Here is a 230,686-nt window from a genome sequence, read left to right on the forward strand (position 1 = left end):
CAGGTCTTTCCACCATGATTTCACGTATCATAATGGCAGCAGTAATGGTTGGCATTTTCTTTTTCGGGAAGAAGTATAGAGAATACAAAAAAGGGTGGAGTCTGGGACGAATAAAGTATGCTGATTTTAAAGAGATAATAGTCCTTGGAATTCCTTTGGCATTGCAGATGGGAATGGAAACAGCAGCCTTCAGCCTTTCAAGTCTGATGGTTGGGTGGTTCGGAACAGAATCATTGGCAGCCCATCAGGTCATGCTGACCATCTCACAGCTTGGCTATATGATTTACTACGGCTTGGCTGCAGCAGTGGCAGTACGCATCAGTAACTTTATGGGACAGCGTGACTACACCGCTGTAAGACGTACGGCAACAGCTGGAATCCATCTTGTCTTTTTGCTTGCAACATTGACCTGCACGCCGGTTTTCATCTTCCGTCATGTTATCGGCGGACTGTTCACTGACAATGCAACCGTTGTTTCAATGGTTTCCATGACGATTATTCCATTTATGATTTATCAGTTTGGAGACGGAATGCAGTGTAATTACGCCAATGCTATGCGTGGCACAGCCAACGTACGTCCCCTTATCTGGATTGCATTCATAGCCTACTTTGTCGTGTCCTTGCCCTTGGGCTATCTCTTCGGGGTTGTCATGGGGTATCAGCTGATAGGTGTCTGGTATGGCTTCCCCTTTGGTCTTACAATAGCAGGAATACTTTATTACATCTACTATCAGAAGGGACTAAGGAAGATAGAAGCATCATCAAAATAACAGTAAACCGTAACTAAGCTGAAAGGCGGTAATAAGAAATGAGAAGCCTCATCATCTTATTACCGCCTTTTATGGTATATATACCCTTTCCTTTCACGAAGAACCGGGCCAGATCATCACTCCTTATAATGTATAGCCTCCATAAATCTCTGGATAACTTCCGGTTTACCCGTATGCTTGCCCTTGTCCTCTGAAATCTTACAAGTATCGTTATAGAAAGGCCATGACTCCGTGATCTTCACCGCAACCAGTTTTATAACAATATTCATAGGCTTCACATGAGGGAAGTCATTGGTGAAATGTGTGCCTATGCCAAATGAAGGTTTCACACGGCTTTCAGCATAGTGTTGTATTTCAATAGCCTTATCCGTATCCAACGCATTTGAGAAGAGCACCTGCTTGTCATGCGCATCAATACCGAGAGACTCATACTTGGCAATAATTTTCTCTAACTGTTCGTAATTATCTCCCGAATCTACACGCAGTCCCTTGAACTGATTGGCAAAGTCCTCAGAGAAGTTATAAGAGAAGATTTCCCAACCGAAGGAGTCATAGAGGTAAGTTCCCAGTGCCCCTCGATAAGTCTTGCGCCATGCTTCCATCGCCATGTAGTTTGCCATCTGTGGACCGAACATTCCGCCAATAGCACAGATGAACTCATGCGCCATCGTACCGACAGGTGTAAGGTCATACTTCATGGCAAGGTGGATATTGCTCGTACCGACAAAACGTCCCTTCCATTCCCGGCTGTCATAACAGTCCTTCATTGCACGCACAGCCGTTTCTTCAGCTACCAGACTTGCACGGCGGCGTGTACCGAAGTCTGAGAATATGCAGCCAGCCTCGAGCAGGCGTTCTGCCTTATGATAGGTTTTCTCGTAAAGTTCCTTGTAATCAAATTCCTGTGCCTGATGATTAAACATATAAAACAGCTCTGAAATGATTGCCAGAACCTTAACTTCAAGCAGAATTGTATCAGCCCATAATCCTTCAAACTCGATATTAAGATGTCCCTGTTCATTCTGCCACACCTTCACCCACTCTCGTGAGAAACGGAATCCACGGAGATAAGTGAGGAACCATTCTGGCAGATAATAGCACTTCTGGCGAAGGAAACTTATCTCTTCGTCGGTAATAACAACCGATTCCAACAACTCAATCTGGTGTTCAACTTCACGGGCAAAGCCTTCCGGATAGACTGTATCATCACGGTCGACAAAATGATAGCATACCTGTGCACGAGGATAATTGTCTATGACGGCACAGCACATTGTCAGCTTGTAAAGGTCATCGTCAGTGAAGTGATTAATGATTTGTCTCATTTTATTATAGTTGGTTTCAGATGCCAAAAGTATAAAAAAGATATGGAAAGACAAAGTATTTCATAAGAAATGTGGCTTAAAACAAGTTGTCAAAAGGATAAATGAATCAAGGCTGGTTTCGAAAAAGCCTTTTATTGACATTTCTCTTTCAGATGAGCAGTTCCAACTTACAGCCAGAAAACAGCATAGCGGGCTATGCAACTGGCGGAGAAAGCAGACGATGTCAGACGACAGAAAAGCACGTAGAGCTTACATTTGTTGAGAAATTCCATGGTTTTCTTAAAACTGTAACCATAATTTTCCCGTCTATCAAACAAGCAGCTAAGAGGTCTTATGACACTCTAATTTCAAGATACAATAATTGTTCTGAGGCGAAGATAGTATCCTTCAGACTCGTAGGCTTCTCACGGTATTCACTCCCCTCTCCACTCGGAGAGGGGTTGGGGGTGAGGCTTTTTGTCCTGTTTTTTCATTCCTCTATTTCCAATCTACGCTTTCCTGCACTCGAATTAAGCCCAAATTGAGGTTCAAGAGGGCGTTAATTGAAGCCCAACTAAGGCTTAATTGAAGTCCTATTAAGCACCTTTTCTTGCACAACTTTATAACGCACTGAATCCCCGTTAGTTACAGATATGAAAACAAAGGGGCGTTTATGCGTGTTTTAAGAAAGGATGGCACGTAAACTTGTAAATATATTTCAAAGTTCAAACCGGAGCAAAGAAGCTCCCATTTTTCTTAAAAATACAGGAAAATGACCGATACTATAAGCACATAGTTGTTTTTTTTTAAGCATGCTTATAAGCAAAGGAATGTGCATAATCACTTACTCCCAGCAATATGCAAGTCTGCGAACCTTACATTCGTAACGTAGCGCAGCCAGGTAATAGCTCCGCTCACTCGTCCAGCCTTTACACACACGCTCCCTGGCAATGATTACTTTCAACTCGTCATCAGTCATCCGTCTGAGACGGCGACGATACTTACGAATTGCACATTGGGCATAAACTGCCGGTTTTACACGAATAAAAAACTTACTGATCTTCATAAAGATACATTTTTAAGCATTATTACTTACGCATCCTTTTACCACCGTGGCTATCTTCCCGCTCGGTTGGCGTGTCCCAATGCGGACAACTCTCGATGCTTTATCGGTTGCAAAGATAAGACTTTACTTTGACATAAACAAACATTGGAAAAGAAAAAAGGGAAGACACCCTGCGATGTCTTCCCTCTCTATAATACATGTATTCTGATTCAATGATTACATCATATCACCCATACCTGGAGCAGCCGGCATAGCTGGAGTATCCTCCACCTTGTCAACAATGAGGCACTCTGTTGTCAGGAACATGCCTGCAATTGAAGCCGCATTCTCAAGTGCTACACGAGAAACCTTTGCCGGGTCGATGACACCTGCTGCACGAAGATCCTCGTAAACATCTTTGCGTGCATTGTAACCGTAGTCACCCTTGCCCTCACGGACATTGTTTACAACCACAGCACCTTCGCCACCAGCATTGGCAACAATCTGACGGAGAGGTTCCTCAATGGCACAGCAAACAATATTGATACCTGTCTGCTCGTCCGGGTTCTCACCCTTGAGGTCCTTCAATGCTTCCTGAGCACGGATGTAAGTGGTACCACCACCGACAACTACACCCTCCTCCATTGCAGCACGGGTAGCACAGAGAGCATCGTCTACACGGTCTTTCTTCTCCTTCATCTCTACCTCAGAGTTAGCACCAACATAGAGGACAGCTACACCGCCAGAGAGCTTAGCCAGACGCTCCTGCAGCTTCTCCTTGTCATAAGAGCTTGTTGAAGCTGCAATCTCATTCTTGATCTGAGCCACACGGTCCCTGATTGCTTCCTTCTCGCCCGCACCGTCAACAATGGTTGTATTGTCCTTAGAGATGGTAACCTTCTTGGCTGTACCGAGCATCTCAAGTGTTGCCTTATCCAATGAGAGTCCCTTCTCCTCGCTGATGACTACACCACCAGTCAATACTGCAATATCCTCGAGCATAGCCTTGCGACGGTCGCCGAAGCCCGGAGCCTTAACTGCACAGATCTTCAAGCCTGCACGCAGACGGTTTACAACCAATGTTGTCAATGCTTCAGAGTCAACATCCTCTGCAATTACCAACAATGGACGACCGCTTTCAGCTGCTGGCTGGAGGATTGGGAGGAAGTCCTTGACGCTTGAAATCTTCTTTTCATAGATGAGGATGTATGGGTTTTCCATATTACACTCCATCTTGTCCGTATCTGTTACAAAATAACCAGAGAGATAACCACGGTCAAACTGCATGCCCTCAACAACGCCAATGCTTGTCTCACGGGTCTTGCTCTCCTCGATAGTGATAACACCATCCTTGGAAACCTTACGCATTGCATCTGCGAGGAGCTTGCCGATTTCAGGATCATTGTTGGCACTGACTGTTGCAACCTGTTCAATCTTGTCGTAGTTGTCACCTACAACTTCCGCCGACTCTTTTATGTGTTCAACTATCTTATTGACAGCCTTGTCGATACCACGCTTGAGGTCCATTGGGTTAGCACCAGCTGTAACATTCTTCAATCCTTCAGTTACAATAGCCTGCGTAAGGATTGTTGCTGTTGTTGTACCATCACCAGCATCATCACCAGTCTTGCTTGCAACACTCTTAACGAGCTGTGCACCTGCATTCTCGAAGTTATCCTCAAGCTCTACCTCCTTAGCAACGGTTACACCGTCCTTAGTAATCTGTGGAGCACCGAACTTCTTACCGATAACAACATTACGACCCTTAGGACCGAGTGTTACCTTCACTGCATTTGCCAACTGGTCAACGCCACTCTTCAAGAGCTCACGCGCATCTGAATCAAATTTTATCTCTTTTGCCATTTTCTTTATTCTTTGATATTATTGTTTGTTTACGTTTTGCCTGCTGTTCTTGCCTTTTTATATTCTATAGATTAACTAAATCAGATAGAAATACTTGAACTGCAAATCGTTATATTTCCTCACACTTAGGAGAGAACAGGAAGTTTTTACTCAACAACCGCCAGAACGTCGCTCTGACGCATCATCAAATATTTCTCACCTTCATTCTCAAGTTCAGTACCAGCATACTTGCCATAGAGAACCTCATCGCCAACCTTGAGAATCATCTCTTCATCCTTGGTGCCATTGCCAACGGCAACAACCTTGCCACGCTGTGGCTTTTCCTTGGCTGTATCTGGGATGATAATACCACCAACTTTCTCTTCTGCCTGTGCTGGGAGCACGAGGACTCTGTCTGCTAAAGGTTTAATTGTCATAACTGTATATGTTTTAAGATTTCATTTTCCATTCTTAATACGACCTTTCAGCAAGTCGTTTCGCCTTATGATATACGAAAATCATGCCAAAAGGCATTACTGGCAGAGATAAGAATACTATATGACAACCTGTCAGTTTCTGTTCCCAATTGGACTGAATAATAAAATAAAGAATTATCTTTGCACCATAAAAGAACACTGTTAAACGATTCAGATTTATACATGAAACCTATTATCGGACTGATTACAGATGAGCTTCAGGCTTTTTCGACAGAAGAGAAAAGAGAAGTTCTGCCCAGATTCTTCAAGACTGGCAAGGGTGAATATGGAGAAGGTGACCACTTCTTAGGTGTCGCAGTGCCTGATACCAGAACCGTTGCCAAGCAGCACAAAGACATTTCCCTGAATGAAATACGGAATCTGATGCAGTCAGAATGGCACGAAGTACGCCTGTGTGCCTTGCTCATTATGGTGGAGAAAAGCAAGAAGAAAGATGAAACATTGCGCAAACAGCTTTTTGACCTTTACCTCTCCCAGACCAGCCGCATCAACAATTGGGACCTTGTCGACCTGTCCTGCCGCTTCATCGTAGGCGAATTCCTGCTCGACAAGTCACGTGACATTCTTTATCAGTTAGCACAGAGTCCGCTACTATGGGATAACCGTATTGCCATCGTATCAACCTATGCTTTCATACGCAAGGGACAATTAGACGACACCTATGTGCTGAGTGACCTGATGATGAAGCACCCACATGATCTCATGCACAAAGCTATTGGCTGGATGCTTCGTGAGGCTGGCAAGCGTAATCCCGAGCGGCTTTACGACTACGTCATGAATCATCGGGCAGAAATGCCACGTACTATGCTGCGTTTTGCCATTGAAAAGTTTGGTCCAAAAGAACGGTCTGTACTTATGAAGCGTGTGTAGGTCATCTATACCATTATTATCGCTGTCCGATAAAATTTAAATAGCACACGTTCCAATGCAGGCTCTCTTTCAAAGAGATAATATCGTGTTGCTGCTGAAAAAGTAAGCTCCTAATCAATAAGTCTTGTTTGCTCATGGCAGGACGACTCTTTCCTGACAACAAGTTGTTTCTTCCCCGGCAACATATTGCAAGGTGTTCAGTACCCAACACCATTGGTGCTTACCAACAACACCACTGGTGCTTACCAACAACACCACTGGTGCTTACCAACAACACCATTGGTGCTTACCAACAACACCATTGGTGCTTACCAACAACACAGCGGTAGAAAATGGGAAGAAAGGTTTATCATGGTCATTACCATAGTATATAGTAAGCCGCTAATGGCTGACTTGTATGAGAAAAGGGTGTCGGACACCAACAATATAATACCGTCAGACAAACAGTTAGAAACATATTTACCAAGCCTTGGCAATATAATTACCGAGGCTTGGTAATCATTTGACAAAACAACTTAACTACCCTATCTGCTCCTCTCATTCTTCAATATCGACTGCATACGGAACACTTCGTCAGGATATTCGGAGGCAATGTTATTGGTTTCGTAAGGACTGGCTGTCATGTCATAAAGCTGAGGCACAGGCGAGTTTCCGGTTTCAATCTTCGGTCCCCACTGAATCATCTTCGGTCCGTTGCTCGGTTCAATGTAACGATAACGAGACGTGAGAACGGAGAGAACGTGTGAGTTGGACTGCCCGATAACGTACTCACGTCCAGTCAAGTCGGTTCCGAGAAGTGTGGAAAGATAGTTACGACTGTCAGGGGCACTGCCTTTAGGGAAACGGGCATGGATGAGCGAGCCCAACGATGAAAGGATATCTATCTGACTCACAAGTGCCTTGGACACTGTTCCACCCTTGACCATACGAGGCCAGGATACTACAAAAGGCACAGCTGTCCCACCCTCAAAGGCACTGTATTTATTGCCACGGAACGGACCAGCAGGACTGTGCCCGTTAAGCAGTTCTTCAGCACTGTCTTCATATCCGTCATCCACAACAGGACCATTGTCACTGGTGAGGATAATAAGCGTATTGTCAGCTATCTTCAGTTCATGCAGTTTCTTCATAATCTGACCGACCGTCCAGTCGAACTGAACGATGGCATCACCTCGCACACCCATCGGGTTTTTTCCACGGAAACGGTCGTGAGGGAAACGAGGAACATGGACATCATTTGTTGCAAAATACATGAAGAAAGACTCCTTACGGTGGCTTTCTATGAATTTCACGGCATGAGAAAGAATAGAATCTGCAAGGTTCTCATCCTTCCACAGTGCCTTTCCCCCACCCTTCATATAGCCGATTCTGCCGATACCATTGACGATAGACATATCATGACCATGACTGGCACGCATGTTATAGAGTAGTTCTGGATTCTTCTTGCCTGTGGGTTCACCATCAAAGTTCTTTACGTATGACACTTCTATCGGATGTGCCGGGTCATAGTTGGCTACAGCACCATTCTCAATGAAGACACAGGGAACACGGTCGGCTGTGGCTGCCATGATATAATGATAATCGAAACCGAGGTCACCCAACGACTCTGGCAATGGTGCATTCCAATCCTGCTCACCTCCCCTGTCACCCAGTCCGAGATGCCACTTCCCGATAGCACAGGTTGCATAGCCACGACTCTTGAACATGTCAGCCATCGTGAACTGGCTGGGCTTGATAATCATTCCGGCATTACCGGCTACCACATCTGTGCCCTCACGTCTCCAGGCATACTCACCCGTAAGGAGCGAGTAACGTGAAGGAGTACTCGTTGCGGCAACAGCATGCCCGTTCATAAACCGTATGCCCGACTGTGCAAGATGATTAATGTTAGGTGTCCGGACATTCTTGGCACCGTAACATTCCAAATCACCATAGCCAAGGTCATCAGCCAGGATAATTATCACATTAGGCTTATCTGCTGCCATTCCACGTGTCTGTGCCACAGCTTTCTGACCTGTACCGAGGGTAGAGGACAACAATGCAATTGTCAAAAGTTTTTGTTCCATTTTGTTTTAGTTTCCATTTAGGCAATCATTAGGCTTGAGATAGCGTGACTATCCAAATAAACACGTATCCAGACGCACATCTCCCTCAGGTTTATGCAGCCACAAAGAAAACAAAAATAATTGAAATTATCAAATTTTTCGTCAGATAATTTGTCATTGTCAAGGGGGCTATCGTCATCTTGATAGTGTTAACAAAACATGTTTGAACAACATATAAATTAACATTATCACCAAACTCATAGACAAATACGCCATATCTACATATAATTAAAAAAGGTAAATATTGCATCTTCATCATAAAAAACTTGCGAATTTGCTTGCAATAACGAAAAAAACAATTATCTTTGCTGTTGAAAGATAAAAGAAGGAGGCTTATGGTATTTGAAAGGAAACTATCTAATTATTAACCGTCCTGCTAAACAGCCTTCATCGAACAGGGTCCGATGAAGAAGAGAGTGTTCACGATAACAATAACATCATAAAAATCAGGCTTATGACGGAGATTTCACTTATAGCATTTGATGCTGACGATACACTGTGGGGTAGTCAGACCTACTTTAACACGGTGGAGAAAGTGTACTGTGAGATTCTTGCCCCGTATGCTTCGGCTGATGAGGTGTCACATGCTCTCCGCATCACTGAAAAGGCCAACATGCCACTCCTTGGTTATGGAAGCAAGGCTTTCATGTTATCACTAATAGAGAATGCTGTCAAAGTCAGTCACGGAAAGATAAAGGGCTATGACATTGGGCAGATTATTGATGTGAGCAAAGAACTGCTACGATTACCTGGACGTCCGTTCGACGGTGTGAAAGTAACGCTGGCGAAACTACGTGACACAGGCAGGTATCGTATGATTGTATTCACAAAGGGAGAACTGCTTGACCAGGAGAATAAGTTTAAGCGTTCGGGACTGTGTCCCTATTTTGATGATATTGTCATCGAGTCAGATAAGACACCTGATGCTTACCAACGACTTTGCAGACAGTTTGGCGTAAAGGCAGGACAGCTGCTGACCGTTGGTGACTCCTTCTCAGAGGATGTGGCTCCAGCACTCAAGATGGGAGGATGGGGCGTTCACATACCTTATTATTATATAGGAAGTGAAGACGACATGTATCAAAACAATGCACATCCACACCTGTTGCGTATTGCTAAATTCGCAGAACTCACTAAATATCTGTGCCCTGTCCCACGGTTTGTGGATGAGAGCCAAGTGTCGTGAGAATCTTCCCTCACCCTGCAAAAGGAGGAATTTACGAACAAAGACTTAAAAGCCCTGTCACACACTCATTCATTGAGTTATGACAGGGCATTTTCTTTATCTTCAGAAGTATCAATCCCCCAGGGGCAAGGTCATGTCACACGAATAAATACCAAGACTTCCCAATCCTGTTTCTCAGCAGCTTCCAACAACAGTTTCTATCCTTTAATCTAAATCAGCCATTAAAATGTTCTGGAATCATAATGTTACAAAACACTTTGCTGTTGTCTGATAATAGGACCGACATTCGTCATCCTGTAGACACATAAAGGCTCTTTCGACAATATGAAAACAACTTTCAAACAACCGATTTAGGACAATGAAATATCTTTACATAACATACTGAAAAAACTTCTTTTAATCACAAACAAGCACGACTAAAAACCAAGCATGCAACCGCCAGATTATCAACCGTTTACAGAATGGTAAAATTATCAGTGCTTAATTGCGTCCTAACTAACGCCCTTCAAGCGTTCAATTAAGCCTTAGTTAGAAGCCAAGTAAGGCTTAATTGCAACGCAATTAAGCATCTAATATTTTCTACGCTTGATTTTATTCTTACAAAATAAACATTTTAGCTCCAAACAGGTTCAGTAGGATTCCACAGCATTTGGAAGCTGTGAGAATTTCCATTGATCAATTTGGACTTAAAAGAAGCTGGCGAACCTTTACTCATACACAAAGTCAAACACCTTCTCGGCTGTCAGCGTATTGCCTACAAAACAAGTCTTATGAGCTATATACTCAAACTTCTTGCGCTGTTTCTCATCGAAAGAAGCCTTGAGGTGGAAGGTGATTGGGATACGAGTAACTGTGAATTTATCCATATCTTCTTCACACTCGCCCACTTCAGCATAGCAGCCTGAGAAGTCAACACCTCCACGTTCAGCCTGCAAGCCCATGATAGTCAACACACATGCAGCCAGCGAATTACCTAACAGCTCCACAGGAGCCTGGTTCTCGCCCAGTCCGCCAAAAGCCTTGCCTGCATCGGTTCTCACTGTAACTTCTGATCTCTGATGTGTTGCTTCAACACGTCCTTTTCCCTGATAAACAGCTTTTGTAATTGTCATAATCGTAAATCTTTAGGTTTGGTTATTAATGTTTGGTTTATAAATTATCCCTCAATAAAGGAATCATGGCAGCAAAGATAATACAAAAATATGAGACTTACAACTATCACATCAGATACAACCCAATGCTGCCAGTGTACAAATGACACAATTATACAAAATACATAAACATACAGGCATTATGTAACCAAGAATTGACATTCACCTTCTATAATGATATTTAAAGGTAATTAGTTGTTACAACAAATATTATTTGTTATTTTTGCAAACGACATTAGCTTACCTTTAAACACATTCATTTATCAACATAACATAAAAGATTGCATTATGAAACACCTTTTACTATTGATGTTTGCATGTACCACCATAGCGGTAAATGCACAGGAAAAATTCACAGTAGGTAATCTTACCTATACTGTAACAAGCCCGACAACCGTGGAAGTCACGAAACTGGATAGCAAAGTAAAGGATGCTGTCGAGATTCCAGAGAAAGTTACGAACACTGATGCGAAGCAATACACTGTTACTTCTATCGGTGAAGAAGCCTGCAAGTGGTCGGATGCTGTATCCATAACACTCCCGGAAACAGTTGATTCCATCAAGAACTCTGCCTTTTCCGGCTGTAAGATTACAAGCATCACATTCCCAAAGAACCTGCGCTATATCGGCTCATACGCATTCAGTTCAACAAAGCTGACAAGCATTGATGTCCCTGCAACAGTAGAAGAAATCAATGACCACGCTTTCTTTGGTTCCAGCAGTAACCCGTCACTTGCTTCTGTCAAGCTGCATGAAGGACTGAAAAAAATTGGGGATGGTGCTTTCTATTCCAGTGCGCTTACTGAAATTGAGATACCTGCATCAGTTACGACATTGGGAAAATCAGTTTTCCTACGTAACAGATTACTCAAGAAAGTTGTTTTCCATGATGGTCTTTTATCCATCGGACAAGGTGCCTTCAATGACTGTCGGGCGTTGACAGAATTCACCTTGCCGAACACCTTGAAGAAGATAGAAGAAGAGGCTTTCCTCAATGCTAAAGCTATCAAAAGTCTGAATATTCCGAAATCATTGGAGACTATCGGTAGCTGTGCCTTTGCAAGCACGAACCTGACAACCATCACCCTCGATGCAGACAATAAGAACTTTGTTCTGAAAGATGGCGTTCTCTACACCAAGGACTATAAAGTCTTACAGCTGGCACCTCTGAAAGGTCTCAAGAATTATCAGGTGGAAAGCGCATGCCTGGGTATTGCAGGCGGAACTTTCTGGGGAAGTGAACTGGAGAGCATCACACTTTCAGACAACATTGTAGCTATTGGCTATGGTGCCTTCCTTGGCTCACAGCTTAAGAGTATCAACTGGCCGAAGTATTTGAGCTATATTGAAGAGCAGGCATTTGCCAACACACAGTTCACTGAACTGACATTGCCTTCATCCGTATATTACATTGCTGATGGTTGTTTTGCAAGCTGCAAGAAACTCACGAAGGTAACAATGCCTTCCGGTGTAATGCAGGTATATGCACATGCTTTCCACAACTGCGAGCTACTGACTCAATTTGTTGCCAAGGGAAGTACTGCACCGGAATTCATGTCCTATTATGAGTCCTATGACGCTCCATTCTACGGCATAGCATCTCCTGCAACACTTATTGTTCCGAAGGGTGCAATAAAGTCGTACACAGATGCAGGCTGGGGAGACTTCTTCAACATAGATGAAAGCGAAACAGCCTCATTGACAGTAAAGAGTGTTACACCAGAGAAGGAATCAAACCTGGACAAGAATGCACAATTCTCATTCAGCATTACCTTCAACGAGAATTTACAATTAGTAAATAAGAACCCAGAGGTTCAAATCCGACAGGACTACATCTACAGTGCTGTCTATATCACCCCTACTGGAACACCTCGGTGGACAGCACGTCTTGACGGGAACAATACGCTCACCATCTTCGGTAATGACAGTGACGGTTTCCTCGATTCATTCACAGCAAAGGAAGGTAAGACCTACTATGTGACTATCCCTGCCGGTGTCGTAAAGGACAACACCGGCGCAGTAAACGACCAGATGACTATCACCTACTATGGTCCTAAAACCTCAACAGGTATAGAGACACTGAAGGGTGAGACCTCATCCAACAGTAAGGTTGTTGCACGATACAACCTCAACGGTCAGGCTGTCAACGCTACACAGAAGGGTGTCCAGATTGTGAAGTACGCTGATGGTACGATACGCAAGATTGTTGTCAAGTAACATCTGTCTTGCTAAAAACTTAATAACAAGGGTAGCTGTGTATAAAAGCACAAAAGCTCAATGACAAGGTACAGATGATAATGTACTTATCCTAAAACAGGGGAACATGGATTTATAAGCCATGTTCCCCTGCTACATAATATACAGAAAGGATTATAAGTTATGTGATTCCATTCAAATCTCCTTTTAATGCCAAAAGGGCTTTGCGTGGAATGGATGAAAAGACTGAAGCCTTGATTTCACGGGGTGAGAAACGATAGAAGCGGTAGTAAAGCTGTAACTTTCTATAAGTTGTAACTAAGAAATACTGAGCTTTGAATCTAAAACTACGATTGTGGCCATGAAACCCAAAGTTGCCACCGAACCATACAACATCCATAAACTGGTTCATTGCCTGCAAAGACTCTCTATCAAAGGACAAAGGCGATAATACATACTTCTCATCCATGCCTAAGACCTTTACCAGTATCAACTGAACAGCCTCAAACGCCTTTCTGAAATCCAAAGCATCCAACCAGTCATATAACTGCTTCTTGTCAATGACATCATGATGTGTTTTCAAGAGAATTGCGACATCTGAGAACTGTCGCAATCCCACGCCTAACTCAATCAGATGATGATAGAGATGCAGAAAAGTATATAAAACATTTAAAGTGGGTTCTAATGTTGGAACAGAACAACCATCCACTTCTACGTATGTAGGTGTAAGAGACTGGAATATTTCATTCCATATCTTCTGGGATTTAACACTGGCAAATCTCATCAGACAATGGTGCAATTCCAGAATGATGGAATTATGCACCAGGTCATAATGCTGTTCTGTGGGCTTACCCTCAGTATGAACTCCCCATGTACGTTCCAGTGCAGACATAACCTTCAGAAGATTATCTTTATCACAGTAGAAATCAATGTCGCCTGGTGTCCGTGCAAGGGGATTGGGATAATAACGTCCTATTGTCTGCCCCTTTACAACAATGGCATTTATCCCATTATCATCAAATATACCACACAAAGAGACCAACTCCTTATTAACCGCCTTGTTAGACGCTGCTATCCTGCTTCGTATAGCCAGCAATTTCAAGACATCTTCCCGTTCCAAATGAACATTGTTCCGAATCAGACTATCGGCAATCACACCCAACATTGTTTGTTTAGAAGCCAACTCATAAACAGAAAGAAATTCTGTATGGGTCAAAGATAGTTCCAATGGTGTTTGCCACAATTCACTTTTCAATAAACTTAAAAAAAGAGAATATGGAGGGGACTGCATGTCTATCATACACGTTGTTATTTGTCGAGGACAGAGTATTTACTGTTGTTACTTACATATTCTGGTACGATTTCCTTCATCTTTTCAACTATGACCATATCGTTGTAAGTATGACTCAAAGCTATAAGCGATTCTATCTGCTTGTTTACTTCATTATAATCATACTCACGCACCTCAGCAATACGAATCTTCTCGTGGAAACTTGGAAGGGTATTCTCAGTCGTACTCAAAACCTCTTCATAAAGTTTCTCTCCAGCACGCAAGCCTGTGTACTTTATCTCAATATGCTCTGCACCTGAGAGTTTTATCATACGCTTGGCAAGATCAGCAATCTTCACAGGTTTACCCATATCGAACACGAAAATCTCACCTCCACTTCCATGTGTACCTGCTTCAAGCACGAGTTTACATGCCTCAGGTATCAACATAAAGAAGCGGATGATATTCGGGTCGGTTACAGTTACTGGTCCACCAGCCTTTATCTGCTTTTCAAACAACGGTATGACAGAACCATTTGAACCCAATACATTACCAAAACGAGTGGTAACAAATTGTGTGACAGGCTTACCATCAGCTTGTTCATTAATCTTCTTGTTCAGACTCTGGCAATAGATTTCACAGATACGCTTTGAGCACCCCATTACATTCGTCGGGTTTACAGCTTTATCAGTGGAAACCATTACAAACTTCTTAACCCCGTACTTAACACTGAGGTCAGCAATAACCTTTGTTCCCCAGACATTGTTCTGGATGCTTTCAGATGGATTGTTCTCCATCATCGGAACGTGCTTATATGCAGCTGCATGAAATACATAATCAGGATTGTAAGTCTCGAAGATATTATCCATGCGCTCTTTGTTGGAGATACTTGCAACGATAGTGTGTGCTTTAATGTCAGGCCATTCGAATTGCATCATCAACCGAATGTTATGCTGAGGAGTCTCAGCCTGGTCAATAAGAATCAACTCTGCAGGATTATAAACGGCTACCTGTCGGACTATCTCAGAACCAATACTACCAGCCGAACCTGTAATCATTATTCGCTTGCCACGCAACAGATTACCAATAGAATCCATATCCACATTAATCTGGTCACGCGGTAGCAGATCTTCAATACTGATTTCCTTGAGCTGTACCTTGGAATAGTCATCTTCCTGACTCCATTCCTTCTCTGCAGAACTCATGAAAATCTGAACACCAAGACTCAAGAGAATATCCTGTAACTTTGCATCATTACGGAAACGCTCATTCTGTAGCGGAGATACCAAGACTGCTTTGATTTTCAACGACTTGATACGGTCAGCCAGACTATCATCTACAAGATAGACATTCTCGCCCATAAGCATGCGTCCCTTGATAGAAGGCTCATGGGAAATAAAACCTTTCAGCAGAAACTTACAAGGCTTAGTACTTCGAATACTCTTTGCCAAGCCTACTCCTCCATCCTTTACGCCATATACAAGCGTACGGATACCTTTATCAGTATTGAATAAGACATCATAAACAGACTTCGTTAATATGCGGAAAGCCATCATGCCTATTGTAGCAACAAGATACATTGCTGCAATCTGCCGTCCTTGAAGACGGACAAAGTGCATTTCCAAATTATAAACAAAATAATGCATCACCTCTGCTATAACAAGGGAAAGGAACATAGCCAATACCACTCGCTGTAAATCAACGAAGGAGGAATAGCGGATGATGCCAGAATATGTACGGAAAATCCTGAATCCTATCAAGTTGAACACCATGTACATCAAGATAGTTTTGGACAACAAGGCAATATTATTAAAAGCAACTGCGCCATGATAATATAACCAAAAGACAAAAATACCTGAAAAATAACAGATAATAATATCTATGAGTAATATTACCCAATAAGGCAATGCGTTCATCGAAAAATACCAATTCAAGATTTTATCAAATACTTTCATAATTATTTTTTAGTAGTTTACAGGAAGCCTGCCCTCAAAAATCAAAAAGGACTCGCTATTTTTCTATACAGGATTCTATTTCTGATGCAAATATACTCAAAATTTCTAAATAACACACATCAAGCCATGGATATTTGCTTTAATTACTTTTAAAAACCTTTATAAAGTCATCTTACATCCATTTGAATATGGTAAATTCCCCCATAAAGATTGGGCTGATGAGTGAAGGTAATTATCACTTCACGCTCATCATATCCTATTTGTATTGTCTTTGGCTCAAGAATGAAATTTCCGTCTGTCGACAGATAGTCTATATTACCAAGAACCTGGTAACCTGCACTGATCGCCTCTTGTGCAATATGATACATCTCATCTTTCGACCAAGTAAACATCTTGATACGTTCCAGAGAGAGGTTGTTACCAGTAACAGTGCCGAAGTAAGCTATCTGCCTTGGATTCTTACCAGTTATCTTGTCCTTACCACTCTGCGCATCATAAACCATATTATAATGGAAGATTATTTCCTTCTGGATACCATACCCATCAATTATTTGTGACGCACTTAGCTTGAAGTTTCTACTCAAGCCGGCTAATGCACCTATGCTTTGTGTACGTTCATCATCTTTACTCAACAAACTGTATAGATATGGAAAAGAGAAAGAGCCCTGAGGTGACATAGCTGCATTGGAATACTTCTCGCCTTTTACAGATGCCGCATTACCTTTCGGACCATCTGGATACTTCACATTAGCAATCAGTTTCTCCTCTTCTGTCATCTGCTTTCCACGTTTCGTTCTTACAGCTGTCCTTGCAGGTCTGTCCCCTTTCACCTTTGACTGACCACCAGATTCTGCCTGTATTCCCTTAGAATCTGCAATATAATCCCCTGTCTTCCTGACATCCTTAGCTTCCTCTTTGTTTCTTAACCCAGCATCTTCTCTGGCTTTAGAGATACTCTTTGACTGTGCCATAATCAATGCCTCGTCACGACGGAAGCGTTCACAGAAATCATCTTCGTTGGTTATCTTGTCTATATAATGGTCTTTCCCTCCTTTTATCTCATTGACTTTGGAACCATTACGCCAAATAGTTGTATATTCCAGACGACCGTTCTCATTATAAGTATAACATGGACCGTCGAGAACGCCATTGCGATAAGTCAACTTCATACCGATATTACCACTTGGGAAGAAAGACAAGGCACGCCCATCTGCCTTACCGTTCTTATATTGCAAAACAGACTCCACCCTGCCCGACTTATGAAAAGTCCTACATACACCATTTAACACAGTATGACGGTCATCATGCTTGTTGATACTTGTATAATGCTTCTCAGCTTGCAGCTGTCCTGTAATGAAATAGTCGTAAAAAATCTTGTGCCCGCCGTCATCAACAGCCAGGACACGATAATAGGAAGCCTTGTCTGCACTGCTGACCCCCTGCCACCGGCTATTATAAAAGATTGCTCCATGAGGAATATAGCTGCGCACTACATGTTGAGCCGAAGCCAGACAAAAAAAAGCACATGCAAGTATAATAAAGTACAGACGTTTCATATTATTATTCTCTAATCCGACCACAAATATACATCAATGATGCCAAAAAACAAAATTTCTTCTGTTTTTTCTCTAAATAACAACTGTAATTCAAAACAAAATAGTATCTTTGTCACATCTAACTAACTGTAACTGAAAATCGATTAACTATGCCAGAAGAAAGAAAGACAATCAAAGATTTTAAACAGCTAATCAGTCTTCTCAAAGAGAGGAACATCTGCAAGCGTACTGTAGTAGTATGGCCGGAGGATAGCCACACACAGGAATCTGTCAGCCAAGCAGCGCACGAAGGCTTCATTGAGCCGATATTAGTATGTTCTGAAGACACAGAAAAAGGTTACGTCAGGCAACATGGCTTCCAAGCTATAATTGCCCATGAACCTGCCGAAGCTGCACGGAAAGCTGTTGAACTGGTAAGAGAGCAGAAAGCTGATATTGTCATGAAAGGTTTTCTCAACACCGATGTCCTCCTACGGGCCATACTTGACAAAGAAATCGGAATCCTACCGAAAGACACAGTGTTAACCCATATAACTGCAGCAAAACTACCCGAATACCACAAACTACTTTTCTTTACTGATGCCGCTGTCATTCCCACTCCTACTGACAAGCAACGCAGAGAGCAGGTGAGATACATTGTAGACTTCTGCCACGCATTCCAGATTGAATGCCCCAAGGTTGCCCTTATACACTGTTCCGAGAAAGTTGACGAACGACACTTCCCATATACAGCTTCTTATGCTATGCTGAAAGAAGAAGGAGAGACTGGTGCTTTCGGACCATGCAGAATAGATGGTCCTTTAGACTTAAAGACTTCCTGCTCGGCTGAAGCCATGAAAATCAAACAGATAGACTCGCCTATAGAGGGAGAGGCTGATGCATTGGTGTTCCCTGATATTGAAGCTGGTAACCTCTTCTATAAAACGATTACCCTCTTCTGTCATGCAGAAACGGCAGCCGTTCTCCAAGGGACAATAGCTCCGGTCGTACTCCCCAGCCGTGGCGACACAATTGAATCCAAATTTTATAGTCTTGCCCTTGCGAGTCTAATCTCCAGGTAGCATATATATTATATATAAGGTATATATAAATAAAGCATTATGGCATACAAGATTTTAGCTATCAACCCGGGGTCGACATCAACCAAGATATCACTTGCAAACGATGACCAGCCGGTATTTGTTGCCGACATTGCTCATTCCAGAGAAGAACTGAGCACGTTCAAACGAATATCCGACCAGTATCACTTCCGCAAACAGGTTGTCATCGAAGAACTGAAGAAGCGGAATGTCCCCTTGGATTTTGATGCTGTCATTGGACGTGGCGGGCTTGCCAAACCAGTATCAAGCGGCGTGTTCACCATCACGGAGAAGATGATTACAGATCAGCAACAAGCCATTCACCAGCATGCCTGTGATCTCGGCTGTATGATTGCTGATGAGATTGCACGGGATATTCCGGGCTGTAAAAGTTTTATAGCAGATCCGGGCGTTGTGGACGAACTGGAACCCGAAGCACGTATATCAGGGTCTCCGTTAATGCCCCGCATGTGCATCTGGCATGCTCTGAACCAGAAAGCAATCGGAAGACGCTTTGCCAAAGACATGGGGACAAAGTATGAGAATCTGAACCTTATAATATGTCATCTGGGCGGAGGTGTGTCTATTGCGGCACACAGCCATGGAAAGGCTATTGATGCAAACAATGCACTGGATGGCGAAGGACCTTTCTCCCCGGAGCGTGCAGGCTCGTTGCCAGCTGCTGACTTGATTCATCTTTGCTTCAGTGGAAAATACACCGAAAACCAACTGCTGAAAAAAGTGAGCGGACAGGCGGGTCTTATTGCCCACCTTGGAACAAACGACCTCAAGGAAATAATGAACTGGATAAAGGCTGGTGATAAGCATGCAGAACTTGTGGTATCAGCCATGATATGGCACATCGCAAAGAACATTGCAGCTGAAGGTGCCGTGTTATATGGGAACGTTGATGCTATCCTCCTTACAGGCGGTATGGCAAAGAGTGACTATATCATCGAACGGCTCAAGCGACGTATCGAATACCTTGCACCAGTCCATGCCTATCCCGGACAAGATGAAATGCAGGCACTGACCGAGAACGCACTGGCTGTCCTGCGAGGTGAACGTGTGGCACAAGACTATTGACATGTGCTACAAAGAGATTAATTACCAAGAACCCTAAACAATTAAAACTTATTTTATAATTTAAAACCAGATCTTATGAAGGTACATGAATACCAGGCAAAGAAATTCTTTGCAAGTTATGGGCTTCCTGTGGACCGCAACATTATTTGCCGGACTCCCGATGAAGCTGTTGCAGCCTACAAGCAATTAGGTGTTGAGAAAGCCGTGGTGAAAGCACAGGTTCACACTGGTGGACGTGGTAAGGCAGGTGGCGTAAAGCTCGGAAGCAGCGAAGCCGAGATACGTCAGCATGCTGAGGCTATTCTGGGCATGGATATCAAGGGATTCATCGTTGACAGAGTGCTTGTCAGCGAGGCTGTTGACATTGCTTCAGAGTACTACATGAGTATCCTCGTTGACAGAAAGTCAAAGTGCCCGATGTTGATGCTGAGCCGTGCAGGTGGTATGGATATCGAGCAGGTGGCAAAGGAAACACCGGAGAAGATTGAGAAGATTATCATCGACCCTGTTACTGGCATGAGCGACTACCTAGCACGTGAGGCTGCATTCAAGCTGTTCGACAATATGGCGCAGGTTAAACAGGCTGTACCTATCTTCAAGAATATCTATAAACTATTTACCGAGAAAGATGCCTCTTTGGCGGAAATCAACCCATTGGTAATGTTGAAAGACGGGTCGCTGAAAGCAATTGATGCCAAGATGACCTTTGATGACAATGCTCTTTTCCGTCATCCAGACGTTGCCGAACTCTTTGAGCCGACAGAGGAAGAGCGCAAGGAACGTGAAGCAAAAGACAAGGGGTTCAGTTACGTAAACCTTGGTGGAAGTATTGGCTGTATGGTGAATGGTGCCGGACTTGCAATGGCTACCATGGATATGATAAAACTATATGGCGGCGAGCCAGCCAACTTCCTTGATATTGGTGGTAGCTCTAATCCGGAGAAAATAGTTGAAGCTATGAAACTCCTCTTGAGTGACAAGCATGTAAAGGTGGTATTAATCAATATTTTTGGTGGTATTACCCGCTGCGATGATGTCGCCAACGGACTTTTGGAAGCATTCAAGGTTATCGAGACTGACATCCCTATTGTAATCCGTCTGACAGGAACTAACGAAGCTGAAGGAAGAGCTATCCTCGAAGGTACCCACTTCACCGTCGGAACAAGTATGGCAGATGCTGGACATAAGGCCGTAGAACTGAGCAAAAAACTTTAAAAAACAAGAGTTATGAGTATTCTAATCAACAAAGATACAAAGTTAATCGTACAGGGCATTACAGGTCGTGATGGTAGTTTCCACGCTTCAAAGATGAAGGAGTATGGCACCAATGTGGTTGGTGGAACTTCTCCAGGTAAGGCTGGCCAGGAAGTTTGTGGTATCCCTGTATTCAATACAGTTAAAGATGCAGTTGCTGCAACTGGTGCCAACACGTCTATTATCTTCGTTCCTGCACCTTTCGCCAAGGACGCAATGCTTGAGGCTATTGATGGTGGTGTGAAACTTGTTATCTGTATCACCGAAGGCGTTCCCACACTTGATGCAGTCGAAGCACAGCGTTATGCAAAGATTAAGGGTGTGAAGGTAATCGGTCCAAACTGCCCAGGACTTATTTCTCCTGAGGAAAGCATGGCAGGTATTATGCCAACCAATATCTTCAAGAAGGGACATACTGGCGTTATCAGCCGAAGCGGAACACTTACCTATGAAGTGGTTTATAATCTTACACAAGCCGGTCTGGGACAATCCACTGCGGTCGGTGTAGGTGGTGACCCTGTTGTTGGTCTGTACTTTGAGGAACTCCTCCGTATGTTCCAGGATGACCCGGAAACAGACAGTATTGCACTCATCGGAGAAATCGGTGGTGATGCTGAAGAGCGTGCAGCCAAGTTTATCAAAGAGCATGTGACGAAGCCTGTTGCTGTATTTATCTCTGGCCAGCAGGCTCCTCCGGGTAAACAAATGGGACACGCTGGCGCAATCATCTCAAGCGGTTCTGGTTCTGCAAGCGAGAAGATTGCAGCTTTTGAGGCTGTAGGTGTACCTGTTGCACGTGAGACAAGTGAAATACCTGAGCTCCTTAAAAAGCAATTAAAGAAATAGAAGAACAGCGTTTATAATGGAATAAACCGTTTACTATAAAACAATAAAAAGAGGAATACCCTTAATGGGTATTCCTCTTTTTATTCCCAATAATTTTACTACAGAAATGTTATCAACTTTATTTTTAACAAAACATATTTCTTCCATAATCTCATTGTTTACTCACTAATATAATCAACATTAATTCTTTAATGATGTTTTGAAGGATTTATATTGCTTGGTCCCAATGCTTAAAATGGTAATTAAGATTGAAAGTTATACGATTAAGATTAAATGTCATACGGATATCTCAGTTTTTTTTCGTTACTTTGTGCACATAAATCAGAGTGTAGTATACGGCAGACATGGAACTGCTGCAATAAAACAAGATAAGACAATGGACATAACAACAAATAAAAAAGAGCGTATTTTATTTATCTGCTTAGGAAATATCTGCCGTTCTCCGGCAGCACATGCTGTAATGCAACATCTTGTGGAAGAACGTGGATGTGCTGGGCAGTACGAAATTGATTCGGCTGGAATCGGAAACTGGCACGTTGGACAACTGCCAGACCAACGTATGCGGGAGCATGGCAGACGGCGTGGATATAGTGTAGACCATCATGCCCGCCAGTTTGATGCCCGCACAGACTTTGACCGATTCGACCGGATTGTAGTTATGGACGAGGAAAACTATCGTAATATAACATCACAGGCACCCGATGATGAAGCACGGGAAAAAGTAATCAGAATGGCTGATTACTTCACGCAACATCCTCATTCCACTTGTGTACCAGACCCTTATTATGGTGGACCGGAAGACTTTGAACTTGCGCTTGACCTGATTGAGGACGGCTGTAAAGGAATACTTAATTCATGAATTAGTGCCGTCCGATAAACATTTATAATATAATAATGATCCTAATGAAGTTCTCTTATTGTCCATCACATGTAGTGATTTAAAGGTCTTAGTGCCATTCCTGCCCACAAAAATGCCAATGATTGGTTTGGCTTCATCCTTTAACCTCAAACAGAGCCTTGATTTCCTCCAGTTTCTCCAAAGCCACTTCCCTACCCTGTTCATACGTGGCTTGCATCTCTGCAGGATCATGTGATATGTGCCCGATTGTCAGTTTACCTTTTGGACGGAGAACGAGCGTGTTGGGTTTCTTTTCTTCTTCACGGATATAGGCAAGTTCCTCATTATACATAATATGACGATTCTCCAAAGCCCTTACGATACGTGGATGGCGATGCAGCCACATACGCATAAGTCTCATGAGCGAGTTTTGTTTTTTCACGTAACCTTCCGGCTGTGTAAGAACAACAAGATTACGCTCATATCCTTGTTCCCGAAAGAACCGAAGCGGAATAGAATCGGCTATGCCGCCATCCAACAGTTTCTTGCCCTCCACCGTAACAATGCGAGCTGCAATGGGCATGGAAGCTGAGGCACGGATATACTCCAGGCAGGTATCGTCCACTTCCGTCAACCGTTTATATTCAGCCTTGCCTGTCCCCACATTCGTACATACAGCCCAAAACTCCATAGGATTCTCACGGAAAGTATCAACATCAAAGTAATCAATGTGGCGAGGCATATAATGGTAGGCGTACTCACCGCCGAAATAATCGCCTGTCGTCAGGAGTGACCGCAACGAAGCATACCGCCAGTCGTGTGCCAGCTTCTGATTATATCTGAGCACACGTCCCGGCTGCTTCGACTTCATGTTACAGCCGAAGGCTGCACCAGCCGAAACACCAATGACGCCATCAGGCCATATATCGTTTTCCATCAGAACATCCATCACGCCAGCTGAGAACAGTCCGCGCATGGCTCCTCCCTCGAGTACGAGTCCTTTTTTCATTATGCTTTATCTTACTAATTTTATTCGTTGGGATGATGTTAACTAATAGTTTTCTGTGAAGATAATCAACGTTGCAAAGTTACATAAAAACAATAAAAAATGAGGTTTCAGACGGTTGGTAAGTCGTTAAAAGATATAAAGCAATAAGTTTTCAAGGCTTTGCCAGCCGTAACTTTATCAGTATTACTTCACATTATGACATATTTGATGAAACCTGTTTCTGGATGGTGGGAGGACTTCCTGTAGTCTGTGGGATAACCTTTGTGGACAGTGTCATACTTTTTACACAATTGTAAATAAAAATACATCACCTGAAAACCTATAGATACTTACTTGGCGTTCAATTTAGGCTTAATTGCCTTCTAAGATAATTCTTAAAATACAACTTATTGAAAATAAAGAAGTTACCTTGTTTGTACAACTAAACTGGTAACGATTTGGAAACGAGCGAGCTACTTGGCTTCGCTGTTTTCTGCCTAACAAAGAACGCTTGTTATTCTGTTTGCAAAGATAATACTTTGTTACCGAATAACAAGCGTTCTTGATGAGATATTCTTCTTTCTGCATTTTTTCTTAGGCGTGAGTTATAATCCTCTTCCACGTTTTTTCTTTCTGTTGGCTTGGTTCCTGAGCTTGCGCTGCCACGCTGTTTCAGCATAGTCATTGCCCTGTGTGGATGGTGTAATCAAATCGCCCAAGCCTTCCACCACATCATCGGCTGCACTAACAATGGTGTCTGCCACTGTACTAATAGGATTCTGCACTTGTGGTGTGTCATTGTCTCGTGAGATAGAAGAACGGCTTGGAGGCACAAGCTGATAGCCTGCATCAGGTTGTTCTTTCTTTTCTGTTGCCTCTTGTATTATTTGATATGTTTTCTTTGGTTCTTCCTTGTTACTTGCTTCAAAGTTCTTCTGCAAGGAACGGTAGCCGAACTCCCTGCCGATTTCGGAAGCCTTGAAGGATTGCCCTGCGTATGAGAATTTCAAGCCATAGACATTACCTTGCTTGTTCTTCATACGCTCTATAATAATGCCGCTTTTGTTCAATTCATAAAGGAACATGGAGTGTCCTGTGATACCTGTTCCTTTGTACTTGTCAAGCAGGGAATAACAGATTTGCTGTACCTCTTTCTTTGTTTGCTCTCTCGTCAGGCTAACTTTTGCCTTTTGGTATTTCTTCTCCGCCTTAATCTCCTTTGCGATCGTCAAGTTTTTCTCCCTGCTTATTTCCTCCGCCACTCTCGCTGCCTTGTTGCTCACAAAGGTGGTATCATAGACTTCTCCATACAGACTGATGCGGTTGGCGATGATGTGAATGTGTCTGTTGTCGGTGTCCTTGTGCGTTACTGCCACCCATTGGTGGTTGTCAAGTCCTATTCGTTTGGCAAACAAATGGGCTATCCGCATAAGTTCTGACACAGGTAGCTTTCTTTCGTCTTGTGGTGCGATGCCGATTTCGATACGGAGAAACTTGTTCCTGCAACGGCTGTTGTAGTCGCTGATCACTTTCATTTCCTCATAGATTGCCTTTGGTTCCCTGCTGCAAAGATTGTGGAAGGCAAGCCGATAGCCGAGCTTACCTTCTCTAAAAATATAGTCCAAAGCCGTGCTGCCGTAGGCTATCGCCTTACATTTACCTATCATCTCTCTTCAGATTTAAGACCTTATATACCTCATCATCCACACGAAAATGAGGGTCGTAAAACCGCTTAAATGCTTCTTTGGCACATAAGGAAAGGTTCTTTGTGATGAGTACCCATCTTTCGTCCTTGACTTTGATGAGATTGGAAACCTGCCCATAGAACTTTCCTGTATGTTGAAGAATGGCAATGGCTTCCCTCTCATTGTCTGTCATCTTGGGAACAGCTGTTACTTCTCCGTTAAGGAGTATCTCACGGCAGTAGTCGGAGAACTTCCGCCCTGTGCTTTCCGCTTTTGACTTGATACGTTGCTTTTCCTCTAAGGTACATCTTACCTTGATGAACTCCGTCTTGTTCATCCGCTGTTCTTCCTTATTCTGTTGCTGCCATCGGGCAGTTTTTCCCTTGTATCTTTTCATATAAGTTTCTTTAAAAGTTTATCATTGTAGATGGTTTGTTATTTCTTAATTCCTGAATGCTGACCGATGAGAACGGAGTGATTACGGTCTAATCTCCCCGACTGTCTGACAAGGGGAGCAAGAGCAGTTTGTGGGTACAAACTGACGTCTTGCAATGCTACCTAACAGACCGTTTACGCATAAAGCGTTTTGCTGTCCAAAAACGAATGCCGTGCATTCAGTATCTAACTGCGTTCGTGGTATTCCCACCGTTCAATGTATTCAGCAAAAAACTGTTATCGGTACTACCCTAAAAACGGTCGAGGATTTTGAGTGAAAGAGAGGCTTTTTCTGAAACCCCTCGACCATTTTCTTGCGGTTCACAGTTTTCTCCATTTCTCTACATCCTCACCGTATTCCTCCAAATGGTTGCGCACGATGTTCTCCACGAAACTTGAGAGGTTGTTGCCCCTGTCACCCAACCTGCGAACAATGAAGTCCGCACGTTCCTGTGTCTCCCTGCTCAGATAGACCGCTTTTCTCTCACTTAGCTTTGTTGGAACAAGGAACGCTTGCTTATAGGCTTCGAGAGTCTCCTTTCTCATCTTGGCACTGATGCGTCGTTGAACGGTTGCGCTCTCTGTATGCTGTGCAGGCTCGGATGGCGTGGCATGCTCTATGGCATGTTCTGCCTCTTGTTGTTTTTGCCCTTGAATATTTTCCATTCCCTTTGCCTGGAATTCAGAGACGGTTTGTTCACTTGAATTTTCAGCTTGGCTCATACCAAAAGTTTTTCCTATGAAACGATCTATTTCTTCCATATTTCTTCTTTCCTTTTTCATCACTCTATCTTATTTTAAGTTTGACTTGTTTTATCTTGTTGCTTGTATTTTGGGATTTCTCATGCTCACGAACACGACTGACATGAAACTCGTTGAGGTCTTTGAAGTCTCTATAATACACTGCCATATCTTCTACCTTAAAACCTGTGTTTACAAATTCCTGCACAGCTTTTCGACCTGCATCGTCATTATCAAGAAAAGCACGAACAGAGGTTATATTTCTTTTGTTCAGGTAGTGAATACTTCTTGCTACATTACTCACGGAATTCATCACGAGGCATTGGTTGGAAACTTTCCCTTTCATTGAAAGAAAAGAGAGAAAGTCCATGAAGCCCTCGAACAGACAGACAGGTTGTGCCTTGTCCTCAAATATAGGGGTGATGTCTTTCGGGGCAATCGTTCCCTTAAACAAATGATTGTCCCGTAGTTCATAACCACCTGAAGAATTGGCAAAGCCGATGGCTTCATATCTTCTTTCCCTTACCTCGTAGCTGATACATTTGAGAAAGGGTGTTGCCTTTTCTAAATCAATACAGCGTTCCTTTTTGAGATACTCCTGCAGGTGCGGCGGCAAGGTGTCTGAGATGCTTGTCAGTCTCCTTGTTCCGCTTGCCGTTACATCCTCTCTTTGATTTGGACTAATGGATATTTCTCTTTTTGGAGAATTGGAGCTGTACGCTGTATGCTCTAAAGCGTTCTGCCCCAAACGGCAGATGGCTTCCGAGAGCGTGCAGCCTTCCAAGCGTATACAAAGGTCGATGATACTTCCGCCCCTGCTTTCGGCATAGTCTATCCAAAGGTTCTTTTCCGTGTCCACCTTGAAACTCGGATGAGTTTCCTCCCTGAGTGGTGAGCGATACATGACATAGGTAGATGTTTTACGGACAGGTCTAATGCCTTTCCTTTCGAGATATTCCACGATGGAATATCGTTTGATTAGTAATAAATCTTCTTTTTTCATTGTTTTGATACTTTAATGGGTTGAATGATAATTATTTATGCTTGTCTGTTTTATGGTTTTACCGTTTCCAAAGTTTTTCCCCTCCAAACTTTTTCATCTTTCTTCTTACTACATACTATTTTGTGATAAGTGATTGATAATCAGTATTACTTTGTAGTATAAGACAATACTACACATTCTACTACATTTGGCTACTACAAGTTTGAAGGAGCGGGCAGGGCAAGATTTTCCTAATCTTGTAGACATAGATGGGGCTACCACCGTTTCTTCGTTTGCTCACCTTTATATATTCTGCTTTCTTCAAGGCTTCGCCCATACGCTTGGCAACAAGTGGCTGGTGGGTATAAATACCCAGATAGGTGAGTATCTCCGTAGTAGTCATTAACGAATAGCTTTCATCCTCCGTTGGCTTTTCAAAGCAACGCAGCAAGAGTTCCATCTCAGCGGTCTGTACTTGAAAGTCTTCACTCTCCCTGTATAGTTCAGCAATCTCATCATCATCAAACCAATAGCGAAAACCTAACTTTAACAGGGCTTTGGCTTCAGCATAGACCTTGTCCATTGAAATACGCTTGGCTTTCTCTATGTCTATGGAAAGAACTTCAAAGGGCAGGAAACGTCTGCTGCCTGTCGGGTCGGTAAGAAAGTCATTGCTGTTCACCGATGCCACGAAACTTGCCAAGTGGGGATGTTCCTCCACATACTTGTCGTAGGGCATACGGTATTTGACCATCGGGCAGGTAATGAGGTTCTTCAGCTCATTCTCATCACGTTTATTTAGAGCTTTGAGTTGATCGTCTATGTTTACGATGAGGTTTTGCCCGATATAGGTGAGCGTGTCCTTCTCCTGCAGATATATCTTGCCAGTGTAGCTATAGCCATACAATGCAGGTGGGCAGAGCAAATCCAAGAATGTAGTTTTGAACTTTCCCTGCTCGCCCGTCAGCACACGGCAGGTGTGGTTACAGCACTCACGGTCGTCCATTGCGTTGGCAACCACTGCCACGAGCCACTTGGTGAGATATTGTAACCACTTATCAGAGTTGCGCACGACTACGCAACTTGCCAAGTGGGGAATGGCTTTCAGTGAAAAGGGAGAACTGCTACTTACATCCACCAATGGTAATCCCTTGAAATACTCCTGTATGGGGTTGATGCGTGGAGAGAAGCTGCTCTCGATGATAGAGTATAGATTATCCGACGAGGTTATTATCCCGATGTCGTTGTCTATCTCTCTGCGGAGCGTGTTGATTTCATAGCGACCCACCTTTGTGAAGTGAGCATCATTCTTGCTACGATATTCAGTTCTACCCAATACCGTATTGTATCTGAACTCGTAGTGAATGGAGAGATAGGCTTCTATCTCCGAGTTCTTGGAGGAAATTCTTCTCGGTCTGGGCATATTGTTACTGCCTTCCGATTTGCCTTTATCTGCGCTTGTTTTCATTATATGCTTGGTTTTGTTTCCAAGAACGAAGTTATTAAGAGAACGGATAAGTTCCAAGCATTCGGAGAGTGCTTGCATAATGTTGCGTTCATTGGCAATGAAGTTCGCACGGATTTTTATGGAGACAGGAAAAGAAAAGACTGATTTAAACACAGATTAAGTCAAAACTGGGTATAAAATAATAAGGAAAGATAGAGGTAGAAGTGTACCCTTTGCACACGTTTGCAGTATTCTGCACCGATATTGTAAACAATAGAATCCGCGCAGAAATAGGGTAGCGTTTGTCCACACTAAGAGTGTTACAAGGTGTCTCTTGAACGAAGAATGATTGAATAGAACATGCACCGCCCTATCTTTGCGCCAAACGGACGGTGAAAGAAGAAAACAGGGTAAGAATGCGCAAACCGCTGCCGATAAAATGCGTTAGTTTTTCCTTCAACCTCCCAATGTTTCCCTGCTGTTCCCTACTGCTTTGAAGTATGACAAACTCACCATACTTTTGTTGGCATAAACGTGCGATGAAACGCAGAACAGACAAAGGTGTTGTCAATACCAATAAGACAGAATTACAAACAAAATAACAATAAAACTATGGGATATCTTATCATTACGGATTCAAATTGGGCAAGACTGAGGGACGAGATACTCAGCCTTGCCGAGACCTGCCACAAGGCATTCGGGAAAAAGAGCAGGCACACCGACTGGCTGCACAATGGTGATGTGTGCAAATTGCTTAATATCAGTAAGCGTACCTTGCAGCATTATCGTGATACAGGCGTGCTGCCATTCTCCCAAATCGGACACAAGTGCTATTACAAGCGTGAGGACGTGGAACGATTATTGGAAACCAAATCAGTGAAATCAAACACAGACAAATCCAAGAACAACAAATAAGACAAGAGAACTATGGAACAGGTAAGAGATTTGAACATGGAGGCTGACGATATGCAGGTGACGCTGTCCGCTATCAGCGGAGTAAGCAAGAGAATTAAGGAAGTAGCACAGACCCACAAACCGCTGTTTGGTGGAGAACATTTCCTAACGGGCAAGGATGTGTGCGAGCGGCTGTATATCAGCCCACGCACCTTACAGGATTATCGGGACAAAAGGATTATTTCCTATACGCAGTTCGCAGGGAAGATACTATATAAGGAGTCGGATTTGGAAAAAATGTTGGAGGAGAATTATAAGAGGTAACGAAACCTCTGCAAAAGTCCATAAAAAGAAGAATAAAGTGAATATAACTTACTGATAATCAATCATAGTTTTTCTTCCAAAAATAGTTTTGCAGAGGTCTCGGTAACAGGTATATTGCAAGTAGCTATTCAGCGACAAAGGACATAAAACAATATTAATAATCAAATAGTTACTTGTAATTACTAGACATTTCAATCCGTATATCTTCAGTAGAAAATCCAACAAAACCACTTTTCTATATCAACTTTTGCCTGATACGATATTTTGGAGATAGTACTCAAATTAGATTATAATCCTCTACATATTGTATGGCCTCAGTAATATTGCAAACTCCAAGTTTTTTGAATATGTTTGTTCTGTGAGTCTTGATTGTAGTTATCGAAACAGAGAGATACTCTGCGATGTTCGCTATGCTTTTACCATTTGCACTTTGCCCAATAATAACTTTTTCCATATTAGTTAAATGTGAATTATTGGTTTGCACCCATTTATCGTTTCTCAATTCAAAATGATAGTCAACCCCAGATAACTTAACCAAGGCGTTCCCTATTTGTTTTCTTGTTGAATACGTTAACATACAAATTCCTAGTGTAATATGTTTATTACTGTCAATTAAACAAGGGGTCAACGAGGCATGTATCATTTGCTTACATAAAGAAGTATTTATTGAAAAGTCAAAATGCAAGACAGAGGACTCTATATGGGTATAGTTTTTTTGTAATGCGAAATACGATTTAAGAATATTGCTCAAATAGCTTAACTGCCTTTCATCAAGTATATTATCAATTCTTCCTCCGTTATCTCTAAATCTTTTTTGTTGTAGAGTTGAAAAAATAGATGGTGATATATATAGAAAAGTATATTGACAGAAATCAATCAGAACTATTTTTCCATATCCAAGCCTATCAGTAGCTTGGGCACTTTTAATATAAGGAGAATAATCACTGATGGCTTGACTCTGGATACTCTGTGTGTTGTCGTCTGCCTCTTTTAACCCTTTTAAAATATCGAAAATCGTCATTCTATGGAGTTTTTTACGTGTTCACGTTTTTGACTATATAATGTTACATGAAAGATTATATATTATCATACAAAAGTATGATTTTACAAGGAAACCTGCAAGAAAACATCGAAATTATTTGAACTCAACTATATATTTTTCTAATTTTGACAACAAAAGAATGCAATGTCTGAAGCAGTAAGAAGGCGATTAAATGTTACATTAAATGAAAAACCAAAAACTTTTTTCAGTTGAGGAATTATCCTTAATGGAGTCGCTTGAAGTCAAGGGTGGAGCTTCTGAAATGGGAGCCTCTCAGACAGGATGTTCTAACAATGCTGCCGGATGCGGATGTGATGTTATTATTGTGACAGATCAATCTCAACAGGGGGTACAACATGCTTAATGAACAGTTCTACATCATTTCAACGTGTACCTGAAGGTATTTCGTGGTAGATGATAATGAAACTTCAACACTTTAAGAGCCATATCGTTCATTACCATACTTGATATGGCTCTTTTATTTTTTTACGGGATGTTAATTAAGTATTGTAATATATGAAAGCAAGTAATTATAACTATATAATATACCAAAATAACCAATCTTATTGGTACAATGGGCTTGAACACACTTATTTTAAGCTTCCCAAGGATTTAGGGTTAAAAATAGAGAGGCTACTCACAGACAAAGAAAGAATTGAGTTCATCCCTAAAGTTCTAAAAGACAAGCTATCAGCAAGTGGTTTCATTGTGCCGGATAATACTGATGAGCTTTCAATAATTAGGAAAAGATATTGTGATTCAGTAAACAAGAAGAACTATCTGTTAATCATTCTACCAACCTTGGATTGCAACTTTAAATGTTGGTATTGCATACAAAATCATATACCTTCAAGAATGTCGAAGAGTACAATGGAGAATGTGATGACACACATCAAATATATGATTGATGTACAGAATATAGAATCACTTCAAATCGAATGGTTTGGTGGTGAACCGTTAATGTACTTAAAACAAATTATAAAGCCAATATGTGAATTCGCACAAAAAGAATGTGAGAAAAAAGGTGTAAAATATTCAACAACAGCTACATCAAATGGTTACTTCATTTTCCCCAAAAACATTCCATTAATTCAAAAACTTGGCATGACGCGGTTTCATATTACATTAGATGGACCCAAACAGAACCATGATAAAGTAAAATATCAGAAAGGTTGTGATTCTGCATTCGATCATGTTCTAAACAACATCAACCAATTGCTCAGCAATACAAAGGCAGTTAATATTCTATTGAGAATTAACTATACTGACGAGAATCTAAATTATGAAATAGTAGATCAAATCAACCATCACATTACAATGGCTAATCGGGGAAGAATAACGATTACCCCCAAAAAAGTATGGCAAGAAAAGGTAAGGAAAGATAGATATAAAGACATCGGAGAACTTCTTAATTTATTTGAACAATCTGGTTATAACACAATACGTCTGGACGTTATCACAAACTTCGTTCCATGTTACGCTAGTCGTAAGTATTATAATGCCATTAATTTTAATGGTGATGTTATAAAATGTGGTTCTGCTGGATTTAGTGTGAATTAACATGCCGTTTCTTGCATAAAACAGTGCGGATTTCGTATCTTTGTGGTCATTATGAAGAGACCAGAAGACATCTTAGCCAAGCTGCTCCTCCAAAACAATGATGACAGGGAAATCGATCGTGTGACATGTGATGACTCCGCTGATGAGATACACATCACCCTCAAATATCGCCATGACACCATCCATGTTAATGGGAAGGAATTCCCTATATTTGACTTCCGTCACGAACGGAGTTGGAGGCACTTGGACATGTGGCAGTACAAGACGATTCTTGAAGCCCGAGTCCCCCGATACCGGGATGGAGATGGGATCAAGAGCGTCCCCGTTCCGTGGGCAATGCCGAACTCCCGGCTGTCTTGGTTGATGGAAAAAAAACGGTAGAAACATTACTGTCCACCAAGAATCAGACAAAGACTGCACGTCTTCTTCGCCTGTCCTTTGACCAAGTGCATGGAGTGATGCAACGGGCTGTTGAACGGGGATTGAATCGGCGTGACGACAGGCACATCCATGAGCATGTCTGTATGGATGAGAAGTCAATCCGACGGGGGCATGAGTATGTGAGTATGCTCTATGACGGAGATACAGGAAATGTCATCGAAGTAGAGGGCGGGCGCACCAGGAAAAGTGTTGAGAATCTGTGCTCCAAGGCTCTCACTGAAGAGCAAAGGGCAGGTGTGAAGACCGTATGCACGGACATGTGGGACGCCTTCATTGACGGAGCGAAGAAGTACTTCCCTAACGCCAGCCACTGCCACGACATGTACCACTGTGTCACCTATCTGAACGACGCCGTTGACAAAGTTCGCAAACGTGAGGTCAGGCACTTCCCGGAACTGAGACACACCAAATATTTGTGGTTAAAGGACCAGTCCAAATATACCACCAACGACCAGGCTCGTTTCAACAAGCTTGAAGATGCGGAATATGAGGTTTCGCAGGCTTGGAAAGTCAAAGAACTCTTTCGTGACCTCCTACATCTCAAGTACCATGGTGACATGGAAGCTTACGGAATGTTGCTGCGCCGGATGGATGATGCATTGCAGTACAACATAGAGGAAATCAACGGGGTGGTCTTCATGTTCAAGAGACACCTTAAAGGCATTGTCAGAGCCATGGTCACAGGTGCAAATAACGGCAAAGCCGAAAGAACCAACGGCTCCATTCAAGAGATAAAGACCATCGGCAGAGGATATGGAACTGCCGAGAGGTACAGGATTGCTATTCTATTTTTCTACGGTGGGCTAGACATAAGTTAATTCACACTAAATCCAGCAGAACCTAAAATGTACGGCATGCAATGATTTGTATGAGAACAAAACTCATGGCATTATTCAAAACGATGGTTCTATTTCTTGGAACATGGATTTTATCAGAAAATATGAGGTGAAATCCTTTGAGAATAAACGGTGCTTACAATGCAAACAACTTCCAATTTGTATGGGGGTGTGTCCAAGGGATAATGAATATGTAAATGCGTGTAAATTCGATGGAATGGATATCAATTTGGAAGATTCGATGGTAAATTACATTGATTCAATGTGTAAATAATTTATATTATGGTGGCAAGAATTTTCACAACGTTATGGTTTGCCTTTGTAGTCTCGTTGATAAGCAGCAACGCACAGAACAGGATATACGGTACGGTGACCGATTCGTCTGGCTGTCCATTAGTCGGCGTTGACTGCGTATTGGCCAGCTTATCTGACACGGCAGCCATTGCTCACACGTTGACGGATTCAAAAGGAACCTTCAGTTTGAATGTAGACGAAGACGGACAGTTCCTGTTGAAATTCTCTTACTTAGGATATCAGCCCAAACAACTAACGTGCAAGCGTGGCGATGTCGGAGTGGTCAAGCTGACAGAAAGCATACAGAACCTCTCAGAGGTCACTGTGTTGGCCCAAGGGCTAAGAAGCTTCGGCAACGCAGACATCATCCTGTTAGACAGGCGTGCCAGACAGATGGGAAACAACGCTTTGGAGGCCATCAGTAGCCTGCCGCAATTCAGACTTTCAACAAACAGCGGTGAACTGCTGACGGCAGATGGTAAAATTGTCTTGGTGCTGATTGATGGAATCAGGAGGTCGGTACGTGAACTGATGCTGCTCAAAGCCGACGAAATAAAGACCCTGCACTACTATTCCAATCCGCCTGCAAGGTTTGCGCATGAGAAGATAGGTGCTGTATTGGATGTGGCAACCAAACGCACCAACAAAAGGCACTATTCACTATATCTCGACACCAAAAACAGTATCACCACAGGATATGGTACCAACTTGATTTCCACCAGTTATAGCGATTCGCTCAACAAGGTGTCTGCGGCATATTTTCTGGACTACAGACATCTTGACCGGAACACCATGGAAAACCGTTATGTCTATCCGGATGTGACGAACGATTACAAGAGTCTGTCGGGTAAATACACTGGTACCTACCACATAGGACAATTATTCTATCAGCGTTTCCAAAACAGCAACCTTTTCAATATCACTTTAGAATATCGTAAGTTTCCGGCTACCCAGCAATACAGTCAACAGCTCTTGCGGACGGGTACATTGGAAGATGCCAACCACAGAAGGCTTCAAAGTGACTTTTCATCCATATCGGCCAACATCTACTTCGGACACACCTTCCGTAAAGGCAACAGTCTGTCGGTCAATGTGGTGAACACTTATTTCAAATCCAATTCGAACAATAATCTAACAAACACCTCGGGAACGGGAACGTTTACCAACGTCGTCGACAACAAGTCTTACTCGCTAATAGCAGAAGCACTTTATACTGACAAACTGTGGCAGGGAAATATACAGATAGGAGCCTACTATCAATACAAAAACCTGCGTCAGACAGACGGGGCATCCAATTTGTCGACAGTGAATACGCAAAAGGAATACCTATACGCCGACTACACCAATCAATGGGGGGCATTGTCCTACAACCTGGGAATCGGTGTGGAGAACAACCGATATAGAACTGCGACGAAGGCAATAGCCAACTACATCCTTATGCGGCCTTCTGTTTCTCTTAATTACCAGCTGCACAAACACAGTTCGCTACGCCTGACCTCGTCCATAGCATCTGCGGTTCCTAACGTCGGTCAGCTCACAGATAGTCGTACCGTCGTGGATGAACGATTCTATCTACAAGGCAACAGCAGTCTGAAGCCCTACCATTTCTACCGCACCGAACTTAGCTTCCAGTATGCGTCGGCCAATAATATCTGGTTTGTCAAACCTTCCGTCAGCCATGCCTACTATCCCAGCAAGAATATGACAGTTGTTTCCGCTGACGGTTCGGACTTCGTGAACCAGATTGTGGGCATCCGCCATGTCAACGAGTATGGCGCATCGCTTGTTCTGAGTTGCAGACCTTTCTCCTGGCTAACTTTGCAGCCTTACTATAACTATATGTTTTCCAAATACAATACGCCTAATCAGCGTGTCAACCACAATCTGAACAATGTCGGAATCTCTTGTCAGGTGGTGGCAGGCAAGTGGCAGTTCATTACCAACCACAATCTACCGATGACCACTGTTGAAGGTGATGTCTTTGAGAAGATTGGGTATAATGCGAACGCATCCCTTACATACAGAATCGGTGCTGTCACCGTGGGTGCCATGTTCATTTACAATCCCGATCCTTCCAAGATTTATGCAGATACTCCTTCATTCCATTTCGTAGAAAAGACCCGATGGGGTAATTTCAAAAATCTTGTGGCACTGACTTTCGTCTATTCTTTGTCAAAAGGCAATTCACGAAGGCATCTGGGTAAAAACATTAATAATAGAGACAACGACTCCGGTCTTACCAAATACAACACAGCAAAATAAATGTCCTTTTATTTTTATAGACAACATGACGCCATGCAGTGTGGGATTGCCTGCATGGCTATGGTCTGTAAGTATTATGGTAGAAAGTGTTCATTTGAAACTCTATCAAATACCTGTACTATAACCAATGAGGGTGTTTCAATGCAGGCTTTAAAACAATTGGCAGAAGCCTTAGGTTTTGATGTGCTATGTGGAAAAGCAAGCTTGTATCAAATAAAAGACATAAATTATCCTTGCTTACTCCATTGGAACCAAAATCATTTTGTTGTACTATACAAAGTTAAAAAGAACGGATTCTACATTGCAGACCCTGCAAAAGGGCATGTAAAATACGACCTCGAAGTATTTAAGAAGCATTGGGTCAGCACTCAATCGGACGGTGAGGAGAAAGGAATAGTCATGTTCTTGGAACCCACACCAGCATTTTATGAAAAGCAGATGGAGGAACAGCCAACAGAGGAACGCTCGTTCAGATTCCTCTTTGGCTACATCAAGCAATATCGCAAGTACTTCGGGCAGATTGTCTTAGGTTTGCTCGTGGGCAGTTTGTTACAGCTTATTCTGCCTTTCCTCACCCAGTCTATCGTGGATGTGGGCATCAAAAACCAGAATATCGGTTTTATATGGCTGATACTCTTAGGACAACTGATGCTTACCGTGAGCCGTACTGCCATCGACTTTATTCGCCGTTGGCTGTTGCTGCACATCTCGCCGCGCATCAACATCTCATTGGTAAGCGACTTCTTCATCAAGCTCTTAAAGCTGCCGATGTCATTCTTCGATACCAAACTGATGGGCGACCTCATGCAGCGTATGGGCGACCACAGTAGGGTGAACACGTTTCTGACGCAACAGACGCTCAGTATCGTGTTCTCACTCTTCACCTTTGTGGTGTTCAGCATCGTACTGCTATCCTATAATTGGCTCGTCTTTGCCATCTTCATGCTCGGCAGTCTGCTTTATGGCGGTTGGCTTGCACTCTTCCTCAGGCGCAGAAAGGTACTCGACTACGAACTCTTTGAGCAGCAAGCCATCAACAACAACAAGACCTACGAGTTTATCACCTCCATGCAGGAGATCAAGCTGCAAGACTGCGAGCAGCGCAGACGCTGGGAATGGGAGGACGTGCAGGCAGACCTCTTCAGGATACAGATGAAGTCCCTCAAACTCCAGCAGACACAGGAAGCAGGCAGCATATTCATCAACGAACTCAAAAACATTGTTATCACGGTGGTGGCAGCAACAGCCGTGATTCACGGACAACTCACACTGGGTATGATGCTTGCCGTGCAGTACATCATCGGACAGCTCAACTCGCCAGTGGAACAGCTGATGAGTTTCTTCTATTCGGTGCAGGACGTGAAGATTAGCCTTGAGCGTATCAACGAAATCCACCATGTTGATGATGAGAACGGGAAACAAGGTCTGGTAACAACGGTGAAAGAAGAAAATCAATGTATAGAACTTGAAAACATAAACTTCAAATACGATCCACACGCACTGAAAACCATCATCGATGATGTAAGCCTTACTATCCCCAAAGGCAAGGTAACAGCAATTGTCGGGGCGTCGGGAAGCGGAAAGACCACCCTCATCAAACTCATGCTGGGTTATTACCCTGTATTGGGTGGACAAATTACCATTGGTGGAACGGATGTAAACACACTTAACAAGAAATGGTGGCGCAGGCAGTGTGGCGTGGTGATGCAGGATGGCGTAATATTCTCCGAGTCGATAGCAAGAAACATTGCCGTGGATGATGGAGAGATAGACAAGGAGCGTTTGCTGAAGTCTGCCGAGATAGCCTGTATTCACGATTATGTGATGGGGCTGCCCTTAAAATATAACACAAAGATTGGTCGCGATGGCGTGGGATTGAGCCAAGGGCAGAAACAGCGCATACTCATAGCGAGAGCCGTGTATAAGAACCCCGACTATATCTTCCTTGACGAAGCCACCAACTCGCTCGATGCCAACAATGAGCGTATGATAGTAGAACATCTTGATGAGTTCTACAAAGGCAAGACGGTGGTTATCGTGGCACACCGCCTAAGTACGGTGAAGAATGCTGATCAGATAGTGGTATTGGATAAAGGCAAGGTGGTAGAAATTGGCAACCACGAAGCACTCACAGCAAAGCGGGGTGCATACTATAACCTCGTAAAAAATCAGTTAGAATTAGGCAACTAACAGCAGAAAGGAATATTATGGCAGACAACAAGATAGAACTCCGCAGCGAGAAAGTAAGGCATATCATTGGCGAGATACCGTCAAGGATTGTCCGTTATGGTATCACGATAATCACCATTGTGATATTGGGACTATTGGTGGGCGCATATTTTATACCTTATCCCGAAACCATCAGTGCAAAGGTGCAGATGACAAATGCCCATCAAGGCACAATAACCGTTCCCTATAAATACGTGAATACGATAGCAAGAGGAATGACAGCGAACATCGAAGTTGAGGGTTACGATGCAGAAACATACGGAGTTGCAAATGGTGTAATAACAGCCACATCGCATACACCCCGACAAACGGCAGAAGGCAGCGTATTCACGGCACAGGTAAGGATAACGGATTGCAGGTATAAAATTATCAGCGGAATGGTGGGCACGGCATCTATACTTATAAGCAATGAAAGCGTGCTCCAGAGGATAGTCAAGCAAATAACAAATAGCATATAATTCCCTTTTTAACCGTAATAAAGCAGTGAAAGAAGAAAGGCAAATGTAGTTACTGCGTAGTACAATTATTTTGAGCAGCCAACTACACGTTAATCCTTTCTCTTTCACCGCTTTAACTCTTATTGTAGTAATGTAGTAAGATATAATCGGTGAAAGAAAAAGGAAATATATTCATTAGTTCTTGGTATTGCCTAACAGGAAGATTGGCGTTACAATGGCAGCCTCTGTCTGCAATCTTCTACTGATGTACTTTCTGAATAAATGCGCTTCCATGCTGTCCAATAGAAAGGACAGGGCAATGATTGTTGAGAGCGGATAAAGTGATGCATAACCAACACACTCTCTACCATTGATAACCTCTTCTTGGCCTGCACCCCTTTCATCGGGATGCAAGTTGGAAGATTTTATTATCGCTTGAAGCCTATGATTGAGTTTTCTCCACGTCACACCGAAGAACCTCGCAAGTTCTCCCTCCGTCATGGCAATCTCGCCTTTACCCTTGTGGACAACCTGCATATTACTCCCCCAATCAAAGTAACTGCGATGATTGTACGTGCTATTTTTGCTCTTTGAATTATTGCTTGCTTTCATGCCGTTTCCTCCATTTTACAGGTTGCAAAATCCGAAGGTTCACAAGCCCCTCTCTCCGCTATTTCTTTCTCCTTTGCCGATTGTTTGGCTATAAGCCTGTCCATATCCTTTGAAATCTTGTTGTCCGTTACCTGCGCATAAATCTGCGTGCTTGATATGGAGGCATGCCCCATCATCTTGGCTATGCTCTCAATAGGAATTCCTGCGCTTAGACACATCGTGCCAAACGTATGTCTTGCCATGTGGTATGAAAGTCTTTGACGGATACCGCAAGCCTTACCCACGATGCTCAGGTTCTTGCCCATCACGCTACGGCTGCAATGAGGTTGAAAGACAAGGCTGTCGCCTTTTTCTTTCACCGCCTGCTGTTCTTCGTTTCCTGCCTGCGCATTCCTGCAATGGCTGATGATAGTTCCAGCTATGGGATGTAACGGCACGACAAACTCTGCCTTTGTCTTCTGACGCTCTTTGCGTATATATCTCTGTCCGTCTGCTGCCGTTTGGATATGGTTGTATTCCAAATTTTCCATATCAGCGATAGCCATACCTGTGAAGCAGGAGAAGACGAACATCAGCCGTGCCAATTCCGATTCTCTGTCGTTCATCGTCATTGCCATGAGTTTCATTACATCGCCCTTTTGCAAGAAGCGTATCTTCTTTTCCTCCTTCTCATACTTGGCGTTCTCAAAGGAATTGCAGCGGATAATCCTGCTGCTCACCGCACGAAACATCAGTCGGCTCAGCCAACAGAGATTGGTATTGACAGTCGATGCTTTCAGCCCACGCTTTTTCAGGAAGAAACGGTATTCCTCGAACAAACTCTCCGTAATGGTGGCGATAGATATGTCTTGTACTCCTTTGTTTTCGATAAATTCTCGGAGATTTTTATCAGAATAGTAAAGGTTCAGATAAGTCCCCTCTGCCCTTGACTTTCCAACGCTTTCCTTGACGGCTTGCAGTTCCGCCTTGCTCATTGCAAGGAGCGTGGTGGGGTTGGTGGCAATGCCTTGCAAACTGTTCTTGATAAGTTCCACACTTACCACTCCTTCCCTCGTCAGTATGTCCCGATAGGTTTTTTCTATCAATTCCCTGAACTCATTGATTCTTTGGTTGGTCTTCCTATTGGTTGTCAAACCCTGTTTGGTGTTCCACTCGGAGGGATTGCACTCTTCACCTGTGCTAATGGCTGTGCTCTTTCCGTCGATGGTGATACGGCAGAGAATGGCGGTATTGCCGTCTGCCTTTGTTTTCTGTCTGTTGATATAGAATAGAGTCTTGAATGTACTTCTCATAATGATTTTAGTTTTAATATGTCTATTGCTAAATACTCATCTGCATATCCTCCGTGAAAGAAAGGAAATGATTAAACTCCTCAAAGAGTTTTTGGGGTGTAACCTTTGCATAACGCTCGGTCATACTTACGTTGCTATGTCCGAGCATCTTGCTCACCGTTTCTATTGGCACTCCTTGCTCAAGCGTGATAAGCGTGGCAAAGGTGTGTCTTGCCGTATGTGTGGTAAAGGGAAACGATATGCCTGCACGAAGCCGCAGGGCTTTCAAACAGATCTGATAGTTCTTGTACTTGATATAGGGGAGTAATGTTTCCCTTCCATCGCTGTGGAGCTTCTCCATCAGCCTTATGGCTTCGGGCAGCAGTTTGACACGACAAGGCACACCTGTCTTCTGACGGTTGAACTTCAGCCAAAGGCAACCCTCATCATCACGCACAAGATGGGACTTGTTCAGTTCCATCAAATCGCAATATGCAGCACCTGTATAACAGGCAAAGAGGAAAATATCCCTTGCCGTTTCCATTTCCTCCTCCAATTCCTCAAAGCGGAGTACTTTTAACTTGTCCAATGCTTCCCTGTCCAATGCTTTGGGCAGTCTCTTATCGCCCTTGCTGATTTTGGCTTTGTCAAATAGAAGAACATCAACCAATCCCTCACGGTAAGCCAATCTGCATACCGTCTTCAAATGCGTGGCTGCATTATAGAATGTGCTTTCTTGAAAACCGCACTCATCTAAGAAATACTGCCCAAACTCATAGATAAAGTTCTCTGTGAGCTGTGAGAAAGCCAAGTCTGCTACCTTGTACTTCCGTTGAATAAACTTCTGCAAATGAATTCGGGTAGAGTGATAGCCGTGTATGGCTCCTTCCTTGATGTCTATACCAACATGGCTTTCCTTCTCCTTGATGAGCATATCCAGCCTTTCGATGAGCATGCACCGTGTCTGTACGCTCCCTTGGAACAGCTCTTTCACATCGGCTGCATCAAATGGGCAACCTTTGGATAGCAGAGATTGATAAGCTGACTGAACAGACAACAGCAGATTTTCCAATTTACCGTTTATCTCCACCGCCTCACGACTCTTGCCATCCATTCTGCTCTCTCGTGGATTCCACAAGTCGGGGTTGCAGGAGAGTTTACAGCTGAACTGCGCAATGGAACGCCCAATGGTAATGCGTCCCATAATCGGGGCTTTTCCAGACTTGTCAAGACCGCTCTTTTTAAGGTAGAGCAACACCTTCATTTTCTCTGTTTTCATACGCTTCGATGTGTTGTGGCAAAATTACCAATTTCAAAGCGTTCCTTACTTATGCAGAAAACTGCCGACCGAAGCAACAGCCACACGTGCGAAAATAATTCAGTTACCTATTTTTTCTCCGTCGTTACCTGTGGCAAAATTGGGTAACGCTCTGGTAACTGAACTTTTGCTTAAATCTGCATATTATTACCCTTTTTGAAAAGAGCACTTCCATGCAAATCATTCCGTTTCCTATTCATTATCAGTCAGTTTACACCAATTTCGATATTTCTTCATTTTCGTTGATTAGTTGCCTTCTAACTTAGCCTTAGTTGGAGTCTAATTAGTGCTTAATTGCAATGCAATTAAGCACCTTTTCTTGTACAGGTTTACAACGGATTGATTTGCAGATGCTTACATAGTTAGGCGATTGAACTGTAAAATGCAGAAATCTAAGTATTGGCAGCGGTTGGACTTGTAAATATTTTTCAGAAATTTATTCTTGTTGTTTCTTGCAAACCTCATGCCTTTATGATAAAGAAATGAAGGTGAGAGAAGTCCGCTGATGCTCGCTTCTCCCACCCTCTTGGTAATTATCTATTATGAACAGGTAGTTATACTTTAATAAGCATGGTCATCCTCTGCTATTTCCTTGCGGTCAATTTCCTTCTTGTCAATAGCACGCCAAGCATAAACAATGTATGCCAAAACGAATGGAACAAGGAAGCTGACATAGAACATTGCCTTGAGTGTGAACTCGCTCGATGAGCTATTCTGAATAGTTAAAGAGCTCTGGAGGTCGGCAGTTGATGGGTAGTAAGCTGTGTTGTTCCATCCTGCAATGAGGAAGAGCACCAACACTACCAGCACAACACCAATGCCTGCAGGCCATATACCACGGATATACGCTGGCTTCAGGACAGTCTTGATGATTCCGAAAAGCAACAGAACAACACCTGCAAGCAGGATAATAGCCAGCGACCACATAGCCAACAGGTTGTTCAGATACTTCATCGGCTCCATAACGATAACACCAGCTTCATTGACAGCATAGCCATCACCCAGTAGTGTCACGATGAGGAAAGGCAGGAAGAACAGCAGGAATAGCACGGTGTTGACGAGCAACTGCTTGCGAATACGTCTGCGGATAACATCATCATTCACATTATTATTAATGTAGAGCGTGCCGAGGATGCGTGCAAGGAATACCACTGAAATGCCAAAGATAACCACCCATGGGTTGAGCAACACGTCAAGTCCACGAGAACCGTTTGCCCAGCGAGAGATAACAGGCTGCATGAAATCAGTGATGTTGCCCTTCTCCACAATGAAGTTGGAACCAGTAAAGAAGGTTGCAACAGCTCCGCCCAATAGCAACGGACCGAGAACACCATTGATAATCAGGCATACCTGGAAGGTACGCACACCAAAGAGATTGCCTGCCTTGTTCTGAAACTCATAGCTGACAGCCTGAATAATGAATGTGAACAGAATCAGCAGCCACACCCAGTAGGCACTGCCGAAGCTGGTACTGTAGAACAATGGGAAAGAAGCAAAGAATGCTCCGCCGAAAGTTACAAGTGTAGTAAAAGTGAACTCCCACTTACGTCCGGTTGAATTGATAATCATGCGGCGTTCTTCCTCCGTCTTGCCCAACTGGGAAATCATGGAGTTTGCACCCTGTACGAAGAGCAGGAAGACAAGCAACGCACCCAAGAGTGAGATGATGAACCACCAGTAGTGTTGCAGAAAATCGTATGTCATAGTTCTGGTCCTTTCTTAATTTGCTTACACATAATACTAACCTCAACTGCCAGCATTGCAGTAAAGAGAACAAGGAAGAGGAAGAAGGTGAGTGCAATACCCCCACTTGAGAGGTCGCTCACGGCTGCCCATGTAGGAAGCATGTCCTGGATGGTCCATGGCTGACGACCGAACTCCGCAACGAGCCAGCCGCTCTCACTGGCAATATAAGCCAATGGAATCAGTGCAACACCCACCATCTGCAACCAGCGTGGACGGGTTATGTCTTTTCTGTAAACAATGAATAACATTACAGCAAACACAAGGATGAAGAAACAGCCAAGTCCTACCATGACACGGAATGCCCAGAAATTGACAGGAATGAATGGCACAATCTGGTCAGCATCCTTGATATATCCATAACCAAAGTACTTCATGTCACGGTCAAGAACCTTCAGATTAGCCTCTTTGTCCTTTCCTGCACGGTAGTCCTTAAGTGCCTGGATAGCGTTGCGACCATGTTCCTGCTTTTCCTTCAGTGATGGTTCCATCGTGCCGTCAGCCTTCTGATAACCCTTGATAATGTCCTTTACACCCGGAACATACCCATGAGGGTCGTTTGTTGCAAGCATAGAAAGCATGTTAGGCACAGCTATTCGCATAGGTGGTTCGGTTTCATTCATATAGTCAGGCTGCCTGAAAGGATTGAGCAAGGCAATACCTGTCAGGCTCTGGTCCGTACCACCTTCATAGAGTGCCTCCATGGCAGCAAGTTTCATTGGCTGTGTCTGCGCAACCATATAAGCGGAACTATGTCCTGTTGAACCTACCAGAAGTGAGGCAAGAAGACCGACAATGGAACCTATCTTTATGCTTTGTGTGGCGAGCTCTGTGTGACGCTTACGAAGCAGGTACCAGCAACCGACACCGACAGTGAATGCTGATCCCAGCACCCATGCAGATGTAATGGTGTGCGTGAACTTGTCGATTGCAAACGGACTCAGTGCAACGTCCATGAATGAAGTCATCTCATTACGCATCGTTTCTGGATTGAATGTGCAGCCAATAGGATACTGCATCCACGCATTTGCCACGAGAATCCACCATGCAGAGATGGTTGCTCCCAGACCTGTGAGCCATGTAGAAGCAAGATGGAAACCAGCTGAAACCTTGTTCCAGCCGAAGAACATCACTGCAACAAATGTTGACTCCATGAAGAAAGCCAGAATACCCTCGATGGCAAGTGGTGCACCGAAGATGTCACCGACAAACCATGAATAGTTGCTCCAGTTCGTTCCGAACTCGAACTCAAGGATGATACCAGTGGCAACACCCATGGCAAAGTTGATACCGAATAATCGCTGCCAGAAGCGGGCTGCCGTGCGCCAGAACTCCTTTCGGGTGCGATAATAACAAGTCTCCATGATTCCCATGATGACAGCTAAGCCCAGCGTCAAGGGAACGAAAAGCCAGTGATAGATGGCTGTCAGTGCAAATTGGGCACGTGACCAGTCAACTGTTCCTGGGTCAATGGCTAAAAGTAGGTTTTCCATTGTTTTTGTTATTTATTAAAATGTTAAGAATTGAATATTCTGTGTTTTGGTATAAGCGGGTAGATTCGTCCGAAAGCTGCTACCGCTTCATTAGCTGCTTTTCTATGAAATCGCCTTCCTTTCCCGGTTTGGCATTCTGTTTCAGAAAGTTCGGAAAGAAAAACACTTTCAGTACAAGAAAGATGATAATCAGCTTTACTATTATCACCGTCCATAGCGTCTTACCCAATGTCATGTGTCGAAAACCATCATAGTATAGGTCGAAGACACGGTAAAAAAAACTCTTTTTGTTCACAGTGTGAAATATTTTCGTACTTGTATTTTATACAGAAAGCATCTGCAAAGTTAAACATTTATTTCTAAAGTTGTTCTATATTTCCCTAAAAATAGGCATATTTTTGTATTTTAATGAATATCACCTCGCTTTTCATGGTCAATCCATACAAAAAGAGTAATTTTGCACTGAATACTTTAGAGACATTTTAGAAATGAAAAGATTATTCACCATAGCAATGCTATTCGGTGTTACTTTTGGCGTTCATGCACAGGAGGTGTACTCCCTGCAGCGATGCCGGGAGCTGGCTTTACAGAACAATCGCCAGCTGAAAGTATCACGTATGACGGTGGATGTGGCTGAGAACACACGCAAGGCAGCTAAGACTAAGTATCTGCCAAGGGTGGATGCACTTGCCGGGTACCAGCATTTTTCACGCGAAATATCGCTCCTCAATGACAAGCAGAAGAGTTCTTTTGGTAATCTTGGAACGAATACTATAGGGCAGTTGGGGAGTCAGATTGGTCAGAACCTCACCTCATTGGTACAGCAGGGTATCCTCAGTCCACAGATTGCTCAGCAACTTGGGCAGGTCCTTGGCAATATCACCACACCACTTGTACAGGCTGGTAATAACATCGGGCAGAGCATCAATGATGCGTTCCGTTCGAATACAAAGAATGTCTATGCTGGTGGAATTATTGTCAACCAACCTATTTATATGGGTGGAGCTATCAAGGCTGCCAATGACATGGCGGCTATTGGTGAGCAAGTTGTACAGAATAATATCAGCCTTAAACGACAGTTAGTGCTCTATGGCGTGGACAATGCGTATTGGCTTGCAATTTCATTGAAGAAGAAAGAGGCTTTGGCTATACGGTATCGAGACCTGGCACAGAAGCTGGACGATGACGTAAAGATAATGATTCGTGAAGGCGTCGCGACGCGGGCTGATGGATTGAAAGTTGATGTGGCTGTCAATACAGCCGAGTTGCAGATTGCCCGCATTCAAAGCGGTGTTTCACTGGCAAAGATGGCATTGTGCGAGCTTTGTGGTCTTGAACTGGATGGTGATATACAGTTATCAGATGAAGGAGATGCCGATCTCCCCCCTACTCCATCGACACAGTTTGACACGCACAACACTTCTGTTTCAGACAGCACAGCTATTGTTGAAGCCCGTCCTGAATTACGTCTTTTGCAGAATGCTGTCGATATGAGCAAACAGAATACTAAGCTCATTCGTTCGCTTTATCTTCCCCACGTTCTTCTTACAGGTGGTTATTCTTTGTCAAATCCGAATCTTTTCAATGGTTTCCAAAAGCGTTTTACGGACCTTTGGAACATTGGTATAACAGTACAGATTCCAGTATGGACCTGGGGAGAGAACAAGTATAAGGTGCGTGCAAGTAAGACAGCTACAAGCATAGCACAGCTGGAAATGGAAGATATACGCAAGAAGATTGACCTGGAAGTGGAGCAGAACCGCCTCCGTCTCAAGGATGCCAACAAGCAGCTTGCTACATCCCATAAAAACATGGAGGCTGCTGAAGAGAACCTTCGTTGTGCTAACATAGGCTTCAAGGAGGGGGTCATGACCGTTACTGAGGTTATGGCAGCTCAGACTGCATGGCAGACAGCCCGCATGGCAATCATTGATGCCGAGATAAACGTTAAGTTAGCACAAACGGGATTACAAAAGGCTCTTGGCAGTCTTTAACACATTGAAGATTGATGTTTGAACTTTGGGAATTGACTTTATGAACACATAAGAATGCCATGGATTCAATATCCCAAGGTTCAATTCTCAAGCTGCAAAGCACACAATTCAATACTAAATACATAAAACTCAAACCTCAAAGTTTAAAGAGATATGTCAGCAAAATCACAACATAACAATATTCTCTTAGCCGTTTTAGGCTTTGTTTTCGTAGTCGTTCTTGTAGCTGTCATTGGTTATTTCACCATTGACCGCACAGAAGAAGTGATACAGGGAGAAGTAGAAGTGAGCGAATATCGTGTAGCTTGTAAGTTCCCTGGACGTATAACGGATATCAAAGTAAAGGAAGGTGACTTTGTTCACAAGGGCGATATCCTTGCCACATTGGCTATCCCAGAGGCAAGTACACAGGAGAAAGTTGCGGAAGCTGCAGCTGGTGCAACAGATGCAATGAGTGCCTTGGCAGAAGCGCCAACCCGTCGAGAGACCGTCGAGAGTGCCTATCAGCTCTATCAACAGGCGATCGCTGCCAATGGCATCGCAGAAAAGACTTACGGTCGTATGCAGCGACTCTTTGATGAAGGTGTGATGACAGCACAGAAACGTGATGAAGCCATGGCGGCTTACGAGGCAACCAAAGCTGGTGTTGAGGTTGCCAAGGCGCAATGGGAACTTGCCAAGAACGGTGCACGACAGGAAACGAAAGAGGCAGCAAAGAAACAGGCGCAGGCGGCTCGTTCAGCCATTGACGTGGTCCGTTCCGTACTGAAAGAGACCGTGCAGCGTGCAACTGCTGATGGTGAGGTAGAGACCATCTATCCAAAGGTGGGTGAACTTGTAGGTCTGGGTAGTCCGATTATGAGTATCTCCATGGTTAATGACATCTGGGGTACTTTCAATGTCCGTGAGGACCAGCTCAAGGACATGAAGATTGGGACGGTGTTTAAAGTATTCGTACCAGCCCTTGACAAATACATTGAGATGCGTGTAACATCCATGAAGGATCAAGGCTCTTACGCAGTATGGAAGGCTACTAAGACCAACGGGCAGTATGACCTCAAGACGTTTCAGGTGAAGGCACGCCCGACAAAGAAGGTGGATGGTCTGAAGCCAGGCATGTCGTTGATAATAAAGAAGTAGGAACCGATGGAGGGGAGTTGCCTAACGGAATAAAGATTGGTAAAGGATTTTAAGCTGATTGGTAAGTCTTTTGTGCAGAAGTTTGCTATTAGTTAGTAACGATAATGTCCCTCTCTTATCATATCCTACCGTCGTGTTGTTGCCCATCACATGTTGTGTTGTTGGTGAACACCAATGGTGTTAGGGCTAAGCACGCTTGATTAGGATGCTTGTTTCATCTGTTAGAAATTAATGTTTTATTATTTAATGACCATCTATCAAGGGCTTTTAAAGCCATTTCTCCTCTCGTAACTTTCCATGTTTATAGGGAATTGAGGAGTTTTTAATTATAATGAAGAAATTACTCATATACATAAGAAGGCTTGTCAACCTCTCTGCTCGTGAAGTGGGGCTGATTATTCACAATCCCATCTACATCTGTTGCATGGTGGTATTTCCACTTGTTGTGATTTTTTTCTTTACATCCCTGATGAATGAAGGACAGCCAGAGGACTTGCCCTGTGGTGTGGTCGATAACGACAACACCTCTATTACACGTGCTATGATTCGTCAGCTGGATGCTTTCCAGAGCACCCATGTTGCAGGACATTACAACAGTGTTGCCGAAGCACGCAAAGCCATACAGCGTAATGAGATTTATGCCTTCCTTTATATTCCTGACGGAACAACTGCCCGACTAATCTCAAAACGGCAGCCTAAAATGTCATTCTATTACAGCAATGTAACTCTTGTTGCGGGCGGAATGCTCTTTAAAGACCTCAAGACCGTAACCACACTCAGCTCGGCGGCGGTAGGTGCAGCCAAACTACAGATGCTTGGCAAGACTCCCAAGGAAATAAAGGAGTTCATACAGCCCATAGCACTTGACGTACACATGGTCGGCAATCCATGGATGAACTATAACGTCTATCTGAGCAGTATCATGGTTCCGGGTATCCTGGTGCTGTTCATGTTCCTCATCACCGCCTACTCTATCGGTACAGAACTGAAGTTCGGACGGGCACATAAGTGGATGTCTATGGCAGGAAACAACATCTTCATAGCCCTTACAGGTAAGCTGTTACCACAGACACTTGTGTTCCTGACTATCTTCTTGGGGTATGAATGGTATGTCTATGGCTATCTGAACTTTCCACATCCCGGTGGCATACTCATGATTATCTTCCTTGCCGTTCTTACCGTATTGTCTTCCCAAGGCTTCGGTGTCTTCGTCTTCGGTCTGATGCCTTCCTTGCGAATGTCGATGAGTGTGTGCTCTCTCTGGGCAGTCGTAGGCTTCTCTGCCTGCGGTGCAACTTTCCCGCTCTTTGCAATGGACGGTATGATAGAGGCTTTGGCACAGATTGTTCCGCTGCGTCACTATTATATGATCTATCAGATATGCGTCTTCAATGGTTATCCGTTGATTGATGCTTGGGTGAATGTCGTTGCGCTGGTAGCCTTTGCCACTCTTCCTATCCTTGTGATACGGAACATAAAACGAGCAATGGTGGAGTATGTGTATATACCATAGAACCTCCCCCAACTAACGTTAACTGACCGAAAGGAGGTACAGAAGGTTTCGGGATATGGCAAAGGGAAAGATGCTATAAGAATCTATCATAGCCTGTTCCTATTATGCATTACATGTCATCCGCTCATCATTGCCTAAATAACCTCTCATGAACGAGGACTCAATAAACTGTCAATCATGTCAGAAACAAAGAATACAACAGCCCATACCAACACAAAGAAAGCAAGCTCAGGATTGCTGAGTTTTCTCTCTTCGCTTTGCTATATATGGTGGCTGGAAATGAAAAGTACGGTTAAGGATGAAGGAGTCTTGATTTTCTTCCTCCTTGTTCCTTTGGCTTATCCGCTGCTTTACTCATGGATATATAATAATGAGGTGGTGCGCGAGGTGCCTGTTGCTATCGTCGACCTCTCCCACTCTTCTTCTTCCCGTGAGTTCATCCGTAACTTTGATGCGTCACCAGATGTGCATGCTGCCTATTATTGCAACAACCTTCTGGAGGCACAGGCGCTGGTGGGAGAACAGGCTGTACATGGCGTACTCTATTTCCCCAGTGATTTTGACCGTACACTGAACCGTGGCGACCAGGCGCATGTGGGCGTATATTGTGATATGAGTCTGATGCTTACTTATAAGGCTATCTATCAGACTGCACTGGCTGTATCGCTCAAAATGGGTGCTGAACGGCAGAAACCCCATACGTTCTCATTTACAGAACGGGACGAAGAACTGAACACTGAACCTATGGTTGTTGATGCACAACCGATTTTCAACACGACAGGAGGCTATGGCAATGCCATTCTGCCGGGTGTTCTGATTCTTATTCTGCAACAGACCCTGCTTCTCGGTATCGGACTATCGGCTGGAACTGCACGTGAGAACAACCGCTTTCAGGACCTTGTTCCTATCGGCAGACATTACGACGGGATCATGAAGATAGTACTCGGAAAATCGTCCTGTTACCTCATGATTTATTGTGTCATGTCAGCTTACATCACGATGGCAGTACCCTACTTCTTCAACTTTACGATGCTTGCCCGTCCTGCCGACCTCTTCTGGCTTCTCCTGCCTTATCTGTTAGCGGTCATCTTCTTCGGGATGACCCTCTCCTGCCTCGTGCGTTATCGCGAGAACGTAATGCTTCTGGTGGTCTTCACGTCTATCCCTTTCCTGTTCCTTACAGGCGCCTCGTGGCCGCAGAGCAATATTCCTGGAGTATGGCAGGGTTTCAGTTGGCTCATTCCTTCCACCTTCGGTGTGCGTGGTTATCTGCGAATAGCATCCATGGGAGCAACATTCAACGATATTCTTCCTGAAGTCCGTGCATTATGGATACAGACAACTGTTTATTTTATAACCACCTGTCTTGTCTACAGATACCAGATTATCAGCGCACGTAAACATGCTATTTCTCACTATCAGATGATACAAGACAGAATCAAGACGGCACGTGAGAAAAAGCCAATGGATGAATAAATATTCTGGGGGAAAACTTTAATATACAACACACTTCATAGATAAATAAATAAGTAGAACACTTTACAGCAGGTAGACCACCTATGTTTGTAAGTATTTTTCATCACCTCTATTATTATTAAGGCTTAATTGGCTTTGAAAAGACGCCCTTTTGGCTTGCAAAAGATGCCCTTTAGAGGTCTTACTAACGCCCTTTTAAAGTCCAATTAGGCACCTTTTCTTGCATGACTTTGTAACAAGTTTATAATAAGATGGTTACAAAGGTGTTCAAAAGGTGCTTTTTTGTTTCTTAAAAGTAAAGATTGCAAGGAATGATGTAAAGAAAATTCAACACCGTACTACAGCGTTGCTTATTTTAATTATCCCCAGTGTTATACTTTATAAGAATATTTTCCAAACAATGAATGTCAATTTTATCACAATTAATCTCAATTTTATCGTACATATCTGGTAATGATATGGTATCAATAATGTTATACTCTTCTAAATCCACAACAATAACTTCTAATTCAGTTGCAATAAATAATTTTTGGTTAAACTTTACCATTTCACAAAAAAGAAACATTAAGTCCAAATACATAATTCTGTGTTTCTTTTCAAAATCATAAATAGCAAAATTTTGCTCGATGCCTATTGCATATATTTTCGAAGATAAATCTAAAAACTGAGGTAGTAATAGGTCGCTCGACCAAGCAATTTTTGTATGTGAATCGGCATTGATTATTTTTCCATATTTCCGATAAAAATCATTATGACAGTTATCAAAAATGGCTTCATAATCTAATTCTTTATATGTATTATGATCAATAATTTTAATTCTCATTTCTTCTGTGCATTTAGTAAAGTAAGTGGGGATATGAGTTCATACGTCTATTTCTGAACATCGACAATAGAATGTATGAACCTGTATCCCCACAACTATAATTTCTTTTTATCTCTCTTTTGAGCGTATAAGAACTCTTTGTTTATGCGCTAAAAGATTTCAAAATAAGACCGAAGAAGATTGGTACTTACTTTGATGCGTCTCTATGTAGCACACTTCCGTTAGCCTGATGAGTGGCAAGAACAAGCACTTCGGCAATCTGAACGTGTGCAGGAGCAGAAGCTGCATAGAAAACAACATCGGCAATATCAGTACCAGTGAGCGGTTTTACACCATGATAGACTTTGTCAGCACGGGCATCATCGCCATGGAAGCGGACGTTAGAGAAGTTGGTTTCAACAAGTCCCGGCTTCACAGTAGTTACACGCACAGATGTATGTGCAAGGTCTATACGGAGCCCATCGGTAATAGTCTTCACGGCGGCTTTCGTTCCACAATAGACATTGCCACCAGCATAGGCTGCATCACCAGCTACAGAACCGATATTAATAACGTGGCCGCTGTTGTGTTTTACCATCCTTGGTACGACGAGTCGTGTCATGGTTAAGAGTCCTTTGATGTTGGTATCAATCATCGTTTCCCAATCCTCAAAACTTCCCTCGTACTCTGGTTCCAGACCAAGTGCCAGACCAGCATTATTGATAAGGACATCAATCTGCTGCCAGTCGAGCGGCAGACTGTTGATAGCTGCAGTTGCAGCCTTACGGTTCCGCACGTCAAAAGCGAGAGCCAGTACCCTTGTGCCTTTTACTTCGAGTTCTTTCTTCAGGTCGGCAAGGTGTTGTGCCCTGCGTCCTGTAATGATAATATCGTATCCTTCCTGTGCAAACTTACGTGCACAGGCTTCACCAATTCCACTGGTAGCACCAGTTACCAATACTGTTTTCTTCATATTATGATCAAGTTATTTTAAAAGACAATACAAATGTTTTAAGACTGAGTAAACACAAGAGCATCCGACTATTTCCATCAGCAGCCAACCGTAGACCGGCTGACAAGGAGCGTATATTACTTATTCGACACTGCCACTCCTACCAATATCAGTGCACTACCCACATAAGCTATGGCTGTCATAGGTTCGTTAAGGAAGATGGCACTGGTGACGACAGTAGTAATCGGGTTGAGATACAGGTAGTTTGATGATGTCATAGCACCAATCTTTGCAATGACGAGTGTCCAGAGAACAAAACAAAGAAATGATGCAATAAGACCGAGAAACAGCAGGTTCAGTATCACTTTCGGTGTAAGAAGCATTGAAGTGGTAGCTGTCCATGGGTCAAAGAGGAATGCCGGCAATACCGTTACAAGTCCATAAAAGAATATCTTACGTGTAATGAAGACTGCGGAATAGCTGTTCGATATCTTCTTCATCAATAAGGAATAAACAGCCCAGCACAGCGATGCCAGTAGCGTAAGGAGGTCGCCCCAGGGATTCAGATGCAGTACAAAACTACCATTGAATATAACAATCGCAACCCCCATTAAGGCTATCAACGAGCCGAGTATCAGTGACCAGCTTGCCTTGATACTCTTCACAAAGGTTATACCGAGTATCACTGTAAGCAAAGGGGCTGTACAGACAATGAAGCTGACGTTGTTAACATAAGTAAGTCCCACTGCGTAGTTTTCAGCAAGAAAGAAGACAGAACCTCCCGTGATACCTAACAGGACCATAATCAACTCATCACGCCATGTTCGGGAAAACAGGTGACGGGGCGAGATAAACCATATACAGATATAGGCAATGACAAAGCGAAGAAAGAAGATTTCCAACGGTGTCAGCCCACTGTTATACAGCACTTTTGTGTTTACAAAGGTAGTGCCCCATACGGCAACAATGGCAATGGCAAGAAGATGCCAAAGGATGTTTTTATTCTTGGTGGTCGGCATATTTCCGAAGAGGATTAGGTAAGGTTTTGCCCTTGGTGATGAGAAGTATCACCGAGGTAATGATAAGAACACAACCGATGATAATAGATGTCGTGAGCGGTTCACCCATGAGCGTAATACCAATAGTCATCGCTGTGAGTGGTTCAAAGGCTCCCAGAATAGCCACACTGGCTGAGTCAATCAGCGCAAGCGAGCGGACCAAAGTGACATTGCTGATGGTGGTTGGGATTAATCCCAGCAGTATCAATGAAAGGAAAGAGTCTGCGTTAGTGATACGTTGTACTCCTCCCGTGGTAAATGTTGCATAGAGGACTAGCAATAACATAGCCATGAAGAAGATATAGAAATTCACCTTCAACGCTGGCAGTTTTCGGATACGCATGTGAGGAAAAAAGACCATATAGATGGCATATAGCAGTCCGGACGACATGGCAAGTGTAACACCCCACATTGACTTGATACCATCTGCCTGCCCGATTCCTCCAAGAAAGGCTACTCCACCGATGGCAAGCAGAATTGCCAAGGCTATACGCAAGGTCAGTTTCTCATGAAAGAAAAGGATGAGCAGAACCTCCGTCCATACTGGGTAAGAGAACAATAGCGTTGTTGCAATACCGCCTGGCATATACTCATAACTGCTGAAAAGGCATACTGCTGATACCGCATACATGATGGAAAGGAACATGATACGGAGTCCGTCTCCCCATCGTATATGCAGGTTCTGCTTGCGCCATAGTAGGATAGCCATCATAAAAAGGCAACCGAAGGCGAAGCGGTAGATAAGAACTGACGGCAATAACATCCCTGATTCCATTACTGGAATGGAAAAAAGAGGGATAGTACCGAACGTGATTGCAGAAAGGCTGGCATAGCCATAGCCCTTTATAGTGGATGAATTATTCACGATTTAAAAGTATGTTGATAATCTCTAACATGAATGCAAAATTACATAAATTTCTGCAATATCAGTGTCGAAAACTCATATAAAAAGGTCAATAGGTGGGAATAACGGGTACTTCTGGCATATGACAACAACAAGTTGCTTTCACTTTGGCTACATATCGCAAGGTGGTTAGTGCCCAACACCATTGGCGTTTACTAACAGCATCATTGGTGATGAGCACGAGCACATCGTTAGAAAACAATAAACGGGGGTGCATGAATGTAATTATTTGACATTACTCTCAAGAAAGAAAAATGTAGAGGAAATATGCACTCCAAAACTATTGATGGGCTGACTTTCTTCGTTTGGGCATATATCTCTAAATTATAGTGGATAAAAACAAATATATTTTTGAACATGATGCGAGCTTCGTCCTGTAGGTAACACCCGCTACTTCCTACGTCACATTATAATCATTCTTTGAAAGCAGCATATTCGTAATCGAATAATGAATATCAAATCTGGCTTCAACAAGGTTGCTTAAAGCTCAAATGTAATGCCTGTTTCGTTGACAGTTGTCAAAGGTTTTATAATGTATGAACGCATAGTAGCACCATTGCTGTCTAAATAAGATTCTATAAAGTCAAATATTTGCACATATTACAATTTATCCGTATCTTTGCAGTGTCTTAGATAAAAGACTGGATAACTTGAATATATAAAACACCTGGGACATCAGAAAATGTAAAGAACTCCCTTGAACATTGGAATATAAGGGATTATCTAAAGCACTTATAATAATTTTAAACATATTAGGTAAATGGCAATAAGGATAGCATTCTTCGACGCAAAGTCGTATGACATCAAGTCGTTCAATGAAGTAAACAAAGATTATAATTTCGATATTCACTATTATCAAGAGCGTCTTAGTATCAGCACGGTACCCTTGGCAAAGGATGCTGATGTGGTATGTATTTTCGTAAATGCTGAGTGTGATGCGAGGGTAATTGACGAACTGGTGAAGAACGGTGTAAAGCTGGTAGCTCTTCGCTGTGCCGGTTTCAACAATGTAGATCTCAAGGCAGCTGAAGGACGCATCAAGGTAACGCGCGTTCCAGCTTACTCTCCACACGCTGTTGCAGAGTATGCCGTGGCATTGATGCTGAGTCTGAACCGCAAGATTTATCGTGCAGTTAACCGTACACGTGACGGAAACTTCACTCTGAATGGTCTGCTCGGATTCGACATGTATGGCAAGACTGCGGGTGTTATCGGCATGGGACGTATTGCCAAGGAGCTGATAAAGATTCTGCATGGCTTTGGCATGAATGTCATGGCTTATGACCTCTACCCTGACGAGGAGTTTGCAAAGCAGTATGGCGTGAAGATTGTCCAGCTTGACGAACTTTATGCTAACAGTGACATTATCTCCCTCCACTGCCCGCTGACCCCTGATACCAAGTTCCTCATCAACCAGGAGAGCATCTCCAAGATGAAGAAGGGCGTTATGATTATTAATACTGGCCGTGGTCAACTTATCAATACCGAAGACCTTATTGAGGGGCTGCGCATGAAGCAGGTGGGCTCAGCTGGTCTGGACGTTTACGAGGAAGAGAAGGAATATTTCTACGAGGACAAGAGCGACAAGATGATTGACGACGACGTATTGGCTCGTCTGCTGATGGTTCCGAACGTTGTGCTGACCTCGCACCAGGCTTTCTTTACGGAGGAGGCACTCCATAACATTGCCGTTTCAACACTTAACAGTGTCAAGGAACTGGCTGAAGGCAAGGAGCTAAGCTGTGAAGTAAAATGATGTCTTCCTACATATATAAAGGTGGACGGAGAAAGATTATCTTTCTTTGTCCACCTTTTTGTTTTGAATTTCATAACACAAGATAAATACTATTTAACCTGAATCTTTTTGCTGGTAGATTCGTTTCGTTTATCTTTGTCCACATTAAAACTCAAATAATAGATATAGTGTCTTTCAACAGGTTTTCATACAGTGTACCTTGAGAAAGGGCTATGAAGGATAACATATTGATAATATTTATACCTAATTTTCATAAACATTTATTCTGATACCATCAGGGAGGGGGACTTTCGGGTCTCCTCCTTTTACGTTTATAGTAAAGTTATTGGTGTCCAGATGAAGTTTTCCCATATAGGATCGTCATTAGTGTCTTAACATTATTATAATGACGATAATAACCCTTTTCTCCATTTTTTCGTTTCTTCCGTTAAATGCGTGGATATTCATCATTCTGCTTGTATGAAAGCTGTCATTATGTATCTTTGTAGTGACCCAGACAACATTTTGTAAAAACGTTTCATAACATGAAATCAAACTGATGCTCTTTTAGCTTTGAAAAGACGCCCAATTGGCTTCGAGAAGACGCCCTTTTGAGGTCTTGTTAACGCCCTTTTGAACCCTAACTAACGCCCTTTTGAAACACGGTTGTGCAAGCATCTGATTCTCTGTAGGTTACAATGCTGCTGAAATCCGTCATTTTTGCACTTCTTTTTGAGCCTGACGGCTGCACGATTATCAAGATATTTCAAATGCATTTCTTTAGTATCTCACAGGATACAAGCGGACAAGCGAACAGTTGCAGATTTAGATAAAAGCCCTATTGTCTCAGTGATATGGATTTAGAAATGAAGAACACTTCACTTTGAGGCTATATCCATTATATGCGTAGGCGTCTACGCATATAACGGAAGAAGCATTTTCTACCGATGTGCTGTTGCCCATCACATGTGGTGTTCTTGGTAAACACCAATGGTGTTGATGGCTAAACAGGTTGCAATATGTTGTCAGGCCAGGAAGAGCATTCGGTTAGAAAAGTGTCGTACTACCAAAAGCTAATAAACCTTTTTTCGATTAGAGAGCTTACTTTTCTAAATACAACAGGATACTATCTATTTAAAAGGACGTGGGAAAGTATGCTGTTTTAGTTTTATCAAGCAGTAATAACAGTAAAGTAATTTATGCAGTTTATACCTGAACTACTCAAAAGCAGTAATCCAAACATGCCGCTTGATAGGATGATAATGACTATGTTCTTCATTTATCAAACCTATTAAGATAGATGGACAGGGGGCATCATTTTTATTTTTTTTAGTAGATAGTTCAAATAAAAGCAGTATCTTTGCAAATTGGAAGAGGCTGTGACAAAAACAGGACTCATTGGCAATCTACAGTGACGTATGTCTCGTGCGTCCGTGAACGATGCACAATGAAGGATGCACAAAGCCGTGCATACCCGCATCTTTGATACAGCTTCATGATAAAGGCAAAGGACACTAATATGACAACAGACAAGACAGCCATCAGGAAGGTCACTCGTAAGCGTGGAGCAAAAGCACAGAAAGCTCCATTGAAAAGCCGTACTATCTCAAATGACCTTATCCCAATCGAGGAAGAGACCTGGCTCCTACAGCCGATTGCCGTGACGATGATGCGCCACGACTACTCTCTTATTCAAGTGAGAATCCTGGTATCTATTGTCGAGAGCCTGCAGTCTATCCTGCACGGTATTCTGAACAACAAACGTGGCTTTCAGCTGGATTTATTTCATACTGATGAGCTGGACGAGGACGGGCGTATGCCTATCAAACTTCCTTTCAAGGAGTTAGGCGTTGACCCGAACCACTACCCTCAGTTGCGTAACTCGCTGAAGATGCTTGCCTCTATCCCTGTAGAAATACCCTATAAGACGGCTGAAGGAAGGAAATACACAAAGGCAACCAACCTTTGTGATGTGTATATTCCCGAAGACCGCTCCTATAACAAATATGCCATTCTGAAGCTCGACCATACTGTGGCAGAGCGACTTGTCTCACTGGATTTTGGTTATCACCGTTTAGGAAAACAGATAGTCTTTGCATGTAAGAACCGTTATACACAACGCATTTACATGTTCATTGAGTCATGGGTGGACAAAGGGCGCACGGTTATCAAGACGCTGGAGTTCCGCAAGATGCTTCGTCTGGAAAACAATTACAAGAAGTTCTCTGACTTCTGCCGCCGTGTTCTCGACCCTGCCATGCAGGAATTGAAGGAACTTGCAGAAAAAGGGTTCTGCGATTGCCACTTTGAGTATCAGAAAAAGTATGACCACGGTCAGCGTGGCGGTGAGCCTGATGAGCTCGTCTTTATCATACATCGCACGAAGGACAAGATGAATGTACAGTTACAGGAAATGACACAGAACCAGCGTCGTCAGTTCCAGCAGTACCTCGTACAGTATTTCGACTTTACCCCGGTAAATGCACAGGCTATGGCAGACCGGATTACGGCAGAGACCTACCAGGAGGCGGTACAGAAGCTGATGAGTCTGCGCGACCGTTTCTCCAAGACCTTTGTCAAGGACAAGGCAGCCTATACTTTCAAGAGTCTTGACGAGATGTTGAAATCCAAGGAAGTGCCTAACACCCTCGTAGAAGAGGTGGAATAAGATATAGGAACTTCCCCTTACGGAATAGGAATTTACCTATTTGATATTTGAAACCAAAAGACTATTTTTGCAATAGATAAATAACAAAAGTAGTCACATTTAAAGGTTACAGATATGAAAAAGATGCTTTTATATACATTCGTATCAGGTTGCTTGAGCCTTATGCTTTCTTCATGCGGCACATACTTCTCTGTAGGAGGTGGATACGGTGGTCCAGTTGCAGTATATGACGATGGTTACAACGTAGGTTATAGCAGTACTTACGGAAGATTAGGATATGAAGAGGCACGGCGAGAAGCACTCTTCCTGTCAGACAAGATGGCTTATGAGCTTGGATTAAGTGATGTACAGTATGAAGCTGTCTATGAAATAAACCTTGATTATCTTCTGAACATGCAGGGTGAACGTTCACTTTATGGAGATTATTGGGCACGCCGCAACAGCGATATGTTCTATGTTCTGAATGCCCGTCAGTATAATTACTATATAAGTGAAGACTATTTCTACCGTCCCGTTTATTGGTACAACAACAGTTATGCTTATCGGGTTTATAATCGTTATGCTGACCGCAGCTACTATTACCGTTCACGTCCGGCAGATTATCACACCTATCGTGGAGGGCGCAATCGGTATTCAGAAAGCTATTATGCAGGACGTTTTGGAGCCCGTCGGAATCCACCTGTTGTGACAAATCAGAGCAGAAGCAATCAGGAGGTTTATCAGAACGGCAGCTCATGGAGTACTCCACAGCAGAATAACGCACATTACAGCTTTGGCAATGCAAGCAGAAATAATACGAGCACAACGCCAAGCAGAGCCTATGACCAGCGATTTGGAGGAGCAAGACAGCAGACTGAAAGGCAGACTTATCAGCCACAGCATCAGCAATACTCTGCTCCACAGCCGTCTGGCAACAATAGCAGAGCTACTTTTGGAAATGCTTCCCGCCAATCTGCACCAAGTAGCTCATCAAGTACAAGCCAGACTCCGTCAGGTTCAACACGTTCAGATGTGCCAAGCAATAACAGTAGATTCGGAGGACATAGATAGTAGAATAAGATAATATATGAGAATAACGGACATAAACCGCTCAAGAGTAGCCTCTGCAATGGTCAGGGGCTACTTTCATGCTTTTTTCTCGGGACAGGCTGATGCGTTGTATCCTGAAAAGAAAGGCTTAGAACCAAAGGAATACAAACAGCTGCTGGTAAACAACTTCGATAATCTTTCGGGACATTTCGTATCTGTGCTTTTCCCTGTACTTATCCGTCTGAACTATCCTGATGTTGAAACGGTGGCAGAAGATATGAAACGACGTCATTTCTCAGAGTCTACTCCTTCAAAAGTTTTGTTACGCTATGCTTGTGGGAGCAAAGGATTGTACGACCTTGTAACTGATGAATATCAAAAACAGATGTATGCTTTGCTTGACGGTCATTTACAGTCTGTGGATGATTTTTTTGCTGACTGCCCGTCTTTAGCTGATGAGGACTGCATAGCAGTCTCTTTGGCTATACGCTCGATCGTCCGTGTACAGATGCACGCCTATGCCTCTGGTATAACGCTGGCAAAGACGGATGTGAACGGGTTACATCAGGCTACAGTCTACCGCTTGATGCTGTCGGGAATGATGACACTGCTTCACGATGCACCTGTCAATTTTGAAGAAGACAATCTGGAAATGATGTTTAGAAAGGTGTCATTAAACTCTGACAACTTTGAAACTCTGATGAATGAAATGAACCAGGCCTACGAAGATTTGGTATAATCAGCGTCTAAAAATCATCTTTGACGGCTTTTGCATTTCAGACAGAGACTCTTTGCCTTCTTCTTGAAAGAGCATTGTTACCATGCACAATGAAATAAGAACAAAAGACAAAAAGAACTGACCGCCTTCACAAGATACATCTCTCAACATGTATTTTAGAATCTGCCAAGCATCAATAAACGTAAATTGTAGAATGTTTTAAAGTAGTAATATCACCATTTTTGTTGTTATTTCTTGATAGCAGGACAAACATTCGTCACGGTATAGACACATAAATGCTCTTTTAAGAGTATGAACGTGTCTCAAAAAACCGAATTAAGACAACGAAATATCTTCACATAAAACACCGAAATGCCTTCTTTTAGCCATAAGTAGACACTACCAACCACCAAGTATATAACCATCAGGTTGTCAATATATTACAGAACGTTATATTTATCAGTGTTTAATTGCATTCTAACTAACGCCCTTTTGACATTCAATTAAGGCTTAGTTGCACTGCTGTTACACATCTGTAATTTTCCACACAAGATTTTATTCTTACAAAAGAATTGTTGACATACGATAAAACGTTCCCATGTACGTGAGTTATTTGTGTCTTACTATTTCCAATAAACCAATTTAGGATAAAGAGAAGTATCGGATGTGTTGCAGGATAATCCTGTCAACACACCCGATACTTCTCTTTATTTTATGAATTATTACCTTACAGTTTTCCAGCTTCTCCCAGATAGCTGTCCTTGAAGCCGAGGAAATAAAGAACTCCATCCAGTCCGATAGTCGTGATATTCTGCTCTGCTGTTGCCTGCACACGTGGCTTGGCATGGAATGCAATACCCAGCCCTGCCTCGGAAAGCATGGGGAGGTCGTTGGCACCATCCCCAACGGCAATAGTCTGTGCCAGATTCACTTTTTCAACCTGAGCCAGCAGCTTCAGCAACTCAGCCTTACGCTTACCATCTACAACCTCACCGAGATATCGCCCAGTCAGCTTATTGTCCTCACCTACCTCAAGCTCATTGGCATAGACATAATCAATTCCATATTTACGTTGTAGATATTCTCCAAAATATGTGAATCCACCACTTAATATTGCAATCTTATATCCACATTGTTTCAGAACAGTCATCAGACGGTCAACACCCTCGGTAATAGGCATAGTTTCAGCAATGTCTCTCATAACATTTGCATCAAGTCCCTTCAACAGTGCTACACGTTCTCTGAAACTCTCCTTGAAGTCGATTTCGCCACGCATAGCACGCTCGGTGATCTCAGCAACCTGTTTACCTACACCAGCATGCTTAGCCAGTTCATCAATACATTCGGTCTGAATGAGTGTAGAATCCATATCAAAACAGATAAGGCGGCGCATACGTCGGTACATGTTGTCCTTCTGCAAGGAGAAATCAATTCCCTGTTCATGGCTCATCTGCATGAGTTCAGCCTGCATCTGCCCGTAATCCTTGGGCGTACCACGTAATGAAAATTCTATACATGCCCTTACGTGCTGATTGCCTTTGCGTATGCTTTGACGTCCCGTCAGACGGAGGATAGAGTCAATATTGATACCTTGCGCTGTAATCACACGCGTCGTTGCTTCAATATTCCGTGCTGACAAAGAACGACCTATAATAGTGAGGATGTATCTGTTCTTTCCCTGCCGGTTTACCCAATCTTCGTATTCATCATCAGAAACAGGGGCAAAACCTATGTTTACACCAAGTTCTGTAGCCTTGAACAGTAGTTCCTTCATCACCTGTCCTGCACCTTTCTCATCAATTCGGATAAGGATTCCAAGTGACAAGGTGGAGTGAATGTCCGCCTGTCCAATGTCTAAGACATGAGCATTATAGCGGGCAAGAATAGCCATGACAGCCGTTGTAAGACCTGGTCGGTCCTGCCCTGTTATTCTTATAAGTATCTGTTCTTCCTGTATTTCCTTAGTTTCTTTCATAAGCAGTTATTTATAGCTACAAAAGTAATTATTTCTTGTGAAGTAAACAAATGTTGGGTACTATTTACATCATGTTGTCCAAGTTCATTACCTTAAAGCTAAATCGGATTATTGAGGGGTGAACTGATTTTGTTTGATTGACGAACGGATTGTTTGTTTTCTTAATAGAAGTGTATCGAACAGGGCATGTTATAAAGACTGACAAGATAACAAGAATATAGCAATAAATAAGAAAAGATGGATGTTATGAGTTGATTAACCTATTTAGCATCATCTCCCTATCATCATCTTATGATTCTTCCGTTAAATACGTAGATTGGAAACAGAACAAAGGTTTATACGCTTGTATGGTATGACTATCCAAAAATAGACGGTCTCACAAAGGAGAATAAAGCACAAAATAAAAATGCAGAAAAGGCAAACAGATACCATGTCTTTCCATCTTCAACAAACAACTTATTCCCATATCAACCAACGTTTGTAAACTATTTTCATGCAACTCAAAACCAATACATGGTCTTTTGGCTTTGAAAAGACGCCCAATTGGCTTGCAATAGATGCCCTTTTGAGACCTTACTAACGCCCTTTTGAAGTCCAATTAAGCACCTTTTCTTGCACGACTTTATAACTAACTGAGTTCCTGCTGGTTGCAAACTTGCTTTTTATACGTATTTTTGCCTGTATCTGTAGGTATTCTATCCGAAATTATGTCATGATTTTTCAATCTCTTGTCTGCGTTTTCAATGAATTAAAATGAAAAGGTTTTCTGCATCGGAGGATGATAATAAAGTAGGTAGCCAAGACCGTCTTGGTTTATTATTTTGTATAATGCATACCTCCGGTTCTTCCGTTAAAGCTATACGAATAGCATCCACGCATTTAACGGATCAAGCGATAAAATCCCCCACCTTTTTTCTACTGAGCCCATCTTATCCCAAGGAAGAAAAGGATAAAATAAAAAGACGCACTTAACCTCATAGAGTAAGTGCGTCCTTTATTCAGTTTTTAAAGATACTTCCAAATGCGAATACAACTTAGTTGTACCAAATCTCACCACCAAGCAGCTGATTTGCTTCGGTGTTTTCTTGACTGCTTTGGTTCTCGAATTCATAATCTTCGAAGAATTCCAAGGTCTTAGTTTCTTTCATTTTAAATCCCTCCTGTAAATTAGACTAATTAGTAAATAAATCACGCTATACATTAAGTGACTAATGCAAAGATAGATAAAATGGTTGTAAAAAGCAAGTCAACCTGTACGTATCACCTATAATTTAAATATTTTTTACCACATAATGAAGAATTTTGTTATATAATATGCATTTTTATCAATAAAACATTTAACCCCACTTACTTCATACAGTAAATGGGGTTCCTAACCAAATCAATAAAACCTAATCTCTAATTATCAATCTTTTACAACGAAATTAACTCGTAAGATATACCTTTATTTAAAAGAATATGCCCCGTTAGCGTTAATTATCAGTCGCCGTTACCTAAACAATCTTTTTATGATGCAAAGGTACGAATACTGTATATATACTACAAGGTAAACTGCTGTTATTCAATAAATATAAAGGACAATCGTTTGCACAGACTATTACAAAAACATGTGCAATCAACTATAAAAACTATGCCGTCAAGCATTTTTTCGCCAGGCGTAAGTCAAAATGTACTCTGTAGTCTCCTCACATTCAAACTTAATGACAAGGTTTTGCTTTAAGTTCTTTACCAATCTTGATACTGTATCAACTTTCATGTCCTGAAAACCCAAATGTTCTGAAGAAAAGAGCTTATACATCGTTTCCTTGGCGCACCAAGCTGTAAGACATTGTTTTGTATCTGTAAACATTTCATCATGCCTTAGAAAACGTGATGCAATACGGCGAACCCGGTCAGAAACATACTCAATATCAATACCGACTTCATAATCACGGGAAAGGATAACAGCTACATAACCAATAGTGTGAGAGATGCTGATATGATAGTTTGCTATCATCGGCTTGCCATCCTTATTATGCACTATGGATGGTTCATAGCCCAGCATTGCAGTCAGAAGAAGACGTGCTCCTTCTCGTTCAGCTTGTCTGCCCTTCTCTATCTCAAGCAGTCCGATGCGCACCTTGCCATCAGCATTACTCGTTATTCTCACCACAGACTGTTACTTTCACTTTACTGATACGGCGTTCTTCGATAGCAAGAACTTCAAACTTATAATTCTTATAGTTCAAGACTTCATGCACTGCTGGGAAATCTCCTTTAATTTCCAACAGTAATCCTGCCAATGAATCAGCATCACCTTCAATCTCATCAAACTCATCATCGGGAAGATTCAGAATCTTAGAGAAGTCATTCAAGAGAGTTTTGCCTTCGAAGATATAGGTATTTGAGCCTAACTTCGTATAGTTATGCTCTTCTTCATCATACTCATCATTGATTTCTCCAACAATTTCCTCAAGAATATCCTCCAGCGTAACAATACCACTTGTACCACCGAATTCATCCACAACGATAGCTATATGTACCTTATTCTCCTGGAAGTCACGCAGAAGATCTGCTATCTTCTTTGTTTCTGGTACAAAATAAGGTGGACGCATCAGACTCTGCCAGCGGAAGTTGGTCGACTTTGACAGATGTGGCAGCAGGTCCTTGATATAAAGTACACCACGGATATTGTCTTCATTATCCTGATAGACAGGGATGCGTGAGTAGTTATTATCAACAATACATTTCAGCACCTCCTCATACGAACATCTAATATCCAAGTCTACTATATCCTGACGAGAGGTCATTATCTCCTTAGCAGTCTCATCACCAAAGCGTATGATACCCTGCAACATACTCTGTTCGTCCTTGATATCGCTTTTATCCGTTAGTTCCAGTGCTTGTTCCAAATCATCAACCGACAGCTGACGGTTCTCCTTCTGCACTACTTTCTCTGCAAAGGCACCACTCTTTAACAAGACTGTTTCAATAGGCCAGAATAGCCTACGAAAGAATACAATTCCCTTTACCCCATTCCGACAGAATGCCAACGGATTCCTTCTGCTATACACCTTTGGGATGATTTCACCAAAGAGCAGGAGAAGGAAAGTCAGCAGAATCGTAACACAAAGGAACTGCAGCCATTCTGCTCCGAATGTAAACAAACTGCTAAAAATATAATTGCACAGCATGATGATTGCCACATTGACAAGGTTATTCGTAATGAGAATTGTTGCCAAAGTACGCTCACTATCATCTCTGAGCTGCTGAATAAGTTTGTCTGAAGTATTCTTGTCTGGGTCTAAAGCCTCTACATCAGTTGGTGACAGACTAAAGAAAGCTATCTCTGACGCACTGGCAAAACCAGACAGAAAAAGAAGGGAAACCGCCAATAGAATTGCAATAACAACGCTGACACCTATTGGATTGATACTAATATAAGAAGATATATCTACTAAAAAAAGACTCATTAAAAAGGTAATTTAGAATTATCTGCAGACCCGGCAGCATTACTGCCAGCCTTCTCCTCAGACATATTTTCAGCTTTACGGGGAGCTGACAGCCATTCAAGGTTATCTCCGTAAATCTCTGTTACATAGCGACGCACACCTTTTTTGTCATCATAAGAGCGATAACGTACACGTCCCTCTATATAAAGTTTATCTCCTTTATGAATATATTTCTCAGCATATTTTGCCAATGCCTTAAATAGGACGATATTATGCCAGTCCGTATGGTCAGGCACCGATGTACCATTCGGGAGCGTATAACCACGCTCTGTTGTAGCCAGAGTAAAAGATGCAACACACTGATCAGCTTCATAATAATGTATCTCCGGGTCACGACCTACATTACCGATCAACATTACCTTATTCATAAGAAAACAATAATAAAAGGCATGCGGAAATTACTTCCACATACCTAAATATCTAAACTTAAAATTCTTACCTTTAGCTGACGGGAACTGACTTCTGTTGTCAACCCTATCCTTCAGATATTCTACGATACGGTTATAGCAATCCCACCCAGACACAGCTTTGCAGTGTGCAACGAAGTGGGTATCACGGTATTCATGCTTTCCGGAAGTAGGAATCAGTACGACTCGTTTGAAATCAAGTTCACCTTCATACCACCCCTCACGTTCCTCATTAAGGTGCATTATAGCAGGATTATCCTTGCGTGCTATTCCATCAGCAACTGGACGAAGTGCCTTCTTCTGCTTGAAATCCATCATACTCGCAGCTTCGGTCTTGATAACGATAAAGTAAACACGTGGACGAACCTTATAACGTTTCGGATAAAAAACATCATTTGAGGCATAGTTTCTGATATCATCTTCCAAATCGGGAGTAATTTGAATGTCAGGTATTGAACTTAAAAAATCCAATGCCTCCTCAACGTTATGCACTAATACTTCATTATCGAAATATCGCAGATATAAATTCATAAAGATAATGCTATGTATGTTTCTCTTTTAAAAAGAGCGGCAAACGAGACTCGAACTCGCGACCCCGACCTTGGCAAGGTCGTGCTCTACCAACTGAGCTATTGCCGCATCAAAATGTAAGTAATAACTTACCAATAAAATCTATGTGAAGAGGAGGAGACTCGAACTCCCACGAAACAATTTTCACTACCCCCTCAAAGTAGCGCGTCTACCAATTCCGCCACCTCTCCAGCATATATCTGACATTCTGAATGAAAATGTGCCCAGAACAGGACTCGAACCTGCACGTCGTGAAACACACGCACCTGAAACGTGCGCGTCTACCAATTCCGCCACCTGGGCATAAATTAGAAGCTAACTTCTATATACATTCCAGAATGTCAAAGAGCGGCAAACGAGACTCGAACTCGCGACCCCGACCTTGGCAAGGTCGTGCTCTACCAACTGAGCTATTGCCGCATTTAACGTCTCTCTTTCTCCAAAGAGTTAGACTAAGTCGGGGCGACAGGATTCGAACCTGCGGCCGCCTGGTCCCAAACCAGGAGCGCTACCGGGCTGCGCTACGCCCCGTTGCAAAACCATTTATGATTATCTCATTTCTGAATTACGAGTGCAAAGGTAGTACTTATTTCCGATACCACCAAACTTTTCCTTGTTTTTTTTCAATAAAAATCAAACCTTTTCTTGTCAGTTTTCAAAGCTGTCTACAGCTGTCAGTCGCAGGAATATTGATAAATAATTGACTATCAAAGTGGAATACACGAAAAAGGGAGCACACGTCAAACATATGGGAGGATTGCTGCAAATCTCAAAAAACATCTGTTTACATTAAAAACAACACCTTCTACCCAGCTCTGACCACCTTCCACAAGCCTTCTACAAACAGTAAACCTACCTCATTCTTGCTTTTTAATGCTAAACCTTCAGCTCATCATCCAAATCCTACCGATTCATTTAATCCACATAAAAAAGTTTATTCTCCTATGCCGAATCTCTTTCAAAAAGATAGTATGCAAGCATCCAATATTATCCGTCGTGCCACTTTATACCTCCTTATATGACTGGTTTCATATAGGGGGGTATTATTTGTAGTTTATGAACAGTAGTTTAATCAGGCTGCCTTCTTTCATGTCCAGTTCGTTTTGCTCGAGAATGTTTATAATATCTTCCCGAGTTAGAAAATGATAGTCAGACACTGTCTTGTTATTGGACGTATTCATCAATATACCAGCTGTTTATTAATACAAAAGAACGAAAACAAACTGATGTAAACAAGAAAACACTAAGGTTTATGATAACGTTTTCTACGCTAACAATGAGGATTTACACCTTACTATATAAAGGACCAATTCGTCCCACCGAAGTTCATAAAAACCGGAGGGCTGCTGCATGATTTTACCACTTAGACAGCCCTGTGCCATCTGCTTGTGATACATAACAAAGCCGCAACGTTCCTAATGAAGCAACTTGAGAAGATTGCGGGAGCGATCATAAAACACGTAGACACAACTATCAGAAGGGTTGAAGTCATTACTGCGTACGAATTGACATAGCCGAAGGAATCCCTGGCACATATCAACAGGAGTACAACAAACCCGATTATATTGCCCGTCGTCCTGCCTTTTCTATAAAAATGAGTAGCGTTTTGCCCATGGTAGCTAATTCGAAATATGTTTACAAAAAACATTACTAACCTTTCTTAAAACACACATTAAAACCGCTTTACAATCATCCCCATAACTATCAATAATTCAGCATATTACAAAGTCATGCAAGAAAAGGTGCTTAATTGGACTTCAAAAGGGCGTTAGTTAGACCTCAAAAGGGCATCTATTGCAAGTCAATTGGGCGTCTTTTCAAAGCCAAAAGGTCATATATTGAAAACGGGGAGATGAAAAAAAAGGACAAAAAACCTCACTACTCAGCCCCGTTCCTACAGAGAGAGGAATAGAAAAAAGAATTCTACTAATGACTGATTTGGAGTTAAGATTCCACTTCCATCATCAGCGAGAGTAACAAAGCAATCACACAAACAAGTTATCATCGGCTCATTTCTCTTCCATCGGCACACAACACCAACGGGAGACTTTAAGCATGACACCAATACCAGGGACTTCCTTCAAGAGATAATACTTCTTGCTCGAACGAACCAGACGTCCACTCATACCTTTCAGAGGACCGAACTTTACAAGAACTTCATCACCTGCTTTCATGCGTGCTTCCTCTGAAGAAAGGAATTTGCGCATGGTCACCTCGGGGTTGCACATCAAGCGGAACTCATACATCTGCTCATGGGGAATAAGCGCATACTCTCGTGACTCCTTCGATTTTTTCAACACACTTATCTTATAGTCCGTTTCCTGTACAATTTTCTGAAACGCCTTATCTTCAACAGATTGCTTCACAAAGACAAGGTTACGGACTACGGGGCGCAGCACACGACGTGGCTTACCGTCGCACCCTTCCACGTCAACATACTGTTCCGGGACGAAACATTCCAGTCCATGTTCCGTGAAGAAGTTTCTCACTTCTTCCTGACGGATAGTGAATAATCTCACTGCATACCAGGAAGCTCCATCATCGATGACATTGTCTATATACCTTGCTGTTTCTGCCATAGTATCTACAAAAGTAGTAAATATATATTAGATATGTAACCAGTTTTCCATAATTCTTTTCCCGTCTGGTGTCAACACACTCTCCGGATGAAACTGAATGCCGTAAACATTATGCGTTCCATGGCGCAAAGCCATTATCATTCCTTCATTGCTCTCGGCTATCATCTCCAGACAGTCAGGAAAACTTGTCTTCGAAACAACCCAGCTATGATAGCGTCCTACGGGGAAATGTTCTGGCAAACCAGCAAACAAAGGTGTATCCACAAGCTGCCTTGCCTCTGTTGTCACACCATGAAACACATCAGACAGGTTCTCTAACTTAGCACCGAACACCTCACCTATCGCCTGATGTCCCAAGCATACGCCCAAGATTGGCTTTACACCAGCATAGCGGCGGATTACATCCAGCAACAGTCCGGCTTCTGACGGAATACCGGGACCAGGGCTTAGTACAATACGGTCAAAGACAGCCAGTTCCTCAAGGGAGAACTGATTGTTGCGCACCACTGTCACATCTGCTCCCAGTTCCTTAATCAGATGAACCAGATTATAAGTAAAGGAATCGTAGTTATCAATGATAACACACTTTGTTTTCATCAGTATCATCCTACGCTCTTATCGTCTTACGGACTTATCTTATCTTCTCAAGAAAGTTCTTCAACAACGCAACATCCTTTACAGCAGGAGCTGTCTCAAACTTCTCATTCACGCTGATACCACAGAACAGGGGATGAGAGAAAGACTTGATTCTGTCTGTATCTTCTGCACCAATAGCACCACTTACAAAGAAAGGAACCGCCCCGTCGTATGCCTCCAGCACCGCCCAGTCTGCCAGAACGCTCTGGATATCAAAGAGGAAGTAGTCCACTCCCTCTGCAAACTGCTTATACTTCTCTATATCCTCACGCCCACTTACAGCAATACGTTTCATTATCTTTATCCCTGCATGAATATCCGGGTCGAGCGTACGACGGAGATTATCAATCATCACAAGATTCTCTTCACCATCAAGCTGGACAACATCAAGATTGTAATTTACCACACGTGTAACGATATTCTGCGGCATATCATCAGCAAAGACACCACAAAGCAAAGGTACCTGTTGATGCTTAACCACCTCGTGTGAAAGGAAATCCGACAGACTGCTATAGTCGGGAATAATACCAGCACATGACGCTATCTGACTTACGTAACGCTCACTCTTTGAGCGGAAATCAAGCCCAATCCAGTCAATGCCTAATTGAGAGACTTCGTGAATATTACGGGCATCACGCATGCCACATACCTTTATAATCATAATGACATAAAATCCTTTTGTCTTGCAAACTTACATAAAAATATCGAATTATAAGCCAGTGGAATAAATAAAACCTCTTTTCCTTAGAGGAAAAACCTGCAAAAGGGCCGTACACGGTTGTCCTGATGAGAACATTCCATGAACACACGCATAAATATGGAAATATTATTGCAAACTGATATAATAATATCTATCATACAGCGTTTAAAAGACATAATAACTCTCAACAAAACATTTTTAATTGGCCTATGGTAAGATTATTTACTTCTGAAGAACTGAAGCCGTCTGAAAAGACGCTTAACATCATCCGACAGATAGCCTATACCTATCGTGTAATTAAAATCAATGGCAAGATGCAAACCCTTTGCCTGAACTAAGACTGACATGAAAGCAATCGTATCCCCCTCCCTACTCTCCGCAGATTTTCTTCATCTGGACAAGGAGATTGAGATGATTAATGAGAGTGAGGCTGACTGGCTTCACATGGATGTCATGGATGGTGTCTTCGTTCCTAACATTTCTTTCGGTTTTCCTGTGCTCAATGCTGTTGGCAAAGTATGCAAGAAGCCATTGGATGTACACCTGATGATTGTGCACCCGGAGAACTACATCCAGCAGACTGCCGATGCAGGTGCAGCCATCATGAACGTACACTATGAGGCTTGCATTCACCTGCACCGAACCCTTCAAGCTATCCATGATGCTGGAATGAAAGCAGGTGTAACGCTCAATCCTTCCACCCCTGTAAATGTCCTTGAGGACATCATTGGCGATGTTGACATCGTCCAGCTCATGACCGTGAATCCTGGGTTTGGCGGACAGAAGTTCATCGAAAGCAGCATCAAGAAGGTACAGCGACTCCGTCAACTCATCGAACGTGAAGGCGGTCATGCACTGATTGAAGTGGATGGCGGTGTACAGGCAGACACTGCTCCACGCCTTGTCGAGGCCGGTGTTGACATTCTTGTCAGTGGCAGTTACGTCTTCAAGGCGGCCGACCCAAAGGCTACTATCCACTCATTGAAAGAACTACGAAGATAATCTCAAGCCCATAAACAGAAACCGACGAGACTATATCAGAATGCTTATCAGCAGCTGTTGAAAGGAACGCACAGCCCGTGTGTGCGCAAACAAAGCCTGCTGTCAGAAGCACAAGACGTGCATCCAGACATTTTGATATAATCTCGTTGGTTGTTATATTGAGAAAAGCACTGCCGTATTCCTTTACGCCAACTGCAGATTCACCTTGTGCTCACGCACCATTCTCCGCAGATTGAATATGGCATAACGCATACGACCAAGACTGGTGTTAATACTGACCCCAGTTGCCTCAGCTATTTCCTTGAATGACATTTCCTGATAAAAACGCATGAAAACCACCTCACGCTGTGATGCAGGAAGCAGATTCATCAGCCGTTTCACATCAGAGAGAGTCTGGCTGTTGATGAACTGGCACTCAATATTATCAATAACAGTATCGTCACCACCAACATTTGAAAGGTCATTATCCTTAGGAGCATCAATCACCTTGTCAGCACGCTGCGCACGATACCAGTCCATGATGACATTATGAGCAATACGCATAATCCATGCAGTGAACTTGCCTGTCGGCGAGTACCTACCCTGTTGCAACTTCGTGATAATCTTCACGAAAGTCTCTTGGAACAAATCATCAGCAGCATCCCTATCACGCACAACAAAAAGAATATACGAAAACAGCTTCGATTGATTGCGTGACAGCAACAAATCGAAAGCATCGTTGCTTCCTTCAATGTATGACAATGCCAACTGCTCGTCGGTCATCTCATTCAGATTCTTCATTTCTAAATTTCTTTCTTATGAAGTAGAAGTGTGTCGATAGGCTTTTCTAACTTTTATTCTTATTTAGATTGCAAATATAATCATTTTTATCTTTTGCTGCAAATGTTTCACACAAAAAGTCATTCATCCAGCCATTCGCTTGCCAATATGTGCTTTTTCATGCCCGGTATTCCCAAGTATTTCTGTTTCAATCCATAGAAAGCAATCTCTCTGCCATAGTTCTGCGGATTGGAAGCCAGGGCTATCTCCTCCTTCATCTGCTTCCCGACCATCTGAACAGAAATAACCTGTTCCGGGTCGGACTCGCCAGGACTATCAGCCAACAGTACAGCAGAGTCATACGAGAATGGCGGTTCCCACTCTGCCTGCTTGATACTTCTTTTGCAAGCACCAACGATATAGCCGTGTACCCAGACATAGCGGTTTCCAAACTCTCCATTGAGGAATTCCTCCACACTGTAGACTTTCTGTTCGTCATCTGGTGAGGCTGACGGCACGTGCTTCCCTGTTTCTTCTCCCTGATCATCATCCGAAGGCAAGACAGTTTTACTACAGCCAGACAGGCATAACATTGCTAAAAGCATGAAGAAAAGTTTATCAAATTTCATAGCATCAAGTTTTAAAACATGACACAAAGATAGGAAAAGATTCGGAACATGTCAAGTTAAAGACAAGAAAAAGAGGTTGGTGCAGGAAGCTACCAACCTCGAACATGATTTAGCAAAATATCTAAATCAATGAAAAACACTTCGCAAATATAAAGTAAATAGCGGAATAAAACAAATTTTACAAACAAAAAAAGAGGTTTTTAACATTGTAAGCGCACACAGCAACAAACACGTGACCAAAAGTACATCAAAGAAACAAATAAAAGATTATACAGCTATTATAATTGCATATCTCAAAGGAAATACCTAAATTTGCATTGTAATAAACCTTTATTTAATAATTAAACAACGTTATTATGAACAAAATTCTACGCTTAACATTCGTTGCTGCACTTGCTGCAGTCAGTTCTTTATCATTTGCACAGAAGACTGTGACTTTTGAGGCTGGAAAAGACAAATCCACCACTCTGACTATTGAGAAAGAGGGTGTTAACATTACTCTCACTGCAGGTAAATTAGAAGACAAGTATTCTTATCGATTGTACAAGGGAGCTACAACAACAATTTCTTCGTCTGCAGCAAACATTACCAATGTTGCCTTTGTATGCGACACATACAAAACAAAGGATGGCAAGACATTTTTAGGTGATGGTTTTGATACCGCAATGGATGGTTTGACAGTTTCTACTGACAAGATTAACGTAACGTGGACTGGCGACAAGAATTCTGTAGCATTCACAACTCCAGGTCATCAGGTACGTGTAAAGAAGATTACTATCACTTTAAAGGATACTTCTGCTGGCATCAACGAAGTGACTAACAAAACATTGAACGAGAACGCTCCAATCTACAACCTCGCAGGTCAGCGTGTAGGCAAGGATTACAAGGGTGTAGTCGTTCAGAACGGAAAGAAGTTTATCAAGAGATAAACTACCTGTAGATCATTGTGCAGAGAAAGACACCCCGCCTGTCCTGAACAGATATACTTACGGACAAACCAAGGGTGTTTTTCCCTACACAATGATTACTTTTTAAATGGTCTTGAAACATCCTTTTCCTCCGCTTCAAGTATTCTGACACGAATTATTTTCATGAAAATAATTATTTCTTTTCATGAAAATAATTCGCAGAAATGGCTAACTATTATGTAAAGCCATGATACCCATGGCTCTCTTTGAAGGCTTACGAGGATTATAATAGACATAAAAAACGCTCATATAGCATATCTGACATACTTGTCAGTTTACTATATGAGCGTTATACGTATGCTACATAAAAGCCTTACTTGGCTTGTACTTCTTCAGCAACAGCCTTAACGGTCTGCGTTGTTGTTGCTTTCTTTGCCGGCTTCTTGGCAGCTGTCTTAGATGCAGCAGTCTTCTTTGCCGTTGTTTTCTTCTCTAACTGCGCACGAAGTTTGTCGCCTTCAATCTCCAACTTCTCCACCTTAGCCTGGAGATTGGCAATATCCTTCGATTTCATTTCAATCTCATCCCCCTGGTTACGGATAGTAGTAAGCAAGCCATTAAGCTCCTCATTATCTATCTCGGCAGGATAAAGACTATTGACACGATTCAAGAAGTCGCCAAGAATGTTCATGTAGTTAGTGAACGCATCGAACGGACTGTCATAGATACCACGGTCCATCCCGACACGTGAAGGCTTGGTTGACATGAAACGGAAATTGTCACTTGCCTGCAGATAATCCCAATCCTGATTGATACGTGGGTCATTGGCAATACGGACACGGTCAGCAATGCTATAGAGCTTGTTGAATGTTTCGCGCTGCATCGGGTTACCCAACCATGTGCTGACATCACGCTCCTCGTCCATCCAGCTCAGCGTATCTGGCACATAGAGACTGTCAACGCTCTTCATCTTCATGCAGATTTCAGTTGGCGTTGAGAAAGTGATACCACGCTGCTTGGCACAAGCAGGCAGTGCCTTGAAGAATTCAAGGATATTGCTTGACAATGGCTGATCAATACCAAGTGCTGAGAGATTCATGAAAATACCGATTACCTGCTCCTCATCCGGGAGTGCAGCAATCTGCTCCATGTATGTATCGGCAAACAACGGGTATCCTTCCCAGTCAGAGTTGTTGAAACGCAGTGAAATATCATCGCTCAGTTTCACATCACGTAACAGGAGTTTCAAATTTGGTGCAAGCGCACAGTTATATACATAATGTGGACTCTTCCAACCCAAGACATGCTTTGCACCCTCTGTCAACATTGCCTTGAAGCCCATCTGAGAGGCAAGCAAGCCAATATCGTCACTGTAAATAAGAGAAGAGTTACGCAGCACCTTTGGTGTCTGACCGAAGTATTCCTTGATTTTCTGTGCCTGTTTCTTTACTTCTGACTTGTAGCTTTCCTCATTGGCAAGCGATGCCAAGCCGTGGGAATAAGGCTCTGCAAGGAATTCCACACAACCTGTGTTGTTCAGTTCCTGCAGCTTGTCGAGCACCTGCGGAGCGTGCATTTCAAGTTGTTCGATGCCCACACCCGAAAGCGAGAAGGCTACCTTGAAGGCTTTTCCATTGTCTTGAATCATCTGCAACAGTGCATCCAGTGCCGGCATATAGCTTCTCTCGGCTATCTCGGATACATAGCGTTCATTCTCAAAATCGTCATAATAATAATGGTCAGTACCAATATCGAAGAAGCGGTAGCGTTTCAGGTGGATTACCTGATGTATCTCAAAATATAAACAGATTGTTTTCATTATCTTGTTGTTTTAGTTTTTAAAGGTTATTAAGTACTCTCATTGGCGATTATTGCCAGCCTAAGGTACGCAGGTAAAGCTCTCGAATCCATGCTCCCACCTTCTCCCACGTAATCTGGTCAACCTCCCGTTTACCCTCTACAGAGAGGTAATCGAAGAAGCTCTCATTATGACAGATGGAGTAAATAGCATCGGCAAGTGCGTGAATATCCCAATAATCAACCTTAATACAGTTGTTGAGAATCTCGGCACAACCACTCTGCTTTGAAATGATACTCGGCGTACCACACTGCATTGCTTCCAAAGGAGAGATGCCGAACGGCTCGCTGACTGATGGCATCACATAGACATCAGAAGCCTTCAAGCACTCATAGACCTGACTGCCCCGCATAAAACCAGGGAAGTGGAAACGGTCAGCAATGCCCCGTTCAGCTGCAAGATAAATCATCTGATCCATCATATCGCCCGAGCCTGCCATGCAGAAACGAACGTTGCGTGTGCGGTGAAGCACCATATTAGCTGCCTCGACAAAGTATTCCGGCCCCTTCTGCATCGTCAGACGACCGAGGAATGTAACGACTTTCTCCTTACCCTTATGGTCTGGGCGTGGGATGTCAGCAATTTCCTGTGCCAATGGGTAAACGGCATTATGTACCGTGAACACCTTGCGAGGGTCCTGATGATACTGATTGATGACGGTCTGGCGGGTCAGTTCTGACACACACATGATGCAGTCAGCATTGTCCATACCATCCTTCTCTATACCATATACGGTCGGATTAACCTTGCCACGTGAGCGGTCGAAGTCGGTTGCATGCACATGGATACACAAAGGCTTACCTGACACACGCTTGGCGTGGATACCTGCCGGATAAGTCAACCAGTCGTGTGCATGAATAATATCGAAGTCGTAAGTGCGTGCAACAACACCTGCGATAATCGAATAGTTGTTGATTTCCTCGTGAAGATTAGAAGGATAACCACCTGCAAAATCCATTGCACCGAGGTCGTTGACGTGCATGTAATTGAAGTCGGCATAGATGTGCTCACGCAACTTGAAGTAAAGCTCTGGCGACATGATGTTGCCAAGGCGGTTCTTCACATAATCATAGCTGAGTTCACGATAAGCAATTGGCACGTGATTCATCGCCACGATTTCAGCGTATGTATGGTCTTCATCACCAAAAGGATGCGGCAGACAGAGGATTGTCTCGATGTCGCCCTGCGCATGAAGACCTTCTGATATACCAAAGTTGGCGGTTGCTAAGCCACCATATACATGAGGAGGATACTCCCATCCAAACATTAAAACTTTCATACTGGTTCCTCCTGTTAAAATTTATACTTCTCAAGCAATTCTAACGTACGAAGCACCTCGGCTACGTTCATGGCAAAGGAGATGGCTCCACGACCACTGAACGGCGGATTACCGTCGAAGAGTTCGGGCAGTGTGCTGAGACAATGATTGAACATCTCGTCTTCATATCCTACCAGCTGGCGTTCAACGAAGCTCAGGCGTGTCTGCTTATAGAGCTTCAGACAGGCTTCAAGATAGAAACCACCCAGCCACGGCCAGGCTGTTCCCTGGTGATAGGCAAGGTCACGCTGGCTCTGCGGACCGGTGTACATCGGATTATAGCCACCACTCTTCGGGGAAAGCGAACGCAGTCCCTTTGGCGTAAGCAGCTCACGTGTACATACATCCAGCACACTTCTCTTCTGCTTCTGGTCAAGCGGAGAGTAATCAAGTGCCACTGCAAACACCATATTCGGGCGGACACTCCAGTCAATCATCCTGCCATCAACGTAATCATAAAGGTAACCATACTCGTTGAGGAATGTATCGACAAACGAAACCTTGCACTTCTCAGCAAGCTCTTCAAGTTCTTTTGCACGCTCTTCGTTGCCACTCTCCAGTTCCATTGCAGCTGTAAAGCGCAGCGCATTGTACCAAAGGGCATTGAATTCCACAATATATCCAGAGCGTGGAACAACCGGATGACCGTTGTTCGTGGAGTTCATCCACGTAATCGCTTCTCCCTTCGCATCGGCATAGAGCAGTCCGTTCTCATCCAGTGTGAGGTTCGGATGCTTGCTTGCTGCAAGATAAGCAACGACATCACGTATCAAGTTCATATAAAGTTCCCTGCAACGCTCCTTTCCGACTTCCTTTGCGTACTGCTGGATTGCCCAAATGCACCAGAGAGGAACATCGGGTTTCTCCATCTCATAGATTTTAACGCTGAGTGGCTTGCCTTCCATAAACTCACGCAAACCCTTCTCTGCTGTCTTCATTACGAGTTCAAAGTAATCCTGTTCCTCGATACTCAATGTGAGTCCCGGCAATGCAATGAACTGGTCACGGGCACGACACTTGAACCAAGGATAGCCCGCAAGGATGTAACGTTCATCGTTCTTTGTACGGTTATGGAACTGATGAGCAGCATTGACAAGGCAATGGAAGAAGTTATCACGTGGACTGCGCGACTCCACTTCCTTCTCAAACAGCTTCTTCAAGGATGACGTACGGCACTCTGTCGTTGAAGCAGCAAAGACAACACTTTCTCCCTTGCTGATATTCATCTCAAAGTAACCAGGCACATAGAGATCTTCATTGGACGCATAACCACGCTCCTGCTCCTTCGGATATTCCAGTCCACGATACCAATAGGGCTCAAAATGGAACTCATTTTTCTTTGAGAACTGCATAAAGAGAGACGGATAACCAGCATACATGCAAGTGCTGATACCATTGTCCACCACCTCATACGAGCGGTCAGCAGCACCATTCTCATGTGTGAACTGTCGAACGCTGCGGAAAGCAAGGAAAGGGCGGAACTGCAAAGTCGTCTTTGAATGTGCTTCCAACAAGGTGTATCGAATCAATATACGGTCTTCATAGTGCTGGAAGACAACTTCCTTCTTCAACAGCACACCACCTACACGATAAAGCGTAGTAGGCACTGTACCACAATCAAATTCACGGATGTACTTATGACCTTGCGGACTAAAGTTATTGCCCTGATACTTATGCAATCCAAGATTGAACGAGGCACCATGCTGAATGACGGTAGGGTCAAGCGAACTCAGCAGCACATGATTCTCGTCGTCCAGTTCAGGAACCGGCACAACAAGCAAGCCATGATACTTGCGTGTGTTACAATCCACAACCGTCGAACAGGAATAGGCACCAGAGCGGTTGGTTCGCAACAGCTCCTTGGGAAGCGAATCCTGCAGATTGGTCATCAGAGCCTTTTCAAATTTTAAGTAGCTCATGTCTTTTAAGGTTTATTGTTTGGTTTTTATTTATTCGGGTAGAAGTTTTTAGAGACTTCGCCATTCGACCCTCCAAAGATACAAATATTTTTCATAATGGCATTATAAAGTAAGATAATATTTTTATCAATCACTTTTCTGTTAAGCTCCCAAGCAGGCGAGAAGTCCAGTTTGATATATCCTCGTGTGACAGCGTGTCCATTGCTGTGGTTCATTGCAAATGCAACCTCGTCAATGGTTGCACCACAGTCATTCTGTGCCACCGTGCCCCAAGTGTGCCGAAAGGTATATGCCGAAAACCACTCGTGCTTTGGCATACCCATACTCTCGCACACCTTGCGAAGTCCTGTGTTCACATTTGCATTGAAGCTGTCGCTTGATGTCATACGTGAATGGAAGTTGAACAGATAAGGGTCGTTGTCATCAGCCTTGTATTTCTCAAACAACGGCAGAAGAATAGGCTCGACACGCATTTCAATGTAAGCCTCATCACGTCTAACCTTACGTGTCTTTGCCCTGCGGTAACAGATACGGCCGTCTCTGTAGTCCTCTTTCCTCAAAACGTATAGGTCCACGGTGTTGATACCTGCAAGGCATAAAATCATCTTCGCAACATCCCGCCCCAACTCGGGCAATGGACTTTTCATCTTGCTCTCTGGGAGTGGAGCTGAGAAGAACTCACGGCACAACTCCGGGCTGACAGCAAGTTTCTCCGTTCTGTCTGCAGATGGAATCTTAACTTTCGTCCACGGATTAGTCTTGACACGGATCAGTGCATTGTCATAGTCGTTGTATTCCATGACGGCAGCCTTGAACACCTGCCTCATGCACACAGGATACATATCCTTAGCCCGTTTCGTCTTTTCCAACGTCTGTATCCATCTGCTCATAGTGGAGGAGGTCAGTTCATCAAACATCACCTTTGTTGTTCCACAGAAACGCTCCAGATGCTGGAGTGCCAACTGGTAGTTGCGTGCGTTGCGCTCCTGCCCATGGTCAATCATGCGGTCAATATGAAGACGTGCATATTCACTGAAACATAAGTCTGTATCAGCTGTGCGGAGATATTCTACAACCTGCCTGACGGTCCATCTCGATGTGTCCTTTCTGTTGAGTCTGTCGTTGTACTCTATGATGAGGCTGGAGCAATATTGCAAAACGTATGGGCCTGTTATCTCATTCGTCTTGTTCAATTCCTTACTCGTAACATACTTGTCAGTTGTGATATAACCCAACCGTCTGTCAACACACACACGGATATAAACTTGCCAGAAGCCATCCTTTCTCGGTCTTCTGACTACTGCTTTGAATAGTGCCATAATATATTATTCTTTTTTTGTTGGTAAACATCTGGTAAACGCATTTGCTGCAAATGGTGCGAGAATTGGTAAACAAAACGCTTCAAAAGTACACGGAAAGTGTGTACAAATGCGCATCCGTCCCTTTACGAAATTAGGCTGTAGCCCTTGTTAAACCAAGAAGCTACAGCCTAATTGCCTGTATATTAGCTTATTACGCTTTACTCTTCCAAAGCCGCCTGCGCCGCTGCAAGTCTTGCGATAGGCACACGGAATGGAGAACAGCTTACGTAGTTAAGACCCACACGGTGACAGAACTTTACTGAAGTTGGTTCACCACCATGCTCGCCGCAGATACCACACTTGAGGTTCTTGCGAGTCTCACGACCTCTGTCAACAGCCATCTTGATAAGCTGACCAACACCCTTCTGGTCGAGAACCTGGAATGGGTCAACATCGAGGATCTTCTTCTCCAAGTAGCTTGGCAAGAAACTTGCGATGTCATCACGACTATAACCGAAGGTCATCTGAGTCAAGTCGTTAGTTCCGAAGCTGAAGTATTCAGCCTTCTGTGCAATAACATCAGCTGTCAAAGCAGCACGAGGAATCTCAATCATAGTACCCACCTTGAACGGAACCTCAACACCTTCCTTCTTGAAGAGCTTGCCTGCCGTCTTACGGATAATACTCTCCTGAATATCGAGCTCATTGACAATACCTACCAATGGAACCATAATCTCAGGCTTAGGATCAAATCCTTCCTTCTTCAACTGGACAGCAGCACCGAGGATAGCCTTGGTCTGCATAGCTGTAATCTCTGGGAACGTGTTACCCAAGCGACAACCACGAAGACCCAACATTGGGTTACTCTCTGAGAGAGAGTTTACACGGCTCTGGATGAACTGAACGCTTACGCCCATCTCTTCTGCCATAGCTTCCTGACCCTTGAGGTCGTGTGGAACGAACTCATGCAAAGGTGGATCGAGCAGACGGATGTTGACTGGCATACCGTCCATACACTTCAAAATACCATAAAAGTCCTGCTTCTGATAAGGCAAGAGCTTGTCAAGTGCCTTCTCACGCTCCTCTGTGCTGTTAGCAAGAATCATCTCACGCATAGCCTTGATCTTCTCGTTCTCGAAGAACATGTGTTCTGTACGGCAAAGACCGATACCAACTGCACCAAAGTTACTTGCTACCTCAGCATCGTGCGGAGTGTCAGCGTTAGTGCGGACAACCAGTTTGCTGTACTTCTTGCAGAGGTCCATCAATTCAGCGAAATCGCCCGTAACCTCAGCAGGGCGGGTCTTAACTTCACCAGCATAGACCTCACCTGTTGAACCGTTCAATGAAATATAGTCACCCTCACGGATAACTGTTCCGTCAATCTCTACAGTACGTGACTTGTAGTCAACCATGATAGCACCAGCACCACTGACACAGCACTTACCCATACCACGTGCAACAACGGCAGCATGCGATGTCATACCACCACGAGCTGTCAAGATACCTTCAGCAGCTGTCATACCAGCAAGGTCCTCTGGAGATGTCTCGATACGAACCATGATAACCTGACGCCCATCCTCATGCCACTTTGTAGCATCGTCAGCGAAGAACACAACCTGACCGCAAGCAGCACCAGGAGAAGCAGGCAGACCACGTGTCAATACGTTTGCCTGTGCCAAAGCCTCCTTGTCAAATACCGGGTGGAGAAGTTCATCGAGCTTGTTTGGCTCACAGCGCATGAGGGCTGTCTTCTCATCAATCTCACCCTCATGGAGAAGGTCCATAGCAATCTTAACCATTGCAGTACCAGTACGCTTACCGTTACGGGTCTGGAGGAACCAGAGCTTGCCTTCCTGTACAGTGAACTCCATATCCTGCATGTCATGGTAGTGCTTCTCCAGCTTGTTCTGAAGTGCATACAGCTGTGCATACAGTTCAGGCATAGCCTCTTCCATTGAAGGATACTTGTTAGCGCGAGTTTCCTCGTCGATGTTCTGCTGTGCTGCCCAACGGAGTGAACCCTCCTTCGTAATCTGTTGTGGAGTACGGATACCAGCAACAACATCCTCACCCTGTGCATTGATAAGATACTCACCATTGAAGAGGTTCTCACCAGTTCCTGCATCACGAGAGAAGCAAACACCCGTTGCAGAAGTCTCACCCATGTTACCGAACACCATTGCCTGAACGGTTACAGCTGTACCCCACTCCTGTGGAATGCCCTCCATCTTACGGTAGAGAATAGCACGCTCGTTCATCCAAGAATCGAACACTGCGCATACAGCACCCCAAAGCTGCTCCATCGGATCATCTGGGAAGTCCTTTCCTGTCTGCTCCTTGATTGCCTTCTTGAAGAGAACTACAAGTTCTTTAAGGTCTTCAACGGTCATCTCATTGTCGAGTTTGACACCACGGCTTGTCTTAACCTGCTGGATAATTGCCTCGAAAGGATCAATATCCTCCTTGTTTACAGGCTTCATACCCAATACGACGTCACCGTACATCTGTACGAAGCGACGGTAGCTGTCATAAGCAAAACGCTCGTTACCCGTTTTCTTTACCAAGCCCTCAACCACGGTATCATTCAGACCAAGGTTAAGAATAGTATCCATCATACCTGGCATAGAAGCACGTGCACCAGAGCGCACACTCACCAGCAGAGGATTGGAAGGGTCACCGAACGTTGAGTTCATCAAAGTCTCAACATGCTTTACACTGTTCTCAACTTCAGCTTTCAGCAAGCCTACTACAGTCTCTTTACCTTTCTCAAAATACTCATTACATACATCAGTGGTAATCGTGAATCCCGGAGGTACAGGAACACCGATAAGATTCATCTCAGCCAGATTGGCACCCTTACCACCAAGGAGATTTCTCATGTCGGCCTTACCTTCAGCCTTACCATTACCAAAGGTATAAACTCTCTTTTCGCTCATAAGTTATAAATGATAATGAAATTTAGTTATTTCTATAGTGCAAATATACCAATAAATAGGTAAAGTAACAAACTTTTTGACAAAAATTGCAATCCACACCTTACATTTTTGCATTGTTGGCGAACACAGACCCGATTAAGCCTGCCAAGCAAACTGCAAACAAGAAAAAATTAGTAACTTTGTACCGAAATACAAAACAGATTATGAGTAGAAAAAGAAAGCCATTACCCGTTCTGGAAAATGTCACAATAGAAGCTGTGGCTGCCGAAGGTAAATGTGTTGCACATGTTGATGATAAAGTTATCTTTGTTCCTTTTGTCGTCCCCGGGGACGTTGTAGACCTGCAGGTACGCAAGAAGAAGCGCAGTTACTGTGAAGCTACGGTCATCCGTTTCATCAGCAAGAGCGCTGTGCGTGAAGAGCCTATGTGTGAACACTTCGGTATCTGTGGCGGCTGCAAGTGGCAGAACCTGCCTTACAGCGAGCAGCTGAAAGCAAAGCAGCAGCAGGTTTACGACCAGTTGAGCCGCATAGGCAAGGTGGAACTCCCTGAGTTCCACCCTATTATGGGTTCGGTTCACACAAAAGAATACCGTAACAAACTCGAATTCGGCTGCGCCAACAAACGCTGGTACACCGTTGAGGAGTTGCAAGCATTGCCAGAAGGCGTCGGCTTGTCGGAAGGTGCCATCGGCTTCCATATCACAGGAGCTTTCGACAAGGTCTATCCTATTGAGAAATGCTGGCTGATGGACAATCTCTGCAACGAAATCCGCAATGACATCCGTGACTATGCACTCAGCACAGGAATGAAGTTCTATGACATCCGTGCACAGCATGGCTTGCTGCGTGACATCATGGTGCGCAACTCCAACACGGGCGAATGGATGGTCCTCGTACAGTTCCATTATGACGAAGAGGGAGACGACGAGCGTGCAAAGGCTTTGATGCAACATATCGCTGACCGTTTCCCACAGATTACCTCTCTATTCTATGTTGACAATCAGAAAGGAAATGACACTTTCAACGACCTCGACCTCATCCTCTTCAAGGGTAATGACCATATCTTTGAGACGATGGAAGACCTGAAATTCAAGGTAGGTCCAAAGAGTTTCTATCAGACTAACACCGAACAGGCTTACCATCTTTATTCAGTAGCTCGGGAGTTTGCAAACCTTACCGGTAACGAACTCGTATATGACCTTTACACAGGAACAGGAACCATTGCCAACTTCGTTGCCAAGAAAGCTAAGAAAGTAATCGGTATCGAGTATGTTCCAGAGGCCATAGAAGATGCAAAGGTAAACTCCGGGGTCAACGAGATTGACAACACGCTCTTCTATGCAGGTGACATGAAAGACATTCTGACAGAAGACTTCATCCGAAAACACGGACGCCCGGATGTCATCATCACCGATCCCCCACGTGCAGGAATGCACCCTGACGTCGTCAATGTCATCCTCGGTGCCAGCCCGAAACGTATCGTTTACGTCAGCTGTAACCCTGCCACACAGGCACGTGACCTTGCTCTACTCGATGCCGACTACAAGGTTTCGGCTGTCCAGCCAGTCGACATGTTCCCACATACACCACACGTAGAGAACGTTGTGCTATTGGAGAAAAGGTAGAAAAATCATCACTTAAACACAATTTTCAGATATAACAGGTTGCCTTCTATGCCTGCTTACGGAAGCAAAGTTTCCAAAAGCCCGCACAGCAGGCATCTTTACCTTATATATATAGCAGTCTGAACTTACAAAGAAAAACACATAATAAAAGACAGATAATATTTTGTTGATACTTGATAAAATATTATCTTTGCATTATTAACATCTGTATTATCAACCAAAACATATTATCGTTACCTAAAATTTCATAGTCATGAGAAAAACAATTATCCTAACAGCAATGGTGTTATGTTCTGTTTTTGGCAAAGCACAGACCCCGAAGTGGATCAATAATGTAAAACTGTCAGGCTATGGTATCGTGCAATATCAATATAATGGTTTGCACAACAGTCAGACCAGCAAGTCAAACACCTTCAATCTTCGTTTGGGACGTGTCTCACTTGACGGTCGTATCCTTGACGACTGGGCTTGGAAGGCACAGCTGCAGTTCAACGGCAATACATCCACATTGGGTGCATCTCCACGTGTAATAGACCTCTTTATAGAATGGCAGAAATACGATTTCTTCCGTGTGAAGGCAGGAGAGTTCAAGAATCCTTTTACCTTCGACAACCCAATCCATCCTATCGACCAAGGATTTATGAGTGCGGCACAGAGCGTTCTGAAGTTAGCCAGCTTCTCTGACCGTGCAGGTGCACAGCCCTCTAACGGGCGTGACATCGGTGTTCAGATACAGGGTGATTTCCTGAAAAACAATGCGGGCAGAAATCTCGTTCACTATCAAGTGGGCGTATTCAACGGACAGGGTATCAACGTGAAGGATGTTGACCAGCAGAAAAACATCATCGGAGGCGTATGGGTAATGCCTGTAGAGGGCATGAGATTAGGATGGTTCGGATGGACTGGGTCATACGCCCGGAAGGGAAGCTGGACGGACGAAGCAGGAAATCCACAGACAGGTGTACGCAGCCTGCAGCAGCGTCGCTATGCTGTTTCAGCCGAGTACAAGGTGAATGACTGGACTGTCCGCTCAGAGTTTGTTCATTCTACCGGCTATGGCTTTGCCAAAGCACTCAGCAACACCGACAATGCGGCAGCAACTGACTGTAGTCTGAGTGCTGACGGCAACAAGGCTCAGGGTGTCTATGCACTGGTTATTGCACCTATCATCCCCAAGAAATTCCACGCCAAGGCACGTTACGACATGTACCAGCCATCAGATGGTGCACAGAAACAGCGCACACAATATGACGTAGGGCTTGACTACCAGCTCACCAAGAACCTTGAACTGAGTGGTATTTATTCTTACGTTCACGACCGCGCACAGAATGGTCCTACAGGACATCCCAACTACTCCATGTTTGATTTAGAACTGAGTTTCCGCTTCTAAAATAAAAAAGTAAAAAATCACGGATATACAATGCGTATATTCGTGATTTTTATATCTTTGTACCAATTAATGTGAATTTATACTAACGACAAGAAATATATTGTACAAACTCTAAAAAGCATGACAAAACATCATCACCACCATAGTCATAGCCAAAGGAGGCACAACGCCCCCTCTACTCCGGCAGCACGTCGCCGCCAGACACTGAACAGAATCATGAAAATCATCGCAACTATCATTGCGCTGGGAGTTACCGGATTGGTCTACTGGTTGTATAACAACTAAAGCCAAACAAGACAAAAGCAAGCTAATTAACTGCACCTAACATCCATCTGGCAATAATATTACTGACACCAGACAAGCATGCCATAAACGCTTTGTAATCTATTGCTGTCCGATAAAACTTAAATGGTATATGGCTCCAATGCAGAGTCTCTTTTAAGCAGATAACAGCGTGTTGTCTTTGAAAAAGCGAGCCTGCTAATCCAAAAAGTATTGTTTGCTTATGGCAGCACAGCACTTCTCAAACAACAAGTTGCTCGCATCCCAGCAACATATTGACATGGTGTTATTGGTCAACACCAATGGTGTTGACCAATAACACCACTTGTGCTGGGCAACAACACGTCGGTTAAAAATGGAAAAAGAGGGTGTTACTGTCGTTATAATCAGATATAGCAAGACACTAATGGCTAATTTATAGGGAAAAGGCTTATCGGACACCAATCATTATAATCATATTACAAACGCTTTGTAATGATATTACCAGTGCTTGGTAACAATCTTGTATGAAGTTAATAAACCGGCATTCCGTTTACAGCAATCATCTATCCTTGTGTACTATATGCAGGTGATAATGCGACCCATCATAATCTATACGCATCATCCGTTCATGAAACTCATTCCGAACTGACAATGCCAAGGCAACATGTCCCATCGTGTGCCGCAGATTGATTTCAACAACAGGATGAAGCATGAACCCCACATCAGATGCAACTATCATCATATCAACACCTAATGCACCATGATAAACGCCTCGCAACTTACTGGAAAGCAACTGTTCCAATACATCTGCAACCTTATCCAGCAATTCACCCGACACATAAGCCGTCAGTACTGACCGCTTCTCCGACTCACCAGCAAGGCTATTACCAACATACGCTCCATTGACTGTATGGAAGACCGACAGACCAGCATAATGAACACCGTCCGCATCAGAGAAGAACTCCATGCCGAAATCCTTTACCTTATTGTAATAAGGCTCAACCATGATACCGCCCTGACTCTTGACAACATTCTTAGCCCAGTTTGCCAAAGCCGCATCCAAGACCGTATCAACATAGCGTACTCCCCGCCCGCTACTGCTCCAAGGAGCTTTAATTACAGCCTTCCCTGTATCGTTTAGAACACGCTCTAACTCCACAATATGATCTACATAGGAAGCCTCACCGAGCAGGACAGGGTTTGCAAGACGCTCCAACACCCCTTTCAATACAGCAGAAGAGAACTGACGGTTGCTAAGTTTCCGAATCTCTGAAAGCTGTACATCATCAGGCAAAACCGCAACACTGACACCCATCTGTTCCAACTGGAACTTCACAGCCGAGTCCCATCCCCAAGGCTGCACCTTGCCAACCTGCCCTGCCAGACGTTCCATTTCCTTTCTATCAACAAAGCGAACCTGCTCGCTATAACGCATGAGACGACGGGCATGATGACTGGCAGAAGCCATGTTCTCAACCAACACACAGTCGCCCTCCCTTGCCCAAAGGGCTGGCAGATACTCCAGGTCGTAACGCAGTTGCCTACCGGCATGCGGAGCCGTAAAGTACTTATTATCATAAGCTAACGCTATGTCATGTTCGGGATTAAATACGTGTAGTGTCATTGAAAACCTTTGTTTATATTGTACAAAGGTACATCAAAGCAAATGTAACACAAAATAAAAACAAAAAAAATCATTTTTTGCTATCTATAGTTTGCAAATAAGAGAAATAAATAGTAACTTTGCATTTACATTATATTATATAACGGGAACAAGATGGACGCATTCTTTCGCACTCATACATACCTGGTGGAGCATGTAAATGCCCCAGTGCGTCGCCGTCTCATGGATGAGATAAACTGGGATGACAGACTCATTGGTATCAAGGGTACGAGAGGCGTAGGAAAAACCACTTTCCTTCTGCAATATGCCAAAGAACGCTATGCCTCTACAGACCGCCAATGCCTTTACATAAACATGAACAACTTTTACTTCCAAGGCAGGGGCATTGCAGACTTCGCAGGCGAATTCTGCCGCCTTGGAGGGAAAGTACTGCTGATTGACCAGGTATTCAAGCAGCCTGACTGGAGCCGTGAGCTTCGTCTGTGTTATGACAATTATCCAGGGCTGAAGATTGTATTCACGGGCTCAAGCGTCATGAGGTTGAAAGAAGAAAACCCCGAACTTAATGGTATTGTAAAAAGCTATAACCTTCGGGGCTTTTCATTCCGCGAATTTCTGAATCTACAGACAGACTTGAAGTTTGAGCCTTATACACTAAAGGATATACTAAACAATCATGAGGAGATTACCAGACAGATTCTCTCCAAAGTGAGTCCGATGAAATACTTCAAGGACTACATTCACCATGGTTTCTACCCTTTCTTCCTGGAACACCGGAACTTTTCTGAGAATCTTCTGAAGACAATGAACATGATGACCGAGGTGGACATTCTTCTCATCAAACAGATAGACCTGAAGTATCTCACCAAAATCAAAAAGCTGTTCTACCTTCTGGCACTTGAGGGACCTAAGGCTCCCAACATCAGCAACCTTGCCAAAGAAATCAACACGAGCCGAGCTACGGTAATGAACTACATCAAGAACCTTGCCGATGCACGACTCATCAATCTTGTTTACCCAGTCGGACAGGAATTTCCCAAGAAGCCTGCAAAGGTAATACTGCAGAATTCCAATCTGATATATGCCATCTACCCTATCCAACTTGACCAGCAGCAGGTCATGGAAACCTTCTTCGTCAATGCCATACAAGAGGTGTGTTCTGTGAACGAAGGCAACAAACAGGGTATTTACATCATCAATCAAAAAGAAAAGTTCAAGGTGTGTGACACTGGGAAAACCAAAAAGAGATTCAGTAGCGACACAACCTATACTATATACAATACTGAAGTGGGAAAAGAGAACCAAGTACCGCTTTGGCTGATGGGTTTCCTTTATTAGGCAAGACCAAAAACATTATAACAATATTCATTTAATAAATTTCAAAATGGCTAAAGAAAAGAAGTTTATCACTTGTGATGGTAACGAGGCCGCTGCTCACGTGAGCTACATGTTCTCTGAAGTAGCAGCTATCTATCCTATCACACCATCATCTCCAATGGCTGAGCACGTTGACGAGTGGTCAGCACGCGGCCGCAAGAACCTCTGGGGTCAGACAGTAAGCGTTCAAGAGATGCAGTCAGAGGGTGGCGCAGCAGGTGCCGTACACGGTTCACTGCAGTCTGGTGCTCTCACGACAACCTTCACCGCATCACAGGGTCTTCTCTTGATGATTCCTAACATGTACAAGATTGCCGGTGAACTTTTGCCATGTGTATTCAATGTCTCAGCACGTACACTCGCAAGTCACGCTCTTTGTATCTTCGGTGACCACCAGGACGTAATGGCTTGCCGTCAGACAGGCTTTGCTATGTTCTGTTCCGGTTCTGTACAGGAGGTTATGGACCTCTCTGCAGTTCCTCACCTTGCATCATTGAAGACTTCAGTACCTTTCATCAACTTCTTCGATGGCTTCCGTACATCACACGAGTATCATAAGATTGAGTGCGTAGATGCAGAGGATATCCGCCCATTAGTTGACGAGGAGGACATCAAGCGTTTCCGTGACCGTGCAATGTCACCAGAGCGTCCAGTTGTTCGTGGTACCGCTGAGAACCCAGAGACATTCTTCACACACCGTGAGGCAAGTAACGGTGCTTACGAAAACGTACCTGAGGTTGTTGAGCACTATCTCAACGAAATGTCAAAGATTACTGGTCGTGAGTACCATCTCTTCGATTACTATGGCGCTGAGGATGCAGAAAATATCATCATCCTGATGGGTTCAGCAACTGAAGCTGCTCGTGAGGCTATCGACTACTTGATGTCTCAGAGTAAGAAGGTTGGTATGGTTGCCGTACACCTCTATCGTCCGTTCTCTGTTAAGCACTTGCTCGCTGCAGTTCCAAAGTCTGTTAAGCGTATTGCAGTTCTTGACCGCACGAAGGAGCCAGGTGCAGAGGGTGAGCCATTGTACCTTGATGTTAAGAGCGCATTCTATGATGTTGAGAACAAGCCATTGATTGTTGGCGGTCGTTATGGTCTCGGTTCTGCCGACACTACACCTGCCAAGATTATCGCTGTCTACAACAATCTTGAGTTGCCAGAGCCAAAGAATCACTTCACCGTAGGTATCGTTGATGACGTAACTTTCACTTCTCTCCCAGAGGTTGAGGAGATTCCATTAGGTGGCGAAAGCACATACGAGGCTAAGTTCTACGGTCTTGGTGCTGACGGTACCGTTGGTGCTAACAAGAACTCTGTAAAGATTATCGGTGACAACACGAACAAGTACTGTCAGGCTTACTTCTCTTACGACTCTAAGAAGTCTGGTGGTTTCACTTGTTCTCACCTCCGTTTCGGTGACAACCCAATCCGTTCTACTTATCAGGTAAATACTCCTAACTTCGTTGCTTGTCACGTTCAGGCTTACTTGAACATGTACGATGTAACACGCGGTTTGCGTAAGAACGGTACTTTCTTGTTGAACACTATCTTCGATGGTGAGGAGCTTGTAAACTTCATTCCTAACAAGGTTAAGCGTTATCTCGCCAAGAACAATATCAGCGTTTACTACATCAACGCTACAAAGATTGCACAGGAGATTGGTCTCGGCAACCGTACCAACACTATCCTCCAGTCTGCATTCTTCCGTATTACAGAGGTTATTCCTCTCGACCTTGCTGTTGACCAGATGAAGAAGTTCATCGTTAAGAGTTACAGCAAGAAGGGGCAGGATATCGTAGACAAGAACTTCGCTGCTGTTGATCGTGGTAACGAGTACAAGCAGTTGGCTATCGACCCAGCTTGGGCTGACCTCGCTGACGACGATGCTAAGGCTGACGATGCACCAGCATTCGTTAAGGAACTTGTTCGCCCGATGAACGCACAGGCAGGTGACCTCTTGAAGGTTTCTGATTTTGTTAATCATGGCACTGTTGACGGTACTTGGTCAGTAGGTACAGCTGCATTCGACAAACGCGGTGTTGCAACCTTCGTTCCAAAGTGGGATGCAGAGAACTGTATCCAGTGTAACAAGTGTTCATACGTTTGTCCTCATGCTTGTATCCGTCCGTTCGTATTGGACGAGGAAGAGAAGGCTAACTTCAACGAGGAGACGCTTGACATCATCGCTCCAAAGCAGCTCAAGGGAATGCAGTTCCGTATTGAGGTATCAGTTCTCGACTGTACAGGTTGTAGCAACTGTGCTGATGTTTGCCCGGGCAAGAAGGGTAACAAGGCTCTCTCTATGACTCAGTTCGTAGCTGGCGAGGAAGAGGCTAACCACCGTGCGGCTAACTGGGAGTACCTCGTTAAGAACGTTAAGACTAAACAGCATCTCGTTGATATCAAGTCTAACGCTAAGAACTCTCAGTTTGCTCAGCCATTGTTCGAGTTCTCTGGTGCTTGTGCTGGTTGTGGTGAGACTCCATACGTTAAGCTCGTTTCACAGCTCTTCGGTGACCGTGAGATGATTGCTAACGCTACTGGTTGTTCTTCAATCTACTCAGCTTCAGTACCTTCTACTCCTTACACAACCAACGAGGATGGTCACGGACCAGCCTTCAACAACTCATTGTTCGAGGACTTCTGTGAGTTCGGTATGGGTATGGCAATGGGTAACAAGAAGATGCGTGAGCGTATCGTCGTACTCCTTAACGACGCTATGGCTAACGACCACACACCTGCTGACTTCAAGGAGGCTGCGCAGGAGTGGCTCGACAACATAGAGGATGCTGATGCATCAAAGGTTGCAGCTGCTAAGTTGAAGCCATTGATTGCTGCTGGTGCAGAGAAGGGATGCCCTGTATGTGCAGAGCTGAAGACTCTCGACCACTATCTCGTTAAGCGCAGCCAGTGGATTATCGGTGGTGACGGTGCTTCTTACGACATCGGTTACGGTGGTCTCGACCACGTTATCGCTTCAGGTGAGGATGTTAACATCTTGGTTCTCGATACTGAGGTTTACTCTAACACTGGTGGTCAGAGCTCTAAGTCTACTCCACTCGGTGCTATTGCTCAGTTCGCAGCTAAGGGTAAGCGTATCCGCAAGAAGGATCTCGGTCTGATGGCAACTACATACGGTTATGTTTACGTAGCCCAGATTGCTATGGGTGCTGACAATGCACAGACATTGAAGGCTATCCGTGAGGCTGAGGCTTATCCAGGTCCATCACTCATCATCGCTTACTCTCCATGTATCAATCATGGTCTGAAGGTTAAGGGCGGTATGGGTCGCAGCCAGGCTCAGGAGGCAAGCGCAGTAGCTTGTGGTTACTGGCATCTCTGGCGTTATAACCCACTGTTGGCTGACGAGGGCAAGAACCCATTTAGTCTCGACTCTAAGGAGCCAGATTGGAGCAGGTTCCAGGACTTCCTCCGCAGCGAGGTTCGTTTCCTCTCTGTCCTCAAGGCTTACCCTGATGAGGGCGAGGAGCTCTTCAAGGCTTGCGAGGATATGGCCAAGCTACGTTACCAGAGCTACGTTCGTAAGACTAAGGAAGACTGGAGTGAGGAGGCTTAATCACCTACCACACAGATTGAATAAATATAGTCAGAGCACTATATAGTATACGCAAAGAGACTTCTCCAACATGGAGGAGTCTCTTTTTTTATTTCCCCAAACGTGGATTATCCCCTTAAAGAAGATAGTTCTATTAATCTGGCATCAGTAATCAGCGCATAAACTTTTTCCCGTCTAACTACAAGGTTATTTCTTTTTTATAAAGAGTTGTACTATCCAAAAGCAAACATAAATTATATGACAAAAGGGATTTCCTTTTCCAAATACAAAACGATACTATCTATATAAAACCTCATTTTCGCAGCGTTTTTCCTTGTGAGGCGATTTTATATGTTGAGATGTCTTTTTGGGCTCTATATGTTGACATGAGGCTCTTCGGGGAGGCTTGAGGCTTGTCTATGCATAAAATCAGACGGTCTCACAAAGGAGGATAAAGCACAAAATAAAAATGCAGAAAAAGCAAACAAATACCATGTCTTTCCGTCTTCAACAAACAACTTATTCCCATATCAATCAACGTTTGTAAACTATTTTCATACAACTCAAAACCAATACATGGTCTCTTGGCTATGAAAAGACGCCCAATTGACTTGCAATAGATGCCCTTTTGAGGTCTAACTGACGCCCTTTTGAAGTCCAATTAAGCACCTTTTCTTGCATGACCTTATAACCAATTGATTTACTGTTGGTTGCAAACTTGCTTTTTACACGTGTTTTTGCCTTTATCTGTAGGTATTTTATCCGAAATTATGTCATGATTTTTCAATCCGTTGCCTGCTGTTTCAAAGTATTTACATGAAAAGGTTTTCTGCATCGGAGGATGATAACAAAGTAGGTAGCCTAGACGGTCTTGGCTATGTTTTTATTTAATGCATAACTTCAGTTCTTTCATTAAAGCTATACGAAAAACATCCACGCATTTTTCAAAGCCCAACTTTGAAAAACGTCTATGATGTGATAAATTCCTCCGAAAGAAATGATATTCTCGTTTTTAATTGCTACCTTTGTCATGTCAGATTTTTGCTTGTTTATTATTTGATAGCACTAAGATAGGTGAAAATTCTGACATATCCAAGTGTTTTGAGGACTTTGTTTCTCAGGCACTTGGATTTCTCACAAGAAATAATGCTGCGGAAATAAGGTAAAAGAGATTACGTAGTAAGATAGGGGTGTAATTATTGGGACAGACAACAAGTACAAACTCAATATTCCCTCCAAACAGATAGAGTAAACATTTTTTCACAACTTAAAAGTTAAATCATCCTAACAAGACAAACAAGTGAACAGAATTATACCTATCTTTGACGAGAATTCAAAAGAAACTTCCAATTTTACCTAAACTAAAGAAATTATGAAGAAAGTTTTTATTATGGCAATCGCCGTAGCAGCGATGACGCTGACAAGTTGTAACAACAGTAAGACAAATGCACCAAAGGCTGATGCTGAAGCAGCTATGACTGATTCTGCTACTAACGAATCTACTGCAGCAGCTGAAGCTCCAGCTAACGCTGACCAGCTGGTTGAACAGCTCAACGAGAAAGTGAAGGCAAAGGATGGCAAGGGACTGTCTGAACTGCTTACTAACGCCCAGACAAAGATGGCTGAACTGGCTCAGAAGAACCCACAGGAGGCTCAGGAATACATCACCAAGCTCCAGCAGTGGATGCTTGACAACTCTGAGAATCTTCAGGCTGCATTGAAGGCTTCTGGTAATGAAGCTGCAGCTGAGGCTATCGGTGCTGCAATCGGTGCTGCTTCAAAGGCTGACGCAAAGGCTATCACTGAGGGTATGGCAAAAGCACAGGAGGCTGCCAAATCAGTAACACCAGAGCAGATGGAAGCTGCTAAGAAGGCTGCACAGGAAGCTGCTGCAAAGATGCAGGGCAAAGGCGGCGAAGCTGCACAGTAAGCAATGAAGGACTTAAGTTCCTAAAAACATAAGTCTCACCCTCAACCCTTTTTCGTATCGAACAGGGGTTGAGGGTATTTTTTTTAACCGAAATCAGTTATCAGAGTGCTTTGAAAACATACGTCAAAAAAATGTTGTTATTGCCTGATAATAGGACAGACATACATCAGCATGTAATACATGTAGACTCTTTCAAGGAAATGCAAACAGTTCTTGAACAAGCAATTTGGAGCTGCGAAATATCTTTACATAACATGCCGAAAAGTCTTCTTTGAATCATAAACAGGCTCTACAAAAGCACACGTGTACAACCAACAGAATATCAACTAATTACAAAGTGGTAAAATTATCAGTGCTTAAATGGGTTCTAACTAACGCCCTTTTAACCTTCAATTAAGCCTTAGTTAGACCTCAATTAAGGCTTAGTTGCAACGCAATTAAGCATCTATAATTTTCTATGATTGATTTTATTATTACAAAAAGGAAGTTTTGCCAAGTTGGTCGGTAGGATTTTATGGTGTCTTGAAGTAGTGAGTATTTCAAATGCTCGATAGATGTTAAACACACCTTATTATATAATATACCCATGACTGGCACATTTAACCAAATAGTTTTCGTATCTTCGCACCATGATTAGGATTGAAGATGCACAAAAAGAGCAGGCAGCAGCGATAGCCCACCTGATAATGGAGGCAATGAACTACGACTGCTGTCAGTGGTTTGCAGGACCTGACCACACCTTGGAAGAGTTTCATCAGCTGATAACAACACTTGTGGAACGTGATGACTCACAATACTCCTATCTTAATACGCTTGTTGCAATAACAGAGAGCAACAATATTGCTGGTATCTGTGTCAGCTACGACGGTGCCACACTTCGCAGACTTAGGCAGCCCTTCGTTGATGGAGCACTGGCTGTTTTCGGGCGTGATTACTCGGACATGGATGACGAGACAACAGCAGGTGAGCTGTATGTTGATTCACTTTGCGTGGACAAGGATTTCCGTGGACAAGGAATTGCCACACAACTGCTTGAAGCCACAATAGCAAAGGGCAGGAAGATGAATCTACCCACAGGACTGCTCGTTGACACAGGAAATCCACAGGCAGAACGGCTTTATCATCACGTAGGCTTCGTTTACGTGGATGATAATGAATGGGGAGGTCACAAGATGAAACACCTACAGAGGAAATTCGGCTGATTTATTTCCAATGCCCATAAACAGAAACGTATACAACATTTCAGCTTATTGGGATAAACAAAGCATGTATTCTGCAACCAATATAGAATGATAAAGCACGAACGGCATGTAGAGATTGACTTGCATAAGACACAGAAAGACACGACATTATTTGCCAATCTCTTCTCTTTATCGTACCTTTGCAACTGCAATAGGTTCATTACCATCATGATTAAAAAGGGAAAGCGGTGCGATTCCGCTACTGTCCCGCAGCTGTAAGTTGTCTTTTATAGGCAAACAGAAGCCACTAGTTGACATAGAACCGAAGGCGTTTGCTACACTTTGGACAACAAGTCAGAAGACCTGCCATTGCAAGTCATTGCATCCCTCGAGGAAGGGCACTGCATAGAACCCTTTGATTACAGCATGAGATATGAGGCAGCTGGCTTCCTTCTTACTGTTATTGTGCCCTCTCGGAATGATAGCACAGACTGTCGATACTGACACAACACAAACAATTAAGGAGGTTGTAGTCAATGGTTTCCGTATTTCAGGAAACATATTGGCTAGTTCACCCATACAAACACTTTCACACGCTGACATGGAACGTCTTGGCATCCGTGACATGGGTGATGCCTTGAAACGGTTTTCCGGTGTGCAGGTGAAGGACTACGGCGGTGTAGGTGGTATGAAGACGGTCAACATCCGTGGACTTGGTGCGGGACATACAGGCGTTGTCTATGATGGCGTACAGGTGGGTGACTGCCAGAGCGGACAAGTTGACCTTTCCCGTTTTACACTCGACAATGTCTCGCTCGTAAGTCTTCAGATAGGACAGGACGATGATGTCTATCAGAGTGCGAAGTCATACGCTTCCGCAGGAATGATTAACATCAGCACACTGCAAAGCTATGCAGACCGTAACAGTGAAACAACAGGACAGAAGACTAACCTCTCTACGACCGTTCGCACGGGAAGTTACGGGCTATTCTCACCTTCCCTACTCTTCCGCCAGCAGTTTTCCCATTTCGCCATCGGTGCATACGGAAGCTATGAAAGAGCTGACGGAATATACTTCTTCAAGCTGAAAAACGGTATAAAGACCATCCATGAGCGGCGCAACAACAGCGACATTGAAACTTGGCGAGGCGAAGTAAACCTTGACTATCAGCTCAACAACCGTCAGACCCTGAAGTGGAAGGCATACGGATTCACCTCTCATCGAGGCTTACCGGGTGCAGTCATCTACGACAACACCTACTCTGCCGAGCGTTTGGCAGACAAAAACGTCTTTACACAGTTCTTCTATGAAAACCGATTCAGCCAGCATATCAAGCTGAAAGCAGCTGCCAAGTGGAACTACTCATGGTCACGTTACTCGGATGTGCCCGCTGGTGGTTATAAAGAAGACACCTACAGACAGCAGGAGGCATACCTGACAGCTACGCTATGGACCCAACCCTTGCAGGGACTTCACCTCTCCCTGGCACAGGACTATGCGCATAATCACCTCTCAATGACGCTCCCACAGGCTGCCAACCCTACACGCAACTCCCTGTGGACGGCGCTGGCAGCAAACTATCGTACTGGACAATTCACCTTCAACAGCTCACTCCTTGCAACGAATATCAGCGAACGAGTGAAACTGGGGAATGCCTCTAACGGATTCCACCGCCTCTCTCCTGCTTTCAGTTTACAATGGCGTTGCCTGCAAGACCTCCGTTTCCGCCTTGGTTACAAGGACATTTTCCGCACGCCAACACTCAACGAACTCTATTATACAGGTGTTGGCAACCGCCGTCTGAACCCAGAGAAGTCACGCCAGTGGAACCTCGGTGCAACCTACTCTCACACCTTCAACCATGCACTTCAGCTTTCGTTGACGGCAGATGGATACTTCGGCAACGTCACTGACAAGATTATTGCAGTGCCGAGGATGTTCTATTGGCAGATGATGAATGCAGGAAAGGTTCGACAGATTGGGCTTGACTTGTCTGCCAACATGGAGAAACGATGGATTAATGATTGGTCGCTTAGCATGACAGGAAGCTATAGTCTGCTCAATGCAACCGACAGAACGAACCCCACTGACGTCTTCTATGGTGACCAGATAGCCTACACCCCACTCCACTCCGGCTCAGCCAGCACACTGCTGCACACCCCTTGGATGGATTTAAGTTATAATGTACTGCTGATGGGTGAACGCTATTCACTGGGATATTCCATCCCACAAAACCGTATGACAGGCTTTACAGACCATAGCGTTACGCTTTCAAAGAATTTCCGAATCCTCAAACAACAGCTACGCTTACAGCTCGATGTGCGCAATCTTGGCAACAAAAACTATGAGGTTGTACGCTTCTATCCTATGCCGGGCACCAACTGGCGGCTCTCAGTAAGCTGGAAGCTCTGAGGAAAAAGAAAACAAAAGGGCAAAAACAAGAGGAAGAAGATAGAAAGAATTATGGAAGAAGGATTAAAACAGATAACAACAATTATAAACAAAACAATAAGAAAAATGAAAAAGAATCTCCTTGCGCTTGGTATCATTCTGATGTCAGCGCTTACGTTCACCGCTTGTAGTGATGACAATGACTTTGACAATGGCACACAGCCGGAGGTAACATCACCAACAACCTACGTTTCCTGTGCAGGAAACTGGAAGCAGAACGACGGAACTATCGGCATTCTATTCTACAATGCCACCGACCGCCCCAAATCACCTTTCCGCTATTATGATGCTTACACTGCACAGAACGGAGAAGAGGTTGGCGATGCACAGGACCTGATTGTCTTCGGCAACAAGGTTGTCATTACCAGCACCACTTCGTCTAAGATTGAAATTCTGAACCGTTTAGGAAGACTTGAAAAGAAAATACTCATGCCCAAAGTTGAGCCACGCTATCTGGCTACTGATGGAAAATACGTTTACTTCTCCGCATATAGTGGTAAAATCTATAAGATGAACCCCAACGACATGCAAAAGCCAATCGTTGACTCAGTTGAAGTAGGTCCATATCCAGAGGCTATTTCTGTTGCCAACGGTAAACTGTATGCCAACATGTCTGACCACAATTATGACAACAAGGGAAAATCTATATCCATTGTTGACCTTAGCTCTTTCAAGAAAGTAAAAGAAGTTGAAGTTGCTCTGAATCCTTACAACCAGAGTATTGCCGTGGGTAATGACATTTACTTTGTATCAGCTTACCACAGCGAAAACGCTCTTGTACAGAAGATTGATGCTACAACCGACAAGGTTACAAGCGTTTGCAAAGCAAGTGCTATTGCTTACAATATACAGAAGAACGCACTTGTATGCCTGTATGCAACTTACTATGATACAAACAAACGCTTCTTCGTCCATGACTTGAAGACTGGAACAGAAACTAATATTGACATGACAGGTCTTCAGCAACCACAGCAGGTGAATGTTGACAACAAGGGATACATCTATGTTATCGACAATCCAAGCTATAAAGCACCAAGTGAAGTGTTCTATTACTCACCAGAGGGCAAACTGATCCAGGGCAACATCAAGGTAGGCTACAGCGCACAGAACGTACGCTTTGCCAACTAAGATAAAACTACAAACAGCTTAGCTTTACGACTTATACAAAGAATCAAAACAACCATAAAGTTTTATAGAACACATTACCACAAGGTCAAGATGGTATAAGTCATGATATAAGTAATAAATAGGGGTGCATAGATTTATGCACCCCTATTCTTTTATACAAATACGAACAAACACTTACACGTACGGGGTTTGTCTTGTTTTTTCAGCACACCGATTGCAACATATGCTCTTTTGGCTTCTAAAAGACGCCTAATTGACCTGCAATAGATGCCCTTTTGAGGTCTAACTAACGCCCTTTAAGAGTCCAATTAAGCACCTTTTGAAAAGAGCCTTTATAACCAACTTGTTTCCAACAGGTTACAAAGGTGAAACAAAACACATTCTTGCGTCTATATCAAATAGGGAAAGTGACAATTAATGTAAATATATTTCACACGCTCAATGTTACGAAAAATCTATCAAGCTCAGCATAAACAAAGCAAAAAAAATGATTGTAAAACCCGTCCCCAAGCTCCACTTATATGACAGAAAACAAAAAATATAGGGACAAAAGCCCAAATCTGTCCATATAAAAATATGTTTCTTCGGACAGACAAGGGCTTATGTCCCTGCTGAATTATAATGTTCTAAAGATTAAACTCCTAAAGAGGACTTACAAGGATAAACGTGCGGATAATCCAGTATGAAAGGATACCTGCAATATAGCCTACAAATGCAATCCACGTAATACGCTTCATATACCAGCCGAAGGTAATCTTCTCCAGTCCCATCACAACAACACCTGCGGCAGAACCGACGATGAGCATTGAACCGCCCACACCAGCACAGTAAGCAAGCAACTGCCAGAAGATACCGTCAACAGCCATATCACCCATTGCCTCAACAGGATACATACCCATACTACCGGCAACGAGTGGCACATTATCAACAATTGATGAGAGTACACCGATAATACCCGTCACTGCATAATGATTTTTGTTGAAGGCTGTATTCAGGCCACTTCCAAGCTCCTTCAACACACCTACTTCCTCCAGACAAGCCACAGCCATCAGAATACCGAGGAAGAAAAGGATGGTTGACATATCTATACGGCTTAGCAGACTGCTCACACGTTTTGAGAACTGAATATCGTCACCTCTTTTTCTGTGAAGACCACGATAGAACAATTCCGTCACTGTCCACAAGACTCCCAATACCAGCAGAATACCTGCAAAAGGAGGCAGGTCGGTAAGATAATGGAATAAAGGAACAAAGCAGAGACCACCCACACCAATGCCAAAGATAAGTTTACGCTGTATGCCGGTAAACTCCAATATTTCACGGTCACCTGTCAGGTCATTAGACAAGTCATCATATTGTATCTTTCCTTTCAGCGACATCTGCAGCAAGAAAGCGGGAATCAACATTGATATCAATGAAGGAATGAAAATCTCACTGATAACACCTGCTGCTGTTACCATGCCGGCATTCCACAACATAATAGTCGTGACATCACCGATTGGAGAGAAAGCTCCACCAGAGTTTGCCGAGATGATGACCAATGACGCATAAATCAAACGGTCCTTCTTGTCTTGAACAAGTTTGCGCAGAATCATAACCATCACGATACTTGTCGTCAGGTTATCAAGGATGGCAGAAAGGAAGAAGGTCATGAAAGCTATCTTCCACAGCAGACTACGCTTCGTCTTTGACTGCATCACGTCCTTCACCCAGTTGAAGCCGCCGTTCTGATCGACAATTTCCACAATCGTCATTGCTCCCATAAGGAAGAAGAGCGTTGTGGCAGTATCACCCAGATGCTCCGTAATCAAGGAGTTCACAAATGATACAACCTGATCTCCTGTGCCTTGGAAGCCAGGGTGCATCAGCTGTACGAACGGTGCCGGATCAAACATGTAAAGCGTCCAGCAGAACACGAACATCAACAGGGCAATGGCTGCCTTGTTGATTTTAGTAAGGCTCTCCATGGCAATGAGCATATAACCCAGCACGAAGACAACAATAATAGCAATTGTTAGTGTAGACATAATATTTAAAATTTCGATACTTTTTCTGGTGTACAAAGATAAACAAAAGATATGAGTTGGCACATAAACAAACCAAAATAATTATAAGAAAAAGAGCATCATTCAGTAATTTGTAGTATATTTGCATGCAAAGCAAGAAGTAAAAGCTAAGATATAACAGAACTATAGAATAATGATATGAAAAAGAAACATCTCAACATTGTCTGTGCCATTGTCCGTGATGGCGACAAGATTCTTTGCACACAGCGACTGCGCAAAGGTCCTGACTACATTGCTGAACACTGGGAGTTTCCTGGCGGAAAGGTAAAGAAAGGAGAGAATGACTATGAGGCGTTGCGGCGTGAACTGCACGAAGAGTTGGACTGGAATATCTATGTAGGTGCAAAACTTGGCAGTGTTAAACATGAATATCCAGACTTTACTGTCAGCCTTACGGCATACGACTGTATGGCACGTGATAACGATTTCAAGCTCCTTGCACATATTGACTCCTGCTGGCTGACACCTGAAGAACTGCCAGAACTCAACTGGACGGCTGCCGATGCAGCACTCATCAAGCAACTCTGGTAACAAAACCAAGCTACTTGTCATTACCTGTTTCAACTTATAATAATTTAGAACGACTTATCATCGTCAATCATCAAACAATACAATGAATACAGAAATACAATCCCTTGTCAATCAACTTAACGCAGCTTCTGATGCTTACTATAATGGTCGTGAAGAGCTCATGACCGACTATGAATGGGATGCTGCATTTGACAAGCTCAAGAAATTAGAAGAAGAAACAGGTATCATACTCCCCGATTCGCCGACACAGAATGTTTCTGCCGATAATGTTGCAGGTAAAAAGGAGGAGCATGAGTTCTCTGCCCTATCCTTGGCAAAGACCAAGAAAGTAGAAGACCTTGCCAAATGGGCTGAAAACAAACCTATATGGCTCTCATGGAAGTTGGACGGATTGACGCTTGTTGCTACATACGATAACGGTAAACTGACAAAGGTTGTCACACGTGGTAATGGACATATCGGGACTAATATCACCCACCTTTCCAAGGCTATTGACGGTATCTTGCAGAACATTCCTTACAAAGGACACCTCGTTATCCGTGGCGAAGCGGTCATCAGCTATCCCGATTTCGAACAGTTCAACATGGAGTCGGAGGAAGAATATGCTAATCCTCGCAACCTCGCATCAGGTTCTCTTACACTGAAAGATATCAATGAAGTGAAAGCCCGACACTTGTGCTGGATTCCCTTTACACTCGTCTATACAGAAGAGGAGATTACCTCTTGGGGAGAACGCATGGCATGGCTCGAACAACAAGGGTTCAAAGCCATAGACAGGGAAATCATCGAGCAGCCGACTGTTGACAACATAGAAGCTGTTATCCATCATTGGACAGAGAGAGTTACTGGAGCAAGCTCATCACCATTTCCCTACCCTGTTGACGGTTTGGTTATCTCATACGACGATACTGCTTATGCCGCAACAGGTTCTGTTACAGGTCATCATGCCACACGGGCAGGCTATGCCTTCAAGTGGCAGGACGAGAGTGCAGAAACGGAACTGGAGTATATAGAATGGTCATGTGCCGCCTCTACGATTTCACCAGTGGCTGTCTTCCGTCCTGTAGAACTGGAAGGAACGATCGTAAAGCGTGCCTCGCTCTGCAACATTTCTGAGTGTGAACGTCTGGGGATTGGCGACAAGGGAACGAAGATAGCTGTCATTAAGGCGAATAAGATTATCCCGAAGGTTATCAACGTCATTGAAAGCGTTGGCAGCTTCCACATTCCTACTACTTGTCCTGTATGCCATTCGGCCACAGAAGTCAGCGAAAGCGAAGTCAGCGGAACACGTACACTACACTGTACAAATACACATTGCCCTGCCAAACAGCTAAAGAAATTCGGTAGGTTTGTGTCAAAGGAGGGTGTAAACATTGACGGGCTGTCTGAACAGACTATCCAGAAATTTATCAACCTTGGTTGGATTCGTGAGTATGCCGACCTCTTCCATCTCACAGAGCACGCCACAGAACTACGTACAATGGACGGTTTCGGCAACAGAAGTGTTACCAAACTGCTTGCGGCCATTGAGAAAGCACGCAGCGTGGAGGCACGTCGTCTACTCTTTGCACTTAACATTCCGCTCGTAGGACAGGATGTATGCAACCGCCTGTTGTCTGCTTATCCATTGGAGGAGCTTATCAAAACAGCTATAGAAAGCCCTGCGGAAGATGTCTTCTCGACCATTGCAGGTATCGGACCAGAGAAGAGTGCAAGTTTTGTACGATGGATGAAAGATGCTGACAACCAGTCCATGTTGCAGCATCTGCTGGCAGAACTCAACATCAGTCAGCCTTCATCAGCCCCAACAGGCAGTGGTTGTCAGGGATTGACTTTTGTCGTTACAGGTGACGTGCACCATTACAAAAACCGCAACGAACTGAAGGCTTACATTGAAAGTCAGGGCGGCAAGGTGACAGGTTCTGTCTCCAAGTCAACGAATTTCCTTATTAATAATGACATAGAAAGTGCCTCAGGAAAGAACAAGAAAGCAAAGGAACTTTCCATCCCCATTATCTCCGAGGACGAATTCATTGCCCGCTTTACACAAGACACAGCGGCAGAAAACCCTTCTCAATCAACAGAAGGAAGTCTATTCTAACGATAAAAACAATACAAAACATAATAAAAAGGAGACGATTTTTGCTTCGTCTCCTTTTTCTATATCACATTAAAAACTTTTTTATTTGGTTACTTAGAACGCCCACTTGGCAGCTACCGTAGGGATAGCATAGAAGCGGTTATTCTCGCCACGGTCATTCCAAACGAAGTTGTTACTGATTTCAACCTCTGTACCCAGAGAGAGATTCACATCCTTCATACCCTTGAGCGTATTGAGGTTAAACCAGAACTGAGGCTCAGAGACAAGAATCAACTTACCATTAACATTTGGATCATACCAAAGGTCACAGAAACCAGAGAAGGTGCAAAGCCCCTTTGCAAAGGTCGTACCCAACGCTTCTGTCAGCTGGAAGCCACTGAATGGATGCGCACCCGTATGACCATTCTTAAACTGATACTTATACATCAACTGAAGGCTGAACGTCTTTGAAAAGTCCTTTGATGCCCAGTTCCATGCACCACCAAGAAGAACAGCATGCTGGTAACGGTTACCATAATAGCTGTCCGCCGTCTTGCCGGTTCCTAAACCACCGTTATACTCCACGTGCGCTGCCCATTGCTTGTTCGTCGTAAGATTAAACTCACGTGCAATTTCCCAATAAGCACCGATTACGCCATCGCTCTTATAATCAATATCGGTGAACAGAAAGGTAGAACCCCAGGTGTCAGGTTTGAACATTTCCACTGTTGTCGTAACCGACGCACGTGAACTCATGTCTTTGTAAAGACTGTGCCCCAGGTCATAATGTAACTGAACGTTTTGTGCACTTGCACAACCAAAAGCTGCTATCAGACAGATAGCGAGGGAAAAGAATCTTTTCATAATTGTTCTTTGTTTATATATTTAGAAACGGCGGCAAAGTTACAAAATTTTCTTAAACTATCAACGTAATAGCAAAAGATTAGTTAACTTTGTAGCAATATGAGAATAGATATCATCACCGTATTACCAGAGATGCTGGAGGGATTCGTACACGAGAGTATCCTTGCCAGAGCTGAAAAGAAAGGATTGGCAGAGATTCGTCTGCATAATCTTCGTGACTACACAAAGGATAAATGGCGTCGTGTTGACGACTATCCTTTTGGTGGACAGGCTGGTATGGTCATGCAGATTGAGCCTATCGACCGCTGCATTGCTGCCTTGAAGGAAGAACGTGACTATGACGAAGTAATCTTCACGTCGCCTGACGGTGAACAGTTCAACCAGAAGATAGCCAACGAACTTTCCTTGGGAGGCAACCTCATCATACTTGCAGGACATTACAAGGGGATTGACCAGCGTGTGCGCGACCACCTCATCACCCGTGAAATATCCGTCGGCGATTTCGTACTGACGGGTGGTGAACTGCCGGCAGCCATCATTGCCGATGCTGTGGTACGACTGGTCCCCGGTGTTATCAGTGACGACCAGAGTGCACTTTCCGACTGCTTCATGGACGACATGCTCTCAGCGCCTATCTACACACGCCCCCGCAGTTATAATGGTTGGGATGTTCCTGAAATCCTGATCAGTGGAAACAAAGCTAAAATCAAGCAGTGGGAGTTCGACCAAGCCATGGAACGCACAAGACGATTACGTCCCGATTTACTGAAAGAATAAGATAAACAAATATTTATATTAACTTTTAAACATTAATTATTATGGCACAATTTAAAGAATTACCACAAGTAGGCTTTTCTGAAGCAGCACAGAACCTGTTTAAAAAAATGTTCCAGTTCAACGGACGTATCCGTCGCTCTGAATATTGGTGGGGCTTTCTTACATTCATCATCTTATCCTTTGTTCTCTCAATTATTCCATTTGTAGGACCTTTTGCCTTCCTCTTCATGACTATTGGAGCCGTATCAATGCTGTTCCGACGCCTGCATGACACTGGCAGAAGCGGCTGGTGGTGGGGTGCTCAGGCTTGTATTGGTCTGGTTGCTGCGGCACTCTTCGCCAGTGCTATCGATTTTTATGCATACGTATCGGCAATAAGAGCAAATGACGTTTCAGAGATGATGAGAGTTCTTGGTTCTGCCATGAGTGGCAGCACAGGTCTCCTTGCATTGCTTTGCTATCTGGCAAACATGGTATTAGGTCTTGTTATTTTCGTATTCACCCTTTTTGACAGCCAGCCTCAGGACAACAAGTACGGTAAATCACCAAAGTATGTTGCTAATTAAGTTGACAAACAAACGGAATGACAAACGGTAAGGTTGTTGGGTTAAGCAAGTTGACAAACAAACGATTCTACACGACTGACAGGTTACTTGTCAAGAATCTATGAGTTGAAAGCATAACACAACCCATATTACATCATAAAAAGAAGTTGTTTCAAAGTACGGAGGCACAAGCCACACATCCATACTTTTGAAACAACTTCTTTGCATTTTGCCACCAATCAGTCCATTAGAGCCTGAACAGATTTTGTTTTCTTGTCGGCATCCGGTATGTCTTTATAACGGGTTTATACACCTGTATGGTATGACTATCCAAAATTAGACGGTCTCACAAAAAGGGATAAAGCATGACATAAGAATGCAAATAAATACCATGTCTTTCCGTCTTCTACAAACGACTTATCCCCATACCCACCAATGTTTGTAAACTATTTTCATACGGCTCAAAACCAATACATGGTCTTTTGGCTTTGAAAAGACGCCCAATTGACTTGCAATAGATGCCCTTTTGAGGTCTAACTAACGCCCTTTTGAAGTCCAATTAAGCACCTTTTCTTGTACGACTCTATAACCAGTTGATTTACTGTTGGTTGCAAACTTGCATTTTATTCGTGTTTTTGCCTTTATTTGTAGGTGTTTTACCTGAAATTATGTCATGATTTTTCAAACTGTTGTCTCGGTTTTCAAAGTATTAAAATGAAAAAGTTTTCTGTGTCGGAGGATGATAACAAAAAGACAGCCAAGACCATCTTGACTATGTTTTTGTTTAATGAATGACCTCGGTTCTTCCGTTAAAGCTATACGAAAAGTGTCCATGCATTTAACGGAAGAACCATATTTTGTCTGTCCTCATTCAGTCTTCTCCCGACAGCATCCCGTCAGGTGCTCCCTTCTTTTGGAGGAACGGAGGGAGGTTTTCCCGTACAAACTTCTCGCCCAACATAAATCCTTCTTCATAAAGTGCTTCGAGCTTATCGACATCTTTTTCCATTCTCCCGACGACAACCGGCTTCTCGGGACGGATAACAAGAATCTTGCCCTGCTCCTCCAACTCATCAACCAGGTCAAGCTGACGGTTATACGCCTCTATACGACGGCTCAGAGCTACACGCAGACGAGGATAATTACGGTAGATAAACTTGGGTTGTTTATGGTCACGTCCTGTATCTCTCCAACCTTTATTGCGTGTGCTGACAACGACATTCGTCTCGTGTCCAGTCTCTATGGAACGCAAGACAGGAATGGAGTCAACAATACCGCCATCCAACATCGGCTTACCATCAATCATGATAATCTTGGTGACATAAGGGAGACTTGACGAAGCGCGTGCCAACTCATTGAGCCTGTTCGTATCACCCGATGCCTCCGAAAGGTATTCTGCAAAGCCTGTCTGGCAGTTTGTCACCACCATTTCAAAGATGTCGCCACGCTTGCAATTACGGAAATACTCATCATAGTCGTACGGGACAAGCTCGTAGGGAAAACGATGATAAAGCAGTTCGGGGTCGAAGATGCAGCCCTGCGTAACGAGATGCCGCAGACCGATATAGTCGTACTTGGTAAGCATGTCAATGTTGGAAATACGTGCACGCCGAGGCTGGCGGCTGGCGTATGACAGCCCGTTACACGCACCTGCCGACACAGCCACCGTGTAATGGAAATAAAGTTCATGCTTCATAAAAGCATCCAGCACACCCGAGGTAAACACGCCACGCATGCCCCCTCCTTCCAACACCAATCCAGTATTCCTATCAATTTGCATAAATTCACGTAAAAAAACAACTGCAAAGTTAATAACTTTCAAACAAAAATAGCTATCTTTGCATTCAAACCATCTAATTTTTGAAATATGTTTAACAAAGAAACCTATGTAAAGCGCCGTGCAGAGCTGAAGGAGCTTGTCGGGAGTGGTATCATCATGCTCTTCGGCAACAACGAATCACCTGCAAACTTTCCGGCAAACGGGTATTATCCCTTCCGCCAGGATTCATCATTCCTCTATTATTTCGGTCAGAAGCGTGACGGATTAGTTGGTGTTATCGACATCGACAATGACACCGAAACGCTTGTTGGTGATGATATTGATATTGACGACATTGTCTGGTATGGCAGTGTTGACTCGGTGAAAGACATGGCTGACGCTGTCGGCGTGGCTAACACGATCAACATGAAGGGACTGAAGACCATCTGCAACAATGCGTTGCGCGAGCATCGCAAGGTCCACTTCCTGCCCCCTTACCGTGCAGACATCAAGATTCAGATATTCGACCTCTTCGGTATTCATCCAAACCAGCAGAAAGAGTCAGCAAGCCTTGACCTTATCCGTGCGGTTGTCAAGATGCGTTCCGTAAAGACACAGGAAGAGATTGAAGAGCTGGAGCGTGCGGCTGTCATCGGCTACAAGATGCACACGACGGCCATGATACTGGGTAAGCCAGGAGTTACGGAAAAGTTCGTTGGTGGTCAGGTTAGCGGTATCGCCAATTCATACGGAGCCATGGTGTCATTCCCAACCATCTTCTCACAGCATGGTGAGATTATGCACGGTAACCCTTCTATGGCAGTATTGGAGGCAGGTCGGCTTGCTCTCTGTGATTGTGGTGCTGAGACCATCAACCACTACTGCTCCGATAATACTCGCACATTCCCTGTAAGTGGCAAGTTCACCCAGAAGCAGTTGGAGATTTACAAGGTCGTAGAAGAGTGCCACGATGCAGCATTGAAACTTTCTAAGCCAGGTGTCAAGTATGCTGACGTACACTTTTCTGTCTGCCGTATTCTCTTCGACCGCATGAAAGAACTTGGACTGGCAAAGGGTGATACTGATGCCGCAGTAGCTGCCGGAGCACACGCAATGTTCCTGCCTCACGGACTGGGTCACATGATGGGTATGGATGTTCATGATATGGAATCATTCGACCAGATTCATGTGGGCTTCGATGAGGAGACACGTCCTAACCTTGAGCAGTTCGGAACCAACTGTCTGCGTATGGGTCGCCGTCTGGAAGAAGGCTTCGTTGTCACTGATGAGCCGGGTATCTACTTCATTCCTGCCCTTATCGATGAGTGGCGTGCAAAGAAGCATTGTGCTGACTTCCTGAACTTCGACAAGCTGGATGAATACAAGGACTTTGGAGGTATCCGTCTTGAAGATGACATCCTCATCACAAAGGATGGCTGCCGTTTCATCGGCAAGGATATTATTCCTTATCACCCACAGGATGTTGAAGACTTCATCGCAGCAAACAGAAAGTAACAAAACATTTATATTAATATTTCATCAAGGTTGCCGCTATAGCAAACCTGCAACGGCAACCCAACTTTTTAAAAACTTATGAGAAAAACTTTAGTAGCCGCACTACTCGCTTTGGTAGCGACAGGTGCTAATGCCGCAGACAAGAAAGAGGGTGCAACCTCCAACAAACCTGTTTTTACAGTAGTAAAGCAGATTCCTATCACAAGTATCAAGGACCAGAACCGCTCTGGTACATGCTGGGATTACTCTACCCTCAGCTACTTCGAGGCTGAAATTCTGAAGAAGACAGGCAAGACATACGACCTCTGTGAGAGCTTCGTTGCCAACAAGACATATATGGAACGTGCTATCCAGGTAGTTCGCCTGCACGGTGACTGCCAGTTTGCACAGGGAGGTTCAGCGTATGACGTGCTGTACACTCTTGAGAACAACGGCATCTGCCCAGAGAATGCAATGCCTTTCCCAGGCTCTCTCTATGGTGATTCACTGAACAACTTCAATGAGTTCTTCTCATTGATGGAACCATACGTAAACGCTGTTGCACGCAACAAGGCAAATAAACTTTCAAGCCAGTGGAAGCAAGGTCTGCAGGGTATTCTCGATGCTTACCTCGGCAAGTGTCCGGAGACTTTCACCTATGAAGGCAAACAGTACACTCCGAAGAGCTTTGCTGCAAGCCTCGGTCTGAACTGGAGTGACTATGTTACCATTACTTCTTACACACACCATCCATTCTATTCACAGTTCGCTGTTGAGGTACAGGACAACTGGCGTTACCCACTGTCTTACAACCTTCCGATGGACGAGATGATGCGTATCATTGACAATGCTGTCATGAACGGCTACACAGTAGCATGGGGTGGTGACGTCAGCGAGCCTGGTTTCACACGCAAGGGTCTGGCTTATATGGTTGACGGCAAGAAGGTTGAGAGCATGAAGGGAAGCGACATGGCTCGCTGGCTCGGTCTCTCTGCTGCAAAGAAGAAGGACATCATCGACTCACTCGGTGTAAACGTACCAGAGATTGAGCCTACACAGAAACAGCGTCAGGAGCGTTTCGACAACTGGGAGCTGACTGACGATCACGGTATGCTTATCTACGGTATCGCAAAGGATCAGAATGGCAAGGAATACTATATGGTAAAGAACTCATGGGGTGAAAGTGGCGACTATAAGGGTATCTGGTACATGACCAAGAACTTCATCGCAGCTAACACCATGGACTATATGGTAAACAAGAATGCCATTCCTAAGGACATCCGCAAGAAGATGGGACTTTAAGAAATCAGCCGTGTGGAATGAACATATTGGAGGTTAAGATGGCAACGGATTATCTTTTCTGCTTTCCATCACTCAATAATCCACACAAAATCATAAACAATCCCGCTCCAATAATTTGGAGTGGGATTGTTGTTTTATAGCTAATTGAACTAATTGGACATATAAGGAATATAAGACCATTTGGGCTTATTATCCAATTACCACTTGACAACACAGAACCAAATAATACTCCACATAACATTCTCGTTTGCCTTTTTTTTTGTACCTTTACGGACAGAAATAAAAACAATTTAAAATGCACTTTAAATGGAACTACACACCACCTGCAGCAATTCAGGACAATGCAGCTAAAGACTTAGGAGACAAACTGGGCATAAGCCCCATCCTTGCTTCACTGCTGATACGCCGTAACATAACGACTGAAAGTGCAGCCAAGCGGTTCTTTCGTCCGCAGTTGGCAGACCTCATCAACCCCTTCCTGATGAAGGATATGGATGCAGCTGTCGACCGTCTCAATGACGCAATGGGACACAAGGAGCGCATTTTAGTCTACGGAGATTATGACGTAGACGGCTGTACGGCTGTTGCGTTGGTATATAAATTCTTACGACAGTTCTATTCAAACATTGATTATTACATCCCCGACCGCTATGATGAGGGGTATGGAGTGAGCAAGAAAGGAATAGACTTCGCCAAAGAAACAGGAGTAAAACTCATCATTATCCTCGATTGTGGCATCAAGGCAATCGAAGAGATAACCTATGCCAAGGAGCAGGGAATAGACTTCATCATATGCGACCACCACGTCCCCGACGAGGAAATGCCACCTGCAGTGGCTATCCTTAATCCCAAACGTCCGGATGACACCTATCCTTTCAAGGACCTTTGCGGTTGCGGTGTAGGCTTCAAGTTCATGCAGGCATTTGCAAAGAACAATAATATTCCGTTCTCCCGACTCATTCCCCTACTCGACTTCTGTGCCGTCAGCATAGCAGCCGACCTCGTTCCCGTGGTGGATGAGAACCGCATCCTTGCCTTCCACGGACTGAAGCAGCTGAACCAGAACCCGAGTCTTGGACTGAAAGCAATCATTGACATCTGCGGCTTGAACGGTCGTGAGCTGTCCATGAGTGACATCATCTTCAAGATTGGACCACGCATCAATGCCAGCGGACGAATGGAGAATGGAAAGAAGAGCGTTGACCTGCTTGTCGAAAGGGAATACAGTTTAGCATTCCATCAGGCAAAGCACATTGATGAATACAACGAACAGCGAAAGGACGTAGACCGCCAGATGACAGAGGAAGCGAACCAGATTGTGGCTCGTCTCGAAAGTCAGAAGCATCAGTCGAGCATCGTCCTCTATGACGAACACTGGAAAAAGGGGGTCATAGGAATTGTTGCATCCCGTCTGACCGAAATCTATTTCCGCCCGACAGTGGTGCTGACACGTGATGAGAACCTCGCAACGGGTTCAGCTCGCAGCGTAGCAGGATTCGATGTGTATGCAGCCATCAAGAGCTGCCGCGACCTGCTGCTGAACTTCGGCGGACATACATACGCTGCCGGATTGACAATGAAGTGGGCTGATGTGAAGGAATTCCGTCAGCGTTTCCAGACATACGTCGAGGAACATATTGAGCCCGAACAGCGTGAGGCAATATTGGACATTGATGCGGTCATTGACTTCAAGGATATAACCAAGAAGCTGCACAGCGACCTGAAACGCTTTGCACCCTTCGGTCCTGGCAACCCCAAGCCCATCTTCTGCACATTGGATGTCTACGACTTCGGAACGAGCAAGGTGGTAGGACGTGAGCAGGAACATATCAAATTGGAATTAGTCGACTCCAATTCAAACAACGTAATGAATGGCATAGCCTTCGGTCAGAGTGCGTCTGCCCGCTATATCAAGTCAAAACGTTCGTTTGACATTGCCTACACTATTGAGGACAATGTCTTCAAACGTGGAGCCGTCCAGCTGCAGATTGAAGACATCAGACCTACGGAAGAAAGTTGATAGTTGATAATTGACAGTTGACTGATTATTAAGAAAACCATCCGATAAAGCAGACTATTCCAAACTTCAAAGCCCAAACTTCAAAGTTCAATGTCCTACCTTGATATTCTTCATCAATACTGGGGCTATCCTGACTTTCGCGGTATTCAGAGAGAAATCATTGAGAGTATCGGTTCAGGAAAAGACACCTTAGGACTAATGCCGACAGGAGGAGGAAAGTCACTGACCTTCCAAGTGCCTGCATTAGCCCAGGAGGACGTGTGCTTAGTCATAACGCCACTCATCGCATTGATGAAGGACCAGGTTGACCACCTTCGCCGCCAAGGTATCACTGCAGCAGCCATTTACTCGGGAATGAGTCGTGATGCCATCGTTGCGACCCTGGAGAACTGTATCTTTGGAGGGATAAAACTGCTCTATATCTCACCAGAACGCATTGGTTCCGACATTTTCCAAGTAAAACTACGCCACATGAAAGTGAGCTTCATCACCGTTGATGAAGCCCACTGCATCAGCCAATGGGGCTATGACTTCCGCCCGTCCTACCTGCAGATTGCCGACATCCGCAAGTTAGTACCCGACGCACCGATTCTCGCACTGACTGCAACTGCCACCCCAGAAGTCGTCGATGACATCCAGGACCGCCTGGGATTCAAGGAGAGGAATGTCTTTCGTATGAGCTTTGAGCGCAAGAATCTGGCTTATGTTGTCAGACAGACAGAGGACAAGAATGCCGAAATGGTGCATATCCTCCAGTCTATCCCGAAGACAGCCATCGTCTACTGCCGCAGCAGGAAGCGCACGAAGGAGATTGCACAGATGCTCACACAGCACGAAATCTCAGCCACATGGTATCATGCCGGGCTGGAACCTGCCGTCAAGGACCAACGACAGAATGACTGGCAGAATGACAAGACACGCGTCATTGTGGCAACAAATGCCTTTGGAATGGGTATCGACAAGCCTGATGTACGGGTCGTCATCCACATTGACTGTCCAAGTTCACTGGAGGCTTATTTCCAGGAAGCAGGACGTGCAGGACGTGATGGCAAGAGGGCATACGCCGTACTGCTTTACAACGGGAACGACAACCGAACTCTGCAGAAACGCATTGAAGACACTTTCCCTCCCAAAGAATACATCCAGACTGTTTATGACCACCTTGCCTACTTCTATCAGATAGGGGTCGGGAGCGGATGCGGATGTATCTTTGAATTCCCGATAGACAAGTTCTGTAACACCTTCAAACACTTCCCTATCCGTGCAAATGCAGCACTGACAATCCTCCAGCGAGCCGGATATATTGATTATGAGCAGAACCCGGACACCAAGGCACGCATCAGATTCCTACTGAACCGTGACGACCTTTACCGCCTTGACTCTCTCAGCGACAAGGAAAACGACATTGTTACGGCGTTGCTCCGCAACTATGGCGGACTGTTCTCTGATTATGGATATGTGGATGAGAGTTATATTGCGCAGGAAGCCGGACTGGACAGGAACCAGACTTATATGATACTTGTAAACCTGAGCAAGAAACGTATCATCAACTTCATCCCCCGCAAGAACACGCCGCTTGTCAGCTACGCACAAGACCGTATTGACGGTGTAGATGTTATCCTTGACAAGAACGTATATGAAGACCGGAAAGAACAGTTCATAAAACGTATCAACTCAGTTATCAACTACGCACAGAACGAACGTATCTGTCGGAGCAGGCAGTTACTTTGCTACTTTGGTGAGACAAAGTCAGCCGACTGTGGTCAATGTGACGTCTGTCTTTCACATACCGACGAAGATAACGATGATGAACAAAAAATAATCCGACAACAACTGCAAGCACTGCTATCAGATAGAAAGAAACATCACATTACAGAGATTCGCCAGCTGAATGACAATTGGGAACTTATGCAGGAAGTGATGCGAGAGATGGTTCTCGAAGAAGAAATCCTCATGGATGGCAGCTTCCTTCTTCTGCCTTGACAGACGGTTTTACAGGCAGGAAAACCCTTCTTCTTTCCAATCAAGACAGATAGAACAGGAATAAAAAGACTTACAGGTCTCCAAATACTTGCTTTCATTGTAGCAGATATATCTCTGTCACAACTTTCTTTGTTCTGCAAATACTATAAACACAAAAGACTTATATGTTTATAGTACCGACTTTGTTTTTATCTTTTTGCAAGAAACATAAAGGGAATAATCTCGCATTCCCGATTTTGAAATATCCATACACAAACTCCCATCTTTCTTGTTTAGAACAGGTGTAAAAGTGCCTTTACGCTCACACCCACAACTATCAGGCAGCAAAATAGTTACATAACACTGCAAGAAAAGGTGCTGAATTGAATTTCAATTAAGCACCTATTAGACGTCAACTAAGCCTTAGTTTGCATGCAACTTGTCATCATCAAGATTTCAAGAATATGAAATATCAAGACAAAATAACAAAGACACACGATTCGTGCGTCCCTATATTCTTACTTTCTGGCGTCCAGACAAAGTATTACAGACCTCTATTCAAGGCATGTTCCTTATACAAACAGCACTCTGCAACGGCAGACCTCCGCCTCCTCTCCCCCGCCATTGCTCTTGGCTATTCTGACGTTGAAGTCAATGTCAGTATCTCGCTGCTCACGATAGAAGTGAAGACAGTCGCCTTGATGCGACTCTGCAACATAGGCTATCTCAAACCGTTTGATGGTATGACGCTTATACCAAGCCAAGTCCCACAAGTCAAGCACATGTTCAATATACTTCACAGAATTTATATGTCCATTGACATCTACATCATTGTAATAAGTATCTATCGAGCGTATCGGATCAGCTTCCGCAGACATCTTCACACGTGAGGACTTCTCTATCGGGCAAGTGTACTCCGTTTCAACATATTCATTAATCAGACCGTCACGGACAGCAAGGATGTCTACAGGCTGGCGAGTATTCAAATCAATCATAGCCCAGACGCTTTTGCCATATCCATAGACATGTCCAGACTCCCCAACAATCTTGAAGTTACGCCCCGTAAAAAACTTCATCGCACTGTCAATCCATGTCTCTACAGAAAACCTGTCATACGCTTTCGGCATATCCACCATTTCAATAGCCAATCGACTCAAGACCCATGTTCTATTGACCTCATTGAGATAATTCATACCATAACCACGCTCATTGCTGTGGAAATCAGCAGCATTCAGCATGTGATTACCTAAATGCCCCATAAACAAGTGGTTGGAGAAGTCGCAATGAAACGGCTCTGCCAAAAAATCATATCTTCCTATCTTTGATAACTTTTCCATCTTACCTAATCTTTCACTAATATGCTGTTAGAAGAACCTCTATACCTTATATACTATTATATAACGCTAACTCAACAAGAATATTCTTTCAAATCAAGGAAAACTAAACATCCATTGAAAAATAATATCACGAAAATATCACCGATTAGCGTAAAAACAAACCTGGCATACTTAAAGAAAAAGGTTCATCTGTTAAATGCGTGGACACTTTTTGTATAGCTTTAGCGGAAGAACCAAAGTTGTTCATTAAATAAAAACATAGCCAAGACGGTCTTGGCTACCTACTTTATTATCATCCTTCGACACAGAAAACCTTTTCATTTTAATACTTTGAATATGCAGACAACGTCTTGAAAAATCATGACATAATTTCGGGTAAAACACCTACAGATAAAGGCAAAAACACGTGTAAAAAGCAAGTTTGCAACCAACAGTAAATCAATCAGTTATAAAGTCGTGCAAGAAAAGGTGCTTAATTGGACTTCAAAAGGGCGTCAGTTAGACCTCAAAAGGGCATCTATTGCAAGTCAATTGGGCGTCTTTTAGAAGCCAAAAGACCATGTGTTAGCCTTGGACTGCATGAAAATAGTTTACAAACATTGGCTGATATGGGAATAAGTCGTTTGTAGAAGACGGAAAGACATAGCATCTGTTTGCCTTTTCTGCATTTTATATTGTGCTTTATCCCTTTTTGTGAGACCATCTGATTTTGGATAGTCATACCATGAAGGTGTATAAGCCTTTATTCTGTTTCCAATCTACGCATTTAAGGGAAGAACCAAAAAAGGGATGCAACACAAAGGTGCATCCCTGATTCTTATCTGTTCGAAGGATAAACCTTCTTAACCAGTTCGGTCAGATTACTTTACGTAAACAACAGCGAGACGGTTAGAAGTTGTACCCTGTACGCCCTTACCTGTAGCCTCGTCAACCTTTACACCACGAGCTCTGAGGTAGTTAGCAACTACATCAGCACGAGCCTGTGACAGACGGTCGTTGAGTTCCTTAGAACCCTCTGGAGAAGCTGTACCAACAACCTGAACGTGAACACCCTCCTTGATATTATTGAGAGCTGCCTTAGCGTCAGCTGTAAGAGCAGACTTACCCTGTGCGAAAGTAACGAATACGAGGTCAGAAACTGTGAACTCCTTAACCTTAACAGAAGGAACCTCCTTAACGATCTCCTTAGTGATAACCTCTGGCTTGCGGTTGCGGAGCTCGTTGATCTGAGCGTTCAGAGCATCGATTTCAGCCTGGTCACGTGGAGTAACGATTGTGAAGTTGTGAGTACCGTTAGAGTTCTTGAACTTGTAAACGATACCAGCATTCAACTGAACAAATGAGTTGTTGATGTTGTAAGCTGGCTGACCTGCCTGTGAAGCAGCCTTGTAACCATAAGGCACATGCTCAGCAACTCCAACTGGACTCAAAGGATTTCCTGTAGGAACAACCTGATATTTACGAGCCTGACCCAAGAAAGCAAAGTTGATAGAAGGCTCTACATAGAACTGGAACTGCTTCTCAGAACCGAAGTTGAAAGCAAAATCAAGAGCAGCCTTTGAAGTCATGCGGTTACGCTGTTCAGAAGTACTATTCTTAACATCCTTGTTATTTGTGAACACGTGTCCCCAGCCAAGACCATAGAGTGCGCTAACCTCGAATGTACGAGGCTCCCCCTGATAACCACCGAACCAGTTGCTGAGGTTTACAGTACCGAGCAAGCTAACATTAGTTGCACGAACAACAGTACCTGTTGAACCCCAAGGCTTGTTTGAGAAGTATGCATTACCCTCTACTGCAAGACCGAATACTGGAGTGAAGTAACGACCAACACGTACACCAGCATTTGGATCAAGGTCGCTCAGCCACTTGTGACCAGTTGTCTTTGTAGCAACACCACCGTTAAGACCAACGTAGATGTTATCAAATGTCTTGCTCTCTGAAACTGTCTGAGCAGAAACAGAAGCTGCCATAGAAGCAGCTGCCAACATTAAAACTAACTTTTTCATTGTTTCTCTGAATTAATTAATATTTATAAAATATATCGTGTCAATGTTTTAAACTGGTTGCAAAGTAATAAAAAAATAATGAAACAGCCAAATGTTTTTGAGGAAAATTGTGCACAACAATATATATAATGAGCAAAAGCAACCACAAAGAAGGACGTACAGAACAATGTACCAGCTTCACTATCATAAAATCTAACACAAAAGATTGAAAAAGAATAATAAAGTATTACGGATATGACAGGATGCCAGTATGTCAAGCAGGAAGTTAACATAGACGAACAAAAAAGGGACCCGTGGCATCACTGCTAAGGTCCCTTAAACAAATTAGAGAGTTATAAAAAAACAGGTCTTCTTTCATCATTATTGCCGTCGTATCTGCACAGCAATATCAATTCTGATTACTGCTGGGCAATAATCTTCATACCCTCCTCCACAGCTTCCATATTCAGCGGAATGAGTTTATGATGACGCTCTGGCAGGCTCTTGAAGAGTGCCTTCTTCAAGCCATCAGTGCTGACAACAGGACAGACCTTGAGTAATCCGCCCAAGACTATCATGTTGAACACCTTAGCGTTTTTCATCTCAGCAGCCTTGTCCATAGCGTCAACACGATAAACCGTGATGTCCTTACGGGTTGGAGGATTGATAACTCCATAGCCATCATAGATAAGGATACCGCCTGGCTTAACCTTGGGTTCAAACTTGTCTAACGAAGGCTGGTTCAACACAATCGCAACATCATACTTGCTGAGAATAGGAGAAGAAATGCGCTCGTCGCTTACAATAACAGTAACGTTGGCTGTACCGCCACGCTGCTCCGGACCATAAGCAGGCATCCATGTTATCTCCTTATCTTCCATTAGTCCCGAATAAGCCAGAATCTTACCCATTGAGAGTACACCCTGACCTCCGAAGCCACTAATTATTATCTCTTTCTTCATATTACACCTTTATTTTATATATAGGAAAGATGCCTTAAAGACCTGTCGTGTCTTTCAGGTCTCCCTTTTCATATTCAGGGAACATATTCTCACGCATCCACTCGTTGGCTTTTACTGGAGTAAGTTTCCAACCACTGTTGCAGGTTGCCACAATCTCAATCAATGAGCTGCCCTTTCCTTGCATACTTGCTTCAAATGCCTTACGAATTGCACGCTTTGCTTTATTGATCGAGGCAACAGTGTCAACACTCTGACGAGTTACGTAGCAGGTTCCTTTCAGGTGACTTGCCAACTCTGTAATGTTCAGATTATAGCCATGTAGTTCGGGTTCACGACCGTACGGACAGGTGGCTGTCTTCTGACCGATGAGCGTAGTAGGTGCCATCTGACCGCCCGTCATACCATAAATAGCATTGTTAATGAAGATGATTGGAATGTTCTCGCCACGGTTCAAGGCATGGATTGTTTCAGCCGTACCGATACAGGCAAGGTCACCATCACCCTGATAAGTAAATACCAGACGGTCCTGCCAAAGACGCTTTATACCCGTTGCAACTGCCGGAGCACGACCATGAGGAGCTTCCTGCCAGTCAATATCAAGGTAACGATAAGCAAACACGGCACAGCCTACAGGGCATACACCGACCGCCTTATCGCTCATCCCCATCTCTTCGATTACCTCTGCAACCAACTTATGAACCACACCATGTGAACAACCCGGACAATAGTGCATTGCCGTATCGTTCATTAAGGTCGGCTTCTTATACACCAGATTCTCAGGTGAAATTATATCATTTGCCATAATAAACGTCCTCCCTCCTTACTTTACTAACGTTTCCTTGAGTGCTTTGACAATCTCTTCCGGGTCAGGAACAATGCCGCCCAAGCGACCAAAGTGTTCAACGGGCAAGGCTCCGTTGATAGCAAGACGGACATCCTGCACCATCTGACCGGCATTGATCTCGCTTACCAAGACACCTTTCTTGCCCTTGCAAAGCTCTGCAAGCTGCTTACTTGGGAAAGGCCACAGCGTGATTGGACGGAACAAACCGACCTTCAGTCCAGCCTCACGAGCCAACTCAACAGCCTTTTCGCCGATACGTGCTGCACTACCGAAGCTGACGATAACATAGTCTGCATCCTCGCACTGCTGGGTCTCAAAACGCACTTCATTCTCACGAATCTGACGATACTTCTCCTGCAGGTGGAGGTTTCTCTCCTCCATTACCTCTGGCTTCAACTCCAAAGAAGTGATGATGTTAGGATCACGGTCTGGCGTACGACCAATTGAAGCCCAAGGACATTCCTTGCGGATTTCCTCCTCTGTACGCCGTGGTTTCAATGGAGGAAGAACGACCTTCTCCATCATCTGACCAATCACACCATCGGAAAGAATCATTGCAGGATTGCGGTACTTGAATGCTAATTCGAAAGCCAAGTCAACAAAGTCAGCCATCTCCTGCACTGAGTTTGGTGCCAATACAATCACATTGTAGTCACCATTACCACCTCCACGCGTTGCCTGGAAGTAGTCACTCTGACTCGGCTGGATAGTTCCAAGACCAGGACCACCACGCTGAACGTTGACAAAGACACCTGGAAGTTCCGCACCAGCCATATAACTGATACCCTCCTGCATCAAAGCTACACCCGGAGATGAGGAACTTGTCAGCACACGCTTACCAGCACCTGCACCACCATAAATCATATTAATAGAAGCCACCTCGCTCTCCGCCTGGAGTACAACCATACCCGTTGTTTCCCAAGGCTTCAATGCAGCAAGTGTCTCAATTATCTCACTCTGGGGAGTGATAGGGTAACCGAAGTAGCCATCAGTACCACAGCGGATAGCTGCATGGGCGATAGCCTCGTTCCCCTTCATTAGTTTTACATCTTGTTCTGCCATAATCATACCTCCACTTTCTTACGATAGACTGTAATACAGCCATCAGGACAAACCGTTGCACAAGCAGCACAGCCGATACAGTCATCAGCTCGTGCAGGCTCAATATACGGGTATCCGTGGACATTTACCTTCTTTTGAACCAATGCAATAACATCTTTCGGACATGCAACGACACACAACTGGCATCCTTTGCACCGATCTGTGTTTACTACAATGGCACCTTTCATCTTGCTCATAGTTTTTGTATTTTAAGGATTATACGCATCCTTGTTATAGAAGTTGAGAATATTCTCCAGCATCTCTTTTGCCACAACTGCTGGAGAATTAGGATCCAACTCGATTGCTTCCATATAATTAGCTAAGGCATTCTGCCAGTCACCTTTCTGTCGGCACTCGTTACCTTGTTGGAGATACTCTTCTGCTGTCATCTACTTATAATATTCTTTCTTGCCTGCAGCAAGCGTATTCTTCATCAGCGAACAGATTGTCATTGGACCGACACCACCTGGGACAGGCGTGATGAAAGAACAGAGAGGAGCAACTTCGTCAAACTTCACATCACCGCTCAGCCTGAAACCACTCTTGCGCGTTTCATCAACCACACGTGTCGTACCGACGTCAATTACCACAGCACCTGGTTTCACCATATCAGCTGTCACAAAGTCAGGTCTACCGATAGCTGCTATAATAATATCAGCTTCCTGGCATTCTTTCTTCAAATCCTTTGAACGGGAGTGACACACCGTAACAGTAGAATCACCATACTGCTTCTGCATCATCAGCTGTGCCATAGGCTTACCGACAATGTTGCTGCGACCCAGGACAACGCACTTCTTGCCCGATGTCTCAATATGATAATGTTGCAGCAAAGTCAGAATACCCAATGGCGTTGCAGAGATGAAGCAAGGCAGACCGATGGCCATACGCCCCACATTGATAGGATGGAAACCATCCACATCCTTGCGATAGTCTACAGCCATGATAATCTTCTGCTCGTCGATATGCTTTGGCAAAGGAAGCTGAACGATAAAGCCGTCAACATCCTCGTCCTTGTTCAGCTTATCCACGCAAGCCAAAAGCTCTTCTTCTGTCACATCAGCTTCAAAACGAATGAGCGTAGACTTGAAGCCACACTGTTCGCAGGCAATTACCTTATTCTTCACATAGGTTTCACTGCCTCCATCATGTCCCACCAACACAGCAGCCAGATGAGGTTGTTTACCACCAGCGGCAACAATAGCCTTCACTTCTTCGGCAATCTCCTGCTTTATTGCAGTAGCTGTTGCCTTTCCGTCTATCAACTGATATTCCATAGTAATTATATTATTTGATAAATATGTCTTTTACAGCTTCGGCATATTCGGCATACCTGGCATGCCCTTCATCCTACCCATCATGCCAGCCATCTTCGAGCCTGTAACCATCTTCATCATCTTGCGGGTCTGGTCGAACTGTTTGATGAGTCGGTTCACCTCCTGTATGTTGGTACCAGACCCCTTGGCGATACGCTGACGACGAGAGTTATTGAGCACCTCGGGATTTGTACGCTCCTTCGGTGTCATACTCTGGATGATAGCCTCAATACCCTTGAAAGCATTGTCGTCAATATCAACATCACGGATAGCCTTGCCTACACCAGGAATCATAGAAGCGAGATCTTTCAGATTACCCATCTTCTTGATTTGTTGTATCTGATTATAGAAGTCATTGAAATCAAACTGGTTCTTCTGAATCTTCTTCTGCAGACGCTTTGCCTCTTCCTCATCGAACTGCTCCTGTGCACGCTCAACAAGTGAGACAACGTCACCCATACCCAAGATACGGTCAGCCATACGACCCGGATGGAACACATCGACAGCCTCCATCTTCTCGCCCGTACCAATGAACTTGATAGGCTTTGTAACCACTGTTCGGATTGACAATGCCGCACCACCACGGGTATCGCCATCAAGTTTGGTGAGAACAACGCCGTTGAAATCCAAACGGTCATTGAACTCCTTGGCTGTATTCACTGCGTCCTGACCTGTCATTGAATCAACAACAAACAGCGTCTCATCAGGATGTACGTGATTTTTGAGACTCTCAATCTCGTTCATCATTTCCTCATCAACTGCCAGACGACCAGCGGTATCAATGATGACAACGTCATGCCCCTTTGCCTTTGCCTCTGCAAGCGCATGGTCGGCAATCTCATTTACGTTCTTGTTCTCAGGCTCGCTATAGACCGACACACCTACCTGACCGCCTACAACCTTCAACTGGTCAATAGCTGCAGGACGGTAAACGTCACAAGCAACCAACAAAGGATTCTTATGCTCCTTCGTCTTGAGCATGTTTGCCAGCTTGCCAGAGAATGTAGTCTTACCAGAACCCTGCAGACCACTCATCAGAATGATTGCAGGACGACTTGACAAATTCAGACCTACAGCCTCACCACCCATCAACTCAGCCAACTCATCATGTACAATCTTGACCATGAGTTGCCCAGGCTTGACGGCTGTAAGCACGTTCATACCTAAGGCTTTCTGCTTGACAGTATCTGTAAACGATTTAGCTACTTTATAGTTAACATCGGCATCAAGAAGCGCTCTGCGCACGTCCTTCAGGGTTTCTGCTACATTTATCTCTGTTATCTTTCCTTCTCCCTTGAGAATCTTAAAGGAGCGTTCAAGACGATCACTTAAATTTTCAAACATTGCTTTTAAAGTAAACTTATAATTTTATTCTATCTTACAAAGATAATAAAAAGGAAAATAAAACAACAAGTCTGCGACCTCTATTTTAAAATATTTTAAAATACTCTCCTTATATTCATGCGCACATAAATAGGCTTTGTGCAAGAAAAGCATGCGGACTGACGTCCAAACTGTCCGCACAACCACTTTCCCATGACAAGGAAGCAAACTTGTTTCAGCACCAAACAGGAACGTATCTGCCATTGATACTATCAAAGACACACGCCATATGCTCCTTTATCCAAGTACGGCCTGTACCACCATGACTTTTCTAACGCATGGGAAACAAATTACCATCACCCGACAACAACTCTCTCAACAGGCTGTGAAAGCTGACATTCCTGATCTGTAATCAAGCGGACGGCAGTAATAATGTCACACCGTCATCCATCACAAGCACCGACAAAAACTATACCTGCGCATTGTCAAGCTCAATTTCATCCGCATCAATCTCTTCCACTCCACGCTTGACATTTCCCTCATAAGTAACGAAATAAAATCCCTTATGAGGCGTCCATTCCATACAGAACAGGTCGGCAGGACTTTTGAAACCATTGCGCTTAATGGTTCGCAGCACCCATGCCTGAGAACGGTTACACTGGTCCAGACTGCTTTCTATAATCTCACCATTATTCACAAGCAGAAACGAGTTCGATGTTTCTCCCGGTGAAAGTACCGTAACAGCACCATTTGCCTCAAACAGAACATCCTCAACATCAAACATGGAAAAGATGCCTTTCTGCCTCAAAAGCAATCGGAACTGCTCCATCTCAAGACTGTTACGCTTGAAATTCTTGAAGTTGATGACACCATTCTTCACAAGAAAAACGCTCTCTCCTTTGATAAAATGGCGCAAACGGGCAGAGCGCATTGCAAAACGAACAAGCATATTGAAGGCTGTCCATACTGCCAAGGCAAACAGAAGGTGCCCTACGGACATATCCGGATTATACAACACACCACCGACCAATGCACCAATTACAAAGGCACTCACAGTATCAAGTGGCGTCAACTGTCCCATCTGTGCCTTGCCAGTTATACGCAGGAAAGCAAGAATACCAATCATACCCGTGACAAGTTTCACGGCAATCCCTATATAGGGCTGTATCAAATCCATCATTTATCTTGTTTTATTTACCGAATTGTTTTGCATTCATATTACTTTTTCCTGCTGCAAAAATAATGTTTCCCCCCTATCTATGCAAAGAATAAAACGAAAAAAATATCAAATCTCATTCTTTTCCGACTTGTTTTACCCGCATCATCTTTCTATGTTGTACGGCAACCGTTGTACACATCCTACATACCTTGACTTCTCCATCCACAATTTAACTCATTTACAGATAAAAAAACTACAACTCCTTTGCCAGTCCGGAAATAATATATAACTTCGCACCCGACAAAAACAGGCAGAGAACGTAGAGGAAAACAAGTTCTAACTCTTCCGCCTTTGCCTTCAAAGGAAATAAAGAATGGAATACTATATCAGCATTGACAACGAGAAGCGAGGTCCTTACAGCCTCAACGAATTAGCAGAGCGAAACATCCAGACCACAACCCTTGTAATGCCGACCGACGGCACAGACTGGGTTCCTGCCTGGCAGATTGAGGAGCTTCGCACGCTCCTGGAGGGCAAGATGCCTTCTAACAATCAGGTACAGACGGAAGGAATGCCTTTCGTGGAAGCCACACCTATTGTACAACCTTCACCACAAGAGCCTCCAATACAGGAACAGACTGCGAAGAAGAAAAGCTACACAGGCTGCTTAGTGGGTATTATGCTTGTATTTATTGCACTTGTTGCCGTATTAATTCTCACCTGCCCAAAGCCCGAACAGCACAAGGAAACGCTCGCAGGAGTCATAACGGCAACCGTGAATGATGCCGTCCACGACAGTGACGACATAACCGGCAACGAAGTTATTGACTATGCTTTCAGAGCCATCAGTGATGTCTTTGCCAGTAAGGTTATCAACGCTGCTGTCAATAACCTCGTAACGGTTGACAACTACGTGGTCTGCTCTCTCGGGAAAGTACATTATCACGGCGAGGATCATATCGTATCTTTAGGACTCTTAGGACATATCTTTACTGTTGACGAAGATGACCTCCGGGAAGCTGCAGAGCAGTATTACAAGAAATCAGAAATCAACATGAAGGAACAGATAAGGAGGAAAGCCCACAAGATACTGCAGGAGAACGTCATCTCACCGGCAACATCAGCCATAGAAGGGTTGCTGGGAAGTGCACTGGACGGACTACTGGATGGTGTCGGATTAGGTTCTGAACCGTCAGCATCGGGCAATGGCTATCAACTGCCAGCAGACTCCATCTAAACGAATCAATATAACATGCAACTATCTCAAACAACACCGCTACGAATCTGACATATCGCAGGGGATAGTTATCAAAAGTCAAGAATTTAACACAAAATGGCAAATATTATAGACTATCTATTGTGCATTAATAATAAAATGTATATATTTGCAGCATTAATTTAAATAGGTTTAAATATGAAGAGATTATTTTTAATTGGGATAATGGTATTATCTGTTGTTGCAGGTTTCGCACAGAATGCAGCTAAGATTGACAAGTTAAAGGAACAGCAAAAGGTACTCAAGCTGACAACAGAATTGAACAAGCTGCAACTTGATTACGAAAAGGAGAAGGCAAACAACATCGAACTCAGCAAGAAAGCTGCTGACATCAACGCTGATGCTAACATTGCTACAACTGACTTCAACACATCCAATGCGTCAAACACTGTAAAGGATGCAAAAAGTACTATCAAGAAACTGAAAGAGACTAAAGCTGTCAATAAGAAGTTAGCCAAGAGCCAGAAGAATTTAAGCAAGATGGAAAAGAAAATGGCTAAGATACAGGCTAAGATTGATGATTCAAACAAAAAGATTAAGTTTGTTGACAACCAATAGTCAAAGACATTATTAAAACAACAAGTTAAAACACTACTTTTTCAATTGAGAAAGTGGTGTTTTTTGATTTATCTTCACGAAGATAAAAATTTATTTTCATGAAGAAAAATATTTCTTTTCATGATGATAAATATTTTTCTTCATGAAAATAATTCGGAAACAAGCACCAGCTTCAATGCTGAAGGTGCAGGACAAGTGGCAGATGATCGCTGAACCCATTGTTATAACGCATACCATTATAATTACGGCGGGGCTTTACTCCGCCGTATTTTGTATCTTCCTCCAACAGGAACGGGGCATCATGAATACGGCAGCCGGTTACCCACGAGCGCAGATTCTTGCTCACAAGCATCTGGTCCAGGCTACCCCACTCCCCATGATAGCGATAAGTTCCCTTGGCACCGTTGCGCCCTTGCGCCTCTGATGACACATTTATCAATCCATGGCCGTATGCAAGCTGCAACGAAGGACTGTCAGCATAATCATTGAAGTCGCCCATCACCAACAGCTTTGGGTCTGCATGCTGGCTACGAAGAGAGTCTACCACATCGCACAGCCTACTCATCACATGCTTTCTGAAAGGTCTGGAGTAAAGCTCGCCGCCCATACGACTCGGTGCATGAAGGAGAAAGACGTGCAGCGTGTCACCGCTTCCAATCTCGCCTTCCACGTGCAGGATGTCACGTGTAGGTCGCATATCAGCGAGTGGAACAACATGTATTGTATCGGCTTTTATCAAGCGGAAAGAAAATGGGGAATAAAGCAATGCCACGTCAATACCACGCACATCGTCCGATGCCGTCATTACATACTCGTAACGAGCCTTGCGAAGCAATGAGCGACGGGTGAGGTCGAAAAGCACACTGTCATTCTCAACCTCACATAAACCCACTATGTCGGGCAAGTGCCAGCCGCTGCTGTCTTCGCCACAGGCAATAATAGTCTGCCCTATCCTGTTCAGTTTCTCCCAGTACTTGGTACGTGTCCAATGGCGGGGAGAGTCGGGCAGGAACTCATGGTCATTCTTTAACGTGTCATGTCGGGTATCAAAGAGGTTTTCTGCATTCAGCTCCACTATGGTCAAACGGTCCTGAGCAACCGCCGACAAGGATGTCATCGTTAGTAAAAGGGTTAACAATATGCGCATAAGATATCAGTTTTAAGATGATAGTAACAAGGTTATCGGGACTTTAAGCCTATGCTTATCATTGTTTTATCCCGATGTCACGTGCCACATGACTACGTATTTTCGTCAGATATGCCTTCATTCCCGCAGCATCTTTATCGTCGATTATCTGCAGCAACTCCTTCAGCTCTGTACGAATCTGTGCCACCTGATCATAGGTGTAAGGATTGAAAAGAATCTCCTGGAGCAGGTAATCATCCTCATTCAGTACACCTTTTGCTATACGCATGTGCCGCTTGAAAGTTGTGCCCGGCGCATCCTGATGCTTCATCACTGCAGCAAAGACGAAGGTTGAGACGAACGGGATGCTCAGCGAGTAAGCCACCGTCCTGTCGTGTTCCTCGAAGCTGTACTCGTAGATGTTCAAGTCCAGTTTCTGATAGAGGTCTTTGAAGAATATCCGCCCCATGTAATCTCCCTCGCTGATGATGATGGCGTTCTCTTCACTCAGCTGATTGAGATTGGCAAAGGTTGGACCGAACATCGGGTGAGTTGACACATAGGGATGTCCGCACTGGTCATACCAGTCTTTCAAGCCTGTCTTCACCGAACTGATATCTGATATGATACAATCCTTTGACAATACCGGCAGCACCTCTTCAAAAGCAGGTATCGTATATTTCACCGTCACCGCATTGATGACAAGTTCCGGCTGAAAGGCTTTCACTTCCTCCAATGTTGTAAACCGCTGACAGTTATATGTAAAGCGAAGTCGGCGTGCATCCTTCTCGTATGCCGCCACTTCGTGGTCGAAACTAAGCAGGTCAATGAAGAAACTTCCCATCTTTCCTGCTCCCATAATCAATATTTTCATGTGTTTAGGTGTTGGGTGTTGAGTGTTGGGTGATGATGATTTGTATTAGGGTGATAGGTGATGGGTGTTGGGTGATGATGATTTGTATTAGTAGGTAGTGAATGATAGGTGTTGCGAGATAGCAGGCGAATACTAAGTTTTGAAAAGTTACATTCAAGATATTCTACTTAAAGTTGTAATAACAGTTTCAACACTATTCATCAACACCCATCATTAAACACCATCATTAAACACCCATCATTAAACACCCATCATTAAACACCCATCACCCTACTTATTCACAATCTCCAACTGCTGGCGTACACTTTCCTCGTGAATCAACTCGAAGACCTGGGCAGCAAAGCTGGCATCCATGCCACAAAGGCTTGCCTGTGCACCACGCTTCTCAAGGATTTCACTGTATCTGCCAGACTGCAGAACGGTCATATTATGTTCCTTCTTGAAGGTTCCTATCTCACGGCAGATGCGGAAACGCTTGGCAAGAAGTCCCATCAAGGAATTGTCTATCTCGTCTATCTGCGCACGGAGAAGACGAAGTCCTTCGGTCGTTGAGGTATGATCACGTACCACAAGAAGCGAGAGGATATAGTCAAGAATGTCAGGAGTAACCTGCTGTTTGGCATCACTCCACGCCTTATCAGGATTGCAATGGCTCTCAACTATCAGACCGTCAAAGCCCAAGTCCATTGCCTGCTGGCATAGCGGTGCTATCAAATCACGGCGACCACCGATATGACTTGGATCACAGATGATGGGAAGTCCCGGTATCCTTCGGCGTAACTCAATAGGTATCTGCCACATAGGAACATTACGGTAAATCTTCTTGTCATAGCTTGAAAAGCCACGATGAATTACACCCAGCCGCTTCAAGCCAGCCTGATTGAGACGCTGAAGAGCACCAATCCACAATTCAAGATCGGGATTTACAGGATTCTTTACCAATACCGGGATGTCAACGCCCTGCATAGCATCAGCCAAAGCCTGCATGGCAAAGGGATTGGCAGAAGTTCTTGCGCCCACCCAAAGGACGTCCATGTCATATTTCAAAGCCAGCTCTACATGTTCGGGAGTAGCCACTTCTGTTGAAATCAGCATCCCCGTCTCTTCCTTCACCTGCTTCATCCAAGGCAAAGCAGGCTCGCCATTGCCCTCAAATCCACCCGGCTTCGTGCGCGGTTTCCATATACCAGCACGGAAAATATGGCAACCTTTTGCTGCAAGACTGCGTGCCGTAGACAACACCTGGTCTTCTGTTTCAGCCGAACAGGGACCCGCAATGACTATCGGGCGTTCCTTATCGCTCGGAAGTCTTAAAGGCTCTAACTCTAATTCCATAATCTATATCTTTTATTCCATACTCATTTAATATGATGAAGCATAGCCGTGATGCACCTTAAAGAGCTGTTTTACTCCTCTTGGAAGACGACTATACGACATCCAAAACATCACTTTACCATTCCAAGGAAGTGATACGTTCACGTGCCTCAGCCATCTTATCCTCCTTTGCACACAGCGAGATGCGCACATACCTACTGCCATTACTGCCAAAGATGAAGCCCGGAGCGATAAACACACGTGCTTCGTGCAATACACGTTCGGTCAGTTCTTCCACGCCAGCATACTTCTCCGGAATCTTTCCCCAGAGGAACATACCCACCTGCGACTTATCGAAACGACAGCCCAAGAGGCTCATTATCTCCTCAGCTATCAGCCGACGCCGGCGATAAATCTCTATATTATATTGCTGATGCCACTCGTCCGTACTCGTATTCATTGCTTCTGCAGCTGCCAACTGTATGCCCCGGAAGGTACCGGAGTCAATGTTGCTCTTCACCTTCAGAATCCACGAAATGAATGTCGGGTTACTAATGCACATTCCAACACGCCATCCAGGCATATTATAAGCCTTTGACATGGAATTTAACTCTATACAACAGTCCTTTGCACCAGGCACTTGCAGCAGACTCAACTTCTCGCCTTCGTTAAGGATAAATGAATAGGGATTATCATTTACCACGACGATTCCGTGCCGACGGGCAAAGTCTACTAACCGCTCATAGGTTTCACGGCAGGCTTTTCCACCAGTGGGCATATTCGGATAATTGGTCCACATCAGACGGACACGGCTCAAGTCCATCCGCTCCAATGCTTCAAAATCAGGCTGCCAGCCATTGTCCTCTCTCAAGTCGTAGGTCACAACCTCTGCACCAAGCAGTCGGGAAAGGGCGGTGTAAGTGGGATAACCGGGATTCGGAACCAACACCTGCTCACTGGGATTAACGAAAGCCAAGGTGACGTGCAGGATACCTTCCTTTGAACCGATGAGCGGCTGGACTTCTGTTCCGGCATCTACTTCAACGCCATACCAACGTTTATAAAAGCCAGCCATCGCTGAACGTAGTTCTGCTGTACCAATCGTAGGCTGATAGCCATGCCCAGTTGTCTCTCTGGCAACCTCACAGAGCTTGTCAACTGTTTGCTTTGAGGGTGGCATATCAGGGCTGCCGATAGCCAAGGAGATAATATCCTGCCCGTCAGCATTCATCTTCGCCACTTCCTTCAGTTTGCGTGAGAAGTAGTATTCCTGTACTTCATTCACACGATTTGCCGGTTGTATCATAGGCTGTTTGCTTTTATTCAATTGTTACTGCTCCATTTACCAAGGCTGTGCCTCGGTTCACAAGATGCTAATGTTCCCTGTACTCTCCCAGAATCTTGATACTTTTTACCAAGGGGGTAATAGCATCTATCGACTGACGATAGCGGGTGAGATTATCAAAGGTCAGGTCAACATAGAAGAGATACTCCCATTCGTGCCCGATAACAGGCAAGGACTGGATTTTCGTAAGATTGATGTCATAGAAAGAAAGGATGGTCAGCACCTTGCTCAGCGACCCTTCCTCATGCGGAAGAGAAAAGACGATGCTCGCCTTGTCAACCTCAGTCAGCGGACGCAGGAAATCAGCTTTATGCGGATGGCAGGCAACAAGGAAACGTGTGAAGTTATGCTTGTTGTCTTCTATCGAATCCTCAAGTATCTTCATCCCATAGAGCCTTGCTGCCTCTGCCGAGCAGATAGCAGCCCAACCACGGCACTGCTTCTGGGCTATATAGGCAGCAGCACCGGCAGTATCTTCTGCCTCAACGGCTTTGATACCGGGGTGATTACCAAGGAATGAACGGCACTGCATAAGTGCAACGGGATGGGAATGGACCTCGACAACCGTTGACCAGTCATCATCGGGCAGACAGCAGATGCAGTGCTGGATGTGCAGACGTTGCTCGCCAACCACTGTCGTCCCAGATGCCCGCAGGAGTTCGTAGTTATGCAACAAGCTGCCTGCAATCGTATTCTCTATGGCAAGCATAGCAATTGCTGTCGGGTCTTCTCCCACCTTCTCGAATACCTCTTCAAAGGTAGTACAGCAAGTGAGCTGTACCTGCTCATCCGTAAAATACGCATGGGCAGCAATGTCGTGAAAACTTCCCCTTTCTCCTTGTATAGCTATTCGTTTCATCCGCTTCGTCTGTTTTGTTGTCTCCGCCTCATCAAAAGGGCATCAACTAAAAACGGTCCTGCTCACTATTGAGCGGGACCGTTTCGTTTATATATTTCTATATTATATGATTCTCATAAGTTGAAATCTACACGCAACTTCCCGCTTTACAATTATTTGCAAAGTAAAAATAAAAGTAACGGAAAGATACATAAGATGTACTCATAATCTTCAATTTCGTTTGTATTCGACTGCAAATATATTACTTTTATTTCTTACAGCCAAACATTTTAAACAGAAATTATTTCTTTTTTATTCCAATCCCAAGTTTCCAACTCTGTTGAACATGCCACCGTCATTCCTATCCAAGCACTGCTTGTGGCGACACAACGCTGTGTAAAAAGCAAATATATACGTATTACAGCATATTACAGACGCTCTGTAATATGATTACAAAGCGCCTGTAATGCTTCTACAAAGCCTTTGTAATATTCTGTAATACCATTCTCTTGTATCTTTAACATGAACAATTAACAATAAAAAGAGCGATATTCGGTTATCATCTAAAGTTTTTTGTTATCTTTGCATAAGATAGGCTGCGCTCGGCAATATGAAAACAAAAATTCATTGCGCTCGCTGGCAACTATCTTTATATAAGATAGGCTGCGCTCGGCAATATGAAAACAAGTTTTCATTGCGCTCGCTGGCAACTATCTTTGTATCATATAAAACAGAATGGCTATGAAACATTTACATGCAATACTGACAGCAGCAATGCTTGGCGTTGTACTCTGTTCATACGCACAGGAACAAAAGCTGTTCCGACTTGTCAACGGGAATGGCATGGAGGCGGTTATCAGCAACTACGGTGCACGCCTTGTATCGCTCACCGCCCATAACTGGAATGGAAGGCTGGAGCCTGTCATAAAGGGATATGTCAACAAGGAAGAATACTTGAAAGACAGGAGTCTGGGTGCTACGCTCATCTACTTCGGAAAGAACAATGAGGAGACGCTATCGGGAAAGACATGGGAGCTTGTCAGCTCTGACAATCAATCAGTCTCTTTACGATATGTGACAGCAGAAGGAGAAAACGGACTGGACGGAAAGCTGAACGTCACTGTTACCTATACCCTATCCGACCAGAATGCACTTGACGTGGACTATCGTATAGCCACTACCGCCGAGACAAGGTTAGAAGTGACTAACGGAATCTGCTTTAACCTGTCGGGAGAAATGCACCGTTCTATCCTCAAGCAGCACCTGTGGATAGATGCCTTTCAGACAAATACCTACAACCAGCAAAGACGGCTGACAGGTGTGCTGCAACGCATAAGGAACACACCTCTCGACTTTACCAAGCCAAGGGAAATCGGCGAGCGTATCAAGAGAACACACAACGGGTATGACAATGCCTATCAGCTGCGTCATCCCGACAACATGCAGAAGCCTGCAGCTATCCTTTTCGATGCACAGAGCGGGCGCGCCATGACGGTCTACTCAAGTGAACCGACTCTCAGTATCAATACTTATGGTAAGGAAAGTTGTGGTATCTCGCTGCAACCTCTCCACGCCGGATATAACAGCGGCATGGAAAAGATTGGTAACGAACTGCATCCGGGACAAGTGTTCCACGGTGCTACAGTATTCTTCTTTACCACCGACCCTCCATTGATTATGCGGGCAAAGTAACAAAAGAATCTCTATAACTTCCATAGCATCTGTATTATCTCGCACAACTTGAAAAAGCTCTAATTATCTTTAAATTCCTTGGTTATTGACCGTCAAACTTTTATATTTGCAAGCAAATGAGGAAATATATTTTCATAACAGCAGCTATTCTCTGTATGCCATTGTATGCACAGAATACGAAAGAGAACCACAGTGGGGACACATCTACAGTGGAGCCTATAGAGTCGGCACGCCTGCAAGGTCCACGTGAAGCGACAGAGGCCGAGAAAGAATACGCTCGCCAGATGGCTGAAGACCGTGCACAGCAAGCACAGATTGACAACAATCTGCCCCTCATTACCGAGAACGGACAGACCGTCACACCTAATGATTTCTATTATCCAGCCTGGGGTTACGGTGTTGGAGCATGGAGATTGCATAAGGGACTGAACATAAACCTCGGTGCATCGGCTTTTGCAAGTCTCGGACATGGAAACAGCCATGGTGCTGGCTTCTCGCAGGATGTTTCGCTGATGTATGTAACGAACCTGTCAAAGAAGGCTACACTGGCAGTAGGGGGATATGTAAACCATCTTACCTATCGTGGTGACAACTACTTTGTCGGTGGCATCAATGCTGTCTTCGGCTATCAGTTCAATGAACATTGGAGCGCATACGCTTTCGTCCAAAAAGCCTTCACATCAAACAACTTCGGTCAAGCCTTTGGATACGGAGCTTATGGTTCACCTTATTGGGGTGGCTACAGCGGCTGGGGTTATCCTCCTTTCGACTATGGGTATGCCTCTATAGGATATGGGTATGGACCGATGGGATGGGCATACGGTGCTGGCGTCAGCCGCTATATGGACAGAATCGGTGGCGGCGTGACCTATCAATGGGGCTCTAACAATCAGAACTCCATCTCTGTCAACGTTGAATTTGACCACGTTCCCATGCAAAGCAACGGCTTCTACAATTCCAATCGGTATGATTATCCGGTACGTTAAAGGACCGGAATAAAAAGCATTTATTATAACATTAACAGGAAAACAAACTCTTATAGAGATTGAAACATAGGCTTTAGCTTAGCCCATAAGCTCTACCCCTAACAGTATCGACAACGGTAAATTATAGGAAATAATACAAAGAATCTCCATAGCTCTGAACCTAAGGAAAGAGATTTTAGCACAATAGGAACACAAACAAGAAAATATCATCTATCAATATAAAGAGATAACTTCAACATAAAAATAGAGTTTACTACCACCTGATTCATCAGCAGAATTGGCAATTAGTAAACTCTATTTCTTAATGCAGGACATCTTTATTCCAAAATTATATTGTTAGATTCTACAACTTATCTGCCTGCTGATAAATATTTATCTGAATGGTGACAAGCATTTATCAGCATGCAGATAATTCCATACTTACCGCATCCAACGTAATCGGAGACTGTTAAGTACCACACTGATACTGGAGAACGCCATCAGAGCACTTGCCCATGACGGAGTTATCTGCCAATCAATACCGAAAGCATAGAGTAGCCCTGCTGCCAAAGGTATGCAGACAATGTTATAGATAAATGCCCAGAAGAGGTTTTCCCAAATCATACGAACGGTGTTGCGACTTAACCGTATTGCCTCTGGAATAGCTGAAAGGTCGTCTCCCATAAGCGTAACCTGTGCCACATCCATAGCTACATCTGTCCCCTTACCGATAGCAATACTCACATCAGCCAATGCCAAAGCCTGGGTATCATTAATGCCATCACCAACCATGGCTACACGTCTTCCTTCCGCCTGTAACTGTCTGACAAGATTCTCCTTATCCTGTGGCAACATCCTACTATGGCAGTGTTTGATTCCTGCCTTATCGGCCCAATAGCGTGCTGCCTCATCCTTATCACCACTCATCATATAAACCTCTACCCCACTCTTCTGCAAGGTTTCCATCGCCTCCCGGGCATTGGGCTTCAATGTTTCACGCTCCTCAAACGGAAGATTATCAGCCTTTGTAAAATCAATACTCTTATTGGGAATTGTCAAGGTTCCAGTCTTATCCGTTACCAAAACATCCACCTTTCGCAGACTTTCCAAAGCTGCTGCATCCTTTATGAGAATCTGTTTCTGGGCAGCCTTGCCAATACCTACCATAAGAGCAGTTGGTGTTGCCAGTCCCATTGCACACGGACAGGCAATCACCAATACTGCAACTGCTGACATAATAGCCTGAGGTAAATAACCATTCCCACCTATCATCCACCATAAAAGGAAAGTAAGAAGGGCTATACAGGCGACAACGGGGACGAATACCAATGCCGCCTTATCAACAAGCCGCTGTACTGGAGCTTTTGAGCCTTGCGCCTCCTGAACCATTCGGATGATATGTGCCAAGGCTGTATCTCCACCAACCTGCCGGGCACGCATACGGAACTTGCCCTGACTTGGTATCGTACCTGCCAATACCCTTGAACCTTTCTTCTTCTCCACCGGCGTCGGTTCTCCTGTAATCATACTCTCGTCAACGTACGCTGCATCTGCTGTCATGAAACTTTCTGCCGATATAACTTCACCATCAACGGGTACTTTCTCCCCTGGACGAACCTCCAAGACATCACCCACTTCGATAGTTGAGAGCGGTACTTCCTCTATTTTCCCGTCATCAACCACGTGTGCAGTCTTGGGCGTCATCCCCATCATCTGGCGAATGGATGATGCCGTACCATCTTTGGCTTTCTCTTCCAGCAGGCGACCCGTCAAGACAAAAGTGATAATCATTACTGCAGCATCAAAGTAGGTATGCCATACTATCCCCCTACTCGCCCAGGCAACATCTCCCCAAAACGTATTAAAGGAACTGAATAGGAAAGCGATGCCAGTAGACAATGCCACCAAAGTGTCCATATTAGCAGCACCATGAAGCAACTGCTTCCATGAAGACACATAAAACTGGCGACCACAACAAAGCATATTCATCAATGCAATAAGTAAAGATACTTGATTGGCAATATCATGCGAACCAAGGTCTATCCATCGCATCGACACACACATCACGGCTATTGCAAACAGCCATGACAACAGGGTTTTACGCTTCAATAATGTGTATCCACGTTTTTCTATTTCCTCTACCGACGTTTCCTTATCAATCACCAGATCATAACCAATCCCATTGATTTCTGCTTTCATCTGTTCAAGTGAAACCGCATCAGGGTCATAATCTATCAGAACTGAACGCCCAGGAAGCGACACTGATGCCGCTTTGACACCTTTAAGTTCATTCAATTTCTTTTCTACATTGGCTGAACATGCCGAACATGCCATGCCAATAATAGGAATAGTCTTCTTCATAATGATACTATATTCAACTTTCTCCAGCAAAAGAAGGAAAATCAACCTACAACCAAAAGAGTATAGATAGATATTCTTGGGGCTAAATATAAATAAGCTATTACAAACTCATCTCATAACGCCCACAGTTATCAACAGTATCCTTAAGATGAGAAGAGGTAACCTTACTCTCATCATACTCCACCGTTACATTGGCATCCTCAAGATTAACTTCAGCAGACTGAACTCCATCAACCGCTTTTAAAGCATTCTCCACATTAGCCTTACAATGTACACACTTCATACCACTTACGGCAAAAACATTCTTCTTCATAAGTCTTTTCCTTTCTATTAATATTATTCTTATTCTGAGATTATTCTCCTTTTTGTCTGCAAAGTTACACATATATTATATAAGAAACCTTATGAAATCATGGATAAAGATTATAATTTCTCTTCTCATCTTTATAACTTACATATCCAAAGAATGCACTTTACTTAACCAAATCCACTCTATACTTAACCAAAAGTACACCATAATTTTAGTCAAGTAACCACACAAAAAGCACATTTTATGTTAATTATTTGTTAAATGCAGGAATTACTTAACCAAATCACGTAATTACATATACCTTTGTGGTCAAGTATACAGAGCTACTTAACCAAAAAGAAGTCGCCAAACAAACTAACAACAACTTACAAACAGTCAACCAATGGAAGCTGAAGAATTAAAAACAATTATCTCATTAGGAGAAAACAGCCGCGTTGAATTCAAAGAACACTTCAGTAAAGACATAGCCATTGCTGATGAGATTGTGGCATTAGCCAACAGCAAGGGTGGCTATCTCATCTTTGGTGTAGAGGACAAAACCGGCAATATAAAGGGGCTCAGCTATGAAGAGATACAAAAGATTAGCAGCCAAGTAGGTAATACCGCTAACGAGAACATCCGCCCAACGCTTTATGTTGAGAGTGAAACCGTGGCAATTGACGGCAAGAAGTTACTCGTTATTCATGTCAAGGAGGGCATAAGCAAGCCTTATAAAGACATCAGCGGCAACATTTTCGTGAAGCAAGGAGCAGATAAACGACGAATAACAGAGAACAACGAACTGCTGGAACTTTTCTATGAGTCGGGGACCTATCACCCCGATGAAGAGGGAGTGAAGAATACAAGTATCATGGATCTTGACAAATGGTTAGTTGACAAGTTTCTCATGGAAGTATTCAACAAGAAGGCTTCCGACTTTAACATTCCCTTTGAAAAAATGATGCGTAACATGCAAATAACCACAGCAGACGGCAGGTTGACCTTAGCCGGGCTTCTGTACTTTGGCAATATGCCGCAGATGTTCCGCCCAGAGATGGTCATCAAGGCTGTTTCATTCTATGGCAACAGCATTGGAAGCACGAACTACAGAGATAGCAGGGATATTGACGGCACTATCCCGAGGCTCTTTTCCGAAGGTATGTCTTTCCTCAAAAGCAACCTTCATGCGCTGCAGGATGGGCAGAACTTTAATTCTGTCGGGCATTTGGAAATATCTGAGATTGCATTGGAAGAGGTGTTGCAGAATGCACTTGTACACCGTGATTATCTGAAACCTGCGGCTATCCGACTGCTCATCTTTGACAATCGGGTGGAGATCATCTCACCAGGTAAGCTGCCGGGGGGTATGGATGTGGATGATATTAAATTGGGCAATAGCTTTATCCGCAACCGACTGATGGCAAGTTTCTGTGCAAAGACAATGCTTTATCGTGGATTAGGTTCGGGTATCATCCGTGCGATGAATGAATATCCGAAGATTGAGTTCATCAATGATGAATCAGGCAATCAGTTCAAGTGTGTGCTTTATCGCCCTATGACCTATGAAGATCCATACATGCTTGCAGAGCCGGTAGGAGAGTATTCCTATACTTCCAAGCGCTCTTCCTCTTTAGAACGGAATTGCCCTACTCTGCCCAAAGAGGAGATTGAACGTGCTGAGAAAATACTTAAACTGTGCCTGACTCCAAAGTCAATACTCAACATGATGGAGGCAACGGGATACAAAAGTCGGACGAGTTTCCGCCGAAGAATCCTCACACATCTGCTGAATGCTCATCTGCTGGAGCCAACGGACAAGAATAGTCCGAACAGTCCAAGACAGACTTATATCACAACCTCACTTTATTGAGGTTGTGATATTCTTTTATCTCATTTTAAATCTTGGCTGAAACAATGCAGACCTATAAGCCGATAATACCCTCCAGAAGGCATACCTCTTGTAACACTTCAAGAGGCTATCACCCTCAAAAATGTATGAACATTGCATCAACACAGTCCCAATATGCGCAACCTATCATCCTGAAATATCTTTACATAACAAACTGCATTTCCTGCTCTAAAACAGAAGAAAAAGGAATTTGCACCAATGATTATAATCATCAGACAATCAGACTATTATAAAACCGCACAAGAAAAGGTGCTTAATAGAGCTTCAATTAAGCCTTAGTTAGACTTCAATTAAGCACCTTTTGAAACTCGATTTGGGCTTAATTGGAGTGCTATTCACCATCTTAAAGATATTGAAAGAAGAAATATTTTGACAAAACACAACCACTTAACAAACATAACAGCCACCTTGTCCCCCTTCTCTCATCTTCTACCTTTTCCTTCTTTTATAGTTTAAAACATAAAGACTATTGTTCTTCAACAAACCACAAGACGACTTATCACACATCACAATATTGGTTGTTTGATATTATACAAAGTAAGCACAACACCATGGAAGAACAGCTAAAACAACTGCTTAAAGTTTGTCCAATGACGTGCGTAGGCTGCTTTTCATTGCCTTGAACTGAGTAGGAGTCATACCTGTCATAGACTTGAACTGGCTGGAAAGATAGGCTACGGAAGAATAATTCATGCGATGTGCTATCTGCGTGAGGGTCAGTTCGTCATAGCGGATAAGCTCTTTCACCCGTTCAATACGCAGTTCTATGTAATACCGTTCAACAGTCTTGCCCTCAACTTCTGAGAAGAGTTTTGACAGCGCACTGTAGTCATGATGAAGTTCTGACGAAAGATAGTCGCTGAGGTTTGTTGTAACTTGGTTGTCGTGATAATGAACAAGTTTGATAAGTGAAGACTTTACGAGATCAATAGTTTGTTGACGCCGGTCATCAAGGAGTTCAAAACCAAGCTGTCCAAGGGCTGCACGAAGTGTTGAAAGCTGGCGTGGCGAGGGCTCTTCTTCAATAACGACCTCACCTAAATCTATCTTTGTCGGATGTAAACCCACATGCTGCAAGGTTTGACAGACAACCATCTTGCAGCGATCACAGACCATGTTCTTGATATAAATTGTACTCATACGGCTTCTTTCTTCATAGCTGCTTCACGGGTAAATTCACGAAATGTGTAAATAATGATAGGGACTGTGAGCATGAAAGAGAAAACGTCACTGACAGCCTGGCACATCTCCACTCCCAACAAATCAAAGTAAGACGGGAGGATAAAGATGAGCGGAATAAAGAACAGACCTTGTCGGGCTGCTGCAAGAATATTTGCCCGCCACGGCTTACGGCAGGTTTGTGCGAGCATATTACTTGCCAGAACAAAAGCATTGAGTGGGAAAACACAGAGCTGCCAACGCAGTGCAACAACGCCGATGGCTATAACTTCGGGGTCATCACGGAAGATACCTATGAGCGAGCTGCTGATCATCCACCCCACAACAGCAAGGATAATAAGAAAGGCTGTTCCAACGGCAACCGTAAACTTATAGGCCTCCTTCAATCTATCATATAATCCGGCACCATAACAGAAACCGCAGACAGGCTGGAAGCCCTGCCCCAACCCAATGACAACGGCAAAGGAAAGCATGGCTATTCGCCCGACGATGCTCATCGCAGCAATAGCAGAATCGCCATAAACACCAGCTGCCAGATTCAATGACATAGTAGCTACACAAGCCAGCCCTTGCCGCATCAGCGATGGACTTCCACCATAAAAAATTTCCTTACAAATAAGCCATGAGGGGGCAAAATCACAGAAATGAATGGCAATATTCTCTTTCCGTCGACTCATCAGGAAGAGTATTACAAACGATACCATCTGCCCCACAACTGTTGCCCATGCTGCTCCACTAACACCCATATCGCAAACAAAAATGAAAAACGGGTCGAGAAGAACATTCAACACAGCACCTGTCACGATTCCATACATGGCGAAGCTGGCATTACCTTGCAGACGCATCTGCCCGTTCAGTGTCAGCGAAGACGTCAGAAACGGTGTACCAAGGAGAATTATCTGCATATAGTCTTCCGTATAAGGGAGGATGGTAGGAGTACTGCCAAGCATCAGCGAAAGCGGTGTAAGGAACATTTCACCAAGAACAAGGATAAGCAGACCTAAAAAGAATGAACTGAAAAAGCCTGTTGAAGCCATCTTTACAGCATTGTCACGCTGACGTGCTCCCAGCTCACGGGATATATAATTACCTGACCCATGCCCGAAGAAGAAACCCATTGCCTGCACAAAGAACATCAGCGAGAACACAATGCCCACCGCTGCTGTTGCCTGTGTGTCAATCTTACCGACAAAAAATGTATCTGCAATATTGTACAGTCCTGTTACAAGCATTGATATAATAGTCGGTATTGCCATTGTGATTATGACACGATGAATCGGCCCTTGTGTCAAAAAAGTATAGTTGTCTGTATGTCCATGCATAATCTTATAATCCTTTATATACCAATGCAAAGGTACTAAATAATTCAGAATTCAATTTCCAAATTCCATAATTATGAATACTTCTAAATCAAATCTCTTAAATTAGAACTACAAACTCCCATAATTCAAAACAAAGGATACCTCTACGCCACAGTTCAAATTTCCACGTTATAAAACGGTATTGTCTGGTGAACATTTCACGCAGCAGTTAGCCTTTAGCGTCTTACTATATAATATACAATGAAAAACATGAACTTTTCTTACCGTTTTCAACCGATGTATTGTTGCCTATCACATATTATATTGTTGGTAAACACAAATGATGTTGAGGGCTGAACACGTTGCAATATGCTGCTGATATGAGATTAACTTGTTGATATAAAAAGAGTTATACTATCAAAGCAAGCAAGCCATACTTGCCTAGGAGGCTTACTTCCCCAAAGACAACAGCATATTATCTGTTTAAAAGAGATTCCTCATTGGAGAGTTTGCTATTTAAGTTTTATCGGACGGCAATACTCTAAAAACAACTTCCATATTTTACATAAAAGAGCAAGGGCAGACACTTCACTTATCCGTTTAAACCATCTTAATGGCGGACAAGGGAACTATCTACCCTTGCTTTGAGAAAGCGGAACGCACTCAATGTATATGCAATGTACTAATTACATTCGAGCAGTATCTGAACAATACGTTCTGCAGAACGACCATCCCAACGCTCGGGCACACCGCATTTCTTCCATGTCCCCGAAACCATTTCGGTAAGTGCAGAACGGAGGAGCTCGGCATCTTCACCTACAAGAACATTTGACCCGACCTTTACAGTCTCAATATGTTCAGTATAACTGTTGAGCGTAATACATGGAACTCCATTGAACGTGGCTTCCTCTGCAACATTTCCCGAGTCGGTTATGATACCTTTGGCATGTGCTGTAAGATATGCAAACTCAAGGTAGCTAAGAGGTTGGACTATATGGAGGTTATGTAGTTTGATGTTCTTCTTCAAACTGAGCGCCATAATAACCTGTACCGCAGAATCACGCAGGGGAGCAATGACAGGCATATCACCTGCCGTCTCACTCAACACATGTAGCATTCTCTCAAGGTTCTCCTGATTAGCAAGTAATGCCTTACGGTTAAGTGTAAAGACAAGATAATTACCTTCCTTCAATGCCAAGCCTTCAAGCTCATCGATGTCAGATAGTCTTACACCCTCAATGCGTTCACGGTCGTAACGGATGTTATCAATGAGGATATTGCCCACCATGTAGACCTTTGACAACTCTGCCCCCTCCTTGTTGGCAATGCTGTTATTGCTGAATCCAGCCGTAAAGAGAATATCCGAAAGACCATCTATAACCAACCGGTTGATTTCCTTCGGCATCGTAATATCGAACGAACGGGTGCCTGCTGCAATATGAGCCAGCGTGACAGCCTGCTTCTTGGTGACAATAGCTGCAGCCATAGTTGAAGCAAGGTCGTCAACAACGATGACCACATCAGATGGATTCTCCTGCAGATACTTCTCAAACTTGGACATCACCTGTCCTGTAAGCTCATTCAAGTTCTCACATTCGACACCAAGATAAACATCCGGGCGGTGGATAGAGAGGTTATCAAAGAGTTCTTCTTCGAGTGTCGGGTCGTCTGCACTACCTGCATAGACCAATGAATAAGACAGTTTCCGAGGACTGTTCTCTTCAGAAAGTCTGTTGATTACCCTGATGATTGGTGCTACCTTTATAAAGTTAGGACGTGCACCACAAAAGATACAAATATTTTTCATTTCTTTAAAGACCCACTCCGTAAGTTTCTCGACAACGAGAGAGCCTTACGGAGCAGCAAACCACTTTATTGTTTGTATTTACAGTTCAAAACAGAAGTAACTCATAAAGCAAAAGTTTTGCTATAAGCCCGAACTACCAAAAGAGAAAATTTCCCAAGTAGTTCCAGAATCCTACGCTCCCAATCCCTGACATAATTCCATCAGTTCCTTCCTGCTTAAAGGAAGAACAGGGGTAGAACTCTCATTATTGCTTAAACATATCCTTAATACCACCGATAGAACCCATGAGATTGCTTGCCTCAAACGGGAGGTAAACAGTCTTCTGGTTGTTATTCTGCGCAAGTTCTGAAAGCATCTGAATATACTTCTGTGCAATGAGATAGTTAGCCGGATTCGTACTCTGTCCGACTGCATCTGTAATCTTCTGAATGGCGATAGCCTCAGCTTCTGCCTTGCGGATACGAGCCTGTGCCTCTCCTTCCGCAATAAGAATCTGCTGCTGTTTCTTAGCTTCAGCGCGGTTGATGGCAGCTTCCTTCTCACCCTCTGACTGGAGAATAGCCGATTGTTTCTCACCTTCACTGGTAAGAATGGCAGCACGCTTGTTACGTTCAGCCTGCATCTGTTTCTCCATTGCCTGTGAAACACTTGCTGGAGGAGTAATATCCTGAAGCTCTACACGGTTCACCTTGATACCCCACTTGTTCGTTGCATCATCAAGCACTGCACGCAGCTTAGTATTAATCGTATCACGCGAAGTCAGTGTCTGGTCAAGTTCCATCTCACCGATGATGTTACGAAGCGTCGTCTGTGTCAGCTTCTCAATTGCATTCGGAAGGTTATTGATTTCATAGACAGCCTTGAACGGATCAATAATCTGGAAATAGAGCAGTGCGTTGATCTGCATCTGGATGTTATCTTTTGTAATAACATTCTGACGATCGAAGTCGTACACCTGTTCACGCAAGTCGATAGAGTTGGTATATGTGTAACGTCCTGCACGCATCGCAACAATATCCTTTGCATGATCAATGAAAGGAATAATGATGTTGATACCCGGCTGAAGAGTTGCATAATACTTACCAAGACGTTCGATGATTTTCGTCTCACTCTGTGAGATAATCACGATAGCCATCTTGGCAAAGACCAGTGCCAACACGACAACTGCAATCAGCACATAAGCTAAAATATCCATAAGCATTAAAGTTTTTGAATCCTCCTTCAGTATATCACTCTATTCAAGAAGAGAGGAACTGGAGATTATTATTTGTTTTTATTATCTGACTGTTTTCAACAACGCTCAACCGTTGCTATGATAGAGTCAAGCCGTAAGATACGGACAGCAACTCCCTGCACTATTTCTGCACCATCGACCGACTTTGCCTTCCATGAATCGCCGTCAATCTTTACTCTGCCGTATCCACCAGCTTCAATGGTATCTGTAACCTTTCCCTCACGCCCAATCAACGCATCCGCATTACTCAACCTGTTGTCTGCACCTTTATGAAGATACTTAAGTGCTATCGGACGAACCAGGAAAATACTCAGCACTGTGAAGACAACAAAAACAAGTACCTGAACAACAACACTATCCGTGAACCCGGAAGCAAGTGAAGCACAGAAACTGCCAATAGCAAAGCACATGATGTAGAAATCTCCGTTCATCATCTCCAATATCAGACAAACAAGCCCCACCAACAGCCATGACAACCACAAGTTTTGTATCAGATAATCAATCATAGTTTTAAAGGTTTGATTTCGCTTGTAAAGATAGTAATAAATGATGATTATATCAAATATTTTAAAGGAAAAAGAATCAAAGAACAAGGATTTCCTATGTTCTTCACAATTCATCCCTACAGACAGACTCTGTAAGCATTTGTAACTTTCTACGATTGATTCTATTATTACAAAAAGTGCTTTTATCTCCTGTTAACCCAATAGGCTTTCTCAACATTTTGGAACAGTGAGTTTTTCCAATGAACCAATTTTGGATAAAAACAGGCATCATCCGCCTTTCAAAAGTCCTTTCATTCATGTTCCGTCTCAGACTCTTAGCATGCAATCCTGTTTGCCGACTATCTGCAACCAATTAATCTACAGGTATCACCCCCGTATAACGAAGGGACATACCAAGGCTTGATAAACGTTTTGAAGAAACCATTTTTGTCATTACCGTCCGATAAAACTTAAATAGCATATACACCTAATGCGGATTTTAAAAAAACGGATAACATCCTATTATCTTTGAAGAAGTAAGCCCCTTAACCCAATATGGTTTGTTTGCTTTTGGCAGTACAGCCCTTTTCTGACAACAAGTTCCTTGCATCCCAGCAACATATTGCATTGTGTTTAGGCCTCAGCACCATTGGTGCTTACCAACAACACCATACGTGTTAGTCAACGACACCATCCGTGTTAGTCAACAACACATCGATTGAAAATGAAAAATTTATAGAACGGCACTACTCTTTTATATTCTATAAGTAGACAACCTGCTGACAGGAAAGCACTTACCAACAAGACATCAATACGCTTGACATAAAAGAGAATATAAACTGCTTACGACCATCTGCTTTCTTGCAAGAAGAACAGCAGACAGCCGTAAGAGTATCCATGTTTAAGAACTGCCGTCTCAACGACGCTTATTTGAGCGGTTAGAAGACTTAGAGCCACTTATATGAAGTGTCTGTGATGACTGTGAAGAACTTGTCTTTGCCACACGATTAGAACTGCCACCGCGATAATACTTCTCAGCTTCTGGCAGCCAGTTCTTGATGTTCTGGATACGACGCTCATCAGATGGGTGGTCGCTAAGCACTTCTGAACGACTGCCGCTGGACGCTGACGCCATTCGCTGCCAAAAGGTTACGGCATTCGCCGGATCATATCCTGCCATTGCTGCAAAGATAAGTCCCATGTAATCAGCCTCACTCTCATTATCACGACTATACTTCAAGTTACGGAAAGAGAAGTATCCGCCAGCCACCTGCGAAGCAAGATCGCCCACTCCACTACCAACAGCAGAGTTCAACACCGTACCTAAGATACTGGTTCCCATCTGCTGATTCATCTTCTTCGTCAGCTGCTCGGCACTGTGCTTAGCCACAGCATGGGCTATCTCATGTCCCAATACAATTGCAAGACTCGCCTCATTCTGTGTATAAGGGAGCAAACCTTCGTAAACAACAATCTTACCGCCAGGCATACAGAAGGCGTTAGCCTGCTTGTCCTGGACAAGATTAAACTCCCACTTGAAGTTATTTATCTCGTTGGCGTAACCATTATTGCGCAAGTAAGTCTCCACAGCATTGGCAAGATTGCGCCCTACACGCTGAACCATAGCCGTATTCTTCGCATCGGCAGACTTCCTTGCTGATGCCATGAACTTTGTATATTCCTGATTACTGAGACTGAGAAGCTGCGCATCAGAAACACTGATACGATGCGTACGATTTGTCAAAGGAACCTTTGAAGCTGTACCGCAGGCTGTCATCAAAGCGACAACAGCTGCCATTAAAAAATACTTAATCTTCATCTGATTTACTGTTTTTTATAACTTTCCATCTGCGAAAGTACAACATTTTTCGTGAGACACAAATAAAAGCATAACTTTTTTAAAAAGGTTAACGGCTGAAAACAAAACCACAATACTGTTTTACCCTACAGAATCAGACCTCCTTGCTGCGCCTCCCTATTTCATCTGAAACAGGAATAAAGTAGGTTACAAAAAGACTTATAACGCCCAGAAATGCCACAAGAAGGAAGAAGTGACGATAACCAACATACTCCTGCAGGAAGCCTGTGAACCATCCCGACATAACCACCGAGAAGGCTGTTATCGCTGTACCGATAGAATAGGTGAATGTGGAATGTTTACCTTTCGTACAATACGTAAGCCATACTACATAAAGGGTCAGTCCAAGTCCTGCCCCGACCTGTTCTACAAGCATACAGATATTGATGACAGACAGGGTGGAAACAAAATAATAACTGAGATAGACGAAAAGGAACTTCGGCAAGGTCAAGGCTGCGACAAAGAGCCACGTCCAACGTTTCAAGCCATCTCGACGCACCAATCTTGTCCCTAAAGCACAGCCTGCTATCAGCGCAAACGTACCGACTGTGCCTAATACCAGCCCTAACTCCTGTGGCGAAAGAGCCAGCCCTCCATTACTTCCGGGGTCAATCAGGAAGAGTGGAGCTATTCTGAAAAACATCCCTTCGGGTATCAGAAAGCAGAAAAGGAAGCAGAGATTTGCCACATAATGAGGACGACGCACAAAGGCAGCCTTGACATCATGCCACCATTGACGTGTCACACCACTCCATATCGGAAGGTCAACATGGAAACCGTCTTTGGGAAGTACCACAGCATGGAACACCATCAGACAAGCTGTCAGAGCTGACAAAATCCAGAAGATAGCCGCCCATGAGGGCTGCACAGTCCTGTTAATTACCTCCAGATTACCGGCAATCGTTACGGGAAGAGCCATTCCGACAATGATAGAAAACAGATAAAAGACTGCCCGAGTACCAAAGAAAGCCGAACGATGACGCAACGCCGTTTCCCGTTTATAGAGCCTTTCAATACCCACGTCATGCAATGCAGCCACCATAGCTATAGTCATCAGGAAAAGAACTGTCCACTCAAACCAGTTTACTGACGGTGAAGACAGTGCTAAGCCGGCAAGACTCAGTGCCATGACAAACTCTGTCAGAACTATCCAGAAGTGCTTCCCACCATAGCCGACAACGATTCTTCCCAACAGAGGACGGAGAATAAAAGGCAGAAGAAACCACGAGCTGGTCAGCGTTATAGCACCATTCGACAGGCCCATCCTGTTGAAATAGACCAGTGAAGTCATCAACAGAATGACATAAGGAAGCCCTCGTGTCAGATAAAGCGTAGGAAGCCAGAGCCAATGGCTGCGCCATCGACTCACTATTGGAATCCCATTGCGTATCTTCTGCTCTTCAAGCATCATTCTATAACATTATTTATATTGCGCTTCTATCACTGCTGTCTGGTAATAATGATGGAGTATTTCGTCATACTTATAGCCTTTCTCGCCCATCACAGCAGCACCAATCTGACACAGCCCTACGCCATGTCCCCACCCTGCACCCACAAGACGAAAGTGCTGCGGGACGTCATTCACCATCTCACCACGTTCTACAACGAAGGCAGAGCTATAAAGATGGCTCTCGCTCAACGTGCGTCTTATCTCTAACTCCTTGCCAATAATACGAGTAAGTTTTGTTCCGACAATCTTCAAACGGGTGATACGACCACTCTTACCACGTTCCAAAGGCTGGAGGTCAACAATCTCTCCAAAGTCAAGACCACTCTTGCGTCGAATCAAATCGGCAAGTTCTGCTTGCGTGAAGCCTGTTGTCCAACGATAAAAATCCTGTGTCTCTTGATCGTAGTTGTTGAGTACCTGCCCCAAGACTGTCGCATCCTTTGTATTACAAAACGCCTCTGGCGACGACAGTATCCACTCCCTCGCCACCTCCTCACGAGTGAGGTCAATCGTAGGGGGCGTCCCCAAAGGTGCATTATCCACTACCGAGAGTAGATAAGGCTTATGGTTATTGTCCCAACAGTACTCGTATTCCTCTGAAACACCACCGCAGCACTTACTGAAACGGGCATCACATATTTCCTTACCATTCATCAGTAACTGACCACGTGTTGCCTTGATAGCCTCCTCGACATGTGGACTTGTCGCCTTTGTAATGCCCTGATAGCGTTGACAATGGTCGTCTGCACAGACATCAAACAGCGTATGAGCATCGCTATCGTACCAAACTACACCCTCTTCATCCGACACCTTTACTGGTGCAGAAGCCGCCTGAACGCCCATTTCAATGCCTTTTCGTCTTCTCATCTGTACCAACAGCCAACTTCGAGAGATGACTGCGTGTGCCTTCAGAAGCTCCAATGAAGATGTAGCACTCATCTCACTTGAGATAACACTTGCCAAATAACGTTCTACAGGCAGTTCATTAATAGCCCAGAGCTTAACACCGTCAACGACAAACCGCAGCTTACCAAGGAAGGTCTGTGCTTCCTTACGTTCCCAATGGAAGTCTACTCCGATGGTGACATCGTCCAAAGTGAAGGATATGTTATCATCTTGTGGCGTAAAGCAAAGCTCTGGATAGACTGCGGAATCCCACAGAATTCGCCCGTCCTTGAGCTTTACAGTCTGCTGACCAGTCACCTCTCTGTTCCCGATCGTATAAGTACCATTCAGTTGGAAATGTATTTCATCACCGCTGACAATACCCACGGAAACCACAGGTTCCTGTCTCCATTCATCGAAGACAAGGTCAACCGTCCTATTGCGAATCCGCTTTACGACTTCACCCATCGCTTCATTCGACAGCGACACCTCACGTAAAACAGCCTCAGCACGCTCCGCTGTCATCCCTTCAAAGTCGCTCTGACGGGGCAATATCAGCAAACCTGCCATATCCAAGCTGCCCGGACTGACAAGACACTGTGCCTCTCCTGCAGCCGAATAGCAATCAGGACGATGCTTCTCACGTGGGAACACAATCGAGACAAAGCCTTCCTCGCTGCGCCAAGCAACGATATTCATCATCGGTTCTGTCTCATCTCCCTTCAAAGGCAATGCTTCGTATAAATAGTTGAACAACTCTACATCGTTCTTCTCAGTATGACTCACGATGGCTAAAGCCGGACAGATATAGTCTTTTATCTCATAGATTCCCTCCGCATCATTCAGTTTCATGAGCGGAACAGATGTCTCACGGAATCGCTGCCAGTCACGCTGTAAAGGGAGCATCCCACTTGTTCCTGCCTGAAAGTGCAAATGGTCGGGTGCACTGGCACCACACTTCGGACCATTATAGAAAACCATCAGCTGTGGATAAGCCCTTAGCAAACGATGTATCTGTACGTAATTCTCTGCTATTGCCTGAAGTTGATGATGGCAAGAAGGGATTGTGAAATGAACAGGAAGGATCGGGAAAGGATTGACAAGAATATCAAAACCTTTTCCAAAAGGCAGTACTATCTGCTCTCCCGGGCGATTCTTTTCACAAAGGAAGCAAGGACGCTTAGCCAATGTGGCCTTATCTATCTTCGCTCCAGTGCTCACCAAGCGTGCAGGATTGGATTGCGCAAGGGCTGAACCCACCTCACGCGTCTGCACACCTTTCAACTCTTCAAAACGTTTTGCAACGTCTTGCCATTGGTTCAGCTGCTTATGAAAAAAATCAGTCAGCCCTTTCTCTCTTTCTTGGTTTTGCTTCTGACGTGCCAGAATCTCAACAGTACGCAGCTGATCTTTATAGTGATTGTTGGCATTTACCTTATCAATGCTCAATACGGCATCACTATTTCCACCCCAACGACGACAGAGATAAAGTTCATCATAGATTCGCCCGATACGGAAACGACGGCTGAAAGCCAAGCCCACAGCATAGTCTTCGCCATAACTTGTGTTAGGGAATTGATGCTGACGAACCAAAGGAGTGAAGAAAGCACGTGGTGCACCGAGTCCGTTGATACGCAGGGCATTGTTGCAACCATTATCCTCTGTCCACTCATTATGACTGATCAAGCCCGGTGGAAGAGTATTAAGATCGAAATCACACATACGATAAGAGCCTACAATCATTGCAGCCTTCTGCTCGTGGAAAGCGTTGACAATTGTCTGCAAGGTATTCTCTGAGGAATAAAGGTCATCACTATCCAACTGAACTGCAAAGCGACCGCAATGCGCATCATTGATAGCATAATTCCAACAGCCACCTATACCGAGGTCTGTACGTGTAGGAATAAGATGCACAAGACGCTCATCTGCAGCCAAGGAAGAGAGAATCTCCGTCGTACCGTCTGTTGAATGATTGTCAACAACGATTACGTTAAAAGGGAAGTCTGTCTTCTGTGAGAGAGCTGAAACCACCGCATCACGCACTGTCTTCTCACGATTGAAGACTGGAATCACCACCGAAGCCTCCACTGGGAAATCCTCACCAGAGAAGTCTGGCTGTGCATACAGCATGGTATCGACCAAGGCGTTAATTGCAGCGAGGTGTGCTGTAGCCGCCTGTTCCATCTCTATCTGCACCTCACGATTGCGTGGGTTCACGTAGTCAAACTGCTTCTCACCGCTGGCACGTAGGTCATCCTCTTCCTCTGTATAAAGGTATTCATTCAGATGGAAGAGTTCCCCCTTACGGCTCAGGAAGAGACGAAGATTGTACCAACCTGCAAACTGATAATCCTTTGCCACTTTTCTTGTAGCATACTCCTTCAAATACGCAGTCTTGAGAAGTACTACAGAACCGAAATCAAAGTCATCACGGATGCTACCCAACTGATAGGCAGTAACAGGATGCTTCACGGTCTTGCCCGCTTCCACTGAGTAATGGTCAGCATAAACCATTGCTGCATCGGTTTCCTCAGCCACCTGCAGCATACGCTCAAGTGCATGATAGCCCAGCGTGACAGGACCTTGCTTCAAGTAAAGCAGGGCATAATCACTCGTTGCTGTTGTAGCTATAAGGCGCATAGTTGCCAGAGAAAGCAAACCGCCTGCCTGTAGCTGACGAGCGTACTGAGGCAGTGCTTCAGTAGGTAGAACATCAGCAGCTAACATATATATATCGTTCACCACGCCGTCCTCGTACAACTGTGCAGCGAGCGACTGCATCATTGCAGCTGTACTATACGGCAGAAAGCAATCTATCTGTTTCTTCTTTTCCATCTGAAATGTGTTCTTTTATCTACTTGCAAAGATACTATAAAATCCCGTCTTACGCACGAAGTTTCCGAAGAAAACAACCCATTGCGAATTATTTTCATGAAAAGAAATATTTATTTACGTGAAGAAAAATATTTTTTTTCATGAAAAGAAATTCTTTTCTTCGTGAAAATAATTTGGAATCAGTAGTCATACTGAACTTTTTCCGTAACTTTGTACACAGAAAAAGACACTTAGAAAACAGGAAAAAGATGGAAAAAGAAAATCATATTGACCGTGCACTGGCATTCATGGAGAACCTTGAAAAGCTTGGCACACAGCTTCAGAAGGCTGACGAACAGCAGAAACTAATGCTGCAAGAGATGCTAATAAAAAGCCAGAATCACGAAACAGACACGGATGAATACCGTGAACTGGAGCAGCGAAGCAAGGACCTTCAGGCAATGATCAACAAGTGGCACCCCATCTATGAGGAACGTCTGAAAATGGTAAAAGAGGCGCAGAAGGCTGCTAAGAAGTAAGGCTAACTGTACGAAGGATAAGACTTGAACAAGCTCGTTTTGCTCTCTGAAAGAGAAGTATGTGTCACTTACTTTTACCCACTATCTCCTATTCAACATTACAGAACTCCGCATACATGAACAAACTCTATAACATTCAAGAACAAATGAAGAAACACTCATATAAGAATATCAGACTATTCTTACTGACTATCATTGGTGTTAGTTTGTTTTTCTCATGTTCGTTTGTTCCTTCTGGAATAGCCGAAGAGATAACTTATCACGGAGAACAACTGCATCGTTACCTGACAATTATCAAAGACGTAACATCGAAAGCGGAGAGGAGTAAGGACACTATCACCTATTATTGTAACCAAAAAGGGCAGCTCATCATAGAGCGTGTGGGTACAGACAGCTTGCAGGATTACACTTATTCCTACACTGGTGACACCATTCACATTCATAAGACACATATTAAAGACCAGTTAGACGAACTCCTCGATGGCTATTACATAGTTAAGAACGGACTTATCATAGAAGCGAATAACACTCCCGGCTATTATACATACACCTACGATAATAAGCGAAGGCTCGTTTGTCGTGACACACCTAACACACTCTGTGGGAGACAAACCAACATCCTCCAATGGAAGGGAGAGAAGATATTACCTGATAAATCATTAAATATCACTTACAGAGATACTGGAGAGAAAACGAGCCACCATAACCTCTATTACTTTTGGATGTTTGGTAGTGGTATAAGAATACCCATCCCCTTCATCACCTTGGGTTATATGGGTGTTATTCCGAAAGGAGATATTAGCAGCTATAGCTTTAGTTCAAAAGATAAAGACTTCGCTTTCAAGTCGCAACTGACAACGGAATATGATAAGGAAGGACGTCCCACCCGCATTGAAGAAGTGGTGACAACACTAAATAAAAATAACAAACAAGAAAGTAGTAAGTACGTTACACAGTACATCTGGTAGTTATATACCAGTATCGAAAAGATTAAAACAGGATATGGAAAAGGAAAAGAACAGTGGAGGAATGATGAGTGTTATCGCTGCCTTAGGTGCAAACATCTTGGTTGCGATTTCAAAGTTTGTTGGTTTTGCAGTGTCTGGCTCAGCTGCTATGTTGAATGAATCAATCCATAGTGTTGTGGATTGTGGCAATCAGATACTGCTATTGGTAGGCAACCGCCAGTCAACAGCAAAGGCAACGGAGCAGCATCCGTTCGGACAGGCTCGTGCTAAGTATTTCTATAGCTTGGTTGTTGCAATGATGTTGTTCTTTGCCGGTGGTGCATTGGGTATCATGGAGGCAACAGAGAAGTTGTTTCACCCAGAACACGGCGTGGAGAACACGTGGCTCATCATCGGTATTCTCGTCTTTGGACTCTTAGTGGAGTTAGGCAGCCTTCGCATTGCCTTCAAGGAAATAAAGGAATTGAACAAGGACAACCTATCACTTTATCGCTTCCTGCGGGAGAGCCGTCATAGCGAAATCCTTATCATCTTCGCCGAAGACAGTTGTGCAGTAATCGGTCTGCTGATAGCTTTAGGTGGTACGCTTCTTACCCATTTCACGGGTAATCCTTTCTATGATGCCTTTTCGGGTGTACTGATTGGTGTACTCCTCTGTGCTGCAGCTCTCTTCTTGGCACGTGAATTCTATAGTTTGCTTATTGGTGAGAGTGTTACACAAAAGGACCTATCACGTATCAAGGAGGTGTTCAACAGAACAGAAATCGACCGCCTCATCAACGTCAAGACTATCCACCTCGGTCCTAACGACATCCTTGTCACTGCAAAGATTGACGTCAAGAACGAATACGAAGCACAAGCATCTCAACTGGTTAACGACATCGAAAAGAATATGCGTGCCGCTTTCCCAGAATATAAGATTTACATCTATATTGAGACGGATAAGTATAAGGAGAATTATTAAAAACCTCTCCCTTCCACCCCACTCAGGACCATATAGCATGGTATTAACGGTCAGCACCATTGGTGTTCACCATCAGCACCACCTGTGCTGGGCTTCAACACTTCGATAGAAAATGGATAGAAGAGGAACTTGATAGTCATAACAATGAATGCAGCCAACAAGGCTCTTTTCGGCGATTGAGCCGTTTTATCCAATATCAAAAACAAAAACAGGGATGCTCTGGTTGAGCATCCCTGTTTTATATACTTATTTTCCCTTTAAGACTTACTTAAAAGTATGCTTGCCTTCCTGTGCAGCAGGCTTCACGATAATCTCACGCTGCTTGGCATTCATCATAACCTTCATGGCTACTGCAGTTATATCCTGCGCTGTAAGGGTCTTGAAGATTGGCGCAGAAGCTGCATTGTCATTTGGTGACTGCTCATTACCAGTCTCAGCATAGATGTTCAACAATGCCATCCACACTGATGGGTCGCTGTTAGACTGAGAGGCTACACTTGTCTGCTCCTCATCAACTGCAAGTGGTACCATCACAGCCTTGAACTCATCAGCGGTGAAACGACCAGCCTTAACGTCCTCAAGAATACTATAAACAAGGCTAACCGCCTTGTCAGCATTCTCTTTCGCTGTAGAAAGATGGATATTAAGACTCTCGCCTGCTACTGGCTGTGAAGTATAGTTACTCTGTACACCTACCGTATAGGTTAGGTGTTCCTTTTCACGCAACACGTCAAAATAACGACGCTCCAAGATTCCACGCATCACCTCCAAAGCAGCCTGCTCACGGTCGGAGAGTTTCTGCTTGTTAGCAAAAGATATCTCAATCTCAGCCATACCGCCTTCTGTCTCCGTCTCGAAAGTGCGCTTGATAACAGGCGTAGATGACGAGAAGTCCATTGGCTGAATAGCAGTCTTCATTGGCTTGCCTTCTCCCTTGAGTGAACCGATATAGCGGAGAATCAACTCTTTCGCCTTTGCTTCAGGTATATCACCAATAAGGCAATAGGTGAAACGTGAGGCATTTCCAAGATGTGCTTGGAACTGTTCCTGCAACTTGTCGTACTGAACAGACTTGAAGAAAGCCTCATCCTGACGTGGATTCATTGCACTGGCTGGATAAAGCAACTGCTGGATAGAATCCTGTACTGCTGCCATACCTGTCGTAGCACGATTCTCGTAGACATAGAGGTTGCGCTGAACATACTTGTCAAAGGCTGACTTTAAGAAGTTCTGACGTGACAAAATCAAGTACAGATAGCTGAAGAAATCGTCAGCATTGTCAACAGGCGCATTACCACCCACACCATCACTATAGTCTTCCAATGAGAGGGAGAGATTGATATTCTTGCCCTGCAACCACTGTGCTAACTGATTTCTATTGTAGTTATATACTCCAGACTGCATCAAAAGCGAACGCATTGCAGTATAGTTAGCAATGTCCTGTGCAGGAACGATTGACTTACCACCTTCTGCAGAACCTGCAAAGAGGAACTGACCGTTCAATTCTGGTACATTCCGATAAAGCACTTTTGCACCATTAGAGAGAATCCACTCCTTTGCCTGCAAAGTCTTCAACTGCTTCTCAGAGACAATCTTACCACCAGTCAGAGGGAAGTCAATCAACTGACTGACAGGCTTCATATCGTCTGCACGAGCCATGTCGCTGAATGAACTCTTAGCCTTCAAGGCTTCCATAAGGTCATTCTCGGTGATATTCATCTCAGCCTGTGACTTAGAATAGGTAACAAAAGCGAGGTTGTTGTCATTAAGCAAGGACTTCATCCAAGCATTCATATCCTCTACCTCCAGCTCAACTAAGGTCTCAAGGTTACGGTTGATCTGACCACGGAAGTCCTGTACAGGAATATCATAAAGGAAGTTCTGACGGAAAAGCATCAAGGCATTGTCTGGCGTACCTAATCCCTGCGCCTCCAATACATCCTTCATTCCAATATACATCTTCTCCTTCTCTGCATTAAACTCAGCTGCTGTAAAGCCCTGATTGCGCAGGTTATCACGCACTGCTAACAACTGCTGAAGTGCCTTCTGCTCATTACCTTTATATGGAACCATATCCCACGCCATCTGATAATAATTTCTTACCAGTGGAGAGAGACTTACCTCAGCTGCAATATAACTCTCTTTATCAGCATTCTTCAACATCACAAAACGCTTTGGAGCTAATGTATTGAAGAACTTAGTAAAGATAAACTGACGCACACGGTCCTCTTCAGGCGCATTGCCCTTTACCTCATAGCGTTGGTAAAGACCAAAAGAAGCACTCTTGTTCTCTGAGTCAATAAAACGCATATAGAGTGGTGTTGGATTGTCAGGAATCGATCTTGCTTGTGGACCGACAACTGGGACCAGCTTCGCTGGCAATGTCTTAAATACCGTTTGGATATTCTTCTCCATCAGGTCAACATCCACATCACCAATAACAGCAATAAACTGCATATTAGGACGATACCACTTGTCGTAGAACTGCTTTACCTGCTTCTGCTGGAAAGTCTCCAGAATCTTCTGTGAACCAATCACGTTATGGGTAGCATAACCTGCATTGTTATAGACAACAGGTGCGATGGCATCCGTCAGGCGACGGTCTACACCCGAACGATGGCGCCACTCTTCAAGGATAATACCACGTTCCTTCTCAATGTCATTAGCAGTCATCTTGATACCGTGACACCAGTCACGGAGCACCCAAAGCATATTCTCATTGAGCTTCGCATCATCTGTTGGCACATTATGTACAGCATAACGAGTATCATCGACACCCGTGAAGGCTTCAAAGTCATTGAGGTTATGGCTACGAAGGAAATTCATCACACCATTAGGGAAGTGGTCTGTCGTGTTGAAAGCTAAGTGCTCAAGCACGTGCGCCAGTCCCTTTTCCTCGTCATTCTCCAAGATAGCACCTACATTCTGGTAGAGATAATACTGTGCCTCACCCGTTACAGAGCCATCATTATAGATATAATAAGTAAGCCCATTTGCCAGTTTTCCCTTCTTAAGTCCTTTCATCTGCGCATTGGCAGGACTAAGGGGAAAAAACAAAAAGCCTATGAGCAGTGCCACAGGCATGCTCGATAGGCATTTCATAATATTCTTGAACATAGTCATTCTTTACTTTTCAAGGAGTTCGAGTGTAGAGAGCTTCTGCTTGATTGCACCCTGCAACATAGCCTGTGGCATCTCCATATTCTCCAGACGAAGTGTCTCAGCAAAAGCCTGGTTGTAGTATTCACGTGACTTAGCATAGTTCTTCAACTCACGATAAGAGTCGCCAATCATTACCATATAGTTCACGCGGTCCATCACAGCGTCTTCCTGTGCCAAAGCCTTCTCTGCCCACTTGATGGCTACCTCATGGTCCTTAGCCTTCAAACTCTTGCCTGCTGCCATATAGAGATTCTGTGCAGCCTTACCATAGTCAGCTGAACGGAGGTTGTTCTCCATCTTGCCGAAATAGGTTTCCATAGCTTTCACATAACCATTCACATCCTTGTTCTTATACAAGTTGAAGAGAGCATCAAAGTAGAGCTTAGACTTCTCGTATGGAGTAATACCTGTCAACCCCACCACCTCGTATGCCTTTGCATACTGGTTCTTGACCTTCTCCACATAGTCCTTGTACTTAACGTTTCCATCCTTTGCCATATCCTCGGCAAAAATGTCATTAGCCTCAACAATGTAGTAAGCTGGTGCCTTGCCAACAGTCTTCGTCCAGTCATCAAGATGGTCGTTAATGAGGTCTATCATGTACTGCTTATGCTCCTTATCCTCGTCCCCCTCCAACATCAGAATGATACGATAATCATTTTCATTGATAAGTTTCAAAGGTGCCTTCGCAGCCACATAGTTCTTATAGAGCTTCTGTAAACGTGTCACCCACTTGTCAGCCTCCATACCTTCCTGCGCCTGCAAGAAAGACGGTGCCTTGAGGAGGAGCTGCTGCTGAACATCAAGGTCGTTGTTATCAGCCTTATACTTGTTGTACAGTTCCTCAAAACTTACGCTCTCACCAGCAGCAATCTTAGCAGCCTCCATGAGTTCGTCCTTATCCATTGCACCTGTATTCACAGACAAAGCCTTACCATCTGGTGAGATGAAAGCGACTGTTGGATAAGCTGCAACCTTATAGTTCTTTGCAATTTCGACATTCTCACCCTTCTCTGCATCCAGCTGCAGGCTGATGAAATGCTCATTAAAATACTTCCCTACTTCCTCCTGTGTAAACACAGTCTTCGCCATCTTTTTGCAAGGAACGCACCAGACTGCATAGAAGTCAACGAAGAGCAGTTTGTTCTCTTGTTTGGCTTTTACAAGCGCCTCACTGAAAGTCCCTTTGAAGAAAGTGATTCCGTTCGTTCCGTCAGAGCCTGCTCCCTGCTGTGCACGAACCTGTACTGCCAACATTAAAAGCGCAACAAGCAGTAAGGCATATCTTCTTCTTTTCATACTTAATCTGAATTTAAATGGGTTATTTTATTCAAGTTTCCGTTTTAGTTTACTCCACCAGCTGCATCAAGCCTATCTTTTGCTACTTTTACCAGCACTGACTGCCGCAATGTGGATTGTCTATCGGCTGCATCAAGCCTATCTTTTGCTACTTTTACCAGCCGTTGGTAATACGGTTACAAAGCATCGGTAACATCATTACCAAGCGCAGGTAACACAATTAAAGATGGTCTTCAATGCAGAACGAAGCGCATACGATTAAAAGATCATATCGCCGACATCAGTCGATAACTAACTCATCGTCAGTCACCACCACCTTGAAGACATCATCCAAGACAGTCTCATGATCCTCATTATATACCTTGAGAGAAAGACGGTATCTGCCATTCGGCAGCTTCTGTGCTGCTTCCAATGTAACAACTATCAAGCCACCCGTTACAGATATTTTACCCTCCTTATATAGATTCATGAAGAGCTGTACATTTTCCTGCCTATCAGCCTTGACCCCTGCAAGTTCGAAATTGACAGGGTTAGTACCTGCAACACCCTGGATACGTGTTGAAACGAATGGTAATTTATTAATAGCGCGGTCACTTGTAGGATCAATATTATGGAAGGCGTTAAGTGAGTCAGGCGCAAATGATGCTCCTGTCGTTCTCAAATAGCCAACATCCATTTTACTACACGATACCATAAAACCTATTGTAAGGGCCATAAGGCACAGCAAAGCTATTCCTTTCTTCATCTGTTTCATTTTTAAAAGTCAGTTAAATTGAAGTCGTAAACAAGCGAATGGACTACTCCCGTATTTGTCTCGATATTACATGAAGCAACATCCGAAGTCTTGGTTGTCGTAGGAGATACAAGGTGAATCCGCAGAGGACCAGCACCCGGCACATTGTTATAAGACTCACGGAAAGTATAAATCCACAGCTGTTTTCCCGAAGCCATCTCTACAGTCTCACCTCCTTTTCCGACTGGTGTTGAAGGATCTGAAGACTTAACGCCTTCCTTGAAGTCATCGAGCATCACACGCTTCTTAGGGAGAACACAGTTCAATATGAACGTTTTGCAGTCAGCCACAGGAATATCTGAAACCCTTTCCATACTATTATCAAGGAGATAACGACGGATACTGTGATTGGTTGGACCAAAGAAAGTGAAGTTCTTACCATATTTACTCGTTCCCTGAAAGAGCGAAACCAAGTCGGCACGCTCTGCCATTACACGCAGGGAATCCCAGTTATAGCTATCACCTTTAAAGTACTCCCACATGGTCATATCATGCTTACCGTTGGCAAGACCAGTGTCGTCAAAGTTATACTTGGTACAACTTGAGATTGCTCCCATCGTCAGACACACCATTATTATATATATAATCTTCTTCATTATATCAAACACTTTTAAATTGTGCATTCCTTACCTTCCTATTAGTTATAAGCCTGCCAATAAGGTTTCTGGCGCAACTGGTTATTGATAATGTGTCCATCCTTATCCTGCCAAGCATCTTTTGGAAGTGGAAGGAAAAGAGCACCGCCCTGAATATCCTGGTTGCTGAGCAATTTGAACTTACCCTGCAATTCTTCTTTCACATATCCATTGCGGATAATGTCTGCATAACGTGCATCATTCTCACCGACAAACTCCTTCTCTCTTTCAAGGAAGATAGCTTTCTTCAAACCCTCAGTATCATAGGTTGAAGGATAAGAAAGTGCACCTGCACGTGAACGAATCACATTGAGGTCTGCAATAGCATTTGCTTCATTACCTAACTTCTGATAGCATTCAGCCCTCAAAAGGTAGATGTCAGCCAGTCGCCAGTACACGTAATCAGCATCTACAGTACGATAGGTCTTACCACTTGCAGAGTACTGGTCAGCATCCATGATAGCCTTTCTGAACTTATACATTAGAGCATAGTCCGTTCCATCTACCTCATGCGAAGTGCCCCACTGGTAGAAGAAAGCCTGCAGGCGCTGGTCAGTAGCATCCGGGAAGAGCGATTCCACCGTCGATGTATGAAGCTGATAGGTGCTGCTTGAAGGCAGGTCAGCCAAAGTCTGGTCTTCTCTGACAGGCCAGCTCACAAAGTTCTGCGCCACCTCGTTAGGAGAAACAACGAACTCCGAGCGTGTTTTGTCGAACAACAAACTGAAGATTGCTTCGGGGTTAGGTGTCTTCTCATTAGACAAGTACGTACAAAGTTCCTCTGGAGAAGAACAAAGCCGATAAGTACCGACCTTCCCTTCAATCAGTAGTGTTGCGTAGTCTATAGACTTCTGATAGTCATCCTTTGCATTGCCCTGCAACTTATAAAGCTCAGTAACACTGCCCTTCCAAGCATAAACCTGAGCCAACAAGGCTGCAGCAGTTCCCTTGGAAGCTGTCTGACGGTCTGTTATTGCCGCACCGTTAAGGTCTGTCAGCTTATCCCATGTAGGCAGAATCTCCAAAGCCTTCTTGGCATGCTCTATCGCCGTATTGAGCACATCACTCTGAGGTGACAAGGAATAAGGCTTTATCTCGGTAGAATTTTCCGTGATGATAGCCTCACCGTAACGCTGTGCCAAGAGGAAATAAGACAGCCCGAGAGCAAACTCTGCCTGTCCGACATGATAGTTCCGGCGGTTAGTTGACAGGTCCTTTGTCTTGTCAATGTTATCAAGCAGCAGGTTAGCTTCAAAGATAAGGTCATAAAGACCTTTCCATGAATACTCGCTTGAGACTACTGTCCGTGGATTCCATTCACGCAACTGTTTGGCATCCAACACCTCATCAGCCTTCATGCCTGCCGTTGAAAGGACGTAGTTGCTGCCGACAACCGTATTGACATAGTACAGAATGGAAGTGGTCGTCGCATTCAGTTCTTTCTCCGTATTGAACGAATTACTGTAGGTAAGTCCGTTCTCCGGCTGCAGGTCGAGGCTACAAGAGGACAGAAGACAACCACATATTGAGAGTATTATAATCTTCTTCATTTTCTGTTAGAATTTTAAGTTGAGACCCAAAGTGACTTTTCTGTTCAAAGGATACTGTGTTCCATCATCCTTACCAGTATAAGGATTGATAACCTCAGGATCAACTCCTGAATAGTTGGTAATCAGAAACAGATTCTCACCACTGAGGTAGACGTTGGCATCCTTGATGAAAGAGCCCTTCAACCAGTTCTTTGGAATCTGATAGCCTACAACCAACTGCTTGAGGCGCAGGAAGCTGACATTCTCAATATTAGAATCCACATTGCCATCAAACTGACCTACATAATCCTTGTCAGCGAACTCAAGAGATGGATATTTTGCATCTCTGTTAGTTGGAGTCCAGAAATCATTGGCACGGAAATAGTTCATGATAACTCCAAAGTCTTTCGTAAAGGTAAAGGCACTGTTCTTATACATATTCATCACCTTGCGGCTGATTGTATAACTAAAGAGTACGTCGAAGCTCAATCCCTTCCACTCCAGATGACTGTTCAAACCACCATAGACTGCAGGAAGTGTGCTGCCAGCGTAATAAAGGTCCTTATCGTCAATCACGCCATCATAGTTCTGATCCTTTATCTTTCTACCACCGACACGCAACGGGTTGTTAATTGACTGGAAATAAAGTGGGAACAACTTACCTGATGCATTGCGATACATAGGGATGTCTTCCTCTTTCTGCACAATTCCTTCATCCTTGAAAGTATAGATACCATAGACAGGACGTCCCAAGACCTTGTCATTAAGGTCCTCTCCGTTGTATGTCTTACGCAGCATGTTCTTGTTGTGTGAGAGGTTCATACCCACGCTCCAGTTCCAGTTCTTCTTACGGATAATATCATACTGTGCTTCAAACTCAATACCTTCATTGGAGATGGCTGAAGCATTGTCCCACATGTTTGTTGCAAGGAATACATTGCCCGGCAGATAAGACTGCATCAACAGTTTGCTTGAGTACTTATAGTAATAGTCAAGTTTGAACTTCAAGCGATAATCCAAAAGCTGCAAGTCAAGCCCAAGGTCATACTGGTCACTCTCTTCCCATGTCAACTTCTTATTAGCCATGGATTGTGGAATCAGACCTAACGAACCATTATAGACGTTGCTTTCCTCCATTACACCCAATGCCAGATAAGGCTCCTGGAACTTCTGTCCGGACTTACCCCATGATGCACGCAGCTTACCGAAGCTCAGCCACCACAACTTCTTCATGAATGCCTCTTCACTGAATGCCCAGCCAAGACCTACAGAAGGGAAAGTTCCCCAACGTACATCCTTACCGAACACACTTGAACCATCTGCACGGATAGAGAGTTCTGCCATGTAACGCTTCTTATAACTGTAAGCCGCACGTCCCAAGAAACTAAGCAACGACTGTTCCTGCTGGTTGGTAAGGAAACTCTGTGCAGCTCTTACCGTTCCTCCGTCTTTGATAAGTGAAGGCCAGCCCTCACCTGCAAACTTGATAGAATTGGTCGGACCCCCCTTTGCCGTACCACTCAGGTTCTGCAAGAGATCATAGTTATAGGTCATACCAGTCATCAACTCAAGTTTATGGTCGCTTGGAAGTGCAAGATTATAAGTAAGGATATTCTCTGTCTGCACATTCGTCATTGCTATATTGGAAGCCTGAACCTCAGACTTCTTGTCATACTTCAGATAATCAGGTGTGAAGGTGTACACACGTGTGAAGTAATGGTCAAGCGAGTAAGTAGAAGAGAACTTCAGTCCTTTCAAGATGTTATAGTTCAATCCTACACTCAGACGAATATTATAGTTGGAGTTGGTCTTGTCAATATCACGTAACTGTCTCAACGCTATCTGTTCGGCAGTACTACCCTTGCCCGGCAAGAGCGTTGATGTTCGTTTCGGGTCAAAGGTCAATCCCTGCACACGTCCTCCGTCCGCACCGGCTTTCTGTGTAGCGTAAGTAAGATTGATACGTGTGAATGCGCTCAGCTTCGTTGACAGATTGAAATCAAGATTACTCAAGAGACTGAAGCGACGGAAGTTAGAACTGATCATGATACCCGTCTCATCATAGACGCCTGCATTGACCATATATCTTATGTTATCCGTACCACCAGATAAAAGCATGTCAGCCTTTGTTACCTTACCTACACGGAAAGCATACTTCCACCAGTTTGTTCTGTTATTATAGAAGGTATTAAGTGAGTCCTGTGCAATACCCGGCAGACGGCGGTCTGAATCCAGCACCTTACCATTTCGCCACAGATAGTCGTATGCACCATCGTTATCTGCATCCCAACCGTAGGAATCCTTATAAGAATGTGGATAAACCAATTGGTCTGTGAGATAGTCATAATGTGCACCTCTCTGGCTCTTTGCCAAACGCAAAGCAATGTCACGCTCACCCTTTCCCATGGTCTGCATAGGTGTGCTTGGCAGCCATGAAAGAGACTGTGACACATTGAAGCTAACCTCCGAACGCCCGGACTTACCCTTCTTCGTAGTGATAAGGATAACACCATTACCAGCTCTTGAACCATAAAGAGACGCTGACGCTGCATCCTTGAGAACCTGAACAGACTCAATACTTGAAGGATCCAATCCTGACAACGGATTAATACCACCCGTTGCATCCGTAGCACTACCTGTTACAGGAATACCGTCAATGACATAAAGTGGAGTTCCGTCATTGACACCCTGCTGGTTCAACGAACTGAAACCACGAATCGTAATACGTGAACCGCCACCACCAGGAGAGCCGGACAGGTTGGTTACATCAACACCTGCCATACGTCCCTGCAACAGGTTCTCAAGACTTGCTGTCGGAGCTTTCTGCAAATCCTCAACTTTCACTGATGCAATCGCACCCACCTGCTCACGTGTGTTACGCTTACCATACGCAACCACAGTCACCTCGCCCATCGCATAGGCTGAGGATGGCAGGATTACATCCAAGGCTTTGCCGGCATGATACTTCAACGTCTTTGCCTCATAGCCCACACTGGACACACTGATTGTGCCCTCTTCCTTCTCTACAGGCATAGAGAAGTTGCCGTCAACATCGGCAGTAACACCTTTCGATGTACCCTTAATCTGTACAATGGCAAAGGGCACACCCAGTCCGTCCTTATCCTTCACCGTACCGTGAAGGGTGTACTGACCCTGTGTTGCGTTCTTCATCTTGAACACATCAATCATCTTGCCATCCACATTATATATAAAGGATGTATGTGACAACAGGTTCTCTACAGCACTCAACTCATCCACATCTTCGAAAGAGATGGTCAAAAGCAGAGTGTCGTTCTTCACATCGTCAGAATAATTAATCTTGTAATCTCCCTTTGTTGAAATGAAATCCAAGATTTGAGCAACGCTTTTATCTTTGAATGAAATCGAAAACTTCTTCACTGCAACCTGTGCATAAGCTGGGGAAGTCCACGAAATCATCAAAATAAAAGCTGTCAGAAACATCAAAGAAGGTAACCTTCTTAAAGCTCTTAACATGTGTTGATGATACTTCATTGATTAATCTTTATTGTTATTATTTTATTGATACACATTCATATTGGGCTGTATAAAAAGCAGAGGTGCACTGTCCACATGTTCACCAGCAGACATTAATTTACGGACGCATGAAGCATCTGTCACCACAAAACACCACTGAGCATTACTTTAACAGTCCCCATAAATTATTAAACCCAGTACTACTACATAAAAAAAGTATTAATATTAATTTTGCTGCAAATGTACATAAAAATTTTGAATATCATAGTAATTGGATAAAAAAATGAAAACAAAAGAGACTTAGTTCAAACATTTCATAGGGTTAGAGTAAACTGTAGTCCCGCTCGTCATTACACAGACTCTCACTGTCTACACCCAAGACTGCTTATTATTCATGACTACGGACCGATGACAAAACACTACGAATGATGCGAATGGCACGAATTAAAAGGGCAAACAACACAAATAAAGATGTACTATGGAACAAAACCAGATAGTACGGGGAAAGGACTGATGAAAAAAAGAAAACACAATATTTCCGCACATACCGTGAAACATCTGATGCCAGCAGAACACTGGACAAACAGGACATTCTACTCACCTCTCCACCCGGAGAGGGGTCGGGAGTGAGGCTGACTGCTAAAAACTATACTGGAATCCTATCGACGCAAACTCCCTCAACTGCCAGAAGGCATGATGGTCGTCACGACGCACACCGTCATCAAAGCGAGGATAGATAAACACACGGCTTGAAATGTAACGGTTGAAACGGAAGGTAAACGTGTTCTCCCACTCCAACTCCGTACGCTTATAGGTGGAATAGCCGTAAAGACGTGTCTTCCATGTCAGCAGTTCCAACAGCTTCCATTCCAAATCAACCGTGAACTCGGAACCGAAGTCATGCAGGAAGTGCTCACCCTCATCTATACCCAAACGGCGGGACAGCTCCAGCATCCGGGTGTACTTCATGTTATAAGCCAATGGCGCCAGATGGAAGTTACCTCTCAGCCGGTGATTCATCCAGTCGACAGAGTAGTCCATACCGACAGAGAGATTCAAGTTCAATGGTGCGGCAAAAGCAGAATACACCTTCGGGTCATTTGAGCGATAAGAATGGGTGAACTGCGTGTTTCCTATCAATTGCACAGTATAATACCAACGCCTCGTTGCCTGCAAGCCCAACTTTGAGGTAAAACGAATCAAGTCCTCTGTACTCTTGAAGCTATGCAGCGAGTCAGAACGGCTGCTCTGCATACCATACTTCAGTTCCAGACGATTCTCCCACTTCACCTTCTGCTTGTTATTGTAATTTGCCTGCATCACCAGTGATGCCAGTGCCGAATAGTTGCTCTCACCACCTTTATACCAGTTTCCCGACACATAATTCTGTAGGAACTGCAAGGCGTAATCACCATGGAACGTCCAGAAGTTAGGGCGCATCACCAGTACCTCGACTGGTACGGTCTTTGGTTCTACGGGACGTTCAACCACTTTCTCCACCAGTTTCGCATCATGGCGGATGGGAGCCTCAATATCATTCAGTTTTGTCTGCTGCGACTGCACCGCACGGTCAGTACCCACAACAAGGTCCGGGCGTGACAGATAAAGGTGCATCAGTTCTGAAAGAAATGGATTCTCTTTCCTGTCCCGTGCAAACAGTCCTTCAGCCACATTGCCATAATAGGTCAGTGGCATGAACAGACGCATATCACTCATACGCAACCTTTGCCCGCGACGGTTCTTTGGCATTTTACGTGTAAAAAGACTGTCTTTCGCCATGCCCAGCGAATCCATATACGCCTGCATCTTATCCTGAGATGCCTGCTCCTCTTTATGAACAGACACCGAATGATGCACCTGGGAGACAGCACCCAAACACACTATCAAAAATATCGTGATTAAGAAGTTCCGTTTCATCATATTAATATAATGCGTGCAAACTTACTGCATTTTTTTCAATTTACGATGCTGTTTACAAAATTTCTTAATCGTCACACGCAAATTATACCCACAAACGGTTCATATCCACTCCTTCGTGAAATGAAATACCTGATATTAACATCAATGATGCATACCAAACCTTGGTAATGAGGTTTCCGAAGTTTGACTATAATTCCAAAAAGATTTTAGACGGCTCTTAAAGGTTAAACTTATAGCCCACAGACACCTCAAGTATGCTGTTTCGGGATGAATCGCCGAACTTGGAAACATTGAAGACGCCCACATGGTACAGCGCACCTAACACGACATTCTCGTACTCATAACTGACACCAATAGGTATTGACAGTCCGAACTTACGAAATGCGTTTTTCACATCATAATCGAGTTCAAACTCTTGAAAGTTTGATTTCTTCCCATCTGCATCCACATCATACGTTTGATGTTCTTCATGATTATTGGCTTTTAACAAGAAGGTTGGTTCTATACCAGCATTGATTGAAAATCTCGGCGCCAGATAACTATGAGCCAAGACCGGCACTGCAATATAGTTCATTCGCATATAACGGTCATGAACAGCTTCACCCTTTCTTTCTTCATCCTTATATTTACAACCTGCCTGTACAAACGACACACCAGCAGAAATTCCAACAATATCTGAAGCCTTATACATCACATCTACTCCGCCTACAAAGCCTAACAACGAATGTGGCTTTATCTTCTCCAGCTCTCCATCAGCCAGTTCATAACTTGCAACACTACCCGTCATGGAAGACCTTGACACTCCGACATGCGGTGTCACTGACCATGCACCCGACTTGCTCTGTGCCATTACTGCCAATGTTGATGCAACCAACAATACAAGAACTACTATTCGTTTCATAGGTTTTACTATTTATTTTGTTAAAGATGATATATGTCAAACGTAACCTCTATGGATTTTATTGCAAGGCACACGCTGTTTGTGAGCATTTCATTATCAAAAGGCTATATTACGGATTAAACATAAAAGATTTGGGGGAATAAGTCTGCAATAAGTACATTAACAAACGTCCAAATATGTGGGCATAATTTAATCAGAACACAAACATACAACAACATTTATCCGGGCGCACTAATACTAAGAAAAATATTTACAAGAAATGGGATAAGAATCTGTTTCAAACATAAAAAGACACCACAAAGAACATGACCTGCAACTAACAGATTATCAAACGGTTGCAAAGCCATGCAATAAAAGGTGCTTAATTGGACTTCAAAAGGGCGTTAGTAACACTTCAAAAGGGCATCTTTTCAACCTCAATCAAGGCTTAATTAGAACCTTAAAGAGCATCTTTAATTTTCAAGCGTGACTTTTTTATTACAAAAACAAACGTTTTACACCCAATTCACCATAGCTTATCATAGACATGAAAAGAATTACAAGAAATTCCAATGAAGGCTTGGAGTAATACACCGCCTAACAGCCTTAACGCTATTAATCGCATCTGCCCCTCCTATCCTTCTGAAACAACCTGCCCAAAAGTTTCACCTTTTATCTCTAAATAAAGTATAAATTCTTTTGCCATTCTTTTATTTTGCAGTACCTTTGCATCAATTTCGGTGTATTATACCTTATTTCAGAAATGGCAAAAAAAAGAAACAAAGCCCGCAGTCATCACAGTCTGCAGGTTGTTACATTATGTATCAGTACGGCAATGGTGCTGATGCTGATTGGTATGGTTGTCCTTACAGGCTTCATCAGTCGCAATCTTAGTTCCTATGTAAAGGAGAATCTGACGATTACAATGATTCTCCAGCCCGATATGAATACGGAAGAAAGTACGGCACTCTGTCAGCGTGTGCGCACGTTACATTACATCAGCAGCCTGAACTTCGTAAGCAAGGAACAGGCTTTGAAGGAAGGAACACGTGAACTGGGAGCTAATCCTGCCGAGTTTGCCGGCGAGAACCCATTTACGGGTGAGATTGAAGTACAGCTGAAAGCCAACTATGCCAACAATGATTCTATACGGAATATTGTCAAAGAACTGCGCACCTATCGTGGCGTAAGCGACATCACTTACCCTCAGAGTCTGGTCGAGAGCGTGAACCACACGCTGGGCAAAATCAGTCTGGTACTGCTGGTAATTGCCGTTCTGCTCACCATCGTATCTTTCGCCTTGATCAACAACACCATCCGACTGAGCATTTATGCACGTCGCTTCTCAATCCATACGATGAAACTCGTCGGTGCATCATGGAGTTTCATCCGTGCGCCGTTCCTACGCCGTGCTGTTCTGGAAGGACTTGTCTCTGCCCTGCTGGCCATCGCCGTTCTGGGCATCGGAATGTGTTTCCTATATGATTATGAGCCAGACATCACAAAGGTGTTGTCATGGGAAGCGCTGGTTATCACGGCGGTTGTCATGCTGGCATTCGGTGTGATTATTGCCACCTTCTGTTCATGGCTGTCGGTAAACAAATTCCTGCGTATGAAGGCGGGCGACCTGTATAAGATATAATTTGGAAAATAAGAAAGTAAAAGAGTAAAAGGACCTTTGGGAAAGAAGATGGGTAAAAGTAAATCAACATGCCAAAATCAGTATCATGTCAAGTTCTTCAACTCCCTCTAACTCCTCAAAGCATCCCCCACAACTCCTCAAAAATATAATATGGACAAAAGAAATTTAGCTTTTGGTAAGACCAACTTTATCTTGTTGGCTATAGGTATTGCCGTTGTCATCATCGGCTTCATTCTTATGAGCGGTGGAACATCTACCGAGACAGTGTTCGACCCGAGCATCTTCAGTGCACGCCACATCAAGGTTGCACCAGTTGTCACTTTCATTGGTTTTATCTCAATCATCGGTGCCATTCTCTATAAACCGAAGGATACTAAAGAAGTGGAGGCATAATGACACTTCTACAAACCATTATCATCTCTATCGTTGAAGGACTGACAGAGTTCCTTCCCGTATCATCTACCGGTCACATGATTATCACGCAGAATCTTCTGGGTGTACCGCAAGGTGACGAGTTCGTACATGCTTTTACATTTATTATTCAGTTTGGCGCCATCCTCTCCGTGGTATGTCTGTATTGGAAGCGATTCTTCCATATTGACCACCCCCCCGTACCTGCTGATGAAAAAAGTACGTTCAAGAGGATTATTCATCCTGTGCGCTTCTACTGGCTGCTCTTCGTAGGAGTATTGCCAGCCGTAGTCATTGGCTTGGCTGCCAAGAAAAGCGGACTGCTTGACTGGCTGCTTGACTCTGTTTGGGTTGTAGCAATCATGCTTGTTGTGGGTGGAGTGTTCATGCTCTTCTGTGATAAAATATTCAATAAGGGAAAAGAAGAGAATCTGGTAACAGAAAAGCGTGCTTTCAGCATTGGTCTTTTCCAGTGTTTATCAGTTATTCCTGGCACGAGCCGTTCTATGGCAACCATCGTAGGTGGTATGGCTAACGGGCTTACACGCAGACGTGCAGCAGAATTCTCTTTCTTCCTTGCAGTACCGACAATGGCTGGTGCCACGTTGTTAGACCTGCTTGACCTACTGAAAGCTGACGGCTCATGGGCCTCTGCTCATAACCTGACAATGCTTGCCGTGGGCTGTGTCGTCTCATTCATCGTCGCATTGCTGGCAATGAAATGGTTTGTGAACTTCCTTGCCAAATATGGTTTCAAGTGGTTCGGTTGGTATCGTATCATCATCGGTATCATCATCATTGTGATGCTGCTCTTCGATGTACCACTGAATATGGTTGACTAATCTTACATACTTGTTGTCCTAATGAATTTCAAAGAAGGAGTAATCATCCCTATCGATAAGCCCTACGGAATTACCAGTTTCAAGGCATTGGCACACGTGCGATACCTTTGTACACAGGCAAATGACGGAAAAGTGAAGATTGGTCATGCAGGTACATTAGACCCATTGGCAACAGGAGTGCTCATCCTTGCTACGGGTAAAATGACCAAGCAGATTGAAATATTGCAGACACATACGAAGGAATATACCGCAACACTTCAGCTTGGAGCAACTACACCGAGTTATGATATGGAGCATGAAGTGAACGAAACATTCCCGACAGAACATATCACACGGGAACTGATAGACCAAACCTTACCACAGTTTGTGGGTGATATTGAGCAGATTCCGCCAACTTACAGTGCGGTAAAGGTTGATGGAAAACGTGCCTTCGACTATCGTAGGAAGGGAAAGGACGTGACACTGAAGCCCAAGAACATCCACATTGACGAGATAGAAGTATTAGACTTCGATGCGGAGAAGATGCAGCTGTCAATCCGTGTGGTCTGCGGTAAAGGAACTTACATACGGGCATTGGCACGCGATCTCGGGCGTGCTGTGAACAGTGGCGCATACCTTACGGCATTGCGCCGCACACGTGTTGGTGACGTACGAGTGGAGAACTGTGTCAACTATGACCAGTTTGAAGCGTGGCTCCAGCAACAGACAATAGAAAAATAACAAACTCCCCAATATATAAATATGAAGCTTTCACAGTTTAAATTCAACCTCCCGAAAGAGCAGGTAGCCCTGTATCCACATTCATCTGAGCGTGTGCTCACACGTACTGATGGCAGCACACAGACCTTCACCGTAACACGTCGTGACGAAGGTAGGCTGATGGTGCTGCACCGTAAGTCTGGAAAGATTGAGATGTTCAAGGGTGAAGTCAACGGTGAACCGAAGGAAGAGGATTACATCCGTTTCAAGGATGTGTTCAACTACTTCGACGAGGGTGACGCCTTTATCTTCAATGATACAAAGGTATTCCCGGCTCGTCTGTACGGAACAAAGGAGAAGACAGACGCCAAGATCGAGGTATTCCTGCTTCGTGAACTGAACCAGGAGATGCGTCTTTGGGACGTATTGGTTGAGCCTGCACGTAAGATTCGTATCGGCAACAAGCTCTTCTTTGATGAGTCTGGAACGATGGTAGCTGAGGTTATAGACAACACCACTTCTCGCGGGCGTACGCTTCGTTTCCTCTACGACTGTCCTCACGATGAGTTCAAGCGTGAATTGTTCGCACTGGGTGAGGCTCCATTGCCACGTTACATCATTGACAACCGCCCGAAGGAAGAAGGTGAAGAGTTTGCCCATGCAACAGCAGATGACATGGAACACTTCCAGTCAGTATTTGCAAAGAACGAGGGAGCAGTCTCTGCACCGGGTACAAACATCCACTTCTCTGAACACATGATGAAGATGATGGATATACGTGGAATCAAAAAAGCATTCATCACCTTGCACTGTGGCTTAGGCAACTTCCATGACATTGAAGTGGAAGACCTGACAAAGCACAAGATGGATTCAGAGGAAATGCACATCAATGCGGATGCCTGCCGCATTGCAAATGGTGCAAAGCAGGCCGGACATCGCCTCTGCGCTGTCGGTGCAAGTGTTGTGAAGGCAACTGAGACAGCTGTGGGCACAGATGGCATGCTGAAGGAATATGATGGGTGGACCAACGAGTTCATCTTCCCTCCTTACAACTTCGGCTTTGCTGACTCTATGCTGGTTAACTTCTATCATCCTTATTCAACATTGCTGATGGAGACAGCAGCCTTCGGTGGCTACGACCTTGTGATGGAAGCATACGATAAGGCTGTGGAGAACGGCTATATGTTTGGCTGCTTCGGTGATTCTCTGTTGATTCTCAACGATTAACATGCATACAGTTTACTTAGCTCTCGGCACGAACCTTGGTAACAGAAAGGCAATCATGCGTGAGACGATAGAACAAATAGAGAAAAAGATTGGCACAGTCCTGCGCCAATCTTCTTTTCATGAGACAGAACCTTGGGGGTTTAAGAGCCCCAACCTCTTCCTCAATGCCTGCGTATCAGTATCAACGGCTCTTGCTCCCCGACAATTACTGGAGGCAACACAAGCTATAGAACGTGAAATGGGAAGAGTTGACAAATCAGTCAATGCACAATATACTGACCGCATCATTGATATTGACATACTGCTTTATGATGACCTGAACGTCAATGAACCTGACCTTGCCATTCCCCACCCTTTAATGGAGAAACGTGAGTTTGTCATGATACCATTAAAGGAAATCAGAGAATAATCTTTGAGCAATCAGGTTTATTGGACTCATTAATCGTATTAGCTTATTGAGCTAATTAGGCTAATTTGACTAATAAGCTAACAAACATTACATCCAACAAGAAATCCCCGCCACCTTTCTTAGGTAGCGGGGATTTCTTATTTCTGCGAAGATTACTTGCGGAGACCCAAAGCCTTGATAATAGCACGATAACGTGTTACGTCACGGTCGTAGAGGTAATCGAGCAATGCACGACGCTTACCTACGAGGCGTGTCAATGAGCGAGTAGTAACATAGTCCTTGCGGTTCTTCTTTACGTGCTCGGTCAAGTGCTTGATACGATAAGAGAAAAGAGCAATCTGGCTCTCAGCTGAACCTGTATCAGTTGTGTTCTGTGCTTTACCGTACTGTGAGAAGATCTCTTCCTTCTTTGCCTTGTCTAAATACATGATGTTTGTTTTGATTAATGTGATTTGCAATTACATCTTTCCGTCGTTAGCCGCCTTAATCACAACGGGTTACGACATCAAATGCATCGGACTCTCCGAAAATGCTGTGCAAAGTTACAACTTTTTATTGGAACGACAAACGTTTTCCATTTTTTATTCGTAATTTTGCACCATAATTTAGCGTAAGCTTTTTAAGGTATTTAAATGCAAGATATTCGTAACATCGCAGTTATTGCGCACGTTGACCACGGCAAAACAACCTTGGTTGACAAGATGATGCTCGCTGGTAAACTTTTCCGTGACGGACAAGACAACAGCGGAGAGGTTCTCGACTCTAATGATTTGGAGCGTGAACGAGGGATAACAATTCTGAGTAAGAATGTAAGTATCAACTGGAAAGGAGTAAAAATCAATATTCTCGACACACCGGGCCACTCTGACTTCGGTGGTGAGGTTGAGCGTGTACTGAACATGGCAGACGGCTGCCTGCTGCTCGTAGACGCTTTCGAAGGTCCTATGCCGCAGACCCGTTTTGTGCTACAGAAGGCTTTGCAGCTCGGATTGAAGCCCGTTGTTGTCATCAACAAGGTGGACAAACCTAACTGTCGCCCAGAGGAAGTATATGAGATGGTATTCGACCTTATGTGCGACCTCAACGCTACAGAAGACCAGCTGAACTTCCCAGTTGTCTATGGTTCGGCAAAGAACGGCTGGATGAGTGAGGACTGGAAGGCACAGACTGACAACATTGACTACCTGCTCGACCTTATCCTCGAGACGATTCCAGCCCCTAAACAGCTTGAGGGAACGCCACAGATGCTGATTACATCTTTGGATTATTCAAGCTATACAGGACGTATTGCTGTCGGTCGTGTACACCGTGGAACTTTGAAGGATGGGCAGAACATCACCATCTGTCATCGTGACGGAACACAGGAACGCACTAAAATAAAGGAGCTCCACACCTTTGAAGGCATGGGACACAAGAAGACCGACCATGTTGACTCTGGTGACATCTGTGCTGTAATCGGTCTGGAGAAGTTTGAAATCGGTGATACCATTGCCGACTTCGAGAACCCGGAACCATTGCCACCAATCGCTGTGGACGAGCCTACGATGAGCATGCTCTTCACCATCAACGACTCTCCTTTCTTCGGAAAGGAAGGAAAGTTCTGCACTTCCCGCCATATCAGCGACCGCCTGAGCAAGGAACTTGAGAAGAACCTTGCACTGCGTGTCTGCCAGATGGAGGACTCAATGGACAAGTGGATTGTCAGTGGTCGTGGTGTGCTCCACCTCTCCGTCCTCATCGAGACAATGCGCCGTGAGGGCTATGAACTGCAGGTGGGACAGCCACAGGTTATCTATAAGGAGATTGACGGTCAGAAGTGCGAACCTATCGAGGAGTTGACAATCAATGTACCGACAGACTTCTCAAGCAAGATGATTGACATGGTGACCCGTCGCAAGGGCGACCTGCTCGGCATGGATGCAGAGGGCGACCGTGTGAATATCACGTTTGAAATCCCGTCACGTGGCATCATCGGCTTGCGTACCAACGTACTGACAGCCAGCCAGGGAGAGGCAATCATGGCACACCGTTTCAAGGATTATCAGCCATTCAAGGGCGAAATTGTACGCCGCACCAATGGTTCAATGATTGCCCTGGAAGCTGGTACAGCCTACGCATACGCCATCGACAAGCTGCAGGACCGTGGTAAGTTCTTCATTGATGCAGGTGAGGAAGTCTATGGCGGACAGGTTGTGGGCGAGCACGTTCACGACAACGACCTTGTTATCAACGTTACCAAGGCAAAGCAGCTGACTAATGTTCGTGCATCCGGCTCTGACGAAAAGGCACGCGTCATCCCTAAGACTGAGATGAGTCTTGAGGAATGTCTCGAGTATATTAAGGGCAACGAATATGTTGAGGTAACACCGAAGAATATCCGTATGCGCAAGATTACACTTGACCACTTGGAGCGCAAGCGTGAAAGCAAGGATTAAATATCCTACAAACCATAAGTCAAAGAGGCGGCAATCCATTGTGGACTGCCGCCTCTTTCCGTTTAAGTACAATGTAACCGTGAAAGTGTTTGGGACATAGCAACAAAGGAACTTATACTACACGGTAATAGAATAAGCTCTACGGTCATACACACACTTGATTATCTCCTCGCCTCGTTCTATATCAAGCCACATGTATCGTTATCATTAAGCGCAATTGGTCATTAAAACATTTGGAACTCACATCTCACACAATCCTTTGTTATTACTTGACAATAAAGCATACATCTATCACCGTGTAAACACATGTAGAATCTTTCAAGCATCTGAAAACGATTCGTAAACAAGAGAATTTGAAACCGTGAAATATCTTTACATAAGACACCCCAAAAGATTGGTTCTTCCGTTAAATGCATAGATTGGAAACAGAATAAAGGCTTATACACCTGTATGGTATGACTGCCCAAAATCAGACGGTCTCACATAGGGGATAGGCTTACAAGATAAAATGCAAAAAGGCAAACGGATACCATGTCCTTCCGTCTTCTTCAAACAACTTATTCCCGTATCAGCCAATGTTTGTAAATTATTTTCATGCAGTTCAAAGCTAACACATGGTCTCTTGGCTTCTAAAAGACGCCCAATTGGCTTGCAATAGATGCCCTTTTGAGGTCTAACTGACGCCCTTTTGAAGTCCAATTAAGCACCTTTTCTTGCACCACCTTATAACTAACTGATTTACTGTTGGTTGCAAACTTGCTTTTTACACGTATTCTTGCCTTTATCTGTAGATATTTTATCCGAAATTATGTCATGATTTTTCAATCTGTTGCCTGCGGTGTTTCAATGTATTGATATGAAAAGGTTTTCTGCACCGGAAACAAATGATGAACGTTGTGCCCTGATGCACCGATGTGGACTAAACACTTCTAAGTGGAAGTTAACCCTCATATCCTCTTTAGCGAATTCAATTCATGGAAATAAATTCAGATATGACAAATGAACATGGTTTCCTTTTCCTATCATTAGACTACACCAGTAACAAATTAATTAATACGATGCGGTGCAGGGAATACCTAATGCTATGACACGGTCACGGATGGCATCCAGCTCTTCACGTGTTGCCTTTTTCAGATGCTGGTCAGGAGTCTCACGGTCGATGGTGTAAATCATCACCTCACGTGGGCCTATCTCTTTGACAGCCTCAAGCCACGGTGCAACAAAGGTTTCAGACGTATTGTCAACATCCAAGCCATCTTCAGTTGTCCCCTTCAGAAACATTGTCTGGACAATGGCCTGCCCATTGAAAGCCTTGATATCAGCAATAATGCGGTTCACGTTATATGAAGGCTGTGTGGGACGGTCTACCTTGTTGATGTAGTCGGCATTGATGGTATCAAGTTTCAGTATATTGTTATCCACCTTTGATAACGCCTCGTGAATCTTCGGGCGGTGGATGAACGTAGAGTTACTGAGAACGGAAATCTTAGCCTCCGGGCAATACTTGTTGCGAAGGCGGATGGTATCATCAATGATTTCAGCAAAGTGAGGATGTGAGGTTGGTTCTCCATTCCCCGCAAACGTCAGCACATCGGGATGAATGTTATCCTTCTGCATTTCTTTCAGTTTGGCTTCCAAAGCCTCCGCAACACGTTCACGGCTTGGATGGGGCGTCTTTGTGCGATGGTCTTTATTGAATCCACATTCGCAGTATATGCAGTCAAAGGTGCATATCTTACCGTCTGACGGCATGAGGTTGATTCCTAATGATATGCCTAAGCGGCGGCTGTGAATGGGACCGAAGATAGGAGAAGGATAGATTATCGTACTCATTGAATATGTATTTATAAACAGTTTATTTCGCTGGTTGTTACTTCAGGAACTACGGATGCAACACGTTACCTGCCCGGTTTCACCCCTGTTCCTTCATTCTTGTTACAACAAAGGTACATATTTTATTGAATATAATGTAGTTTCCTGTTACTTTTACTCGGCTTCCTGTTATCTCAGACAATCAATCTCATCATGCGGAAGATTCAATCCTCCTAATTTTACTCCTGCTGTAGAATAAACATTAATAGAAGGAGCAAGGTAGCTTCTGCTAAAAATATCCGCATCTTTTGGCTTCGGGAGATCTTTACTTGCTGTGACAGTAGCCGTCGTCAGTATCATTCGTTTTGTCAGACCTTGCTCTGCTGACATAAGAACACTGTCGTTCATTCTCAAGAATCCAACGAATTGTTCTTCAAGAACTTTATGCTTATGTATAGCAGGATTAATAATAACCGTTAAAGGAATAGCATGTGGCGTACCTCCTCTATCTCTACAGGACAAGACTACAACAGGTTCTGCCTTCTTTACACGAAACGTGCCTTTTACCCCCGTCTTGGAAGTATATGGCTTGTTATAGGTTTTTATATCATAATCCCAGTAAATGTCATCTACCTGCATTTCCGCATACTTATCTACATGATGGGAGAATATCTTGGTCAACACCTTTGCAGACTTATCAAACATATAGATATTATAATATTCCCCGAAATCATCCTCATCCGAGCCTGCTATGGGTTGGATAAAGAAATAGTATACCCCGAAAGGCTGATCTTCTGACTGCAGGCTACTCATTATGAGGTAGTTCCGTTTCTTCTCAAGACTTAACTGTGCATAAGGAATATTGTAATCACTGTACGCTGCGGGGTAAGCGTCCTGGGGTAAGCCATAAGCATAGAACTCAGAGAGTGGGTCTGTATTCCCTACCTTGGTTTCACATCCTGCTTGTGTTTTACCTGTGTTTGCGGCCTGCATATAATGACAAGATAATATCATCATGGCAATTAATGCTAAAGCCCTTCCTTTCAGTCCTGACACAGACTGGCATGCGTAAATAATCTTCTTACAATACATAACATCTATTTATATTATTAGAATCAGTTGTTAAAGATGAAACACCTACACGTTTTGACCTATCTCCCGAAGTGTCCTCTCATCCTTATTTCCATGATAAAAGGCATCAAGGACCTTACCAAAAACATCATTTGGTCTGACTGCATCGAAGAGCGTCATTGACGACCTGAGCTTCATAGCATCTACATGGCTGCCCATTACCGTTTCAACTTCCCCGTCGGCATGTGCTAATACTGCATTGGAAATCTCATATAACCGCTCGTTCAAGACAGGACATGCAAGATAAGTCCGGGCTTCTTCCATATCCGCCAAGCCGTAATACTGCGCATAAACGCTACGTCCGAGTCCTTTCAGTTGCGGGAAGACATACCATATCCAATGCGTCGTTTTATGTCCCCGCCTCATCTCTTCCAGTGCTTGCTGATAGGCATTGCCCGCATTCTGCGCCTCGATGAAACGTTCTATGTCGAAAGGATCGGCAGCCCGACAGCCCATCATCTCCTCAAAGTCATTGAGGATGGCACGCAATCCAGGTGTAAGAAGGGCATAACAACAGGTAGCAAGTTTCCTCGGAACACCATAGAAGGCTTGCGCAATACTCCCAGCCATCGCCGCTATCGTATCCGAATCGCCACCCAAGGAAACCGCAAGCCGGATCGCATCTTCAAAGCCTTCACTTTCCAGAAAGGAGAGGATAGCCTGCGGAACAGTCTTCTGACAGGTCATATCGTAGACGTAAGTAGGACGAATATCATCCAGCTGCAGGTTCAAGTCATACTGGAAATTTTCCTCCACATAGGTTTTTATCTCCTCTTTTGATGCTCCTGCCCGTGCAAGATAAATCGCTGATGCAACTGCCCTTGCGCCTTTAATGCCTTCAGGATGATTATGCGTAACCTCTGCAGAGATCGTCGCTAACGTCAAAGCCTCATCAAGACTATGTGCATAGAAAGCCACGGGACTCACCCTCATAGCCGAACCGTTCCCACAACTATTGTAGGGTTCAGGCTTCTGATTATACAGCCACCGCATAAAGCTCCCACCATATCCTGCCGTCGGATACTGTCTGCCCAAGGTCTGCATTCGCAGCACAAGTCCTTCTTTACTGTGCTCCTTATCTACTGTAAGCCATTCTGCCACAGCCAATGTCATTACGGTGTCGTCTGTGAACTTACTCTTCGGCGTAAACAGATGAAAGTCTTTCTTCTTTGTATTATTGAACTCATACGCCGAGCCTACGATGTCACCGATGATTGCTCCTAACATAAATTAGTCATTTTGAAGGTTGAAAATCAAACATATAGAAGATGCTGTTTCCTCATAGATCTTATCTTTTAGAATCCGCCCCACTTCCATCCCGCACTGTTTTTGGTCACTCCTTTCAGGACTTTGCATATCAGAGGTTAAGTGCCATCGTAGACTCTGTATACAGCAGCAGAACCAATAGTGTGTCTCCTTTCGACTAAGGTAAATTACTTTAAGTCAAACGGATTCTTACCACCATCCTGCTTATCAGAATGATTCAAAGGCATAAGAGCTTCCTGTAGTGTCATGACCCGACCAGTTTCAACAATCTCACCATCAGTATTGCAGATAACTCGCTGACACTTCGCACTTACCAATGTTTCACCATCGAACACCATATCTACATTTCTGTAATAAGAGAAGGTGCTGGCACTCTCTATTGTCACTTTTCTCAATGGATCCACATCAAAATCCTCCGTCCATATCCGCTCGCTATAAGTATTTCCTCCTTTACCTGTCAATTGTCTGGATCCCGTCAGGGAATAAGTACTCTTAACCAGAGCAATTTCCTTCTTCTTTGCCTTGCTCTTTCCCAAAGGAAATATCGTTATAGAACCTTTAATAGTTCCGTCTTCTCCAGTAGGCAGGCTGACAAGCATCTTTTCATCACGCATAATGACATCCTCAACGAATGCTGCATCTGCCAACACACCATCTTCACAATACCACGCATAGCCTTTCGTTATACGTACATTACCAGACTTTGAGGACGGCGACTTATCAACGAAGACACAATTATCATCAGACAACACTGTCGTCTTACCACTTGCAACATCATATACCCCAAGAGTATAGAGCGAACGCGCACCAACGTCTGACGTTTTCTTTTGCAGATGTTTCTTCTTATAGATTATCCACCGCTGTCCTTCAGAATAATCCAACACTTCACCACCCTGCCTCACTATCTTGTCGCAGGACTTGCTCAGCTGGTTCTTATTCTGTGCAGAACAAATCATCGGAACACTCACGATTAAGCCAAAAGCAACCAGAACGTATCTGGTTATAAACCTCTTTAAGTTCATACTATTAAATCAAGTAAGTTATTATTTTAAGTTTCTTCTTTGAGCAAATAGATTGTTCATGTATATCTGGGACAAAGATATATTGATTTTTGTATATTACAAACTTTTTAGACAACTTATTCTATAACAAGCTGTTTTTATACTCTAAAGACCGAAACTCCTCATTTTAATACAGTATTTATGCTATAAACGAGGTGAATACGATAGAATTACATGATTAAACATTAGAACTACAGATTAATTATGACAGAAAGAACCATCAACTATTTCGCAACATATTGAAAAAACATGACATAATTACGGATAAAATATATACAGATAAAGGCAAAAACACGCATAAAAAGCAAGTTCGCAACCAGCAGTAAATCAGTTAGTTATAAGGTAGTGCAAGAAAAGGTGCTTAATTGGACTTCAAAAGGGCGTTAGTTAGACCTCAAAAGGGCATCTATTGCAAGTCAATTGGGCGTCTTTTAGAAGCCAAAAGACCATGTGTTAGCTTTGAACTGCATGAAAATAATTTACAAACGTTGGCTGATACGGGAATAAGTTGTTTGAAGAAGACGGAAGGACATGGTATCCGTTTGCTTTTTTGCATTTTATCTTGTGATCTATCCCCTATGTGAGACCATCTGATTTTGGGCAGTCATACCATACAGGTGTATAACCCTTTTATCCTGTTTCCAATCTACGCTTTTAATAGAAGAACCATAAAAAAGGAGAGCCAACCTCACGGCTGTCTCTCCCCATCATCATAAATTTATAGGTATGAATTTACAATTTGCTGATGATTCCTTCTTCTGTACTACGCAAGAAATCAACGATGTTACGGATTTCGGGCGAAGCAGGCACCTGCTGTTCTATCTGTATGCAGGCATCAAAGACTGATGTCTGACCATGGAACAACAGACGATAGGCATTGGCAATGTGTTTCAGAATCTTCTCATCAGCACCTGCCCTTTTGCCAACAGTAGTGTTTACACCGTGATAACCGACAGGCGAACCACCTGCTATGATATAGGGAGGAACGTCCTTTGAGAAGGTTGTACCAGCCTGCACCACAGCATACTCACCTACACGGGTGTTGCCTTTCTCAACAACATTAGATGAGATAAGTGCACCCGTACCAATCCTGCAGTCACCTGCAATCTTTGCTCCATAACCAAAGACACAACGGTCACCGACAACGGTGTCGTGGCTGATATGTGCACCCTCCATGAGGAAGTTGTTTGAACCGAGAACCGTCTTGCAGCCACGGTGTGTAGCACGGTTGATGACCACATTCTCCCGGATGATATTATTGTCACCCATGACCATCTCGCTCTTCTCACCCACAAAATCGAAATCCTGTGGTAAGGCAGCAAGTACTGCCCCCTGATGAATCTTGTTACCGTTACCCATCCGTGTACCGTTCAAGATGCTCACGAAGGGGAAGATGACACAGTTGTCACCGATGACAACATCATCCTCTATATATACGAACGGGAATATCGTACAGCCGTCTCCAATCTTTGCCTTTGGAGAAATCTCGGCTTTTGGACTGATTACGCTACTCATAATCTTGAATGTTTAATTTTGACAGTACTTACCGACAACACCTTGGAATACCAGAACAGCTTGCCGGTAATCATAATCTTAAATTATGAACTTTGAATGATGAACTACTTTGCACCTCCACCCAGAGCTTTATACAGGTTGACAATCGACTGAAGTTTCGTAAATTGTTCCTTTACCTGTGAAATCTCGGCATTGAGCAGATTCTGCTGTGCGGTAATGACCTCAAGATAAGTGCTTGAACTCTGTGTATAGAGCATCTGTGTATGCTCAACATTCTTCTTCAAGACATCAATCTGTTGCTTACGCAACTGTTCCTTCTCATCGGCAGCATTGTAGGCAACAAGTGCGTTGCTCACCTCTGCCCCTGCCTTGAGAATGCTGTTCTGCCACGTGTTATATGCCTGCTTGTACTTATCTTCAGCAACACGCAAGCCTGCTTTCAGCTGACCACGCATGAAGATAGGCTGGGTAAGACTCCCCACAACACTCAAAAGCAGTTTGCCCGGATTCACCATACCACCGCTGTTGGTCCATGCGCCAGTCGGCGAAATGGTCATTGCAGGATAGAAACGGCTGCGTGCAGTCTGGATGTTATAGAAACACTGCGCCAAAGCCATCTCGTTGGCATGTACATCAGCACGATTGCTCAACAGCTGTACACCGATACCACCTGCGAAGCTGGCAGGCAGACTCTGGTTATCAAGACTGCCACGTGCAATTGCCTGAGCCGGCTCTCCAAGGAGCAAACTGAGCGAATTCTCTGTCTCACGAATCTGACGACGAATGTCAGCAGCCTGCGTCTGAACACTGTAGTAAGCAGCCTCAGCACTCTGCACGCTCGTTGAACGTGCACGTCCGAACTCCATCTGGAGCTTCATCATATCCCAGGTATTCTTGGTCAGACCAGACATGCCATCAACTATCTGCTTCTGACGGTCGAGCATCAAGAGGGTGTAATAAAGATTGGCAACACCACTGACAAGCGTCGTCTGCGTATAAACCTTATAATCCTGTGTCTGCATCATCACCATCTGGGCAGCCCTCTTTGATGAACGAAGTTTACCAAAGAGGTCTACTTCCCAGCTTGCCGAGATGGGAAGTGTGTAAGACTGGGTTGATGATGTGTGTGTGCCAAAATGGGAAATAGTACCCGTCGGTGCAAACACTACTGACGGCAGGAACGACAGTTTGGCAGCCTTGACCTGCTGCTCGGCGATGTCAACATTCAGAGCAGCATTGAGCAAGTCCGGGTTATTATTAAGTGCCTTCTCAATGAGTACCTGCAGATGCGGGTCAGTGAAGACACTGCGCCACGGCAGATTCCCGAAGTCGTTGGCACCCTCAAGCGTTGCCTTGTCGTCAACAGGGTCACGCACAACACCGTTCGTCTTCACATCGGGACGTTTGTAAGTACCATAGAGACTCTTACAGCCTGTCAGTGACAAGGCTGCAAGAGCTATGATGATTATATTTGTTTTCTTCATTGTTATTCCTTTATTAGTGTCTACTCTTCTATCTTATAATCAACAGCCGGACCTTTTGAGAACTGTTCAAGTTCCTTGATAACGTCACGGCTTGCCTCATCCTCGAAGACGAGAGGCTTGATGCGCTCCTGTAAGTACTGGAAGAAAGCAAACAGAGCCGGTACAATGAACACCTGACAGAGTGTACCTATCAACATTCCGCCTACAGCTGCTGCACCCAGTGTCTGGTTACCGTTATGACCTACACCACTTGCAAACATCAATGGCAACAAACCGATAACCATCGCAAGAGAGGTCATAAGGATAGGACGGAGACGGGCACCGGCACCCAAGATGGCAGCATACTTGATAGCCATACCCGTACGGCGACGCTCAAGAGCAAACTCAACGATAAGGATGGCATTCTTTGCCAACAGACCAATCAACATAATCAGAGAGATCTGCATGTAGATATCGTTACTATGTCCGAAGATTAATGTGAAGAGGAATGCTCCAGCCAGACCGAACGGAATAGAGAGGATTACAGCCAGCGGAAGGATGTAACTCTCATACTGGGCACTCAGAATCAAGTAGACGAATACGATACAAAGCACGAATATCATCGCTGTTGAGTTGGATGATTCACGCTCCGAACGGGTCAGACCTGAGAACTCGTAACCATATCCCTGTGGCAAAACCTGCTTTGCCACTTCCTCAGCAGCCTGAATAGCCTGACCTGAAGAATAACCATCGGCAGGTGTTGCACTGATGGAGATAGAGGTGAAGAGGTTGAAACGGGTAATATTCGCCGGTCCGTAGACACGCTTCAATGTACAGAACTCACTTACAGGCGACATTCCTCCGGCAGTTCTTACATAGATATTGCTCAGTCCAGCCTCGCTCATACGGCTCTCAACTGTACCTTGAATCATGACACGGAAGAGCTTACCATAGGCATTGAAGTTGGATGCGTACATTCCTCCGTAGTATCCCTGCAACACGGAAAGGATTGCAGCAGGTGATGTTCCAGCCTGCTTTGCCTTTGCTACATCAACATCAACCATATACTGTGGATAGTTAGGATTGTAAGTAGTAAGTGCACGGCTGAACTCCGGACGCTTGTTCAATGCTGCCAGATAGTCCTGTGCCACCTTATAGAACTTATTGAGGTCGCCACCCGTCTTATCCTGCAAGACAAAGGATACACCATTTGACAGACCATAACCAGGAATCATCGGTGGACCGAAAGCAATAATCTGTGCCCCCTTGATACTTGATGTCTGCTTGTAAATCATACCCAAGACCATATTGGATGAAGTAGGGTCAATGAACAGACCAGCAATACCTGCACCGTTGAATACAGACTTTATACGGTCAAACAAGCCATATTCACGCTCGGCAAACGGCTTCAGCTTGATAATAAAGGTTGACTGGTTTGAACCCTGTCCTGCCATGAAGTTATAACCTACAATCTGCTCACGGCGTTCAATGTATGGATTGCTTGCCAGCATTCTGTCAATCTGGTCAGTCACCTTCTGTGTCTCCACCTGTGATGTACCCGGTGGCAGACTGATCATGGCAAACAATGTACCCGTATCCTCGTTCGGGACAAGACCAGTCTTGGTGAAAGTCATCGTCAATACGAGGGCTATGACACCCAAAACCACAGACACACCAGATATCCAACGATGATTGATAACCTTGTCTACAATCTTCTGGTACTTGCTGTTAATCTTATCATACTGTGTATTGAAAGCCATGTGGAAGCGGTCAACACGTGAAAGTTTCTTATGTTCCTCATCCTTACCATGCGGTTTGAGGAAGATAGCGCAGAGTGCCGGAGACAGTGTCAAGGCATTCAACGCAGAGATAACGATAGACACAGCCATCGTCACACCGAACTCACGATAGAACGTACCAGAAGTTCCACCGATGAATGATACGGGAACGAACACGGCTGACATCACCAAGGTAATGGAGATAATAGCACCAGAGATTTCGTTCATCGCATCTATAGCAGCAGTCATGGCACTCTTATAGCCCAAGTCGAGCTTGGCATGAACAGCCTCAACTACCACAATCGCATCATCGACTACAATCGCAATCGCCAACAGCAATGCCGAAAGTGTCAGCAGGTTGATGGAGAATCCGAATACCCAGAGGAAGAAGAACGTACCTATCAAAGCCACAGGAACGGCTATCATAGGGATAAGTGTTGAGCGGAAGTCCTGCAAAAAGACATACACAACGAAGAACACCAGCAAAAGGGTAATAAACAATGTAAAGACGACCTCTTCAATAGATGCAAAGAGGAACTCTGTTACATCCTGCTCTATGGTAACCTTCATGCCCGGCGGCATCTGCTTCTGTGCTTCTGCCAGAGCAACCTTGACGTCATCAGCAATCTGCGTAGCATTTGAACCTGCGACCTGGTTTACCATACCAATAACAGCCGGGCGGTTGTTATTCTTCATAGAAACAGAATACTGCAGACCACCTAACTCTATCTTAGCCACATCGCGCAAGTGGACTGTCTGACCATTCGTATTGCTTGAAATAATGATATTGCCATACTCCTCAGGCGTCTTCAGACGTCCTTTATAGCGCATGGTGTATTCAAACTTGAGGTTGCTCTGCTCACCGAACGAACCTGGTGCAGCCTCGATGTTCTGCTCAGCCAGAGCCCCGGAGATGTCAGACGGCACGAGTTTATGCTGCTTCATCTTATCCGGGTACAGCCAGACACGCATGGAGTAGCTCTTCATACCAGGTGTCTGTACGTCACCCACACCATTGACACGTTTCAACATCGGCACGATATTGATATTGTTATAGTTCGTAAGGAACTCATCATCGTATCGCCCGTCATCCGTAGTCAACGAATACATGACAACGTTTGAGCTCTGACGCTTCGACACCGTCACACCCACACGTGTCACTTCAGCCGGCAGCAGCGCCTGTGCCTGTGACACACGGTTCTGCACGTTCACAGCTGCCATGTTCGGGTCAGCTCCCTGTTTGAAGTAAACAGTAATCATTGCCATACCGGCATTGGTTGCCGTGGACTCCATATAGGTCATGTTCTCAACACCATTGATACTTTCCTCCAATGGTGTAATAACCGAATTCAAAACAGTCTGTGCATCAGCTCCCTGATAAAATGTTGATATAGAAATCGTAGGAGGTGCAATATTCGGATACTGTTCAATAGGCAGTGACACCAATCCTATCACACCCAGAAGTACGAAGAAGATTGATATAACCGTTGACAATACCGGTCGCTTGATAAATCTCGTAAATGTCATAATACCTGATTGTTTATTTAGGGGTAAGTGTCGAATGGCTTAAGCAAATCATCATCACCTGACATTCATCACCCAACATTCAACACCCATCACCTAACATTCAACACCCATCACTTACTTATCTTCTCCCTTCATTGCTTTGAGGAAGCCTGATGCAGAGCTTTGGTTCTCGCCTAACTTCTCTGCTTTCTCAATGGCTTTATCATACTCAGCAGGAGTAAGTGCCGTAATCTTTGCACCATCCTCAAGATTTGAGAGACCCTTGCTCACAATACGGTCACCCATTTTAAGACCGCTTGTCACGATGTAATTCATACCATCATTCTGCGGATCAACAGTAATCTCGGTATAGTGTACCTTGCTATCAGCATCAACCTTATATACAAAAATCTTATTCTGTACCTGTACTGTAGCCTCCTGTGGCACCAGCAAAGCACGATTGTTAGTCTTGGCAATGACAATCTGACCGCTACCACCGCTCTTCAACAAGTGCTCCGGGTTAGGAAAACGAGCAATGACGCTCACAGTACCTGTTGTTGCATCAATAATACCACTGGTCTTGACAACTACACCCTCATGATTGTAGGTGGAACCATCAGCCAGCAACAGACTGACACCTGGGAAAGCCTTGATGGCATTACTGAGTCCATTGTTTGTACGGCTGAGTTTCAGCACATCTGCCTCCGTCATTGAGAAATAGACCTCCATTGAAGAGGTATTGCTGACAGTGGTAACAGGCTGTGCTGATGATGCACTGACCAAAGCACCCTCCTTATAAGGAAGACTGCCGATATAGCCCGACGCAGGACTCTTCACATAGCAGAAACCAAGATTATCCTTGGCTGTCGCAAGCATTGCCTGTGCCTGACGGACTGCTGCCTCTGCCTGTGTAACAGAAGCCTGAGCTGATGCAACACCGCTTTGTGCCTGACGAACTGCTGCCTGGGCTGTTTCGTATGCGTTCTTGGCTGTTTCCAGCTCGTAATCACCAATTACCTTATTATTATAAAGGTTCTTGCTGTTGTTATAAGTCATACGGGAAGTTGCAGCCTGGGCATTGGCTGAATTAAGGCTTGCATTTGCCTGTACAACACGAGCCTGAGCACCAGCAACACCGCTCTGTGCTGATGCAACCTGAGCCTCGGCCTGACGAACAGCAGCCTGATAAGTAGAGTTGTCTACAACAAAGAGCACCTGTCCCGCACGGACATACTCACCTTCATGTACATACAGCTTTGTGATAAAGCCACTCACCTTCGGACGCACCTCAACATCCTGCACACCTTTGATGGTAGCCGGATAAGTTGTCTTCAGCTGTGCGTTTGATGCACCAATCGTAACTACCGGATATTCATTGCTTGTTGGAAGACTTCTCTGTCCTCCACTACAACCTGCAAGTAACACCGCCACTGCTGCTATTGCTGACAGTAAGATTTTGCTTTTCTTCATACCTATTACTATTATAAATTCTTTTATATTGTCCCATCTTAACCAGGGACTACAAACGTCCCGGTGCCCTAATCCGGTCACATCACTCAAAACAGAGCATACTGAAAACTAAACCAGCAACATTTAGTTTTCAGCATGCAAATATACATATTAATATTTAAAGCAACTCTGTCCACAGAAACTTTTTTAACAATAATTATCTATATTAATCCCAGTTCCTTTGCCTTTTCTCTCAATAGTGCCAACAGCGGTTCACGCTCATTAGGCACCCTGTTGTCAAGTACGGCGTCCTTCAGTGTCTGCTTCAATTCTCCCACTTCCCTGCTCGGCTTCAGATGGAACATCTCCATTATCTCATTACCGTCAACACAGGGCTGCAGCAAACGCTTGTAATCACGCTCTTTCAAATCCTTCAGCTTCTCTCGCACAATGCGGAAATTATCCAGGAAACGTTGTTTACGAACTGCATTCTTACTCGTTATATCGGCTTCACAGAGGGTCATCAGGTCATCAATATCGTCGCCTGCATCATTCATCAACCGCCGTACAGCAGAATCCGTCACCTCCTCATCGGCAATAGCAATCGGACGCATGTGCAGGTCAACCTGCTTCTGCACATACTTCATCTTGCTGTCCATCGGAAGTTTCAACCGTCGGAAGATGTTAGGAACCATCTTCGCACCCACGAAGTTATGGTTATGGAAAGTCCATCCAGCCGCAGCATCCCAACGCTTACACTTTGCCTTGCCGACATCATGGAGCAGTGCCGACCAGCGCAACCAGAGGTTATCCGTGTGCTTACAGATATTATCCAGCACTTCAAGCGTATGATAAAAGTTATTCTTGTGTGCCCGCCCGTTCCTTGTGTCCACGACATCAAGCGCAACAAGCTCGGGAAGGATGAGCTGAAGAAGTCCGCAACGGTACAATTCAATGAATCCCTTGCTCGGTGTTGCAGTCATCATAATTTTATTCAACTCCTCCTCAATACGCTCCCCACTGATAATCTTGATTCGTTCAGCATTGCGCTCCAAAGCCTCAAAGGTTTCGTCTTCAATGAAGAAATTGAGCTGCGTAGCAAAACGCACACAGCGCATCATACGCAATGGGTCATCAGAGAAAGTCACATCCGGGTCGAGGGGTGTGCGGATAATACCGTCCCAAAGGTCATCAACACCACCGAAAGGGTCAACCAGCTCGCCGAAGCGTGATTTGTTCAAGCACACTGCCATCGCATTGATGGTAAAGTCGCGACGGTTCTGGTCATCTTCCAATGTACCATTTTCCACTACAGGTTTCCTGCTGTCGTGACTATAACTTTCCTTTCGCGCACCGACAAATTCCACCTCCGTGTCCTTATACTTCACCTGTGCCGTACCGAAATTGCGGAAAACCGACAAGTGTGCTTTCTTACCCAAGATGGATTTCAGTTCACTTGCCACCTGAATACCACTCCCCACAACGACCACATCAATATCATTTGACGGACGTTCCAAGAACAGGTCACGCACATAACCGCCTACAACATAGCACTCCAAGCCCAGTTTGTCGGCTGCGTCTGAAATATGATGGAATATATCTTTATCTATAAGCTGTGCCAATTCAGCATCTGAGAGGTCTCGCATATAATAATGTTATCTTTTAATACTAAGAACTATGCAAAGATACATAAATTACTTTAGTCTTACAAATGGGTGCAAGCTAAAGATTGAAAACAAAAACACAACATGTCATTCAAGACGGCTTCATCTATTTCTTCTTTATAAACCTTGGATTTTGACCAGTCCAAGTTCAGAAGTTATACTTGTCCTTTTATCTCATCACATAAAGACCTTATCACGGCAATAGACTAAATATGTTTCTTCCGTTAAATGCGTGGATATTCATCATTCTGCTTGTTTTAAAGCTGTCATTATCTATCTTTGTAGTGACCCGAACAATCTTTTGTAATAATATTTCAAACCGTGAAATCAAACTGATGCTCTTTTAGCTTTGAAAAGACGCCCAATTGGCTTCGAGAAGACGCCCTTTTGAGGTCTTGTTAACGCCCTTTTGGACCCTAACTAACGCCCTTTTGAAACATGGTTGTGCAAGCATCTGATTCTCTGTAGGTTACAATGCTGCTGAAATCCGGCATTTTTGCACTTCTTTTTAAGCCTGACGACTGCTAAATTGTCAAGATATTTCAAATACATTTCTTTCGCGTATCTCACAAGGAAAAGCGAACAGGCGAACAGTTGCAGATTTAAATAAAAGCCCCTATTGTCTCAGTGATATAGATTTAGAAATGAAGAACACTTCACCTTGAGGCTATATCCTTTATATGCGTAGGCGTCTACGCATTTAACGGAAGAACGCTAAACAATCCTTATGAATCACTTGTAAAATTACTTGTTTTCAAGCCAGAAGACAGCCGCATGATAAACCAAACAAGTTTAGTTTACTTTGGTGATACGATTCTTTTATAACAACAAGTTGCTTCTATCCTGCAACATATTGCAACGTATTTTATACTCAACACCATTGCTGCTTACGAACAACATCACATGTGACGGATAACAACACATCTGTAGAAAATGGGAAGAAAGGTTTATTACCGCCGTTAAATAACATGGCAAGGCACTACTAACTTATATGAGAAAAGTCTTATCGTGCACCAACAACCGTCATTCTATAATGATTGTTTACCGTTTGAACCTCCTTTCAAACTCTTCCTTCGGCATCTTATACTTCAAATAGTTGATGACATTGTTCCGATAAAACTTTTCTATAAAGACAGAAGATGGTCAATGCCTACTATTCGCAACGAATTATTGACGTGTTCGAGAAGAACCCGAACACGACTTTAAATAAAGAAAGTATTAATGAGATATTTAGTTTCGATGCTGAAGCAGCATAAAAATTAACGGAGTATTGCTTGCATGGTATGACTATCCAAAATCAGACGGTCTCACAAAGGAGGGATAAAGCGCAAGATAAAAATACAGAAAAGGCAAACAGAGGCTATGTCTTTCCGTCTTCTACAAACAATTTATTCCCATGTCACCCAACGTTTGTAAACTATTTTCATGCAGTTCAAAACCAACACATGGTCTCTTGGCTTTGAAAAGACGCCCAATTGGCTTGCAATAGACGCCCTTTTGAAGTCCAATTAAGCACCTTTTCTTGCACTGCGTTATAACTGATTGATTTACTGCTGGTTGCAAACCAGCTTTTTACACGTGTTTTTGCCATTATCCGTAGGTGTTTTACCTGAAATCATGTCATGATTTTTCAAACCGTTGCCCGCATTTTCAAAGTATTGACATGAAAAGGTTTTCTGCGTCGGAGGATGATAATAAATCAGGTAATCAAGACCGTCTTGGCTATGTTTTATTTAACAAACAGCTCCGGTTCTTGCGTTAAAGCTATACGAAAAGTGTCCACGCATTTAACGGATGATCCTTATTTTTCATGAATAGAATTTGCAACCTGTTGCAGACATTTGTACTGAAAATGCTTCAAGACCGCACAACAGGCTTGCAAGAGCGGTTCTTCAGACTGCTTATTTCGCAGTATGAGCACGTGTTGGGACACGTTGCAGATACCACCGAAAATCATTCCACGCACCGTCACGTTCCTTTTCATTTGTTTGCGAAGCACAGGGACAGACTTGAATAGTTGTTAATTCATTCGTTTATTACAGCGAAATTCCGTATTTTTGCAGTCAAATCAAGATAAGATAATGGCAAGTCAACTGACAAAGACACAGCAGGAATTTCAAGACATACTCGCAGAGTGCAGAAGTCTCTTCGGGAAGAAGCTCCACGATTATGGTGCTTCATGGCGCATTCTGCGCCCCTCATCCCTCACCGACCAGCTTTTCATCAAGGCGAAACGCATCCGCTCGCTGGAGATTACAGGCGAAAGTTTAGTGGGCGAAGGCATCCGCCCGGAGTTCATCGCACTGATAAACTATAGCATCGTAGGACTTATCCAGCTGGCAAAAGGCTTTGTCGACAGTGTTGACATGAGCCCGGACGAGGCATTGGCACTCTATGACAGCTACGCAAAGGAAGCCTACGAGCTGATGATAAAGAAGAACCATGACTATGGCGAGGCTTGGAGAGACATGCGTGTAAGCAGCTATACTGACCTCATCCTCACAAAGATAGAACGTATCAAGGAAATCGAGGACCTTGGCGGGGAAACCCTCGTCAGCGAGGGCATCGATGCCAATTACATGGATATAATGAACTACGCCGTCTTCGGAGCTATCAAACTGCATGAATAGAATAAAGTCCATACTGGTAAACCTCAGCCGTGCACTGCTTGCCCTGACATTCATCTTCTCGGGATTCGTCAAGGCAATTGACCCTTTAGGCTCGCAATACAAGATTGCGGAATACTTAGAGGCAGTGCAGCTGTCGGCATATATTCCAGACTGGGCACAGCTGATGATATCCGTCGGCTTATCGGCAATAGAGTTCACCTTGGGCGTGTTGCTACTGCTTGCCATCCGCCGGCGTGTCGTCTGCAAGGTCTCGCTGTTCTTCATGGCAGTGATGACCATTGTCACACTCTGGTTAACCGTGAGCAACCCCATACAGGACTGTGGTTGCTTCGGTGATGCCATCCACCTCACGAACACCCAGACATTCGTCAAGAATCTCATACTCCTGACAGCTGCAATCATCGTGACACGCTGGCCGCTCTATCAGGTTCGTTTCGTATCAAAGACCAACCAGTGGATTGCCTTTTACTTCACGATTGTCTTCATCTTCACGGCATCCATACTGAGCCTTTACCATCTGCCCATCTTTGACTTCCGTCCTTATTACATCGGGCAGAACATCAAGAAAGGGATGGAGATACCCAAAGGGGCGAAGCTGACAACCTACAAGACGACTTTCATCTGCGAAAAGGACGGCATGACCAGGGAGTTTACTGAGAAGGATTATCCCTACGATGACTCGACGTGGGTGTTTAAAGATACTCATCAGGAAATACTCGAACAGGGCTATGAGCCACCTATTCATGACTTCTCCATTACTGACGAGAAAACAGGGGAAGACCTCACAGACAGCATACTGACCAAGAACGGATACACTTTCCTGCTCATTGCACCCGTACTGGAGCGGGCTGACGACAGCAACTTCGGAGACATTGATGCCATCTATGAGTATGCGAAAGAGAACGGCTACGGATTCTACGGACTTACGGCAAGCACGGACAAAGCCGTGAAGCACTGGCGGGACATTACCGGGGCAGAGTACCCGTTCTATACTACTGACGGAACGACACTGAAAACCGTCATCCGAAGTAACCCGGGACTGGTGTTGCTCTACAAGGGAACCATCATCAACAAATGGAGTCACAATGACCTGCCGAAACAGGCAGAACTGAACGCTCCGTTGTCCCTGATAGAAACAGGACGGGAACCGGAGAACAAGACATGGATGAAAATAGTACTGATTATTATCTGTTATATCTTCCCACTGGCTTTCCTCATTGCGGCAGACCGCATCTGGTCATGGACACGATGGGTACGGAAACGTGAGGAATGGCTCAAGCAGAAAGAGGAATGGGTGAAACAGAAAGAACAGTCAAACAAATTATATCAACTTTTAAAACGTAAAAGACAAATGAGAAAGAAAATTGTAGCAGGAAACTGGAAGATGAACGAGACCCTGCAGGAAGGTATTGCTTTGGCAAAGGAAATCAATGAGTCATTGAAGGCAGAGAAGCCAAACTGTGACGTTGTTATCTGTACTCCATTCATCCACCTTGCAAGTGTTGCACAGGTATTGGACGCTGAGGGTGTAAACCTCGGTGCTGAGAATTGCGCTGACAAGGAAAAGGGTGCTTACACAGGTGAGGTTTCAGCAGCTATGGTAAAGAGCACTGGGGCACAGTATGTTATCCTCGGTCACTCTGAGCGTCGCCAGTACTACGGTGAGACTGCTGAGATTCTGAAGGAGAAGGTGCAGTTGGCATTGGCTAACGGCTTGAAGGTTATCTTCTGCTGCGGTGAGACACTCGAGGAGCGTGAGGCTGAGAAGCAGAACGAGGTAGTAAAGGCTGAGCTCGAGGGTTCTGTATTCCACCTCTCTGCAGAGGAGTGGAAGAACATCATCCTGGCTTACGAGCCAATCTGGGCTATCGGTACCGGCAAGACCGCTACTTCTGACCAGGCACAGGAAATGCTGGCTTACATCCGCTCAATCGTTGCAGAGAAGTACGGCAAGGAGGCTGCCGAGGAGACATCTATCCTCTATGGTGGCAGCTGTAACGCAGGCAACGCTGCTGAATTGTTCAGCAAGGCTGACATCGACGGTGGCTTGATTGGCGGTGCTTCATTGAAGGCTGCTGACTTCAAGGGTATCATCGACGCTTGGAAGAAGTAATCCAAAGAAAAACAAAGAGGCTGTATCAAATTGCCATCCGGACTGAGTCCATCGGCATATTTGATACAACCTCTACTTCAATTTTATACGATAAAGAATGAAAAGACTCCTTACAATCATAGTGTTCATGCTGACTGCTGTCGTGGCTGTTAATGCCCAAGGGTCGGTAACGGTAACGCAAAGTGCCGAGATTGACGCATTGGTCAATGGCAAGAAAGCTGAAAAGAAAAGTAAAAAAGACCGGAAGAAGAAAGTAGAGAGTCAACACGAGACGGCACATCCTGCGCTCAAGACACCTGACACGAAGCAGCTGATTGTGCCTAAAATCAATGAACCAAAGCCGGAGATAGCACGACCCGACAACAAAACCCTACAACCTGTCAGACAAACCAGGACAAAGATAGTGAAGCGTTTAGTCAAAAGACCGCACGTCCCTACATGGGGCGAGAGTGATGGCACACGTCTTGTGACCAAACGTGTCAAGAAAGGCACAATGAAAACAAGAGGATTCCGTGTGCAGGTGTACAGCGGTGGTAATACACGCATCGCACACCAACAGGCTGACAAGGCAGGACAGAAAGCCAAGGAGCTTTTCCCCGACCAGCCAGTCTATGTGCATTTCTATGCACCACGTTGGATGTGTCTTGTGGGTAATTTCACTGACTATGATGCTGCAAAGAAGGTTATGCGGACACTTCGGAAAGAGGGCTATCCACACGCCAATGTCATCCGTATGATGGTAACCGTCAAGACATCACAGTTTTATTAACAGATAAAAGCTGAATACACCTTAATTATATATAAAACAATATGCCAGGATTATAGATGAAAGGCATGCCTAACACATACACCATTAATCAGAAATAAAAATAATATGACTCCAGAAACACAGTTCCGCGAGGGTTTAGATGAACTTGCTGCACTTTACAAAAAGGTGCTCACACTCTTAGGTGAAGACCCTGAAAGAGAAGGATTGGAGAAGACTCCTATGCGTGTTGCCAAGGCTATGCAGGTGCTGACACGTGGCTATACGCAGGATCCACATAAGGTATTGACTGATGCGCTGTTTGAAGAGAAGTATAACCAAATGGTCATTGTCAAGGACATAGACTTCTTCTCTATGTGCGAACACCACATGATTCCTTTCTATGGAAAGGCACATGTGGCATATATCCCGAACGGACATATCACTGGATTGAGTAAGATTGCACGTGTTGTTGACATCTTCTCACATCGCTTGCAAGTACAGGAACGCCTGACAGAGCAGGTTATGCAGTGCATCAACGACACGCTGAAACCACAGGGTGTGATGGTTGTCATAGAAGCAAAGCACATGTGTATGCAGATGCGTGGCGTGGAAAAGCAGAATGCTATTACCACAACAAGTGCCTATAGCGGTGTGTTTGAATCAAGTAAGACACGTAATGAGTTCATGGACTTGCTGCGTGGAGAGACCAAGAGAATATAAATTAAACACTATTATAAACTTTTTAAAATCAAAAAAGATGAAAAGAACAATGAAAACAGCCATTATGGCTTTATGTACATTTGCAATGTTAGCAGTTACAGCCAGCTGCTCAAGTGACAAAAATGAAGCTGATTATCCCAAGACTACTGAACAAGTTCTTAACCACATGGTAGGAGAATATAAAGGAACATTAGGTTTCTCTACCACGACAGAAACTGGTACAGAAGGTGCCTATGGTCGAGAGATTAGCTGGAAGATAGATAAGAATCATGATATCGTTATTGAAAAATTCCCATACGTAACATTAGCAAATGGTGTCTCAAAACAAGGAGTTGTTGGGAAAATGTCAGAATTATTTCAGACACTTTTAGACGTTAAAGATGCACCTCTTTATATTGTCATGGCAGGTTCTGACATATCCGACAACCGCATGTCATTGAATATAGACCCTCTTTTCTACGCACCACTTTCTGCACCAAATGCAGATTATGAAATAGTAGGATCAATCAAAAAAGCTCAACCTATATCCAATAGTTACTATAATATAAATGAATCAGAATTATACCTCGAATTTACAGTAGAGGGACTAATTAAGAAACATAAGCATGGTGGAGTAAAATGGCAGAAAGATTTCGACAAGCCAATAACATACTATCTAAGGGCCAAAAAGCAATAAATGTAACGTGTACGAAGCCTATTCAACAGGGCTTCGTACAAGTACGTCAAAAGAAGGAAGAGCATGAAAAGAAATATGAAACTTATAACAATGGTCATTTGCGCACTTGTAATAGCATTGTTTACTACAAGTTGCTCAAAAGACAACGACATTCCAGATGCTGAGAAAAATGCTATACAGGCGCTCAACAACATTGTTGGAAACTATAAAGGTAACTTGGCTGCCACTTATGGGACAACAACCATAATTTCGCCGGGAATTAATTGGACAGTAGACAAAAACTCTACTATTACTATCAACAACTTCCCATACCAAATGTTGGCAAATGGAGTCTCTAAGAATACTGCATCTTCACTATACACTACCCTCATAAACGAGAAGCAAAGACCTCTAAAGTTGTATATTACGACAATACATCCACAAGACAGCAAAGTCTTGTTCAATCTGTCTTCCAACTTCTCGTTTGAGGTTACTACCACCAGCGGGACCTATGAATTATCAGGGCTTTTTACCTTTAAAAATCAGCCGTTCAGCAGTAGTTATACAATGAACAACTCCGAAATGCAATTGCAATTTACTGCAAACAAACTGGTGAAAGTTGACAAGGCGCACGCAACAGCAATTATACAAGAAGATTTTGATACACCTGTTAACTTTTATCTGACAGGCAATAAAGTATAAATAAAAATTGTTTCATAGAATATAAATGGCTAATCCTACCCATATTTAAGAGAAAGAACCCAAATACAAAAGTATATGAAAAAGATAATGAAACTTACAGCTATAGCATTATGCGCACTCGCATTATGCCTTACAAGCTGTTCAAAAGACGACAACGACGAGAACACAGGTGGCAAGGAACTAACCAAAGAACAGTTCCAGGAAGCACAAAAAAAGGTTTTAAACAGCATACCTGGTGACTATAAAGGCTTTATATCTGCCAGTGGAAAACTTGAATGGCTTTCTGGTTATATAAATTGGACTGTCGATAAGAATGACGTAGTAGTTTGTAAAAACTTCCCCTATGAATCACTCGCTTATGGAATATCTGAAGACGACAACAGCGACGAAGCTGTTAAACTTCGTGCAGCTTTAAAAAGAGCTCAATATGGTCCTCTTCAATTCCGTCTCATTGGAGATCAAGAGTCCAAGAATCCTGCAGATTTAGTTGCATCACCATACATTACAACAAAAATAAAGACCTCTCAAGGTACTTACAGCGTGGTAGGACGACTAAAGGATAATAAGCTCAAGGCACACTACGACTCAAAAACATCCAAACTTACAATGACTTTCGTCATCTATAAACTGGAAAGAATCGTAAAAATATTGGGAGTTCACTCTCAATATAAAGAAGAAAAGAAGTTCACCATACCTGTTGAATTTGAACTAAGCACAATAGAAAAGAAAGAAATAAAATGAAACTTGTTTCATGGAATGTAAACGGGCTGCGCGCCTGTGTAGGAAAAGACTTTGAGCAGCAGTTCAAAGACTTGGATGCAGACTTCTTCTGTCTGCAAGAGACAAAGATGCAGGTGGGACAGCTCGACCTCAGCTTCCCTGGATACGAATCTTACTGGAATTATGCTGACAAGAAAGGCTATTCCGGCACGGCTATATTCACAAAGCATAAGCCGCTGAGCGTAACTTATGGAATTGGCATTGATGAGCATGATCATGAGGGACGTGTGATAACACTCGAGATGGATGACTTCTACCTCGTAACCGTCTACACCCCGAACTCACAAGACGGGCTTCGTCGATTGGATTATCGTATGAAGTGGGAGGATGACTTCCAAGCCTATCTCCACAAACTCGATGAGAAAAAACCTGTTGTGGTATGCGGTGACATGAATGTTGCGCATCAGGAAATTGACCTCAAGAACCCAAAGACGAACCGCAAGAACGCCGGCTTTACCGATGAAGAGCGTGAGAAGATGACCCAGTTGCTGGGCAATGGCTTCATTGACACCTTCCGCACACTCTATCCAGAGCAGGTAACCTACTCCTGGTGGTCGTACCGTTTCCGTGCAAGAGAGAAGAACACGGGGTGGCGTATCGACTATTTCCTCATCTCCGAGCGACTGAAAGACCGCCTCGAAGATGCCAAGATTCATACAGAAATAATGGGAAGCGACCACTGCCCAGTGGAAGTTGACTTGAAATAAAGCGTCCGTATGTATGCCCAGATAAAGACATTACTCCTGATGGCTGCTGTCATGGCAGCCATCATTGTCTATGCTGTTATCCCGACAGAGATAACAATGGGCAGCTATACCATCCGCAAAATAACACTTGCCAACCTAAGCCAACCACTTGTTGAGAAGACAAAGCAAACAAAACAGACCGTCAAGAAGGTACATCGTAACCAAACTATCCTCTTTATCGGAGACTCAATGGTGGAAGGACTGTCGCGAAGACTGGGCGATTACGCCGGTGAAAACGGGCACAAGCTCTATACCGTCATATGGTATAGTTCGTCTACAGAACGTTGGGGAACAACACGTACCTTAGAACATTTCATTGCCGAATACAAGCCTACCTACATCCTCATCTGTCTTGGCAGCAATGAACTCTTCATCAACGACCTTGCCAACCGTACGCAATACGTGCGGGAAATGGTGAAGAAATTAGGCAACATCCCCTTCGTATGGATAAGCCCTTCAAATTGGAATGGCGACACAGGCATCAATGATGTCATAAAGGAGAATGTCGGAAAAGGACATTTCTTCGACAGTCGTAACCTCAAACTCGAACGAGGTAGCGACCATTATCATCCCACATGGGCTGCATCAGCCTACTGGATGGACACTGCTGCAAAGTTTATAGCAAGTAAGGAGTGTGCTAACCCTCTGCAACTCAACAAACCAAAAGCCCATCATAAGGCAACAAACACAAAGCTTTTACAACCAGCTTTTGAGGGCTATTAAATAGGATCTAAGCAGCACATAAACGATTGATAAATGGCAAATATAACACAGTTGACGACCGCCTTATTTGATTTCTTGTCTACACAAGACAAGAACTGGTCACTGTGTACATTTCCATTTATGGTTTCATTCCTCGTTTTCTTTGCTATATACATAGGATTAAACCGCTATCGTCAGACGTGGACAAAGGCGTATGTCATTGCTTTCAGCATCTTCTTTGCCTTTAAAGCAAACGGAATACTGATGTGGCTGCTGCCTATTATAACCATTAGTTCGTGGTATCTCACCCGCTTTATGATGCGATTAAAGCGTGGAAAGATACGCAAGATAGGACTTGCCGTCGTCATACTATCCGAATTGCTACCCCTACTCTACTACAAGTACACGAACTTTACACTTGAGATTTTCCACGAACTCTTACGCAGTAACTTCTCACCAGAGAAGATGTTGCTGCCTGTTGGTATTTCCTTCTTTACTTTTCAAGCTATCAGCTATACAGTCGATGTCTATAAGGGACGTTATCCCAAGACCGCAGAACTGATTGACTATACCTTCTACCTAACCTTCTTTCCCCTCCTCATCGCCGGTCCAATCACCCGTGCTGAAGTATTGCTTCCACAGGTCCAGACACCGAAAGACAATGTCAACGAGAGCCTTGTATACAAAGGTCTGTGGCTCATCATCTGCGGACTGATAAAGAAAGCACTCATTGCCGACTATATTGCACAATACAATAACATTGTATTTGATGCACCGGCAACCCAAAGCGGTTTTGGAAATCTTATGGGTGTACTGGGCTTCTCAGTACAGATCTACTGTGATTTCTCTGGCTACAGCGACCTTGCCATAGGTGTTGCAGCCCTGATGGGATATGAACTGAAAGACAATTTCAGGTTCCCTTATCAGAGTCTGAACCTCACCGAATTCTGGCATCGATGGCACATTGCCCTTTCCACGTGGTTCCGTGACTATCTCTATATTCCACTGGGAGGCAACAGGAAGGGTGCCCTTCGCACCTATCTCAACAGCTTCCTGGCAATGATTGTTGCAGGTCTGTGGCACGGAGCATCGTGGATGTTCGTTGTATGGGGCATACTTCATGGTATAGGACTGGTTGTCCATAAGTTCTGCATCAATAACGGACTGAGGGAGATTCCCAACAACGCCTACACAAAAACTCTCAGTTGGCTTATCACTTTCAGCTATGTATCCCTTGCCTGGATTTTCTTCCGCTCATCGGATATGACAACTGCTACAACATTGATAAACAACATCATCCATACAACAAACCTTGCGGATGTCAGAATCTTTTTAATGGAATATCCTCTATGGCTTGCCGTTGTCCTTATAAGTTTAGAACTCCACAGCATACGAGAAGCCGACTACTACTGGTTGCAGAGTAAGTTCATCCAGTCCTCATGGCTTGTCAAGCTATGTATCTTTGCCGTCGTACTGCAATTGGTTATTAATCTTAGCCAGCATAGCATACAGCCCTTTATCTATACACAATTCTAACTGTTGAAGGTATATCATTGAGACAATAGGGCTTTTATCTAAATCTGTAACTGTTCGCTTGTCCGCTTGTATCCTGTAAGATACAAAAGAAACGCATTTGAAATATCTTGACAATTATAAGACCGTCAGGCTCAAGAAAAAGTGCAAAAACAACGAATTTCAGCAACGTTGTAACCTGCAGTGAATCAGACCTTTGCACAACCACATTTCAAAAGGGCGTCAGTTAGGGTTCAAAAGGGCGTTAACAAGACCTCAAAAGGGCGTCTTCTCGAAGCCAATTGGGCATCTTTTCAAAGCTAAAAGAGCATCAATTTGATTTCACGATTTGAAATATTATTACAAAACGTTGTTCGGGTCACTACAAAGATACATAATGAACAACTTTTATACAAGCATAATGATGAACATCCACACATTTAACAGAAGAAGCAAATAAAAGGCTAACAACAACAAATTCCTGTATCAACTGACAATATAAAAATCCTATCGACATAAAAGCTGAACTCCCCAACATCTATGACTTTCCCAATTAATAGACAAAGAATTATCAAAGTATTATAAGCAGGACCAGACATGACAAGAATGAATAGTAGTACTATACAACTAAAATAGCACTAATACAACAATCCCCGAACAGGCCTTATACAGCCTATCCGGGGATTCTTTTTCTGATAGCCCAGTATTACTGCTTGACTCAACAAGCGTAAACGCCTTTGCTAAGAATACTTTTCCATGTGAAAGAAGAGACTTCACAAGCCTCTTCTTCACCAGCAAACTAACGTATAATCAGGTTCTACTATTTTGTAATATTACTGGAGTAAATCCTCATACTGCTTGAGACTCACCTTCTCCATCTTACCATCAGGATGAGTAACCATCATGTAGTTGAAACGCTTCTGGCCCTCAGTGTAAGCAACAACACCGATACTTCCATCACGAAGGTTCAAAGTCAAGTAACCATGACGCTTGCCATTCTTATAGTTGCAGTGCCACTTCTCCTTGCCATTAGGATAATAAGATACGACGCGACCATCAAGAACTGTATTGGCATCATTGCCAAGATCAAGGAAAGAATAGCCACCCTCAAGACGCTTGTGACCACTTGGATAGAAGTCCTGGAAGATGTTTCGCTCCTCACCCTTGTAGTTCTCCTTAGCCAAAAGACGATAGTAAGCAGCCGCATCACGGTCGGCCACCACCTTCATCTGGTGATTGTAGAATATTGTATCACGAGATACTACTACTGTTGTAACGCCTTCACGCGCAAAAGATGTTGCAGAAACTAAGCACACGAGTGCTACCAAAAGTAATTTTCTCATTGTTTTATAGGTCTTTATGTTTTGTTTGACGCCGCAAAATTAGTACTAAGAAACGACACTACCAAATATTCCGAAGAGTATTTTTCAACTATTTTTTTTACTTTTTCAGTTGTAATTTTACTTGCACAGAAATAACAAAAAGCTAATAATAAAGACCCAAATAGTTCAAAAAAGAAAGCCAACTATACAATAATTAACATGTACAAGGCTAATATCTATCTTTTTGTTATATAGTTGACTTAAATCAAATCGACATGCCGCAATTACTGATTGTCAGTTTTACACTTTGCCAGTCAAGACTTATTGGAAGTGCAAAATCAGAGGAAGATTGTATCTGCAAGCCACAGGTTTGCCATCTCTTGTGGCAGGCTTCCAACCTTTCAATAATTGGAGTGCAGAAGCAACAGCACGGTTCAATTCAATGTTGCTGACCGTAAGGAACACAATATCCTTCAATGAGCCATCCACATCAACGACAAAAGAGACGAAGACTCTTCCCGGAGGTAATGCTTCGTGCGACAGTCCTGTATAGGAAAGGTTCTGTCCGATAGCAACTGCTATGCTCCCTTCAAACTGCGGCTGCACTTCCGGAAATACCGAATCACTTGGCAAAGTTGTATATACTGCTTCATTAGGCAACTTCTCTGTCACAGCAACTGGCAAGGACCGCTTCAGCCACTTCTTGAAGTTCTTGGAAAAAAGGACGTCTATCACATCATTACCGACCTCTGAATAAACATCACCAGAATTACCGGTACAAAGGTCGAAAAGCGTATTCTGACCTTTTAAAGCAAACTGGTTGGGCAGACGGTCCCAGTCAACAGAGTCTGACGAATAGCCATTTGCCGTGGCATCCAGCACCTCACAGAACTGATAACGGATACCTGCATCCTGCCACAGGCGTGTCTGATTAAACACATCCTTCTGTGTCAACACCTTATTATTAATAAGGTCAAAAGTGAAATACGCATGCTTTGAGGAAACAACAGCCTTTTCATTTCGCTCTTCCAGACGGGCAAGAAAAGAGATGTATCTTCCCGGCTCCAGCCAGAGGCAACGCAGGTGCATATCATAATAACACCTGCTGGCATCCGCATCATCCCTTATTGCCCACACTTCCTTCCCATGCTGCGACATGAAATATCTCCATCCTGCTTCGTAGCTGTCGGATGGCTGACCAAAAAAGAAGGAGGTAAGATAACGTTGCAACTCTGGCAATACAGAACCATTCAGCCCTTTCGGCCATTCCAATTCCATGGAAACGCTGGTCAGCATATCAGCCTTTTCAAACAGATGACTGGATGACTCATAAAGCATGGCATCCCTGGACGCAATAGTTCCTGCCGACTGTGCGAGCGCAACAAGGCTCACAAACAGTGACAGGAACAAGGTATAAAGTCGGTTAATCATAATTTCATGAATGTTGTCTGCCGTTTCTTGGATGTTTTAGCACCTTTCGGTGTGAACGTATCGTTGAGCTGCATCACACCTGTAAAACGGATTGATTCCTTCCCGCTGGGGTTAACCAGGAGCGAGACAGTAGCATTATCAAAGACTTCCAGCACTATCTGATAGCTCTCAAAGTCGCTGCGTGTTGTCATGAAGATACGGCGTCCGTCCTTCATCGGCTCTTCCTTATAACTGGAGAGTGGTTCAACAAGACTCAAACCACCACCCCGACCGTAAGGAATCTGATAGACTCTGCCGAAATAAGGGAGGAACAAGCCAACAGAATCACCGCTTACCTCCATCCCCCAGTCATCCTGCAAATAAACAGCAGGACCACGCATCGGATACATCCTATCCACAAAGACGCGGTAACGCTGTTCGCCCAAATGGGCTTTTACAGCTGCCGTCCGCAGCTGTTCCATCTTCTCTTTCGACACAGGATTACCTTCTGAATCATAATAAGTAGTAGCACAGCCCACCAACAGAGCTGCTACAAAAAGAAATAAAACCAGACGTTTCATTGTTCACCTCTCTTTCTTTTAAGCCGTTATAACTTTTCCCTATCCGCCTTAAAATCCGCAGATACAGGCAGTACTGGCATCCATCAAGGTCGTTCCGTATAAGACATACAAGTTATACATCCGCACAGACCACACACAAGAGACAGAACTTTTATTCTATCTTCTCAATCTTTGGAGCTGCCAGCTTCTCAATGGAAGGAGCCGTCTGCTTGGCAGGAAGTTCCGCAGCAGGGGCAATGTCAGGAGCAGGGGCAGCAATCGGGGCATCATAGCGGTTACTATGTACTTTCTCAGTAGATGGTGCAACCTTTTCTTCCTTCTTATCCTTGTCCTTTGAAACCTCGGCAGTCTTTTCCTCTTCGGTTATCATATCCTGCTTTGATGGTTTCATATCAGGCCAGAGATAATTGCCCACAATGTCTATTGTGTCAACATCAGCATTGCGTTTCTGCACTTCCTCCTGCTCCTCCAACGTCATTGGAGGGTCATCCTCAGCCACTATAAAATTATAAATCAGTCCCAAGAGGATGAGGACCACTAATCCACAAATCACTTTAAAGACCAGCGACTTTGTGAATTTACGCTGCTTATTCTGCTTTGACATAGCCTTGCTGTTATTCTGTTCTGTTAAGAATTTGTTTATACTTCATGGAGAAACACAATCGGTACATTCTCCCTCTATCTTCTGCAAAGATAAACATTTAAAAGGAAAATGTACCGAAAGGAGGGTAAAAAATATGATTTTTGAATTAGGATTCAGGAGTTATAAGCGTTTTGAATCGGAATTTATAAATTATTGATGTCTGATAAAACCTAAACTATGCACTATCCCATGCGAATCCCTTTTAAACAGATAACACCCTGTTGTTTTTGGCGAAGCAAACCACCTAATCAAACATATTACATTTGCTTTTGGTAGCACAACACTTTTCCATCTGCAAAATGCTCCCAACCCGGCAACATATTGCAACGTATTCAGCCCCCAACACCATTGGTGTTTACCAACAACACAACAAGTGACAGGCTACAACACATCGGCTGAATACGGCAAGAGAGGTTCATCACTGTCATTATACATTCATAATATTAACACTAAAGTCCCTCCACGCCTACTATATGGACAAACCGCTCCAAAGCTATTCCTTGATACGGATAAAAGCATTGGCAAGGATGGCTGTAAGACCACCTGTTGTTATACCACTTGAAAAGATACTCTTGATAATACCGGGCAGCTTATCGAGAATACCGGGCACCAGCTCTACGCTCAATCCCATAGCAAAGCTGATTGCCATAACCAATACAGCCTTGCGGGTAATCTCGGTTGAAGCTATAATGCGAATACCTGCGGCAGCTACGGTACCGAACATCAACAGTGTTGCACCACCCAGAACCGGATCAGGAATGAGCGAGAAGACCTTGCCCACAACCGGGAAGAGTCCTAAGAGTACCAAGGCGGCTGCAATGAAGTAGCCTACATAACGGCTGGCAACACCCGTAAGCTGTATCATTCCGTTGTTCTGGGCAAAGATAGAGTTAGGGAAACTATTGAAAACAGCTGCGAGGAAGGAGTTGAAACCATCCGCAAGGACACCTCCCTGCGCTCTCTTCATGAAAACCGGACCCTCAACAGGCTCGCCGGAAATAAGAGAATTGGCTGTAATATCACCGAAAGCCTCAACTGCTGTGACAAGATAAATAAGTCCAAGAGCGATAATTGAACCCACATCAAAATTCAATCCATACTTGAAAGGAACAGGGATATTCAGACTCGCAGTGCCCTTGATGTTTGAAAAGTCTATCATATTGAGCGCATAGGCAACCACACTCCCTATCAACAGTCCCAACACAATGGATGCCATACGCAGGAAACGATTGTTTGAACGGTTGAAGATAATAATGCTTACCAATACCAACAGCGCAAGTCCGAGATTCTTCAATGAGCCGAACGTACCTGCATCAACTGCCGACTGACCGCCCCCACAGGAGCTGATGCCTGCCTTGATGAGACACATACCTATAAGTGCAACGACAATACCTGACACCAGTGGGGTGATAATCTTGCGTGTATAAGGGAGCAGGCGACTGACTATCATCTCGACAACTGACGCAACCATACAGGCACCGAAGATGTAGCTGAGCCCCAACTCAACATTCATCCTTCCGCTAACAACGCCAAGCGCACCTGCACCAATAATCGGACTGATGAATGAAAAGGATGTCCCCTGAACACAAAGAAGCCCCGTACCTATCGGACCGAACCTGCGACACTGGATGAAAGTGGCAATTCCTGACACGAAAAGCGACATTGATATGAGGAAACCGGTTGTCTCCAAATCAAACTTCAATTCCGAACTGATGATGAGCGGCGGGGTAATGATGGCTACAAAGATTGCCAACAAATGCTGCAAGGCAGCAAAAAGGGTCTCACGGAGAGGTGGGCGATCATTCAGACCGTAGATAAGTTCCTTAGACTTTTCCATTCTTTTTCTTTTTTTACAATATAATAAGGTAAGATTCCATGCTTCTTATAAAACTGAAAGATTAGCTTTGAATATTCCAAAGGGATACTCTACGAACCGTAAAAGAGAGCTATATAAACTTAAAGAGCAGCTTTACGATGCGAAAGCTGACCCTGTTAAACAAAAAAGGTGGGCACACAAGCCCACCTCGTTTATTACTATCTCAATTTAATTTCACAATTATCAAGCGACTCTATGATTGCCAGACTCTCACAGCGCACACCTTCCGCCTCGATTACCTCACGACCATGCTGGAACGCTTTTTCAATGATAAAGCCCATACCAACCAGCTCCGCACCTGCCTTCCTGCAAAGGTCTATGATGCCTTTTGCCGCATTACCGTAAGCGAGGAAGTCGTCCACAAACAGCACCTTGTCACCTTCACCCAGGTATTCCTTGGATATTACGACGTGATATTCCCGCTGCTTGGTAAACGAAAAGACCGTTGTCGAAAGCATATCGCTCATCGTCGAGGGCTTTTTCTTCTTGGCAAAGACCACAGGAAGGTCAAGCAGGAACCCCATCATGATGGCTGGCGCAATGCCACTCGCTTCAATCGTGATAATCTTGTTGATTTCCGTTGATGCATAACGGCGGATGAACTCCACACAAATCTGCTTCATCAGATTAGGATCCATCTGGTGATTAATGAACTTATCTACCTTCAAGATACCATCCGGGAAACACTTTCCATCCTTTAGGATACGGTCACGTAATGCTTTCATTGTGCAATTAATCGTTAGTCTGTTTCGAGAATTAATTGCCCACAAAAGTACTAAAAATCTCAAATATAACGAACAATACTTGTGCTTTTTTCTACATCTTTTCAAATATTATCCTAAATATATTTAAGTCATGGGCTATGTGAAAGAATTACAGCAGGCAGCCTCTTAAACCAAAATCAGTTCATCAGGGCACAACACACATCATTATTTAACCCAAATCTCATTCGAAATGCTCACCACTCCAAGGTGCTGCAAAAACACTGACCTAAGCGAAGAAAAACGGTTCTGACTAATAAGAAATCCGAAGAGTGACAGAGAATAAGGAAATACAATTTGCTCATTGCTTCCTATCTCTTTCACTCCTCGGATTTATCCATAAAATCATAAGCCTGCAAGAAAGGAGTTATCACAAATCCTTCATTACAAGAATGCTGCCACAGAACCTCTTACCGCAAAACATCTGCTACTACACCTCTACCATTACCGCATCTATGTTCTTTTTCTTCAATGCTTTCACAATAGATCTGGCTGTGGCAAAATCCGTCTCAAGCGGGATGGTCTTCATTTTACTCTTGAGAATATTATTAAGCGAAGTTCCCGTGAGGGCACTATTGTTATGGCAACGTGAATTGACAGTGTTCACCACAAACGGCTTCTGCTCCTTGTGAGGCTTGGTAATTAACTGGATATTATAGCGAGGCTGCACGTCAGGCTTCTCGTCCGTCTCCTCCGGGTCAGAAGGCGGGAGAACCGGCGGTTTGGGGTCAATAATAGGCTCTTCCTGTTTTATCTCTACAAGCTGGTTATTGAAGATTTCGATAAGTTTAGAGATACCCATTGGCATATCCGCTGTGGTAACACAGAGGTTTACATCTATACACCGCTTGCTTTTATATTCCTCCTTAGTAACATCCGTAATTGCACCAGAGTCACCAGGAGCAGAATACTTAGCCTTGAGTTCTACCTTATTGTCCTGTATGCTGCTCTCCGTAACCGTTGCCTGAAAAGTCAGGTTAACCTGTTCTATCTGCAGATAAGGAACAGGCACGATACAGACAAGCGGCATAATGAGTCGGTTTACCACTCCGCCACTTTCAAAGTAGAAGGTTACAGTGACAGGCTCAAGGTTGTAAGGGTCTCCGTCTTGTTTTCTGAACACCACCCCATTGAGATAATCAAGGGTAGCCTGAGCAGCCTCTTCTTGAGCATTGACGCAGGCAGATAGAGGTCCGCCGATGATGCGATTGAAGTCAAGTGCGCTCAGCGGAGAGTTCTGCTGACTTTGGTTGGGGGCATTGGATTCAGGCATATTCTTTCTGTTTTAGAGGTTCTTGGAATTGATACTTATTGATTTTCCGTCGGCTCGTCAGGCTTCCGAATGCGGATGCAGTTGTTGCCTACTATCTGCAACAGACGTGACATGCCGCCCGCAGGGAGTTCAGCAGAGGCTTTAATGTTCACACGAATGTTATTGCGCACATCGTATCCTGTCTGCCGTGATTCGGTCAACAGTTTATTGGAGGGCGAGAAACGCACCTTTAATCCTTCCTGCTGACTGGTATTTGAGGACATGATACTCACGAAGAAAGTAAGATCAGCCTGACTGATTTGCAGGAAAGGAAGCGGCACCAGCACCAACAGGGGCACACGGAGAGTATGACTTTCTCCATCCATCTGAATAGAGAACGTCACCATTACAGGCTCAGAACTGCCGTCGGAGGAACGGAAAGCCGTGCGCTCAATGAGGTCAAGCGACTTTTCCAAAGTCTCATGCTGCGCCTCAACGCAGTCGGCAAGCGTCTTGCGCATGACGTCAGAGAGCCACATGGCATCTTGATACGTCTTCCTTCTGGGTGTATCATTCTGGATTTTGCTCATTTCTTCTTACGTGATTTGACTTTCCCACTTTTCAGGGACTTGTCTACCTTTTCTCCCTTAACGCTCTCCCCATCAATTACTCGATCACTGGATGCGGAACGCGTAACCACACGAGGACGGACTGGTCGCTCTACATTGATAGTCCCTTCTGTTTCTGTAAGTCTATCAATAACACCAGAGGGTATTCTACCCGGCCGATCTACCTGAATAGGTTGTTCTACTTTAATAGGTCGCTCCACATTTATAGGTCGTCCTATGTTAATAGTACCTCCTACATCAGTAATGCTATCTATAATATCAGGGCGTACAATACCTGGGTCAATTATACCGGGCTGGCCTACAACACCCGGACCTGTGATAGCAGCAGCACGCTTACGCTCATTGTCAAGCACATAACCCACAAAGTCGGTATAGGCTTTATCGATATAGCCACCCTCAAGATAACATTTGGGTAATTTATTGTTATTGAGTTCGCCGTAAGTGTACCAGCCATTATATCGTTTGCTGAAACTCGCAAGGTCTTCCTTGAGAATACGCTGACCATTATCAGAAGAGAGTGTATCAGGATAGATACGTTGTGCCGTCCTAAGTGCAAGCAACAGGTGATTGCGCAACCAGTCATGTCTGTTATCACCACGTAACGTTTCCTGTCGTTCGATGTTCCACTGTATACTCTTACCAGGGTCAAAAGTGCATTCCGGATGCGGTTTCTTCCTATTGGTTTCAGGCAGTGCAAACGGATTGTTAGGGTCAGGACGATTTTCACGTATGCGACGCTCCAGAGCTTCCTTCTTCCTCCGCTCCCTCTCTTCTTTCAGCTTCTGTTCCCTTATCCACTCCTCTTCAGAGTGTTCCTTATGATACTTGAGTGCCTGTACGATGGCTGCGATCTTTTCACGACGCTTTTGTTCTCTCACTCTACGGCGCTCTCTTTCACGCTCTCTTTCTTCTTCTATGCGCTTCTGTTCCTCAAATTCAGCCTCCCTGATAGCACGTTGACGGGCTGCTTCCCACCGCATATCCTCCACTTCTTCGGCAGTCAGAGTCTCTTGTATAATGAGATTATTGCCAAAGAACTCGAGCATTTTCGCCATACCGGCCGGCATGTCGCTGGTAGCGGCACGAATATTGACGCCCATTTTGCTCTGCATCGAAATAGACTTTTCATCCTCTTCGGTGCGTTTGTACCCCTCCGAAGCATATTTTGCTTCCATCTTATCGCTGTCGCAGGCAGTTATGTCGGCCGTGAAAGAGAGGTCAACATAATTAATGCGCATGTATGGGATAGGCACGATGGTCATAAGCGGTACCGTCATGAGCGTGGGGACTCCTCCCATTATGAATGAGAAGGTAACGGTAATAGGCTCTGTACCCTCAATATCAAGACTCGAATCTGTCATCGTGAAACCACGGATAAAATCCATTGTGGTCTGCGCAGCCTCAGCCTGTGCATGAACACATGCTGCCAATGGGCCGCCGATGATGTTTCCGAAAGGGATGGAATTGAGGGCGCTCACAACCTGTTTGCCTGCATTTGTGTTAGTTCCATCTTGCATAGTGTTACGGAATTATCGTTGGAATGAACTTGCCTTCTTGAGGTTCTGTTGTGCCTCTTCGACGTTTTTCAATATCTCCATCGCCCGCTTTGACTCGTTTCGGTTGATATTCAGCACGAGGTGACAGTGTGGGCAGTGCAGTCCACTTGCCGAAAGCAGTTCTGTGATGGAAGTAGAAATGAATGTTCCACATTTAGGACAATTGAGTCCTGGGGTTTTCTGTTGATTATTTGTCATAGTTAATAAGTTTGAAGTTATTCTTGGTTTTTGTCTTTTGCTATCACCTTGATACTGCTGTCAGTTGCTTGCAGTAATCCGCGCATACCATCGGGCAGCTGGACTGGTTCGAGCTTGACATGTACCTTAATGTTTGTCATCTTCTTTTCCATTTCCGTGGACCTTGATGTTTCTGTCGGCACAGGTCTGATGAGTCTGACACGGACACCAGGTGCTATTATCTTTCTCCTCAGCATTTCTTCTCCCAGCTTATCCGCCTTTTCTGCTTTAGGAACAGATCTTAACCTGTTCTTGAATAACGGATAACGCTTCAAGAAGTGCTCACGTTCTTTACCGCTCACAACAGTCTTGATATCAATTTGCGCTTCTATATCGAATGTTGCTTCAGAAACACGCAGCACAGGAAGTGGCAGCAGCGACAGCTTAGGGATAGAGATAACCTGACGCTCTCCATCAGAATCTGTCATTTCAAAGTCTATCATCTTGAGCCTTTCCCGCCCTTTTGCATTTGCAGAGGGCATCAGTGCGTAGTCACGCAGCACCTTCAGGTAGTCTTCAGCAGCCTTCTGGTCAGCGGCAACAGTTGATTGAATCATTCCCGTCAGCATATCTGCCAACGTCATGTCCATCGAAAACTTATCTCTGTTACCAGACATATCTTCAGGACGAATATCCTTGGTATTGGTAGTATCGTTGCCCATAATGCATTATCAGAGGTTTATGATTCAGTGATCTTTACGCTGTCCTGTGGTGAGACCTTCAACGAAAGGCTATGAACGGCACTCTCTGGTAACACCGCCAGACGGTCAGCATCTACGATAACATCCATTGACTGGATGCCGTCTTCTGAGATTTCATCGGTTTGTCCACCGTCAGAGTCTATTGCGAACCGGAAAGTTATTTCCATATCACCGATGGTCACGGCAGGAAGGTTCAGCTGATGAATAACACCCGCACCCTCATATTGTTCAGCAAGTGCTTCTGTAAGGAGGTTAGCTTCATGCTGCGCAGACAGAACGTCGCGCAGCACAGAAGCTATTACATCTTGTAATTTCGTCATATTGAAATTATTTTATGAAACAAATACTATGCGTTGCAGCTTCCCTGCAGTAATGTTATAGGTTCCTTTTTCACTGAACACAAGCAGCATATTGTCGCCACTCTGCAGCAAAGTAGGAGTTTTCTTGCCGTTAAGCTGCACGCATTTCACCGCTGTTGGCTGGTAAGCTCCCTTTTCGTCACGATAGTTTACCGATATGGCAGCATACCCGTTGACAAGTGATACCTGCTCTGTCGACACCTGAAGGATACCATTTGGGTCTATGACTTCCGTCGACTCATTAAGTACACCTAACAGTTTGTCGATTCCACGAGGCATTTCACCTTCGCTTGCAGTGATGGTAACGTCCATCGTTGTTTCCACACTGTAACGTGAGTCACGGGTTGCACCGGAATCTTTCTTTGACGAATAGCTGGCTGACAAGATTGCCTTAGGGCTTGACTTGGTCTCCGCTTCAGCTTGTTTAGCATTCTGACCTGTTGCACCTCCCTTATCCGTTGAGGGCTTCTGCGCTCCTCCTCCAGAGGAAGAAGGCTTAGCAGATTTATCATTGCTATTCAATCCAAAAGTGGTATTGACAGGTGTTCCGCCACTTCCGACAGAAGCCACAACCGATGAGATTGCATCCACCTTCGCCTTGAACGTATAGTTCATGGACGTTATGGAGAGGCGTGGCACAGGCATCAGCGTAAGCAATGGGACCCGCATCTTTACCTGTTTGCCATCGCGGACGAAGTTCATCGTGACATAGATTATCTGTCCCTGTCCGTCCTTGTCCACTTTTATGCCTTCTTCACGGATGTAACTGAGCGTTTCCTTTGCAAGGTCACGCTGTGCCTTGATGGCCGCACGTAACGGATTACCTATAAGTTTATCGAACGACAGCTTATCAAGCAGGTTCAGGGAGTCTTCCACAAAAGCCTTATCAATCTGCACTTCGTCCAAATCCTTCATCTGATCAGCTAATGACGGTTGGCTTGCACCTCCCTTATTGTCAGTTCCGACAGCATTCTTGACACCATCAAGAGCACTCTTACCTTCTTCAACAATTCCACCTTTTTCCTCTTTCGAAGTATCAGCGGCGTTCTTGTCTTTAGTCTCGGTATTACTGTCTTTATCCTCAGCTTTACCTCCGGTATCCTTACCCTTACCGCTGTCAGTGCCTAACAGGTCATTAGCCTTGTCTTCTATCTTTTCTTTAACCTTGTCTTTAACAGTATCCTTAACCGTATCTATAATATCGGTAAGGATACCACCGCCCTCTTTTCCAGATTCACCTTTTGCGGCATCTCCGTCCGTTTTCGGGTCTTGTTCCGTAGGCGGGGAGTTATTGGTAAGATTATCATCTTTTCCTATATTCTTATCATCTGGCATAGTCGGTTACTATTTAGTTACATTAATGACCAGCATTTTCTTGCCAGCCTTTGCACAATAGAATCCCTCTTTCTTGAACTCGCAGAGTACTCCAGTGTCATCGGCAGTTGTCCGACATTCTTTGTCTGTAAGCGCACTGCCCGTCTTAGAGTCCTTATACTCATATAATTTAATATCTTCAGGCATATAATAGCCTTCGCTATTCTTATAAGAGATATAGGTACTACCTCCACCTGCCAGGCTGACAACCTGGTCAGAGGCGTGCATTTCACCCTTTGTGTCCGTTGAGTCAATAGAGTTGCTGAGTACCTCCAGCACCTTAGCCATTCCAGCAGGCATATCATCCTGTCCAGCCTTGACATTCACGTCCATCGTATATTCCACGCTGTACTTGGAATCACGTGTGGCTGTGGAGTCTTTCTTGCTTGATATGCTGGTGCTCAATTCCACACTGGCACTTGCTATGAGATAGTTTACTCCTGCCTTTGCCTTCATCCCCGCCTCAAATCCAAAGGATTTATGTACGGACTTTGAAGTAGATGCTGCCGCAGAGATGCGTGCCTTGAAGGCAATATCAATCTCCCGTATAGCAAGGTAAGGAATCGGAACTATCGTCAGCAATGGCAGGCAAAGAGTTGCCGAACGCCCGTCTTTGCGGTATTCGAAACTCACATAAATTGCCTTCTTTCCGCCGTCTTCACTGTCTGTCAGTCCTACATCTCTGATAAATTCCCAGGAAGATTGTGCAGCTTTTGCCTGAGCATCAATGCAGGCAGTTAGCGGACTTCCTATGAGAGTACCAAAAGGTAATGACTGCAAAGCATTTGTGGCGACTTGAGAAGGAGTCGTGTCAATGGATGCCATAACCTTGGAAAGATTTAGAAATTAATAAATGAACAATACTTTCGAGGAGATATTACTTCGGCTGAGCAGGAGCAACAGGTGCGGCTGACTCTGCAACCTTTATCTCTATTGCATGTGCATCACCATATAGAATCTTATGAGCACCTACAGCCAGTTCAAACTCCTTCGTCTTCTCCATCTTATTTTCCGTACCCGCAGCACCATTCGAGCAGGTGATACCAGAAGAATCATACAGTCCAGCAGGTGTCTTATACTGTGCGATAACCTTTGCTGTCTTGCCTTTCTCCACATAGAACATGGTATCGTTTACAGTCAACTCTCCATCTGGTGAGCAGAGATCCATTGCAGCACCTAACATTTCAAGAATCTTTGCCATACCTGCAGGCATAGACTCCTGACCGGCATGTACAGCCACGTCTATCGTGGTTTCAATACTGAATGATGAATCGCGCGTACTCTTGGAATCGTGCTTAGAAGAATAAGAAGTCTGCAGACTGGTTGTCTTTCTCTTAAACCATCTCTTTGTGTTTCTTGTGTAATCCCTCTTATACTCACTTGAGTATTCATCAGTAAAAGAAGAGTTTTCAACACCAGTTACAGTTGCCTTGAAGTTGATGTCAATAGAATTGATAGCAATATACGGAATAGGAAGAATCGTCAGCAGGGGCACGCTGATGGTCACTTTTCGTCCATTCTGTATAAAGTTAAAGTACACATAGATAGCCTCCTTCGTGCCATCCTCCAATTGATTCAGACCCACCTCCTGAATGAAATTCACCGTAGTCTGTGCTGCCTCTGCCTGTGCCAAGATACAAGCATTCAACGGTCCACCAATTAAGTTGTTAAAAGGAAGTCCTTGCAACGCGCTGATAGTTTTACCAGTTACTCCCATAGTGTTAAGTTTTTAGTTAGGTTCTTTAAATGGACAGATTGACAAGATAGAACCTGTATAAATCCTGTCACGTCCGTTAGTTATTTAGTTATATAAATAATGCAGCTTCAGTTAAAGCTAATAGTCAAATCTATGTCGCAAATATAGAAAATAAAATAATAAGTTCCAAATAATTGAACAAGAAAAACAATATTCCTTTAAAAAAATCAAAAAGAAAGCAGTATAAAGTAACTCTATTGGCCTGACAGGGGATTACTAACCAGGCTGTTCCCAATCCCTGTCAAGATTTTTCTTTGCAAGCAACTTACGAACTTCCTAAAGGAAATATATGGACAATCAATGAAGCTGCAGGGGATTACAACCATTATATTAAGGTCATGACACATGGTTTCCGTTTTGCTCAATGATGTTCTGTCCGTCTCACAACAGTGATTAATACGGATAATTCCTCGCCATTACAAAAAAAATTAGTACTTTTGCACCCGTTTGCCGGCAAAGGGACATCTCTCTTTCCGACGTTTTCAATTATTATAATATGTACAAACCAACTTTTCAAAAGCGCAGCGTTCTGAAGTTCAAACACTTCTCCAACCACGGCTACTCACTCTTTACCGTTCTCGGCAAAGAGGTTCTGATTGGTGTACTGAGCGTCGCTACCTTACAAAATGCTACTGCCAAGGGCATTAGCGTTGAGACTGAGAAGGCAGAGACGGACTCAACAATCACCAACCGAGGCGTGATGATGGAGGAAGTGAACGTGACGGGAACGCGAGCACCGCTGACAGTCAGTCAGCAAGCGAGAATGGTAACTGTACTGAGCCGTGAGGACATCCAGGCGGCACCAGTACGAAGTGTAAACGATTTGCTGAAATATGCCGCCGGTGTTGACGTCCGACAGAAAGGACCTTTAGGTGCCTTGACCGACGTAAGTATCCGTGGTGGCAATTCAGAACAAATCACTGTCCTCCTTAATGGTATCAATATCTGTGATGCACAGACAGGACACAACTCCTTTGATTTCCCAGTTGACATCAGTGAAATCGAACGGATAGAAGTCCTTGAGGGTCCTGCAGCCCGCGTTTATGGCACATCTTCCTTATTAGGTGCTATAAACATCGTAACCAAAACTCCAAAGAAGACAAGTCTCTCTACCCATGTTGAAGGTGGCTCCTACGGCTATCTCAGTGCCGGCGTGCGTGGCAATATTGCCTCAAAAAGCCACTGGAATAATCAACTGTCAGCTTCTTACACCCGCAGCGATGGTTATCTCCGTAATAAGGCAGGCAGCCTCAATGCTGATTACCACACCGCAAAAGTCTTTTATCAGGGTAATTACACAGATGAAGACATTGCTGTACGGTGGCATACAGGTATAAGTGTGAAAGACTTCGGTTCAAATACTTTCTACTCTGCAAAGTTTGATGACCAGTTTGAACACACTTTCAAGACCTTCACTGCCATTCAGGCAGAGAACCTGCGTGGACGCTTCCACATCCGTCCTTCCATCTACTGGAACCGCAGCATGGACCGCTTTGAGCTCTTCCGTGGCGCAGCCAACAAGTATCCCTTCAACTATCATCGCACTGACATCTATGGTGCTAACCTCAATGCCTACTTTGACTGGACACTCGGACGTACTGCCTTCGCTGCAGAACTGCGCAATGAAGACCTCGTAAGTGGTAACCTCGGCGAACCACTCTCCCGTCCGAAACATATCCACGGAACAGACAGAGAATATACCGTCGGGCTGAACCGCACGAATATCCAGTTTGTCCTTGAGCATAACATCATCCTTGACCGTTTCACACTCTCAGCTGGTCTGACCGCTGTCAAGAACAGCCAGGCTGACATGCCAATGCGTGTCTACCCTGGAATTGATGCAAGTTACCGTATAGGAAACGCTTGGAAACTATATGCTTCCTATAACACATCGCTCCGTATGCCGTCAGTTACAGAGCTGTTTTACTCTGTTGGTGGTCATAAGGCAGACAAACACCTTCGCCCGGAAGAGCTGTCAGCATTTGAAACGGGTGTGAAATACGACAACAATGGTATCACTGCGAAGGCAAGCCTTTACTGGAACAACCACAAGAACCTTATCGACTGGATCAGTGACGGCACATTGGATGCTGACGGGGCTTTAGTATGGAAGAGTGTGAACTTCGGAAAAATAAAAGACTTTGGAACTGAAGCGTCACTCGATTTTAACCTCCATCAACTCCTCCCAACACAAAGGTTTTTCAAGAAGTTTGGTGTTGCTTATAATTACATCCATCAGAAAAAGGTTGATGAGCAAGGCTATGTAAGTAAATATGCGTTGGAATATCTGAAGAATAAGTTTGTCAGCAATATTCAGCTGAACCTCTGGCGCAACCTCGACCTCGGTTTCTACTACCGCTTCCAGCATCGTATGGGAAACTATATTGATACCAATAACCAGCGACAAAGCTATAAAAGTTATGGTGTTGTAGATACTCGCATGAGTTGGAACGCACAGAAATGGACTGCATATGTTGAAGCGAACAACTTGTTTGGTGCACATTACGTTGATTATGGCAATGTTCCACAGCCTCGCGCATGGGTCGTTGCTGGTGTAAGTTTCAACCTATAACGAATTATTTTCATGAAAAGAAATATTTTTTTTCATGAAGAAAAATAATTATTTTCACGACAATAAATATTTCTTTTCATGAAAATAATTCGCTCAAAAGCCGCTGTAAGCATAGAAAGGACTGTTAGCAGAAGGGCAAATAATACCATAAAACAAATAAATTTATGCCTTTCAATGTCACCTTTTACAAACCAATGACGTTATACAAGTGAATCGGTTCAGAAAGAAAACTAAAATGTATAACATATTAAAAATAAATGATTATGAATCCTGTAATTTTAAATTCACTTATTGAAAATCTCATTCCAATAGCAATTGTAGTAGTCCTTCCAATCGTAATAGTCTGGCTCACTTATCGTAACAAACAACACGAAACAGACAAAAGAAGTGAGATTGTTATGGCTGTCATTGAAAAGAACCCTGAGGTTGACGTGCAGGAGTTCCTCAACAAACTGAACCCTCCAAAGAAATCATATAAAGAGCAACTGATGACAAAAATGCACCAAGAACTTCTTTGGGGAACAATTTGCCTTATAGGTGGTATCGTAACCATTTCAGTTATCATAACTCTGAGCATCTTGCAAGTTTATGTTGAAAAATTTTTCCCTATAGTCTCTATATTTGGCGTTGTCCCATTGGCAGTAGGCTGCGGGCTGTTAGCCGCCTACAACAGTGCCAAAAAGACTTTGGAAAACTTGAAAGACAACGATTAGGTTATTATGACAAGAGAACAATTCGTCGAACAGGTCAGTCGGGAACAGGCACATCTACGCCGGTTCCTGACGGCTTTATGCTGCGGCAACAGTGCTGAAGCTGACGATATTGCTCAAGAGACGCTCATCAAAGCCTACCTTCGTAGCAGTCAATACGATGAACGGGGGCAGTTCTCGGCTTGGCTGATGAAAATAGCTTATCGTGTCTTCATAGACTCACGCCGCAAACAGAAGCACCAGCAGGAACTACCCATCGAGAAGGCTGCCACGCTCCAAGGAAACAGTAAGAGTGACGATGCCTTCCGCTATCAGGAACTACACACTGCGTTGGCAACGCTCTCGGAGACAATGCGTACAAGTATTTTGCTCTATTATATGCAGGGTTATCAGATAAAAGAGATTGCAGAGATAACCGACAACAGTGAGGATGCAATCAAGAAACAGCTCTCACGAGGACGGGAACAACTTAAACACTTATTGGAAAGATGAACGAAGATAAATTCTTAAAAGACTTACTGGTGGACTATCATCCACACCTGTCGGATGACAATGCCTTCATGCAAAGACTGCAACGACAGATGGAACTCATCGAAGAAGTTAAGGCATATCAACGTGCGGAGAGCCGAAAGAACAAACTGATGTCGCTAAAACTGCTTGCTGTCGGTGTTGTTTTGGGCTGTATAGTGACGCTTGCAAGTTTCACATTGCCTACTATCTTCGATAGATATATCAATGGGACTGAATCAGAAATCATCCTTACCTTGCTTCACAACGTTCAGTATGTGGGACTGGCGATAGGTGCAGCTTTCGTCACACTCAGTTTGCTGTACACCACCAGGATAGTAAATCTAAAACAGCAAGAACCTCCCCATTAGGATTTCATCACGGCTCATCACAATCGCAGTTGATGTTTTTGAGCAGTTTGTTAAAGTTCTTCTCAATGCCTTCATAACTGACGTCTGGCAACAGGGCATTGGCACTATTCCACCAGCCATAAGTCATAACCTCTTCTCGTGCATATTTCATCCTGTTGGGTGAGTTGTATCTTTCTTCATAAATAAGCTGTAGGTTTTCTGGTGATCCGTTTTTCTTTTTCTGTCTTTCATTCAGAATTGACCATGCCTTGAGCAGTTGTCTTCCTCCTGCAACAAGTGCATTACGGTAGAATTTGCAGTCATTGTCTACCAGTTTGTAGTTGAAAAGAACTGAAGGATTGATGCGTGCCTGGATGGTAACTCTACTGAGTTCGTAGTAATTATTGATGTGTCTTATCATTTCCTTTCTTTGTTCTTGCCAAAAGGGGACGTTTACGAATTCGTAGTGCTCGAGAATGTCTATTTTTTGTTTGTATTCTTTCTTGAGCAAATCTAAGAGTTCCTTTGGCTCTTTATCTCTGTCAAGAGCATAGAAATTTACATATATTGCCTGTCTGCTGTATAAATATTCAAAGGTGTTTTGTAACTGTTGTCTTGTGTATTTGGTTGAGTCGAATAGTGCCGTACAGTCGCATAATTCGGTATTATACTGAAAGTTGGCATATTGTGCCGACAGGTTAAGATGGCAGAGTAATAATAATACTATGGCGATGCCTCTGTGGTGTATGATATTATATTTTTCCATGTTTGATGTTTGTGGCTTCAAAAAACAGGGAAGCATGGCTCCTGTGTCCGTCATTGAACTTAATTTACGGGTATGTGGACCGTGTTTCCCTACATGTTGTTATCTGCTTCTGCATGGTGATGGCTTGCTGTCTATGGTTAGCAGCTCAGCTTGCGGGTGCCGTCAGCCTGCTCTTCAACCGTAACCTTCACGACATTCTCGGGGAGGATTTCCTCAATAAGCTCCGGCCATTCAAGCAGGCAGAGGTTGCCGCTGTAGAAGTAGTCCTCATAACCCATGTCATAAACCTCTTCCAACTTCTTGATACGATAGAAGTCGAAGTGGTAGATTGGTTCATCATTGCCGTCAGTATATTCATTGATGATGGCAAAGGTGGGAGAGGTAATGACATCCTCAACACCTAAGACTTCGCAAAGTGCCTTGATGAATGTGGTCTTTCCAGCTCCCATCTTTCCGTAGAAAGCGAATACCTTTCCTTCGCCCATCCCTTTGACAAATTCCTTTGCCGCCTCGTGGATGGTGTCGAGGTTTTTGATAGTAATTTCCATATTGTCTTCTTTTTGTTTTGTTTTATACGATAGTTGGTTGTGAGTAGCTTGGCAATCAATATGTTCCTATAAGTCTTTGATAGCTTTATAGACTCTTATGTCCGAATATTTCTTCCACAACCAATCTTTGTTTGATTGAATATCCTTTCCCTTATAAGATAAACTCCCTGTCTTATCTTGTAGAGAACTTTTGTGGAAGTCACCCCTCCCTGAGGAGGCTTTTTACCTCTTCCTCGGGCTGAGTGTCACCAATGGCACAATCATTTCTTCCATTGAGATACCGCCATGCTGGAATGTATCCCTGTAATAGGAAACGTAATAGTTGTAGTTGTTCGGATAGGCAAAGAACGAGTCACCAGTTGCAAAGACATAGCTTGTGCTGAGGTTAGGCGCAGGCAGCTGTGCAAGGTGGGGATTCTTGATGGCGAATACCTGACGTGCATCGTAGTTCAGGTTCTTTCCTAACTTATAGCGCAGATTGGTGTTTGTGTTGCGGTCACCGATAATCTTTATTGGATTGGTGGTGCGGATAGAGCCGTGGTCAGTTGTAATGACGACCTTATAGTCAGACTGTGCCAGCTCCTTGAAGACTTCTGCCAGTACGCTGTGTTGGAACCAGCTTAGCGTAATAGAGCGGTATGCGCTTTCGTTGCTTGCCAGTTCTCGTATCATTCTCATCTCTGTGCGGGCGTGGGAAAGCATGTCGACGAAGTTGACCACAAGGACATTGAGGTCGTTCTGCGCAAGGTTGTTATACTGCTGCATGAACTTGTCGGCACCGACAGAGTCGTTGATCTTGTGATAGGAGAACTTGTCGTGTCGGCGATAGCGTTCTATCTGCGTCCTTATGAGTGGTTCCTCGTTGAGGTTTTTGCCTTCTTCCTCGTCTTCGTCAACCCACAGCTCGGGGAACATCGTTGCTATCTGCTTCGGCATCAGACCGCTGAAGATAGCATTACGGGCATATTGTGTGGCAGTCGGGAGAATACTCATATAGAGGTCTTCCTCGATGTCGAACATGTCACCAATCTCCTTAGAGAGAATGCGCCATTGGTCGAGTCGGAGGTTGTCGATGACAATGAGAAAAACCTTTTCACCTTTGTCAATGAGCGGGAACACCTTGCGCTTGAAGATGTCCGGACTGAGCAACGGATGGTTGTCATCGTTGTTGGTTTGCGATTTCTTGTTCTTTCCAGCCAGTTTGGAGAAGCTGTTGTTGAGCTTGTTATCCTGTGGTGCGACCCAGTCAAGATAATTCTTTGCGATGTATTTGGCAAAACCATTGTTGGCTTCTTCTTTCTGCATCTTCAGCATCTCAGTCATATTGCTGTCTGCACTGCTCAGTTCGAGTTCCCAGTGCACGAGCTTCCGATATACTTCTGTCCAGTCGTTGAAAGAGCGACAGTCGGCTATCTGCATCGCAATCTGCTGATAGTTCTGCTGATAACTACTCTGTGTAACTTCCGTGACAATCTCCTTCTGATGGATATTCTTCTTCAGTGTGAGGAGAATCTGGTTGGGGTTGACAGGCTTGATGAGGTAATCAGCAATCTTTGCACCGATAGCCTGGTTCATAATGTTCTCCTCTTCACTCTTCGTCACCATGACAATGGGTGTGGCTGGTTGAATCTCCTTTATACGTTGCAGTGTCTCTAAACCAGACAAGCCGGGCATCTGCTCATCCAGCAGGACGAGGTCGAAGGTCTGTGTCTGGCATTGGTCGATGGCATCAGAACCATTGCTGACCGTCACTACTTCATATCCTTTCTTTTCAAGGAAGATGATGTGTGCCTTTAAAAGTTCAATCTCATCATCTACCCAAAGTAACAAACCGTTGCTCATATCTGTTATCTCCTTTCCTTAGAATCCCTCCAGGTCGTAGTACTCATCTTCGATGTTGTTCTGGATGGGCTGGTTCTTTTTGTTATTCTTGTTGTTTGTCTTGTTCTGTTGAGGAACGTCATCACCGAAGTAGATAATCGGACCGTCATCTACTGTTTTCTTCTTCTGTACAGGAACAGTCTGAGGTTTTTGCGTAGAAGGTTTCGCAGGCTTGTCTGTAGCAGCTGGCTTTGTTGTCTTTGCAGGTGCTGCAGGAGTCGTGGGCTTTGCAGGTACGACTGGCGTCGTCTGCCTGTTCGGTGTGACAGGGGCTGTAGGATTCACCGGTGTTACGGGGACAACAGGCTTAGCCGGCTCCTCTTCTGGTATGAAGTATGTACTGTTGTCATCCAGTGCAGGCTTTTTCTCCTCTGTTACGGGCTTCTTTTCTTCTGTTGCTGGTTGCTTCTCCGTTGCTGGTTTCTTTTCTTTTACAGTCGACTTCTTGTCCTCAACGGGAATCTCAAAGGTGTTATTGTTCTGTTCAATCACCTTCTGCTCCGTCTTCGTAGGCTTGGTTTCCTCCAATGGGATGGTCATTGTGTTGTCAACAGGTACGTCCTGCGTGTCGGGGTAGAGGTCAGGGTCATTTGCGTGCTTCTGTTCAATCTCTTCCTGTATGTCACGTTCACGTGGTGTTGCAACCTCTGCCGGCTCACTGAGTAAATATCTTTGTGTCACTGTCAGTGGGGCAAAATGCTTTGCATAGAACGCTTCGTAGTCCTTGTAACTGTAGGTCGTTCCAATCAGTTTGAGGTTCTTGTCGCTGATGATGACACCCTTTGCCGTCTTGCCCATCTGCTGTACAACCGCTTGTGAAGCAAACAGCTGGCGTGCGTACTGATATGCTTCATCGAAGCTGCGGAAGCCCGATACCTGCATCTGATGTAAACCGTTAAGATCTTCTATTTCAATCTCAAAGTTACGGACGAGGAAGTTCGTGAAGTTGAAACGAGCCAGTTCGAACAGCAGCTTGTTCTCCTTCAGTGAGTCGGGATGGTAGACAAGCAGGAACTTGAAATCTATGTCACGTTCTGAAGACAGCTTGGCTTTCTGTATGCTATCGCTATCGTTCAGCACATTTGAACGATAATTCCAGATGTCGTCAAGGTCGAACTTGCCTCCACGCAGTTTCTTTCCAGCCCGTACACCATTGACAATCATACCCGCCATTTCGCTTATACGACTGCTTGGATACTTCTCCACAACCTTCTTCATGTCGTTGACACAACCCGTAGGGTCGCCGTTGTTCAGCTTACCTAATCCTCCGATGAAGAGGAACTTGTCCCTGTTGGCACCCATCGGGAAACGTGATTCAGAGATATGGGAATTACCAGCTACCTCGTTATATCGTCCTTGCTTGAAGGCTTCGTATGTCGCTGCATAAAGGGAATCTTCTATCTGTACGCCAAAACGAAGGTTCTGCTTATAGTATGGATCAGTAAGGAGAGCAGTCCACTTACTGGTCGGGAATTTCTGACTTAGCCGTGTAACATAGTTTTCTGCCAGCTGTGGTTCGTTCTTACGCATGTAGAGGAGATAGAGATGATAGTACACATCATCCATCTGTTCATAATCGGGATAGTTATCGCTCACACGTCGCAGTGCCTTTTCTGCTAATCGAAGGTTGTCGAGTCTGTCCTTGAAAATAACGCCGGAATGGTGCAACCCATCTTCCAGTATCTTGTTGCTTGCTTCCAACTGTTCTGCTGTGAAAGGAATCTGTGTCAGATAATACTCACGTTTGTGTGGATTGTTTTTCAGCGAATCGGCTGCATTGTCAATAGAATCCTGTCGTGCTTCAGCCAGCATGATAGAATCCCTTTGTTGGTCGGTAGGTTCATTTGGGATATTGGCGTTGCCGATTCTTCCCACAACGCTTTGGTTGATGCGTTGCCAGTTGTCAATGTTTTCCCGTCTTCCCCACAGCTGTTGGAAAGTCGTTTTACCTTGTTGTACAGCTGTCGGGTTATAGAAATACCATGTGCTTTCCTGCTGTCGGTTATTGTTTCTGGGCTTGATGGATCCAAGATTGTTGTTTCCCAAATCACCATTCATGCCCTGTTGCTGCCCATTGTTCATCCCAGCCTGCAGACTTCTTTCTTCTTTTTCTTTCTTCTTGAGTGCTGTTATAACACGGTCAATCGCTGCATTGCGTTCCTCTTCAGGACATTTTGCAAGATATTGGAGAGAGTCTTGGAGTTGTACTGCGTCTGTATAAGGAGCTAATTCGTCCAAAATCTTTGAGCGTTCAGATAGTTGCTCGTAGTCTTTGCGATCCTTGTCAAGCAGTCCGATAGCTTCTCCATAGCATCGCTTTGCATCACCAAAGCGTTCCTTTGCCCAATAGAGATCGCCGAGGTGTAGCAGCAGAACGCCCTTCTCAATGCCGCTTCGGGTAGCCTTCTTGTTGCCCTGTTCGTATGCATTGATGGCTGCAAGTGTATCCCGGGCTGCGAGATGGATGTTGCCCATAGCATAATACACCTGGTCAAGATATTCCTTGTTGTTATCTGAAGCAGCCATGTATTTCAGTTTACTGATCATCTTCTTTGTCTGCCCTTTTGCCGTTACTTCCGTTTGTGCAATACGTGCATTGAACTCCAGCTCATAAGGAGGATTGGTGCGGATGACACGTTGGAAGGCTCTATAGGCTTCTTCGTTTCTTCCAAGTGAAACCAATACCTGTCCGAGCAGATACAGCTCACGGGCTTTCTGCTTTTTGCGCATTTCATGCTTGATAACCTTCTGTAGATAGGGAACAGCTTTCTCCAGCTCACCCGAATGCAGGTAATAATCGGCATAAGTATAGTCCCACTCTTTGACAGCCCGCCAGTCCAAAGAGTCGCGCTGCATATTACGGATGATGTCTTCAGCGTCATAGAGCCAGTCCTGTTCTATATAGCATTTTGCCAGCCAAGCCCTTGCTTTGCCGTAAATAGCAGGTTGTCCTTTGTAGATGCGGCTCATATAGGCGAAGGTAGCTGCGGCTTCTTCAAAGGCACCTTTGTGGAACTGTGAACGCCCCATAAGCATCCACGCTTTCCAGAGGAAGGGGTTATACTCACGGCGTGACAGCCATTCTATGTCACGTTCAGTCTTTCTTCTGCTCTTTGTCCACTCCGGTCTCTTCTTTATACTGTGTTTGGCAATCGCCTTCTCTGCCTTTTCTATTGCCCTGTCAAAGTTGCTCTTTCCCAGGTCTCGGCTGTTCTTGTTGCCGACAGTATAGAGCGGGATGAGTTCCGTGAAGTTATCCTTGTTTCCTTTCTCCTTTTCAAGTGAGCCGTCAATATAAGCCTGTGCGCCATTATAGTAGACGTTGTAGCGTGTGTTGAAGGCGTGCCACCAGCGCGATTGCGAGGTATTGTTTTTCGTTGAGCAGCTGACAACCGTCAATACAACGATTGCCAACAGAAAGGGGATAATATGTCTTGTTGTTTTTTTCTTCACGTTTCATTTGTTGTTCGTTCTGAAGCGATGGCTCAGAATGTGTGACATACAGGGGGTGGGGCTTAGTCTTCTATCATCGTTATCAGCTCATCCTTTATCTGGTTCGGAACGTTGATTTCCCGCAGGATAAGACTCCTGTTCCAGCCTTTCGCTTCGTGTGGCTGCATCGTATAGAGGACAGTTGCAAACTCTTCAGCCTCTTCGTCAGTATATTGGTCGGACTGTCTGCCACGAAAACGATCGAGTTCTTCGTCGTCATAATATTCTATGTCTCGTGTCGCAGCCTCCATCATGCACACCTGTTCACACTTCTCGTCCGTACCGTCACAGGAAGAGCAGTCGCCCGATTCAGGCATTACAACATCTGGCTCACCCTCTTTCTTCTTGGTGAACTTTGTTGCGATGGCTGCAATAATGGCTAATGCCAGGAGAGAGCCTATGCCGATGATAAATATATCCATTCTTTTCTTGTTCTTTTTATGAGTCAGCTATGTAACGGACGATTAATCCCTTTGCTCTATATGGAACCCCGCTTTGCGCAGGTCGTCCCAGTAATGGGGATAGGATTTTGACACTACCTCCGGATTGTTGATGCGTATTTCCCCCAGCTTGATAGCCAGTGGCGCAAATGACATTGCCATACGATGGTCTTCGTAGGTGTCGATGACTGGCTGCTTCATCGGCTCGCAGCGTTCGCCATCCCACGACAGTTCCGACCCGTCAGTCTCATGAAGGATATAGCCCAGCTTCTCCATTTCCGTCTTCATTGCTTCGATACGGTCTGTTTCTTTGATTTTCAGGGTTCGTAAGCCCGTGAAATGGAAAGGTATCCCCAATATCGGGCACACGGCAATGAGAGTCTGCGCCAGGTCGGGCTGGTTGGTGAAATCGTAGTCCATCCTGTTCAGCATACATGAATGGCGTGTTAAAGCAGCTTCGGACAACTTGTCGGAACCATTGTCGACAAAGCCTGTCTTGATACCTAACAGTGAGAAGATGTATCGGACAGACGAATCACCTTGTCGAGAACCGTCTTTCAGCCCCTGCAAATTAAACTTTGAACCGAGCTCTTCAGTCAGTGCAAGAATCTCATACCAGTAGCTTGCTGCACTCCAGTCACTTTCTATCGTGTATTTTCTTTGTTGGTAAGGCTGCGGTTTCACACTGATTGTGTCAATGTCAGTCCATTCAGCAGATACACCGAACTCGTGCATGAGATGCAGCGTAAGGTCTATGTAGGGTCGGGAGATGAT

Annotated in this window: 187 protein-coding genes, 5 tRNA genes and 2 riboswitches (2 of these 194 running past the window's edge); of the genes, 77 read left to right on the forward strand and 115 right to left on the reverse strand. The window is 44.1% G+C overall.

Annotated elements, in window-relative coordinates; genetic code table 11:
* Positions 1-770, forward strand: the 3' portion of a protein-coding gene (locus ADJ77_RS03150; RefSeq protein ID WP_025078408.1) for an MATE family efflux transporter. The gene continues 586 nt to the left of window position 1, outside the view; only the last 770 of its 1,356 coding nucleotides appear in the window; its start codon lies off the left edge, out of view; it ends in the stop codon at positions 768-770.
* 116 nt (positions 771-886) lie between these two features.
* On the opposite strand, the gene pncB is transcribed toward ADJ77_RS03150, so the two are convergent.
* From pncB to ADJ77_RS03165, 4 genes are all read right to left on the reverse strand, one after another.
* Positions 887-2,092, reverse strand: a complete 1,206-nt coding sequence (pncB, locus tag ADJ77_RS03155) for a nicotinate phosphoribosyltransferase (protein WP_208595986.1) — start codon at positions 2,090-2,092, stop codon at positions 887-889.
* Positions 2,093-2,915: 823 nt separating this feature from the next.
* Positions 2,916-3,137: a hypothetical protein gene (locus tag ADJ77_RS13715; RefSeq protein ID WP_042740955.1), complete on the reverse strand. Its 222-nt coding sequence runs from the start codon at positions 3,135-3,137 to the stop codon at positions 2,916-2,918.
* A riboswitch (SAM-I-IV-variant riboswitch) is annotated at positions 3,135-3,241 on the reverse strand. Its footprint overlaps the gene before it by 3 nt.
* Before the next feature lie 112 nt (positions 3,242-3,353).
* Complete coding sequence (gene groL / locus ADJ77_RS03160; protein ID WP_025078406.1) at positions 3,354-4,979, reverse strand: chaperonin GroEL; 1,626 nt, start codon at positions 4,977-4,979, stop codon at positions 3,354-3,356.
* A gap of 146 nt (positions 4,980-5,125) precedes the next feature.
* Positions 5,126-5,395 carry a co-chaperone GroES gene (locus ADJ77_RS03165; RefSeq protein WP_004361204.1) on the reverse strand — a complete coding sequence of 90 codons (270 nt, stop codon included), beginning with the start codon at positions 5,393-5,395 and terminating at the stop codon, positions 5,126-5,128.
* A gap of 222 nt (positions 5,396-5,617) precedes the next feature.
* Between ADJ77_RS03165 and ADJ77_RS03170 the strand changes: the two genes are divergently transcribed.
* Both ADJ77_RS03170 and ADJ77_RS03175 read left to right on the forward strand, forming a co-directional pair.
* A complete protein-coding gene (locus ADJ77_RS03170; RefSeq protein ID WP_025078405.1) occupies positions 5,618-6,325 on the forward strand; it encodes a DNA alkylation repair protein in 708 nt (235 codons plus the stop codon).
* Between the two features lie 186 nt (positions 6,326-6,511).
* Complete coding sequence (locus ADJ77_RS03175) at positions 6,512-6,823, forward strand: hypothetical protein (RefSeq protein ID WP_025078404.1); 312 nt, start codon at positions 6,512-6,514, stop codon at positions 6,821-6,823.
* Between the two features lie 26 nt (positions 6,824-6,849).
* Here the strand turns inward: ADJ77_RS03175 and ADJ77_RS03180 are convergent, their stop codons facing one another.
* Positions 6,850-8,391, reverse strand: coding sequence for a sulfatase-like hydrolase/transferase (locus ADJ77_RS03180; protein WP_025078403.1), 1,542 nt, complete (start codon positions 8,389-8,391; stop codon positions 6,850-6,852).
* Between the two features lie 493 nt (positions 8,392-8,884).
* Between ADJ77_RS03180 and ADJ77_RS03190 the strand changes: the two genes are divergently transcribed.
* Entirely contained in the window at positions 8,885-9,616 is a 732-nt protein-coding gene (locus ADJ77_RS03190) for an HAD family hydrolase (RefSeq protein WP_025078401.1), read from the forward strand.
* A gap of 707 nt (positions 9,617-10,323) precedes the next feature.
* Here ADJ77_RS03190 and ADJ77_RS03195 read toward each other — a convergent pair.
* Positions 10,324-10,728 carry an OsmC family protein gene (locus tag ADJ77_RS03195; protein ID WP_025078400.1) on the reverse strand — a complete coding sequence of 135 codons (405 nt, stop codon included), beginning with the start codon at positions 10,726-10,728 and terminating at the stop codon, positions 10,324-10,326.
* Between the two features lie 327 nt (positions 10,729-11,055).
* On the opposite strand from ADJ77_RS03195, the gene ADJ77_RS03200 reads away from it, so the two are divergent.
* Positions 11,056-12,984, forward strand: coding sequence for a leucine-rich repeat protein (locus ADJ77_RS03200; protein WP_081784436.1), 1,929 nt, complete (start codon positions 11,056-11,058; stop codon positions 12,982-12,984).
* A 160-nt stretch (positions 12,985-13,144) separates the two neighbouring features.
* On the opposite strand, the gene ADJ77_RS03205 is transcribed toward ADJ77_RS03200, so the two are convergent.
* The 3 genes from ADJ77_RS03205 to ADJ77_RS03215 form a co-directional block, all read right to left on the reverse strand.
* Entirely contained in the window at positions 13,145-14,128 is a 984-nt protein-coding gene (locus tag ADJ77_RS03205; protein WP_234398120.1) for a nucleotidyltransferase family protein, read from the reverse strand.
* A gap of 143 nt (positions 14,129-14,271) precedes the next feature.
* On the reverse strand, positions 14,272-16,188 hold the full coding sequence (locus ADJ77_RS03210) for a polysaccharide biosynthesis protein (RefSeq protein ID WP_025078397.1): 1,917 nt from the start codon (positions 16,186-16,188) through the stop codon (positions 14,272-14,274).
* Between the two features lie 167 nt (positions 16,189-16,355).
* Entirely contained in the window at positions 16,356-17,744 is a 1,389-nt protein-coding gene (locus tag ADJ77_RS03215; protein WP_025078396.1) for a toxin-antitoxin system YwqK family antitoxin, read from the reverse strand.
* 149 nt (positions 17,745-17,893) lie between these two features.
* Between ADJ77_RS03215 and ADJ77_RS03220 the strand changes: the two genes are divergently transcribed.
* From ADJ77_RS03220 to ADJ77_RS03240, 5 genes are all read left to right on the forward strand, one after another.
* Complete coding sequence (locus tag ADJ77_RS03220; RefSeq protein ID WP_050696013.1) at positions 17,894-18,805, forward strand: phosphate acyltransferase; 912 nt, start codon at positions 17,894-17,896, stop codon at positions 18,803-18,805.
* A 39-nt stretch (positions 18,806-18,844) separates the two neighbouring features.
* Positions 18,845-19,909 carry a butyrate kinase gene (gene buk / locus ADJ77_RS03225; protein ID WP_025078395.1) on the forward strand — a complete coding sequence of 355 codons (1,065 nt, stop codon included), beginning with the start codon at positions 18,845-18,847 and terminating at the stop codon, positions 19,907-19,909.
* A gap of 75 nt (positions 19,910-19,984) precedes the next feature.
* Positions 19,985-21,124 (forward strand): ADP-forming succinate--CoA ligase subunit beta, encoded by a 1,140-nt coding sequence (gene sucC / locus ADJ77_RS03230; protein WP_025078394.1) that lies wholly within the window; start codon positions 19,985-19,987, stop codon positions 21,122-21,124.
* A gap of 12 nt (positions 21,125-21,136) precedes the next feature.
* Positions 21,137-22,009 (forward strand): succinate--CoA ligase subunit alpha, encoded by an 873-nt coding sequence (gene sucD, locus ADJ77_RS03235; protein ID WP_050696014.1) that lies wholly within the window; start codon positions 21,137-21,139, stop codon positions 22,007-22,009.
* Between the two features lie 376 nt (positions 22,010-22,385).
* The gene (locus ADJ77_RS03240) at positions 22,386-22,868 is read left to right on the forward strand and encodes a low molecular weight protein-tyrosine-phosphatase (protein ID WP_025078393.1); all 483 of its coding nucleotides are present in this window, start codon (positions 22,386-22,388) and stop codon (positions 22,866-22,868) included.
* 133 nt (positions 22,869-23,001) lie between these two features.
* Here ADJ77_RS03240 and ADJ77_RS03245 read toward each other — a convergent pair whose 3' ends face one another.
* The 6 genes from ADJ77_RS03245 to ADJ77_RS03270 all read right to left on the reverse strand — a co-directional run bounded on the left by ADJ77_RS03245 (position 23,002) and on the right by ADJ77_RS03270 (position 29,224).
* Positions 23,002-23,856 carry a patatin-like phospholipase family protein gene (locus ADJ77_RS03245; protein WP_025078392.1) on the reverse strand — a complete coding sequence of 285 codons (855 nt, stop codon included), beginning with the start codon at positions 23,854-23,856 and terminating at the stop codon, positions 23,002-23,004.
* Between the two features lie 584 nt (positions 23,857-24,440).
* Positions 24,441-25,502 (reverse strand): relaxase/mobilization nuclease domain-containing protein, encoded by a 1,062-nt coding sequence (locus ADJ77_RS03250; RefSeq protein WP_025078391.1) that lies wholly within the window; start codon positions 25,500-25,502, stop codon positions 24,441-24,443.
* Entirely contained in the window at positions 25,492-25,917 is a 426-nt protein-coding gene (locus ADJ77_RS03255; RefSeq protein WP_018911156.1) for a plasmid mobilization protein, read from the reverse strand. Before ADJ77_RS03255 ends, ADJ77_RS03250 begins: the two co-directional genes overlap by 11 nt.
* A gap of 359 nt (positions 25,918-26,276) precedes the next feature.
* On the reverse strand, positions 26,277-26,738 hold the full coding sequence (locus tag ADJ77_RS03260; protein ID WP_023926483.1) for a DUF3408 domain-containing protein: 462 nt from the start codon (positions 26,736-26,738) through the stop codon (positions 26,277-26,279).
* 4 nt (positions 26,739-26,742) lie between these two features.
* A complete protein-coding gene (locus ADJ77_RS03265) occupies positions 26,743-27,699 on the reverse strand; it encodes a toprim domain-containing protein (protein ID WP_025078390.1) in 957 nt (318 codons plus the stop codon).
* 181 nt (positions 27,700-27,880) lie between these two features.
* Complete coding sequence (locus ADJ77_RS03270) at positions 27,881-29,224, reverse strand: VapE domain-containing protein (protein WP_282958397.1); 1,344 nt, start codon at positions 29,222-29,224, stop codon at positions 27,881-27,883.
* A gap of 513 nt (positions 29,225-29,737) precedes the next feature.
* Between ADJ77_RS03270 and ADJ77_RS03275 the strand changes: the two genes are divergently transcribed.
* Both ADJ77_RS03275 and ADJ77_RS03280 read left to right on the forward strand, forming a co-directional pair.
* Positions 29,738-30,040 carry a helix-turn-helix domain-containing protein gene (locus ADJ77_RS03275; protein ID WP_025078389.1) on the forward strand — a complete coding sequence of 101 codons (303 nt, stop codon included), beginning with the start codon at positions 29,738-29,740 and terminating at the stop codon, positions 30,038-30,040.
* A 12-nt stretch (positions 30,041-30,052) separates the two neighbouring features.
* Positions 30,053-30,343: a helix-turn-helix domain-containing protein gene (locus ADJ77_RS03280; protein WP_025078388.1), complete on the forward strand. Its 291-nt coding sequence runs from the start codon at positions 30,053-30,055 to the stop codon at positions 30,341-30,343.
* A 277-nt stretch (positions 30,344-30,620) separates the two neighbouring features.
* On the opposite strand, the gene ADJ77_RS14100 is transcribed toward ADJ77_RS03280, so the two are convergent.
* Positions 30,621-31,364, reverse strand: coding sequence for a response regulator transcription factor (locus ADJ77_RS14100; protein WP_023926478.1), 744 nt, complete (start codon positions 31,362-31,364; stop codon positions 30,621-30,623).
* A 205-nt stretch (positions 31,365-31,569) separates the two neighbouring features.
* Here ADJ77_RS14100 and ADJ77_RS03295 point away from each other — a divergent pair, with 205 nt between their 5' ends.
* The 8 genes from ADJ77_RS03295 to ADJ77_RS03325 all read left to right on the forward strand — a co-directional run bounded on the left by ADJ77_RS03295 (position 31,570) and on the right by ADJ77_RS03325 (position 39,465).
* Entirely contained in the window at positions 31,570-31,749 is a 180-nt protein-coding gene (locus ADJ77_RS03295; RefSeq protein WP_023926477.1) for a hypothetical protein, read from the forward strand.
* A gap of 152 nt (positions 31,750-31,901) precedes the next feature.
* The gene (locus ADJ77_RS03300; RefSeq protein ID WP_244148551.1) at positions 31,902-32,945 is read left to right on the forward strand and encodes a radical SAM protein; all 1,044 of its coding nucleotides are present in this window, start codon (positions 31,902-31,904) and stop codon (positions 32,943-32,945) included.
* A 51-nt stretch (positions 32,946-32,996) separates the two neighbouring features.
* Positions 32,997-33,326, forward strand: coding sequence for a transposase family protein (locus ADJ77_RS03305; protein ID WP_154663376.1), 330 nt, complete (start codon positions 32,997-32,999; stop codon positions 33,324-33,326).
* Positions 33,275-34,204 (forward strand): ISL3 family transposase, encoded by a 930-nt coding sequence (locus ADJ77_RS03310; RefSeq protein WP_167336709.1) that lies wholly within the window; start codon positions 33,275-33,277, stop codon positions 34,202-34,204. Before ADJ77_RS03305 ends, ADJ77_RS03310 begins: the two co-directional genes overlap by 52 nt.
* A 46-nt stretch (positions 34,205-34,250) precedes the next feature.
* A complete protein-coding gene (locus ADJ77_RS14390; protein ID WP_042740974.1) occupies positions 34,251-34,496 on the forward strand; it encodes an SPASM domain-containing protein in 246 nt (81 codons plus the stop codon).
* An 8-nt stretch (positions 34,497-34,504) separates the two neighbouring features.
* Complete coding sequence (locus tag ADJ77_RS03315; RefSeq protein WP_025078512.1) at positions 34,505-36,778, forward strand: TonB-dependent receptor; 2,274 nt, start codon at positions 34,505-34,507, stop codon at positions 36,776-36,778.
* Entirely contained in the window at positions 36,779-38,968 is a 2,190-nt protein-coding gene (locus tag ADJ77_RS03320) for a peptidase domain-containing ABC transporter (RefSeq protein WP_025078511.1), read from the forward strand.
* Positions 38,969-38,985: 17 nt separating this feature from the next.
* A complete protein-coding gene (locus tag ADJ77_RS03325; RefSeq protein ID WP_025078510.1) occupies positions 38,986-39,465 on the forward strand; it encodes a hypothetical protein in 480 nt (159 codons plus the stop codon).
* A gap of 174 nt (positions 39,466-39,639) precedes the next feature.
* Here ADJ77_RS03325 and ADJ77_RS03330 read toward each other — a convergent pair whose 3' ends face one another.
* The 6 genes from ADJ77_RS03330 to ADJ77_RS03355 all read right to left on the reverse strand — a co-directional run bounded on the left by ADJ77_RS03330 (position 39,640) and on the right by ADJ77_RS03355 (position 46,176).
* Positions 39,640-40,056 carry a hypothetical protein gene (locus tag ADJ77_RS03330; protein ID WP_025078509.1) on the reverse strand — a complete coding sequence of 139 codons (417 nt, stop codon included), beginning with the start codon at positions 40,054-40,056 and terminating at the stop codon, positions 39,640-39,642.
* Positions 40,053-41,348 carry a site-specific integrase gene (locus tag ADJ77_RS03335; protein WP_025078508.1) on the reverse strand — a complete coding sequence of 432 codons (1,296 nt, stop codon included), beginning with the start codon at positions 41,346-41,348 and terminating at the stop codon, positions 40,053-40,055. The genes ADJ77_RS03330 and ADJ77_RS03335 overlap by 4 nt, the downstream gene beginning before the upstream one ends.
* A gap of 28 nt (positions 41,349-41,376) precedes the next feature.
* Positions 41,377-42,606 carry a site-specific integrase gene (locus ADJ77_RS03340; protein WP_025078507.1) on the reverse strand — a complete coding sequence of 410 codons (1,230 nt, stop codon included), beginning with the start codon at positions 42,604-42,606 and terminating at the stop codon, positions 41,377-41,379.
* A gap of 600 nt (positions 42,607-43,206) precedes the next feature.
* Complete coding sequence (locus ADJ77_RS03345) at positions 43,207-44,349, reverse strand: cytochrome d ubiquinol oxidase subunit II (RefSeq protein WP_025078506.1); 1,143 nt, start codon at positions 44,347-44,349, stop codon at positions 43,207-43,209.
* Positions 44,346-45,881, reverse strand: coding sequence for a cytochrome ubiquinol oxidase subunit I (locus ADJ77_RS03350; protein WP_025078505.1), 1,536 nt, complete (start codon positions 45,879-45,881; stop codon positions 44,346-44,348). Before ADJ77_RS03350 ends, ADJ77_RS03345 begins: the two co-directional genes overlap by 4 nt.
* A 79-nt stretch (positions 45,882-45,960) precedes the next feature.
* Entirely contained in the window at positions 45,961-46,176 is a 216-nt protein-coding gene (locus ADJ77_RS03355; RefSeq protein ID WP_025078504.1) for a DUF4492 domain-containing protein, read from the reverse strand.
* Positions 46,177-46,369: 193 nt separating this feature from the next.
* On the opposite strand from ADJ77_RS03355, the gene ADJ77_RS03360 reads away from it, so the two are divergent.
* From ADJ77_RS03360 to ADJ77_RS03375, 4 genes are all read left to right on the forward strand, one after another.
* Positions 46,370-47,875: a TolC family protein gene (locus tag ADJ77_RS03360; protein WP_050696015.1), complete on the forward strand. Its 1,506-nt coding sequence runs from the start codon at positions 46,370-46,372 to the stop codon at positions 47,873-47,875.
* A 153-nt stretch (positions 47,876-48,028) separates the two neighbouring features.
* A complete protein-coding gene (locus ADJ77_RS03365) occupies positions 48,029-49,015 on the forward strand; it encodes an HlyD family secretion protein (RefSeq protein WP_050696016.1) in 987 nt (328 codons plus the stop codon).
* 331 nt (positions 49,016-49,346) lie between these two features.
* A complete protein-coding gene (locus ADJ77_RS03370) occupies positions 49,347-50,528 on the forward strand; it encodes an ABC transporter permease (RefSeq protein WP_050696017.1) in 1,182 nt (393 codons plus the stop codon).
* A gap of 177 nt (positions 50,529-50,705) precedes the next feature.
* Entirely contained in the window at positions 50,706-52,004 is a 1,299-nt protein-coding gene (locus tag ADJ77_RS03375; protein WP_025078503.1) for an ABC transporter permease, read from the forward strand.
* A 355-nt stretch (positions 52,005-52,359) separates the two neighbouring features.
* On the opposite strand, the gene ADJ77_RS03380 is transcribed toward ADJ77_RS03375, so the two are convergent.
* The 4 genes from ADJ77_RS03380 to ADJ77_RS03395 all read right to left on the reverse strand — a co-directional run bounded on the left by ADJ77_RS03380 (position 52,360) and on the right by ADJ77_RS03395 (position 55,681).
* Positions 52,360-52,827: a hypothetical protein gene (locus tag ADJ77_RS03380; protein ID WP_025078502.1), complete on the reverse strand. Its 468-nt coding sequence runs from the start codon at positions 52,825-52,827 to the stop codon at positions 52,360-52,362.
* Positions 52,828-53,014: 187 nt separating this feature from the next.
* The gene (locus ADJ77_RS03385; protein ID WP_025078501.1) at positions 53,015-53,779 is read right to left on the reverse strand and encodes an SDR family oxidoreductase; all 765 of its coding nucleotides are present in this window, start codon (positions 53,777-53,779) and stop codon (positions 53,015-53,017) included.
* 116 nt (positions 53,780-53,895) lie between these two features.
* Positions 53,896-54,777: a DMT family transporter gene (locus tag ADJ77_RS03390; protein WP_025078500.1), complete on the reverse strand. Its 882-nt coding sequence runs from the start codon at positions 54,775-54,777 to the stop codon at positions 53,896-53,898.
* Positions 54,758-55,681, reverse strand: a complete 924-nt coding sequence (locus ADJ77_RS03395) for a DMT family transporter (protein WP_025078499.1) — start codon at positions 55,679-55,681, stop codon at positions 54,758-54,760. Before ADJ77_RS03395 ends, ADJ77_RS03390 begins: the two co-directional genes overlap by 20 nt.
* 799 nt (positions 55,682-56,480) lie before the next feature.
* Here ADJ77_RS03395 and ADJ77_RS03400 point away from each other — a divergent pair.
* The 4 genes from ADJ77_RS03400 to ADJ77_RS03415 all read left to right on the forward strand — a co-directional run bounded on the left by ADJ77_RS03400 (position 56,481) and on the right by ADJ77_RS03415 (position 61,891).
* Positions 56,481-57,476: a 2-hydroxyacid dehydrogenase gene (locus tag ADJ77_RS03400; protein WP_050696018.1), complete on the forward strand. Its 996-nt coding sequence runs from the start codon at positions 56,481-56,483 to the stop codon at positions 57,474-57,476.
* 1,498 nt (positions 57,477-58,974) lie between these two features.
* The gene (locus ADJ77_RS03405) at positions 58,975-60,123 is read left to right on the forward strand and encodes a replication initiation protein (protein ID WP_025078498.1); all 1,149 of its coding nucleotides are present in this window, start codon (positions 58,975-58,977) and stop codon (positions 60,121-60,123) included.
* Between the two features lie 114 nt (positions 60,124-60,237).
* On the forward strand, positions 60,238-61,173 hold the full coding sequence (locus ADJ77_RS03410) for a hypothetical protein (RefSeq protein WP_025078497.1): 936 nt from the start codon (positions 60,238-60,240) through the stop codon (positions 61,171-61,173).
* A 16-nt stretch (positions 61,174-61,189) separates the two neighbouring features.
* Positions 61,190-61,891, forward strand: coding sequence for a hypothetical protein (locus tag ADJ77_RS03415; RefSeq protein ID WP_025078496.1), 702 nt, complete (start codon positions 61,190-61,192; stop codon positions 61,889-61,891).
* Positions 61,892-62,597: 706 nt separating this feature from the next.
* Here ADJ77_RS03415 and serB read toward each other — a convergent pair.
* The 14 genes from serB to ADJ77_RS03480 form a co-directional block, all read right to left on the reverse strand.
* Positions 62,598-63,845, reverse strand: a complete 1,248-nt coding sequence (gene serB, locus ADJ77_RS03420) for a phosphoserine phosphatase SerB (RefSeq protein WP_050696019.1) — start codon at positions 63,843-63,845, stop codon at positions 62,598-62,600.
* 1,636 nt (positions 63,846-65,481) lie between these two features.
* A complete protein-coding gene (locus ADJ77_RS03425; protein ID WP_025078495.1) occupies positions 65,482-65,994 on the reverse strand; it encodes a 4'-phosphopantetheinyl transferase family protein in 513 nt (170 codons plus the stop codon).
* Positions 65,978-67,297: a gliding motility-associated protein GldE gene (gene gldE / locus ADJ77_RS03430; protein ID WP_025078494.1), complete on the reverse strand. Its 1,320-nt coding sequence runs from the start codon at positions 67,295-67,297 to the stop codon at positions 65,978-65,980. The genes ADJ77_RS03425 and gldE overlap by 17 nt, the downstream gene beginning before the upstream one ends.
* Positions 67,297-67,704, reverse strand: a complete 408-nt coding sequence (locus tag ADJ77_RS03435) for a single-stranded DNA-binding protein (protein ID WP_025078493.1) — start codon at positions 67,702-67,704, stop codon at positions 67,297-67,299. Before ADJ77_RS03435 ends, gldE begins: the two co-directional genes overlap by 1 nt.
* 30 nt (positions 67,705-67,734) lie before the next feature.
* Entirely contained in the window at positions 67,735-68,274 is a 540-nt protein-coding gene (locus ADJ77_RS03440; protein WP_025078492.1) for a hypothetical protein, read from the reverse strand.
* Between the two features lie 35 nt (positions 68,275-68,309).
* A tRNA-Gly gene (locus tag ADJ77_RS03445) sits at positions 68,310-68,382 on the reverse strand.
* 38 nt (positions 68,383-68,420) lie between these two features.
* Positions 68,421-68,504, reverse strand: a tRNA-Leu gene (locus ADJ77_RS03450).
* A 30-nt stretch (positions 68,505-68,534) separates the two neighbouring features.
* Positions 68,535-68,616 (reverse strand) — tRNA-Leu (locus tag ADJ77_RS03455).
* Positions 68,617-68,660: 44 nt separating this feature from the next.
* Positions 68,661-68,733, reverse strand: a tRNA-Gly gene (locus ADJ77_RS03460).
* A 37-nt stretch (positions 68,734-68,770) separates the two neighbouring features.
* Positions 68,771-68,844, reverse strand: a tRNA-Pro gene (locus tag ADJ77_RS03465).
* 884 nt (positions 68,845-69,728) lie between these two features.
* Positions 69,729-69,848 (reverse strand): hypothetical protein, encoded by a 120-nt coding sequence (locus ADJ77_RS14105; RefSeq protein WP_234398124.1) that lies wholly within the window; start codon positions 69,846-69,848, stop codon positions 69,729-69,731.
* A 474-nt stretch (positions 69,849-70,322) separates the two neighbouring features.
* Positions 70,323-70,892 carry a UpxY family transcription antiterminator gene (locus ADJ77_RS03470; RefSeq protein ID WP_025078491.1) on the reverse strand — a complete coding sequence of 190 codons (570 nt, stop codon included), beginning with the start codon at positions 70,890-70,892 and terminating at the stop codon, positions 70,323-70,325.
* 27 nt (positions 70,893-70,919) lie between these two features.
* Positions 70,920-71,489, reverse strand: coding sequence for an anthranilate synthase component II (locus tag ADJ77_RS03475; RefSeq protein ID WP_081784440.1), 570 nt, complete (start codon positions 71,487-71,489; stop codon positions 70,920-70,922).
* A gap of 34 nt (positions 71,490-71,523) precedes the next feature.
* Complete coding sequence (locus ADJ77_RS03480; protein WP_025078489.1) at positions 71,524-72,189, reverse strand: phosphoribosylanthranilate isomerase; 666 nt, start codon at positions 72,187-72,189, stop codon at positions 71,524-71,526.
* A 248-nt stretch (positions 72,190-72,437) separates the two neighbouring features.
* On the opposite strand from ADJ77_RS03480, the gene ADJ77_RS14350 reads away from it, so the two are divergent.
* A complete protein-coding gene (locus tag ADJ77_RS14350; RefSeq protein WP_262499346.1) occupies positions 72,438-72,566 on the forward strand; it encodes a hypothetical protein in 129 nt (42 codons plus the stop codon).
* Positions 72,567-72,573: 7 nt separating this feature from the next.
* Complete coding sequence (gene rpe / locus ADJ77_RS03485) at positions 72,574-73,230, forward strand: ribulose-phosphate 3-epimerase (RefSeq protein ID WP_050696020.1); 657 nt, start codon at positions 72,574-72,576, stop codon at positions 73,228-73,230.
* Between the two features lie 183 nt (positions 73,231-73,413).
* On the opposite strand, the gene ADJ77_RS03490 is transcribed toward rpe, so the two are convergent.
* Together ADJ77_RS03490 and ADJ77_RS03495 are read right to left on the reverse strand one after the other, a co-directional pair.
* Positions 73,414-74,010 (reverse strand): sigma-70 family RNA polymerase sigma factor, encoded by a 597-nt coding sequence (locus ADJ77_RS03490; RefSeq protein ID WP_025078487.1) that lies wholly within the window; start codon positions 74,008-74,010, stop codon positions 73,414-73,416.
* Between the two features lie 119 nt (positions 74,011-74,129).
* Positions 74,130-74,618, reverse strand: a complete 489-nt coding sequence (locus ADJ77_RS03495) for a DUF6359 domain-containing protein (RefSeq protein WP_025078486.1) — start codon at positions 74,616-74,618, stop codon at positions 74,130-74,132.
* A 356-nt stretch (positions 74,619-74,974) separates the two neighbouring features.
* On the opposite strand from ADJ77_RS03495, the gene ADJ77_RS03500 reads away from it, so the two are divergent.
* Positions 74,975-75,547 (forward strand): hypothetical protein, encoded by a 573-nt coding sequence (locus ADJ77_RS03500; RefSeq protein WP_025078485.1) that lies wholly within the window; start codon positions 74,975-74,977, stop codon positions 75,545-75,547.
* Between the two features lie 352 nt (positions 75,548-75,899).
* Here ADJ77_RS03500 and ADJ77_RS03505 read toward each other — a convergent pair whose 3' ends face one another.
* The 5 genes from ADJ77_RS03505 to ppdK form a co-directional block, all read right to left on the reverse strand.
* Complete coding sequence (locus tag ADJ77_RS03505) at positions 75,900-77,345, reverse strand: glycoside hydrolase family 57 protein (RefSeq protein ID WP_025078484.1); 1,446 nt, start codon at positions 77,343-77,345, stop codon at positions 75,900-75,902.
* A gap of 49 nt (positions 77,346-77,394) precedes the next feature.
* Complete coding sequence (locus ADJ77_RS03510; protein WP_025078483.1) at positions 77,395-78,663, reverse strand: glycosyltransferase family 4 protein; 1,269 nt, start codon at positions 78,661-78,663, stop codon at positions 77,395-77,397.
* A gap of 14 nt (positions 78,664-78,677) precedes the next feature.
* Positions 78,678-80,621, reverse strand: a complete 1,944-nt coding sequence (locus tag ADJ77_RS03515; RefSeq protein WP_025078482.1) for a glycogen debranching enzyme N-terminal domain-containing protein — start codon at positions 80,619-80,621, stop codon at positions 78,678-78,680.
* A 26-nt stretch (positions 80,622-80,647) separates the two neighbouring features.
* A complete protein-coding gene (locus tag ADJ77_RS03520) occupies positions 80,648-81,940 on the reverse strand; it encodes a tyrosine-type recombinase/integrase (RefSeq protein WP_234398123.1) in 1,293 nt (430 codons plus the stop codon).
* Between the two features lie 200 nt (positions 81,941-82,140).
* A complete protein-coding gene (gene ppdK, locus ADJ77_RS03525) occupies positions 82,141-84,861 on the reverse strand; it encodes a pyruvate, phosphate dikinase (protein ID WP_050696021.1) in 2,721 nt (906 codons plus the stop codon).
* Positions 84,862-85,064: 203 nt separating this feature from the next.
* Between ppdK and rlmD the strand changes: the two genes are divergently transcribed.
* The 3 genes from rlmD to ADJ77_RS13730 all read left to right on the forward strand — a co-directional run bounded on the left by rlmD (position 85,065) and on the right by ADJ77_RS13730 (position 88,164).
* Entirely contained in the window at positions 85,065-86,489 is a 1,425-nt protein-coding gene (gene rlmD / locus ADJ77_RS03530; RefSeq protein ID WP_050696215.1) for a 23S rRNA (uracil(1939)-C(5))-methyltransferase RlmD, read from the forward strand.
* A gap of 253 nt (positions 86,490-86,742) precedes the next feature.
* Positions 86,743-87,879 (forward strand): porin, encoded by a 1,137-nt coding sequence (locus ADJ77_RS03535; protein WP_025078481.1) that lies wholly within the window; start codon positions 86,743-86,745, stop codon positions 87,877-87,879.
* 120 nt (positions 87,880-87,999) lie between these two features.
* The gene (locus tag ADJ77_RS13730) at positions 88,000-88,164 is read left to right on the forward strand and encodes a hypothetical protein (protein WP_154663382.1); all 165 of its coding nucleotides are present in this window, start codon (positions 88,000-88,002) and stop codon (positions 88,162-88,164) included.
* Positions 88,165-88,702: 538 nt separating this feature from the next.
* Here ADJ77_RS13730 and ADJ77_RS03540 read toward each other — a convergent pair.
* Positions 88,703-89,767: a hypothetical protein gene (locus tag ADJ77_RS03540; protein ID WP_050696022.1), complete on the reverse strand. Its 1,065-nt coding sequence runs from the start codon at positions 89,765-89,767 to the stop codon at positions 88,703-88,705.
* Positions 89,768-89,920: 153 nt separating this feature from the next.
* Between ADJ77_RS03540 and ADJ77_RS03545 the strand changes: the two genes are divergently transcribed.
* From ADJ77_RS03545 to ADJ77_RS03570, 6 genes are all read left to right on the forward strand, one after another.
* Positions 89,921-91,105 (forward strand): ATP-binding protein, encoded by a 1,185-nt coding sequence (locus tag ADJ77_RS03545; protein ID WP_025078480.1) that lies wholly within the window; start codon positions 89,921-89,923, stop codon positions 91,103-91,105.
* A gap of 46 nt (positions 91,106-91,151) precedes the next feature.
* The gene (gene nifJ, locus ADJ77_RS03550; RefSeq protein WP_025078479.1) at positions 91,152-94,727 is read left to right on the forward strand and encodes a pyruvate:ferredoxin (flavodoxin) oxidoreductase; all 3,576 of its coding nucleotides are present in this window, start codon (positions 91,152-91,154) and stop codon (positions 94,725-94,727) included.
* A gap of 1,351 nt (positions 94,728-96,078) precedes the next feature.
* The gene (locus tag ADJ77_RS03555; protein ID WP_042741015.1) at positions 96,079-96,636 is read left to right on the forward strand and encodes a hypothetical protein; all 558 of its coding nucleotides are present in this window, start codon (positions 96,079-96,081) and stop codon (positions 96,634-96,636) included.
* A 629-nt stretch (positions 96,637-97,265) separates the two neighbouring features.
* On the forward strand, positions 97,266-97,838 hold the full coding sequence (locus tag ADJ77_RS03560) for a GNAT family N-acetyltransferase (RefSeq protein ID WP_025078655.1): 573 nt from the start codon (positions 97,266-97,268) through the stop codon (positions 97,836-97,838).
* Positions 97,839-98,012: 174 nt separating this feature from the next.
* Positions 98,013-98,202, forward strand: a riboswitch (cobalamin riboswitch).
* Positions 98,203-98,250: 48 nt separating this feature from the next.
* A complete protein-coding gene (locus ADJ77_RS03565; protein ID WP_050696023.1) occupies positions 98,251-100,230 on the forward strand; it encodes a TonB-dependent receptor in 1,980 nt (659 codons plus the stop codon).
* Between the two features lie 105 nt (positions 100,231-100,335).
* On the forward strand, positions 100,336-101,397 hold the full coding sequence (locus tag ADJ77_RS03570) for a YncE family protein (RefSeq protein WP_025078654.1): 1,062 nt from the start codon (positions 100,336-100,338) through the stop codon (positions 101,395-101,397).
* A gap of 641 nt (positions 101,398-102,038) precedes the next feature.
* Here ADJ77_RS03570 and nhaD read toward each other — a convergent pair.
* Positions 102,039-103,424 (reverse strand): sodium:proton antiporter NhaD, encoded by a 1,386-nt coding sequence (gene nhaD / locus ADJ77_RS03575; protein ID WP_025078653.1) that lies wholly within the window; start codon positions 103,422-103,424, stop codon positions 102,039-102,041.
* 177 nt (positions 103,425-103,601) lie between these two features.
* Here nhaD and ADJ77_RS03580 point away from each other — a divergent pair, with 177 nt between their 5' ends.
* The gene (locus ADJ77_RS03580; protein ID WP_050696024.1) at positions 103,602-103,994 is read left to right on the forward strand and encodes a (deoxy)nucleoside triphosphate pyrophosphohydrolase; all 393 of its coding nucleotides are present in this window, start codon (positions 103,602-103,604) and stop codon (positions 103,992-103,994) included.
* Between the two features lie 82 nt (positions 103,995-104,076).
* A complete protein-coding gene (ligA, locus tag ADJ77_RS03585; protein ID WP_025078652.1) occupies positions 104,077-106,098 on the forward strand; it encodes an NAD-dependent DNA ligase LigA in 2,022 nt (673 codons plus the stop codon).
* Positions 106,099-106,191: 93 nt separating this feature from the next.
* Here ligA and ADJ77_RS03590 read toward each other — a convergent pair whose 3' ends face one another.
* Entirely contained in the window at positions 106,192-106,941 is a 750-nt protein-coding gene (locus ADJ77_RS03590; RefSeq protein WP_025078651.1) for a nucleoside-specific channel-forming Tsx family protein, read from the reverse strand.
* 99 nt (positions 106,942-107,040) lie between these two features.
* Here ADJ77_RS03590 and trmD point away from each other — a divergent pair, with 99 nt between their 5' ends.
* The gene (gene trmD, locus ADJ77_RS03595; RefSeq protein WP_025078650.1) at positions 107,041-107,718 is read left to right on the forward strand and encodes a tRNA (guanosine(37)-N1)-methyltransferase TrmD; all 678 of its coding nucleotides are present in this window, start codon (positions 107,041-107,043) and stop codon (positions 107,716-107,718) included.
* 41 nt (positions 107,719-107,759) lie between these two features.
* Positions 107,760-108,284: a DUF805 domain-containing protein gene (locus ADJ77_RS03600; protein ID WP_042741014.1), complete on the forward strand. Its 525-nt coding sequence runs from the start codon at positions 107,760-107,762 to the stop codon at positions 108,282-108,284.
* A gap of 850 nt (positions 108,285-109,134) precedes the next feature.
* On the opposite strand, the gene ADJ77_RS03605 is transcribed toward ADJ77_RS03600, so the two are convergent.
* Entirely contained in the window at positions 109,135-110,043 is a 909-nt protein-coding gene (locus tag ADJ77_RS03605) for a patatin-like phospholipase family protein (RefSeq protein ID WP_050696025.1), read from the reverse strand.
* Between the two features lie 87 nt (positions 110,044-110,130).
* Between ADJ77_RS03605 and ADJ77_RS03610 the strand changes: the two genes are divergently transcribed.
* From ADJ77_RS03610 to ADJ77_RS03625, 4 genes are all read left to right on the forward strand, one after another.
* Complete coding sequence (locus ADJ77_RS03610; protein WP_050696026.1) at positions 110,131-111,537, forward strand: aminopeptidase P family protein; 1,407 nt, start codon at positions 110,131-110,133, stop codon at positions 111,535-111,537.
* Positions 111,538-111,615: 78 nt separating this feature from the next.
* Entirely contained in the window at positions 111,616-112,818 is a 1,203-nt protein-coding gene (locus tag ADJ77_RS03615; protein ID WP_050696027.1) for a C1 family peptidase, read from the forward strand.
* A gap of 295 nt (positions 112,819-113,113) precedes the next feature.
* On the forward strand, positions 113,114-114,838 hold the full coding sequence (gene recJ, locus ADJ77_RS03620; protein ID WP_050696028.1) for a single-stranded-DNA-specific exonuclease RecJ: 1,725 nt from the start codon (positions 113,114-113,116) through the stop codon (positions 114,836-114,838).
* Between the two features lie 90 nt (positions 114,839-114,928).
* Entirely contained in the window at positions 114,929-116,821 is a 1,893-nt protein-coding gene (locus tag ADJ77_RS03625) for a RecQ family ATP-dependent DNA helicase (RefSeq protein WP_025078649.1), read from the forward strand.
* 551 nt (positions 116,822-117,372) lie between these two features.
* On the opposite strand, the gene ADJ77_RS03630 is transcribed toward ADJ77_RS03625, so the two are convergent.
* The 10 genes from ADJ77_RS03630 to ADJ77_RS03680 form a co-directional block, all read right to left on the reverse strand.
* Positions 117,373-118,137: an acyl-[acyl-carrier-protein] thioesterase gene (locus ADJ77_RS03630; protein WP_025078648.1), complete on the reverse strand. Its 765-nt coding sequence runs from the start codon at positions 118,135-118,137 to the stop codon at positions 117,373-117,375.
* 860 nt (positions 118,138-118,997) lie between these two features.
* Positions 118,998-120,146: an OmpA family protein gene (locus ADJ77_RS03640; RefSeq protein ID WP_025078646.1), complete on the reverse strand. Its 1,149-nt coding sequence runs from the start codon at positions 120,144-120,146 to the stop codon at positions 118,998-119,000.
* Positions 120,147-120,544: 398 nt separating this feature from the next.
* Positions 120,545-121,087: a 2-oxoacid:acceptor oxidoreductase family protein gene (locus tag ADJ77_RS03645; protein WP_025078645.1), complete on the reverse strand. Its 543-nt coding sequence runs from the start codon at positions 121,085-121,087 to the stop codon at positions 120,545-120,547.
* Positions 121,088-121,121: 34 nt separating this feature from the next.
* The gene (locus tag ADJ77_RS03650; RefSeq protein WP_025078644.1) at positions 121,122-121,889 is read right to left on the reverse strand and encodes a thiamine pyrophosphate-dependent enzyme; all 768 of its coding nucleotides are present in this window, start codon (positions 121,887-121,889) and stop codon (positions 121,122-121,124) included.
* Between the two features lie 18 nt (positions 121,890-121,907).
* A complete protein-coding gene (locus tag ADJ77_RS03655; protein ID WP_025078643.1) occupies positions 121,908-122,993 on the reverse strand; it encodes a 3-methyl-2-oxobutanoate dehydrogenase subunit VorB in 1,086 nt (361 codons plus the stop codon).
* A 2-nt stretch (positions 122,994-122,995) separates the two neighbouring features.
* Positions 122,996-123,229 (reverse strand): 4Fe-4S dicluster domain-containing protein, encoded by a 234-nt coding sequence (locus ADJ77_RS03660; RefSeq protein WP_025078642.1) that lies wholly within the window; start codon positions 123,227-123,229, stop codon positions 122,996-122,998.
* A gap of 12 nt (positions 123,230-123,241) precedes the next feature.
* Complete coding sequence (locus tag ADJ77_RS03665; protein WP_025078641.1) at positions 123,242-123,421, reverse strand: tetratricopeptide repeat protein; 180 nt, start codon at positions 123,419-123,421, stop codon at positions 123,242-123,244.
* A complete protein-coding gene (folD, locus tag ADJ77_RS03670; RefSeq protein WP_025078640.1) occupies positions 123,422-124,306 on the reverse strand; it encodes a bifunctional methylenetetrahydrofolate dehydrogenase/methenyltetrahydrofolate cyclohydrolase FolD in 885 nt (294 codons plus the stop codon). It lies immediately after the preceding gene.
* 30 nt (positions 124,307-124,336) lie between these two features.
* Positions 124,337-125,689 (reverse strand): signal recognition particle protein, encoded by a 1,353-nt coding sequence (ffh, locus tag ADJ77_RS03675; protein WP_025078639.1) that lies wholly within the window; start codon positions 125,687-125,689, stop codon positions 124,337-124,339.
* 448 nt (positions 125,690-126,137) lie between these two features.
* The gene (locus ADJ77_RS03680; RefSeq protein ID WP_050696029.1) at positions 126,138-126,848 is read right to left on the reverse strand and encodes a DUF421 domain-containing protein; all 711 of its coding nucleotides are present in this window, start codon (positions 126,846-126,848) and stop codon (positions 126,138-126,140) included.
* A 352-nt stretch (positions 126,849-127,200) separates the two neighbouring features.
* Here ADJ77_RS03680 and ADJ77_RS03685 point away from each other — a divergent pair, with 352 nt between their 5' ends.
* Together ADJ77_RS03685 and ADJ77_RS03690 are read left to right on the forward strand one after the other, a co-directional pair.
* On the forward strand, positions 127,201-128,064 hold the full coding sequence (locus ADJ77_RS03685; RefSeq protein WP_025078637.1) for a DUF4339 domain-containing protein: 864 nt from the start codon (positions 127,201-127,203) through the stop codon (positions 128,062-128,064).
* Positions 128,065-128,241: 177 nt separating this feature from the next.
* Positions 128,242-128,661 (forward strand): hypothetical protein, encoded by a 420-nt coding sequence (locus ADJ77_RS03690; protein WP_025078636.1) that lies wholly within the window; start codon positions 128,242-128,244, stop codon positions 128,659-128,661.
* Positions 128,662-128,833: 172 nt separating this feature from the next.
* On the opposite strand, the gene ADJ77_RS03695 is transcribed toward ADJ77_RS03690, so the two are convergent.
* The 5 genes from ADJ77_RS03695 to ADJ77_RS03715 form a co-directional block, all read right to left on the reverse strand.
* On the reverse strand, positions 128,834-129,808 hold the full coding sequence (locus ADJ77_RS03695) for an endonuclease/exonuclease/phosphatase family protein (protein ID WP_025078635.1): 975 nt from the start codon (positions 129,806-129,808) through the stop codon (positions 128,834-128,836).
* A 58-nt stretch (positions 129,809-129,866) separates the two neighbouring features.
* On the reverse strand, positions 129,867-130,661 hold the full coding sequence (locus ADJ77_RS03700) for a prephenate dehydrogenase (RefSeq protein ID WP_025078634.1): 795 nt from the start codon (positions 130,659-130,661) through the stop codon (positions 129,867-129,869).
* A 270-nt stretch (positions 130,662-130,931) separates the two neighbouring features.
* Positions 130,932-131,996, reverse strand: coding sequence for a bifunctional 3-deoxy-7-phosphoheptulonate synthase/chorismate mutase type II (locus ADJ77_RS03705; protein ID WP_025078633.1), 1,065 nt, complete (start codon positions 131,994-131,996; stop codon positions 130,932-130,934).
* Between the two features lie 115 nt (positions 131,997-132,111).
* Positions 132,112-133,281 (reverse strand): pyridoxal phosphate-dependent aminotransferase, encoded by a 1,170-nt coding sequence (locus ADJ77_RS03710; protein ID WP_025078632.1) that lies wholly within the window; start codon positions 133,279-133,281, stop codon positions 132,112-132,114.
* 67 nt (positions 133,282-133,348) lie between these two features.
* The gene (locus ADJ77_RS03715; protein WP_025078631.1) at positions 133,349-134,179 is read right to left on the reverse strand and encodes a prephenate dehydratase; all 831 of its coding nucleotides are present in this window, start codon (positions 134,177-134,179) and stop codon (positions 133,349-133,351) included.
* Positions 134,180-134,899: 720 nt separating this feature from the next.
* Between ADJ77_RS03715 and ADJ77_RS03720 the strand changes: the two genes are divergently transcribed.
* Positions 134,900-135,850, forward strand: a complete 951-nt coding sequence (locus ADJ77_RS03720) for an aldose epimerase family protein (RefSeq protein WP_025078630.1) — start codon at positions 134,900-134,902, stop codon at positions 135,848-135,850.
* A gap of 116 nt (positions 135,851-135,966) precedes the next feature.
* The gene (locus ADJ77_RS03725; protein WP_025078629.1) at positions 135,967-136,836 is read left to right on the forward strand and encodes a BamA/TamA family outer membrane protein; all 870 of its coding nucleotides are present in this window, start codon (positions 135,967-135,969) and stop codon (positions 136,834-136,836) included.
* Between the two features lie 420 nt (positions 136,837-137,256).
* Here ADJ77_RS03725 and ADJ77_RS03730 read toward each other — a convergent pair whose 3' ends face one another.
* Together ADJ77_RS03730 and ADJ77_RS03735 are read right to left on the reverse strand one after the other, a co-directional pair.
* Entirely contained in the window at positions 137,257-139,176 is a 1,920-nt protein-coding gene (locus tag ADJ77_RS03730; RefSeq protein WP_025078628.1) for a heavy metal translocating P-type ATPase, read from the reverse strand.
* A 100-nt stretch (positions 139,177-139,276) separates the two neighbouring features.
* Positions 139,277-139,489: a heavy-metal-associated domain-containing protein gene (locus tag ADJ77_RS03735; RefSeq protein WP_025078627.1), complete on the reverse strand. Its 213-nt coding sequence runs from the start codon at positions 139,487-139,489 to the stop codon at positions 139,277-139,279.
* A 379-nt stretch (positions 139,490-139,868) separates the two neighbouring features.
* Between ADJ77_RS03735 and ADJ77_RS03740 the strand changes: the two genes are divergently transcribed.
* The gene (locus tag ADJ77_RS03740) at positions 139,869-141,335 is read left to right on the forward strand and encodes an RNA-binding domain-containing protein (protein ID WP_025078626.1); all 1,467 of its coding nucleotides are present in this window, start codon (positions 139,869-139,871) and stop codon (positions 141,333-141,335) included.
* 615 nt (positions 141,336-141,950) lie between these two features.
* Here the strand turns inward: ADJ77_RS03740 and ADJ77_RS03745 are convergent.
* The 8 genes from ADJ77_RS03745 to ADJ77_RS13200 form a co-directional block, all read right to left on the reverse strand.
* Positions 141,951-142,514 (reverse strand): helix-turn-helix domain-containing protein, encoded by a 564-nt coding sequence (locus ADJ77_RS03745; RefSeq protein ID WP_025078625.1) that lies wholly within the window; start codon positions 142,512-142,514, stop codon positions 141,951-141,953.
* On the reverse strand, positions 142,511-143,875 hold the full coding sequence (locus ADJ77_RS03750) for an MATE family efflux transporter (RefSeq protein ID WP_050696030.1): 1,365 nt from the start codon (positions 143,873-143,875) through the stop codon (positions 142,511-142,513). Before ADJ77_RS03750 ends, ADJ77_RS03745 begins: the two co-directional genes overlap by 4 nt.
* A gap of 661 nt (positions 143,876-144,536) precedes the next feature.
* A complete protein-coding gene (locus ADJ77_RS03755; protein WP_025078624.1) occupies positions 144,537-145,661 on the reverse strand; it encodes a UDP-N-acetyl glucosamine 2-epimerase in 1,125 nt (374 codons plus the stop codon).
* Positions 145,662-145,905: 244 nt separating this feature from the next.
* Positions 145,906-146,856 (reverse strand): SPFH domain-containing protein, encoded by a 951-nt coding sequence (locus tag ADJ77_RS03760; protein WP_025078623.1) that lies wholly within the window; start codon positions 146,854-146,856, stop codon positions 145,906-145,908.
* Between the two features lie 95 nt (positions 146,857-146,951).
* Positions 146,952-147,401, reverse strand: a complete 450-nt coding sequence (locus tag ADJ77_RS03765; protein WP_025078622.1) for an NfeD family protein — start codon at positions 147,399-147,401, stop codon at positions 146,952-146,954.
* A gap of 895 nt (positions 147,402-148,296) precedes the next feature.
* On the reverse strand, positions 148,297-149,199 hold the full coding sequence (locus ADJ77_RS03770; RefSeq protein ID WP_050696031.1) for a M48 family metallopeptidase: 903 nt from the start codon (positions 149,197-149,199) through the stop codon (positions 148,297-148,299).
* Positions 149,200-149,332: 133 nt separating this feature from the next.
* Positions 149,333-150,646: an MFS transporter gene (locus tag ADJ77_RS03775; RefSeq protein WP_050696216.1), complete on the reverse strand. Its 1,314-nt coding sequence runs from the start codon at positions 150,644-150,646 to the stop codon at positions 149,333-149,335.
* A gap of 12 nt (positions 150,647-150,658) precedes the next feature.
* Complete coding sequence (locus ADJ77_RS13200) at positions 150,659-154,408, reverse strand: DUF4922 domain-containing protein (RefSeq protein ID WP_082224142.1); 3,750 nt, start codon at positions 154,406-154,408, stop codon at positions 150,659-150,661.
* Positions 154,409-154,656: 248 nt separating this feature from the next.
* Here ADJ77_RS13200 and ADJ77_RS03790 point away from each other — a divergent pair, with 248 nt between their 5' ends.
* The 3 genes from ADJ77_RS03790 to ADJ77_RS03800 all read left to right on the forward strand — a co-directional run bounded on the left by ADJ77_RS03790 (position 154,657) and on the right by ADJ77_RS03800 (position 156,858).
* Positions 154,657-154,926, forward strand: coding sequence for a hypothetical protein (locus ADJ77_RS03790; protein WP_025077605.1), 270 nt, complete (start codon positions 154,657-154,659; stop codon positions 154,924-154,926).
* Between the two features lie 146 nt (positions 154,927-155,072).
* Positions 155,073-155,894 carry a hypothetical protein gene (locus tag ADJ77_RS03795; RefSeq protein WP_025077604.1) on the forward strand — a complete coding sequence of 274 codons (822 nt, stop codon included), beginning with the start codon at positions 155,073-155,075 and terminating at the stop codon, positions 155,892-155,894.
* 34 nt (positions 155,895-155,928) lie between these two features.
* Positions 155,929-156,858 carry a cation diffusion facilitator family transporter gene (locus ADJ77_RS03800; RefSeq protein WP_025077603.1) on the forward strand — a complete coding sequence of 310 codons (930 nt, stop codon included), beginning with the start codon at positions 155,929-155,931 and terminating at the stop codon, positions 156,856-156,858.
* Positions 156,859-157,122: 264 nt separating this feature from the next.
* Here the strand turns inward: ADJ77_RS03800 and ADJ77_RS03805 are convergent, their stop codons facing one another.
* From ADJ77_RS03805 to ADJ77_RS03840, 8 genes are all read right to left on the reverse strand, one after another.
* Positions 157,123-159,975: a M16 family metallopeptidase gene (locus ADJ77_RS03805; RefSeq protein ID WP_050696032.1), complete on the reverse strand. Its 2,853-nt coding sequence runs from the start codon at positions 159,973-159,975 to the stop codon at positions 157,123-157,125.
* Positions 159,976-159,984: 9 nt separating this feature from the next.
* On the reverse strand, positions 159,985-161,319 hold the full coding sequence (locus ADJ77_RS03810) for a thioredoxin family protein (protein ID WP_025077602.1): 1,335 nt from the start codon (positions 161,317-161,319) through the stop codon (positions 159,985-159,987).
* Positions 161,320-161,599: 280 nt separating this feature from the next.
* On the reverse strand, positions 161,600-162,073 hold the full coding sequence (locus tag ADJ77_RS03815) for a hypothetical protein (RefSeq protein ID WP_025077601.1): 474 nt from the start codon (positions 162,071-162,073) through the stop codon (positions 161,600-161,602).
* A 2-nt stretch (positions 162,074-162,075) separates the two neighbouring features.
* Positions 162,076-162,708 (reverse strand): fasciclin domain-containing protein, encoded by a 633-nt coding sequence (locus ADJ77_RS03820; protein WP_025077600.1) that lies wholly within the window; start codon positions 162,706-162,708, stop codon positions 162,076-162,078.
* Between the two features lie 41 nt (positions 162,709-162,749).
* Entirely contained in the window at positions 162,750-164,297 is a 1,548-nt protein-coding gene (locus ADJ77_RS03825; protein WP_050696033.1) for a RagB/SusD family nutrient uptake outer membrane protein, read from the reverse strand.
* Positions 164,298-164,303: 6 nt separating this feature from the next.
* Positions 164,304-167,789: a SusC/RagA family TonB-linked outer membrane protein gene (locus tag ADJ77_RS03830; RefSeq protein WP_025077599.1), complete on the reverse strand. Its 3,486-nt coding sequence runs from the start codon at positions 167,787-167,789 to the stop codon at positions 164,304-164,306.
* A gap of 621 nt (positions 167,790-168,410) precedes the next feature.
* Complete coding sequence (locus ADJ77_RS03835; RefSeq protein ID WP_025077598.1) at positions 168,411-169,688, reverse strand: DUF3078 domain-containing protein; 1,278 nt, start codon at positions 169,686-169,688, stop codon at positions 168,411-168,413.
* Positions 169,689-169,908: 220 nt separating this feature from the next.
* On the reverse strand, positions 169,909-170,592 hold the full coding sequence (locus tag ADJ77_RS03840; RefSeq protein WP_050696034.1) for a porin family protein: 684 nt from the start codon (positions 170,590-170,592) through the stop codon (positions 169,909-169,911).
* A 742-nt stretch (positions 170,593-171,334) separates the two neighbouring features.
* Between ADJ77_RS03840 and ADJ77_RS03845 the strand changes: the two genes are divergently transcribed.
* From ADJ77_RS03845 to folK, 6 genes are all read left to right on the forward strand, one after another.
* A complete protein-coding gene (locus tag ADJ77_RS03845; protein ID WP_050696035.1) occupies positions 171,335-172,213 on the forward strand; it encodes a cell division protein FtsX in 879 nt (292 codons plus the stop codon).
* Between the two features lie 150 nt (positions 172,214-172,363).
* Positions 172,364-172,606 (forward strand): DUF3098 domain-containing protein, encoded by a 243-nt coding sequence (locus ADJ77_RS03850; protein WP_025077596.1) that lies wholly within the window; start codon positions 172,364-172,366, stop codon positions 172,604-172,606.
* Positions 172,606-173,466 carry an undecaprenyl-diphosphate phosphatase gene (locus ADJ77_RS03855; protein ID WP_050696036.1) on the forward strand — a complete coding sequence of 287 codons (861 nt, stop codon included), beginning with the start codon at positions 172,606-172,608 and terminating at the stop codon, positions 173,464-173,466. The genes ADJ77_RS03850 and ADJ77_RS03855 overlap by 1 nt, the downstream gene beginning before the upstream one ends.
* A gap of 21 nt (positions 173,467-173,487) precedes the next feature.
* Positions 173,488-174,186 carry a tRNA pseudouridine(55) synthase TruB gene (gene truB / locus ADJ77_RS03860; RefSeq protein ID WP_025077595.1) on the forward strand — a complete coding sequence of 233 codons (699 nt, stop codon included), beginning with the start codon at positions 173,488-173,490 and terminating at the stop codon, positions 174,184-174,186.
* Positions 174,187-174,207: 21 nt separating this feature from the next.
* Positions 174,208-175,392, forward strand: a complete 1,185-nt coding sequence (locus ADJ77_RS03865; protein WP_025077594.1) for an S-adenosylmethionine:tRNA ribosyltransferase-isomerase — start codon at positions 174,208-174,210, stop codon at positions 175,390-175,392.
* Between the two features lies 1 nt (position 175,393).
* Positions 175,394-175,801, forward strand: a complete 408-nt coding sequence (folK, locus tag ADJ77_RS03870) for a 2-amino-4-hydroxy-6-hydroxymethyldihydropteridine diphosphokinase (protein WP_025077593.1) — start codon at positions 175,394-175,396, stop codon at positions 175,799-175,801.
* 152 nt (positions 175,802-175,953) lie between these two features.
* On the opposite strand, the gene rpsO is transcribed toward folK, so the two are convergent.
* Positions 175,954-176,229: a 30S ribosomal protein S15 gene (gene rpsO, locus ADJ77_RS03875; RefSeq protein WP_025077592.1), complete on the reverse strand. Its 276-nt coding sequence runs from the start codon at positions 176,227-176,229 to the stop codon at positions 175,954-175,956.
* 204 nt (positions 176,230-176,433) lie between these two features.
* On the opposite strand from rpsO, the gene typA reads away from it, so the two are divergent.
* The gene (gene typA / locus ADJ77_RS03880; protein WP_025077591.1) at positions 176,434-178,236 is read left to right on the forward strand and encodes a translational GTPase TypA; all 1,803 of its coding nucleotides are present in this window, start codon (positions 176,434-176,436) and stop codon (positions 178,234-178,236) included.
* Positions 178,237-179,286: 1,050 nt separating this feature from the next.
* Here the strand turns inward: typA and ADJ77_RS03885 are convergent.
* From ADJ77_RS03885 to ADJ77_RS03925, 9 genes are all read right to left on the reverse strand, one after another.
* Positions 179,287-180,069, reverse strand: coding sequence for a radical SAM protein (locus ADJ77_RS03885; RefSeq protein WP_025077590.1), 783 nt, complete (start codon positions 180,067-180,069; stop codon positions 179,287-179,289).
* 168 nt (positions 180,070-180,237) lie between these two features.
* Positions 180,238-181,140: a hypothetical protein gene (locus ADJ77_RS03890; protein WP_025077589.1), complete on the reverse strand. Its 903-nt coding sequence runs from the start codon at positions 181,138-181,140 to the stop codon at positions 180,238-180,240.
* Between the two features lie 45 nt (positions 181,141-181,185).
* A complete protein-coding gene (locus ADJ77_RS03895) occupies positions 181,186-182,406 on the reverse strand; it encodes a DUF1810 family protein (RefSeq protein WP_050696038.1) in 1,221 nt (406 codons plus the stop codon).
* 206 nt (positions 182,407-182,612) lie between these two features.
* Positions 182,613-183,467 carry a hypothetical protein gene (locus ADJ77_RS03900; RefSeq protein ID WP_154663383.1) on the reverse strand — a complete coding sequence of 285 codons (855 nt, stop codon included), beginning with the start codon at positions 183,465-183,467 and terminating at the stop codon, positions 182,613-182,615.
* 771 nt (positions 183,468-184,238) lie between these two features.
* Positions 184,239-185,021 (reverse strand): acyl-ACP--UDP-N-acetylglucosamine O-acyltransferase, encoded by a 783-nt coding sequence (lpxA, locus tag ADJ77_RS03905; RefSeq protein ID WP_025077586.1) that lies wholly within the window; start codon positions 185,019-185,021, stop codon positions 184,239-184,241.
* Between the two features lie 104 nt (positions 185,022-185,125).
* The gene (locus tag ADJ77_RS03910; protein WP_050696040.1) at positions 185,126-186,505 is read right to left on the reverse strand and encodes an efflux transporter outer membrane subunit; all 1,380 of its coding nucleotides are present in this window, start codon (positions 186,503-186,505) and stop codon (positions 185,126-185,128) included.
* Positions 186,506-186,525: 20 nt separating this feature from the next.
* Positions 186,526-189,789 carry an efflux RND transporter permease subunit gene (locus ADJ77_RS03915; protein WP_025077585.1) on the reverse strand — a complete coding sequence of 1,088 codons (3,264 nt, stop codon included), beginning with the start codon at positions 189,787-189,789 and terminating at the stop codon, positions 186,526-186,528.
* Between the two features lie 114 nt (positions 189,790-189,903).
* Entirely contained in the window at positions 189,904-191,238 is a 1,335-nt protein-coding gene (locus ADJ77_RS03920; protein WP_025077584.1) for an efflux RND transporter periplasmic adaptor subunit, read from the reverse strand.
* A gap of 200 nt (positions 191,239-191,438) precedes the next feature.
* Entirely contained in the window at positions 191,439-192,863 is a 1,425-nt protein-coding gene (locus tag ADJ77_RS03925) for a CCA tRNA nucleotidyltransferase (protein WP_050696041.1), read from the reverse strand.
* 2,099 nt (positions 192,864-194,962) lie between these two features.
* Here ADJ77_RS03925 and ADJ77_RS03930 point away from each other — a divergent pair.
* From ADJ77_RS03930 to ADJ77_RS03975, 10 genes are all read left to right on the forward strand, one after another.
* Entirely contained in the window at positions 194,963-195,511 is a 549-nt protein-coding gene (locus ADJ77_RS03930; RefSeq protein WP_025077583.1) for a DUF1599 domain-containing protein, read from the forward strand.
* Complete coding sequence (locus ADJ77_RS03935; protein WP_050696042.1) at positions 195,504-197,624, forward strand: BT_3928 family protein; 2,121 nt, start codon at positions 195,504-195,506, stop codon at positions 197,622-197,624. The genes ADJ77_RS03930 and ADJ77_RS03935 overlap by 8 nt, the downstream gene beginning before the upstream one ends.
* A 97-nt stretch (positions 197,625-197,721) precedes the next feature.
* Positions 197,722-198,393 carry an SPOR domain-containing protein gene (locus ADJ77_RS03940; protein WP_050696043.1) on the forward strand — a complete coding sequence of 224 codons (672 nt, stop codon included), beginning with the start codon at positions 197,722-197,724 and terminating at the stop codon, positions 198,391-198,393.
* A gap of 105 nt (positions 198,394-198,498) precedes the next feature.
* Positions 198,499-199,092, forward strand: coding sequence for a GTP cyclohydrolase I FolE (gene folE, locus ADJ77_RS03945; protein ID WP_013671128.1), 594 nt, complete (start codon positions 198,499-198,501; stop codon positions 199,090-199,092).
* Between the two features lie 37 nt (positions 199,093-199,129).
* Positions 199,130-199,768 (forward strand): DUF4840 domain-containing protein, encoded by a 639-nt coding sequence (locus ADJ77_RS03950; protein WP_025077581.1) that lies wholly within the window; start codon positions 199,130-199,132, stop codon positions 199,766-199,768.
* 63 nt (positions 199,769-199,831) lie between these two features.
* Complete coding sequence (locus ADJ77_RS03955) at positions 199,832-200,449, forward strand: DUF4840 domain-containing protein (protein ID WP_025077580.1); 618 nt, start codon at positions 199,832-199,834, stop codon at positions 200,447-200,449.
* Positions 200,450-200,524: 75 nt separating this feature from the next.
* On the forward strand, positions 200,525-201,190 hold the full coding sequence (locus tag ADJ77_RS03960) for a DUF4840 domain-containing protein (protein ID WP_025077579.1): 666 nt from the start codon (positions 200,525-200,527) through the stop codon (positions 201,188-201,190).
* Positions 201,187-201,936 carry an exodeoxyribonuclease III gene (locus tag ADJ77_RS03965; protein WP_025077578.1) on the forward strand — a complete coding sequence of 250 codons (750 nt, stop codon included), beginning with the start codon at positions 201,187-201,189 and terminating at the stop codon, positions 201,934-201,936. Before ADJ77_RS03960 ends, ADJ77_RS03965 begins: the two co-directional genes overlap by 4 nt.
* Positions 201,937-201,945: 9 nt before the next feature.
* Positions 201,946-202,698 carry an SGNH/GDSL hydrolase family protein gene (locus ADJ77_RS03970; RefSeq protein ID WP_050696044.1) on the forward strand — a complete coding sequence of 251 codons (753 nt, stop codon included), beginning with the start codon at positions 201,946-201,948 and terminating at the stop codon, positions 202,696-202,698.
* 33 nt (positions 202,699-202,731) lie between these two features.
* Complete coding sequence (locus tag ADJ77_RS03975; RefSeq protein WP_050696045.1) at positions 202,732-204,213, forward strand: MBOAT family O-acyltransferase; 1,482 nt, start codon at positions 202,732-202,734, stop codon at positions 204,211-204,213.
* An 809-nt stretch (positions 204,214-205,022) separates the two neighbouring features.
* On the opposite strand, the gene ADJ77_RS03980 is transcribed toward ADJ77_RS03975, so the two are convergent.
* The 15 genes from ADJ77_RS03980 to ADJ77_RS04045 all read right to left on the reverse strand — a co-directional run bounded on the left by ADJ77_RS03980 (position 205,023) and on the right by ADJ77_RS04045 (position 218,607).
* Positions 205,023-205,532, reverse strand: a complete 510-nt coding sequence (locus ADJ77_RS03980; protein WP_025077577.1) for a toxin-antitoxin system YwqK family antitoxin — start codon at positions 205,530-205,532, stop codon at positions 205,023-205,025.
* Positions 205,533-205,832: 300 nt separating this feature from the next.
* Positions 205,833-206,942 carry an energy transducer TonB gene (locus ADJ77_RS03985; protein ID WP_025077576.1) on the reverse strand — a complete coding sequence of 370 codons (1,110 nt, stop codon included), beginning with the start codon at positions 206,940-206,942 and terminating at the stop codon, positions 205,833-205,835.
* Positions 206,939-207,502, reverse strand: a complete 564-nt coding sequence (locus ADJ77_RS03990; protein WP_025077575.1) for a DUF4251 domain-containing protein — start codon at positions 207,500-207,502, stop codon at positions 206,939-206,941. Before ADJ77_RS03990 ends, ADJ77_RS03985 begins: the two co-directional genes overlap by 4 nt.
* A 151-nt stretch (positions 207,503-207,653) precedes the next feature.
* Positions 207,654-208,106, reverse strand: coding sequence for a hypothetical protein (locus ADJ77_RS03995; RefSeq protein ID WP_025077574.1), 453 nt, complete (start codon positions 208,104-208,106; stop codon positions 207,654-207,656).
* A gap of 532 nt (positions 208,107-208,638) precedes the next feature.
* Complete coding sequence (locus tag ADJ77_RS04000) at positions 208,639-209,982, reverse strand: nucleobase:cation symporter-2 family protein (protein ID WP_050696046.1); 1,344 nt, start codon at positions 209,980-209,982, stop codon at positions 208,639-208,641.
* A 197-nt stretch (positions 209,983-210,179) separates the two neighbouring features.
* On the reverse strand, positions 210,180-210,746 hold the full coding sequence (gene xpt / locus ADJ77_RS04005) for a xanthine phosphoribosyltransferase (RefSeq protein ID WP_025077573.1): 567 nt from the start codon (positions 210,744-210,746) through the stop codon (positions 210,180-210,182).
* A 466-nt stretch (positions 210,747-211,212) separates the two neighbouring features.
* On the reverse strand, positions 211,213-212,055 hold the full coding sequence (locus ADJ77_RS04010; RefSeq protein ID WP_025077572.1) for a DUF2589 domain-containing protein: 843 nt from the start codon (positions 212,053-212,055) through the stop codon (positions 211,213-211,215).
* Between the two features lie 35 nt (positions 212,056-212,090).
* Positions 212,091-212,624 (reverse strand): DUF2589 domain-containing protein, encoded by a 534-nt coding sequence (locus tag ADJ77_RS04015; protein WP_025077571.1) that lies wholly within the window; start codon positions 212,622-212,624, stop codon positions 212,091-212,093.
* Positions 212,621-214,180, reverse strand: coding sequence for a DUF2589 domain-containing protein (locus ADJ77_RS04020; RefSeq protein ID WP_050696047.1), 1,560 nt, complete (start codon positions 214,178-214,180; stop codon positions 212,621-212,623). Before ADJ77_RS04020 ends, ADJ77_RS04015 begins: the two co-directional genes overlap by 4 nt.
* A gap of 12 nt (positions 214,181-214,192) precedes the next feature.
* Positions 214,193-214,417 (reverse strand): hypothetical protein, encoded by a 225-nt coding sequence (locus tag ADJ77_RS13205; RefSeq protein ID WP_007368758.1) that lies wholly within the window; start codon positions 214,415-214,417, stop codon positions 214,193-214,195.
* A 17-nt stretch (positions 214,418-214,434) separates the two neighbouring features.
* Entirely contained in the window at positions 214,435-215,118 is a 684-nt protein-coding gene (locus tag ADJ77_RS04025; RefSeq protein WP_025077568.1) for a DUF2589 domain-containing protein, read from the reverse strand.
* Positions 215,119-215,135: 17 nt separating this feature from the next.
* Entirely contained in the window at positions 215,136-215,477 is a 342-nt protein-coding gene (locus ADJ77_RS04030) for a hypothetical protein (protein WP_025077567.1), read from the reverse strand.
* A gap of 12 nt (positions 215,478-215,489) precedes the next feature.
* Positions 215,490-216,851 (reverse strand): DUF2589 domain-containing protein, encoded by a 1,362-nt coding sequence (locus tag ADJ77_RS04035; RefSeq protein WP_025077566.1) that lies wholly within the window; start codon positions 216,849-216,851, stop codon positions 215,490-215,492.
* Positions 216,852-216,860: 9 nt separating this feature from the next.
* Positions 216,861-217,715 (reverse strand): DUF2589 domain-containing protein, encoded by an 855-nt coding sequence (locus ADJ77_RS04040; protein ID WP_025077565.1) that lies wholly within the window; start codon positions 217,713-217,715, stop codon positions 216,861-216,863.
* Positions 217,716-217,767: 52 nt separating this feature from the next.
* Positions 217,768-218,607, reverse strand: coding sequence for a DUF2589 domain-containing protein (locus ADJ77_RS04045; RefSeq protein WP_025077564.1), 840 nt, complete (start codon positions 218,605-218,607; stop codon positions 217,768-217,770).
* Positions 218,608-219,142: 535 nt separating this feature from the next.
* Here ADJ77_RS04045 and ADJ77_RS04050 point away from each other — a divergent pair.
* The 4 genes from ADJ77_RS04050 (at position 219,143) to ADJ77_RS04065 (ending at position 222,806) form a co-directional block, all read left to right on the forward strand.
* Complete coding sequence (locus ADJ77_RS04050) at positions 219,143-221,218, forward strand: TonB-dependent receptor plug domain-containing protein (protein ID WP_050696048.1); 2,076 nt, start codon at positions 219,143-219,145, stop codon at positions 221,216-221,218.
* A gap of 263 nt (positions 221,219-221,481) precedes the next feature.
* Positions 221,482-221,931 (forward strand): hypothetical protein, encoded by a 450-nt coding sequence (locus tag ADJ77_RS04055; RefSeq protein ID WP_025077563.1) that lies wholly within the window; start codon positions 221,482-221,484, stop codon positions 221,929-221,931.
* Between the two features lie 6 nt (positions 221,932-221,937).
* Positions 221,938-222,420 carry an RNA polymerase sigma factor gene (locus ADJ77_RS04060; protein ID WP_025077562.1) on the forward strand — a complete coding sequence of 161 codons (483 nt, stop codon included), beginning with the start codon at positions 221,938-221,940 and terminating at the stop codon, positions 222,418-222,420.
* Positions 222,417-222,806: a hypothetical protein gene (locus tag ADJ77_RS04065; RefSeq protein WP_025077561.1), complete on the forward strand. Its 390-nt coding sequence runs from the start codon at positions 222,417-222,419 to the stop codon at positions 222,804-222,806. Before ADJ77_RS04060 ends, ADJ77_RS04065 begins: the two co-directional genes overlap by 4 nt.
* A 7-nt stretch (positions 222,807-222,813) precedes the next feature.
* On the opposite strand, the gene ADJ77_RS04070 is transcribed toward ADJ77_RS04065, so the two are convergent.
* The 6 genes from ADJ77_RS04070 to ADJ77_RS04095 form a co-directional block, all read right to left on the reverse strand.
* Positions 222,814-223,551, reverse strand: a complete 738-nt coding sequence (locus ADJ77_RS04070) for a hypothetical protein (protein ID WP_050696049.1) — start codon at positions 223,549-223,551, stop codon at positions 222,814-222,816.
* Between the two features lie 137 nt (positions 223,552-223,688).
* Positions 223,689-224,099 (reverse strand): tRNA (adenosine(37)-N6)-threonylcarbamoyltransferase complex ATPase subunit type 1 TsaE, encoded by a 411-nt coding sequence (gene tsaE / locus ADJ77_RS04075; protein WP_025077559.1) that lies wholly within the window; start codon positions 224,097-224,099, stop codon positions 223,689-223,691.
* Between the two features lie 222 nt (positions 224,100-224,321).
* Positions 224,322-225,941, reverse strand: coding sequence for a T9SS response regulator signal transducer PorX (gene porX, locus ADJ77_RS04080; RefSeq protein WP_025077558.1), 1,620 nt, complete (start codon positions 225,939-225,941; stop codon positions 224,322-224,324).
* Between the two features lie 18 nt (positions 225,942-225,959).
* Positions 225,960-229,433 carry a type IX secretion system periplasmic lipoprotein PorW/SprE gene (gene porW, locus ADJ77_RS04085; protein WP_025077557.1) on the reverse strand — a complete coding sequence of 1,158 codons (3,474 nt, stop codon included), beginning with the start codon at positions 229,431-229,433 and terminating at the stop codon, positions 225,960-225,962.
* A 62-nt stretch (positions 229,434-229,495) separates the two neighbouring features.
* Positions 229,496-229,894, reverse strand: coding sequence for a hypothetical protein (locus tag ADJ77_RS04090; RefSeq protein WP_050696050.1), 399 nt, complete (start codon positions 229,892-229,894; stop codon positions 229,496-229,498).
* 42 nt (positions 229,895-229,936) lie between these two features.
* Positions 229,937-230,686: the 3' portion of a 3-phosphoshikimate 1-carboxyvinyltransferase gene (locus ADJ77_RS04095; RefSeq protein WP_025077556.1), read on the reverse strand. It continues 504 nt past the right edge of the window; 750 of the gene's 1,254 nt are visible here — the last part of the coding sequence; its start codon lies off the right edge, out of view; its stop codon occupies positions 229,937-229,939.

This window comes from Prevotella fusca JCM 17724 (assembly GCF_001262015.1).
Lineage (GTDB): Bacteria > Bacteroidota > Bacteroidia > Bacteroidales > Bacteroidaceae > Prevotella > Prevotella fusca.

Bases quoted from the DNA above. Each gene is read 5' to 3' on its own strand.
- ADJ77_RS03385 (WP_025078501.1), bottom strand. From the start codon at position 53,779: ATGAAGAAAACAGTATTGGTAACTGGTGCTACCAGTGGAATTGGTGAA.
- ADJ77_RS03930 (WP_025077583.1), top strand. From the start codon at position 194,963: ATGGCAAGTCAACTGACAAAGACACAGCAGGAATTTCAAGACATACTC.
- ADJ77_RS03820 (WP_025077600.1), bottom strand. From the start codon at position 162,708: ATGAAGAAGATTATATATATAATAATGGTGTGTCTGACGATGGGAGCA.
- ADJ77_RS03570 (WP_025078654.1), top strand. From the start codon at position 100,336: ATGAAAAAGAATCTCCTTGCGCTTGGTATCATTCTGATGTCAGCGCTT.
- ADJ77_RS03775 (WP_050696216.1), bottom strand. From the start codon at position 150,646: ATGCTTGAAGAGCAGAAGATACGCAATGGGATTCCAATAGTGAGTCGA.
- ADJ77_RS03615 (WP_050696027.1), top strand. From the start codon at position 111,616: ATGAGAAAAACTTTAGTAGCCGCACTACTCGCTTTGGTAGCGACAGGT.
- ADJ77_RS03580 (WP_050696024.1), top strand. From the start codon at position 103,602: ATGAAAAAGAAACATCTCAACATTGTCTGTGCCATTGTCCGTGATGGC.
- ADJ77_RS04020 (WP_050696047.1), bottom strand. From the start codon at position 214,180: ATGCAAGATGGAACTAACACAAATGCAGGCAAACAGGTTGTGAGCGCC.
- ADJ77_RS04060 (WP_025077562.1), top strand. From the start codon at position 221,938: ATGACAAGAGAACAATTCGTCGAACAGGTCAGTCGGGAACAGGCACAT.
- ADJ77_RS03700 (WP_025078634.1), bottom strand. From the start codon at position 130,661: ATGAAAATATTGATTATGGGAGCAGGAAAGATGGGAAGTTTCTTCATT.
- ADJ77_RS03605 (WP_050696025.1), bottom strand. From the start codon at position 110,043: ATGCAAATTGATAGGAATACTGGATTGGTGTTGGAAGGAGGGGGCATG.
- ADJ77_RS04040 (WP_025077565.1), bottom strand. From the start codon at position 217,715: ATGGCATCCATTGACACGACTCCTTCTCAAGTCGCCACAAATGCTTTG.
- tsaE (WP_025077559.1), bottom strand. From the start codon at position 224,099: ATGGAAATTACTATCAAAAACCTCGACACCATCCACGAGGCGGCAAAG.
- lpxA (WP_025077586.1), bottom strand. From the start codon at position 185,021: ATGAGTAGCGTAATCAGTCCAAAAGCCGAGATTTCTCCAAAGGCAAAG.
- gldE (WP_025078494.1), bottom strand. From the start codon at position 67,297: ATGAGTCTTTTTTTAGTAGATATATCTTCTTATATTAGTATCAATCCA.
- ADJ77_RS03840 (WP_050696034.1), bottom strand. From the start codon at position 170,592: ATGAAACGAATAGTAGTTCTTGTATTGTTGGTTGCATCAACATTGGCA.
- ADJ77_RS03280 (WP_025078388.1), top strand. From the start codon at position 30,053: ATGGAACAGGTAAGAGATTTGAACATGGAGGCTGACGATATGCAGGTG.
- ADJ77_RS03340 (WP_025078507.1), bottom strand. From the start codon at position 42,606: ATGAAAACAGAGAAAATGAAGGTGTTGCTCTACCTTAAAAAGAGCGGT.
- typA (WP_025077591.1), top strand. From the start codon at position 176,434: ATGCAAGATATTCGTAACATCGCAGTTATTGCGCACGTTGACCACGGC.
- buk (WP_025078395.1), top strand. From the start codon at position 18,845: ATGGCATACAAGATTTTAGCTATCAACCCGGGGTCGACATCAACCAAG.
- ADJ77_RS03170 (WP_025078405.1), top strand. From the start codon at position 5,618: ATGAAACCTATTATCGGACTGATTACAGATGAGCTTCAGGCTTTTTCG.
- ADJ77_RS03510 (WP_025078483.1), bottom strand. From the start codon at position 78,663: ATGAAAGTTTTAATGTTTGGATGGGAGTATCCTCCTCATGTATATGGT.
- ADJ77_RS03995 (WP_025077574.1), bottom strand. From the start codon at position 208,106: ATGTCAAAGCAGAATAAGCAGCGTAAATTCACAAAGTCGCTGGTCTTT.
- ADJ77_RS03805 (WP_050696032.1), bottom strand. From the start codon at position 159,975: ATGTTCAAGAATATTATGAAATGCCTATCGAGCATGCCTGTGGCACTG.
- ADJ77_RS03350 (WP_025078505.1), bottom strand. From the start codon at position 45,881: ATGGAAAACCTACTTTTAGCCATTGACCCAGGAACAGTTGACTGGTCA.
- ADJ77_RS03975 (WP_050696045.1), top strand. From the start codon at position 202,732: ATGGCAAATATAACACAGTTGACGACCGCCTTATTTGATTTCTTGTCT.
- ADJ77_RS03245 (WP_025078392.1), bottom strand. From the start codon at position 23,856: ATGAAAAAAGGACTCGTACTCGAGGGAGGAGCCATGCGCGGACTGTTC.
- ADJ77_RS03375 (WP_025078503.1), top strand. From the start codon at position 50,706: ATGTCAGAAACAAAGAATACAACAGCCCATACCAACACAAAGAAAGCA.
- ADJ77_RS03330 (WP_025078509.1), bottom strand. From the start codon at position 40,056: ATGAAAGCAAGCAATAATTCAAAGAGCAAAAATAGCACGTACAATCAT.
- ADJ77_RS03275 (WP_025078389.1), top strand. From the start codon at position 29,738: ATGGGATATCTTATCATTACGGATTCAAATTGGGCAAGACTGAGGGAC.
- ADJ77_RS03320 (WP_025078511.1), top strand. From the start codon at position 36,779: ATGTCCTTTTATTTTTATAGACAACATGACGCCATGCAGTGTGGGATT.
- ADJ77_RS03345 (WP_025078506.1), bottom strand. From the start codon at position 44,349: ATGACATACGATTTTCTGCAACACTACTGGTGGTTCATCATCTCACTC.
- ADJ77_RS03650 (WP_025078644.1), bottom strand. From the start codon at position 121,889: ATGGCAAATGATATAATTTCACCTGAGAATCTGGTGTATAAGAAGCCG.
- ADJ77_RS03795 (WP_025077604.1), top strand. From the start codon at position 155,073: ATGAAGAAACACTCATATAAGAATATCAGACTATTCTTACTGACTATC.
- folK (WP_025077593.1), top strand. From the start codon at position 175,394: ATGCATACAGTTTACTTAGCTCTCGGCACGAACCTTGGTAACAGAAAG.
- ADJ77_RS03920 (WP_025077584.1), bottom strand. From the start codon at position 191,238: ATGAAGAAAAGCAAAATCTTACTGTCAGCAATAGCAGCAGTGGCGGTG.
- ADJ77_RS14100 (WP_023926478.1), bottom strand. From the start codon at position 31,364: ATGACGATTTTCGATATTTTAAAAGGGTTAAAAGAGGCAGACGACAAC.
- ADJ77_RS03760 (WP_025078623.1), bottom strand. From the start codon at position 146,856: ATGGATATTTTAGCTTATGTGCTGATTGCAGTTGTCGTGTTGGCACTG.
- ADJ77_RS03515 (WP_025078482.1), bottom strand. From the start codon at position 80,621: ATGAGCTACTTAAAATTTGAAAAGGCTCTGATGACCAATCTGCAGGAT.
- ADJ77_RS04050 (WP_050696048.1), top strand. From the start codon at position 219,143: ATGTACAAACCAACTTTTCAAAAGCGCAGCGTTCTGAAGTTCAAACAC.
- ADJ77_RS03165 (WP_004361204.1), bottom strand. From the start codon at position 5,395: ATGACAATTAAACCTTTAGCAGACAGAGTCCTCGTGCTCCCAGCACAG.
- ffh (WP_025078639.1), bottom strand. From the start codon at position 125,689: ATGTTTGAAAATTTAAGTGATCGTCTTGAACGCTCCTTTAAGATTCTC.
- ADJ77_RS03520 (WP_234398123.1), bottom strand. From the start codon at position 81,940: ATGGCACTATTCAAAGCAGTAGTCAGAAGACCGAGAAAGGATGGCTTC.
- rlmD (WP_050696215.1), top strand. From the start codon at position 85,065: ATGAGTAGAAAAAGAAAGCCATTACCCGTTCTGGAAAATGTCACAATA.
- truB (WP_025077595.1), top strand. From the start codon at position 173,488: ATGAATTTCAAAGAAGGAGTAATCATCCCTATCGATAAGCCCTACGGA.
- ADJ77_RS03560 (WP_025078655.1), top strand. From the start codon at position 97,266: ATGATTAGGATTGAAGATGCACAAAAAGAGCAGGCAGCAGCGATAGCC.
- ADJ77_RS03590 (WP_025078651.1), bottom strand. From the start codon at position 106,941: ATGAAAAGATTCTTTTCCCTCGCTATCTGTCTGATAGCAGCTTTTGGT.
- ADJ77_RS03980 (WP_025077577.1), bottom strand. From the start codon at position 205,532: ATGAGAAAATTACTTTTGGTAGCACTCGTGTGCTTAGTTTCTGCAACA.
- ADJ77_RS04065 (WP_025077561.1), top strand. From the start codon at position 222,417: ATGAACGAAGATAAATTCTTAAAAGACTTACTGGTGGACTATCATCCA.
- ADJ77_RS03390 (WP_025078500.1), bottom strand. From the start codon at position 54,777: ATGCCGACCACCAAGAATAAAAACATCCTTTGGCATCTTCTTGCCATT.
- folD (WP_025078640.1), bottom strand. From the start codon at position 124,306: ATGGAATATCAGTTGATAGACGGAAAGGCAACAGCTACTGCAATAAAG.
- xpt (WP_025077573.1), bottom strand. From the start codon at position 210,746: ATGAAAGCATTACGTGACCGTATCCTAAAGGATGGAAAGTGTTTCCCG.
- ADJ77_RS03220 (WP_050696013.1), top strand. From the start codon at position 17,894: ATGCCAGAAGAAAGAAAGACAATCAAAGATTTTAAACAGCTAATCAGT.
- ADJ77_RS03755 (WP_025078624.1), bottom strand. From the start codon at position 145,661: ATGAAAAATATTTGTATCTTTTGTGGTGCACGTCCTAACTTTATAAAG.
- ADJ77_RS03405 (WP_025078498.1), top strand. From the start codon at position 58,975: ATGACAACAGACAAGACAGCCATCAGGAAGGTCACTCGTAAGCGTGGA.
- ADJ77_RS03295 (WP_023926477.1), top strand. From the start codon at position 31,570: ATGAAAAACCAAAAACTTTTTTCAGTTGAGGAATTATCCTTAATGGAG.
- ADJ77_RS03260 (WP_023926483.1), bottom strand. From the start codon at position 26,738: ATGAAAAAGGAAAGAAGAAATATGGAAGAAATAGATCGTTTCATAGGA.
- ADJ77_RS03240 (WP_025078393.1), top strand. From the start codon at position 22,386: ATGGACATAACAACAAATAAAAAAGAGCGTATTTTATTTATCTGCTTA.
- ADJ77_RS03190 (WP_025078401.1), top strand. From the start codon at position 8,885: ATGACGGAGATTTCACTTATAGCATTTGATGCTGACGATACACTGTGG.
- ADJ77_RS03830 (WP_025077599.1), bottom strand. From the start codon at position 167,789: ATGAAGTATCATCAACACATGTTAAGAGCTTTAAGAAGGTTACCTTCT.
- ADJ77_RS03475 (WP_081784440.1), bottom strand. From the start codon at position 71,489: ATGAAAACAAAGTGTGTTATCATTGATAACTACGATTCCTTTACTTAT.
- ADJ77_RS03270 (WP_282958397.1), bottom strand. From the start codon at position 29,224: ATGCAAGCACTCTCCGAATGCTTGGAACTTATCCGTTCTCTTAATAAC.
- ADJ77_RS03640 (WP_025078646.1), bottom strand. From the start codon at position 120,146: ATGAAAAAGTTAGTTTTAATGTTGGCAGCTGCTTCTATGGCAGCTTCT.
- nhaD (WP_025078653.1), bottom strand. From the start codon at position 103,424: ATGTCTACACTAACAATTGCTATTATTGTTGTCTTCGTGCTGGGTTAT.
- ADJ77_RS03705 (WP_025078633.1), bottom strand. From the start codon at position 131,996: ATGGAATTAGAGTTAGAGCCTTTAAGACTTCCGAGCGATAAGGAACGC.
- ADJ77_RS03325 (WP_025078510.1), top strand. From the start codon at position 38,986: ATGGCAGACAACAAGATAGAACTCCGCAGCGAGAAAGTAAGGCATATC.
- ppdK (WP_050696021.1), bottom strand. From the start codon at position 84,861: ATGAGCGAAAAGAGAGTTTATACCTTTGGTAATGGTAAGGCTGAAGGT.
- ADJ77_RS03180 (WP_025078403.1), bottom strand. From the start codon at position 8,391: ATGGAACAAAAACTTTTGACAATTGCATTGTTGTCCTCTACCCTCGGT.
- ADJ77_RS03600 (WP_042741014.1), top strand. From the start codon at position 107,760: ATGGCACAATTTAAAGAATTACCACAAGTAGGCTTTTCTGAAGCAGCA.
- ADJ77_RS03305 (WP_154663376.1), top strand. From the start codon at position 32,997: ATGAAGAGACCAGAAGACATCTTAGCCAAGCTGCTCCTCCAAAACAAT.
- ADJ77_RS03655 (WP_025078643.1), bottom strand. From the start codon at position 122,993: ATGGCAGAACAAGATGTAAAACTAATGAAGGGGAACGAGGCTATCGCC.
- ADJ77_RS13205 (WP_007368758.1), bottom strand. From the start codon at position 214,417: ATGACAAATAATCAACAGAAAACCCCAGGACTCAATTGTCCTAAATGT.
- ADJ77_RS03505 (WP_025078484.1), bottom strand. From the start codon at position 77,345: ATGAAAACAATCTGTTTATATTTTGAGATACATCAGGTAATCCACCTG.
- ADJ77_RS03960 (WP_025077579.1), top strand. From the start codon at position 200,525: ATGAAAAAGATAATGAAACTTACAGCTATAGCATTATGCGCACTCGCA.
- ADJ77_RS03555 (WP_042741015.1), top strand. From the start codon at position 96,079: ATGAAGAAAGTTTTTATTATGGCAATCGCCGTAGCAGCGATGACGCTG.
- ADJ77_RS03695 (WP_025078635.1), bottom strand. From the start codon at position 129,808: ATGCGCATATTGTTAACCCTTTTACTAACGATGACATCCTTGTCGGCG.
- serB (WP_050696019.1), bottom strand. From the start codon at position 63,845: ATGAAAGAAACTAAGGAAATACAGGAAGAACAGATACTTATAAGAATA.
- ADJ77_RS03440 (WP_025078492.1), bottom strand. From the start codon at position 68,274: ATGAATTTATATCTGCGATATTTCGATAATGAAGTATTAGTGCATAAC.
- ADJ77_RS03410 (WP_025078497.1), top strand. From the start codon at position 60,238: ATGAAAAAGATGCTTTTATATACATTCGTATCAGGTTGCTTGAGCCTT.
- ADJ77_RS03735 (WP_025078627.1), bottom strand. From the start codon at position 139,489: ATGAAGAAGAATGTTTTTGCCGTAAGTGGTATGAAGTGTGTACATTGT.
- ADJ77_RS03625 (WP_025078649.1), top strand. From the start codon at position 114,929: ATGTCCTACCTTGATATTCTTCATCAATACTGGGGCTATCCTGACTTT.
- ADJ77_RS03770 (WP_050696031.1), bottom strand. From the start codon at position 149,199: ATGAAGATTAAGTATTTTTTAATGGCAGCTGTTGTCGCTTTGATGACA.
- groL (WP_025078406.1), bottom strand. From the start codon at position 4,979: ATGGCAAAAGAGATAAAATTTGATTCAGATGCGCGTGAGCTCTTGAAG.
- ADJ77_RS03360 (WP_050696015.1), top strand. From the start codon at position 46,370: ATGAAAAGATTATTCACCATAGCAATGCTATTCGGTGTTACTTTTGGC.
- ADJ77_RS03970 (WP_050696044.1), top strand. From the start codon at position 201,946: ATGTATGCCCAGATAAAGACATTACTCCTGATGGCTGCTGTCATGGCA.
- ADJ77_RS03255 (WP_018911156.1), bottom strand. From the start codon at position 25,917: ATGAAAAGATACAAGGGAAAAACTGCCCGATGGCAGCAACAGAATAAG.
- ADJ77_RS03660 (WP_025078642.1), bottom strand. From the start codon at position 123,229: ATGAGCAAGATGAAAGGTGCCATTGTAGTAAACACAGATCGGTGCAAA.
- ADJ77_RS03935 (WP_050696042.1), top strand. From the start codon at position 195,504: ATGAATAGAATAAAGTCCATACTGGTAAACCTCAGCCGTGCACTGCTT.
- ADJ77_RS03470 (WP_025078491.1), bottom strand. From the start codon at position 70,892: ATGGCAGAAACAGCAAGGTATATAGACAATGTCATCGATGATGGAGCT.
- pncB (WP_208595986.1), bottom strand. From the start codon at position 2,092: ATGAGACAAATCATTAATCACTTCACTGACGATGACCTTTACAAGCTG.
- ADJ77_RS03205 (WP_234398120.1), bottom strand. From the start codon at position 14,128: ATGTTGGGTGTGATTGCCGATAGTCTGATTCGGAACAATGTTCATTTG.
- ADJ77_RS03825 (WP_050696033.1), bottom strand. From the start codon at position 164,297: ATGAAGAAGATTATAATACTCTCAATATGTGGTTGTCTTCTGTCCTCT.
- ADJ77_RS03940 (WP_050696043.1), top strand. From the start codon at position 197,722: ATGAAAAGACTCCTTACAATCATAGTGTTCATGCTGACTGCTGTCGTG.
- folE (WP_013671128.1), top strand. From the start codon at position 198,499: ATGACTCCAGAAACACAGTTCCGCGAGGGTTTAGATGAACTTGCTGCA.
- porX (WP_025077558.1), bottom strand. From the start codon at position 225,941: ATGAGCAACGGTTTGTTACTTTGGGTAGATGATGAGATTGAACTTTTA.
- ADJ77_RS14350 (WP_262499346.1), top strand. From the start codon at position 72,438: ATGGTAAGATTATTTACTTCTGAAGAACTGAAGCCGTCTGAAAAGACG.
- ADJ77_RS03495 (WP_025078486.1), bottom strand. From the start codon at position 74,618: ATGAAATTTGATAAACTTTTCTTCATGCTTTTAGCAATGTTATGCCTG.
- ADJ77_RS03950 (WP_025077581.1), top strand. From the start codon at position 199,130: ATGAAAAGAACAATGAAAACAGCCATTATGGCTTTATGTACATTTGCA.
- ADJ77_RS04015 (WP_025077571.1), bottom strand. From the start codon at position 212,624: ATGAGCAAAATCCAGAATGATACACCCAGAAGGAAGACGTATCAAGAT.
- ADJ77_RS04055 (WP_025077563.1), top strand. From the start codon at position 221,482: ATGAATCCTGTAATTTTAAATTCACTTATTGAAAATCTCATTCCAATA.
- ADJ77_RS03250 (WP_025078391.1), bottom strand. From the start codon at position 25,502: ATGATAGGTAAATGTAAGGCGATAGCCTACGGCAGCACGGCTTTGGAC.
- recJ (WP_050696028.1), top strand. From the start codon at position 113,114: ATGCACTTTAAATGGAACTACACACCACCTGCAGCAATTCAGGACAAT.
- ADJ77_RS03435 (WP_025078493.1), bottom strand. From the start codon at position 67,704: ATGAATAAGGTAATGTTGATCGGTAATGTAGGTCGTGACCCGGAGATA.
- ADJ77_RS03790 (WP_025077605.1), top strand. From the start codon at position 154,657: ATGGAAAAAGAAAATCATATTGACCGTGCACTGGCATTCATGGAGAAC.
- ADJ77_RS03665 (WP_025078641.1), bottom strand. From the start codon at position 123,421: ATGACAGCAGAAGAGTATCTCCAACAAGGTAACGAGTGCCGACAGAAA.
- ADJ77_RS03400 (WP_050696018.1), top strand. From the start codon at position 56,481: ATGGCAATAAGGATAGCATTCTTCGACGCAAAGTCGTATGACATCAAG.
- ADJ77_RS03490 (WP_025078487.1), bottom strand. From the start codon at position 74,010: ATGAAGAATCTGAATGAGATGACCGACGAGCAGTTGGCATTGTCATAC.
- trmD (WP_025078650.1), top strand. From the start codon at position 107,041: ATGAGAATAGATATCATCACCGTATTACCAGAGATGCTGGAGGGATTC.
- ADJ77_RS13200 (WP_082224142.1), bottom strand. From the start codon at position 154,408: ATGGAAAAGAAGAAACAGATAGATTGCTTTCTGCCGTATAGTACAGCT.
- ADJ77_RS03985 (WP_025077576.1), bottom strand. From the start codon at position 206,942: ATGATTAACCGACTTTATACCTTGTTCCTGTCACTGTTTGTGAGCCTT.
- ADJ77_RS03215 (WP_025078396.1), bottom strand. From the start codon at position 17,744: ATGAAACGTCTGTACTTTATTATACTTGCATGTGCTTTTTTTTGTCTG.
- ADJ77_RS03610 (WP_050696026.1), top strand. From the start codon at position 110,131: ATGTTTAACAAAGAAACCTATGTAAAGCGCCGTGCAGAGCTGAAGGAG.
- ADJ77_RS04045 (WP_025077564.1), bottom strand. From the start codon at position 218,607: ATGGGAGTAACTGGTAAAACTATCAGCGCGTTGCAAGGACTTCCTTTT.
- ADJ77_RS03765 (WP_025078622.1), bottom strand. From the start codon at position 147,401: ATGATTGATTATCTGATACAAAACTTGTGGTTGTCATGGCTGTTGGTG.
- ADJ77_RS03415 (WP_025078496.1), top strand. From the start codon at position 61,190: ATGAGAATAACGGACATAAACCGCTCAAGAGTAGCCTCTGCAATGGTC.
- ADJ77_RS03900 (WP_154663383.1), bottom strand. From the start codon at position 183,467: ATGAACTTAAAGAGGTTTATAACCAGATACGTTCTGGTTGCTTTTGGC.
- ADJ77_RS03630 (WP_025078648.1), bottom strand. From the start codon at position 118,137: ATGGAAAAGTTATCAAAGATAGGAAGATATGATTTTTTGGCAGAGCCG.
- ADJ77_RS03380 (WP_025078502.1), bottom strand. From the start codon at position 52,827: ATGAGAATTAAAATTATTGATCATAATACATATAAAGAATTAGATTAT.
- ADJ77_RS03915 (WP_025077585.1), bottom strand. From the start codon at position 189,789: ATGACATTTACGAGATTTATCAAGCGACCGGTATTGTCAACGGTTATA.
- ADJ77_RS04030 (WP_025077567.1), bottom strand. From the start codon at position 215,477: ATGACGAAATTACAAGATGTAATAGCTTCTGTGCTGCGCGACGTTCTG.
- ADJ77_RS03965 (WP_025077578.1), top strand. From the start codon at position 201,187: ATGAAACTTGTTTCATGGAATGTAAACGGGCTGCGCGCCTGTGTAGGA.
- ADJ77_RS13730 (WP_154663382.1), top strand. From the start codon at position 88,000: ATGACAAAACATCATCACCACCATAGTCATAGCCAAAGGAGGCACAAC.
- ADJ77_RS03680 (WP_050696029.1), bottom strand. From the start codon at position 126,848: ATGATGGATTTGATACAGCCCTATATAGGGATTGCCGTGAAACTTGTC.
- ADJ77_RS03720 (WP_025078630.1), top strand. From the start codon at position 134,900: ATGAAACATTTACATGCAATACTGACAGCAGCAATGCTTGGCGTTGTA.
- nifJ (WP_025078479.1), top strand. From the start codon at position 91,152: ATGGCTAAAGAAAAGAAGTTTATCACTTGTGATGGTAACGAGGCCGCT.
- ADJ77_RS03910 (WP_050696040.1), bottom strand. From the start codon at position 186,505: ATGAAGAAAACAAATATAATCATCATAGCTCTTGCAGCCTTGTCACTG.
- ADJ77_RS03335 (WP_025078508.1), bottom strand. From the start codon at position 41,348: ATGAGAAGTACATTCAAGACTCTATTCTATATCAACAGACAGAAAACA.
- ADJ77_RS13715 (WP_042740955.1), bottom strand. From the start codon at position 3,137: ATGAAGATCAGTAAGTTTTTTATTCGTGTAAAACCGGCAGTTTATGCC.
- ADJ77_RS04035 (WP_025077566.1), bottom strand. From the start codon at position 216,851: ATGCCAGATGATAAGAATATAGGAAAAGATGATAATCTTACCAATAAC.
- ADJ77_RS03200 (WP_081784436.1), top strand. From the start codon at position 11,056: ATGAAACACCTTTTACTATTGATGTTTGCATGTACCACCATAGCGGTA.
- ADJ77_RS03815 (WP_025077601.1), bottom strand. From the start codon at position 162,073: ATGAAACAGATGAAGAAAGGAATAGCTTTGCTGTGCCTTATGGCCCTT.
- ADJ77_RS03315 (WP_025078512.1), top strand. From the start codon at position 34,505: ATGGTGGCAAGAATTTTCACAACGTTATGGTTTGCCTTTGTAGTCTCG.
- ADJ77_RS03545 (WP_025078480.1), top strand. From the start codon at position 89,921: ATGGACGCATTCTTTCGCACTCATACATACCTGGTGGAGCATGTAAAT.
- ADJ77_RS03895 (WP_050696038.1), bottom strand. From the start codon at position 182,406: ATGTTAGGAGCAATCATCGGTGACATCGTAGGCTCGGCGTATGAGTTC.
- rpsO (WP_025077592.1), bottom strand. From the start codon at position 176,229: ATGTATTTAGACAAGGCAAAGAAGGAAGAGATCTTCTCACAGTACGGT.
- ADJ77_RS03740 (WP_025078626.1), top strand. From the start codon at position 139,869: ATGGAAGCTGAAGAATTAAAAACAATTATCTCATTAGGAGAAAACAGC.
- ADJ77_RS03800 (WP_025077603.1), top strand. From the start codon at position 155,929: ATGGAAAAGGAAAAGAACAGTGGAGGAATGATGAGTGTTATCGCTGCC.
- ADJ77_RS03730 (WP_025078628.1), bottom strand. From the start codon at position 139,176: ATGAAGAAGACTATTCCTATTATTGGCATGGCATGTTCGGCATGTTCA.
- ADJ77_RS03715 (WP_025078631.1), bottom strand. From the start codon at position 134,179: ATGAAACGAATAGCTATACAAGGAGAAAGGGGAAGTTTTCACGACATT.
- ADJ77_RS04010 (WP_025077572.1), bottom strand. From the start codon at position 212,055: ATGCCTGAATCCAATGCCCCCAACCAAAGTCAGCAGAACTCTCCGCTG.
- ADJ77_RS03645 (WP_025078645.1), bottom strand. From the start codon at position 121,087: ATGAAGAAAGAGATAATAATTAGTGGCTTCGGAGGTCAGGGTGTACTC.
- ADJ77_RS03565 (WP_050696023.1), top strand. From the start codon at position 98,251: ATGAGGCAGCTGGCTTCCTTCTTACTGTTATTGTGCCCTCTCGGAATG.
- ADJ77_RS03925 (WP_050696041.1), bottom strand. From the start codon at position 192,863: ATGCGAGACCTCTCAGATGCTGAATTGGCACAGCTTATAGATAAAGAT.
- ADJ77_RS03865 (WP_025077594.1), top strand. From the start codon at position 174,208: ATGAAGCTTTCACAGTTTAAATTCAACCTCCCGAAAGAGCAGGTAGCC.
- ADJ77_RS03365 (WP_050696016.1), top strand. From the start codon at position 48,029: ATGTCAGCAAAATCACAACATAACAATATTCTCTTAGCCGTTTTAGGC.
- ADJ77_RS03990 (WP_025077575.1), bottom strand. From the start codon at position 207,502: ATGAAACGTCTGGTTTTATTTCTTTTTGTAGCAGCTCTGTTGGTGGGC.
- ADJ77_RS03690 (WP_025078636.1), top strand. From the start codon at position 128,242: ATGAAGAGATTATTTTTAATTGGGATAATGGTATTATCTGTTGTTGCA.
- ADJ77_RS03210 (WP_025078397.1), bottom strand. From the start codon at position 16,188: ATGAAAGTATTTGATAAAATCTTGAATTGGTATTTTTCGATGAACGCA.
- sucC (WP_025078394.1), top strand. From the start codon at position 19,985: ATGAAGGTACATGAATACCAGGCAAAGAAATTCTTTGCAAGTTATGGG.
- ADJ77_RS03195 (WP_025078400.1), bottom strand. From the start codon at position 10,728: ATGACAATTACAAAAGCTGTTTATCAGGGAAAAGGACGTGTTGAAGCA.
- ADJ77_RS03890 (WP_025077589.1), bottom strand. From the start codon at position 181,140: ATGTATTGTAAGAAGATTATTTACGCATGCCAGTCTGTGTCAGGACTG.
- rpe (WP_050696020.1), top strand. From the start codon at position 72,574: ATGAAAGCAATCGTATCCCCCTCCCTACTCTCCGCAGATTTTCTTCAT.
- ADJ77_RS03370 (WP_050696017.1), top strand. From the start codon at position 49,347: ATGAAGAAATTACTCATATACATAAGAAGGCTTGTCAACCTCTCTGCT.
- ADJ77_RS03540 (WP_050696022.1), bottom strand. From the start codon at position 89,767: ATGACACTACACGTATTTAATCCCGAACATGACATAGCGTTAGCTTAT.
- ADJ77_RS04090 (WP_050696050.1), bottom strand. From the start codon at position 229,894: ATGGATATATTTATCATCGGCATAGGCTCTCTCCTGGCATTAGCCATT.
- ADJ77_RS03855 (WP_050696036.1), top strand. From the start codon at position 172,606: ATGACACTTCTACAAACCATTATCATCTCTATCGTTGAAGGACTGACA.
- ADJ77_RS14105 (WP_234398124.1), bottom strand. From the start codon at position 69,848: ATGTGCCAGGGATTCCTTCGGCTATGTCAATTCGTACGCAGTAATGAC.
- ADJ77_RS03850 (WP_025077596.1), top strand. From the start codon at position 172,364: ATGGACAAAAGAAATTTAGCTTTTGGTAAGACCAACTTTATCTTGTTG.
- ADJ77_RS03535 (WP_025078481.1), top strand. From the start codon at position 86,743: ATGAGAAAAACAATTATCCTAACAGCAATGGTGTTATGTTCTGTTTTT.
- ADJ77_RS04070 (WP_050696049.1), bottom strand. From the start codon at position 223,551: ATGGAAAAATATAATATCATACACCACAGAGGCATCGCCATAGTATTA.
- ADJ77_RS03885 (WP_025077590.1), bottom strand. From the start codon at position 180,069: ATGAGTACGATAATCTATCCTTCTCCTATCTTCGGTCCCATTCACAGC.
- ADJ77_RS03685 (WP_025078637.1), top strand. From the start codon at position 127,201: ATGGAATACTATATCAGCATTGACAACGAGAAGCGAGGTCCTTACAGC.
- ADJ77_RS03480 (WP_025078489.1), bottom strand. From the start codon at position 72,189: ATGATTATAAAGGTATGTGGCATGCGTGATGCCCGTAATATTCACGAA.
- ADJ77_RS03845 (WP_050696035.1), top strand. From the start codon at position 171,335: ATGGCAAAAAAAAGAAACAAAGCCCGCAGTCATCACAGTCTGCAGGTT.
- ADJ77_RS03835 (WP_025077598.1), bottom strand. From the start codon at position 169,688: ATGAAACGGAACTTCTTAATCACGATATTTTTGATAGTGTGTTTGGGT.
- ADJ77_RS04025 (WP_025077568.1), bottom strand. From the start codon at position 215,118: ATGGGCAACGATACTACCAATACCAAGGATATTCGTCCTGAAGATATG.
- ADJ77_RS03955 (WP_025077580.1), top strand. From the start codon at position 199,832: ATGAAAAGAAATATGAAACTTATAACAATGGTCATTTGCGCACTTGTA.
- ADJ77_RS03725 (WP_025078629.1), top strand. From the start codon at position 135,967: ATGAGGAAATATATTTTCATAACAGCAGCTATTCTCTGTATGCCATTG.
- ADJ77_RS03500 (WP_025078485.1), top strand. From the start codon at position 74,975: ATGAACAAAATTCTACGCTTAACATTCGTTGCTGCACTTGCTGCAGTC.
- ADJ77_RS03750 (WP_050696030.1), bottom strand. From the start codon at position 143,875: ATGCATGGACATACAGACAACTATACTTTTTTGACACAAGGGCCGATT.
- ADJ77_RS03710 (WP_025078632.1), bottom strand. From the start codon at position 133,281: ATGATACAACCGGCAAATCGTGTGAATGAAGTACAGGAATACTACTTC.
- ADJ77_RS03265 (WP_025078390.1), bottom strand. From the start codon at position 27,699: ATGAAAAAAGAAGATTTATTACTAATCAAACGATATTCCATCGTGGAA.
- ligA (WP_025078652.1), top strand. From the start codon at position 104,077: ATGAATACAGAAATACAATCCCTTGTCAATCAACTTAACGCAGCTTCT.
- ADJ77_RS03745 (WP_025078625.1), bottom strand. From the start codon at position 142,514: ATGAGTACAATTTATATCAAGAACATGGTCTGTGATCGCTGCAAGATG.
- ADJ77_RS03810 (WP_025077602.1), bottom strand. From the start codon at position 161,319: ATGAAAAGAAGAAGATATGCCTTACTGCTTGTTGCGCTTTTAATGTTG.
- ADJ77_RS03300 (WP_244148551.1), top strand. From the start codon at position 31,902: ATGAAAGCAAGTAATTATAACTATATAATATACCAAAATAACCAATCT.
- ADJ77_RS04000 (WP_050696046.1), bottom strand. From the start codon at position 209,982: ATGGAAAAGTCTAAGGAACTTATCTACGGTCTGAATGATCGCCCACCT.
- sucD (WP_050696014.1), top strand. From the start codon at position 21,137: ATGAGTATTCTAATCAACAAAGATACAAAGTTAATCGTACAGGGCATT.